Source organism: Rhodococcus sp. FH8, assembly GCF_019266085.1.
In the GTDB taxonomy this organism is placed as follows: Bacteria; Actinomycetota; Actinomycetes; order Mycobacteriales; family Mycobacteriaceae; genus Rhodococcus_F; species Rhodococcus_F qingshengii.
This window is the reverse complement of sequence record NZ_LPNQ01000057.1, coordinates 288,358-516,488: the sequence shown is the minus strand read 5'-3', so window position 1 is coordinate 516,488 and position 228,131 is coordinate 288,358. Positions and strand designations below refer to the sequence as shown.

Annotated in this window: 220 protein-coding genes, 2 tRNA genes and 1 pseudogene (2 of these 223 only partly in view); 131 read left to right on the top strand and 92 right to left on the bottom strand. The window is 63.0% G+C overall.

The window, feature by feature from the left end:
* Window positions 1-115: the 5' portion of an ATP-binding protein gene (locus tag ATN38_RS05085; protein ID WP_256931572.1), read on the bottom strand. Its footprint begins 2,732 nt before the window's first position; only the first 115 of its 2,847 coding nucleotides appear in the window; it begins with the start codon at window positions 113-115; its stop codon lies beyond the left edge, outside the window.
* A 378-nt stretch (window positions 116-493) separates the two neighbouring features.
* Between ATN38_RS05085 and ATN38_RS05080 the strand changes: the two genes are divergently transcribed.
* Window positions 494-1,003, top strand: a complete 510-nt coding sequence (locus tag ATN38_RS05080) for a hypothetical protein (protein ID WP_042451123.1) — start codon at window positions 494-496, stop codon at window positions 1,001-1,003.
* Window positions 1,004-1,007: 4 nt separating this feature from the next.
* Here the strand turns inward: ATN38_RS05080 and ATN38_RS05075 are convergent, their stop codons facing one another.
* On the bottom strand, window positions 1,008-2,450 hold the full coding sequence (locus ATN38_RS05075; RefSeq protein ID WP_042451121.1) for a phospholipase D-like domain-containing protein: 1,443 nt from the start codon (window positions 2,448-2,450) through the stop codon (window positions 1,008-1,010).
* On the bottom strand, window positions 2,447-3,550 hold the full coding sequence (locus ATN38_RS05070) for an NAD(P)-binding domain-containing protein (RefSeq protein ID WP_042451119.1): 1,104 nt from the start codon (window positions 3,548-3,550) through the stop codon (window positions 2,447-2,449). Before ATN38_RS05070 ends, ATN38_RS05075 begins: the two co-directional genes overlap by 4 nt.
* A 112-nt stretch (window positions 3,551-3,662) precedes the next feature.
* Between ATN38_RS05070 and ATN38_RS05065 the strand changes: the two genes are divergently transcribed.
* From ATN38_RS05065 to ATN38_RS05055, 3 genes are all read left to right on the top strand, one after another.
* Entirely contained in the window at window positions 3,663-4,394 is a 732-nt protein-coding gene (locus tag ATN38_RS05065) for an enoyl-CoA hydratase (RefSeq protein ID WP_003940192.1), read from the top strand.
* A 62-nt stretch (window positions 4,395-4,456) separates the two neighbouring features.
* On the top strand, window positions 4,457-5,572 hold the full coding sequence (locus ATN38_RS05060; protein WP_007727770.1) for an MBL fold metallo-hydrolase: 1,116 nt from the start codon (window positions 4,457-4,459) through the stop codon (window positions 5,570-5,572).
* 76 nt (window positions 5,573-5,648) lie between these two features.
* The gene (locus ATN38_RS05055) at window positions 5,649-8,153 is read left to right on the top strand and encodes a cation-translocating P-type ATPase (protein ID WP_218747680.1); all 2,505 of its coding nucleotides are present in this window, start codon (window positions 5,649-5,651) and stop codon (window positions 8,151-8,153) included.
* 6 nt (window positions 8,154-8,159) lie between these two features.
* On the opposite strand, the gene ATN38_RS33175 is transcribed toward ATN38_RS05055, so the two are convergent.
* Window positions 8,160-9,143 carry a GGDEF domain-containing protein gene (locus tag ATN38_RS33175; protein ID WP_308255844.1) on the bottom strand — a complete coding sequence of 328 codons (984 nt, stop codon included), beginning with the start codon at window positions 9,141-9,143 and terminating at the stop codon, window positions 8,160-8,162.
* A gap of 338 nt (window positions 9,144-9,481) precedes the next feature.
* On the opposite strand from ATN38_RS33175, the gene ATN38_RS05045 reads away from it, so the two are divergent.
* From ATN38_RS05045 to ATN38_RS04990, 12 genes are all read left to right on the top strand, one after another.
* Window positions 9,482-9,673 carry an antitoxin gene (locus ATN38_RS05045; protein WP_003940164.1) on the top strand — a complete coding sequence of 64 codons (192 nt, stop codon included), beginning with the start codon at window positions 9,482-9,484 and terminating at the stop codon, window positions 9,671-9,673.
* 121 nt (window positions 9,674-9,794) lie between these two features.
* Entirely contained in the window at window positions 9,795-11,441 is a 1,647-nt protein-coding gene (locus ATN38_RS05040) for a Na+/H+ antiporter (RefSeq protein WP_218747679.1), read from the top strand.
* A gap of 15 nt (window positions 11,442-11,456) precedes the next feature.
* Entirely contained in the window at window positions 11,457-12,674 is a 1,218-nt protein-coding gene (locus ATN38_RS05035; protein ID WP_030534944.1) for a lipase family protein, read from the top strand.
* 4 nt (window positions 12,675-12,678) lie between these two features.
* The gene (locus tag ATN38_RS05030; RefSeq protein WP_007727762.1) at window positions 12,679-13,065 is read left to right on the top strand and encodes an MmcQ/YjbR family DNA-binding protein; all 387 of its coding nucleotides are present in this window, start codon (window positions 12,679-12,681) and stop codon (window positions 13,063-13,065) included.
* Window positions 13,062-14,279, top strand: coding sequence for a sensor histidine kinase (locus ATN38_RS05025; protein ID WP_030534943.1), 1,218 nt, complete (start codon window positions 13,062-13,064; stop codon window positions 14,277-14,279). Before ATN38_RS05030 ends, ATN38_RS05025 begins: the two co-directional genes overlap by 4 nt.
* A gap of 51 nt (window positions 14,280-14,330) precedes the next feature.
* Complete coding sequence (locus ATN38_RS05020) at window positions 14,331-15,122, top strand: LytTR family DNA-binding domain-containing protein (RefSeq protein WP_003939723.1); 792 nt, start codon at window positions 14,331-14,333, stop codon at window positions 15,120-15,122.
* Window positions 15,119-15,490 (top strand): membrane protein, encoded by a 372-nt coding sequence (locus ATN38_RS05015; protein WP_003939880.1) that lies wholly within the window; start codon window positions 15,119-15,121, stop codon window positions 15,488-15,490. The genes ATN38_RS05020 and ATN38_RS05015 overlap by 4 nt, the downstream gene beginning before the upstream one ends.
* Window positions 15,491-15,500: 10 nt before the next feature.
* Complete coding sequence (locus ATN38_RS05010; protein WP_218747678.1) at window positions 15,501-17,252, top strand: cation acetate symporter; 1,752 nt, start codon at window positions 15,501-15,503, stop codon at window positions 17,250-17,252.
* Between the two features lie 162 nt (window positions 17,253-17,414).
* Window positions 17,415-17,774 (top strand): DUF485 domain-containing protein, encoded by a 360-nt coding sequence (locus ATN38_RS05005; protein ID WP_007727754.1) that lies wholly within the window; start codon window positions 17,415-17,417, stop codon window positions 17,772-17,774.
* Window positions 17,774-19,411 (top strand): cation acetate symporter, encoded by a 1,638-nt coding sequence (locus ATN38_RS05000; RefSeq protein ID WP_007727752.1) that lies wholly within the window; start codon window positions 17,774-17,776, stop codon window positions 19,409-19,411. Before ATN38_RS05005 ends, ATN38_RS05000 begins: the two co-directional genes overlap by 1 nt.
* A gap of 73 nt (window positions 19,412-19,484) precedes the next feature.
* On the top strand, window positions 19,485-19,916 hold the full coding sequence (locus ATN38_RS04995) for an SRPBCC family protein (protein WP_003939735.1): 432 nt from the start codon (window positions 19,485-19,487) through the stop codon (window positions 19,914-19,916).
* A 119-nt stretch (window positions 19,917-20,035) separates the two neighbouring features.
* Window positions 20,036-21,691, top strand: coding sequence for a substrate-binding domain-containing protein (locus ATN38_RS04990; protein WP_218747677.1), 1,656 nt, complete (start codon window positions 20,036-20,038; stop codon window positions 21,689-21,691).
* A gap of 1 nt (window position 21,692) precedes the next feature.
* Here ATN38_RS04990 and ATN38_RS04985 read toward each other — a convergent pair whose 3' ends face one another.
* Together ATN38_RS04985 and ATN38_RS04980 are read right to left on the bottom strand one after the other, a co-directional pair.
* Window positions 21,693-22,598: a transporter substrate-binding domain-containing protein gene (locus tag ATN38_RS04985; protein WP_218747676.1), complete on the bottom strand. Its 906-nt coding sequence runs from the start codon at window positions 22,596-22,598 to the stop codon at window positions 21,693-21,695.
* 65 nt (window positions 22,599-22,663) lie between these two features.
* On the bottom strand, window positions 22,664-22,936 hold the full coding sequence (locus tag ATN38_RS04980; RefSeq protein ID WP_037128762.1) for a WhiB family transcriptional regulator: 273 nt from the start codon (window positions 22,934-22,936) through the stop codon (window positions 22,664-22,666).
* Window positions 22,937-23,051: 115 nt separating this feature from the next.
* Here ATN38_RS04980 and ATN38_RS04975 point away from each other — a divergent pair, with 115 nt between their 5' ends.
* A complete protein-coding gene (locus tag ATN38_RS04975; RefSeq protein ID WP_218747675.1) occupies window positions 23,052-25,334 on the top strand; it encodes an ATP-dependent DNA ligase in 2,283 nt (760 codons plus the stop codon).
* Here the strand turns inward: ATN38_RS04975 and ATN38_RS04970 are convergent.
* The gene (locus ATN38_RS04970) at window positions 25,234-26,775 is read right to left on the bottom strand and encodes an MFS transporter (RefSeq protein WP_218747674.1); all 1,542 of its coding nucleotides are present in this window, start codon (window positions 26,773-26,775) and stop codon (window positions 25,234-25,236) included. The two genes, ATN38_RS04975 and ATN38_RS04970, sit on opposite strands and share 101 nt — an antisense overlap.
* A 77-nt stretch (window positions 26,776-26,852) precedes the next feature.
* Here ATN38_RS04970 and ATN38_RS04965 point away from each other — a divergent pair, with 77 nt between their 5' ends.
* On the top strand, window positions 26,853-27,500 hold the full coding sequence (locus ATN38_RS04965) for a TetR/AcrR family transcriptional regulator (RefSeq protein WP_003940096.1): 648 nt from the start codon (window positions 26,853-26,855) through the stop codon (window positions 27,498-27,500).
* A 4-nt stretch (window positions 27,501-27,504) separates the two neighbouring features.
* On the opposite strand, the gene ATN38_RS04960 is transcribed toward ATN38_RS04965, so the two are convergent.
* Window positions 27,505-28,227, bottom strand: a complete 723-nt coding sequence (locus ATN38_RS04960) for a MerR family transcriptional regulator (protein WP_218747672.1) — start codon at window positions 28,225-28,227, stop codon at window positions 27,505-27,507.
* A 108-nt stretch (window positions 28,228-28,335) separates the two neighbouring features.
* Between ATN38_RS04960 and ATN38_RS04955 the strand changes: the two genes are divergently transcribed.
* Window positions 28,336-29,559, top strand: a complete 1,224-nt coding sequence (locus ATN38_RS04955; RefSeq protein ID WP_218747671.1) for an erythromycin esterase family protein — start codon at window positions 28,336-28,338, stop codon at window positions 29,557-29,559.
* A 5-nt stretch (window positions 29,560-29,564) separates the two neighbouring features.
* Here the strand turns inward: ATN38_RS04955 and ATN38_RS04950 are convergent, their stop codons facing one another.
* Window positions 29,565-30,674 (bottom strand): serine hydrolase, encoded by a 1,110-nt coding sequence (locus tag ATN38_RS04950; protein ID WP_218747670.1) that lies wholly within the window; start codon window positions 30,672-30,674, stop codon window positions 29,565-29,567.
* Between the two features lie 250 nt (window positions 30,675-30,924).
* Between ATN38_RS04950 and ATN38_RS04945 the strand changes: the two genes are divergently transcribed.
* The 4 genes from ATN38_RS04945 (at window position 30,925) to ATN38_RS04930 (ending at window position 34,813) form a co-directional block, all read left to right on the top strand.
* The gene (locus tag ATN38_RS04945) at window positions 30,925-31,458 is read left to right on the top strand and encodes an NlpC/P60 family protein (RefSeq protein ID WP_020970417.1); all 534 of its coding nucleotides are present in this window, start codon (window positions 30,925-30,927) and stop codon (window positions 31,456-31,458) included.
* Window positions 31,459-31,523: 65 nt separating this feature from the next.
* Complete coding sequence (locus ATN38_RS04940) at window positions 31,524-32,210, top strand: response regulator transcription factor (RefSeq protein ID WP_003940586.1); 687 nt, start codon at window positions 31,524-31,526, stop codon at window positions 32,208-32,210.
* Window positions 32,207-33,202, top strand: a complete 996-nt coding sequence (locus ATN38_RS04935) for a HAMP domain-containing sensor histidine kinase (protein WP_050654680.1) — start codon at window positions 32,207-32,209, stop codon at window positions 33,200-33,202. The genes ATN38_RS04940 and ATN38_RS04935 overlap by 4 nt, the downstream gene beginning before the upstream one ends.
* A gap of 108 nt (window positions 33,203-33,310) precedes the next feature.
* Entirely contained in the window at window positions 33,311-34,813 is a 1,503-nt protein-coding gene (locus ATN38_RS04930; RefSeq protein ID WP_306300972.1) for a DUF4153 domain-containing protein, read from the top strand.
* Window positions 34,814-34,886: 73 nt separating this feature from the next.
* Here ATN38_RS04930 and ATN38_RS04925 read toward each other — a convergent pair whose 3' ends face one another.
* A complete protein-coding gene (locus ATN38_RS04925) occupies window positions 34,887-37,223 on the bottom strand; it encodes an arylsulfatase (RefSeq protein ID WP_218747669.1) in 2,337 nt (778 codons plus the stop codon).
* Between the two features lie 205 nt (window positions 37,224-37,428).
* On the opposite strand from ATN38_RS04925, the gene ATN38_RS04920 reads away from it, so the two are divergent.
* Together ATN38_RS04920 and ATN38_RS04915 are read left to right on the top strand one after the other, a co-directional pair.
* Complete coding sequence (locus ATN38_RS04920; protein ID WP_058037857.1) at window positions 37,429-38,097, top strand: TetR family transcriptional regulator; 669 nt, start codon at window positions 37,429-37,431, stop codon at window positions 38,095-38,097.
* Window positions 38,098-38,132: 35 nt separating this feature from the next.
* Window positions 38,133-39,050, top strand: coding sequence for a TauD/TfdA family dioxygenase (locus tag ATN38_RS04915; protein WP_050654720.1), 918 nt, complete (start codon window positions 38,133-38,135; stop codon window positions 39,048-39,050).
* A 1-nt stretch (window position 39,051) separates the two neighbouring features.
* Here ATN38_RS04915 and ATN38_RS04910 read toward each other — a convergent pair whose 3' ends face one another.
* Together ATN38_RS04910 and ATN38_RS04905 are read right to left on the bottom strand one after the other, a co-directional pair.
* A complete protein-coding gene (locus tag ATN38_RS04910; RefSeq protein ID WP_218747668.1) occupies window positions 39,052-40,014 on the bottom strand; it encodes a formylglycine-generating enzyme family protein in 963 nt (320 codons plus the stop codon).
* A 49-nt stretch (window positions 40,015-40,063) separates the two neighbouring features.
* Window positions 40,064-40,139 (bottom strand) — tRNA-Arg (locus ATN38_RS04905).
* Window positions 40,140-40,381: 242 nt separating this feature from the next.
* On the opposite strand from ATN38_RS04905, the gene ATN38_RS04900 reads away from it, so the two are divergent.
* Window positions 40,382-41,761 (top strand): LLM class flavin-dependent oxidoreductase, encoded by a 1,380-nt coding sequence (locus ATN38_RS04900; protein ID WP_168798795.1) that lies wholly within the window; start codon window positions 40,382-40,384, stop codon window positions 41,759-41,761.
* A gap of 9 nt (window positions 41,762-41,770) precedes the next feature.
* Here the strand turns inward: ATN38_RS04900 and ATN38_RS04895 are convergent, their stop codons facing one another.
* The 5 genes from ATN38_RS04895 to ATN38_RS04875 form a co-directional block, all read right to left on the bottom strand.
* Complete coding sequence (locus tag ATN38_RS04895; RefSeq protein ID WP_003940366.1) at window positions 41,771-42,769, bottom strand: helix-turn-helix domain-containing protein; 999 nt, start codon at window positions 42,767-42,769, stop codon at window positions 41,771-41,773.
* 81 nt (window positions 42,770-42,850) lie between these two features.
* On the bottom strand, window positions 42,851-43,717 hold the full coding sequence (locus ATN38_RS04890; protein ID WP_058037859.1) for an acyl-CoA thioesterase II: 867 nt from the start codon (window positions 43,715-43,717) through the stop codon (window positions 42,851-42,853).
* Window positions 43,714-44,538, bottom strand: a complete 825-nt coding sequence (locus ATN38_RS04885; RefSeq protein ID WP_042451087.1) for a DUF1295 domain-containing protein — start codon at window positions 44,536-44,538, stop codon at window positions 43,714-43,716. The genes ATN38_RS04890 and ATN38_RS04885 overlap by 4 nt, the downstream gene beginning before the upstream one ends.
* Window positions 44,535-45,458, bottom strand: a complete 924-nt coding sequence (locus ATN38_RS04880) for an SDR family NAD(P)-dependent oxidoreductase (protein ID WP_218747667.1) — start codon at window positions 45,456-45,458, stop codon at window positions 44,535-44,537. The genes ATN38_RS04885 and ATN38_RS04880 overlap by 4 nt, the downstream gene beginning before the upstream one ends.
* Complete coding sequence (locus ATN38_RS04875) at window positions 45,455-46,666, bottom strand: acetyl-CoA C-acyltransferase (RefSeq protein WP_218747666.1); 1,212 nt, start codon at window positions 46,664-46,666, stop codon at window positions 45,455-45,457. The genes ATN38_RS04880 and ATN38_RS04875 overlap by 4 nt, the downstream gene beginning before the upstream one ends.
* 123 nt (window positions 46,667-46,789) lie before the next feature.
* On the opposite strand from ATN38_RS04875, the gene ATN38_RS04870 reads away from it, so the two are divergent.
* Genes ATN38_RS04870 through ATN38_RS04860 form a run of 3 tightly spaced genes read left to right on the top strand, consistent with a single transcriptional unit; the run spans window position 46,790 to window position 50,316 of the window.
* Window positions 46,790-48,022, top strand: a complete 1,233-nt coding sequence (locus tag ATN38_RS04870) for an acetyl-CoA acetyltransferase (RefSeq protein ID WP_158170067.1) — start codon at window positions 46,790-46,792, stop codon at window positions 48,020-48,022.
* Between the two features lie 48 nt (window positions 48,023-48,070).
* Window positions 48,071-49,588 (top strand): carotenoid oxygenase family protein, encoded by a 1,518-nt coding sequence (locus ATN38_RS04865; protein WP_030534915.1) that lies wholly within the window; start codon window positions 48,071-48,073, stop codon window positions 49,586-49,588.
* Entirely contained in the window at window positions 49,585-50,316 is a 732-nt protein-coding gene (locus ATN38_RS04860; protein ID WP_218747665.1) for a hypothetical protein, read from the top strand. The genes ATN38_RS04865 and ATN38_RS04860 overlap by 4 nt, the downstream gene beginning before the upstream one ends.
* 74 nt (window positions 50,317-50,390) lie before the next feature.
* Here ATN38_RS04860 and ATN38_RS04855 read toward each other — a convergent pair whose 3' ends face one another.
* The 4 genes from ATN38_RS04855 to ATN38_RS04840 are packed head-to-tail and all read right to left on the bottom strand — an operon-like array spanning window position 50,391 to window position 54,452.
* Entirely contained in the window at window positions 50,391-52,049 is a 1,659-nt protein-coding gene (locus ATN38_RS04855) for a long-chain-fatty-acid--CoA ligase (RefSeq protein ID WP_218747664.1), read from the bottom strand.
* Window positions 52,046-53,101 carry a dihydrodipicolinate reductase gene (locus ATN38_RS04850; RefSeq protein WP_073512710.1) on the bottom strand — a complete coding sequence of 352 codons (1,056 nt, stop codon included), beginning with the start codon at window positions 53,099-53,101 and terminating at the stop codon, window positions 52,046-52,048. Before ATN38_RS04850 ends, ATN38_RS04855 begins: the two co-directional genes overlap by 4 nt.
* Window positions 53,098-53,868, bottom strand: a complete 771-nt coding sequence (locus ATN38_RS04845; protein ID WP_003940078.1) for an SDR family oxidoreductase — start codon at window positions 53,866-53,868, stop codon at window positions 53,098-53,100. The genes ATN38_RS04850 and ATN38_RS04845 overlap by 4 nt, the downstream gene beginning before the upstream one ends.
* Window positions 53,865-54,452, bottom strand: coding sequence for a nuclear transport factor 2 family protein (locus ATN38_RS04840; protein WP_064111724.1), 588 nt, complete (start codon window positions 54,450-54,452; stop codon window positions 53,865-53,867). The genes ATN38_RS04845 and ATN38_RS04840 overlap by 4 nt, the downstream gene beginning before the upstream one ends.
* 114 nt (window positions 54,453-54,566) lie before the next feature.
* Between ATN38_RS04840 and ATN38_RS04835 the strand changes: the two genes are divergently transcribed.
* The 9 genes from ATN38_RS04835 (at window position 54,567) to ATN38_RS04795 (ending at window position 63,421) form a co-directional block, all read left to right on the top strand.
* The gene (locus tag ATN38_RS04835; RefSeq protein ID WP_021345217.1) at window positions 54,567-55,370 is read left to right on the top strand and encodes an ABC transporter ATP-binding protein; all 804 of its coding nucleotides are present in this window, start codon (window positions 54,567-54,569) and stop codon (window positions 55,368-55,370) included.
* Window positions 55,367-56,080, top strand: coding sequence for an ABC transporter ATP-binding protein (locus ATN38_RS04830; protein ID WP_003939931.1), 714 nt, complete (start codon window positions 55,367-55,369; stop codon window positions 56,078-56,080). Before ATN38_RS04835 ends, ATN38_RS04830 begins: the two co-directional genes overlap by 4 nt.
* 3 nt (window positions 56,081-56,083) lie before the next feature.
* Complete coding sequence (locus tag ATN38_RS04825) at window positions 56,084-56,980, top strand: branched-chain amino acid ABC transporter permease (RefSeq protein WP_003940241.1); 897 nt, start codon at window positions 56,084-56,086, stop codon at window positions 56,978-56,980.
* Window positions 56,977-58,065, top strand: coding sequence for a branched-chain amino acid ABC transporter permease (locus ATN38_RS04820; RefSeq protein WP_030534909.1), 1,089 nt, complete (start codon window positions 56,977-56,979; stop codon window positions 58,063-58,065). The genes ATN38_RS04825 and ATN38_RS04820 overlap by 4 nt, the downstream gene beginning before the upstream one ends.
* A gap of 58 nt (window positions 58,066-58,123) precedes the next feature.
* Entirely contained in the window at window positions 58,124-59,407 is a 1,284-nt protein-coding gene (locus tag ATN38_RS04815) for an ABC transporter substrate-binding protein (RefSeq protein WP_218747663.1), read from the top strand.
* A gap of 13 nt (window positions 59,408-59,420) precedes the next feature.
* On the top strand, window positions 59,421-61,142 hold the full coding sequence (locus tag ATN38_RS04810) for a class I adenylate-forming enzyme family protein (protein WP_030534908.1): 1,722 nt from the start codon (window positions 59,421-59,423) through the stop codon (window positions 61,140-61,142).
* On the top strand, window positions 61,139-61,540 hold the full coding sequence (locus ATN38_RS04805; RefSeq protein WP_218747661.1) for a nuclear transport factor 2 family protein: 402 nt from the start codon (window positions 61,139-61,141) through the stop codon (window positions 61,538-61,540). Before ATN38_RS04810 ends, ATN38_RS04805 begins: the two co-directional genes overlap by 4 nt.
* Window positions 61,541-61,601: 61 nt before the next feature.
* Entirely contained in the window at window positions 61,602-62,555 is a 954-nt protein-coding gene (locus ATN38_RS04800; protein WP_256931569.1) for an LLM class F420-dependent oxidoreductase, read from the top strand.
* A 65-nt stretch (window positions 62,556-62,620) separates the two neighbouring features.
* Window positions 62,621-63,421 (top strand): crotonase/enoyl-CoA hydratase family protein, encoded by an 801-nt coding sequence (locus tag ATN38_RS04795; protein WP_218747659.1) that lies wholly within the window; start codon window positions 62,621-62,623, stop codon window positions 63,419-63,421.
* Window positions 63,422-63,467: 46 nt separating this feature from the next.
* Here the strand turns inward: ATN38_RS04795 and ATN38_RS04790 are convergent, their stop codons facing one another.
* Together ATN38_RS04790 and ATN38_RS04785 are read right to left on the bottom strand one after the other, a co-directional pair.
* Complete coding sequence (locus ATN38_RS04790) at window positions 63,468-64,769, bottom strand: MFS transporter (RefSeq protein ID WP_218747658.1); 1,302 nt, start codon at window positions 64,767-64,769, stop codon at window positions 63,468-63,470.
* A gap of 267 nt (window positions 64,770-65,036) precedes the next feature.
* Window positions 65,037-66,224: an ROK family transcriptional regulator gene (locus ATN38_RS04785; RefSeq protein WP_003946405.1), complete on the bottom strand. Its 1,188-nt coding sequence runs from the start codon at window positions 66,222-66,224 to the stop codon at window positions 65,037-65,039.
* A 194-nt stretch (window positions 66,225-66,418) separates the two neighbouring features.
* On the opposite strand from ATN38_RS04785, the gene ATN38_RS04780 reads away from it, so the two are divergent.
* The 3 genes from ATN38_RS04780 (at window position 66,419) to xylB (ending at window position 68,458) form a co-directional block, all read left to right on the top strand.
* Window positions 66,419-66,649, top strand: coding sequence for a DUF3263 domain-containing protein (locus ATN38_RS04780; RefSeq protein WP_256931567.1), 231 nt, complete (start codon window positions 66,419-66,421; stop codon window positions 66,647-66,649).
* A gap of 69 nt (window positions 66,650-66,718) precedes the next feature.
* Entirely contained in the window at window positions 66,719-67,036 is a 318-nt protein-coding gene (locus ATN38_RS04775; protein WP_003946343.1) for a WhiB family transcriptional regulator, read from the top strand.
* A 24-nt stretch (window positions 67,037-67,060) separates the two neighbouring features.
* Window positions 67,061-68,458, top strand: a complete 1,398-nt coding sequence (gene xylB / locus ATN38_RS04770) for a xylulokinase (protein ID WP_042921353.1) — start codon at window positions 67,061-67,063, stop codon at window positions 68,456-68,458.
* A gap of 7 nt (window positions 68,459-68,465) precedes the next feature.
* Here the strand turns inward: xylB and ATN38_RS04765 are convergent, their stop codons facing one another.
* Window positions 68,466-69,182 carry an HAD family hydrolase gene (locus ATN38_RS04765; protein ID WP_218747656.1) on the bottom strand — a complete coding sequence of 239 codons (717 nt, stop codon included), beginning with the start codon at window positions 69,180-69,182 and terminating at the stop codon, window positions 68,466-68,468.
* A gap of 142 nt (window positions 69,183-69,324) precedes the next feature.
* Here ATN38_RS04765 and cycA point away from each other — a divergent pair, with 142 nt between their 5' ends.
* From cycA to ATN38_RS04730, 7 genes are all read left to right on the top strand, one after another.
* Window positions 69,325-70,788, top strand: a complete 1,464-nt coding sequence (gene cycA / locus ATN38_RS04760; RefSeq protein ID WP_218747655.1) for a D-serine/D-alanine/glycine transporter — start codon at window positions 69,325-69,327, stop codon at window positions 70,786-70,788.
* Window positions 70,789-70,910: 122 nt separating this feature from the next.
* Window positions 70,911-71,681 (top strand): M23 family metallopeptidase, encoded by a 771-nt coding sequence (locus tag ATN38_RS04755; RefSeq protein WP_042451065.1) that lies wholly within the window; start codon window positions 70,911-70,913, stop codon window positions 71,679-71,681.
* A gap of 125 nt (window positions 71,682-71,806) precedes the next feature.
* A complete protein-coding gene (locus tag ATN38_RS04750; RefSeq protein WP_050654664.1) occupies window positions 71,807-73,312 on the top strand; it encodes a glutamate-cysteine ligase family protein in 1,506 nt (501 codons plus the stop codon).
* Window positions 73,313-73,453: 141 nt separating this feature from the next.
* Entirely contained in the window at window positions 73,454-74,347 is an 894-nt protein-coding gene (locus tag ATN38_RS04745) for a universal stress protein (protein ID WP_218747654.1), read from the top strand.
* A 176-nt stretch (window positions 74,348-74,523) separates the two neighbouring features.
* A complete protein-coding gene (locus ATN38_RS04740) occupies window positions 74,524-75,564 on the top strand; it encodes an LLM class F420-dependent oxidoreductase (RefSeq protein WP_218748000.1) in 1,041 nt (346 codons plus the stop codon).
* Window positions 75,565-75,922: 358 nt separating this feature from the next.
* On the top strand, window positions 75,923-76,816 hold the full coding sequence (locus tag ATN38_RS04735; RefSeq protein WP_003946389.1) for a universal stress protein: 894 nt from the start codon (window positions 75,923-75,925) through the stop codon (window positions 76,814-76,816).
* A gap of 76 nt (window positions 76,817-76,892) precedes the next feature.
* Window positions 76,893-77,531 (top strand): response regulator transcription factor, encoded by a 639-nt coding sequence (locus tag ATN38_RS04730; protein ID WP_003946380.1) that lies wholly within the window; start codon window positions 76,893-76,895, stop codon window positions 77,529-77,531.
* 3 nt (window positions 77,532-77,534) lie between these two features.
* Here the strand turns inward: ATN38_RS04730 and ATN38_RS04725 are convergent, their stop codons facing one another.
* The 5 genes from ATN38_RS04725 to ATN38_RS04705 form a co-directional block, all read right to left on the bottom strand.
* The gene (locus tag ATN38_RS04725) at window positions 77,535-79,226 is read right to left on the bottom strand and encodes a GAF domain-containing protein (protein ID WP_042921348.1); all 1,692 of its coding nucleotides are present in this window, start codon (window positions 79,224-79,226) and stop codon (window positions 77,535-77,537) included.
* 27 nt (window positions 79,227-79,253) lie between these two features.
* Window positions 79,254-79,949, bottom strand: coding sequence for a hypothetical protein (locus ATN38_RS04720; RefSeq protein WP_218747653.1), 696 nt, complete (start codon window positions 79,947-79,949; stop codon window positions 79,254-79,256).
* 19 nt (window positions 79,950-79,968) lie between these two features.
* Complete coding sequence (locus ATN38_RS04715; protein WP_003946336.1) at window positions 79,969-80,301, bottom strand: cupin domain-containing protein; 333 nt, start codon at window positions 80,299-80,301, stop codon at window positions 79,969-79,971.
* 84 nt (window positions 80,302-80,385) lie between these two features.
* Window positions 80,386-80,877, bottom strand: a complete 492-nt coding sequence (locus ATN38_RS04710) for a dihydrofolate reductase (RefSeq protein WP_047272583.1) — start codon at window positions 80,875-80,877, stop codon at window positions 80,386-80,388.
* A 2-nt stretch (window positions 80,878-80,879) separates the two neighbouring features.
* Window positions 80,880-81,680, bottom strand: coding sequence for a thymidylate synthase (locus ATN38_RS04705; RefSeq protein ID WP_003946427.1), 801 nt, complete (start codon window positions 81,678-81,680; stop codon window positions 80,880-80,882).
* Window positions 81,681-81,766: 86 nt separating this feature from the next.
* On the opposite strand from ATN38_RS04705, the gene cobF reads away from it, so the two are divergent.
* The 4 genes from cobF to ATN38_RS04685 all read left to right on the top strand — a co-directional run bounded on the left by cobF (window position 81,767) and on the right by ATN38_RS04685 (window position 85,876).
* The gene (cobF, locus tag ATN38_RS04700; protein WP_218747652.1) at window positions 81,767-82,507 is read left to right on the top strand and encodes a precorrin-6A synthase (deacetylating); all 741 of its coding nucleotides are present in this window, start codon (window positions 81,767-81,769) and stop codon (window positions 82,505-82,507) included.
* 76 nt (window positions 82,508-82,583) lie between these two features.
* The gene (locus tag ATN38_RS04695) at window positions 82,584-83,750 is read left to right on the top strand and encodes a GGDEF domain-containing protein (protein ID WP_003946342.1); all 1,167 of its coding nucleotides are present in this window, start codon (window positions 82,584-82,586) and stop codon (window positions 83,748-83,750) included.
* A gap of 43 nt (window positions 83,751-83,793) precedes the next feature.
* Window positions 83,794-84,969 (top strand): diguanylate cyclase, encoded by a 1,176-nt coding sequence (locus ATN38_RS04690; protein WP_218747650.1) that lies wholly within the window; start codon window positions 83,794-83,796, stop codon window positions 84,967-84,969.
* Window positions 84,970-85,009: 40 nt separating this feature from the next.
* Complete coding sequence (locus ATN38_RS04685; protein ID WP_003946349.1) at window positions 85,010-85,876, top strand: Fpg/Nei family DNA glycosylase; 867 nt, start codon at window positions 85,010-85,012, stop codon at window positions 85,874-85,876.
* Here ATN38_RS04685 and ATN38_RS04680 read toward each other — a convergent pair.
* Window positions 85,869-86,744, bottom strand: coding sequence for a LysR family transcriptional regulator (locus ATN38_RS04680; RefSeq protein WP_218747649.1), 876 nt, complete (start codon window positions 86,742-86,744; stop codon window positions 85,869-85,871). The two genes, ATN38_RS04685 and ATN38_RS04680, sit on opposite strands and share 8 nt — an antisense overlap.
* Window positions 86,745-86,816: 72 nt before the next feature.
* Here ATN38_RS04680 and ATN38_RS04675 point away from each other — a divergent pair, with 72 nt between their 5' ends.
* Window positions 86,817-88,049, top strand: a complete 1,233-nt coding sequence (locus tag ATN38_RS04675) for an MFS transporter (RefSeq protein ID WP_218747647.1) — start codon at window positions 86,817-86,819, stop codon at window positions 88,047-88,049.
* A gap of 30 nt (window positions 88,050-88,079) precedes the next feature.
* Here the strand turns inward: ATN38_RS04675 and ATN38_RS04670 are convergent.
* The 6 genes and pseudogenes from ATN38_RS04670 to ATN38_RS04645 all read right to left on the bottom strand — a co-directional run bounded on the left by ATN38_RS04670 (window position 88,080) and on the right by ATN38_RS04645 (window position 94,026).
* Window positions 88,080-88,858, bottom strand: a pseudogene (locus ATN38_RS04670) (DUF427 domain-containing protein).
* Window positions 88,859-88,915: 57 nt separating this feature from the next.
* Window positions 88,916-89,392, bottom strand: a complete 477-nt coding sequence (locus ATN38_RS04665) for a nitroreductase/quinone reductase family protein (protein ID WP_003946395.1) — start codon at window positions 89,390-89,392, stop codon at window positions 88,916-88,918.
* A gap of 199 nt (window positions 89,393-89,591) precedes the next feature.
* Window positions 89,592-91,385, bottom strand: coding sequence for a DEAD/DEAH box helicase family protein (locus tag ATN38_RS04660; RefSeq protein ID WP_218747645.1), 1,794 nt, complete (start codon window positions 91,383-91,385; stop codon window positions 89,592-89,594).
* Window positions 91,385-92,245: an SDR family oxidoreductase gene (locus tag ATN38_RS04655; protein ID WP_218747644.1), complete on the bottom strand. Its 861-nt coding sequence runs from the start codon at window positions 92,243-92,245 to the stop codon at window positions 91,385-91,387. The genes ATN38_RS04660 and ATN38_RS04655 overlap by 1 nt, the downstream gene beginning before the upstream one ends.
* 59 nt (window positions 92,246-92,304) lie before the next feature.
* The gene (locus tag ATN38_RS04650; RefSeq protein ID WP_218747643.1) at window positions 92,305-93,207 is read right to left on the bottom strand and encodes a dihydrodipicolinate synthase family protein; all 903 of its coding nucleotides are present in this window, start codon (window positions 93,205-93,207) and stop codon (window positions 92,305-92,307) included.
* Between the two features lie 33 nt (window positions 93,208-93,240).
* Entirely contained in the window at window positions 93,241-94,026 is a 786-nt protein-coding gene (locus ATN38_RS04645) for an aldolase (protein WP_054831664.1), read from the bottom strand.
* Between the two features lie 166 nt (window positions 94,027-94,192).
* Here ATN38_RS04645 and ATN38_RS04640 point away from each other — a divergent pair, with 166 nt between their 5' ends.
* Together ATN38_RS04640 and ATN38_RS04635 are read left to right on the top strand one after the other, a co-directional pair.
* Window positions 94,193-94,783, top strand: a complete 591-nt coding sequence (locus ATN38_RS04640; RefSeq protein ID WP_003946400.1) for a helix-turn-helix domain-containing protein — start codon at window positions 94,193-94,195, stop codon at window positions 94,781-94,783.
* The gene (locus tag ATN38_RS04635; protein ID WP_054825559.1) at window positions 94,780-95,205 is read left to right on the top strand and encodes a hypothetical protein; all 426 of its coding nucleotides are present in this window, start codon (window positions 94,780-94,782) and stop codon (window positions 95,203-95,205) included. The genes ATN38_RS04640 and ATN38_RS04635 overlap by 4 nt, the downstream gene beginning before the upstream one ends.
* Window positions 95,206-95,212: 7 nt before the next feature.
* Here ATN38_RS04635 and ATN38_RS04630 read toward each other — a convergent pair whose 3' ends face one another.
* From ATN38_RS04630 to ATN38_RS04620, 3 genes are read right to left on the bottom strand one after another with little or no spacing between them, the layout of a single operon-like run.
* Window positions 95,213-96,685, bottom strand: a complete 1,473-nt coding sequence (locus ATN38_RS04630; protein ID WP_218747642.1) for a carboxylesterase/lipase family protein — start codon at window positions 96,683-96,685, stop codon at window positions 95,213-95,215.
* Entirely contained in the window at window positions 96,682-98,211 is a 1,530-nt protein-coding gene (locus ATN38_RS04625; RefSeq protein WP_218747641.1) for a carboxylesterase/lipase family protein, read from the bottom strand. Before ATN38_RS04625 ends, ATN38_RS04630 begins: the two co-directional genes overlap by 4 nt.
* 29 nt (window positions 98,212-98,240) lie before the next feature.
* Window positions 98,241-99,650: an NAD(P)/FAD-dependent oxidoreductase gene (locus ATN38_RS04620; protein WP_218747640.1), complete on the bottom strand. Its 1,410-nt coding sequence runs from the start codon at window positions 99,648-99,650 to the stop codon at window positions 98,241-98,243.
* A gap of 82 nt (window positions 99,651-99,732) precedes the next feature.
* Here ATN38_RS04620 and ATN38_RS04615 point away from each other — a divergent pair, with 82 nt between their 5' ends.
* Both ATN38_RS04615 and ATN38_RS04610 read left to right on the top strand, forming a co-directional pair.
* Window positions 99,733-100,485, top strand: a complete 753-nt coding sequence (locus tag ATN38_RS04615; protein WP_218747639.1) for an SDR family oxidoreductase — start codon at window positions 99,733-99,735, stop codon at window positions 100,483-100,485.
* Window positions 100,485-101,807, top strand: coding sequence for an NAD(P)/FAD-dependent oxidoreductase (locus tag ATN38_RS04610; RefSeq protein WP_003946361.1), 1,323 nt, complete (start codon window positions 100,485-100,487; stop codon window positions 101,805-101,807). The genes ATN38_RS04615 and ATN38_RS04610 overlap by 1 nt, the downstream gene beginning before the upstream one ends.
* Window positions 101,808-101,810: 3 nt before the next feature.
* Here ATN38_RS04610 and ATN38_RS04605 read toward each other — a convergent pair whose 3' ends face one another.
* Window positions 101,811-102,314: a hypothetical protein gene (locus ATN38_RS04605; RefSeq protein WP_003946334.1), complete on the bottom strand. Its 504-nt coding sequence runs from the start codon at window positions 102,312-102,314 to the stop codon at window positions 101,811-101,813.
* Window positions 102,315-102,439: 125 nt separating this feature from the next.
* Here ATN38_RS04605 and ATN38_RS04600 point away from each other — a divergent pair, with 125 nt between their 5' ends.
* Genes ATN38_RS04600 through ATN38_RS04590 form a run of 3 tightly spaced genes read left to right on the top strand, consistent with a single transcriptional unit; the run spans window position 102,440 to window position 104,541 of the window.
* Window positions 102,440-102,907 (top strand): MarR family winged helix-turn-helix transcriptional regulator, encoded by a 468-nt coding sequence (locus ATN38_RS04600; RefSeq protein ID WP_218747638.1) that lies wholly within the window; start codon window positions 102,440-102,442, stop codon window positions 102,905-102,907.
* Window positions 102,908-102,911: 4 nt separating this feature from the next.
* Window positions 102,912-103,763, top strand: coding sequence for an ABC transporter ATP-binding protein (locus ATN38_RS04595; RefSeq protein ID WP_218747637.1), 852 nt, complete (start codon window positions 102,912-102,914; stop codon window positions 103,761-103,763).
* Window positions 103,723-104,541: an ABC transporter permease gene (locus ATN38_RS04590; protein WP_007727621.1), complete on the top strand. Its 819-nt coding sequence runs from the start codon at window positions 103,723-103,725 to the stop codon at window positions 104,539-104,541. Before ATN38_RS04595 ends, ATN38_RS04590 begins: the two co-directional genes overlap by 41 nt.
* Window positions 104,542-104,567: 26 nt before the next feature.
* Here ATN38_RS04590 and ATN38_RS04585 read toward each other — a convergent pair whose 3' ends face one another.
* Complete coding sequence (locus tag ATN38_RS04585) at window positions 104,568-105,011, bottom strand: helix-turn-helix domain-containing protein (protein ID WP_003946341.1); 444 nt, start codon at window positions 105,009-105,011, stop codon at window positions 104,568-104,570.
* Window positions 105,012-105,914: 903 nt separating this feature from the next.
* On the opposite strand from ATN38_RS04585, the gene ATN38_RS04580 reads away from it, so the two are divergent.
* Window positions 105,915-106,727 (top strand): FAD:protein FMN transferase, encoded by an 813-nt coding sequence (locus ATN38_RS04580; protein WP_218747636.1) that lies wholly within the window; start codon window positions 105,915-105,917, stop codon window positions 106,725-106,727.
* Between the two features lies 1 nt (window position 106,728).
* Here ATN38_RS04580 and pgi read toward each other — a convergent pair whose 3' ends face one another.
* Complete coding sequence (gene pgi / locus ATN38_RS04575) at window positions 106,729-108,384, bottom strand: glucose-6-phosphate isomerase (RefSeq protein WP_218679793.1); 1,656 nt, start codon at window positions 108,382-108,384, stop codon at window positions 106,729-106,731.
* A 92-nt stretch (window positions 108,385-108,476) separates the two neighbouring features.
* On the opposite strand from pgi, the gene ATN38_RS04570 reads away from it, so the two are divergent.
* Entirely contained in the window at window positions 108,477-109,931 is a 1,455-nt protein-coding gene (locus ATN38_RS04570; protein WP_218747634.1) for an NAD-dependent succinate-semialdehyde dehydrogenase, read from the top strand.
* 74 nt (window positions 109,932-110,005) lie between these two features.
* Here the strand turns inward: ATN38_RS04570 and ATN38_RS04565 are convergent, their stop codons facing one another.
* A complete protein-coding gene (locus ATN38_RS04565; protein WP_003946362.1) occupies window positions 110,006-110,332 on the bottom strand; it encodes a chorismate mutase in 327 nt (108 codons plus the stop codon).
* 316 nt (window positions 110,333-110,648) lie between these two features.
* On the opposite strand from ATN38_RS04565, the gene pcrA reads away from it, so the two are divergent.
* The gene (pcrA, locus tag ATN38_RS04560) at window positions 110,649-113,141 is read left to right on the top strand and encodes a DNA helicase PcrA (protein WP_218747632.1); all 2,493 of its coding nucleotides are present in this window, start codon (window positions 110,649-110,651) and stop codon (window positions 113,139-113,141) included.
* A 78-nt stretch (window positions 113,142-113,219) separates the two neighbouring features.
* Here the strand turns inward: pcrA and ATN38_RS04555 are convergent, their stop codons facing one another.
* Entirely contained in the window at window positions 113,220-114,242 is a 1,023-nt protein-coding gene (locus tag ATN38_RS04555; protein ID WP_218747630.1) for a M23 family metallopeptidase, read from the bottom strand.
* A 232-nt stretch (window positions 114,243-114,474) separates the two neighbouring features.
* On the opposite strand from ATN38_RS04555, the gene ATN38_RS04550 reads away from it, so the two are divergent.
* From ATN38_RS04550 to sucD, 3 genes are all read left to right on the top strand, one after another.
* Window positions 114,475-116,316 (top strand): hypothetical protein, encoded by a 1,842-nt coding sequence (locus tag ATN38_RS04550; protein WP_308255825.1) that lies wholly within the window; start codon window positions 114,475-114,477, stop codon window positions 116,314-116,316.
* Window positions 116,317-116,495: 179 nt separating this feature from the next.
* Window positions 116,496-117,665 carry an ADP-forming succinate--CoA ligase subunit beta gene (gene sucC / locus ATN38_RS04545; RefSeq protein WP_003946426.1) on the top strand — a complete coding sequence of 390 codons (1,170 nt, stop codon included), beginning with the start codon at window positions 116,496-116,498 and terminating at the stop codon, window positions 117,663-117,665.
* Window positions 117,666-117,680: 15 nt separating this feature from the next.
* A complete protein-coding gene (sucD, locus tag ATN38_RS04540; protein ID WP_003946432.1) occupies window positions 117,681-118,583 on the top strand; it encodes a succinate--CoA ligase subunit alpha in 903 nt (300 codons plus the stop codon).
* Between the two features lie 42 nt (window positions 118,584-118,625).
* Here sucD and ATN38_RS04535 read toward each other — a convergent pair whose 3' ends face one another.
* Window positions 118,626-119,261: a YigZ family protein gene (locus tag ATN38_RS04535; RefSeq protein WP_003946418.1), complete on the bottom strand. Its 636-nt coding sequence runs from the start codon at window positions 119,259-119,261 to the stop codon at window positions 118,626-118,628.
* Between the two features lie 86 nt (window positions 119,262-119,347).
* On the opposite strand from ATN38_RS04535, the gene ATN38_RS04530 reads away from it, so the two are divergent.
* The 4 genes from ATN38_RS04530 to purH all read left to right on the top strand — a co-directional run bounded on the left by ATN38_RS04530 (window position 119,348) and on the right by purH (window position 124,332).
* The gene (locus ATN38_RS04530) at window positions 119,348-120,400 is read left to right on the top strand and encodes a DUF5336 domain-containing protein (RefSeq protein ID WP_218747628.1); all 1,053 of its coding nucleotides are present in this window, start codon (window positions 119,348-119,350) and stop codon (window positions 120,398-120,400) included.
* A 121-nt stretch (window positions 120,401-120,521) separates the two neighbouring features.
* Window positions 120,522-122,054, top strand: a complete 1,533-nt coding sequence (locus ATN38_RS04525; protein WP_218747627.1) for a DUF6350 family protein — start codon at window positions 120,522-120,524, stop codon at window positions 122,052-122,054.
* A 6-nt stretch (window positions 122,055-122,060) separates the two neighbouring features.
* The gene (gene purN / locus ATN38_RS04520) at window positions 122,061-122,780 is read left to right on the top strand and encodes a phosphoribosylglycinamide formyltransferase (protein WP_134932150.1); all 720 of its coding nucleotides are present in this window, start codon (window positions 122,061-122,063) and stop codon (window positions 122,778-122,780) included.
* A complete protein-coding gene (gene purH, locus ATN38_RS04515; RefSeq protein WP_054832063.1) occupies window positions 122,773-124,332 on the top strand; it encodes a bifunctional phosphoribosylaminoimidazolecarboxamide formyltransferase/IMP cyclohydrolase in 1,560 nt (519 codons plus the stop codon). Before purN ends, purH begins: the two co-directional genes overlap by 8 nt.
* A 76-nt stretch (window positions 124,333-124,408) precedes the next feature.
* Here purH and ATN38_RS04510 read toward each other — a convergent pair whose 3' ends face one another.
* The 3 genes from ATN38_RS04510 to ATN38_RS04500 form a co-directional block, all read right to left on the bottom strand.
* Window positions 124,409-124,630, bottom strand: coding sequence for a hypothetical protein (locus ATN38_RS04510; protein WP_003946391.1), 222 nt, complete (start codon window positions 124,628-124,630; stop codon window positions 124,409-124,411).
* A 451-nt stretch (window positions 124,631-125,081) separates the two neighbouring features.
* Window positions 125,082-126,050 carry a S9 family peptidase gene (locus ATN38_RS04505; RefSeq protein ID WP_007727595.1) on the bottom strand — a complete coding sequence of 323 codons (969 nt, stop codon included), beginning with the start codon at window positions 126,048-126,050 and terminating at the stop codon, window positions 125,082-125,084.
* Between the two features lie 27 nt (window positions 126,051-126,077).
* Window positions 126,078-126,650: a DUF4126 domain-containing protein gene (locus ATN38_RS04500; RefSeq protein WP_218747626.1), complete on the bottom strand. Its 573-nt coding sequence runs from the start codon at window positions 126,648-126,650 to the stop codon at window positions 126,078-126,080.
* Window positions 126,651-126,735: 85 nt separating this feature from the next.
* Here ATN38_RS04500 and ATN38_RS04495 point away from each other — a divergent pair, with 85 nt between their 5' ends.
* The 3 genes from ATN38_RS04495 to ATN38_RS04485 are packed head-to-tail and all read left to right on the top strand — an operon-like array spanning window position 126,736 to window position 130,530.
* Window positions 126,736-127,152: a VOC family protein gene (locus tag ATN38_RS04495; RefSeq protein ID WP_007727590.1), complete on the top strand. Its 417-nt coding sequence runs from the start codon at window positions 126,736-126,738 to the stop codon at window positions 127,150-127,152.
* A gap of 54 nt (window positions 127,153-127,206) precedes the next feature.
* On the top strand, window positions 127,207-128,583 hold the full coding sequence (locus ATN38_RS04490) for an ATP-binding protein (RefSeq protein ID WP_102999408.1): 1,377 nt from the start codon (window positions 127,207-127,209) through the stop codon (window positions 128,581-128,583).
* 9 nt (window positions 128,584-128,592) lie between these two features.
* Complete coding sequence (locus tag ATN38_RS04485; RefSeq protein WP_054826386.1) at window positions 128,593-130,530, top strand: VWA domain-containing protein; 1,938 nt, start codon at window positions 128,593-128,595, stop codon at window positions 130,528-130,530.
* Window positions 130,531-130,541: 11 nt separating this feature from the next.
* Here the strand turns inward: ATN38_RS04485 and ATN38_RS04480 are convergent, their stop codons facing one another.
* Together ATN38_RS04480 and ATN38_RS04475 are read right to left on the bottom strand one after the other, a co-directional pair.
* The gene (locus ATN38_RS04480) at window positions 130,542-131,567 is read right to left on the bottom strand and encodes an agmatine/peptidylarginine deiminase (protein ID WP_042921315.1); all 1,026 of its coding nucleotides are present in this window, start codon (window positions 131,565-131,567) and stop codon (window positions 130,542-130,544) included.
* Entirely contained in the window at window positions 131,564-132,511 is a 948-nt protein-coding gene (locus ATN38_RS04475; RefSeq protein WP_003946411.1) for a nitrilase-related carbon-nitrogen hydrolase, read from the bottom strand. Before ATN38_RS04475 ends, ATN38_RS04480 begins: the two co-directional genes overlap by 4 nt.
* A gap of 149 nt (window positions 132,512-132,660) precedes the next feature.
* Here ATN38_RS04475 and ATN38_RS04470 point away from each other — a divergent pair, with 149 nt between their 5' ends.
* Complete coding sequence (locus ATN38_RS04470; RefSeq protein ID WP_064443903.1) at window positions 132,661-133,278, top strand: TetR/AcrR family transcriptional regulator C-terminal domain-containing protein; 618 nt, start codon at window positions 132,661-132,663, stop codon at window positions 133,276-133,278.
* Here ATN38_RS04470 and ATN38_RS04465 read toward each other — a convergent pair.
* The 3 genes from ATN38_RS04465 to ATN38_RS04455 form a co-directional block, all read right to left on the bottom strand.
* Entirely contained in the window at window positions 133,275-134,801 is a 1,527-nt protein-coding gene (locus ATN38_RS04465; RefSeq protein WP_003946397.1) for an APC family permease, read from the bottom strand. The genes ATN38_RS04470 and ATN38_RS04465 overlap by 4 nt on opposite strands.
* On the bottom strand, window positions 134,798-135,697 hold the full coding sequence (locus tag ATN38_RS04460; protein ID WP_007727555.1) for a universal stress protein: 900 nt from the start codon (window positions 135,695-135,697) through the stop codon (window positions 134,798-134,800). Before ATN38_RS04460 ends, ATN38_RS04465 begins: the two co-directional genes overlap by 4 nt.
* A 90-nt stretch (window positions 135,698-135,787) precedes the next feature.
* A complete protein-coding gene (locus tag ATN38_RS04455) occupies window positions 135,788-137,218 on the bottom strand; it encodes a gamma-aminobutyraldehyde dehydrogenase (protein WP_003946421.1) in 1,431 nt (476 codons plus the stop codon).
* 169 nt (window positions 137,219-137,387) lie between these two features.
* Between ATN38_RS04455 and ATN38_RS04450 the strand changes: the two genes are divergently transcribed.
* The gene (locus tag ATN38_RS04450; RefSeq protein ID WP_003946355.1) at window positions 137,388-138,905 is read left to right on the top strand and encodes a PucR family transcriptional regulator; all 1,518 of its coding nucleotides are present in this window, start codon (window positions 137,388-137,390) and stop codon (window positions 138,903-138,905) included.
* A 36-nt stretch (window positions 138,906-138,941) separates the two neighbouring features.
* Here ATN38_RS04450 and ATN38_RS04445 read toward each other — a convergent pair whose 3' ends face one another.
* From ATN38_RS04445 to rpmB, 7 genes are all read right to left on the bottom strand, one after another.
* On the bottom strand, window positions 138,942-140,303 hold the full coding sequence (locus ATN38_RS04445; protein ID WP_218747625.1) for an NAD(P)/FAD-dependent oxidoreductase: 1,362 nt from the start codon (window positions 140,301-140,303) through the stop codon (window positions 138,942-138,944).
* 152 nt (window positions 140,304-140,455) lie between these two features.
* A complete protein-coding gene (locus ATN38_RS04440; protein ID WP_007727550.1) occupies window positions 140,456-140,920 on the bottom strand; it encodes a hypothetical protein in 465 nt (154 codons plus the stop codon).
* 19 nt (window positions 140,921-140,939) lie between these two features.
* Window positions 140,940-141,878 carry an AEC family transporter gene (locus ATN38_RS04435; protein WP_218747624.1) on the bottom strand — a complete coding sequence of 313 codons (939 nt, stop codon included), beginning with the start codon at window positions 141,876-141,878 and terminating at the stop codon, window positions 140,940-140,942.
* 129 nt (window positions 141,879-142,007) lie between these two features.
* A complete protein-coding gene (gene rpsR / locus ATN38_RS04430) occupies window positions 142,008-142,265 on the bottom strand; it encodes a 30S ribosomal protein S18 (RefSeq protein ID WP_003946414.1) in 258 nt (85 codons plus the stop codon).
* Window positions 142,266-142,274: 9 nt separating this feature from the next.
* On the bottom strand, window positions 142,275-142,580 hold the full coding sequence (gene rpsN, locus ATN38_RS04425) for a 30S ribosomal protein S14 (RefSeq protein ID WP_003946379.1): 306 nt from the start codon (window positions 142,578-142,580) through the stop codon (window positions 142,275-142,277).
* Window positions 142,581-142,582: 2 nt separating this feature from the next.
* On the bottom strand, window positions 142,583-142,747 hold the full coding sequence (rpmG, locus tag ATN38_RS04420; protein ID WP_003946358.1) for a 50S ribosomal protein L33: 165 nt from the start codon (window positions 142,745-142,747) through the stop codon (window positions 142,583-142,585).
* 4 nt (window positions 142,748-142,751) lie between these two features.
* Window positions 142,752-142,988: a 50S ribosomal protein L28 gene (rpmB, locus tag ATN38_RS04415; protein WP_003946346.1), complete on the bottom strand. Its 237-nt coding sequence runs from the start codon at window positions 142,986-142,988 to the stop codon at window positions 142,752-142,754.
* 104 nt (window positions 142,989-143,092) lie between these two features.
* On the opposite strand from rpmB, the gene mrf reads away from it, so the two are divergent.
* The 9 genes from mrf to ATN38_RS04370 all read left to right on the top strand — a co-directional run bounded on the left by mrf (window position 143,093) and on the right by ATN38_RS04370 (window position 150,091).
* The gene (gene mrf, locus ATN38_RS04410; protein ID WP_083057010.1) at window positions 143,093-144,346 is read left to right on the top strand and encodes a ribosome hibernation factor-recruiting GTPase MRF; all 1,254 of its coding nucleotides are present in this window, start codon (window positions 143,093-143,095) and stop codon (window positions 144,344-144,346) included.
* Window positions 144,343-144,597 (top strand): type B 50S ribosomal protein L31, encoded by a 255-nt coding sequence (locus ATN38_RS04405; protein WP_019744731.1) that lies wholly within the window; start codon window positions 144,343-144,345, stop codon window positions 144,595-144,597. The genes mrf and ATN38_RS04405 overlap by 4 nt, the downstream gene beginning before the upstream one ends.
* Window positions 144,597-144,770 carry a 50S ribosomal protein L32 gene (gene rpmF, locus ATN38_RS04400; protein ID WP_007727540.1) on the top strand — a complete coding sequence of 58 codons (174 nt, stop codon included), beginning with the start codon at window positions 144,597-144,599 and terminating at the stop codon, window positions 144,768-144,770. Before ATN38_RS04405 ends, rpmF begins: the two co-directional genes overlap by 1 nt.
* An 18-nt stretch (window positions 144,771-144,788) precedes the next feature.
* Window positions 144,789-145,400, top strand: a complete 612-nt coding sequence (locus ATN38_RS04395; protein ID WP_003946409.1) for a trimeric intracellular cation channel family protein — start codon at window positions 144,789-144,791, stop codon at window positions 145,398-145,400.
* Window positions 145,401-145,470: 70 nt separating this feature from the next.
* On the top strand, window positions 145,471-146,157 hold the full coding sequence (locus ATN38_RS04390; RefSeq protein WP_003946387.1) for a response regulator transcription factor: 687 nt from the start codon (window positions 145,471-145,473) through the stop codon (window positions 146,155-146,157).
* Between the two features lie 65 nt (window positions 146,158-146,222).
* The gene (locus ATN38_RS04385; protein ID WP_020908630.1) at window positions 146,223-147,602 is read left to right on the top strand and encodes a HAMP domain-containing sensor histidine kinase; all 1,380 of its coding nucleotides are present in this window, start codon (window positions 146,223-146,225) and stop codon (window positions 147,600-147,602) included.
* Window positions 147,603-147,827: 225 nt separating this feature from the next.
* Window positions 147,828-149,330 (top strand): S1C family serine protease, encoded by a 1,503-nt coding sequence (locus ATN38_RS04380; RefSeq protein WP_232509058.1) that lies wholly within the window; start codon window positions 147,828-147,830, stop codon window positions 149,328-149,330.
* A gap of 80 nt (window positions 149,331-149,410) precedes the next feature.
* Window positions 149,411-149,908, top strand: a complete 498-nt coding sequence (locus ATN38_RS04375; RefSeq protein ID WP_176720912.1) for a molybdenum cofactor biosynthesis protein B — start codon at window positions 149,411-149,413, stop codon at window positions 149,906-149,908.
* 6 nt (window positions 149,909-149,914) lie between these two features.
* Entirely contained in the window at window positions 149,915-150,091 is a 177-nt protein-coding gene (locus ATN38_RS04370) for a hypothetical protein (protein ID WP_165639126.1), read from the top strand.
* A gap of 59 nt (window positions 150,092-150,150) precedes the next feature.
* On the opposite strand, the gene mscL is transcribed toward ATN38_RS04370, so the two are convergent.
* The 4 genes from mscL to ATN38_RS04350 all read right to left on the bottom strand — a co-directional run bounded on the left by mscL (window position 150,151) and on the right by ATN38_RS04350 (window position 152,498).
* Window positions 150,151-150,573: a large conductance mechanosensitive channel protein MscL gene (mscL, locus tag ATN38_RS04365; RefSeq protein ID WP_030536328.1), complete on the bottom strand. Its 423-nt coding sequence runs from the start codon at window positions 150,571-150,573 to the stop codon at window positions 150,151-150,153.
* A gap of 99 nt (window positions 150,574-150,672) precedes the next feature.
* Window positions 150,673-151,419 (bottom strand): SAF domain-containing protein, encoded by a 747-nt coding sequence (locus ATN38_RS04360; protein ID WP_073512730.1) that lies wholly within the window; start codon window positions 151,417-151,419, stop codon window positions 150,673-150,675.
* Between the two features lie 77 nt (window positions 151,420-151,496).
* Entirely contained in the window at window positions 151,497-151,808 is a 312-nt protein-coding gene (locus tag ATN38_RS04355; RefSeq protein WP_003946378.1) for an FmdB family zinc ribbon protein, read from the bottom strand.
* A 111-nt stretch (window positions 151,809-151,919) separates the two neighbouring features.
* Entirely contained in the window at window positions 151,920-152,498 is a 579-nt protein-coding gene (locus tag ATN38_RS04350) for a 5-formyltetrahydrofolate cyclo-ligase (protein ID WP_165639127.1), read from the bottom strand.
* Window positions 152,499-152,557: 59 nt separating this feature from the next.
* On the opposite strand from ATN38_RS04350, the gene ATN38_RS04345 reads away from it, so the two are divergent.
* From ATN38_RS04345 to ATN38_RS04325, 5 genes are all read left to right on the top strand, one after another.
* Window positions 152,558-153,469: a UTP--glucose-1-phosphate uridylyltransferase gene (locus ATN38_RS04345; protein WP_003946415.1), complete on the top strand. Its 912-nt coding sequence runs from the start codon at window positions 152,558-152,560 to the stop codon at window positions 153,467-153,469.
* Window positions 153,470-153,594: 125 nt separating this feature from the next.
* A complete protein-coding gene (gene glp / locus ATN38_RS04340) occupies window positions 153,595-154,854 on the top strand; it encodes a gephyrin-like molybdotransferase Glp (RefSeq protein ID WP_003946353.1) in 1,260 nt (419 codons plus the stop codon).
* Window positions 154,855-154,875: 21 nt separating this feature from the next.
* Window positions 154,876-155,511, top strand: coding sequence for a GNAT family N-acetyltransferase (locus ATN38_RS04335; RefSeq protein WP_007727523.1), 636 nt, complete (start codon window positions 154,876-154,878; stop codon window positions 155,509-155,511).
* Window positions 155,512-155,778: 267 nt separating this feature from the next.
* Entirely contained in the window at window positions 155,779-156,513 is a 735-nt protein-coding gene (gene glpR / locus ATN38_RS04330; protein WP_003946339.1) for a gephyrin-like molybdotransferase receptor GlpR, read from the top strand.
* Between the two features lie 102 nt (window positions 156,514-156,615).
* Window positions 156,616-156,691: transfer RNA gene (locus ATN38_RS04325), tRNA-Ala, on the top strand.
* 293 nt (window positions 156,692-156,984) lie between these two features.
* On the opposite strand, the gene ATN38_RS04320 is transcribed toward ATN38_RS04325, so the two are convergent.
* Window positions 156,985-157,212 carry a hypothetical protein gene (locus ATN38_RS04320; protein ID WP_168422008.1) on the bottom strand — a complete coding sequence of 76 codons (228 nt, stop codon included), beginning with the start codon at window positions 157,210-157,212 and terminating at the stop codon, window positions 156,985-156,987.
* A gap of 2 nt (window positions 157,213-157,214) precedes the next feature.
* Window positions 157,215-157,784, bottom strand: a complete 570-nt coding sequence (locus ATN38_RS04315) for a hypothetical protein (protein ID WP_218747623.1) — start codon at window positions 157,782-157,784, stop codon at window positions 157,215-157,217.
* A gap of 178 nt (window positions 157,785-157,962) precedes the next feature.
* On the opposite strand from ATN38_RS04315, the gene ATN38_RS04310 reads away from it, so the two are divergent.
* Window positions 157,963-158,463, top strand: coding sequence for an ImmA/IrrE family metallo-endopeptidase (locus ATN38_RS04310; RefSeq protein WP_003946241.1), 501 nt, complete (start codon window positions 157,963-157,965; stop codon window positions 158,461-158,463).
* Window positions 158,460-159,461, top strand: coding sequence for a hypothetical protein (locus tag ATN38_RS04305; RefSeq protein WP_064074035.1), 1,002 nt, complete (start codon window positions 158,460-158,462; stop codon window positions 159,459-159,461). Before ATN38_RS04310 ends, ATN38_RS04305 begins: the two co-directional genes overlap by 4 nt.
* Window positions 159,462-159,521: 60 nt before the next feature.
* Here ATN38_RS04305 and ATN38_RS04300 read toward each other — a convergent pair whose 3' ends face one another.
* On the bottom strand, window positions 159,522-159,938 hold the full coding sequence (locus ATN38_RS04300; protein ID WP_003946231.1) for a helix-turn-helix domain-containing protein: 417 nt from the start codon (window positions 159,936-159,938) through the stop codon (window positions 159,522-159,524).
* Window positions 159,939-160,417: 479 nt separating this feature from the next.
* Here ATN38_RS04300 and ATN38_RS04295 point away from each other — a divergent pair, with 479 nt between their 5' ends.
* From ATN38_RS04295 to ATN38_RS04285, 3 genes are all read left to right on the top strand, one after another.
* Window positions 160,418-160,573 (top strand): hypothetical protein, encoded by a 156-nt coding sequence (locus ATN38_RS04295; RefSeq protein ID WP_003946253.1) that lies wholly within the window; start codon window positions 160,418-160,420, stop codon window positions 160,571-160,573.
* A gap of 145 nt (window positions 160,574-160,718) precedes the next feature.
* Window positions 160,719-161,564, top strand: coding sequence for an SDR family oxidoreductase (locus ATN38_RS04290; RefSeq protein WP_070160307.1), 846 nt, complete (start codon window positions 160,719-160,721; stop codon window positions 161,562-161,564).
* 48 nt (window positions 161,565-161,612) lie between these two features.
* The gene (locus tag ATN38_RS04285; protein ID WP_030536322.1) at window positions 161,613-162,095 is read left to right on the top strand and encodes a DUF2505 domain-containing protein; all 483 of its coding nucleotides are present in this window, start codon (window positions 161,613-161,615) and stop codon (window positions 162,093-162,095) included.
* Here ATN38_RS04285 and soxR read toward each other — a convergent pair.
* Window positions 162,081-162,560 (bottom strand): redox-sensitive transcriptional activator SoxR, encoded by a 480-nt coding sequence (gene soxR, locus ATN38_RS04280; protein WP_003946250.1) that lies wholly within the window; start codon window positions 162,558-162,560, stop codon window positions 162,081-162,083. The genes ATN38_RS04285 and soxR overlap by 15 nt on opposite strands.
* Window positions 162,561-162,565: 5 nt before the next feature.
* The gene (locus tag ATN38_RS04275; protein ID WP_193595066.1) at window positions 162,566-163,054 is read right to left on the bottom strand and encodes an FABP family protein; all 489 of its coding nucleotides are present in this window, start codon (window positions 163,052-163,054) and stop codon (window positions 162,566-162,568) included.
* A gap of 99 nt (window positions 163,055-163,153) precedes the next feature.
* Here ATN38_RS04275 and arcA point away from each other — a divergent pair, with 99 nt between their 5' ends.
* Window positions 163,154-164,371, top strand: coding sequence for an arginine deiminase (gene arcA / locus ATN38_RS04270; RefSeq protein ID WP_003946210.1), 1,218 nt, complete (start codon window positions 163,154-163,156; stop codon window positions 164,369-164,371).
* A 13-nt stretch (window positions 164,372-164,384) separates the two neighbouring features.
* Here arcA and arsC read toward each other — a convergent pair whose 3' ends face one another.
* Window positions 164,385-164,738, bottom strand: a complete 354-nt coding sequence (gene arsC / locus ATN38_RS04265; protein ID WP_003946209.1) for an arsenate reductase (glutaredoxin) — start codon at window positions 164,736-164,738, stop codon at window positions 164,385-164,387.
* 94 nt (window positions 164,739-164,832) lie between these two features.
* On the opposite strand from arsC, the gene ATN38_RS04260 reads away from it, so the two are divergent.
* The 4 genes from ATN38_RS04260 (at window position 164,833) to ATN38_RS04245 (ending at window position 168,117) form a co-directional block, all read left to right on the top strand.
* A complete protein-coding gene (locus ATN38_RS04260; protein ID WP_003946268.1) occupies window positions 164,833-165,516 on the top strand; it encodes an SDR family oxidoreductase in 684 nt (227 codons plus the stop codon).
* A gap of 42 nt (window positions 165,517-165,558) precedes the next feature.
* Complete coding sequence (locus tag ATN38_RS04255) at window positions 165,559-165,918, top strand: GntR family transcriptional regulator (RefSeq protein ID WP_003946225.1); 360 nt, start codon at window positions 165,559-165,561, stop codon at window positions 165,916-165,918.
* 48 nt (window positions 165,919-165,966) lie between these two features.
* Entirely contained in the window at window positions 165,967-166,398 is a 432-nt protein-coding gene (locus tag ATN38_RS04250) for a DoxX family protein (protein ID WP_003946228.1), read from the top strand.
* An 84-nt stretch (window positions 166,399-166,482) separates the two neighbouring features.
* On the top strand, window positions 166,483-168,117 hold the full coding sequence (locus ATN38_RS04245) for a BCCT family transporter (protein ID WP_003946258.1): 1,635 nt from the start codon (window positions 166,483-166,485) through the stop codon (window positions 168,115-168,117).
* 71 nt (window positions 168,118-168,188) lie between these two features.
* Here ATN38_RS04245 and ATN38_RS04240 read toward each other — a convergent pair whose 3' ends face one another.
* Complete coding sequence (locus ATN38_RS04240) at window positions 168,189-169,697, bottom strand: dolichyl-phosphate-mannose--protein mannosyltransferase (RefSeq protein ID WP_070160304.1); 1,509 nt, start codon at window positions 169,695-169,697, stop codon at window positions 168,189-168,191.
* Window positions 169,698-169,771: 74 nt separating this feature from the next.
* Between ATN38_RS04240 and rsmI the strand changes: the two genes are divergently transcribed.
* Complete coding sequence (gene rsmI, locus ATN38_RS04235) at window positions 169,772-170,602, top strand: 16S rRNA (cytidine(1402)-2'-O)-methyltransferase (protein ID WP_003946264.1); 831 nt, start codon at window positions 169,772-169,774, stop codon at window positions 170,600-170,602.
* On the opposite strand, the gene ATN38_RS04230 is transcribed toward rsmI, so the two are convergent.
* Both ATN38_RS04230 and metG read right to left on the bottom strand, forming a co-directional pair.
* A complete protein-coding gene (locus ATN38_RS04230) occupies window positions 170,599-171,846 on the bottom strand; it encodes a DUF2786 domain-containing protein (RefSeq protein WP_202425863.1) in 1,248 nt (415 codons plus the stop codon). The genes rsmI and ATN38_RS04230 overlap by 4 nt on opposite strands.
* Window positions 171,847-171,927: 81 nt before the next feature.
* On the bottom strand, window positions 171,928-173,526 hold the full coding sequence (gene metG, locus ATN38_RS04225; protein WP_003946248.1) for a methionine--tRNA ligase: 1,599 nt from the start codon (window positions 173,524-173,526) through the stop codon (window positions 171,928-171,930).
* Between the two features lie 21 nt (window positions 173,527-173,547).
* Between metG and ATN38_RS04220 the strand changes: the two genes are divergently transcribed.
* From ATN38_RS04220 to ATN38_RS04210, 3 genes are all read left to right on the top strand, one after another.
* Entirely contained in the window at window positions 173,548-174,375 is an 828-nt protein-coding gene (locus ATN38_RS04220) for a TatD family hydrolase (protein ID WP_218747622.1), read from the top strand.
* 77 nt (window positions 174,376-174,452) lie between these two features.
* Entirely contained in the window at window positions 174,453-174,836 is a 384-nt protein-coding gene (locus ATN38_RS04215) for a DUF6578 domain-containing protein (RefSeq protein WP_218747621.1), read from the top strand.
* Window positions 174,833-175,258 (top strand): DUF6578 domain-containing protein, encoded by a 426-nt coding sequence (locus ATN38_RS04210; protein ID WP_218747620.1) that lies wholly within the window; start codon window positions 174,833-174,835, stop codon window positions 175,256-175,258. The genes ATN38_RS04215 and ATN38_RS04210 overlap by 4 nt, the downstream gene beginning before the upstream one ends.
* Window positions 175,259-175,294: 36 nt before the next feature.
* On the opposite strand, the gene ATN38_RS04205 is transcribed toward ATN38_RS04210, so the two are convergent.
* Both ATN38_RS04205 and ATN38_RS04200 read right to left on the bottom strand, forming a co-directional pair.
* Window positions 175,295-176,062, bottom strand: a complete 768-nt coding sequence (locus ATN38_RS04205) for an amino acid ABC transporter ATP-binding protein (RefSeq protein WP_003946239.1) — start codon at window positions 176,060-176,062, stop codon at window positions 175,295-175,297.
* Window positions 176,059-177,507, bottom strand: a complete 1,449-nt coding sequence (locus ATN38_RS04200) for an amino acid ABC transporter substrate-binding protein/permease (RefSeq protein WP_003946214.1) — start codon at window positions 177,505-177,507, stop codon at window positions 176,059-176,061. Before ATN38_RS04200 ends, ATN38_RS04205 begins: the two co-directional genes overlap by 4 nt.
* 236 nt (window positions 177,508-177,743) lie before the next feature.
* On the opposite strand from ATN38_RS04200, the gene ATN38_RS04195 reads away from it, so the two are divergent.
* The 3 genes from ATN38_RS04195 to rsmA are packed head-to-tail and all read left to right on the top strand — an operon-like array spanning window position 177,744 to window position 180,936.
* Window positions 177,744-178,868: a resuscitation-promoting factor gene (locus ATN38_RS04195; RefSeq protein ID WP_007729018.1), complete on the top strand. Its 1,125-nt coding sequence runs from the start codon at window positions 177,744-177,746 to the stop codon at window positions 178,866-178,868.
* Between the two features lie 31 nt (window positions 178,869-178,899).
* The gene (locus ATN38_RS04190; RefSeq protein ID WP_030536312.1) at window positions 178,900-180,027 is read left to right on the top strand and encodes a resuscitation-promoting factor; all 1,128 of its coding nucleotides are present in this window, start codon (window positions 178,900-178,902) and stop codon (window positions 180,025-180,027) included.
* Window positions 180,028-180,036: 9 nt separating this feature from the next.
* Window positions 180,037-180,936, top strand: a complete 900-nt coding sequence (gene rsmA / locus ATN38_RS04185; RefSeq protein WP_003946263.1) for a 16S rRNA (adenine(1518)-N(6)/adenine(1519)-N(6))-dimethyltransferase RsmA — start codon at window positions 180,037-180,039, stop codon at window positions 180,934-180,936.
* Between the two features lie 58 nt (window positions 180,937-180,994).
* Here rsmA and ATN38_RS04180 read toward each other — a convergent pair whose 3' ends face one another.
* Genes ATN38_RS04180 through ATN38_RS04170 form a run of 3 tightly spaced genes read right to left on the bottom strand, consistent with a single transcriptional unit; the run spans window position 180,995 to window position 184,387 of the window.
* A complete protein-coding gene (locus ATN38_RS04180) occupies window positions 180,995-183,256 on the bottom strand; it encodes a cation-translocating P-type ATPase (RefSeq protein ID WP_003946240.1) in 2,262 nt (753 codons plus the stop codon).
* A complete protein-coding gene (locus ATN38_RS04175; protein WP_007729015.1) occupies window positions 183,256-184,170 on the bottom strand; it encodes a hypothetical protein in 915 nt (304 codons plus the stop codon). Before ATN38_RS04175 ends, ATN38_RS04180 begins: the two co-directional genes overlap by 1 nt.
* Window positions 184,171-184,177: 7 nt before the next feature.
* Window positions 184,178-184,387, bottom strand: a complete 210-nt coding sequence (locus ATN38_RS04170) for a heavy-metal-associated domain-containing protein (RefSeq protein ID WP_003946267.1) — start codon at window positions 184,385-184,387, stop codon at window positions 184,178-184,180.
* 314 nt (window positions 184,388-184,701) lie between these two features.
* On the opposite strand from ATN38_RS04170, the gene ATN38_RS04165 reads away from it, so the two are divergent.
* Window positions 184,702-184,905 (top strand): cold-shock protein, encoded by a 204-nt coding sequence (locus ATN38_RS04165; RefSeq protein ID WP_003946232.1) that lies wholly within the window; start codon window positions 184,702-184,704, stop codon window positions 184,903-184,905.
* A gap of 96 nt (window positions 184,906-185,001) precedes the next feature.
* Here the strand turns inward: ATN38_RS04165 and ATN38_RS04160 are convergent, their stop codons facing one another.
* Window positions 185,002-185,970, bottom strand: a complete 969-nt coding sequence (locus ATN38_RS04160; protein ID WP_218747619.1) for a YafY family protein — start codon at window positions 185,968-185,970, stop codon at window positions 185,002-185,004.
* 97 nt (window positions 185,971-186,067) lie between these two features.
* Between ATN38_RS04160 and ATN38_RS04155 the strand changes: the two genes are divergently transcribed.
* The 4 genes from ATN38_RS04155 to ATN38_RS04140 all read left to right on the top strand — a co-directional run bounded on the left by ATN38_RS04155 (window position 186,068) and on the right by ATN38_RS04140 (window position 190,701).
* The gene (locus ATN38_RS04155) at window positions 186,068-187,063 is read left to right on the top strand and encodes an ABC transporter ATP-binding protein (RefSeq protein ID WP_118603533.1); all 996 of its coding nucleotides are present in this window, start codon (window positions 186,068-186,070) and stop codon (window positions 187,061-187,063) included.
* Window positions 187,064-187,099: 36 nt separating this feature from the next.
* Window positions 187,100-187,876 carry an ABC transporter permease gene (locus ATN38_RS04150; protein WP_218747618.1) on the top strand — a complete coding sequence of 259 codons (777 nt, stop codon included), beginning with the start codon at window positions 187,100-187,102 and terminating at the stop codon, window positions 187,874-187,876.
* 81 nt (window positions 187,877-187,957) lie between these two features.
* Window positions 187,958-188,893 (top strand): 4-(cytidine 5'-diphospho)-2-C-methyl-D-erythritol kinase, encoded by a 936-nt coding sequence (locus tag ATN38_RS04145; RefSeq protein WP_042921272.1) that lies wholly within the window; start codon window positions 187,958-187,960, stop codon window positions 188,891-188,893.
* Window positions 188,893-190,701 (top strand): ABC-F family ATP-binding cassette domain-containing protein, encoded by a 1,809-nt coding sequence (locus tag ATN38_RS04140; RefSeq protein ID WP_003946255.1) that lies wholly within the window; start codon window positions 188,893-188,895, stop codon window positions 190,699-190,701. Before ATN38_RS04145 ends, ATN38_RS04140 begins: the two co-directional genes overlap by 1 nt.
* On the opposite strand, the gene ATN38_RS04135 is transcribed toward ATN38_RS04140, so the two are convergent.
* A complete protein-coding gene (locus tag ATN38_RS04135) occupies window positions 190,698-191,195 on the bottom strand; it encodes a TetR/AcrR family transcriptional regulator (RefSeq protein ID WP_047272611.1) in 498 nt (165 codons plus the stop codon). The genes ATN38_RS04140 and ATN38_RS04135 overlap by 4 nt on opposite strands.
* Before the next feature lie 287 nt (window positions 191,196-191,482).
* Here ATN38_RS04135 and ATN38_RS04130 point away from each other — a divergent pair, with 287 nt between their 5' ends.
* Window positions 191,483-192,721, top strand: a complete 1,239-nt coding sequence (locus ATN38_RS04130; protein ID WP_218747617.1) for an HNH endonuclease signature motif containing protein — start codon at window positions 191,483-191,485, stop codon at window positions 192,719-192,721.
* An 80-nt stretch (window positions 192,722-192,801) separates the two neighbouring features.
* Here ATN38_RS04130 and ATN38_RS04125 read toward each other — a convergent pair whose 3' ends face one another.
* On the bottom strand, window positions 192,802-194,292 hold the full coding sequence (locus tag ATN38_RS04125; RefSeq protein WP_218747616.1) for an acetyl-CoA acetyltransferase: 1,491 nt from the start codon (window positions 194,290-194,292) through the stop codon (window positions 192,802-192,804).
* A gap of 139 nt (window positions 194,293-194,431) precedes the next feature.
* Between ATN38_RS04125 and ATN38_RS04120 the strand changes: the two genes are divergently transcribed.
* Window positions 194,432-195,256 (top strand): AraC family transcriptional regulator, encoded by an 825-nt coding sequence (locus ATN38_RS04120; RefSeq protein ID WP_042920975.1) that lies wholly within the window; start codon window positions 194,432-194,434, stop codon window positions 195,254-195,256.
* Between the two features lie 43 nt (window positions 195,257-195,299).
* Here the strand turns inward: ATN38_RS04120 and ATN38_RS04115 are convergent, their stop codons facing one another.
* Window positions 195,300-197,057 (bottom strand): ABC transporter ATP-binding protein, encoded by a 1,758-nt coding sequence (locus tag ATN38_RS04115; protein WP_193595072.1) that lies wholly within the window; start codon window positions 197,055-197,057, stop codon window positions 195,300-195,302.
* The gene (locus ATN38_RS04110; RefSeq protein WP_238704716.1) at window positions 197,054-198,712 is read right to left on the bottom strand and encodes an ABC transporter ATP-binding protein; all 1,659 of its coding nucleotides are present in this window, start codon (window positions 198,710-198,712) and stop codon (window positions 197,054-197,056) included. The genes ATN38_RS04115 and ATN38_RS04110 overlap by 4 nt, the downstream gene beginning before the upstream one ends.
* 257 nt (window positions 198,713-198,969) lie before the next feature.
* Between ATN38_RS04110 and ATN38_RS04105 the strand changes: the two genes are divergently transcribed.
* Genes ATN38_RS04105 through ATN38_RS04085 form a run of 5 tightly spaced genes read left to right on the top strand, consistent with a single transcriptional unit; the run spans window position 198,970 to window position 203,939 of the window.
* Window positions 198,970-199,857 (top strand): siderophore-interacting protein, encoded by an 888-nt coding sequence (locus ATN38_RS04105; RefSeq protein WP_228232781.1) that lies wholly within the window; start codon window positions 198,970-198,972, stop codon window positions 199,855-199,857.
* A complete protein-coding gene (locus ATN38_RS04100; protein ID WP_218747615.1) occupies window positions 199,854-200,981 on the top strand; it encodes a Fe(3+)-siderophore ABC transporter permease in 1,128 nt (375 codons plus the stop codon). The genes ATN38_RS04105 and ATN38_RS04100 overlap by 4 nt, the downstream gene beginning before the upstream one ends.
* The gene (gene fepG, locus ATN38_RS04095; RefSeq protein WP_003946259.1) at window positions 200,978-202,027 is read left to right on the top strand and encodes an iron-enterobactin ABC transporter permease; all 1,050 of its coding nucleotides are present in this window, start codon (window positions 200,978-200,980) and stop codon (window positions 202,025-202,027) included. Before ATN38_RS04100 ends, fepG begins: the two co-directional genes overlap by 4 nt.
* Before the next feature lie 23 nt (window positions 202,028-202,050).
* Entirely contained in the window at window positions 202,051-202,902 is an 852-nt protein-coding gene (locus tag ATN38_RS04090) for an ABC transporter ATP-binding protein (protein WP_050794099.1), read from the top strand.
* The gene (locus ATN38_RS04085; protein WP_042448949.1) at window positions 202,899-203,939 is read left to right on the top strand and encodes an ABC transporter substrate-binding protein; all 1,041 of its coding nucleotides are present in this window, start codon (window positions 202,899-202,901) and stop codon (window positions 203,937-203,939) included. Before ATN38_RS04090 ends, ATN38_RS04085 begins: the two co-directional genes overlap by 4 nt.
* Before the next feature lies 1 nt (window position 203,940).
* Here ATN38_RS04085 and ATN38_RS04080 read toward each other — a convergent pair whose 3' ends face one another.
* The gene (locus ATN38_RS04080; protein WP_218747614.1) at window positions 203,941-204,915 is read right to left on the bottom strand and encodes an ABC transporter substrate-binding protein; all 975 of its coding nucleotides are present in this window, start codon (window positions 204,913-204,915) and stop codon (window positions 203,941-203,943) included.
* Between the two features lie 71 nt (window positions 204,916-204,986).
* Window positions 204,987-205,625 carry a TetR/AcrR family transcriptional regulator gene (locus ATN38_RS04075; protein WP_030536301.1) on the bottom strand — a complete coding sequence of 213 codons (639 nt, stop codon included), beginning with the start codon at window positions 205,623-205,625 and terminating at the stop codon, window positions 204,987-204,989.
* 84 nt (window positions 205,626-205,709) lie between these two features.
* Here ATN38_RS04075 and ATN38_RS04070 point away from each other — a divergent pair, with 84 nt between their 5' ends.
* The 7 genes from ATN38_RS04070 (at window position 205,710) to ATN38_RS04040 (ending at window position 213,740) form a co-directional block, all read left to right on the top strand.
* Window positions 205,710-207,092 (top strand): MFS transporter, encoded by a 1,383-nt coding sequence (locus ATN38_RS04070; RefSeq protein WP_218747613.1) that lies wholly within the window; start codon window positions 205,710-205,712, stop codon window positions 207,090-207,092.
* Between the two features lie 55 nt (window positions 207,093-207,147).
* Window positions 207,148-208,140 (top strand): ABC transporter substrate-binding protein, encoded by a 993-nt coding sequence (locus ATN38_RS04065; RefSeq protein ID WP_054780875.1) that lies wholly within the window; start codon window positions 207,148-207,150, stop codon window positions 208,138-208,140.
* Window positions 208,137-210,062, top strand: a complete 1,926-nt coding sequence (locus tag ATN38_RS04060) for an ABC transporter ATP-binding protein (RefSeq protein WP_256931565.1) — start codon at window positions 208,137-208,139, stop codon at window positions 210,060-210,062. The genes ATN38_RS04065 and ATN38_RS04060 overlap by 4 nt, the downstream gene beginning before the upstream one ends.
* Window positions 210,059-211,795 carry an ABC transporter ATP-binding protein gene (locus tag ATN38_RS04055; RefSeq protein WP_218747611.1) on the top strand — a complete coding sequence of 579 codons (1,737 nt, stop codon included), beginning with the start codon at window positions 210,059-210,061 and terminating at the stop codon, window positions 211,793-211,795. Before ATN38_RS04060 ends, ATN38_RS04055 begins: the two co-directional genes overlap by 4 nt.
* Before the next feature lie 5 nt (window positions 211,796-211,800).
* Window positions 211,801-212,442, top strand: coding sequence for a TetR/AcrR family transcriptional regulator (locus tag ATN38_RS04050; RefSeq protein ID WP_054780876.1), 642 nt, complete (start codon window positions 211,801-211,803; stop codon window positions 212,440-212,442).
* 97 nt (window positions 212,443-212,539) lie between these two features.
* A complete protein-coding gene (locus tag ATN38_RS04045) occupies window positions 212,540-213,040 on the top strand; it encodes a nuclear transport factor 2 family protein (protein WP_003946235.1) in 501 nt (166 codons plus the stop codon).
* A gap of 25 nt (window positions 213,041-213,065) precedes the next feature.
* Window positions 213,066-213,740, top strand: a complete 675-nt coding sequence (locus ATN38_RS04040; RefSeq protein ID WP_218747610.1) for a pyridoxal 5'-phosphate synthase — start codon at window positions 213,066-213,068, stop codon at window positions 213,738-213,740.
* Between the two features lie 18 nt (window positions 213,741-213,758).
* On the opposite strand, the gene ATN38_RS33355 is transcribed toward ATN38_RS04040, so the two are convergent.
* The 3 genes from ATN38_RS33355 to ATN38_RS04025 form a co-directional block, all read right to left on the bottom strand.
* The gene (locus ATN38_RS33355) at window positions 213,759-214,067 is read right to left on the bottom strand and encodes a hypothetical protein (protein WP_306669658.1); all 309 of its coding nucleotides are present in this window, start codon (window positions 214,065-214,067) and stop codon (window positions 213,759-213,761) included.
* Window positions 214,068-214,407: 340 nt separating this feature from the next.
* On the bottom strand, window positions 214,408-215,058 hold the full coding sequence (gene pnuC, locus ATN38_RS04030; protein ID WP_050654516.1) for a nicotinamide riboside transporter PnuC: 651 nt from the start codon (window positions 215,056-215,058) through the stop codon (window positions 214,408-214,410).
* The gene (locus tag ATN38_RS04025; protein ID WP_135000451.1) at window positions 215,058-216,662 is read right to left on the bottom strand and encodes a peptide chain release factor 3; all 1,605 of its coding nucleotides are present in this window, start codon (window positions 216,660-216,662) and stop codon (window positions 215,058-215,060) included. The genes pnuC and ATN38_RS04025 overlap by 1 nt, the downstream gene beginning before the upstream one ends.
* A gap of 352 nt (window positions 216,663-217,014) precedes the next feature.
* On the opposite strand from ATN38_RS04025, the gene ATN38_RS04020 reads away from it, so the two are divergent.
* Window positions 217,015-218,649 (top strand): fatty acyl-AMP ligase, encoded by a 1,635-nt coding sequence (locus ATN38_RS04020; protein ID WP_209909546.1) that lies wholly within the window; start codon window positions 217,015-217,017, stop codon window positions 218,647-218,649.
* 3 nt (window positions 218,650-218,652) lie between these two features.
* Here the strand turns inward: ATN38_RS04020 and pth are convergent, their stop codons facing one another.
* Complete coding sequence (pth, locus tag ATN38_RS04015; protein ID WP_003946229.1) at window positions 218,653-219,225, bottom strand: aminoacyl-tRNA hydrolase; 573 nt, start codon at window positions 219,223-219,225, stop codon at window positions 218,653-218,655.
* Between the two features lie 106 nt (window positions 219,226-219,331).
* On the bottom strand, window positions 219,332-219,940 hold the full coding sequence (locus ATN38_RS04010) for a 50S ribosomal protein L25/general stress protein Ctc (protein ID WP_003946242.1): 609 nt from the start codon (window positions 219,938-219,940) through the stop codon (window positions 219,332-219,334).
* A gap of 290 nt (window positions 219,941-220,230) precedes the next feature.
* Here ATN38_RS04010 and ATN38_RS04005 point away from each other — a divergent pair, with 290 nt between their 5' ends.
* Window positions 220,231-221,436, top strand: coding sequence for a GAF domain-containing protein (locus ATN38_RS04005; RefSeq protein ID WP_042448934.1), 1,206 nt, complete (start codon window positions 220,231-220,233; stop codon window positions 221,434-221,436).
* Here the strand turns inward: ATN38_RS04005 and ATN38_RS04000 are convergent.
* Together ATN38_RS04000 and ATN38_RS03995 are read right to left on the bottom strand one after the other, a co-directional pair.
* A complete protein-coding gene (locus tag ATN38_RS04000; RefSeq protein ID WP_063316788.1) occupies window positions 221,433-222,893 on the bottom strand; it encodes an FAD-dependent oxidoreductase in 1,461 nt (486 codons plus the stop codon). The two genes, ATN38_RS04005 and ATN38_RS04000, sit on opposite strands and share 4 nt — an antisense overlap.
* A gap of 82 nt (window positions 222,894-222,975) precedes the next feature.
* Complete coding sequence (locus tag ATN38_RS03995) at window positions 222,976-224,157, bottom strand: aminotransferase class V-fold PLP-dependent enzyme (protein WP_050654520.1); 1,182 nt, start codon at window positions 224,155-224,157, stop codon at window positions 222,976-222,978.
* A gap of 14 nt (window positions 224,158-224,171) precedes the next feature.
* Between ATN38_RS03995 and ATN38_RS03990 the strand changes: the two genes are divergently transcribed.
* The 4 genes from ATN38_RS03990 to egtC form a co-directional block, all read left to right on the top strand.
* The gene (locus tag ATN38_RS03990; protein ID WP_042448927.1) at window positions 224,172-225,446 is read left to right on the top strand and encodes an APC family permease; all 1,275 of its coding nucleotides are present in this window, start codon (window positions 224,172-224,174) and stop codon (window positions 225,444-225,446) included.
* Between the two features lie 78 nt (window positions 225,447-225,524).
* On the top strand, window positions 225,525-226,748 hold the full coding sequence (gene egtA, locus ATN38_RS03985; RefSeq protein WP_050654522.1) for an ergothioneine biosynthesis glutamate--cysteine ligase EgtA: 1,224 nt from the start codon (window positions 225,525-225,527) through the stop codon (window positions 226,746-226,748).
* A complete protein-coding gene (gene egtB, locus ATN38_RS03980; RefSeq protein WP_054782048.1) occupies window positions 226,745-228,052 on the top strand; it encodes an ergothioneine biosynthesis protein EgtB in 1,308 nt (435 codons plus the stop codon). Before egtA ends, egtB begins: the two co-directional genes overlap by 4 nt.
* A 1-nt stretch (window position 228,053) precedes the next feature.
* Window positions 228,054-228,131: the start of an ergothioneine biosynthesis protein EgtC gene (egtC, locus tag ATN38_RS03975; protein ID WP_218747609.1), read on the top strand. It continues 669 nt past the right edge of the window; only the first 78 of its 747 coding nucleotides appear in the window; the start codon lies at window positions 228,054-228,056; its stop codon lies off the right edge, out of view.

The following is a 228,131-nucleotide window of genomic DNA, read 5'->3' as shown; positions in this document are numbered from 1 at the left end:
CTCCGAGGACGACGGCGACGATCATCGGCAATGCGAGAACGGCGATGACCTTCCATCCCAGGCGCCATTCGCCGATCGACCACCAAGAGGTTGTCGTGTGTGAATCGTGTTTCATGCGGAACATGGCCCCTTCACGTCAACCCCCCGTGGGTCATTGCCCGAACCCCTTCGATCCGGTTTGACCAGAAGGGGTAGTTAGCTGAACGGTAACAGACTGTTCGCTGGCTCGCTACATCCCAGTTGGCTTCTTGGATCGCCGATGACTATATCCGGATTGTAAGGCCAGGTGAAAGGGTAAACGGACAAGTGCGGCGAATGGGATAGCCGGAAAGTCCAATTTGGTAGCTCGGCGAGCGGTGTTGCCCGGGAATTCGTGGAACTCACGGCAAGCATCTGGCTCGTGTCCCGACATCGAGGACACGTCCGAACGAGGCGCACACGCATGTCAGAATGTGGAAACCGCACCGATGACCGAATTGAACTTGGAGCCATAGTGAGTGGAACTGCTCGCGACGCGTTGCGCGCGATCGCCGAACTGCTCGCCCCTGACAGCGCTGTTGTCATCGATCGTGTGACTCTCGCGATCGACCAGCCGGAACGGTATGTCGAAGTACAGAACGAGTTGTACTCACAGACGCTCGAGAAGCCGCACCCGGAAATGGCGTGGTTTGCTCTCGTCGACGCATTGCACGAACAAGAACGCCTGGTCTGGGTGGATTGGAACGAGGGCGCTGCCGAGGTTCTGGGTCAGCTGCGAGTGCTCACGTCGGCGCCGGCGGGATCGTGGGAGTGGGCGGACAGTCTTGCCATGGGCTTCGATCGAGCTGCCGGACTCGAATCGCTTCTCGCCCGTATCGTCGACAACATCACCGATACGGGCGTTTCACTTGCCTGGCTCGACAGCGACAGCGATACGTTTCTCCTCGCGCTCGTCCCGAGTGTTCACGGTGCAACGCTCGTCGAACTCGCGCTGGCAACCGGGCACTGCGTGCGCGTGTTCTAGAGTCTCAGCGTTTGCCGAGCAGGCGGCGCAATCCTTCGATTCGATCGCTCAGTCTGGGTGGCGTGCGCTCGGGATCCATCAGTGCATTTTCAGCGAGCACGTGGTCTTCGCCGTCGACTGTGTTCCGGTCGAATTCGCGCAGACTGCGAGCGTCGGAGGTCGCGAGAGCGCGAACCGTCGACAACAGTGACTGCTCGCCCAACGCGTCGTCGACTTCTTCCTCGGTGACGTCGAGGTGCTCGCTGAGTAGGCGGCGCCTCAATCCGATGATCGAGGCGCGCAACTCGACATCTGCGTCGTCGTCGGATTCGACGGCGATGTCGCACTCGGTGTCGAAGCCCATCGAACGGTTGTTGAGATTCGACGACCCGATTCGCAGGAGGCGATCGTCCATCACGAGAACCTTGGCGTGGACGTAAATAGGTGCGCCAGAAGAGGTCACGGGATAAAACGCCCCGAACCGGTCGTGGATATCGGCGGACCACAGCAGATGCAACAGGTCGTGGCGCGCCCCGTCCATCGCCTTTTGTTCCAGCCAACCGTCGGCGTTGCGCGGAATGACCAGAACGATCTCCGGTCCGTCGTCCTCACGCAGGCGCGCGGCAATCGCCTCGGCCAGAGTGCGTGAGGCGAGGTACTGGCTTTCGATGTACAGCGTGTGCTCGGCCCCGGCGATGGCCGCGAGATACAGCGCCTCGATCTCACGCACCTCCGTGCGTTCGCCGAGCTCCGGCAATGTTCTGGCGACGGCTACGTCGACAACCCGCAAGGTGGGAGCCAAATTGACGGGCCACGGAGTCGCGGTGCTCTCGACCGGTGTGAGATCCTCGCCGGTTGCGGATTTCCAACGTGCCCGCGCCAATTCGCCGATGGCCGCCGCCGCATTGCCGTCGACCGCCGTGGTCGCGTCATGCCAAGGGCCGTAACGCCTTCCACTCGGAGTGATTCGGTAATCGTTTCGGTCGACGTGATCCGAGGTGTCCCAGCGGTCCACAGTCATGTCGATGCCGCCGCAGAACGCCAGGGCGTCGTCGATGACGATGATCTTCTGATGGTGCGCCGCGCCCACCGGATGGGCGCCGTCGATCTCGAACCGAAGGCGCTCGTCGGTCAACCAGTTGGACACGAAGACGGGAGTCATACCGCGGCCGATTGCGGTGAACGCGCCGATGTTCCATTTGAGTACGAGGATTTCGAGGTCGGGTTTCTCGCGGACGAGCCAGCGGAGGAACATTCCCAACCGGTTGGGGCCGTCGAGAGTCTGCTTGCCTGGTTCGAGTTTGATGCGCGTGTCGAAGTCCCAGCCGATCAACATGATTCGCTTCTCAGCTTGCAGCATTGCGGACTTCGCATGATGAAAGTAGTCAGCGGCGTCGACGATGCAGGCAAGATTGTCCGCCGGTTCGATGCGCCAGCAGGTTTCGCCCGGAACAAGGATTCTGTTCATTCGCCGATTCCCAGGTACGCGGTCAGTTCGCGCGCTGCCGCTTGGCCGGCGCGGTTGGCTCCGATCGTCGACGACGACGGTCCGTATCCCACCAGGTGCACGCGAGGGTCGGCTTCGACCTGCGTGGCGAGGCGCCCGGTCATCGGGATTCCGCCACCCGGTCCGCGCAGGTGCAACGGCGCCAGGTGATCGAGTGAGCTACGAAAACCGGTGCACCACAAGATGACATCGGCGTCGGCGACGGTACCGTCGGCCCACTTCACGCCGTTCGGAAGAATTTCGGAGAACATCGGCAGTCGATTCATCACACCACGCTCTCGCGCTGCCCGGATGGCAGGCGTTACCGGGAGGCCGGTCACCGAGACAACGGATCCCGGTGGCAGGCCGCGTCGTACACGATCTTCGACCATGGCAACCGCAGCGCGGCCGATGTCCGGCGTGAACGGCTCGTCGCGGAACTCGGGTTCGCGCCGCGTCACCCAGGTAGTGGTCGTGACGCGTGAGATCTCGTCGAGCAGTTGGACGGCCGAGATCCCGCCGCCGACCACGACGACATGTTTGCCTTCGAACTCGGCAGCGGTTCGATAGTCCTTCGTGTGCAGTTGTCGGCCACGGAACGACTCGGCCCCGCGATAGTGGGGGATGAAGGGCCGCTCCCAGGTCCCCGTCGCGTTGATCAAGCCTCGCGCCGCGAATACTCCCTGGTCGGTCTCGATCCGCAGGCGCTCTTCCCTCGGACACACCACTCGCGTGTGTACCGGGCGGTGGACGGGAAGTTCGAATTGCTTTTCGTACAGTTCGAAGTAGTGGGGGACCGCCACCGATGCAGGCACCTGTTCGGCGTCTGTACCGGTGGTTTCCGCGAAGGACATTCCCGGGAGGTCATGGACGCCGTTGACGGTGCTCAGTGTCAGGCTCGGCCAACGGAACTGCCACGCCCCGCCCGGCCCCGACGCATGATCGAGCACCACGAACCCCGATTCGGGCTCGATTCCGAACTTGCGCAGGTAGTAGGCGGCGGAGAGTCCGGCCTGTCCGGCGCCGATCACCACCACGTCAACCGGGTGTGGTTGCTGTGCGGCAAGGTCGTCTGTACTCATCGGTAATCTAACCTCCTGATGTACAGAACTTAGCTGCAGAGAAGTATGCGGACGGTATCGGCGCCTCGGAACATCCCTGTGTCGAGCCTTCCAGAAACGAAAGTGAGCGGACATGATCGGGTTCTCCCGTGACGGCAACGTCGTGACCATCGAGTTGCAGCGTCACGAGCGTCGTAATGCGCTCAGCGCGGAACTCTGCATCGCAATACGGGACGCGATGAACGCGGCGGTAGCCGAGCACGCGCACGTCGTCGTCATCACCGGTGAGGGATCGGCGTTCTGTGCAGGCGCGGACCTCTCCGGCGACGTCTACATGGAGGGCTTCACCGATCGCCTGTTCGAGATGCTTCGCTCTATCGACACGGCGCCCATCCCCGTCATCGCTGCCGTCAACGGTCCGGCTATAGGCGCGGGCACGCAACTGGCCATCGCGTCGGATCTTCGCGTCGTGGCGCCGAGCGCTCGCTTCGGAATCCCGGCCGCCACCCTCGGTGTCTCGGTGGACAAGTGGACGATGCGTCGGCTCGCGTCGCTGGTCGGCGGCGGTCCCGCGCGCACCATTTTGCTCGGCATCGAACAGATCGGCGCCGAAGAAGCCTTCACTCGCGGCCTCGCCAACAAAATCGGAACCCTCGACGACGCTCAGGAATGGGCACACCGCATCGCGAATCTCGCACCGCTGTCGTTGCGGCACATGAAGATGGTTCTCAACGACGACGGCACCATGGAGGAGCAGTCTCCCGAGCAGCTCGACGCGCTTCACGCCGCCTGGCTCAGCGAGGACGTCCAGGAAGCCCGCGCTGCCCGCATCGAGAACCGCCCTCCCGTATTCAAGGGTAAGTAAAGCTGGTTGCAGGGAAAACAGGCGCCGGGCACGCAGGGCAGATAGTGGCTACGCTCGTCTGAATGAAGAAGACGACGGTTCTCGGAGTTGCTGCTGTTGCCGCGGCGACGGGGTGGGTGGCGCGAGCCGCATGGGGCATCCCGACGCAGATCGGGGCCTCGCGAAACACGGTGCAACCGTATGCGGCGATGTCCCCGCGATACCGGGACCGCCAGTTCCACAACTCGGAGCCCAGCAGCACACTGGTTCCGGGCACCGATGTCGGAATGTTCAAGTCGATGGCCACGCGAGGGTCGACGGGTCGGCCGCGTCGGCCGATTCCGTTGGCCACTCCGCTGGCACCGGCGGCAGCCGGCGACGCGGCGGTGACGTGGTACGGCCATTCGAGCGTTCTCGTCGAGGTCGACGGCTACCGCGTTCTCGCCGATCCGGTGTGGAGTGAACGCGTATCACCCTCGGCCACAGTAGGTCCCGCGCGCATGCACCCCACTCCGGTGGCTTTGACCGAACTGCCTGCAGTGGATGCGATAGTCATCTCTCACGATCACTACGACCATCTCGACATGGCTACGGTCAAGACCCTGACTCGTACACAGACCGCTCCGTTCGTCGTGCCGATCGGTATCGGGGCTCACCTGCGGCACTGGAAGGTGCCCGAGAACCGGATCGTGGAATTGGACTGGGACGAGTCGACAAAAATCGACGACCTGGTCCTCACGTGCACGGAGGCTCGTCACTTCTCCGGTCGTGGCCTCGTCCGGAACACGACGCAGTGGGCGTCGTGGGTATTCGCCGGGCCGAAGCACCGGGTCTTCTTCGGTGGTGACAGCGGATACACATCGCGTTTCGAACAGCTGGGTGAAACCTATGGGCCTTTCGATCTGACGCTTCTCCCCGTCGGTGCGTACGACGTGCGCTGGCCGGACATCCACATGAATCCGGAAGAGGCAGTGCAGACGCACATCGACCTCAACAAGGGCGACGGGTCGCGCGGTGTCTTCGTCCCGATTCACTGGGCGACGTTCAACCTCGCGTTTCACTCGTGGTCGGAGCCGATCATTCGCCTCGACGAGTCGGCTGCAGATGCGGGCACAACAGTGTCGGTCCCGATGCCGGGCGGCAGGATCGACGCGTTGTCACCGACACCGCCGTCGAAGTGGTGGATACCGCTGGGCTGAGCGGCGAAGTGTCGCGGACGTGGTTGCCTGTCGAGTCGCACCCTGATTAGTTGCTCCGGGTGCGTAATCTTTGACCATGGCTCACGAGCACACCAGTTCAGAAGAGACAGCAGTGGCGGTAGCGCCTGAGCGATTGCCGGACGACGTCGACGTCGCCCGCGGTCTGACCGCCGATCAGGTTGCAGCAAGGATCGCGTCGGGACAAACCAACGATGTACCGGACCGGGCGTCCCGCTCGGTCAAGGACATCATTCGCGGCAACGTCTTCACTCGCATCAACGCGATCCTGACCGTGTTGTTGGTGATCGTGCTCGCGACGGGTTCGATCATCGACGGCATGTTCGGACTGCTGATCATCGCGAACAGCGGTATCGGCATCATCCAGGAGATCCGCGCCAAGCGCACGCTCGACGCTCTGGCCATCGTGAGTCAGGCCAAGCCCATGGTCAGGCGTGACGGCGTCGCCGTGGCGATGGCGCCCAAAGATGTTGTGCTCGACGATATTATCGAACTCGGATCCGGTGACCAGATAGTCGTCGACGGTGAGGTGGTCAGTTCGGCTGCACTCGAGGTCGACGAATCGCTGCTCACCGGTGAGGCCGATCCGGTTCACAAGGCGAGTGGCCAGCAAGTGTTGTCGGGCAGTTTTGTTGCCGCGGGCAGCGGTGCATACCGCGCCACCAAGGTCGGCGGCGATGCATACGCGGCCAAGCTGGCCGAAGAGGCGAGCAAGTTCACCCTCGTGCATTCCGAACTGCGCAGCGGCATCGACAAGATCCTGAAGTTCATCACCTACCTGATGATTCCGGCGGGTGCGCTGATCATCTTCAATCAGCTCTTCACGATCGGCCTGCCGATCCGACCGGCACTCAACGGCATGGTGGCAGCTCTGGTTCCGATGGTTCCCGAAGGCCTTGTGCTCATGACGTCCATTGCATTTGCGGTCGGTGTGATCCGGTTGGGCAAGCGCCAGTGCCTCGTTCAGGAGTTGCCGGCGATCGAGGGTCTGGCTCGTGTCGACGTGGTGTGCGCGGACAAGACCGGAACGCTGACCGAGAACGGTATGCGGCTGTCCGAGGTCGACGTCGCACCGGGTGGATCGGGGGAGACTGCGGTCAAGTCCGCGTTGAGCGCGATGGCCGCGTCCGACCCTCGCCCCAACGCGAGTGTCCTGGCGATTCGCGAGTCTCTCTCCGACGACTCCGGGTGGGGCGAAGCGACAGCGGTAGCGCCGTTCTCCTCGGCGAAGAAGTGGAGCGGCCAGTCGTACGGCAGTCACGGCAACTGGGTACTCGGTGCCCCGGACGTGCTGCTCGATCCCGACTCGGAAATGGCCCGCAAGGCCGAGGAAGTGGGTTCGAGCGGACTTCGTGTCCTCATGCTCGGCAGCAGCGACCTCCCCGTCGACGACGCCGACGCCCCTGGCACCGTCACCCCCGAAGCTCTGGTCGTGCTCGAGCAGAAAGTGCGCCCGGACGCCCAGGAGACGTTGGAGTACTTCGCCAGCCAGAAGGTCGCGGTCAAGGTCATTTCCGGCGACAACGCGGTTTCCGTCGGCGCCGTTGCCGGATCCCTCGGACTCGAAGGCGGCGACCGCCCCATCGACGCGCGAGAGCTGCCCAGCGATCAGGAAAAGCTGGCGGACACTCTCGACGGAGCAACGACGTTCGGTCGAGTGCGACCGGATCAGAAGCGGGAAATGGTCGCGGCCTTGCAGTCTCGCGGACATACCGTCGCGATGACCGGTGACGGCGTCAACGACGTGCTCGCACTCAAGGACGCCGACATCGGAGTCTCGATGGGTTCGGGCAGCCCGGCTACTCGAGCCGTGGCCCAGATCGTGCTGCTGGACAACAAGTTCGCGACGCTCCCGTACGTCGTCGCGGAAGGCCGCCGAGTGATCGGCAACATCGAGCGTGTGTCGAATCTGTTCCTGACCAAGACCGTCTACTCGGTGGTGCTTGCGTTCCTGATCGGCATCACCGGCGTCCTGTCCCAGGTCTTCGACTTCGAACCGCTGCCGTACCCGTTCCTGCCCCGCCACGTCACGATCGCAGCGTGGTTCACGATCGGTATCCCGGCCTTCATCTTGTCTCTGGCACCCAACAACGAGCGCGCGCGAACCGGTTTCGTCTCGCGCGTGATGCGTCTGGCGTTGCCGTCGGGCCTGATCATCGGCATCACCACGTTCATCTCCTACGTATTGGCTTACCAAGGCCCGGACCAGACGGAAACCCAGAAGATCCAGGCCGGAACCAGTGCGCTCATCACGTTGATCATGATCGCCGTGTGGGTTCTGGCCGTCGTGGCTCGGCCGTACGTCTGGTGGAAGCTCGTTCTGATCGGCGGATCGGTGGCCGGATACCTCATCCTGTTCGCGCTGCCGTTCACCCGCGAGTTCTTCAAACTGGATCCGAGCAACGTCGCTGCGACGACGCTCGCGATCACCCTCGGCGTGATCGGCGTTGTACTCGTGGAACTCTCGTGGTGGATCAGCGCACGCCTGCACGGGGAGAAACGAAAGATGTTCGCGACACCCGACGACCTGCCCGGCGAGCATCACCATGCCCACAGTGAGTGAGTAGTTTCAGCGCCTGAACATCTGCACCCAGGCAATGCGATCGCCGCCGCGCTTCTTGGCTCGGTACATCGCATTGTCTGCGTGCTCGATCAGTTCGTTGACAGCTCGATCCGGTAAGTCCGTCTCGGGACTCAGATAGACGCTGACGCCGGTACTGGCGGACACAGGATAGGGATCGGAGTCGGACGAGACCGCCGAATGTATCTCGGTGGCGACCTGCTCGATATCTCCTCGATCGACTCCGCGCAGGACGACGAACTCGTCTCCACCGATTCGAGCCACCACCGCATCGGGGCCGGCGGCAGCGATGAGGCGGTCGGCGACAGCGGTCAACGCGTCGTCGCCCGCGACGTGCCCGTGCGTGTCGTTGAGGTTTTTGAACGAGTCGACGTCGATGAGTAGTGCGATCAGAGCCTGCGTTCGATCACTGCGCAGCAGATGCTGTGCCTCGTCCTGGAGTCCGCGGCGATTGAGTGTCGCGGTGAGGTAGTCCCGGTGGGCGTTGCGTGCGTCGTCGGTCAGGCGCAGCCAGACGATCTGCAGAATCCACGCGGTGGAGAAAACCACACCGGCAACCATCAGATAGAGATTCACGACCACCCAGTCGTCGTTGACCGGCTCGGACATCGCCATGGCAGCGAGCGTCGTGCAGACAGCAAGAGCCCAACCGATGTGGCTGATGGCAACGCGAGGGCTGTGAACTATCGCCGCATAGAAGCCGATCATGATGAACAAGATGCAGCCGATGGTTCCGACGAAAGCGGTGCGTACGGCGAAGAAGAGAGTGACGGCGAGCCACAGGTCGGCCCAGACGACAAAGGCCACGGATTGTCGCCAAGTTGGCCACGATTCATTACGCGCCCAGCGGTAGCCCGCATAGGCGCCACTGATAGTTCCGAGGGCAAAGATCGACCGCGCCAGGGCGGTGTCGGAACCGAAGCGGCTCAACTGCATGGTCGCCGCGATCAGGGCGAAGAGAAAACACCACACCGCGACTAATTTGCGTCCGGGAACGGTCAGCCCGCGAGTGTCGAGGAATCGGGGGAGCCAGTGTAATCGGTGCGATCCGACCACCACCGGGACAGCAGTTCACGCGTGGGGTAGGGGTCGCTCCCCGTCCCGCGCAGTCCTGCATTCAAACCGGGCACCTGTCGATGTCGATGGGTGGTCAATCAGCTATTGGCGGGTTAACGCTACCTCGAGTTGCGCACGGCTCGAACGCACGGACCTGCTTTCTGGCGCAGAGGCCGTCGACCTGTGAGAATCGAGGGGCGCGGAGGAACGATTCCGCCGAAGGATGTGCGTCAGCACCGGGAGAGGACACGGACATGGGTTTCTTGGACAACGTCAAGGGATTGGTCGAAAAGGGCCAGGAGCTCGCAGCGGAGAACTCCGACAAGGTTCACGACGCTATCGACAAGGTCGCCGACATCGCCGACGACAAGACCGGCAACAAGTACGGCGATCAGATCGACAAGGCAGCTGAGGCCGCCAAGAAGGCTGTTCCCGAAAAGCAGTAATACCGGATTCGGCATACCGTTTTTCGGTAGCACCGTTGCTCAGGGGCCCGTCACCGAAAAGGTTGCGGGCTTCTGTGCGTCCGCTAGGTGAACTCCCAGGGTCGGCGGGCAGAATGAACGCGTGAACTTCACCTGGATTCTGCTGGTCGTCATTGCCGCCATCGCAGTCACCGGGCTGTCCAATCGACGAAACCTGCAGGCTCCGCTGGTTTTGGTGACGGTAGGTTCGGTCGCATCCTTCATACCCGGTATGCCGCGGCCGGAACTCGATCCCCACGTCATTCTCGGTGTGGTCCTGCCGCCGCTTCTCTACTCGGCCGCTCTGAAATTCTCGGTGGCGACCTTCAAACGCAACTTGGCCCCGATCTTGCGCCTCGGCGTCGGAATGGTGTTGGTGACGGCGTTCGTGGTTGCCTTCTTCGCCGAATGGATGGTGCCCGAGTTCACGATCGGCGCCGCCCTGGTGCTCGGGGCCGTGATCGCGCCGACCGACGCCGTCAGCGCGGTGGCGGTCGGTCAGAAGCTCGGGCTCCCGAAACGGGTGATCGCCATCCTGACGGGCGAGGGGCTCGTCAACGACGCCACCGCGCTCACGCTCTTCACCGTCGCCGTCGCAGCAGTGACCGGAACGCGAATTGCCACCGATTCGCCCCTGTTGTTCTTCGCGTACGAAGTGATCGGCGGCGTTGTCGTCGGCTTGGTGCTCGCGTTTGTCGTCAAGTTCGTTCGCGCCCGCATGTACGACTCTCCACTCGAAACCGGCTTGGGGCTGGTCCTTCCGTTCGCTGCCTACCTGGCCGCTGAAGAACTACACGCGTCCGGTGTTCTGGCCGTCGTGGTTGCTGGTCTGGTGATCGGGCACTATTCGACGGACGCGTCGATCATGACCAGGCTGCAGGAGCGCTCGGTGTGGTCGAGCCTGGACACGCTCCTCGAGATGTTCGTCTTCGCGTACATGGGGCTGCAACTGAGCTTCGTGATCGACGATGTTGTCGCCGACGGACTTCCGGTGCTTCACGTGTTCGCGTACGGTCTGGCAGTCCTGGCCGTGGTCATCGTGATTCGGCCGGTGTGGCTGTTCCTGAGCTACTCCCGTGTGCGATTCGGTGTAACCCTGCGCCGTGATCGCGAGAATCAACTGACGTGGAAACAGAATCTGGTGGTCTCGTGGGCGGGAATGCGTGGTGTCGTCACTCTTGCTGCGGCCGGCGGTATCCCGTTTGCGCTCTCGTCCGGCGAGCCGTTCCCGGGACGCGGCGTCATTCAGGCGATCGCGTTCATCGTCGCGGTCGGGACACTGCTCATCCAGGGATCGACCTTGCCGTTCCTGATTCGTCGTCTCGACGTCGCGGATCCCTATGAACAATTGCGTACCCAGGAACAGATGGAGTTGGCCCGCAACATTTCTCGCAAGGCGGGAGAGAAGGCGTTGGCAGACGCGGCCGCGCACCCTCCGCCGGGGATCGACGGGAAGGAACTGCAGGCGATCGTCGAACGCGTACGACGCTCGATGCAGGCGAGGCTTCAACTCCAGGAGGTCGACGAGGACGCCGATCGCGAGGCCGCCTTGTGGAATGCGGGAGCTCTGTTCGACAAGTTCCGGCATCAGTCACTGCGCTCGCAACGAGTTGCGCTGATCGCCGCACGTGACGACGGAGATCTCGACGACGAGGTATTGCGTACCGTATTGGAAGGACTCGACATCGAAGAGGCCGCAGCAGAGGAACGTGTCAGGCGTCGCCGAGCAGGTAGCGGTGCAGGCAAATAGAGGGGAACACTGCGTATGACTGTTCGGAGTTCGAGGGTTCGCGCAGTCTGGGGAGTCGTGGTGGCGAGCGCACTTCTCGTGAGCGTCGGCTGCGGATCGGATGCCTCGCCGGATGTCTCCGTCACCGACACCTCGACCACGACAACCCCGTCGGTCGAGAGCAGTGCGCAACGTGGCGTCGTGTTCGACAGTGAACCCTTCACCAGCACAGCCGAAGTGGCGGCGTCCGGAGCAAGCGCGGTGAAAATCCTGTACGGCTCCACCTCCGGTATCGACGGCCGAGAGACTCAGGTGTCGGGAACGGTGTTCACGCCGCCTGGAACTCCGCCGGAGGGCGGTTGGCCGATCGTCTCCATCGGCCATGGCACGACGGGTATTTCGGACGACTGCGCGCCGTCGGCCTCGCCGACCCTGTTCGGCACGATCGGCCTGGTCGCGCCGTTCCTCGACTCGGGATACGTGGTCGCTGTCTCCGACTTCGAGGGCCTCGGCACTCCGGACCCGCATCCTTACCTGCAACCGGACACCGCGGCGTTCAACGTCATCGACGCGGTTCGAGCGGCGCGCAACGTCGTTCCGGACACCTCGACTCGTTGGGCAACTCTGGGGCTGTCCCAAGGCGGGCAGGCATCCTGGGCGGCAGCCGAGGAAGCCGACACCTACGGCGACGGACTCGAATTCGTCGGTGCAGCAAACCTGTCCCCGGCAGCGGACATCTCGCCGATCATCTCGAGTGATTCCGAGGTGAATCTGTCACTGCCTCAGCAACTGCTGCTGCCCTATGTACTCGAAGGGCTGTCCCTCACCCATCCGGACCTCGAACGAACCGACTACGTGCGCGGCGCATTCGAGCAGAACTACGACCTGCTCACCTCGTGCCTGACCTCTCGGGCGACGGAGAAGTTGGGTCTGGTCGGAAAGGTGACGCCCGCCGACACGCGGCCGGCTACCGCCGAGGATGCGGACCGAATTCACGCGTGGCTCAGCGATGTTGCTCTTCCCCGTCAACGCGCGAGCGGTCCGATGTACGTAGTCGTCGGTACCAATGACAACCTGATCCGTCCGGAATGGACCGAGGCGGCAGTCGAACGCGCCTGCGCCGACGGTGACGTCATCGAATTCCAGGCGCGACCGGGTGAAGGTCATGCGGACGGCGCCGCTGTGCCGGGAGCTGTCGCGTGGGTGAAGGATCGATTTGCAGGTGTTCCGGCACCGAATACCTGCGGGTCGTGAATCGATGACGCCGTTGGAGCGAATCCGCGCTCTTGCACTGGCATTGCCGGAGGCGACCGAGCGGGTCAGCCACGGTGAAGCGTCGTGGTTCGTGCGCAAGGCGCCGCAGTTCGTCACCATGGCAGATCACCACCACGACGATCGCGTCGCGATCTGGGCCGCGGCCCCACCTGGGGCGCAGGCAGATTGGGTCAGTCGTGACCCGTCGAGGTTCTTCGTCCCTCCGTACGTGGGTGGCCGGGGATGGATCGGGGTGTACCTCGACGTTCCGAGTGCCGACGAGACCGAGGACGAGAAATTCTGGAACGACGTAGCCGACGTCGTCGAAGATGCGTACCGCACGGTGGCTCCGAAAACACTGATACGGAAACTGGACGAGGACTCGCCTTGAGTCCGGCCGTGGTCGCGCTTCTCAGCGTGCTGATTCTCGCAGTGGCCGGGGCGCTGACGGCTGTGTGGATGCGCACCAGACGTGAGGTGACCACCCCCACCGAACGTGCAGTCCATGCCGCTCTCCATACGGCTTCGCTTGCCGCGCGGCCACTTCGGCGTGGACTCGACGAGAATTCGGCCGCCGAGGCGGCGCCTCACCTACGCGAGCTGACCGGCGGCTCCGGTCTGGGCCTGGCAGACGCGTCGGGAAACCTGTTGGCGTGGGACGGCCGTCACGAAGCGTTGTCCGAACAATTCCATGACGCCGCCATTCGTGCGATCGAAGGCGAACGCCGGGTACTCGTCACGCACTCGGACCTGGTGCGCGGACCGAGCGATCACCATGTGCGAGCGCTGATCGCTCAGCCCCTGCTGATCGAGGACATCGGCGTGGTCGGCGTACTGGGAATCGTCACCAGCGAGGACCCGTGGCCGGGAATGCTCGGAGCGGTCACCGAGGTCGCACGATATGCCTGCAGTCAGATCGAACTCGCCGACCTCGACGCGTCCAGAGCCCTGTTGGATCGAGCCGAAGTGCGTGCCCTGCGCGCACAGATCAGTCCTCATTTCATCTACAACGCGCTCAACACGGTCGCATCGTTTGTTCGAACCGATCCGGCGCGGGCCAGAGAACTGATCCTCGAGTTCGCGGACTTCACGCGGTACTCGTTCCGATCTGCGGGTGAGTTCACCCTGCTTGCCGACGAGTTGCGCAACATCGATCGTTACCTGACCCTCGAACGCGCGCGATTCGGGGAGGCTCTGAACGTCCGCCTTCAGATAGCACCCGAAGTGCTCAACGTGGTTCTTCCTTTCCTTGCCCTCCAGCCGCTGGTCGAGAACGCGGTTCGTCACGGCATTTCGAGTAAGCCGGAGGGCGGGACCGTGAGCATCGTGGCTGCGGACGAGGGACCGGACTGCATCATCAGCGTCGAGGACGACGGTGTGGGGATGGACCCCGAACTACTGCGCTCCGGTTCGCTCGACGCCATCGAGTCGGGATCGGGGCGACCCAGCGCACGAGAAGCTGCTCACGTCGGTTTGGCCAACGTCGACGACAGACTTCGTGCCGCGTTCGGCAACGACTACGGACTCGTGGTGGAGACAGCGCCGGGTGCCGGTACGAAGGTCAGCATGCGTGTTCCCAAGTTCAAGCAGGGTATTCACGTCTGATTCTCGCCTTCGATGATCAGGCTGAAACCGTCGTGGGAACATGGACCTGTTGTGAACGAGACTGACACTGATGCCCAGCTGACCGTCCTTGCCGTCGACGACGAGAAACCAGCCCTCGACGAGCTGGCCTTCTTGCTGCGCGCCGAGGACTCGGTGGCGCACGTTCACACGGCATCGGATGCGACGACAGCGTTGCGGATACTGCGCGGTGGAAGCATCGACGCGGTGTTTCTCGACATCAACATGCCCGGACTCGACGGTCTCGAACTGGCCGGCATCCTCTCCAATTTCGCGACGCCACCGCCCGTGGTGTTCGTGACAGCGCACGACGATCGAGCGGTTGACGCATTCGATCTCGGCGCCGTCGACTACCTACTCAAACCGCTCCGGGAGGAGCGTCTCGCTCAGGCCGTTCAGCGGATCGTGGGGCTGGCCGGGCGCACCAAGAGTGAGAGCAAACCCGAAGCTGCGCCCACGGACGAGGTGATCCCGGTGGAACTGGGCGGTGTAACGACGCTCGTTCAGCGTTCCTCGGTGGAGTGGGTGGAAGCCGACGGGGACTACGCGCGTTTGCACACCGCTGGAAAGTCGCACCTGGTGCGCATCCCGATCTCGACGCTCGAATCACGCTGGGCCGACGCGGGCTTCTTGCGTGTGCACCGCTCCTACCTGGTGTCTCTGGCGCTGGTCACCGGCATCCGCACAGTAGGCAGTGGATTGGTGGTCTGTCTGCGCCCGCACGGCGACAAGCCTCCCGTCGAGCTTCCGGTCAGTCGCAGACACACCCGTGAACTCAAGGATCGACTGGTTCGTGCGCCCAAGCAGAGTTGGTTGTCGCGGTGACGTCGCAGTCCGATCCTCCGCAGCGTGAGCGCGTTGTGTTGGCGCAACGTAGTGGCGCACGGATCGTGCGAACACGGGTGGAGGTGCAGGAACAGACCGAAGTCGGTGACGCCATGATCCGCGGTCTCGTTCGCGCGCAGTTGGGACTGGCGATTCGCCTTGCCGTCGTCGCAGCCGGGCTCCTGTGTGCGGTGCCGCTGCTGACGCATCTCTTCCCGACGCTGTCGGAGGTCGCGGTCCTTGGCATCCGGTTGCCGTGGCTCGTGATGGGCGGCGCCGTGTATCCCTTGCTGTTGACGACCGGTTGGGTGTTCGTGCGTCGTGCGGAGCGAAACGAGCAGGACTTCAACGACATCGTGGACGACTGAGCGCGGCACTGTGGGAGGACAACCTATCCCGGTGTTGACGGTGCTCGGCATCGTGGCAGCAGCTGTCGCGACGGTGGCTATCGGAATCTACGGCGTTCGGCTCGCTCGTACCACCTCGGACTTTCTCGTCGCGTCCAGAACCGTCAGTGCGCGGTGGAATGCGACGGCCATCTCCGGCGAGTACCTCTCTGCTGCTTCGTTTCTCGGTGTTGCGGGGCTGGTCGCCAAGTACGGCGCCGACGCACTCTGGTATCCCATCGGCTTCACCGCCGGATACCTCGCCCTGCTGCTGTTCGTCGCAGCGCCGCTTCGGCGTTCCGGTGCGTATACCGTCCCCGATTTCGCCGAGTTCCGTCTCGGCTCACCGCGATTGCGCAAGCTCGCGATGCTCGTGGTCGCGATGGTGTGCATCCTGTATTTGATTCCACAGTTCCAAGGCGCGGGACTGACGCTCAATATCTTGCTCGGGGTTCCCAGTTGGATCGGCGGCGTAGCGGTCGGGGTCATCGTCATCGCCAACGTCGTCGGCGGCGGGATGTGCTCGATCACCTTCGTTCAGGCCTTCCAGTACTGGCTGAAACTGACTGCCGTCGCGATTCCCGCTGTGGCACTGACCTTCTACTTCTTCGGCGATCACCACGACGTCGGCGCGTCGATGCCGCCGACGGTCACCACTGCGACGACCGTCGACATCACCACCGACGTCGTCGTCCAGGTGTCCGAGCCGGTGACGGTCAGCGGCGGCACAGTCGACGGGCGAGCGGTCGAAGGCACGATGACCCTGGGGCCGGGGGAGCACACTCTCGGTGAAGGCATGTCCATGGTCCTCGACGCGGGAGCCGCTGTCCCTGTCGTCGCCGGAGCGCCCGCGCAGAACTCTGACTGGATCACCCCGGGTTGGGGTTTCGGTGGGCCGCACCCGATGTACCAGGTGTACTCGCTGATGCTCGCGACCTTCCTCGGAACGCTCGGCCTTCCTCATGTTCTCGTCCGGTTCTACACCAACCCCGACGGCCGGGCAGCCCGTCTGACGTCGCTCGCCGTTGTCGGTCTGGTCAGCGTGTTCTACCTGTTTCCGACACTCCTCGGTGTTTTCGCTCGACTGTACGTCCCGCAACTTCTGATCACCGGCACCTCTGACGCGGCGGTGCTGCTGTTGCCGGGCTCGGTGTTCTCGGGGTGGGGCGGACAACTGCTGGCAGCCCTCGTGGCGTCCGGTGCCATCGCCGCTTTCCTGTCGACGTCGTCCGGATTGCTCGTCAGCATCGCCGGCGTCGTCAGTACCGATGTTCTCCGTGGTCGAGTTCGAGACTTCCGTATTGCAGCGCTACTGGCCGGGGTCGTTCCTCTCGTGCTGTCGCTGGCGGTGGTGTCGGTCGACCTCTCGAGAACCGTCGGTTTGGTGTTCGCAGTCGCTGCGTCGACGCTCTGCCCACTGCTCGTATTGGGTATCTGGTGGCGCGGTCTGACTGCCGTCGGCGCGGGGGCGGGGATGGTTGTCGGTGGATGTGTTGCGGGCACTGCCGCTACTGTCGCCGTCCTGGGTGGTTTGTCGGAGGACGTCCTCGGTGGCTGGCCGGCAGCCATTTTCGCGTTCCCGGCCGCGGTGAGCGTGCCGCTGGCGTTCCTCACGATGATCGTCGTGAGCAAGGTGTCGTCGAAGCAGATACCGGCAGATATTGTGCGAATCTTCACGCGGATGCACGCCCCGGAACGTCTCGGAATGGGCTCCGATCGCGAAGACGATCTCCGCCAACCCTGACTTTCACCGCCCGAACCCTCTGCCGTTGGTCGCGCCTGCCTGACCGTTCGGCGCAGCGCGCGACTGCTCACCGTGTGACTGGCGCCACAGCGTCTTCATGTGACTCCGATCTCACTAACGTCTGTGCGTAGTTCACTTCACACGCGAGGCGAGGAGCCGGCAGTGTCCACAGCAGAAATCAGTGAGGGGTCGCCGCAAGAGCGACGCACCCCGGATGCCCAGGCATTCATAGACATGCAAGCGAGTCCCGAATTCCAGGAACTCCGAACGCGTCTGCGCAAGTTCGTTTTCCCCATCACTGCATTCTTCCTGCTCTGGTATGCGGTGTACGTCGTCCTGGCTACCTATGCCCACGACTTCATGGCCACCAAGGTCCTCGGCAACATCAATCTCGGCATCATCCTCGGCCTCGGGCAATTCGTCACGACCTTCGCCATCACCGCGTGGTACGTGAAGTTCGCCGGTCGTGAGCTCGATCCCCGCTCCGCCGCCATCCGTGAAGAACTGGAAGGTCCCGCATAGTGATCACCACACTCGCCGCGTCCGGAACGGACGTAGGAAACCCAGCCTTCAACATCGCGATCTTCCTCGCTTTCGTCGTCGTGACCATGACGCTGGTGATCCGCGCCAGCCGGACCACCAAGAAGGCGTCCGACTTCTACACCGGTGGTGGGCAGTTCACCGGCCCGCAGAACGGGTTCGCCATCGCCGGTGACTACCTCTCGGCGGCATCGTTCCTCGGTATCGCAGGTGCGATCGCCGTGTACGGCTACGACGGCTTCCTGTACTCTATCGGCTTCCTTGTCGCCTGGTTGGTTGCACTGCTCCTGGTCGCCGAATTGCTCAGGAACACGGGCAGATTCACGATGGCCGACGTGCTGAGCTTCCGACTCAAGCAGCGTCCGGTGCGCATGGCGGCAGCCCTGTCCACTCTGGCCGTTTCCCTCTTCTATCTTCTTGCCCAGATGGCCGGCGCCGGTGGACTTGTCGCGCTGCTGCTCAACATCGACGGCAAGGTGGGACAGTCGATCGTCGTCGCGATCGTGGGTGTGCTGATGATCGTGTACGTCTTGGTCGGCGGCATGAAGGGCACCACCTACGTACAGATGGTCAAGGCAGTTCTGCTGGTTGCCGGAGCCGGAATCATGTTCGTACTCGTTCTGTGGGCAGTGCGCGGCAACTTCTCTCAGTTGCTCGCCAATGCGCAGGACATGGTCAACAGTTCCACCACCAAGGGTGTGCAGGGACGCGACATCCTCGGGCCCGGTGCCAAGTACGGTCTTTCCGGAATGACGAAGCTCGACTTCATCTCTCTCGGAATCGCTTTGGTGCTCGGCACCGCGGGCCTGCCGCACGTGCTGATGCGCTTCTACACGGTGCCCACTGCCAAGGAAGCTCGCCGCTCGGTGACCTGGGCGATCGCGCTCATCGGTGCCTTCTACCTGTTCACACTGGTTCTCGGCTACGGCGCGGCCAGCATGGTCGGACCGGACAAGATCTTGGCAGCGCCTGGTAAGGAGAACGCGGCCGCTCCGCTACTCGCCTTCGAGCTCGGTGGCACCATCTTCCTCGGCATCATCTCCGCGGTGGCGTTCGCGACCATCCTCGCCGTCGTTGCCGGTCTCGCGATCACTGCTTCGGCGTCGTTCGCTCACGACATTTACGCCAGTGTCATCAAGCGCGGCAACGCAACCGAGGAGCAGCAGGTTCGAGTTTCTCGAATCACCGTCGTGGTCATCGGACTCGTCTCCATCGTTCTCGGCATCATGGCGATGGGGCAGAACATCGCCTTCCTGGTGGCTCTCGCCTTCGCAGTGGCGGCCTCGGCGAACCTGCCCACCCTGCTCTACTCGTTGTTCTGGAAGAAGTTCAACACCACCGGTGCGCTCTTCAGCATCTACGGCGGTTTGATCAGCTGCTTGACGCTGATCGTGTTCTCCCCGGCGGTGTCGGGTAAGCCGTCGTCGATGTTCCCGAACTCCGACTTCGCCTGGTTCCCGCTCTCGAACCCCGGCATCGTCTCGATTCCGCTGGCATTCGTCCTCGGCATCGTCGGTACGTACATCGGACGTAACAAGATCGAAGATCCGGCAAAGCAGGCGGAGATGGAAGTTCGCTCCCTCACCGGCGTCGGCGTCGAAAAGGCAGTCAGCCACTAAGAGGGGCAAAGCCCCGTGCGTCTTTCTGGTACCTCTGGTTACGGAAAAGGCGCACGGGGCTTATTGTTCTGCCATGGCAAAGCTCACAGTGAAAATCGACGTTCCGCTTCCTCCTCAGGAAGTGTGGGACAAGGCGTCCGATCTCAGTGGATACGAAAACTGGCTCGTGGTTCACGACGGATGGCGCAGTGAACTTCCCGAACAACTGGGTGTCGGCACCGAGATCAGCTCGGTCGTGACCGTGAAGGGCCTGCGCAACCGCGTTCGGTGGACCATCAAGAAGTACGACGTTCCGAAGGCGATCTCGCTCAAGGGAGACGGCAAGGGCGGGGTCAAGCTCGGTCTCGAACTCGACGTGAAGGCAAAGGGCGACGGGTCGGAACTCGCGCTGACAGTCGAGTTGGGCGGCGCGCCGTTGTTCGGCCCGATCGGTTCGAGTGTGGCGCGGGCGCTCAAAGGCGATGTGGAGAAGTCGCTGGCCCAGTTTGTCCAGATCTACACCTAGTTGTGGAGATTTCCACATCGAGCTACTTCACCGCTAACATGAGTTAGGATTCTTTTCGGCGGGATAAACCGGGCATCGGTTGGTTATTGATGCGGGTCCCGCCGGAAAGGATTCGATCAATGTCGTCTCGTCATGGGTACGGCGCACCACCTGCGTCCATGCCTCGATCCGTGCAGGTTCTGATCGGACTCTTGGCAGTAGTCGCAGTCGGTGGAACCGCAGCATTCGCCGTGACGTTCAAAGGCGTCAGCGACAAGGGAGAACTCGGTGCGAGTGCTGTCACAGCTGCGACGGCAACCAGCTGTGAGAACCCGGAAACCGTGACCGTGGCCGCCGATCCGTCGATCGCCTCGGGACTCGAAGCTGTCGCCGCTGCCATCCCCGCTACGGAACTCGGGTGCAGCTCGCTCAGTGTGACGCCGCGAGATCCCGTGCTCACCGTCGCGGCGATCGCCGACGGTTCGGCACCCGCACTGTGGATCCCTGATTCGAGCGAATGGTTGGACAAGGTTTCGGCTAGCGGGCAGGAGATTCGCCGGATCAGCAACTCGGTCGCGTCCACCCCTGTTGTCACTGTCTCGGCGCCGGGTAGCGAGGCACCCGCCGCTTGGACGGATGTCCTCGGCGCTCCAGCACTGCACATCGGCGATCCCCTCACCAGTGCCGTCTCCAGCGCACCGATCGTGGCAGCCTTTGCCGAGGCCCAGTCGCGGGGCGGGGACCTCACGTCCATTTCGGCAGCCCTGGACCCGGTGGCGCAAGCGCAGTACGGAAATCTGAAGGAAACCGGTTCGACCGGACGCATCCAAACCGTGGACGCGGACGGCGGGACCGCGGTGACGACCGAGCAGACCTTCGAGGCTTATCTCGCCGCACATGCGGACAGTCGACTCACCGCGTCGGTACCGTCTTCCGGTTCGGTCTTCATGGACTACCCGATGGCAGGTGTGGGTGCAGACTCGTCGGCGGCGGTCGACGCCGGCAAACTGCTGGCGGCAGCGCTGACATCGGACACCGGGCGCTCCGTACTTGCCGGCCTCGGGTTCCGCGGCGCGGATCAGGCCCCGCCGGTCGCCGGTGGAGTGGGAAAAGTTGGCTCGCTGGTGCCGTCCGATCCGACTGTGGTCGCCAAAGCGCTTGCGCGGTACGAGATTCTGTCCAGGCCTTCCCGTGCACTGGCAGTTGTCGACGTCTCGGGGTCCATGGACTACATGCAGGACGGGGTCACTCGAATGGCCGCGACTGCACAGGCCGGTGACATTGCGATCCGAATGTTTCCCGCCAACGCACAATTGGGTCTCTGGGCATTCTCCGTAGACCTCGGCGAGGGCACGGACTACCGCGAACTCGAACCTGTCGCCCGTATGGATGCAACTGAAGGCGACACGGATCATCGGAGCAAACTGCTGTCTCGGATCGACGACCTCTCTTCGATCGTCGGCGGCGGAACAGGTTTGTACGACAGCGTTCTCGCCGCGTATCGGTCCATGCAACAGACCTACGATCCGGCCTCGATCAATTCGGTGATTCTGCTGACCGACGGTGCGAACGATGATCCGTCGAGTATCTCGCTGCAGGAACTTCTCGACACCCTGACTCGCGAGCAGGACCCGACGCGGCCGGTACCGATCATCACCATCGGTGTCACCGATGACGCCGATACCGATGTGCTCGAGCAGATTTCGGCTCTCACCGGCGGCAACAGCCACTTCGCTCCGACACCGGCAGACATCCCGAAGGTCTTCGTCGGCGCGATCAGTGGGCGCGCCGGCTGAACTACTCGAGGACTGGCGCGTCGGCGCTGTCCGTGATCCATTCGGTTGCGAGTCTCTCGAGGGTGCCGTCGGCGTAGAGCGCATCCACGGCGGCAGAGACGCACGCCGTCAGAGGACTGTTCTTCTCGAGCACGAACCCGAAGAATTCGGTGACCGCGTTGGGCCGCGGAAACTGACCCACGATGACCGACCCGGGCAGTTCGTTCTCGGTGATGTGGAATCCGGTCGGGATGTCGACGACCAATGCGTCGATCTCGCCCGCGGCCAGCGCAGCTTTCGCGTCGTCCGTGGTCGCGAACTCGCGTGGCGCAGTGGTCGGAACAATCGTGTCGGTGATCGCCGCGAGGCTGGTGGAACCGGTCTGAGCGCCCAAACGGTAGCCGGCCAGATCCGCAAGATTCTTTGCCTCAGCGGCTGTGCTCCCGCGCGAGGCGATCACCGACTGCGCCACTGCGTAATACGGCGAGCTGAAGTCGACGTTCTCGCGGCGATCCCCGGAAACCGTGAACTGATTGACGTCGAAGTCGAAATCCTTGGGGCCTGGTTTCAGTGCGTCGTTGAAGGCGACCGTGGTGAAGCGAACCTGACCGGCGTTGTACCCGAGCTTGTCGACGACGGCCCGGGCCACCGCTCCCTCGAAGCCCTTGCCGTTGGACGGAGTGTTGTCGACGAACCACGGCGCGTACGCCGGCGAATCGGTGGCGATGGTCAAGACACCGTCTTCGAGGGTGGTCCCGCTCTGGGGTCCGCACTTGTCCACGGCGGTAGTCGAGGGCAGTTTGGTGAATGCCTCGGGAACCGTGGTCGTGGTGTCCGCTGCCGCAGGTGCCTCCGGCTGCGACGAACACGAGCCCAACAAGATCGAGGAAGCGAAGATCGCGGTCACGGCAACAGCGCGTCGTGTCATAGGCACAAGGCCATCTTGCCTGTTTGTCCGGTACGAACGTGACGGGGGTCTCGTGTGAGCGGAGTTCACGCAGCTGAGCGTCGTAGTGCAAGGCGCTCCGACGGTGTCGTCCCACCCCATACTCCGTGTGGTTCAGCGGTGTCGAGTGCAAACGTCAGGCAGTCCCGAATGACCGGGCAGCGGAAGCACACCTGCTTTGCGGAATTTTCCCGTGCAGCCCGATTGCGTCCGCGTTCTTCACCCGGCGAATAGAACACCGCGGGGTCCACCGTCTTACAGGTGGCGAACATCCGCCAGTTGTTGTCCACCAACGGCTCCACGGAACTGCGAACTGTCATCGTGGTCTCCTCTCCCATCGAGAATCCAGTCTTGCCCGTGGACTGGCGCAGCGGCAGGTTTCCGATCCACCAGATTTCTACTGCCAGATGCAGCACTATCCAGCACAATGAGGAAATGGCAACGACGGATCGGGGTCAGATCACGCTCGACGGCACAACGGTGTCCGTGACCAATCTGGGCAAGATCCTCTACCCCGAGAGCGGCACCACGAAGGCCGAAGTCATCGACTACTACACCCGTATCGCCGCAGTCATGCTTCCGCATGTCGTCGGTAGACCGGGCACTCGTAAGCGTTGGCCCAATGGCGTGGACGGTCAGTCCTTCTTCGAGAAGAACCTTGCGTCGTCTGCCCCGCAGTGGCTCACGCGTGCGTCGCTGCAACATTCTGATCGTGTCGTCACTTACCCGGTCTTCGATTCCGTTGCATCCCTGGCGTGGCTGGGGCAGCAGGCCGCACTCGAATTGCACGTTCCCCAATGGCGATTCGACGGTTCCGAGCGTGGTCCGGCGACACGACTGGTATTCGATCTCGACCCGGGCGAAGGCGTCGGATTGACCGAGTGCGCCGAGGTGGCGAGGTCGATTCGAGATCTGGTCGCAACTCTGGGGTGGACTGCCTATCCGGTAACTAGTGGTAGCAAGGGAATTCACCTCTACGTTCCACTGGATCGAGCCTTGGACGGCAGCGGTGCGTCGACTGTCGCCAAGCAGATCGCCACCGGACTCGAGAAGCTTCACCCAGATCTCGTCACCGCGACGATGGCTCGAAATGTGCGGGCAGGCAAGATTTTCGTGGACTGGAGTCAGAACAACGCAGCCAAGACAACCATTGCGCCGTACTCGATGCGCGGTCGCGATCAACCCTATGTTGCCGCGCCGCGCAGTTGGGACGAACTCGACGATCCGAAACTACGACATCTGTTGTTCGACGAGGTTCTGGAGCGCGTCGAATCCGATGGTGATCTGCTGGGCGATCTGGATCCGCCGGTCTCGGCGGCTGTAGCCGACACGTTGACGCACTATCGCAACAAGCGGTCGGCCGACCGGACGCCGGAGCCGATCCCTGCTGCGGTGACCAAGGAGACAGCGGGCAATACCTTTGTGATTCAGGAACATCACGCCAGACGATTGCATTACGACGTTCGGCTGGAGCGGGATGGTGTGCTCGTGTCCTGGGCTGTTCCGAAGGGCGTGCCGACCAGTGCCGGAGAGAATCGGTTGGCCGTGCACACCGAGGATCACCCGCTCGAGTACGCCACGTTCTCGGGCACGATTCCGAAGGGGGAGTACGGCGGCGGTTCGATGACGATTTGGGATTCCGGGACGTACGAGACCGAGAAGTGGCGTGAAGACGAGGTGATCGTGCGCCTCAGTGGGAAACGGGTGCAGGGACGCTTCGCGCTGATCCGGACGAAGGGTGACCAGTGGTTGATGCATCTGATGAAGGATCAGAACGCGAGTTTCGGAACGGAGTTTCCCAAGAATCTCGAGCCGATGCTTGCCACCGCTGGAACGCTCGAAGGTCTCGACTCGCAGGAGTGGGCTTTCGAAGGAAAGTGGGACGGGATCCGAGTGATTCTCGAATATCATTCGGGCACAATGTCACTTCGCAGTCGCGCGGGTAACGACAAGACCGGGGACTATCCCGCCCTTGCCGGGTTGGCCGAGGTGCTGGACGGTCATGACGTGGTTCTCGACGGTGAAGTGGTGGCGTACAACGACGCGGGGGTCACCGATTTCGGTCTTCTCCAGCGAGGTGGGGAGCCGGTGTTCCTGGCCTTCGATCTTCTGTACCTCGACGGAGTGTCTTTGCTGCGGAAATCCTACTCGGACCGGCGCACCGTGTTGAATGCGTTGGCGGGCAAGGTCGGTGAGCTCGAGGTACCTCCACAGATCGAGGGCACGGCGGAGAACGCGTTGGAGGTGAGTACCGATGCCGGATGGGAAGGGATTGTCGCCAAACGTCGTGCATCGGTCTACCTTCCGGGGCGGCGTGGGTCGAGTTGGATCAAGGTGAAGAACTGGCGCACTCAAGAGGTGGTGATCGGAGGGTGGCGCACTGGGCAGGGCAATCGAGCACAGGGGATCGGGGCGCTGCTCATGGGAATTCCGGGTGAGGATGGATTGACCTACGTGGGGCGCGTCGGTACCGGCTTCAGTGATCGCGACTTGGAGTCTTTACTTGCGACACTGGAACCGCTGCGTCAGAAGGAAAGTCCGTTCGGGGAGGAACTTCCAGCAGATGACCGCACGGGTGCGGTGTGGGTGAGGCCGGAACTCGTCGGTGAGGTCCGTTTCATGGATTGGACGAAGACCGAGCGTCTGCGTCATCCGAGTTGGCGAGGTCTGCGGGAGGACAAGAAACCGGGCGACGTGGTGCGGGAAACAGTGCAATGACGGCCAACGCACCGACGAACGCGACTGCGGCACAGATTTGGATTCCGGTACTCATCGCCGAGGTGTAAGCCTGGTTCGCTGCGTCGGTCAAGGCACTCGCGGGGGGAGCGCCGGCATGGATCTGCGCCGGATCGGCTGTGGAAGTGTCGACTCCGGGTTCGAAGCGGGACCGGAAAACGGTGGCTACGACCGTCCCGATGACGGCGACGCCCAGAACTCCACCCAACTCTCGCACGACGCTGTTGATCGAACTGGCCATCGAAGCCTGCTGGGGCGCAACCGAAGACATCGACGTGGTTGTGGCCGGAGCCATGACCAACCCCATCCCCGCGCCGACCAGTGCCATGATTGCAGCCAGGATTCCGAACGGTGCGTACCTATCTGCTGCGATCGACAGGACCAACAGTCCCGCGGACATGACTGCGAGACCGGTCGCGATCGAACTGCGCACGCCGAATCGGCCGACCATACGATCGCTGCTGGAGGCGACAGCCGCCATCACTATCGCAAACGGAACTGCACCGACGCCGGCGACCAATGGACCGTAACCACGAACTAATTGGAGGTATTGCGTGTACGTGAAGAGAACTCCGAAAAGGGCGAAGAACGTTGCGGCCAAGATGGCATTGGAGATGCTGAACACTCGACTGGTGAAGATGCGCACGTCGGTCATCGGCGCCGAGGCCCGCAGCTCCCACCAGACGAATCCGGCGAGAAGTGCTGTTGCGCTGACGATCTCCAGCACCGTGACGGGCGACGACCATCCGCGAAGGCTTGCCTGGGTGAGGGCATCCACGATCAAAGCCAGTCCGCCGGCGGACAGCAGGAGTCCGGGGATGTCGAACGAACCCTTCGTGATCCCTCTTGCCGGGGGCATAAGAAAAACCGTCGCGGCGATCACACCGGCGACCAGTGGGACGTTTATCCAGAAGGCGCTTCCCCAACTGAAATGTTCGAGAAGTACGCCACCGGCCACGGGGCCGATCGCGATTCCCAGTCCGGCGGTTGCAGACCAGATTCCTATCGCCCGGCCTCTCTCGTGCGGGGCGAACATCGAGACGACAAGTGACAGCGTCGCCGGCATGACCAGTGCGGCGGCTGCCCCCATCACTGTTCTCCATCCGATCAGCTGCATTGACGTGTGAGAGGGGGCAGCGAAGGCTGACCCGAGGGCGAACAAGGTGAGGCCGGTCAGAAGTATCCGACGGTGACCGAATCTCGCGCCGAGTCCACCTGCCGTGATGAGCAAGGCGGCGAACGCCAATGTGTAAGCGTTGGTGATCCATTGCAGGTCGACGGTGGTCGCTTGCAGTTCGCGGGCAAGGGTCGGGATAGCGGTGTTGAGGATGGTGTTGTCGATCGTGACTACGACGAGGGATGTGCAGAGGGCGCCCAATGCTGCCCATCGTCGCCGGTCAGTGGGTTCGAGGGAATTCATCATGTCCTTACGAATGTAACCTTACGAATGTTTAGTGATGAGAACGTACCCCCTCGCCTTACATGTGTAAAGTTTGTCGGGTGAGTGATGTTTCCGAAGATGCCGATGAAACTGGGACGAGTGGTTCTCGGAGTACTCGCGCCCGAAATCCGAGAGGAAGCGGCGCACGGCTCCGCGGAGAGATCGTCGCCGCAGCGGCGACGCTCATCGCCCGCACCGGATCGGATCAGGCGGTGACGCTCCGATCAGTCGCTCGCGAAGTCGGGATATCCGCACCATCTATCTACGGACACTTTTCCGATCGCGATGCCATTGTCGAAGCGGTGGTCTCCGAATCGCTGGAGCAGTTGCATCTCGCCGTGGCCGACGCCGTTTCCGCACACCCCGACCCGGTCGAGGGTCTGTATGCCGGGTGCTCGGCATACGTCGAGTTCGGCATTTCCGAGCCCGCTCGGTATCGGGTCTTGTTCGGGTGGTCCAGGCCGAAAGGTCAGTCACCACAATCGGATACGCGAGGACTGGCCGCCTTCAACACGCTGGTGACCAACCTCGACGCGTGCGTCGCCGCTGGGAGGTCGGCCAGCACAGACACTTTTGTCGATGCGGTATCGATCTGGACTTCGCTGCACGGACAGGTGATGTTGCGGGCCGATCTTCCGGAATTCCCGTGGCCGTCGACCGACACCGTCGGTGAGATGGTGAGGAGCCTTGCGCGGCTTGTGAACTGACGCCTCAACCGTTTGCTGATCGGCAACCAGGCGAGGTCTGATCCAGCATCGTGAGATAGGCATCGAGCTGAGCCGCGCCGGCGAGAAGGTTGCGACTGCGTGTGGTCAGCCGGTCCTGCCAGGATTCGAGGAACGCTGACAATGCGTCTGCTCCGCCGGCCTCGCGCAGCGAATCGAGAAACTGGGCGACTTGCGACAGCCGATAGCCACCGCGCCGCAGCTGCCGTGCGATCTCGGCGTCGCGCACACACTCCGAACCGTATTCGCGATAACCCGTTGCCTGTTCGCGCTCGGGGCGCAGGATGCCATGCTCTTCCCACGTGCGCAGTGTCGCCGGGTGAACGCCGAGACGGCGCGCCAGCTCACCCACCGTCAGCGCTGGACCGTGCACCAGTGCCGGTGCCATGGTGGACAGAGTCCCCAGCGCTGTGGCTACCTCGGTGCGAGTTTTTCGCTCGGCGAGCAGCGCCACGTGCGCACTGTCGATCAGGCGGTAGGCGGACTCGGTGTCGCCCTGGTTGGTTGCCCGCATGATTTCCGTGGCCCGCTGGTGCCCGTGACCGCCGCGCAATGCGAGGAAAGTGCGCAGGGCTTGCGCGTGCACTGGGGTGTATCGCCGGTAGCCGTAAGTGCTGCGCTCGGTCGGAGGGAGGATGCCGGCATCGTCGTAGTTGCGGATCGCCTGTGCGGACAACCCGTGTTCACGGGCAAGGTCTATGGGCCGCACTGATCACCTCCGATTGAGGCTTTTCACGTTATACCCCAGGTAATTGCCAGTAAAAGTTTAACCCGAATCTTCAACGATACTGTCGAAGGCAGTCCACCTTCGAAAGGGATGATCATGTCCACTGCCCCAGCGCTGAGTGAGTTCGGCCGCCAACTCGAAGACGCGGCAAGTCTTGGTCGTGCCGTCGACGAACTGCTCGCAGCGCGAACCGAGGTGCCGGCTCTGCTCGCTCTCGGCGAGCCGACTCATGGGATCAAGGCTTTTCCGTTGCTGCGCAACGAACTTCTCGGCCAACTGGTCGAACGAGGATATCGGTCGATCGTGCTCGAAACAGATGTCTTTGCGGCTTTGCTCGTGAACGACTACGTGAACGGGGGAGAGGCGGACATCGAGAAGGTGCTCGCCACAGGCTTCAGCCACGGATTCGGTGCGGTACCGGGAAACCGCGAACTCGTCGAATGGCTACGCGAGTACAACCACGGCCGCGCTCCGGCCGACCGAGTTCGCTTCTACGGCTTCGACGCTCCGGTGGAGTACTCCGGCGCACCGAGCCCACGTGGCGCGCTGTCTGCAGCAGGTGACTTCCTGCCCGCTGCGATGCGGCCGCACTCGTTCGACGACATCGACCTTCTGCTCGGGCAGGACCCCGACTGGACCAACCCGGCGGCGATGTTCGAACCGGCTGCGTCCGTCGGCAACTCCGATCAGGCTCGTGCCCTGCGCATCATTGCGGACGACCTCGCCAGCGTCCTGCGGCGCGCCGCACCTGTGCTGCGGCCCGCCGACCCGGGCGGATACGACCTGGCCCTCGCACACGCACGCACCGCTGTAGGTCTTCTGCGCTACCACGCCGCGATGGCGAGTTCCGCTCCTGATCGTATCGGCACTCTGCTCAGTCTCCGTGCCGAGATGATGGCCGAGAACCTGCTGGCCGTCGTCGCCCAGGAGCAGCGACGCGGGCCGATCCTGCTCTTCGCACACAATGCCCATCTCCTGCGAGTGCCGTCCGACATGCCCGTCAACGGCGACGTGGTCAGCTGGGGGAGCGCCGGCTCACTTGTCGGACTTGTCCTCGGGGAGCGCTACGTATTCGTGGCAACCGACGCCAACCCCGACAGTGATCCGGGCACTCTGCAGGGAGCGTTGGCCGATGCGACCAGTCGGCGTGCCCTGTTTCCGGCGCCCGCACTTCGCGCAGCACTTGACCCGTCCGTCACCGCGGGAGAGGCGATCCTGCCCGGCCACCTGCCGCTGAAACCTTCGGAGTTGGACGGCGCCGACGCGGTCATCTTCGTCGCGGACACTGATGGAAAACGTCATCAGTACTGGTAACAGCGTCAGGGGCAGAGTGCGTGCGAGAGTATCGCGACGGTGTCCGGCTGGTCCTTCGGCGTCGACGTCAGCGTCACAGTGAACGCGCGGTCCGGCGTCGCGCCGGACAGTGTGTAGTACCCGTAGATCCCGCCACTGTGGCCGGTATAGGTGACGCCGCAGGGAAGTTCGGTGGCGCCGACGCCCATCCCGTACCCGAGCCCCTCGGCTTCGGTGGCGCCGACCTGAGGGGTGGTCATCTCGGCAAGCTGCTCGGCCGGCACCACCTGCCCGTCGAGTAGCGCGCGCCAGAAGGCGTTCAGGTCTGTGCCCGTCGAGACCATCGCTCCGGCAGACCAGGGGATCGACGGTTCCGTGCGGGAAACATCGGTCAGGCCACCATCGAGATCCTGATAGCCCGTCAGGTGATCGCCCCTGATGTCGAGCTCACCGGCCGGCGGGAGGTACGTGTCTTCCAAGTCCAGCGGATCGAGTATCCGAGACCGGAGTTCATCGGCGTAGCTGCGGCCACTCACGGATTCGACGAGCATTCCGAGAACGATGTAGTTGGTGTTGGTGTAGACGAACGACGTTCCGGGGACGAATTGCGCCGGTTTGCCGAGGGCGATGGCGACCGCGGCGGACGGCGTCAGCGTTCGGTTCTCGTTTGCTGCAATCCATTCGTCGGCGCCGGGTTCTCCGGCGAACTCGGGAAGGCCGCTGCGATGTTGCAGCAGTTGCCGCACGGTGATCGCGCTACCGTCGATGCCACTGCCGTCCATGTCACTGCTGTGCAGTAGGCCCGGGAGATACTGCTCGATCGGTGCGTCGAGGTCGACCTTGCCCTCGGCGACCAACTGCAGAACGAGCGAAGCTGTGAATGTCTTTGTCACACTTCCGATCCGGACGCGATCATTCTTGCCGATCGAATCGCCGTTGGTCCGGTTGGGCACGCCGCTGGTCATGACAGCCGTCGTGGTGCCGTCGTCGAGTGTTGCGATCGACCCGACGACACCCGACCTGGTGAGTCCGTCGAGATCCGATTGAATCTCCACTGCGCGCTGGAGCGTCGAGCAACCGACGAGTGCCGTGGTGGTTCCGATGATGACCGCGGCGACGAGCAGGTATGGGCGCATGAGTCGAATCTATGGACCTTGTCGTGCCGCGGGATCCAGGAAATCCCCCATCATTCCCTGATCTTCTGCCAGCCCGGGACGTAAGGCCCGTTTGTTCAAAACCGACAAATCGGATCAATCATTCCTGTCCGAACACCACGTCCACGCCGTTAACATCCGAACGAAGTGTTTGTTTTCACGTGTCTTACCAGTTCACGGCTATCGAGGTGCGCTGCCGCGCGCCGAAACGACTCCCACGAAGGACGGATGCATGAAGAAGTCGACACTCCGCACGGGAACGGTCGCGGCTTTGCTGACCGGAAGTGTCCTGTTGCTCTCCGCTGCCCCCGCCTCAGCCGACCCGGGAAGCCTCGGTAGCGGTGGCAGTAGCGGGAGTTCCGGAAGCTTGGGAAGCACGGGCAGCATCAGCAGCGGATCAGCCGCCCTTCCGATTCCGAGTCCGGCAGGGCTGATCGCGCTGGCAGCGGCGAGCACTCAGACCGGAAAGCCCTACCAGTGGGGCGGCGTCGGGCCGAACTCGTGGGACTGCTCCGGGCTGGTGCAATGGGCGTTTCGGCAGGCCGGCGTGAATCTGCCACGGACCAGCCAACAGCAGGCCAACGTCGGACAGCCGGTTCCCCGGTGGGCCCTCGCCCCCGGCGACGTCATCACCTTCTACCCCGGTGCGACGCACGTCGGCATCTACGCTGGGTTCGGAATGGTGTTCAACGCCTACGGAGTTGGTGTTCCGACCGGACTGACGCCGCTGGCGGATCTGCCGATCAACAACATCCGCAGGTTCTAGAACCTGCACAGAACCTTCACAAGTCCTCCCAGGTTCATCCACGAGGGCCGAATACAGTCAGTTCCATGAGTCAGCGAAGAGTGCTCGTGGTCGACGACGAGGTCAGCATCTGCGAGTCCATCGCGGCGAGGCTGCGTGCCGAGGGCTACGACGTCGAGCTGGCGTTCGACGGTCCCAGCGCGGTGGCCCGCTGCGAGCAGATGGACGCAGACCTGGTGGTACTCGACGTGATGATGCCGGGATTCGACGGACTCGAAGTCTGCCGCCGCATCCAGGCCGTGCGCCCGGTGCCTGTGCTGATGCTGACCGCTCGCGCCGATGAAACGGACATGCTGATCGGTCTCGGCGTCGGGGCCGACGACTATCTGAGCAAGCCGTTCAGCATGCGTGTGCTCGTCGCCCGGGTGCAGGCTCTGCTTCGGCGTGCGGATCGCGCGGAGCACGCTGCTCGCCCGGTGGCCGACCTCCTCGAGTTCGGTGACGTCGTGATCGACCTGACCGAACGTCGAGTGCGCCGTGATGCGCAAGAAGTTCACCTGACTCGCACCGAATTCGATCTCATCGCCTATCTGGCGGAGCGGCCGCGAGCCGCGATCCCGCGGGAGTCGCTGCTCGAGGAGATCTGGGGCTGGGGTGAGGGAGCGGGCAGTCGGACCGTCGACAGCCACGTCAAGGCACTGCGACGCAAGCTCGGACCTTCCGTGATCCGGACCGTTCACGGCGTCGGGTACGCCTGGGACGTGCCGCGATGAGCGGCGTCGACCGACTCTTTGCACGGTGGCCGCGGCCGCTGGACCCGATGCGGTCCTTCAAGGTGAAGGTCGGCCTCCTGGTTGTCGCAGCACTGGTGTTCGCCGCGGGTGGTTTCTGGCTGACGTCGCAACAACCGTTTCGTTTTGCTCTACTGACGGCGTTGGTTGTCGCTCTCGGCGTTACGCAGGTGCTCGCACACGGGATGACGTCACCGCTTCGCGAGATGACGGCCGCGGCGAAGGCGATGGCGCGCGGCGACTATTCGCGGCGAGTACGAGCGACTTCCAGAGACGAAGTAGGCGAACTCGCCCATGCGTTCAATCGGATGGCCGAGGACCTCGGGGCCGACGACCGGTACCGCCGCGAGTTGATCGGCAACGTCTCCCACGAACTGCGCACGCCCATCACCGCTTTGCAAGCCATGCTCGAGAACGTCGTCGACGGTGTCGAAGAACCGGATCCGGCGATGATGAAATCGGCGCTGCGGCAAACGGAACGACTGGGCGCGCTGGTAGCCGACCTTCTCGATCTCTCGAAACTCGAGGGTGGCGCAATGCCGTTGAAACGCCGCCGTTTCGAGGTCGAGCCGTTCTTACGCGAGCTGTCGAGTGTGAGTGCGGGCGACATCGAGATAGACGTCAAGCCTCCACAATTGTCCGTGGTCGCCGATCCGGATCGCCTCCACCAGGTGGTGACCAACCTGGTGGACAATGCGGTTCAGCACGGGAACGTCGACACCAAAGTTGTCATCCGAGTACGTACCGGCAGCGCGGGGGAGTTGGTGCTCGACGTCCACGACGACGGCCCCGGCATCGAACCACAGGCCCGTGAGCGAGTGTTCGACCGCTTCATCCGCGGCGGCTCGACCGACGGGGGCACCGGACTCGGCCTCGCGATCGCGAAGTGGGCGGTCGAATTACATGACGGCAGGATTGCCGTCGTCGATGCCCCGTCGGGTTGTTGCATTCGAGTAGTGCTGCCGCAGAACTGAATCAAAGTCCCTGACGAGATCGAGAGATCTCGCGATGGCGCATGTCTTCATCGGCATTCGTCTGTACTTCCGACCCTGAAAAATTGAACCAGACACATAGGAGATCACATGAGCGCTCCGATAGTAATTCCACCGAAACCGCCGATGCCGGCCGTAAAACCCAAGCGTTCCAGCCGGTTCTGGCGTCCCGATCGCACTTCGATGGCCACCCGCTCGATGCTCCTCGGCGCGGCCGCAGTAGGGGTGCTTGCGGCCCTGATCCTCGACCCAGGGTTCGCGAGTATCGCGTACGTGATCGTGGGTGCCAGTGTGGTGATCGTCTTCGGGATTCCGACGCCGCCGCGGATGACCGTGACGCAGTGGGTCGCCGCCATCGGGATGCTCGCACTGCTGGGTGTTGCCGCCGTTCGCGGTGCGGAGTGGTTGGTGTTCCTCTGCGTCGTAGCTGCGTGGGTTCTGTTCACGTGGACTCTGATCGGCGGGCGGACGTGGACCGGAATACTTCTGGGAACGGTCGCTCCCTGGCGGGCACCGCACCGGACGGTCAACTTCGTTCGTCGTCGAAAACTTGCTACCCGCTCTGCTCCGCGGGTGCCGGCGGCGCGAGTTGTCGTCGTAAGCGCAGTATCGATTCTTCTCCTGCTGATTTTCGGATCTTTGTTCGTGAGTGCGGATCCGGAGTTCGCGAAGATCTTCGACGGCTTCGCTCCTGCCATCTCGGTGTCGAACCCGGGAGCACGGATCTTTGCCGGCGTCGTGATGGCGTTCGGCACGCTGGTTGCGGTGTATCTGCGCCGCAGAACGCCGACGGTGGACGCGTTTGCACCTGCGCCCGCGACGCCGTTGCCGATGTGGGAGTGGGCGGTTCCGCTCGGAGTGCTCAACGTGCTGTTCCTCGGTTTTGTTGCAGTACAGACGAAGACGCTGTTCGGGGGAGACGAGCACGTACAGGTGACCGACGGACTGACTTATGCGGACTACGCGCGTGAGGGTTTCTGGCAGCTCATGGCGGTTACCGTGCTGACGCTGCTCGTCATCGCCGTCGCAGTGCGGTACATCGACCGCCGGGACGCTGGATCGAGGCGTCTTGCCCGCGGACTGTTGGGTGCACTGTGTGTCTTCAGCCTGGTGATCGTGGCGTCCGCTGTGCACCGGATGTGGTTGTACGAGAATCAGTACGGTTTCACGGTGCTCCGGGTCAGCGTCTTCGCGACCGAGCTGCTTCTTGGCTTCGTGTTCGTGTTGTTGCTCGTCGCAGGTATTCGGATGTCCGGGAAGTGGCTGCCCACAGCTCTTCTCGCCACTTCGGCCGTCGCGCTGCTGGCCTTCGCGGTGTTCAACCCCGACGCGTACATCGCGCAAAAGAACGTGGAACGGTTCGAGGGCGGCAAGAGCATCGACGTTTCCTACTTACGCGGGCTCTCCGTCGACGCGGTACCCGCCTTGGATCGTCTACCGGAACCGCAGCGTTCGTGTGCCTTGAGCAGATATCGATTCGGAGTGCCGGGCACCACTGCGCCCTGGGAGTTCAACGCAGCGCGTGAGAAGGCCCGCGACGTCCTGGAAGCTCGCCCGGTGGGGCCGTGCCTGCAGATGTACACGGTCGGATAGACGCAGGGCGATTGTGCAGCCGCACGGCAGATATCGCGCGCGGCTGCACAATCGGCGAGCGTCGCCTGGTCGATCAGTGCACGGCGAGTGAGATTTTCTCCCGTTCCTCTGCGGACACCACGTCTCGGGTGGATCGTAAGTCGACGGTCACGCTGTGGAGTTTGCCGCCGTAGCGGAACGTGCCCTTCTCCGCAAACTCCTCCGCCACCGGGCTTCCCCGGTTGATGCCGACGTCGAGCTGTTCGTTCATGCTGAAGATCGCCCGAGTGGTCTTCTCGATCCGGCCTTCGGAGATCACCTCGCCGTCGACAATCAGGGTGGCGGTTCCGCCCTTGCCGATTCCGCCGCGGTCGTACTCGAAGTGGACGGACACCTCGCGCGTATCGGGTGCCAGCGGGTTGCGCCCACGCACGAAGGTCCGACCACCGCCGCTGAAGTTGTAGCAGTAGACGGGGACGGAATCGAGTATGTACAAAGCGAATCCGCCGAACCGGCCACCGAGGCTGACCAGCATGCCGTCGGCGACGCTACCCAGACTCGCGGTCAGCGTGTACGAGCGGTTGAAGAACGTCGGTGCGGCTTTCTCGACCAGACCGTTCATGTGTGGGTACAGCGTGAGGGTCTTGCGGCCCATCATCGGATGCGGGGGTCGTGATTCCGCGGTGGCGTGGCGACCGACCGTTCTGTCGTCCAGCGGCAGCACCTGATATTTGGCCGCCTCGACGAGGAACTTTTCCTTGAGCCGGGCCAGGATCTCGGGATGCTCGTCCGCGAGATCGCGGGCCTGCGACCAGTCGACCGAGGTGTCGTACAGCTCCCAACGGTCTTCGCTCATCGGTGTGAGCTCGAGGCCGTGAGTGGCCATCAGCCAGGGTGCGCGGTGGGCCGTGACTGCGGTCCAACCGTGATCGTAGATTCCGCGGTTGCCGAAGATCTCGAAATACTGTGTGGTGTGGCGCTCTTCGGCGTCGGGCTCGGCGAAGGTGTAGTTCATCGCCACGCCTTCCATCGGTTTCTGGGTGACCCCGTCGACGCTGGTCGGTGCCGGAATGCCGGCAGCTTCCAGGATTGTCGGCGTGATGTCGACGCAGTGATGCCACTGCTCCCTGATTCCTGGCTTGTCGATCCCCTTGGGCCAGTGGGCGATCAGACCGTTTCGGGTACCGCCGTAGTGGGACGCAACCTGCTTGGCCCACTGGTAAGGGGTGTCGAGAGCCAGAGCCCACGACGCCGGATAGTGCGGGTAGCTGGTTTCGGTCCCCAATTCGTCGTAGCGCGCCAGTACGTCGGATGTCGCACTCTTGTAACCGTTGAGGCCGGCGAGGTAGTTGAACGAACCCTCCATTCCGCCTTCCGCGGAAGCGCCGTTGTCACCCATCATGTAGAGCACCAGAGTGTTGTCGAGTACACCCATGTCCTGCAACCGGTCGACGAGCCTGCCTACCTCGTCGTCGGTGTGCTCGAGAAACGCCGCGTACAACTCCATCAGACGGGCCGAGACCTTCTTCTGGTCGTCGTCGAGTTCGTCCCAGTGTGGGAGCCCTGGAGCCCAGGGGGCCAATTCGGTATCAGGAGCGACGACGCCCAGTTCCTTCTGCTTTTGGAGGGTGATCTCGCGTTGGCGATCCCACCCATGATCGAATTCGCCGACGTACTTGTTCAGGTATCGGTCCGGAACCTGCAGTGGAGCGTGGCACGCGCCGAAGGGGAGATAGCAGAACCACGGCTTGTCGGGGTCCATCGTGTTGACACCCTCGACCCATTCGATCGCATGGTCGACCAGATCCTCTGACAGGTGGTAACCCTCCTGCGGCGTCTTGGGTAAGTCGACCATCGTGAAGTCCTCGTAGAGAACCGGGGTGAACTGGTCGGACTCGGCACCGAGGAAACCGTAGAACTTGTCGAAACCCTCACGGACCGGCCACCGATCGAACGGCCCGGCAGCGGTGGTCTCCCACGTCGGGGTCTGGTGCATCTTGCCGAAAGCACCTGTCGCATAGCCGTTTCCCTGCAGGACGCGTGCGACCGTGGCGGCAGAGGCGGGGCGGGTCCCGTTGTATCCCGGTGCCGCGCTGGCCATTTCGGAGATGACACCCATACCGACACTGTGGTGGTTGCGCCCGGTCAGTGTGGCTGCACGCGTCGGCGAGCACAGGGCCGTGGTGTGGAATCGGCTGTATTTCACGCCGGTTTCGGCCAAACGCTCGGCGGTGGGGGTGCGGCACGGGCCACCGAACGCGGAGGGTGCGCCGAATCCGACGTCGTCGATCATGATCAGCAGCACGTTCGGGGCCCCGGCCGGCGGGCGAAGCGGTTCCGGGCGGGTGTACGGGGGATTCTGATCGGGGTAGTACACGGCGGCCGCGACGTTCGGCGTCTCGGGAATGATCGGAATGGAATGGCGATTCACCAGCAGGCTCCTTGGCGTGTGCAAAACCGGGTCGATTAAGCAGTTGTCTTAATCGGGAGCGTATCGATTGGGGTTCCGTTGGCAGCGTATGTCTCGTTGACTGGGACAACTACCCCCGTGAGTGGCTAAGGAGTCCCTGCACTCCCTAACCGCGCACGGGGGGTGGGCCTTGCGGAATTAAGACAATGACTTATATGGTCGGTGTATGCCCGCCTCGTTGGATGCCAAGAACGCCATGATCGCCGTCGCCGAGCGGATGTTCGCCGAGCAAGGTATTCACGAAGTGTCCATGCGGGACGTGGCGACTGCGGCCGGGCAGCGCAACAACTCTGCAGTTCAGTATCACTTCGGTGGGCGAGACGGTCTGGTGCTGGCCGTATTCCGGCATCGGATGGATCAGATCAACGCAGCGCGACTGACGTATCTCGACGACATCGACGCCAGTGGGCGGACCGACTTGGTCCGTGCTTTGGTCGAAGCCTTTCTGTACCCGCTGGCCGATTTCATGGCGACGGTCGACGGGTCCAACTATGCGAGGTTCATTGCCCGAATCTCACCGTCGGTGGATACGCAGAGTGCTGAGTTTCGCGAGGTCAGTGAAGGAATCAACGAGGTAGTCGGCAGGTTGACGCGGGCGTTGCCGCATCTGCCCCGCCGCGTCGCGGTTGAACGGATCGATCTGACGTTCAACATGAGCGTCTCTGCTCTGGCCATCTTCGAGCAACGCCGCGAAGACGAAAACCCCGTTGTGCAGGCAGATTTCGATACGACGGTGGATCATCTGGTCGATCTCGCGGTAGGAGCACTGACCGCGCCCCAAAGCGCACACAAACGCACACGAGCAAAGCGGGTGCACGCGTCGATTGACTTGTGACCCCGCGACACGACACGACAGGACGGAGTCATTCGATGGCTACCCTTACATCATCAAGAACAGTCCAAATCGGCAATCACACAATCGAATTCGGACCACGCGGAATGAGGCGCAATCCGGAAGGCGTTGAATCGAGGCCGTACGAGCGGTTCACTCTGACACCCGTCACACCGTTCATCGGTGCCGAGATCAGCGATATCGACTTGCGTGATCCGTCGGAGGAGCAGATCGAGGACGTGCGTCGGGCCCTCCTCGAATGGAAGGTCGTGTTCTTTCGGGACCAGCCGATTTCGAGCGTGAATCATCGTGACTTCGCGGCCCATTGGGGTGAACTCGAGGTTCATCCACTTCTCCCGCAGGGAGAGGTCCCGGCAGTCGTCAGATTCGAACGCGGAGAGGACAGTCCAGGAACGGAGAACATCTGGCACGTCGACGTCACCTGGACGAAGACGCCGCCGCTCGGTTCAGTACTTCGGGCGATCGACGTACCGCCTGCCGGTGGTGACACGCTCTGGGCCGATATGGGTAACGCCTTCGACTGCCTCCCCGACGAGATCAAGGACTTGATCGACGGCAAGGACGCCATCCACGATTTCGTACCGTCCTTCGGACGCGGCATGAGCCCGGAGAAGTTGGAGCAGATGAAGGAGCAGTACCCGCCGGTTCTGCATCCGATGGTGCGTAAGCATCCGGAGACCGGGCGTAAAACTCTGTTCGTCAACAGCCTCTTCACCACCCACATTCCGGATATGGATCCTGTCGAAGGCAACGATCTGCTCAACCTATTGTTCGCGCAGGTCAAGGTCCCGGACTTTCAGTGCCGCTTCAAGTGGGCGCCGAATTCCATTGCCTTCTGGGACAACCGGGCCACCCAGCACTACGCTGCGAGCGACTACTTCCCGCATCGTCGCGTCATGGAGCGGGTGGCCATCCTGGGGGACGTGCCCTTCTGATCTACTCCTGCGGAATGCGGATGATGCACCGGAAGCCGACGTGGCAGGTCGAGGACTCCTCGGATTCGCCCTGCCGCGCGGCAGGGCGGTAGCGCAGGCAGTAGTTCGGTGCACACAGATGTGAGCCGCCCTTGATCACCCGTCGTGCGTAGGGTTCGCCCGCCAACGCCTCCGTGGCGAACTCCGCTCGGGGATTACGAGGAATGCAGCACGACGAGGCCGGCGCGACGTTCTTGGAACTGTGGGCGTGGTCGGACGTGTAGTGATCGGCCGTCCATTCCCACACGTTCCCGGCCATGTCGAACAGTCCGTAGCCGTTGGGCCGGAACTTTCTGACCGGAGCGGTGCGCTCGTAACCGTCCTCGAGCAGATTCTCCCAGGGGAACTGGCCCTGCCACACGTTGCCACCGGGCCGCCCGCCCGGAGAGTCGTGATCGCCCCACACGTACGCCTGGCGATCGAGTCCACCGCGGGCGGCAAACTCCCACTCGGCCTCGGTCGGGAGTTCCTTGCCGGCCCACGCGGCGTAGGCCTGGGCGTCGAAGTACGACACGTGGGTGACGGGGTGCCGTTCACGTCCCCCGATGTTGCTGTCGGCGCCCTCGGGATGGCGCCAATCGGCGCCGGGAGTGAACGACCACCACTGGGTGTAGTCGTCAAGTGAAACCGGGCCGGGTGGCGAATTGAAGACCAACGATCCCGGGACGAGGAGGGCTGGATCGGCGTCGGGATAGTCGGCGGCGTCCGGGGCGATTTCAGCAGTGGTGACGTGGCCGGTTGCCTTCACGAAGCGTCGGAACTCGGCGACCGTCACCGCCGTCGTGTCCATCCAGAATCCGTCGACTGTGACCTGGTGAACTGGGCGTTCTTCCGGATAGAAATCTTCGGAGCCCATCCAGTACGTCCCACCCGGGATCAAAGACATGTTCTTCGGGGGAGTAGCCGTGGAGTGAGGCATCGTCATGAAGTCAAGAATGGCACGTTGGTGGCGCCGATGTGGGGAGAGTCCCACCTGGTGCCCTCGGCAGGATTCGAACCTGCGACCCTTCCTTTAGGAGAGGAATGCTCTATCCCCTGAGCTACGAGGGCGGGGAGCGTACCGACAAGCGCTGAAAACCCTGTGCTGCCGGGGTTTTCGCTTCCCGATACTGCTGTTGCATCCGCTCGACCTGTCGGCACGAAGCCTCGGGCGTCACAGCTGCGCTAGTCAGTGTAGCGGCCCGCCGACGAGGTCGCGAAGTCGACGGTATCGCCGGGTGCAAGCAGGAGCCGTACCGATCGCACTGATCGCAATGGTGTTCACCGCGGAGCAGGCACGGCATCGTGCGGGAATGACCCGCAGAATCCGCTTCAACGCCTTTGCCATGAACTGCGTCGCCCACCAATCGCCAGGTCTGTGGCGCCACCCGGAGGACCAGTCGTCCAGGTACACGGATCTGACGTACTGGACGGAGTTGGCGAAGCTCCTCGAGCGTGGACGATTCGACGGGCTGTTCCTGGCCGACGTGTTGGGAACGTACGACGTGTACGGCGGCAATCACGACGCAGCGCTGCGGCAGGGCGCGCAGGTACCGGTCTCGGACCCGCTACTGCTGGCGTCGGCGATGGCTGCCGTGACCGAGCACTTGGGCTTCGGGATCACCGCAGGTACAGCTTTCGAGCATCCCTACCCGTTCGCTCGGCGCTTGAGCACCCTCGACCACCTGACGAACGGGCGAATCGGCTGGAACGTGGTCACCGGATACCTCCCCTCGGCCGCACGGAACATGGGCGAGGACGACCAACTCCAGCACGACGATCGCTACGACCACGCGGACGAGTACCTCGAAGTCCTCTACAAGTTGTGGGAAACGTCGTGGGAAGACGACGCGGTGGTGCGTGACAGAACCACCGGGGTCTACACAGACCCCGCCAAGGTTCATCCGATCGAGCACGAAGGCAAGCACTTCACCGTTCCGGGCATCCACATCTCCGAACCTTCTCCGCAGCGGACGCCGGTCATCTTCCAGGCCGGCGCGTCGCCTCGCGGGGTTCGGTTCGCCGCCGAGAATGCCGAAGCAATTTTTGTCGGTGCACCGACAAAGGCGATTCTCAAAGACACCGTTGCCCGAATCCGAAACGAACTGACGAAGGTCGGGCGAGATCCGTACTCGGCCCGCATCTACACACTGTTGACGATCATCACCGACCGAACCCCTGAGTTGGCCCAGGCGAAGCTCGAGGACTACCGCAGCTACGCGAGTAGTGAAGGCGCGCTCGTTTTCACCTCGGGGTGGATGGGAATCGACCTCTCCGGATACCGAGCGGACGAACCGATCGGGAACGTCGAGAGCAATGCCATTCAATCCGCGGTCGCATCGTTTCGTCAGGCCGACGAGAAAGGTGGCGAATGGACGGTGGGGGACATCGCGGAGTGGGCGGGCATCGGCGGGCTCGGCCCGATCGTTGTCGGTTCCGGCGCGGAGGTCGCCGACGAATTGCAGGAGTGGGTGTCCGAGACCGACGTCGACGGTTTCAATCTCGCGTACGCGGTGACTCCCGGAACCTTCGAAGACATTGTGGAGCATGTGATTCCGGAGCTGACCAAACGAGGTGCCTACCAGGGCGACTACGATGAGGGAACGCTGCGCAACAAACTGTTCGGGCGAGGGGACAGGCTGCCGCTCGAACACCGAGGCCGGAGCTTCGACCGGATCCGCACTGCCGGCTGAGCGGGGACCTCAGGACCAACCGGACCCGGGTACGTGAACCGAGGTGGTGAGGTCGACGGCCTCGATGTCCGAAGACCTCAACTCTTCACCACACACACTGCAACCCAAGCGCGCTTCGAACCGTTTACCGCAGGCCTTGTGATGGAGAACGATGTCCGGGCCGTCCGCGGATCTGAACCAACGCTGACCCCAGGAGATCATGCACATCACCACGGGGAAATACGCCGTGCCCTTGGCGGTGAGTCGATACTCCGACCACTGTGGGCGATCCGGAAGCGGACGCGTTTCCATTACACCGATCTCGGTGAGGTGCTTCAAGCGATCCGCGACTATCGCCGGTGGTGCACCGGTGATCTCGGCGAACTCTCCGTAGCGGCGAGCGCCTCGGAAAGCTGCACCGATGATCGCCGCTGACCAGCGATTGCCGACAAGTTCCATCGTGTGAGCCAGAATCTCCGGACGGCGTTCGGACTTGGTGGAGCGTCGCCGCGATGTTGCTTCCGGGACACTGCGTGAGAAGTCCCCACTCGGACCCATTTGGGAGTCCAGGGATCGTACGTCCACGTCCTCGCCGCACTCCTTGCAGCGCAGGATCGGGGTGAAGTCGTTTCCGCAGGTGCTGTGCCGCAGTGGTGGAAGCGGCTGGGTTTCATTGGGCGCCCACTGCTTCTCCCACGACCACATGGTGATGAGGACGGGCCAGATCGACTGCCCTTTGCGGGTGACCGAGTATTCGTGCCTGGGCGGGTTCTGCTGATACTCACGACGCTCGAGCATTCCGCCGGCCGTCAGGACCGCCAACCGTGAGGACAATACGGAGTTGGAGATTCCCCCGAGGGCGAGCCAGTCGTTGTATCGCCGCGACCCCAACAGGGCGAATCGCAGAATCCAGAGGTTCCACTCGTCCCCCAACAACCCGAGCGTGACGGCCAGTGCGTTCGGACCGCCGGCAGGCAACTCGGTGACGCCCGCCGACGCGGTGGGTGTCGAAGATCCGGCTGCATTCACTCGTACCACCCCGAAATCATAGGCCGCGCACCCTGCGGCACCGCGAGACCGTACCGAATGGTCTGCAGAAAGAGTCGGGAATCACTCGGTGCGGGCAATGAGTAACGCTTCCTGAGTGATCTGGCAGATCTGGAGTCCGGATCGATCGAAGACCGCCGCATTCACTACTGCTCTGCCGGTGTGAGCTGTGGGGGTCGAGTGCTCGAAGAGCAGCCACTCGTCCGCCCGCACAGGGCGTTGAAACCACATCGTGTGATCGAGGGACACACCAGTCCAGTCCGTGTCGAGCGAGTGCTCCTGCCCGATGTCGTAGCCGTGCGGAGTCAGCGCGGTTGCCATCAGCATCAGATCACTGGCATAGGCGAGAGCAGCCACGTGAATCAGTGGATCGTCGCTCAGCCGCTGAGCCGAACGCATCCAGATGTTGCGCGGAGGCGCCGCCGAATGCGTCGTGGGGGACTGCGAATCGATGGGGGACACACGAATCTCGATGGCGGAGAACTCCTCCCACACCTCTCCCAACCCACCGTCTGCCTCGGCCAACTCCTGCAACGTCACGCACTCAGCGGGCGGGAGTGCGGCGGGTACTGCGCGACTGTGAGTGATGCCCTCGTCGATCGAGGAGGCAGAGACCGTCGAACGGCAGACGAGTCGTCCGTCCTGGTGGACGTCGACGCCTCTGGTGGACAGGCGTTTTCCGTCCCGAAGGCGATCTACCGAGAACTCGGTCGCGCGATTCGTCGACCCCGGGCGAAGGAAGTGGGTGTGGACGGAACTGATCGCTTTGCCGTCGGTAACCGTGTGCCCGGCTGCGAGAATCGACTGGGCTACCAGTTGGCCGCCGAACAGCTGAGGCAGCCGAACACCGTCGTTCGACCCTTGCCACCGGTCCGGGCCGGTCGATTCCAGATCGAAGACGTCGGCGAGACCACTCGTGGGGGCGCTCACGACGCGTGGTTTCGTGCCGGACGGGGTGGACGAGGTAAGAATCCGCTGGTCCGGGCGACGTAGTCGTCGTAGGCCTGCCCCTTGCTCTTGCGCATGCCGCGTTCGAGAAGGGCCTTACCGCTGTAGCTCACCAGCAGTTTGATCATGACGATCGGAGAGACGATCGTGATCAGCGCCAATGGATCACCAAGCGCGAGGATGAACAGTCCGACCCAGACGCATGCATCACCGAAGTAGTTGGGATGGCGGGTCCAGGCCCAGAGCCCACGGTCCATCACCTTCCCGGCATTGGCCGGATCAGCTTTGAAGCGGGAAAGTTGGTAGTCTCCAACCGATTCGAAGACGAAGCCGACGGTCCAGACCGCGATGCCGATCGCGCCGAGGACTCCGAGGGCGCGAAACTCGTACATCGCGAACTGGACGGGCAGCGACACCACGAGAATGAGAACGCCCTGGAGGCCGTAGATTTTGCGAATCAGGAACGGAACCAGCGGTCCCTGTTGATGTTTGAGCAGGGCAGTATAGCGCTTGTCCTGCCCGTGCCCACGGTTTCGGAAGCCGATGTACAGGCCGAGTCGCATTCCCCAGACCACGGTCAGAGCCAGCACGACGAGGCGACGCAGATCGTTGCCGTCCGACCCGATGGACGTCAGGTACGAGACGACGGCGACGACGGCGAAGCCAGGCCCCCAGCAGATGTCGATGATCGAGTGATTGTTCATCCGGATGGCGACGGCCATCACGACTGCGATGAAGACGAGGACGGCGAGTGCGCTCACACCGAAGTTCAGTGCAAGGTCGCCCAGTGGGATGTCGGTCATGCGCGCGCTTTCTGATTGTGGTGGTCGAGCAGTTCGGAAGCGAAGTCCGCGAAGGCTTCCTGTGCGCTCGGATAGGTGTGAGGAGCGCCGAGTCGGCTGGTCACGAGTAGCGCGTCGAGCGCTTTGGCATCGAGTTCTGTGGTGGTGGGCAAGAATTCGGTCGAGCCCTCGACGGCGTCGGCCGAACGCACCCCGTTGCCTGCCGTGACGATCACCTGCCCGTTGGTCGTGGACTCGGGATCGACGAGGGCGGTGACCACCGGGGCTACCAGGTCGGCCCCCATGATGTCGATGAATCGTGGATCCATTCCGGATTCGGTCATCTGCGTAGTGGCATAGGGCAGTACGACATTGGTGAACACATTGCGACTCGCACCTTCGCCGGCTGCGGTGCGTCCCAATGCGATGACGGCACCCTTGCTGGCGGCGTAGGCGGACACGGTGGGTTCTCCGTGCAGTCCTGCGGTCGAGGCAATCATCACGATGCGCCCGAATCCGGCTTCGCGCATCACTCGGGAGGCTTCGGCGGCGACCAGTGCGGTTCCGACGACGTTTGTCGTGATGACGGTGCTGAGGTTCTCGGCGGTGGTGCGATGAAGCATCTGCGGTGCGCTGACCGCGGCGCTGGTGATGCAGAAATCGAGTCGTCCGAACCGAGTGAGAGCGTCGTCCACCAACTTTCGGCCGACGTCGGGGTCGGTGACGTCGTCGTGGTTGGCGACGGCCTGTCCACCGGCTTCGAGGATTTCGTCGACAACCTGATCTGCGGGGCCTCGGCCGCTCGAATCGAGTGTGCGATTCCGATTGTTGACGATCACCGTGACCCCTCGGCTCGCGAGATGCAGTGCGACGGCACGGCCGAGGCCCTTACCCCCTCCCGTGACGACGGCAACGCGGCCGGAGAGTGAACTGACGGTCATGAGGCGATCCGTTCGACGAGCACCGCGACTCCGACACCGGCGGCGCCGCTGACCGCGGCCACACCGTAGCGACCGTCGCTCCGTACCAGTTCGTCGGCACATGCGCCGACGAGAATTGCTCCGGTGGCGCCGAATGCATGGCCCATCGCCATCGTGCCTCCGTTGGGGTTCATGCGGTCCGGCCCGGCGTCCAGGTCGCGGCGGAACCGTAGGCATAGCGCGGAGAAGGCCTCTGCGAACTCGAACACGTCGATGTCCTGTGGACGAAGCCCGGCTCGCGCGATGACTGCCTCCACGGCGCTCTGACCCGCAGTGAGCATGAGGACCGGATTCACCGAAGTCGAGGCGGATCCGATGATCCGTGCGCGAGGGGTCAGGCCGGCTCTCGCCGCGGCTTTCTCGGATCCGAGGAGTAGGAGCGCTGCGCCGTCGGCCATGGCGGGAGAGGATCCGACGGTGTGCAGGTGTTCGATCTTTCCTACCTCGGGATAGGCAGCGAGCGCGAGTGCATCCTGACCGGCGGCGCCGAGCCCTTCGAAGGCGGCAGGCAGCGCTGCGAGTCCCTCTGCCGTCGTGTCGGCCCTGACCAGTTCGTCGTGCGCGATTCCGGCTTCACCATTTCTGCCGGGAACTGGCACAACGGACCGCTCGAATGCGCCGTTGCGCCAGGCCTCGGCAGCCTTGTGTTGGGTTTCGACGCCGTAGGCATCCAACTCGTCGCGGGAGTACCCCTCGATCGTGGCATTCAAGTCGGCGGCAACACCCATATGGATGGAACCGATCTGCGCGATGGTTGCCGGGTCGGTCCACAGCGGTCCGCGATCACTGAACATCGGAGTCCGGGAGACGCTTTCGACGCCACCGGCCACGACGAGGGACACGTCGTCGCCGCGAATGCGGGCCGCGCTCTGGCCGACTGCGTCGACGCCGGATGCGCAGAATCGGTTGAGGGTTGCGCCGGGGACGGAGTCGCCCCAACCGGCAAGGAGTGCGGCAGTTCTAGCGATGTTCGCGCCCTGCTCGTCCACTTGCGATGCGCAACCGAGAACGACGTCGTCGATCTGTTCTGCGGCGAGGTTCGTTCGACCCTGCAAAGCCTTGGCCAGGTGGACGACAAGATCGACTGGGCTGTGTTCGTGGAGGGCACCTCGCGTCGATGCTCGGCCGCGCGGTGTGCGCACGTAGTCGAGGACAAAAGCATCAGTCATTTTCAACCCTTCAATTAGTAGAGTTACTCTGCTAGTTGTAGTACGGTTGCGGTGAAATTACAACCGCCGTTGCGCGGGTATCTCGGTGACGTCACCGAGGCCGGATCGGCAAGGGGAGAGGTCATGACTGTTTCGAACATTTGGATTCTCGGCGGGTACCAATCCGACTTCGCACGGAACTTCACCCGTGAGGAACTCGATTTCGCGAACCTTGCCGAAGAGGTGGTGAACCACACCCTGGACGCGGCGAAGGTTCCTGCCACCGACATCGAGGTGATCCACGTCGGTAATGCCTTCGGTCAATTGTTTGCCGGCCAAGGTCAGCTGGGCGCGATGCCCGCCACCGTGCATCCAGACCTGTGGGGTGTGCCCTCGTCTCGGCACGAGGCGGCGTGCGCATCGGGCAGTATCGCTGTACTTGCAGCGATGGCAGACCTGCGCGCCGGCAACTACGACGTGGCTCTGGTGATGGGTATCGAACTGGAGAAGACGGTTCCGGGTGATGACGCGGCCGGCCATCTGGGCGCTGCAGCCTGGGTCGGACACGAAGGTCAGGAAGCAAAATTCATGTGGCCGTACATGTTCGACCGTGTGTCGAAGGAGTACGGGCGGCGTTACGGGATCGACGAATCTCACCTTCGCGCGATCTCGCAGATCAACTTCGCAAACGCGAAGAACAACCCCAACGCGCAGACACGCGGTTGGGCGGTGCCCGATCTACTCGGGAATGCAGGCGGCGACGACGCCACCAATCCTGTTGTGGAAGGTGGTGTTCGACGATTCGATTGCAGTCAGGTGACCGACGGTGGCGCCGGGGTTGTGCTGGTGACGGACAAGTACCTCCGAGAGCATCCTGATGCCGCGGCGACTCCGCTGGCCCAGATCGCGGGCTGGGGTCACCGGACAGTTGGTTTAGGTCTCGAGCAGAAGCTGGCCCGCGACGCCGATAATCCCTACGTGATGCCACACGTTCGGGATGCGGTGATGGGTGCCTTCTCCCGGGCCGGAGTCGACCTGGCCGGGATAGACGGGATCGAAACACATGATTGTTTCACGGCGAGTGAGTATCTCGCGATCGACCACATCGGTCTGACCGCGCCCGGCGAGTCGTGGAAAGCCATCGAGAGTGGTGACATCGCCATGGGCGGCAAGCTACCGATCAACCCCAGCGGCGGTCTGATCGGCGGTGGTCATCCGGTGGGTGCCAGTGGTGTTCGAATGCTTCTCGACGCGGCCCATCAGGTGACGGGAACGGCCGGCGGTTTCCAAGTCGAGGGTGCGAGCCGCTTTGCGACGCTCAACTTCGGTGGAAGTACGGCCACCACCGTCAGTTTTGTCGTCGACGCAGTTTCCTGAAAGTGCAGCCCAACCCAGCCTTTCCCAATCAGTCGAAAAGAGAATTCCATGGACGTCGAAATCGTAGGCAAGTTGTTGTCCACCCTTCCCGCCGATGACGATCACCCGTATCGCACCGGCCCGTGGCAACCCCAGACCACCGAGTTCAAAGCGGACAACCTCGAAGTCGTATTCGGTGAGGTTCCGAAAGACCTCGACGGTGTCTACCTGCGTAACACCGAGAATCCGCTCCATCCCTCGATGAAGGCGTATCACCCCTTCGACGGTGACGGCATGATTCACATCGTGGGCTTTCGCGACGGAGAGTCGTTCTACCGCAACCGATTCGTACGTACCGACGGCTTGGCGGCCGAGCAGGATGCCGGCGCTGCGTTGTGGGCCGGGCTTGCCGAGTCTCCCAAACTCAGTCGCCCCGAGGGCGGCAAGGGTGCGCGCACCCGGATGAAGGACGCGTCCAGCACCGACGTCGTCGTTCACCGGGGGACTGCTCTCACCAGCTTCTACCAGTGCGGAGATCTGTATCGTCTCGATCCGATGTCGGCGGAGACACTCGGCAAGGAAAGCTGGAACGGCAAGTTCCCCTTCGAATGGGGTGTGTCCGCGCATCCGAAGGTGGACGACAAGACCGGAGAAATGCTGTTCTTCAACTACAGCAAGGAAGCGCCGTACATGCACTACGGCGTCGTGGACTCGGCCAACGAGTTGGTCCACTACGTCGACGTCCCACTTCCCGGTCCGCGCTTGCCGCACGACATGGCCTTCACGGAGAACTACGCGATCCTCAACGACTGCCCCTTGTTCTGGGATCCGGTTCTGCTGGAGAAGGGCGCGCACGTCGCGAATTTCCATCCCGATATCCCGCTGCGTCTCGGAGTCATCCCACGCCGCGGAAATACCTCTGACATCAAGTGGTTCGAAGCCGATCCGACCTATGTCCTGCACTTCGTGAACGCCTACGAAGAGGGCGACGAGATTGTTCTGGACGGTTTCTACCAGGGCGATCCGGAACCGTCGGACAACGGTATGGGCAATCAGTGGGAGCGCGCCTTCCGTTTCCTCGCTCTCGATCGTATGCAGACCCGGCTTCACCGCTGGCGTTTGAACCTGGTCACCGGAGCCACGCGTGAGGAGCAACTCAGTGACTCGATCACCGAATTCGGCATGATGAACGGCAATTTCGCGGGCGAGAAGTACCGATACGCCTATGCGGCTTCGGGTAAACCGTCGTGGTTCCTGTTCGACGGCTTGGTCAAACACGACCTGCTGACGGGCAACGAGGAACGATTCTCCTTCGGTGACGGTGTGTACGGCAGCGAGACTTCGATGGCGCCGCGCGTGGGTGGTACCGCCGAAGACGACGGCTATCTCATCACGTTGACCACTGACATGAACGAGGATGCGTCCTTCTGCTTGATCTTCGACGCTGCCCGCGTCGGAGACGGACCGTTGTGTAAACTTCGCCTTCCCGAACGAATTTCGAGTGGTACGCACTCGACGTGGGCTCCGGGCGCCGAGCTCCGACGCTGGCAGAGTGCCGACACCGCCGCCGAAGCGGTCGGACTGTGACGGGCACGCACGACGCGGGCACGTGGGAGATCCTGCGACAGGTGGTGATCGGTGCACGAGACGTGGACAAGACCGGTCACCAATTGCGCGAAGCATTGAATCTGGCACCAGGATTCGCGGATCCACTGCTCGAAGGCATCGGTTTGGCCGACGAGACCTTGGCCGTCGGGCCGCAGGCATTTCTCGAGATCGTCGCGCCGCTCGACGAGACGGTCTCGCTGGCGAGATGGATCCGCAAGGGCGGAGGGGAGGGCGGCTATGCACTCTCGATCCAGGTTTCGAACATCGAGCCCTATCTGGAACGTGCAGCTGCGGCCGATGTTCGGACGGTGGCCGATCTCGAGGCCTACGGTCACCGGATCGTCCAACTTCATCCCGGTGATCTCGGACTGCTCGTGGAACTCGACGAGATTCCCGACGCCGACGAGTGGTTCTGGGATGAGACGGAGAAGGAAGTTTCCCTCGATCCCTGGGTCGACGACATCCTCGGCGTCGACGTGTCCTCGCCCGATCCGGCCAGGACGGCGACGCTGTGGGCCGAAGTGTTCGGAAAGGAACCGGTCTCGGCGCAACCACTCTCGATCAGGCTGGGATCACGCGTCGTGTCGTTCGTTCCGGGGGAGCGATCGATGCTCACTGCAATCGATCTGGCGGCGTCGAGCGGCGCGTCTGCCGTCGAGCCGGGGCTGATCGTCGGCGGCGTGGAGTTCCGGATTCACCCACGCTGAGCGTGCTTCACATCGAACGACAGAAATCGGGGCCGATCGCTCGAAGCGACCGGCCCCGAATTCGTGTCATGGACTCAAGCGAAGTCCTGTCGCAAACGAGTCTTGAGCAGCTTCCCGCTAGCGTTGCGTGGCAGCTCCTCGATGAACCGAACCGCACTGGGGCACTTGAAGTGAGCCAGTCGCTCGCGTGACCACTCGATGATCTCCGCTTCGGTTGCATCCGAATCAGCAGCTCGAACGACCACGGCAAGGGGAGTCTCACCCCACCGATCGGAGTGAACGCCGACTACCGCCACCTCGCGGATGCCGGGGTGCCCGGAGAGAACACTCTCCACCTCGGCCGGATAGACGTTCTCACCGCCGGAGACGATCATGTCCTTGAGGCGGTCGTGGAGGTAGAGATAGCCGTCCTCGTCGAACGATCCGCCGTCTCCGGTGCGAAGCCAGTCGCCGTCCAACATGGTGGCCGCAGTGGCTGCTTCGTTACGCCAGTAACGCTTCATGACGTGAGGGCCGCCGATGACGACCTCGCCGCGGGTACCGACCGGGACGTCTTCGAGCGTCACGGGATCGACTATGCGGATGGGCACTCCGAACATCGGCTGCCCGACGGACTTCAACCGATGCGCGGTCGACTCGTCGGTCGCCCGATGATCTTCCGGGGTCAGCATGGTGACGCCGCCGGTCGACTCGGTGAGTCCGTATGCCTGCAGGAAACTACACCCGAAGACCTCGGTCGCGTCTTGCAACAGGGGCAGTGGCATCGGCGCGGCTCCGTAGACCAGGAACTGCAGGGCACTCCAATCTGCCTCGCGCACAGCCGGAAGGGAGGTCAGGACGCTGATCACCGCGGGAACGGCGACCGCATGCGTGACTTTGTACTCCTGCATCAGCGCGACGAGTTCGAGAGGTCCGGCGATGGTCTCGAGCAGTAGAGCGCCACCGCCGAGCGTCGTGACCAGGGCGAGACCCAGTCCGGCCACATGGAAGAACGGAACCGGGCACATAGCCACGGAGTCGGTGTCGAGATCGAGCAGGTGATACATGGTGGCGAGGGCACGGCCGAGGTTGGCGCCGGTGAGTTCGATTCCCTTCGGGTGACCGGTGGTTCCCGACGAGTAGAAGATCAGCGCTGTGTCGTCGGGGCGGCGCGACGACCCCGGATCGTCGTCGCCGACACCGGAAAGCCAGTCGTTCCACGAGATCGAGTTTCCGGAACCGTCCACCGTGACGACGGTCCGGACGCTACCGACCGCCGCGGCGACGTCGGAGAGGCCCTCATCGCCTGCTCCGAGTACGACGACGGTCGGCTCGCTGTTGCTCAGGATGTAGTCGACCTCGCCCGGTGCCAGCCGATTGTTGACGGCCGTCAGGATCGAGCCCATCTTCGAAGATCCGTACAGGACGGAGAGGAAAGACGGTGCATTGGCCCCGATGTACGCCACCCGGTCGCCGGGTCGAACACCATCGCGCAGAAGTGCATTCGCGACACGATTTGTTTCGATGTCGAGTTCGCGGAAACTGGTACGCCCGTCATCGGAGATGACGGCGGTGCTCTCCGGACTGGCAATCGCCCGGCTGCGTAGCAAGTCTTCCAGATTCTGCACGGGGCGACCGTCGGGCAGGAGCGCGTTCACGGAAGGTTCACGGACGGCAGGTTCACGGACGGCAGGTTCACGGGTGGCAGGTTCACGGGTGGCAGTCGAACCTACGTCCGTCGGCTGAGTTGTCATGCTGAATGCTCCAATCTGAAGGGGGCAAAGACAGGGGGTTCGAAAATGCCGGCGGGAGCAGCGAGTACATGCTCGACGGCGCGTAGTGCCGGGCCTGCAGTGATGAACTGACCGGCTGTCGTGCGACTGTTCGGATCTTGTGGTTCGACCAGGTTGACGGTCATCACGATCTCGGGTTTGCCGAAGAGGTGGACTTCCCATTGGTCCCGTCCCGCGTATTCGTCGCGATCAGGTTCCATGGTCCAGATGATGGCGAGGGTGAGGAACTGCTTTCCGTCGACCATTGCGTGCCAGCGCCATTCGGTGGTTCCGACGGTTCCCGCGGCGATGCGTCCGGCGGCGACGTCGAGATCCGTACGTGCCGGAACGACCCTGTGATCGGACACGACCTCGTCGTAGGTGACGCCCAGGCGCTCGCACATGAACGCGATGGTCTCGAGGTACAGCGACGCGTACAGCGAGGGCAACGGCCCGGTGCCGTCCAGGTCCTTCGGGGGCGAACCCATTCCCATCACGGTGAACGCGAAGTCGGGGTCAGGCATGCCGCGAGCGTCGAGCACCTCGTCGATCGTAATTCGGTCGAGTTCGATCGATGTTCCCGTCAGCGCCAACGCCAATCGCTCGCCGATGACACCTGGGCTCACGCCGACCCCGTAGAGCGTCGAATCGCCTTCCTTGCATGCTTGGGCGAACATGTGCTCGCGTTCGGTGCCGTGTGCGCGGGGGAAATGCTGCCCGGCCGTCGTGATCACGTTGATCCCGGCGCGAAGCAGACGGCACAGATCGTCGTCGTGGCGTTCGTACGGAATCTGCAACCGTGGACTGTGGATGAGAACCTGTGGGCGCGAGCGGATGATCTCGTCCACGTCGCGTGTAGCGATCACCCCCGTCGGTGCTCGTCTGGCGATGTCACCGGCGTCTCGACCCGCCTTGGCGTCGCTGTACACGTAGAGGCCGACCAACTCGAGGTCGGGACGATCGATGATTCCGCGTAGCGCCGTCTTGCCGATGGCGCCGGTCGCCCACTGGGCAACACGAATCGGATCGCTCATGATCGGGTGGTCAGTTCGCCGGCGAAGAGGAGCTTGCCCAGTCCGCGTTCGTACCGAATCGGATCGCGGGCCAGGCGCGCACGCGCGTCGATTGCCATGAAATCGGTGTCGCACGTCCACTCGCCGCGTTGCATGGCGGCGAGCCCGGTTGCCGCGATGTCGAGAGGGTTTTCCTTGTGGCCCTGCACATGTGACGCCATGCGGGTGTCGACGCTGCCGACGATCAACGACGTGACGGTGATGCCGTGCGGTTCGAGTTCGGCGCGAGCGATGCCGCCGAGCGACAGAGCAGCCGCCTTGGCCGGTGAATAGCCACCCATGAAGGCGGTCGGAGCGATTGCGGCCACCGACAGGACGTTGACTATCGATCCTCCGCCGCGGGCGGCGAGTACCGGCGCGAAGGCGCGGATCATCGTCAGAGGCCCGAAGTAGTTGACCTCCATCTCGGCTCGCGCAGCCGCTTGGTCGTCGGCCTCGATCAACCGATTCCCGGTGAACAGTCCGGCATTGTTGACGACCACTGTGGTGTCACCGCACGCCCGGGCCGCTGCATCGACGAGTCCTGGATCGGTCACGTCGAGTTCGACGATGTGTGCTCCGGTGGATCGCAGCTCGGCGGGCGCCTCGTCGGGATTTCTCACCCCTGCATAAATTTTGGCGGCACCCATCGACTTCGCCTGTTGGACGAAGGCCAAGCCGAGCCCTCGATTGGCGCCGGTGACGAGGACAGTCGCGCCCTCTATCGGCGTTCCGCGAAACCTTGTCATGAGTGCTCCTGTGTCTGCCGGGTGTAGATGAGGTCGTCGGGAAATTTCTTGCTCTTCTTCAAAGACGTTTCAGGCGCGAGCATCCCGAAGATCCAGCCTTCGGCTGTGGCCATGTCGTGGTTCCAGTCCCACCGCAGGGCGCGGTGGCGGATTCCCCACCTGCCGTCCTCGTAGCCGAAGCGGTCGATCAGGCGCGCCGAGGTGAGTGTGTCGGCTATGCCGTCCGAGTGCTTGATTCGCGCGAAGGCAAGCACGTAGGACTCGACGTGTGCTGTGTCCCCGTCGAGTTCGACCAAGACGTTGGTCATTGCGTGGGTGGTCAGTGACCGTGGGTGGGTGATGGCCCCGGCGATGTGGTCGATGTAGTCGTCGGCGGTGCCGGTGAAGACACCCCCGTGGTCTTCGGTTGCGCCGGGTAGATAACACCGCCTGGCGTCCTCGACGTCGCCGCGATCGGCGGCTCGGAGGAAACGAGCCAGAACCTCGTAGATTTCCTGCTTGGCGACGAGAGCGTCGACCCGGCTGTAGTCCCTGACGTCTGGGCCCCCGCCGCTGTCGACTGCGTGAATGTTGTTGGACCTCACGATGATGTCCCTTCTCGGCTCCGGATCGGGGGCCGCACGTTGACGGAGTGCCTCTGTTTACTGTAGTAATCTCTATCACACTGTTAATTGAAGTGTCACGAGGAGGTGAAACCAATGCTTGGAAACACACCACCCGCACAACCTGCGAATGACCCGGTCGTACTCACGCTCTCCGATGTATCGATCGAATTCGGCGGAGTCACGGCTCTCGACGACGTCGGCTTCGACGTCCACGCCGGCCAGATCTGCGGACTCATCGGGCCGAACGGCGCTGGTAAGACCACGCTGTTCAACTGCATCACAAGGATTTACGAACCGAGTCGCGGTGTCATCACCTGGCAAGGAACCGACCTCTTGGGATTGCGGCCCTATGCATTGGCATCTGCAGGGATCGCTCGGACCTTCCAGAATCTCGCACTGTTCAGCGGCATGAGCGTCTTCGACAACACCATGGTCGGCGGATCGTCTCGGGGCCGCTTCGGACTGGCGAGCGGGGTTCTCGGCTGGCCTCCAGCGCGCGCCCGAGTCCGAGAACTGCGAGAGAAGGCCTGGTACCTGCTCGAACGCCTCGAACTCGTCGACGTCGCGAACGCGCCGGCAGCAGGCCTTCCGTTCGGAACACTCAAGCGCGTCGAACTGGCACGAGCATTGATGTCCGAGCCTTCGCTGCTTCTGCTCGACGAGCCCGCCGGCGGGCTCACACACAGCGAAGTCAAGGAGCTGGGAGAACTGATCGTCTCGCTCCGCGACGACTTCGGCTTCGGAGCGCTTCTGGTCGAACACCACATGGGATTGGTGCTGGGTATCTCCGATCACGTTGTCGCACTGAACTTCGGCCACAAGATCGCTGAAGGTACTCCGGCGGAGATCCAGCAGAACGACGCCGTGATCAATGCCTATCTGGGGCGAGCGGCATGAGCCTGCTGAGCGTCGATGATCTGCATGCCGGTTACGGGCGAGGCAATGTACTGCACGGGGTTTCGCTCGACGTGGAACCCGGCGGGGTCGCTGTTGTTCTCGGCGCGAACGGTGCCGGCAAGACCACCATGATGCGTGCGCTTGCCGGATTGATTCCGCACCAGGGAACGATCACCTTCAACGGTTCGCCGCTCGGATCCAAACCTGAACGCGCCGTGGCCGCCGGCGTCAGCCTTGTCCCACAGGGCCGTGGAACTCTCGGTCAACTGTCGGTACGTGACAACCTGCTCGTCGGCGCTGCGCTTCGCAACGACAAGGCGGAGATCGAGGCCGACATCGAGCGGTGGTGTGAGACATTTCCGGTGCTCGCGAGGAGGTCCACACAGTTGGCAGGTTCGCTGTCAGGCGGTGAACAGCAGATGCTCGCGGTCGCGCGGGCATTGATGAGCCGTCCCACCCTGCTTTTGTGCGACGAACCGAGCCTGGGTCTGGCGCCCATCGTCATCGCCGAATTGTTCGACACGCTCGGTGCGATCAACCGGAGCGACGGAACTGCACTGCTGATCGTGGAACAGAATGCCGATCTCGCGATGAAACTCGCGTCGAAGGTCTTCCTGCTCGACGTAGGCACCATCGTCGCTGCCGGCACGCCCGAGGAATTTCGTTCGGACGACGTCGTGCGCAGCGCCTATCTCGGGTACCAGGAGTAAACGGTGACACTCTTTCTCGAACGACTCATCTCCGGATTGACCAACGGCTCGATCTACGCAATTCTCGCGCTGGCACTCGTGGTGGTGTTCCGTGCCACCGGCACGATCAACTTCGCTCAGGGCGAGTTGGCCCTGTTCACAACCTTCGTGGCGTGGTGGCTCACAACGATGTCCTGGCCGATCTGGGCCGCGATCGGAGCGGCTCTCGCTCTCGGCTTCCTGCTCGGGGCGTTGATGGAGCGTCTGCTCATCCGGCCGGTTCAACGTAGAAGTGACATGGCAGTGCTGATAGTGGCACTGGGATTGTTCACCGGGCTCAACTCGTTGGCCGGAATGCTGTGGGGGAGCGAAACGAAGATCATGCCGAGCCCGTTTCCCAACGGTCCCACCGACTACATCTCAGTGGGCGGCGCGCGCGTGTACGGCGACGCACTGGGCGTACTGGTTGCGCTCGTTGTCCTACTTGTGTTGATGTCCTTGCTCTTTCGCAAGACGAGAGTCGGTCTGCACATGCGTGCCGTCGCGGACAATGCCGAATCTGCCACTCTCGCCGGAGTTCCGACCAGCCGGATACTCGCAATCGGCTGGGGTGTTGCGGCAGCGATCGGCGCACTGGCCGGTGTCCTGGTCACTCCGCTCTCGCCGCAACAACTCGGCCTCACGACCATGTTCCCGATCTTCATCGCAGCATCTGCGGCAGCGCTGTTCGGCGGTCTGGACAGTCTTGTCGGCGCAGTTGTGGGTGGGTTGACGATCGGTGTTCTGGAATCAATGCTCAGCGGCTACATTTCGGTCATCGGCGGTTCGCTGCAGCAGACATCCGCGCTACTGATCATCGTGGTGATCCTCTTCGTCAGACCCAATGGACTGTTCGGTACCAAGAAACTGGAGCGGGTATGACGACGCTTGCCGAGAGAAATGAACCCGCGGTCGCCGAAAAGGCAGTCAGGCAGCCGCGTGTGGTGGTTGCCGGATCGACGTCGTACCGGATACTCCAACTGGTTCTGCTGGTGGCTGCCGTCTGTGCCCTGCTCCTCGTGTCGCAGAGCGCGCCGTTTCGCGTAGGGCAGTTCACGAGTGTCTTCATCATCGCGATTGCCATCGCCGGACTGAATATCGTCAGCGGGTACACCGGACTTCTGTCGATCGGCCATTCTGCCTTCTTCGGCCTCGGCGCGTACACGACCGGCGTTCTGATCGTCGATCGCGGATACTCGCCGTTGACCACAATCCCGATGGCAGTCGTATTGTGTTTCGTACTAGGACTTCTCGTCGGGCTTCCCTCCTTGCGGATCAAAGGGCTGTATCTGGCTCTCGTTACCCTCGCCGTCGCTGTGGCGTTTCCCGAAGTGATCCGCAAGACCGGGGATCTCACCGGTGGCGCGGCCGGCATGGTCGTTCGTGCGAATCTTCTGGTCCCGCCGAAATGGACGGGTTTGACCCGCGCGGACACCTATCTCTGGATCTTCTGGGTTTCGGTAGTGACGCTGGCAGTGGTCATGCTCCTGATCCGCAATCTCGTCAAGAGTCGATTCGGTCTGGCAATGGTTGCGGTGCGCGACAACGAGATTGCGGCGAGTGCAAACGGCATCAACGTCGCGCGGGTCAAGATTCTCGCTTTCGGACTTTCCGGCGCGATCACCGGTCTGGCAGGTTCGCTGTTCACGATGTACATCGGCGCGCTCTCACCCGAGTCCTTTTCGTTGATGAAGTCGATCGAGTTCATCACCGGACTGGTGTTGGGCGGAATCGCAACGCAATTCGGCCCGATCGTCGGGGCGACGGCAGTGGTGTTCCTGCCGTACTACACCGGAAGCGTCACCGACGGCCCCGTGTCGGGAGTGGTGTTCGGCGCGGTGCTGATCGCGATCGTGTTCTTGATGCCGGACGGAATCGTCGGCCGGATCAACAGCGTTCTCCGACGGTTTGTCCTCGTGGTTCCCGCAGATCATCCCAAGTATCGCGAAGGTGAACCCCGCACCTGAGCGCCGTCTCCCTCGCCCACTCTCGTTTCTCTCAACTCACAGCAAGGAACTGGACGATATGAAAAGGCAGACCACGATTCCCGCAGTCATCGCCGCTGCGGCACTACTCCTTTCGGCCTGCGGAGGTAACTCCGACGCAGAGAGCAACACGTCGACCTCGGCCGGAGCAGTATCGGTCGACGACTGCAGCGATCCCAGTGGTGCCGCGGCGCCGATCACCGACAAACTCACGGTGGGGTGGAGTGGGCCGACGTCCGGCCCGCTCGCCGACGCGGTCGGCAACGTGATCGAAGGAATGCGAGCACGGTTCGAGGTCGAGAACGCGGCCGGCGGCGTCGGCGGCGTCAAGCTCGACGTCGTGGTCAAGGACGATGCCTTCTCCCCGGAGCGCGCCAAAGCCAATGTCGGAGAGTTCATTCAGAAGGACAAGGTCGACGTTCTGGGCACGTTCGGAGCAGGCCAGTTGAACGCCATCGCGGACGACCAGACCACTGCCTGTGTTCCACTGCTCTTCGCGCAGGCAGGCATGCCCGAGTTCCGGGTGATCGAAGACTTTCCGTGGACCACGGAGTATCTACCGGATCCGGGCGTCGAGATGGAGGTAATAATCGAAAGCCTGAAGAAGAAGTATCCGAGCGGCGCCAAGGTTGCCTTGGCCACGAACCAGACCGAGTCCGGACAAGGGATCGCCAACGGCTTCAAGTCCGCGATCGAAGGAACGAACTTCGAGATCGCAGCCGAAGAGGCGCTGACCGACCCCAAGACGGCGGCATCGACCCTCAAAGCCAGTGGCGCCGAGGTATTGGTGGTGGCCGGTGTCACCACCGATTGCCTCGCGATCACCCAGGCGATCGGACGTGTCGGATGGAAGCCCGACACCGTGATTCAACCGTCGAACTGCGTCGACGGTGCGACGCTGTATGCGCCCGCAGGTGATGCTGCCGACGGGCAGCAGGTGATGGTGTGGCTCAAGGATCCCAACAACGCCCTCTACAAGGATGACGCGGCGGTACGTGACTACCTGGCCGGTGCGGCTGCTCACGGTGCCGATTCCCCGACCAACAGCTACACCGTGAACGGCTGGGCCATCGGTGACCTGTTGGTGGACAACTTCACTCGGGCCTCTGAGTCATCCGACGGACTCTCACGCGCCAGCATCATGAGTGCCGCACGAACGCAGGACTACCACCCGCCGATGTTCATCGACGGAATCAAATTCACGATGACCGCGGACCATGCATTGGGAATCCTGGCATTCCAGCCGTTCGAGTGGAACGCCGCTACCCAGGCGTTCGAGAAGCAAGGCGACGTGATCGACATTTCCGGCCGTTACGAGAACTGAAACGAGTACGCGAATGAACAAGGCACACAGGGGATTGCACCCTCGCGTCAAGGTGGACGAATACACCTCGAAGGGGTGGTGGTCCGACGAGACGATCGATCAGGTGTTCCGGGCGCAGGTGCGGGTACGCGGTGACGAACTTGCCGTGGTTGATCCGGCGAACCGGAGCGAGTTGTCCGGCGGAGATCCGCGACGCCTCAGTTGGAACCAACTGGAGAGCGAAGTCATCGCGCTCGCTGCCGGCTTCTCCGAGGTGGGTTTGGGCCGGGGAGATGTTCTGGGCGTGCAGATGCCCAATACCGTCGAATTGGTCGAGGTCTACCTTGCAGCGTGGTCTCTGGGGATCGTGGTCTCGCCATTGCCCATGCAGTACCGCGAACGTGAAGTGGAAGGAATGGCAAACCAGGCGGCGTTTGCAGCATTTGTCACCGTACCCAGTTTTGGTGACAGACTCCCTGCTACGGAGATCGCTGCAATCAGATCCCGGATTCCCTCTCTGAGATCGGTGTTCGCCTACGCTCCCGCATCCGAGCTTCCGGCCCAGTTGCCGGCCGGTGTCGTGGGGCTGAGTCCTCGGGCGGCCACCGAAACACAGCGCAGTGAATTGGATGTCCGAATCACCGAAGATCCCAACGACCCCAACGATGCGATGACGATCTGTTGGACCTCCGGGACCGAAAGCGAACCGAAGGGGGTCCCACGTTCGCACTACGAGTGGCTGGCCATCTGCTGGGCCACGATCGACGCTCCCGACATCGGCGTCGGCGACGTCCTGCTGAACCCGTTCCCGATGGTCAACATGGCCGGAATCAACGGAATGTTCCTGCCGTGGCTCCGCACGGGATGTGTACTGGTACAGCATCACCCGTTCGACCTTCGAGTATTCCTCGGGCAGATCGAGGCCGAGCGCGTGACGTACACGGTAGCGCCGCCTGCGCTGTTGTGGATGCTGCTCGCCGACGAGTCGATGCTCGCGGCGGTCGACCTGTCGAGCTTGACTCGGATCGGTTCGGGTTCGGTGCCACTGCAACCTCCGATGGTGCGGGGATGGCAGGAGCGATATGGAATCGGAGTCATCAACTTCTTCGGGTCCAACGAAGGCATCAGTCTGCTCTCCTCGCCTGCGGACATGCCGGATCCGGACGACCGCGCACGGTACTTCCCTCGTTTCGGTGTCGAGAACTTCCGCTGGAGCACCAGAATCTCGGACTGGATGGACGTTCGCTTGGTCGACGTGGTCACCGGCGAGGACATCACGGAAGTCGGGCACCCGGGTGAGTTGCGAATCAGCGGACCGACGGTCTTTGCCGGCTATCTCGGCGATCGGCCGTCTCCGTTCGACGAGCGCGGATTCCTCTGCACCGGAGACATCTTCGAGATTGCCGGGGATCACGGGCAGTTTCTCCGCTACCTGGACCGGGGGAAGGACCTCGTGATCCGCGGCGGAATGAACATCGCCCCAGCCGAACTGGAGGGATTGATCGCCGAGCATCCGGCCGTTGCGGATGTGGCCGTCATCGGCGACCCCGACGAAGTACTCGGTGAGCGCGTCGCAGCAGTGGTCACGCTGCGGCCCGAGACGGAACTCGAGCTGGACGCTCTGGTCGCGTTCCTGAAGGACAAGCGCATTGCGTCGTACAAACTTCCCGAGCGGCTGGAGATTCGGAAAGAACTGCCGCGCAATTCGACCGGAAAGATCCTCAAGCGTGAGCTTCGACAGAAGAGTGTGGCATGAGTGTGATGAACGACAGTGACAAGCTTGCGTTGGCGCGTGAGATGTTCCAGGCGTGGGACGTCATGGACTGGACACGCGTCGTCGACTTGTTCGCCGAGGACGGTGTGCTCCACAGCGTCATGCAGGAACCTCTTGTCGGCAAGGAGGCCGTTGCGGGCCGAATTGCGTTACTGGCAAGCAAGTGTGAACGGATCACACTGAAGATCGAGTCTCTCGGCGTGATCGACGGAAGGGTATTTGTGCAGCGAGTGGACGACTTCCACTTCGACGGTACCCATGGCGTCGTTCCTGTTGTCGGAATCCTCAGCATGGTAGACGGGCTGGTCACAGAGTGGCTCGAATACTACGACCGTCCGACACTCTTGAAGGGAATGGGTCTTGTCTCCGATTTCGAATAGCGGGATTTCGAATAGCAGGATTTCGAATAGCCGACTGCCGACGATCGATATCTCCCTGGGCTTGTGGCAGGACCGTCCGCCGCAGGAGGTGACCGCTACTGCACGCCTCGCCGACAAACTCGGGTTCGGCCGAGTGTGGGTGGGGGAGATGGCGACGTACGACGCCTTTGCTCTGGCGACGTCAGTCGGCACCGGATTCGAGCACTCCGAACTAGTGGTCGGCCCGCTCGCGGTGACGGTTCGTGATCCGGCGATGATCGCGATCGGGGCGGCGTCGGTATCCGACCTGACCGGGCGTGACGTATCGATCGCGTTGGGTACTTCCAGCACTGTCGTGGTCGAGAAATGGCATGGGCGAAGCAGATCCGGGGCGGCACGTGCACTTGCGGAGTCCGCCCGCGGTGTGCGAGCGCTGATGAACGGTGAACGGGGCGAAGTCGCCGGAACGGTGATGCGCACCAGCGGATATCGGCTGCGACTTCAGCCGCCAGGTGGGCGGCTGATCGTTGCGGCATTCGGAGACAAGGCTCTTCGGGCCGCCGTGGAGTTGGGTGACGAACTGGTGCTCAATCTGGTGAGTGCGGAGCAGGCCGGTCGTCTGATCACACGGTGCAAGGAGATCGCGGCTGAGACGGAAACGGTGATGCCCCAGGTGTCGGTGTGGGCGCCGGCGGCCGTGGCAACCGAAGGCCCAACTCAGATGTCGATCGATCAACTCAGACGTGGACTCGTGCCGTATCTCGCTGCCCCCGGATACTCGGACATGTTCGTCCGCGCAGGCTTCGCGGACGTGATCGAGGCAGCCAGGGCCGGGGCCGCGCCGCGCGAGCTCTTGAGCCAGGTCTCGGACGCGATGGTGGCAACGGTGGGAATCGTCGGGACTCCGGCCGATGCCCGCGAGCAACTCGAGGCGTACCGAGCGGCGGGAGTGGACTCCGTCGTGGCCGTGCCTTCATCCACTGATTCGGATCCTGCCGGCAAAGTGACCATGGAACTTCTTGCGGAGATGGCATGACGGACCCCCGACGAACTTACTCTCAGGTAAGTTCGTCGGGGGTATGTCTAACCGAAGGAGTAGCCGTGAGTGATCGCGTTCGTGTCGAGGTAGTGCGGTCGGTGGCGTACGTGACGCTCAGCCGACCGGAGAAACTCAACGGTCTCGATCTGGACATGCTCGACGCCCTGGTGGACGCCGCTCGAACTATCGAAGCTGATCGTTCGATCCGGGGCGTGATTCTTCAAGGCGCGGGTGACGCGTTCTCGGCCGGGTTGGACTTCGCCTCTGCGGGTAAGCAACCGAGGCGCATGGCGAAGGCCTTCGCGAAATTTCCCGGTCAGAAGACCAACCTCTTCCAACGCGCGTGCTGGGTGTGGCGCGAATTGCCCGTGCCGGTCATCGCGGTCGTTCACGGGCACTGCTTCGGCGGGGGACTGCAATTGGCGCTCGCCGCAGACTTTCGATTCACCACCCCCGATTGCACGTTCTCGGTGATGGAGGCGAAGTGGGGATTGATCCCCGACATGACCGGAACGGTCACGATGCGCGAACTCGCGGCAATGGACGTCGTGAAACGCCTCGCCATGACTGCTGAACTGTTCGACGGAAATCAGGCTCTCGAGTGGGGGTTCGTGAGCGGAGTCAGCGACAATCCGATCAAGCCGGCGCAGGAACTGCTGTCGCAGATCGCGGTTCGCTCGCCGGACGCCGTCGCAGCGACGAAGACGTTGCTGCACAAGACCTGGAACCGCTCGCCTCGCGGCGCGTTCTGGATCGAATCGCGGATCCAACTGGCGCTGATGCGAGGCAAGAACCACAAGATCGTGCGTACAGCGAATGCTGCGAAGAAGTTGCCGGAGTTCGCCTTTCGAAAGTTCGGCTGACAAACTCCGGCATCGCGACGCCGTTGGGCGTCCACATTCAGGTCGATCACACCATCAGGTCTCGTCCTGATCGATCCTTGATGAGCATCGTGGCGACGAACGAGACCGCCGCCAGCAGGGCGAGGTAGATCGAGATGGCAAGGGTGCCACCGGTCTTGCCGAGGAGCCACTGTGCGACGGTGGGAGCAAAGGCGCCGCCGAAGATGGTGCCTACCGCGTAGGAGATCGACGCACCGCTGTAACGGATCGAAGCCGGGAACAGTTCGGCGAACAACGCGGGTTGAGGTCCGTACGACAGCCCGAGTCCGACCGAGAACAGGATCATCGCCACGTAGATCCAGCCGAGATTCCCGGTGTCGATGAGGAGGAAGAACGGCACCGCGAAGAGGACCATTGCGAGGTTGCCCACGTTCATCACCGTGGTGCGGCCGCGTCGATCCGACCAGTAGGCGCCGATCATGGTGAAAACACCCCACGTGACGGCACTTGCGAGCGTGGCAATCAGTAGTTCGGTCTTACCCAGGCCATAGGTCTTGGTTGCGTACGCGACGATGAATCCGCCGATCACCATGTAGCCGTTGCCGTTTGTGCCGATGAAGGACAGCGCCGCGAGTACGACCTCCTTCGGGTGTTTCTTGAACAGAGTTCGGATAGGCGTGTTGCTCTCGGTGCGGCGTTCCTTGAGTTCGGCGAATACGGGTGACTCGCTGACCTTGCTTCGAATGTAGAAGCCGACGCCGATCAACACGACGCTGAGCAGGAACGGCACTCGCCATCCCCAGGTGGTGAACTGTTCGTCCGTGAGGGTGAACGTGCACAGTGCCAAAACGCCGGTGGCGAGCAACATTCCGAGCGGTACTCCCATCTGTACGAACGCTCCGAAGAATCCTCGACGCTTGGTGGGTGCGTGTTCGACGGCAAGAAGAGCGGCCCCGCCCCATTCGCCGCCCGTCGAGAATCCTTGGACGACGCGAAGCAGGATCAACAGGATCGGTGCCCAGATTCCGATCGATGCATACGTCGGTAGCACGCCGATGAGAACCGTCGCGGCACCCATCATCGCCAACGTCGCGACCAGGACACGTTTGCGGCCGAGCCTGTCGCCGAGATAGCCGGCCACGATGGCACCGAGAGGACGGAAGACAAAGCTGATGCCGACCGTGACGTAGGAGACGATCTGGCCGGCCGAGCCCATCGGCTTGAAGAACAGGTCGGCAAAGATCAGGGCTGCAGCTTGGGCGTAGATGAAGAAGTCGTACCACTCGACGGTGGTGCCGACCATCGACGCCATCGCGGCGCGGTCGTATTCCTTCGCGGCGGGCTTGGTGCCAGTTCTGGTTGTGGTCATCGAGCTACTTTCTGCCAGTCACGTGGTTCACCGACACGGTGAAACTGCGAAGTCGGAACAGGGGAGAAACGCTGTTCGATCTGCGACGTTGCCGGTGTGCTCGGTGCATGCTTTTGGCTGACTCGGAGCGTTCCTGCGCGATCTCATCGTCGATATCGACAACCGAATGATCGGTAGGTAATGAATTATGCAGAAGTGTGAGCGTCAACACAAGCGATGCCGGAAAAGTCTGATTGTTTGATGCGGAGCGTGCGAGAAGTCAGCGACTCACGTGTGGAGTGACGCCGCGATCCGCAGATCGATTTCCCTGGCGCTGAGCAGATGGTCGAGGACGAGAACCGCACAACCGAGGATGCCGGATTGTGCGCCGTGGCTGACCGAAGCGATCTGAAGCTTTCGGGTGGCAAGCGCCGTTGCGTTGCCGTAGACGGACTCCCGAAGCCCGGCGAGGAAGAGTTCGTCCGCCTCGGCCATGTCGCCGCCGATGATCAGGACCTCGGGATTGAGGAGATTGACCGCGCCGGAAATGACGTCGCCGATCAGTCGGCCGCTGCTTCTGATGAGCCGGCGGGCTTCGCTGTCGCCGTCCAGGGCGAGGCGGACGACATCACGCACGTGACCGACGCTTCGGCCCTGATCTCGGAGGGCGTGCACGAGAGCCCAACCGCTGGCGACAGTTTCGACGCAGCCGACGTCGCCGCAGCGACACTTCATGCCCCGCGCTGCAGCGGTTTTGGTATGCCCGATCTCGCCGGACGCTCCGAGTGAACCGCGTTGGAGGACTCCGCCCATGACGATTCCTGCGCCGAGGCCGGTTGACGCCTTGATCATCAGGAGGTTGGGCGCACTCTCGCGTCGCTCGCTCAATTCGGCCAGAGCCATCACGTTGGCATCGTTGTCCGCGAACAGCGGAGCCGTGGTCACCGATGCCAGATAGGGGGCAAGCGCGACTCCGTCCCACCCCGCCATCATCGGAGAGTCGAGGCTTGCTCCCGCGGCGACGTCGACCGTTCCGGGAATGCTCAGTCCGATTCCGATGACCTCGGTAGACGCGCGGTGGACCTGGGCCAGTAGTGACGAAAGATGCTCGGCAATTTCGGGCATCAGTTCGTCGGGGCCGACCCCGACCGACTTGTCGATGTCTTCTGCCGCGAGGATCGTGCCCGCCAGGTCGGTGACGGCAAGTTGTGCCCGCGATCGACCGATTGCCACGACGAGAACCACGCCGGACGAGTTCGCGAACGTGAGAGTGGACGGCGGCCGACCGCCTGTCGACGGGCCCTCGTCGTCATCGGCAATCAAACCAAGCGATTGAAGTGCTGCAACCCTGGCCGATACCGCCGTCCTGGACAGGCCGGTGAGCTTCCCGATCTCGCTGCGCGTGGTTGCGGAACCGCTGCGTATCAGCGTGAATACCTCTCCCGCAGTAGCCGGAGTCGTGGACGGTCGGGTCATTGTCCTATTCAAGCATTCCTCGTCGGTAACTTCAGCGTGCGAAAGTTGGCATACTTTGTTCACAAAAAGACGTAAGTAGGTCTTGTGAAAAAGCAGAAGTAGGCATAGTCTGTGTCTTGACTCACTGCCACGGGCGTCCGAGGAGACGAGTCGCAGTTTCTGTGAAGCAGGGCGCACAAACAGGGGAGAACCTGATGAGCCGCACCGATACACAAGAGATCGTCGAGTTCGCACGTAAGTGGCAGCAGTTCGACGGTGGACCTGACGAAGAGATCTTTGTAACCTTCGGCCTCGCCCCGGACGGGTATTTCCGCAGGCTGCAGGCAATTCTCGACGACGGCGTCGTAGCGCTGACTCCGCCGGTTACCGGCGAACTCGCAACGGTCTGTGCACATCGACTCGGCCAATCGGCCAGGCGTCGATAAGTCCGACCCGGCGTCAGCCCAGAGTCACCCGAATCCGTGTCACCCGAGTAAGGAATTGAGGTCGCCATCATGCACAAGCACCTTCCGATGCCGTACCCGACCGCCGAAGTGTGGGACTGGCAGCTGCAGGGAGCGTGCCGCGGGCACGATTCCGCGGTGTACTTCCATCCGGACGGCGAGCGTGGACACGCCCGCGAGAACCGTGAACGCAACGCCAAGAAGGTCTGCGCGACGTGCCCTGTACTCCAGCAGTGCCGCGAACACGCACTCTCCGTCCACGAGCCGTACGGCATCTGGGGTGGAATGACGGAGACCGAGCGCGCAGAATATGTGCGATCGCTGCGTAAGCGCAGCAACCGGATGCCCGCGGTCGCCAACGCGAGCTGACGGTCCTTCGGAAAGGACGCCAGTGTGACCCTCGTAGCCGGTATCGATTCGTCTACCCAGTCGTGCAAAGTCATTGTCCGTGATGCCGATTCGGGAGAGCTGGTACGAGAAGGGCGGGCGGCGCACCCCGTCGGTACCGAGATAGATCCGGCATGCTGGCTCGAGGCGATGGACAGTGCAATCGCCGCGGCGGGTGGGCTCGGCGACGTCGCAGCCGTATCGGTCGGAGCTCAACAGCACGGCATGGTGTGTCTGGACAGTGGCGGCGAGGTCGTCAGACCGGCGTTGCTGTGGAACGACACTCGCTCGGCGAAGGCTGCGACCGATCTGGTCGAAGAGCTCGGCGGACCCAAGGCGTGGGCCGACGCAGTTGGTGTAGTTCCGGTCGCCGCGGTCACGGCAAGCAAGCTTCGATGGCTCGCAGATCACGAACCCGGCAACGCCGATCGCACTGCCGCGGTGTGTCTTCCGCATGACTGGTTGTCCTGGAAGTTGGGTGGGTCCGGCTCGATCGAGGAGCTTGCCACCGACGCGGGCGACGCCAGTGGAACCGGCTATTATGCTGCCTCAACGCGCGAATATCGTAAAGATTTGCTGGCGTTGGCATTTCGCGGTCGAACCCCGCATGTTCCCCGAGTTGCATCGCCGAACGAAAAGATCGGAAGTACACGTTCCGGAGGTATTGTCGGGCCTGGCACCGGTGACAATGCCGCAGCCGCACTGGGTTTGGGGGCAGTTCCCGGTGACGTGATCATCTCGATCGGAACATCCGGCGTCGTCTCGGCTGTATCGGCCACCCCCACGCATGATCCCGGCGGGAACGTGGCAGGATTCGCGGACGCAACCGGCCTGCACTTGCCGCTGGTGTGCACTCTCAACGGCGCGCGCATTCTTGATGCGACGGCGTCCATTCTCGGTGTCGATCACGCCGAACTGTCGCGGTTGGCGTCGACGGCGCCCCTCGGAAACGACGGGCTGGTCATGATTCCGTACTTCGAGGGTGAACGGACGCCCAACCGCCCTGACGCCACGGGGGCCATGCACGGATTCCGGCTGCAGAACTCGACGCCTGCGCACTTTGCACGAGCCGCAATCGAAGGGCTCCTGTGCGGCTTGGCCGACGGCGTCGACGACCTGGTTCGTCAAGGCGTCGAGGTGAAGCGAGTTCTCCTCGTGGGAGGCGGAGCGAAGTCGCGCGCTCTCTGTGAGATCGCGCCGGCAATTCTCGGAGTGCCGGTCGTGATCCCTGCTCCGGGTGAGTACGTCGCCGAAGGGGCATGCAGGCAAGCAGCATGGGCACTGTCCGGGGACACGCAGCCGCCGGTGTGGCCGAAACCGGAAGAGCGACGATTCGACGCCGAACCAGCTCCCCACGTGCGCGAGCGCTACGCGTCGTTGCGCGAACTCACCGAAGGTGTCTGAGCGCTCCTTACAGAAGGCCGAATTTCCGCACTGCGTCGAGTAGCGCGTGCGGGCGTTCGGTCGTCGGCAGGGGATCGACGAGTGCGAACTGGCAACCGATGTCACGGGCAGCGCCGTCGGCGATGTCGCTGTCACCGACCATCAGAGTCTGCGCCGCATCCACATCGAGTTGCGCAAGGGCGTACTCGAAGATCGCCGGTTCGGGCTTGACTGCACCCACCTCGAACGAGAGAACGAACTCGTCGACCCAGACGTCCCAGCCGCGGTCGGCGAACGCCGGACGGATGTCGAAGGCGATGTTGCTCAAGACGGCAGTGCGTATGCCCTTCTCCGACAGTGACTTCAGGACCTCGCCGGTATCCGGGTACGGCGACCACTGATCCGGATCGACCAGCAGGGCGTAGAAAGCTTCGGCCCGAACCGGATCGGGCACCCCGGACTTACTCAACACGTCGAGGTAAGCCTGACGATGCAACTTCGGATCCCGGTCGCGGTTCTCCCACGCGTAGATCCCCGCTTCGTCCATCTCCACGGTTCTGCCCACCGGCGCGGTCATCCGACGCATCAGCTCGGCTTGAGCGTGCACGTCGAGCGGATCGCCTTGATGATCGACGAGGTGCTCGGTCCAATCGTCGCTCTCCTCCAAACGGAAGAGGGTTCCGGAGAAATCGAACAGCGTCGCGGCGATATGTCCGTCTTGATGGGCCGTGCTGTCAGTGTTCACCTCGACAGGTTATCGGCGTCCGCTTTCCGATGCGTGATGTGAGCCAGTGCACGCGTACTTTGAGAGAGCACATTTTCCGAGGTTCCCCCGACGGGCACGATTTCGATGCCCCGGATGAACCGTATGACGAGGGGGATCCTCCGTGTCCGACCACGCGAATACACCAGACCTGACGAAGCCGTCCGGCGAAGAGCCCCACCTCTCACGTCAGCTGTCCAACCGGCATATCCAGCTGATCGCCATCGGTGGTGCCATCGGCACCGGACTGTTCATGGGATCGGGCAAGACGATCTCGCTCGCCGGGCCTTCCGTGATCTTCGTGTACATGATCATCGGATTCATGCTCTTCTTCGTCATGCGGGCGATGGGGGAGCTGCTGCTCTCGAACATGGCGTACAAGTCGTTCTCCGACTTCGCCGCGGATCTGCTGGGCCCCTGGGCGGGATTCTTCACCGGCTGGACCTACTGGTTCTGCTGGATCGTCACCGGCATCGCGGACGTCATCGCGATTTCCGGGTACTTCAAGTACTGGTGGCCAGGGCTCGCGGCGTGGATTCCTGCTTTGCTGACGATCGCGGCGCTGTTGCTCCTCAATCTCCCGACCGTTCGCGCTTTCGGTGAAACCGAGTTCTGGTTCGCGCTGATCAAGATCATCGCCATCGTCAGCCTGATCGTCGTCGGCATCGTCATGGTCGTCTCCGGGTTCACGGCGCCGAACGGTGCCACCTCGGGTATCGACAACCTCTGGAACGACGGCGGGATGTTCCCGACCGGATTCATGGGCTTCGTCGCCGGCTTCCAGATCGCCGTGTTCGCCTTCGTGGGTATCGAGCTCGTCGGTACGACGGCAGCCGAGGCCAAGGACCCGGAGAAGAATCTGCCGAAGGCCATCAACTCCATCCCCATTCGTGTCCTGCTGTTCTACGTCGTTGCACTGACCGTGATCATCGCGGTGACTCCGTGGCGTGAAATCAGCGCAGACAAGAGTCCGTTCGTCGCCATGTTCACACTCGCCGGCCTCGGCATCGCTGCATCTGTCATCAACTTCGTCGTGCTGACCTCCGCGGCATCTTCGGCCAACTCGGGTATCTACTCCACCTCGCGCATGGTGTTCGGCCTTGCGCAGGAGGGCGACGCACCGAGGGCCCTCGGCAAGCTGAACTCACGCAAGGTCCCCGCGAACGCCCTGATGTTCTCGTGCATCTTCCTGCTGGCGTCGTTGATCCTGCTGTTCTCGGGCGATTCCGTGATCGAGGCCTTCACCGTCGTCACGACCATTTCGGCGCTGCTGTTCATGTTCGTATGGACGATCATCCTGGCGAGCTACATGGTGTACCGGAAGCGTCGTCCGCACCTGCACGAGGCGTCGAAGTTCAAGATGCCCGGCGGCATCGTGATGTGCTGGGTCGTGCTCGCGTTCTTCGTCTTCATTCTCTGGGCACTGACAACCAAGGACGACACCCTGCAGGCACTTCTCGTCACGCCGATCTGGTTCGTGGTTCTGGGCATCGCGTGGGCGATCATCCGGCGTCGACCCGCTCACCGGGCACGATACGACGCATTCAAGTCAGAACTGGACGCCAGCCGACAGAACGGCGACAAATAGTTTTGGTCAAGATCGGGTAACGGTGGCGGCCGCCTTGATCAAACTGTTACATTCTTCGGCAGACAGAGGAGCGGGCTTCATCAGAAGGACGCTGCACGCCGACGACTGACGGAGTACACACTGTGGGAAACCACCACCGCACGGGCAATGACGATGTTGTCTTCGAGATCGATCCCGAGGCAGCAAGCGGCCGCCACCGCACCCCGTCGGCTGGCCCTGGTGCCGGTGTCAAGGCAGGTGTCGTAGCTGCGGCTACCGGTGCACTCCTCGTCGGTGCAGGCCAGATGGGCGCAGGAACCGCTGCTGCGGCGCCGGCAACACAGACCATCGCCGGCATCGAAATCCCGCAGGGTCTGCTCCCCGAGGGCGTTGTCGTTCCGGCTGAATTGGCGGCACTTCCGGCTCTCGACATCCCCGAGCTTCCCGATTTTGCTGCCGACCTCAACACGCAGGCACAGCAGTTCCTCGCTGGGATCAACCCCGGCACCTCAACTCGTACCGTGCAGCCGGTGTCCGGAACGCTGACCTCCACCTTCGGTTCGCGCTGGGGAGCACACCACGGCGGCCTCGACATCGCGGCTCCGATCGGTACGCCGATTCTGGCTGCAGCCGACGGCCAGGTCATCGACGCCGGCCCGGCGTCAGGTTTCGGCCTCTGGGTCCGCGTCCAGCACGACGACGGCACGGTCACCACGTACGGCCACGTCAACGACTACCAGGTCAACGTCGGCCAGCGCGTCAACGCCGGCCAGCAGATCGCCACCGTGGGTAACCGTGGCCAGTCCACCGGCCCGCACCTGCACTTCGAGGTTGCCGAGAACGGCGCAAAGGTCGATCCCGCAGCGTGGCTGCAGGCTCGCGGCGTAGCTGTCACCTGGGTCGACAACTCGTAGAAGAAACTTTCGGAGAACTGCGGTGGCGTCGGGAAATTCTTCCCGGTGCCACCGCAGTTCTCGTTTGTCGGTGACACCGGACGGATAGCCTTCAGTGACGTTGATCGTCGAAGGGGGAATGCGCAATGGGTGCAGAGGTCACGGCGCGAGAATTCACCAGAGCCGACCGTAGGCTCTTTCGTAAGAAGGTGCGCTCGTGCGTCGACGCCATGAAGCAGATGCTCGACGGTGGTGACTTCCGAGACGCCGTCGACAAGCCCGCTCCGCTGTTGGGCATGGAGATCGAGTTCAACCTCGTGACCGGCGACATGACGCCCGCGATGTCCAACCGTGAAGTACTCGAATCCATCGACGACTCTGCGGTTTTCCAAACCGAGCTCGGACAGTTCAACGTCGAGATGAACGTCGAGCCCGGCCCACTCACCGGTGATGCGACTTTCGAATTGGAGAAGAAACTGCGGGCGTCCCTCGACGTCGCAGACGCGCGAATCCACGCGCACGACGCCGAGATGGTGATGATCGGGATGCTGCCGACACTGCAGCTCGAGCATCTCGATCGTGAGTGGATCACCGCCAACCCGCGCTACGAATTGCTCAACGAGCAAATTTTTGCCGCGCGAGGAGAGGACATCGAACTCGACGTCGAAGGTGTCGCGCTACCCGGTGGCGACGTGGAAATCCTTCGGGCCGACACCAATTCGGTGGTGCCGGAGGCGGCTTGTACGTCCATGCAGTTGCACCTGCGCGTCGCGCCGGAAGAATTCGCAGCGCACTGGAATGCCGCGCAGTGTCTGGCCGGAGTACAGGTGGCGCTTGCGGCCAACTCTCCTTTCCTGGCAGGGAAGGCGCTTTGGCACGAATCACGCATTCCGATCTTCGAACAGGCAACGGACACCCGAACTTTCGAGCTCAAGAACCAAGGTGTGCGACCGCGAGTGTGGTTCGGTGAGCGGTGGATCCATTCGGTTCTCGACCTGTTCGAGGAGAATTCACGGTACTTCCCGGCGCTGCTCCCTGATGTCTCGGACACCGATCCGCTGGAAGTGCTCGCGGCGGGCGGGGTTCCGGAGTTGAGCGAGCTTCAGATGCACAACGGCACGGTCTATCGCTGGAATCGGCCCGTCTACGACTGCTCGGATGGCAAGCCGCACTTGCGTATCGAGAATCGGGTGTTGCCGGCCGGGCCGACCGTCGTCGACATCATGGCCAATGCGGCCTTCTACTACGGAACCGTCCGCGCATTGGTGAACGCGGAGCGGCCACTGTGGTCGCACATGTCGTTCCATGCGGCAGAAGAGAACCTGCACATCGGCGCCAAGTACGGACTCGACGCCACCCTGTACTGGCCGGAGATCGGTTGGGTCGGTGCCGACGAGTTGGTCCTGCGAAGGCTGCTGCCGTTGGCGGACGAGGGTTTGGCCGACTTCGGATTGTCCGCCGCGGCCCGCGATCGGTACCTCGGCGTGATCGAAGGGCGGTGCATGAATCGGCAGACCGGTGCCGCCTGGCAACGCGAGCAAGTGGCGCACGCGGAGGCCTCGGGCGCGGACCGCTCGACTGCGCTCACCGGAATGCTCCGCGGTTACGTGGAGAACATGCGGACGGGAGATCCTGTTCACACCTGGTCCTGATTGCTCTGCTAATTCTCCTATCCGTCAACAGTTTCGGGGACCTAAGTCCCCGAAATGAAGAGGAGGCGACCCCAAAAAAGCCGGACAAGTGGGATGGTTAGAGTGAAAGTGGCTCGGTTACTTCTTCAGGAAGGTGGGCACATGAGTTCACGCGAACATAACAGTGTTGTTGTCGGAGTCGAGGGTTCGGACACTGCGTCCACAGCGCTCCGCGAGGCCGCGAAAATCGCCGCCCAGCGCGAATTGCGACTCGACATCATCCACGCTCTCGACTTCGCGCCTTACGGTTTCGGCGGACCGTACGTCGACGCGGGTGGGGTGTACGAATGGGTCGAAGAGGCCGGAAAAGCGATCTTGGCGGAGGCGGAACAGTTCGCCCGTGAGATCGATCCGAAACTCGTAGTTCACACCGAAATCGCCATCGGCAGCGCAACTCAGTGGCTGATCGAGAGTTCGGCAGAAGCCAGGCGGGTAGTCGTCGGAGCGTCGGCGTCAGGCAAGGCGGCGACAGCAGTCCTCGGCAATACCGCGGTCGGTGTGGCCAGTCACGGCAAGTGTCCGGTCATCGTCGTTCGGGACCGCGATGGTGCGGTGCCCTCGGAAGGACCCGTAGTGGTCGGCGTCGACGGCAGCGCGTTGAGCGCCCAGGCCGTCGGTGCGGCTTTCGAGGAAGCGTCGTTCCGCGGAGTCGAGTTGGTGGCGTTGCACGTGTGGAGTGACCTCGGCAGTGCGGCATTCGAAGACCCGAGGGCCGCTGCGCTTGCCCCGCAGTCTCTCGAAGAGGAAGAGCATGCGGTACTCAGCGAGAGCTTGGCCGGATGGTCCGAGCAATACCCGGACGTGAAGGTCCGGCGCGAGGTATACCTCGACAACCCACGCGGACGGCTGCTGGACTGGTCGGCAAAAGCGCAGCTCGTCGTAGTCGGAAGCCGTGGTCGCGGTGGATTCCGCGGCATGTTGCTCGGCTCGACCAGCAACACCCTGATCGCTTCGGCCAAGTGCCCCGTCATGGTGGTTCGCCCCGAAGAATCCTGACCCTCGACAGGCTCTCCCACTGCCCCGTTCATTTCGGTCATCGAATATGAACGGGGTAGTCACATGAATGCGGACTCAGGTTCCGTAGTGTTCGATGTGAGTAAGTGTTCGATGGGAGTACCACTGCTCGTGTGCGCGTCGCACACGGCAGCAATCGTCAGGATTGGGGTTACAACGTGCGTATCGGTATGGGTTTGAACTACAGCGGCGGGTTCGCCGAAACCGTCGAAGAGGTCGGTGACCTGGAGAAGGCGGGCCTCGACATCGCCTTCGTCCCGGAGGCGTATTCCTTCGACGCCGTCAGCCAGCTCGGTTACCTGGCGGCCAAGACGTCGACCATCGAACTCGCTTCGGGAATCTTTCAGATCTACACCCGTACGCCCTCGTTGACCGCCATGACGGCGGCGGGCCTGGACTTCGTCTCCAACGGTCGCTTCGTGATGGGACTGGGCGCTTCCGGACCGCAGGTGATCGAGGGGTTCCACGGCGTCAAGTACGACGCTCCGCTGGGACGCACACGTGAGGTCGTCGAGATCTGCCGTCAGGTATGGCGCCGCGAGAAGGTCGAGTACCAGGGCAAGTACTACCAGGTTCCCCTCCCCGCCGAGAAGGGCACCGGACTCGGAAAGCCGCTCAAGCTGATCAATCATCCTGTGCGTGAGCGCATCCCGATCCTGATCGCTTCGCTCGGACCCAAGAACGTCGAGCTGACGGCGGAGATCGCCGAAGGCTGGGAACCTATCTTCTTCCATCCGGAGAAGGCAGCAAGCGTGTGGGGTGAGCCGATTGCGAAGGGCAAGGCCAAGCGCGATCCGAGCCTCGGCGAGCTTCAGGTGTACGCGTCGCCGGCCCTGGTCATCGGTGACGACGTCGACCACATGCTCGACTGGGTACGCCCGAGCCTTGCGCTCTACATCGGTGGCATGGGCGCCAAGGGCAAGAACTTCTACAACGATCTCGCGGTGCGCTACGGCTACGAGGAAGCCGCTGCGAAGATCCAGGATCTCTACCTCGCGGGCAAGAAGGACGAAGCCGCAGCAGCGGTCCCGGACGAACTGGTTCGCGCAGTGTCGTTGATCGGTCCCGAGAGCTACGTCAAGGAACGCGTCGCAGCCTTCGCCGAAGCCGGTGTCACGACGCTCAACGTCACGCCGTTGGCGGCCGACCGCAACGGCCGAGTGCAGCTGATCGAGAAGTTCCGCAAGATTTGTGACTGACCCTGCTGTGCGCCTTTATTAACCGCCGGCGGTTAATAAAGGCGCACAGCAGAGCGAGTGGTTCAGGATCTCCTGCGTACGAAACCCGATTTTGGGCGCTTGTTGACAGGACTTTTTTCACTTCTGACCGGTCGGGTTCTTCACCTAACGTGGATCGAGTAGCCAGGGTTTGCGTGCGAATCCGGCACCGGTGGCCTCGTTGACGCCCGAAAGGGATGTTGGCGGGGCCGTTGCCGCAGTCCACCCGAACACCCAATGTCCGATTCGGGACTCGCGTCGGCTGATGAATCCTTTTTGCCGTCATTGGGCAATAGTGTGAGGGCGAAGAGATTCTGTGGTCGATTGTGGAGGGACGAACATGAGTGCAACCAAACCCGTCGTCGTAGCGGTAGACGGTTCGGAATCGGCGTCGTCGGCTGTCGTCTGGGCGGCGAGGACCGCGGTGGCGCTCGGTCGACCGCTCCACATCGCGACGGTGGTGCACATCCCAGCCTTCTACTACTCCGAGCCTTACCTCGCCGAGAGCTTCAAGGACGAACTGCGGCGCACTGCCACCGCTCGTCTGGACAGCGCACAGATTCTCGCGCGGCAAAGCATCGACGACGACCTCGAGATCGTCACCGAACTACTCGACGGCAGCGTCTCCGATCGCCTGATCGAATTGTCCAAGGGCGCGTACATCATTGCGCTCGGCCCTCGCGGGCACGGCGAATTCACCGGATTGGTCGTCGGTTCTGCGACGGTCTCGGTTGTCTCGCACGGCGAATCTCCGGTTGCAGTTGTCCGAGGACGGACGCTCGACGGTCGACCACCGACCGAGGGCCCCGTCGTCGTCGGTGTCGATGGATCCGAAAGCAGCATCGAGGCAGTCGAGCACGCTTTCGAGCAGGCCTCCGCGCGGGGCGCCACCTTGATTGCCGTCAACGTGTGGAGCGACGTGAGTGTGCAGCCCTCGTTGGGCGCCACCCCCGACGACCCACTGTGGAGCAGCATCCAGACGGGTGAGGAAGTTGTCCTCGCCGAGCAATTGGCCGGATTCACCGAGCGTTACCCGGACGTCGTCGTCGAAAGAGTCGTCGCGCGTGACCGGCCGGTCCGAGTCCTGAGCGAATACGCGGAGACGGCGCAGTTGATAGTCGTCGGCAGTCGCGGGCGCGGCGGATTCGCAGGAATGCTCCTCGGATCGACCAGTCGGGCGCTCCTGCACACCGCGGATTGCCCGGTTCTCATCGTCCGGCACGTCAACAAGTGAAGAGAATGCATTCCATGAGTTCTGAGTCCACCGTCTCCGGTACCGTTCGACGTGAGATGTCTTTTGGAGGGGTTCGATGACAACGCGGATATTCCTGGTCGACGATCACGAGATCGTCAGACGCGGATTGTTCGACCTACTCGGTGGGGTCGAGGACTTCGTGGTGGTGGGCGAGGCGGCGTCCGTGGGGGAAGCGCTGGCCGCGGTACCGCAGAGCAACGCCGACGTCGCTGTTCTGGACGTACGCCTGCCTGACGGCAACGGCGTCGAACTGTGCCGAGAACTCCGCTCGATGCTTCCCGACCTCCGCTGCCTGATGCTCACGTCGTACGCCGACGACGAGGCGTTGCTCGACGCGATCATGGCGGGCGCCTCGGGATTCGTCCTCAAGCAGATTCTCGGAACCGATCTGGTCGCTGCAGTCCGCACAGTCGGGCGTGGCGGTTCACTGCTTGACAGTCGTGCAACCGAGGCGCTGATGCAGCGGATCCGCAGCGACCGTACAGCTGATCCGTTGGCCGAACTTTCCGATCAGGAGCGAGCAGTCTTCGACCTCATCGGAGAAGGGCTCACCAACCGGGAGATCGGCGCGCGATTGTTCCTCGCGGAGAAGACGGTCAAGAACTACGTGACGCGTCTGCTCTCGAAGCTGGGCATGCAGCGTCGTACTCAGGCTGCGGTGCTGGCGACCGAAATCCGTAGCGGCAGTCGCTAGGATCTAACGACCGGATTTCGGTCGATTCGAGTTGGTGCGACCGAGCGGTACTCGCCAGAGCAGGCGTGCACCGCTCGGATCGTGATTGACGATCGTGCACGTACCGCCGCAATGTTCGGCGCGGCGCTCCAGATTGTGCAGTCCACTCTTGTGGAAGTCGGAGGGGAGTCCGACGCCGTCGTCCTCGATCGTGATCGCAAATTCGACGTCCGCGGTGACAGCGATGGTGATGTGGCGTGCGTGTGCATGCCGAAGGACGTTGCTCAACCCCTCACGCAGCACGGCTTCGGCGTGCTGGTGGATCCCGGGATTCACCAGAGTGTCGATGGCGCCGGAGAATTGGACGCTCGGGGTCACCGCGGACTGTGCGGTGGCGTCGCCGATGACATCGAGGAGGCGTCGGCGCAGGCTCGACGAATCGGTGGCCGTCGGAGTCTGCAGATCGAAGATGGTTGTCCGAATCTCGCGGACTGTCTTGTCGAGCTGTTCGAGAGATCGTTTGACAATCGCGCGCGCCGACTCCGGGAGGGTCTCGTCCGGAAGCGTGCTCTGCAGGCTCATTCCGCTCGCGAACAGTCGCTGGATGACGTTGTCGTGCAGGTCTCGTGCGATGCGGTCGCGGTCGGCGAGAACGGACAACAGGCGTTGCGCCTTTTGTTTCTCGTCGAACTCGATTGCAACGGAGCCGAGTTCGGCCATCGACTCGATCCGGGTCAGTTCGTCGTGATCCCAGTGTGTGTTGGTGGAATTCGACGCCACGATGACCGCGCCGACTACACCCGAGGCGACGCACATCGGTGCCACGACCGCACTCCCAGCCGACGGCACCAGTTCGGTGAGTGCGCCTAAAGTGGTGAGTACCTGTAGCTTTCGAGTGCTCCGCACCACGTCGAACGGATAAGTGGTCGCCGGGATTCTGACTCCACGTGACGTGGTCCGGGCGCTGGCCGCGGCGTGAACCTGTGCGTAGCCGTTCTCGCAGATCACCACGATCACGTCGTCGACGCCGGTCAGGTCCCGAACGCGACTGGCAAGAAGTTGCAGGCCGTCCTCGAGCGAGTCACCGGCCAGCAACCGCGAGCGGATGGCAGATGTTGCGGTGAGCCATCTTTCACGAGTTCGTGACTGCTCGAACAGTCGGGCGTTTTCCACAGCGATACCGGCTGCGATGGCGAGGGCTTCGAGAATGACCTCGTCTTCCTGGGTGAACTCGGCCTGTCCCCGTTTCTCGGTCAGGTAGATGCTTCCGAACACCTTTCCCCGCATCATGATCGGCGCCCCGAGGAAGCTCTCCATCGGTGGATGATTTGCGGGGAATCCCACCGATTCGGGATGGTCGCCGAGATGGGCCACACGCAAAGTCTGCGGGTGATTCATCAGAACACCCAGCACGCCATGACCTTCGGGGAAATGTCCCATGGTCGCGCGTTGGGACCCGGAGATTCCCTCGTACACGAATTCCGAGAGCCCGCCCCCCGGCGCCGCGACCCCCAGGGCGCCGTAGCGGCAATCCAGAACCGTTGTCGCAGAGGTGATGATCCGTTGAAGCGTCAGGTCGAGGTCCAGGCCGGAGCCGACCACCAGGACCGCCTCGAGCAGGCGGTGGAGTGTCGGTATGTCGGCATTGGAATCGCCCAGACGGTCGAGCAACTCGCCGAACGTACGTGCCGGACTGTGACCCGAAGCTTCGACCATGGTCGAAGCATATCGCCTCACCGAACGTCAGCTCTCCTGGCGGCGACCTTCCCACCACGACGACCAGTGATGCTTGATCTCGTCGAACTCGTCATCGGTCAGGTCGTAGGTGGTCAGCAGGATGGACATGCCTCCGTCGGGCCGCTGCGCCGTCACCGACTGGGTGGCGACAGACAGCAGGCCAGGGCCGAGATCCTCGACTGTCAACCCGAATTGGTGGTCGGTGACGTAGTCGACTACGCCTTCGAAATAGTCGCCGGGAGCGATTGTCACCGCGTACCGACTTCCCGCTTCCAATTCGATTTCGGTGAGCCCGAGGACGCTTGCCACGTTCTCACCGGGGAGCAGAAGGCCGTCGAGATAAATGGTTCTACGCTCGGCCAGTCCGTGGTGCTCCACTGCGAATCTGAGCAGCTGGAGGAATGTCGTCCAGCCCTCGGTGATGTCGTCGTACCAGTCGTCGTCGGCAGATTTGGCCGGCCGATCGATGCGGACGACCGTCTTGCCGTCCTGTTCGCGAAGTGAGAAACGGTCGCCGTTTCCGAGTTTCAGCGTCAACGCCTCGGGGTCGGCCTCAGCGGTGGAGTAGATCTGGGTGATTTCGTCGTCGAGTCCGTCGTACTCCCAGCCGAACCAACGTCGAATCAGCGACGGGTCGCGCAGCGCGGGCCAGAGTACGGACGGGGCTGCGACGACGGACACTTCGATCACGGTTTCGCTCACGCGGAAGACGCTACCGATTTCAGCCCTTCATGGCGACGGTCAGTAGAAATGCAACGTCTTCGAGCGCTTCGACGCTGTGCCGGTCGGCCGGGACGGTCAGGAAATCACCCGTGGATCCTTTCCACTGGTCGCTCCCACATACAAGATTCAGCTTCCCGCTCAGTACCAACAATGTGGCTTCGCCCGGACTGTCGTGTTCGGCGAGGCTCTTGCCGGCGCTCAGCGCGATCACCGTCTGTCGCAGGCTGCGCTGGTGGCCGCCGTAGACGGTTTGTGAACTGCGACCGCTGGTCGCCGAGCCCGCCAGTTTCAACTGTTGGCGAGCGAGAGCGGTCAGTGACTTCTTGTCCATCGAAGACCTCTCGGAAGCGGTGAATGTCCTTCTTGGAGTATGACCGACTCACTCGCGAGGTGCCTCGTTATCGGCGGAAGTCGGTCAGCGCGTGTACTCCAACCAGCGGAAGCGCAGGCCGCTCTTCTCCGAGGTCTGCCAGGGCTCGTCGGATTTCAGGTTCCATTCGGGGCCGATCTCGGGAGCAAAAGCATCGCCGGCGATGTCGAGGTCGATCTCGGTCACCAGTAGATGCGTTGCGAATGGCAGTGCAGCCGAATAAATTTGCCCGCCACCGACGACGAAGACGTCACCGTCCGGCAACGCCAGGGCGTCGTCCAGCCTGTGGACTACCTCGGCGCCTTCGGCGTGCCATTGCGGATCGCGTGTGACGACGATGTTCCGACGCCCGCTGAACGGACGGAACTTCGATGGAATGGAGTCCCAGGTGCGCCGCCCCATGATTACCGGATGGCCCATGGTGACGCGTTTGAAGTAAGCCATGTCCTCGGACACGCGCCACGGGATCGAGTTGTCGGCGCCGATGACGCCGCCGTGGGCCTGCGCCCAGATGAGGGTGACTGTGCGATCGGTCATCGTCAGACCGCTACCGGGGCTTTGATCGCGGGGTGGTGCTGATAGTCGACGATCTCCACGTCCTCGAAGGTGTAGTCGAAGATGGAGTCGCGCTTGTTCAGCTTCAGGGTCGGCAACGGCAGCGGTTCGCGGCCGAGCTGCTCGGTCACCTGGTCGACGTGATTGTCGTAGATGTGGCAGTCGCCGCCGGTCCAGACGAACTCGCCGACGTCGAGTCCGGCCTGCTGGGCCATCATGTGGGTGAGCAGCGCGTAGCTGGCGATGTTGAACGGAACGCCGAGGAACATGTCGGCGCTGCGCTGGTACAGCTGGCAGGAGAGCTTGCCGTCGGCGACGTAGAACTGGAAGAAAGCGTGGCACGGCGCCAGGGCCATCTGCGGAATGTCGGCGACGTTCCACGCCGAAACGATGATCCGCCGCGAATCGGGGTTGGAGCGCAGAGTCTCGACGGTCTGCGTGATCTGGTCGATGTGCTCGCCCGAAGGGGTGGGCCAGCTACGCCACTGGACGCCGTAGACGGGGCCGAGTTCACCGTTCTCGTCGGCCCACTCGTCCCAGATGGAGACGCCGTGCTCGTGCAGCCACGCCACGTTGGAGTCGCCGCGCAGGAACCACAGGAGTTCGTTGACTATCGACTTGAGGTGGACCTTCTTGGTGGTGACGAGCGGAAAGCCGTCGGCAAGATCGAAACGCATCTGGTGACCGAAGATGCTGCGGGTGCCGGTTCCGGTTCGATCGGATTTGGCGGTACCCGTCTCCATGACGAGCCGGAGGAGGTCTTCGTAAGCAGTGGAGACAGTCACGGGAATCAGTCTAGGGCCTGCCCTGCTGTGCGCCTTTATTAACCTCCGGCGGTTAATAAGGGCGCACGGCAATATAGCCTCGGCACATGCGCGAACTCTTGGTGATCGGTATCGGTGCTGGTGATCCCGACCAGGTGACGGTTCAGGCGATCAAGGCTATGAACAGGGCCGATACCTTCTTCATCATCGGAAAGGGTGACGAGAAGCAGGCCCTGGTCGACTTGCGCACCGGCCTTCTCGACGAGCACGTTCACCTCGACTACAAGGTGGTCGAGATCACGGACCCGCCGCGGGACCGAACCCCCACCGATTACGAGGGGGTTGTCGAGGACTGGCACGAGCGTCGGGCCGCGAAATTCGAAGCGGAATTCGCGGCCGAACTTGGCGTCGGCGCGATTCTCGTCTGGGGTGATCCCTCCCTCTACGACAGCACTCTGCGGATCGTCGAGCGCGTGCTCGCTCGCGGGAGAGTTTCGTTCGACTACTCCGTCATCCCGGGAATCACCAGCGTGCAGTCGCTGGCTGCACAACACCGAATCGTCCTCAACCGAATCGGCGAACCCATCCACATCACGACCGGCCGCAAACTGGCCGAGGGATTGCCCGACGGCGTGGACAATGCCGTCGTGATGCTCGACGCGCATTGCACCTTCACTCAGGTAAGCGAAAACGACGCCGAGATCTGGTGGGGCGCGTACCTCGGGACCCCGGACGAGGAGTTGATTTCCGGCAAACTGCGTGACGTCGAAGATCGGATCGTCGCTCGCCGGGCGGAGTTGCGTGAGAAGCACGGTTGGATCATGGATACGTACCTCGTTCGGCGCTGACAACCGACCCTGAATTTGCCGCCTCGATCCTGCACTCTTGGTCCCGAACGACGGTCCGCGCACCTATGATCTGCGCATGACATCGTTCGGGCAGGACCGACTGCAGTCGATTCTGCCCGCGCCGCGTGGCCGTGAAAAATCAGCTGTGAAGTCGGCTTTCGGCCTTCTGGTTCAGTGGTATCGGCGTCCTGATCAATTCGACAGTTTCAATCGATACCTCGCCACGAAGGGCCTGGAGCTAGCTGTCCGATTGCTGGTCATCGGCTCGCTGACGACGGTCATCATTGCGATGACTCTGCTGCGCTTCAGCGACGCGGGCGTGCACAACCACGTCACCAGCGTCGTCAACGCCGTTATCATCGCCGTCACGATTGCGGTGATCGTGCTCTTCTGCCTTCTGCCCGAAATCACGCGTCGGTGGTCGTACTTCTTTGTCGCCTACTGCGAGGTCGGCGTATTCGTCGGTGTGTTCTTGAACAACGACCCTTTCATCGGGTTGATCCAGTGTGTGCTCTTCGTACTGATCGGTGGTTACATCGCGTACTTTCACAACGCGAGACTCCAGGCGATCCACATCGCGCTGTCCATCGTGATTCTGGCAGTGGTCGGCCGAAAGGTCGCGGTCTACGCGGATCCTGCGTTGGCCACAGCACTGTGCCTGATCATCGCCACCGGGATCGTGGTCATCCCGTTCGCCTGCCAGTTCGTCCTCTCACTTCTCGGCTCCGACGCGGACAGTTCGGATGTGGATCCGTTGACAGGGCTTCTGAATCGGCGCGGGCTGCAGCGAGCTGTTGTCGAAATGGGGGCGACGGGGCATGCGTCGAGCAAGTCGTCGTATGTCGTCGCGATTGTCGATGTCGATTCGTTCAAGAGCGTCAACGACTCACAGGGGCACGAAGAAGGCGATCTCGTACTTCGCCAGATTGCTGATCGACTGCGGTGGTGCGGCGGCGAGAAGGCGCTCTTCGCCAGATTCGGTGGGGACGAGTTCGTGTTGGTAGACACGATAGACGTCGGCGCAGCGCCTGCGTTCGAAGACAATCTGCGAAGGCACTTGCGAATCGACGATCGTGATCCGGTAGTGACCACCAGCGTCGGAGTCGCGATCACCTCTGCCGAATGGTCGTCGATTATTTCCGACGAGGAGTTGACGGAACTGTTTCGAGTAGCCGATGCCTCGATGTACCGCGCGAAGGCCGCCGGCGGCGATCGGGTTGTGATGTGGGACGGCAAACAGTGAAAATTGTCTGATTGCGGGGAGTTGACTGGATTACCCTGACCCTATGGAATCTGCCGAGAGTGTTGAGCGTTCGGACGCCGTGGCGTCTCGACGACCGCTCTCGGGTCCCGCGTTCCGGCTGATCTCTTCTCAACTTGTCGATTGGTATCGGCGTCCGGACCAATTCGACACCTTCAATCGCTATCTCGCGGACAAAGGGTTGACCGTCGCCTCGCGGTTTCTCGTCGTCTGCTCGTTGGTGCTGGTCACCGTGATCATGTTCCTCACTCGCTTCAGTCCACAGGGCCCGACCACTGCGCACGCGCGCACCGCGAACGCAGTCATCATGGTCATAACCGTGATGATGGCCGTCGCCCTCTCGACGAGGCGCAATCTCTCCCGTTCCTGGTCTTACGCCTTTGTGCTCTACTCGGAAGTGGGAATAGCGGCCGCAATGCTGCTGTACTCCAATCCACTTGCAGCACTGGCACACGCCGTGATGTTCTCGGTGATCGGCGGATACATCGCGTTCTTCCACAATGCTCGAATACAGAGCCTTCACATGTTGTGGGTACTCGTCGTGGTCATCGGCATCGTGACACGTACGGCGGTGGTCGAAAACGATGTGGATGTTCCGGTTCTGGTCGCGTTGGTAGTACTGGTCGGCGCGGCAATCTACGTGATTCCCTTTGCCTGTCAGTTCATTTTCTCCATCCTCGGCACCGACGCGTTGAACTCGCAATTGGACCCACTGACGGGACTGCTCAACAGGAGGGGACTGGCCGACGAAGTGCGACTGTTGCTGGAGCGGTCGTACACGCACTCGGCGCTCTTGGTAGTCGCCGCCGTCGACATCAATCGATTCAAGGCCATCAACGACGAGTACGGACATACCGTCGGTGACGCTGTGATCGAAAAAGTCGGATCGAGACTGGTCGAATGCGCCGGCCCGGCGGCCTTGATCGCACGGATAGGCGGCGACGAGTTCGTCATCGTCGATTCGGTCGATCAACGCTCGTTCCATCGACTCGAACATGAGCTACTCCGTTCGACGATCACCTCGCCCGATCATCCCGAGGTGGCGATGAGCGTCGGAATCGCGAAGATTGCAGGGCCTTTCGAATCAGCGGATGATGCGCTGGTCGCATACCCGACTCTGCTGCGGCGAGCGGATCGGGCGATGTACTCCGCGAAGGCACGCGGTGGGCATTCGGTGGTGCTGCAGACGGAAACGGACTGAGCGCGCTGTGAGTGTCCGTGGTCGGCGTTAGTCTGTTGCCATGCCTGAACTACCCGAGGTGGAAGCGCTGGCAGGGTTCCTTCGTCAGCACGCGGTCGGCGCAGTGGTGGGACGCGTCGACATCGCTGCATTGAGTGTGCTCAAGACCTTCGATCCGCCGATCACTGCTCTGCAGGGGCGTGACGTCACGGGCGCCGCCCGCTTCGGGAAGCATCTGGCTCTGGATTGCGACGGGCTGTGGTTGGTCACGCATCTCTCCCGTGCCGGCTGGATGCGCTGGCTGGACAATCCATCGGCGACGCCGCCGAAGCCGGGGAAGGGGCCGTTGGCGCTGCGCGTTCATTTCTTCACACCCGAAGGTTCGACGCCGGCATTCGATCTCACCGAAGCCGGCACCAAGAAACGCCTCGCCGTCTGGGTCGTGAACGATCCGCAGGAGGTTCCGGGCATCGCCCGGTTGGGGCCGGACGCGATGGCTGTGACCGAAGCCGAGTTCGCACAGATTCTGGGCGGAACGTCGGCGCGGATCAAGAACTCGATAGTCGATCAGTCGTTGATCGCCGGTATCGGGAACGCCTACTCGGACGAGATCCTCCACACCGCGAAACTCTCGCCATTCGCGACCTCGTCGCGGCTGACGCCGGATCAGATTTCGACGCTGTATGCCGTGATGCGATCCACGCTGGCCGACGCGATCGAGCGTTCGGAAGGTCAGGACGCGGCCCGGCTCAAGGGTGAGAAACGCTCGGGGATGCGAGTACATGCTCGTACCGGACTTCCGTGCCCGGTGTGCGGTGACGTCGTACGCGAAGTGTCGTTCGCGGAGCGTTCTTTTCAATACTGCGCGACGTGCCAGACCGGCGGTAAGCCGTTGGCGGACAGGCGAATGTCGAAACTGCTCAAGTAGCGAACTGCGCTGCGAGTAGTTCGACGAACTCGCGGGCGAGTGCCGACGAATGGGTGGGTTCGGTGATTGCGTGGACGATCCGATGCGGCGCATCGGTGATCGGAATACAGACCAATTCGGAGTGCAGGGCGCTCATGGACTGGGGGAGCAAACCTACGCCCAGGCCGTTGGCGGTCAGTGAACAGATCAGGTCTACCGAGTTGGCTTCAAGTGTTTTTCCCCGAGGGACCTGTGATTCGGCGAAGGCTTGGTCGGTTTGGACACGGGCCTCGCTGCCGGAGGCGAAGTCCACGAGAGTGTGATCGCGTAGGTCTTCGAGCCTGATCGACGAAGCCTGGGCAAAGGGATGGTCGGGAGCAACGAACGCTGCGGTGGGTTCACTCCACAGTGGCGCGGCGGCAAAGCTCTTGGGTAGGCGACCTGCGGCCAATCCGACAATGCCGACGTCGATTGCACCGGACCGGACTCCTTCGATAACTACTTCACTGCCGTACGGTCGCGCGGTGATGTTGATTGCAGGGTGGCGCCGTGTCAGATCTGCCAGCGCGCGTCCGACGTCGACGCGCCCCGCCGAGGTGATGGTGCCGACCGTCAACCGCACTTGCTCGTTGCTCCGTGCGGAGACATCACTGACGAGTCTCGACACGGCGCCGAGTACCTCGCGGGAGCGGGCGACAAAAACCTCGCCTGCAGCAGTCAGGCCGACGTTTCGGCTGTTCCGGTTGAACAATTCGACTCCCAGTTCCTTTTCGAGGTCTCTGATCTGGGCACTCAAGGCGGACTGGGAAACGTGCAACCGCGACGCTGCTCGGCTGAAGTGTCTGTCTTCCGCGACTGCCAGGGCGTAGCGGATGTGACGTAGTTCCATTGCACCAATCTATCGTTTCTGGAGATAGATCATGCATATCTATCTATTGGACGCGCGTCGGTGTAGGCGGTCATGCTTAACGACATGATTTCAAGCGACGCGCGTCCGAGGCTCGGACTACCGATAGTGCTGCTGATGGCTGCAGCGACGGGCCTGTGCGCGGGCGGTAACTATTTCAACCAGCCACTCCTCGATTCCATCGCAGATCACCTGAATGTGTCGGCCTCCGCAGCGGCCGCGACGGTGACCATCGCGCAGGTCGCGTATGCACTCGGATTGATACTTCTGGTTCCGGTGGGCGACATGGTGGACCGACGCAAGCTGACGGTAGGGCTCATGCTGCTGGCGGCGACCGGTCAAGCGGTCAGCGGATTTGCGCCCAACTTTGCCACGCTTGCAGTGGGAATCGCTGTCGCTGGAGTCTTTTCGGTCGCCGCCCAGGTGCTGATTCCGTTTGCCGCCTCACTGGCCGAACCTGAGAGGTCCGGTCAGGTGGTCGGCACGATCATGAGTGGACTGCTGATCGGAATCCTGCTGGCGCGAAGCGTTGCCGGCGTCCTCTCCGGACTGGGAGGTTGGTCGACGGTATACAAGGTTGCGGCGGTGCTGATGGTGGTGATGGCCGTGGCATTGTGGCGATCTCTGCCTTCCGATTCCGCAGATCGCCCGAAGGCAAGCTACCGCGCAACGCTCGCTTCGGTAGGGAAGTTGGCTGCGACCCTGCCGCGCCTGAGAACCCGATCGGCCATGGGCGGACTGGCTTTTGCTGCTGTCAGCACCGTCTTCACGACGATGGCCTTTCTTCTGTCCGGCGAATTCGGCTACAGCGACACTCAAATCGGCTTGGTCGGACTACTCGGTGTGGCGGGAGCTTTGATGGCGACGGTGGCGGGCAGGCTGGCCGATCGGGGATTGGGTCAGCTGGCGACCGGCGGCGCCATCGCGATTCTCTTGGTGTCGTGGCTTCCCTTTGTCGCCGGTGCCACCCACGTGGTGTGGTTTCTCGTTGCCATCGTCCTTGCCGACCTCGCGCTGCAGGGAGTGCACGTCAGCAACCAGAACGTGATCTACGCCCTTGTCCCCGAAGCACGTTCGCGTGTGAATTCCGTGTACATGACCACCTACTTCGTCGGTGCTGCCGTGGGCTCGGCGGTGGGGTCAGTGGTGTGGAAGTCGTACGGCTGGAACGGAGTATGCATCGCCGGGTTGGTCTTCTCCGTTGCAACGGCGATGGTGTGGGTGCGTGATCGCCGACTGGGGACGGCAGAACTGCGAATCCCGGAATCCCCTGTTGCAGTGGGATAGGCACCCACACCTTCTCGGCTCCAGCACCTTTCAGATTTCGGCACCGTCCACCAGGATCTTGCCGACGCGTTCGGGAAAGAACGACACGTGGTCGTCGATCCCGGACGCTTCGGCGGTAGTGAACGGATAGAACCACGCCAGATCCTCGATCGGAGCGAGTTCGGTTGTGCCGGTGAACGACAGATACGACGCAGTGCCCTTGTAGGGGCAGGCCGTGGTGGTCGGGGACGGCGCAAAGTACTCGCTGTGAACGTCGATTCTCGGAATGTAGTACCGCGTGGGCAGTCCGGTTTCGAAGAGCAGTCTGGGTCGTCTCGTCTCGGCGACCAGTACGTCGCCGACAAAAACCTGGACGTGGCGGGACGAGGGGAGTGCGTCGATACGTACGTATGGATCGCGGGCGTGGACAAAGACCTGTTGATCCTCCTCGTACCAGGCGTCCATGCGATCCCAATAGAATGCGACGTACTCACTCAGATCCAGGGAACCGTCGAACTGTTCAGGGTAGGTCCAGACGGCGTCCTCGGCCCGGCGATCCCCGATCTCGATCGTCCAGTAGGTGGCGTCACCTTTCCATGGGCAATGGGTGGTCGTCGACGTCGGGACGAGGAATTCGGTACGAACGTCCGCGAGGGGGATGTAGTACATCGGCAGGCGGCCGCGTTCGAAAAGGTATACCGAACGAGTGGTGTCTGCGACGGCGTGACCAGCGAAGAAGGCTCGAATTCGGCGGGGGTCGGCTCCAGTGCGATCCGCCCGTTGGAAGCTGTGATCTGTGTGTCTTCTGCGTGAGTCAGTGCTGTGGACATTCGCGAATGCTCCTGAGATCGGCAGGGTGGTCCTTCCCATCCTGCGCCCGGCAGCAGTTATTTGACAGGTTGGAGTCGAAATACGCGGATCTGGCGCCCGAATGCTCGATCGGCGTAGGTTTCGTACGGCGGCCACGTGGTGGTCGCGAGCTCCCACAGCTTCTTACGCGTGGCGCCCTCCGCCAGACTCGCACCGACCGGTATTTCGACGCCCTTCACTGTCACGATTGCGGTGGGGTTTGCCATCAAATTGAGTGTCCATGCTGGATGCGTATCCTGCCCCCAATTCGAACCGACGACGACAAACGCATCGCCGTCGGGTGCGTACAGGAGTGGCGTGGTTCGAGAACGGCCGGTCTTACGGCCCGTCGTGGTGAGCAGTAGCTGAGTCACGGTGTTCTCTCCGACCAGCGAGAGCTTGCCTCCCGACACTCTCTGCACTGCTCGATCGAGCGGAACCAGATCCTTGCCGAGATCCGAGAACCATTGTGTATGGCCGACATTGCGCATCAATGACCGGTAGATATTGCGCATCGGACCCCTCGCATTCTCGGCACTGTTTCGAGGCTGGTGCACCTCGACTCGGAAGAGTCTGCCACGTCAGGTCACAGATACCTGAGTCCCAAGGTCCCGAAAGGAATGAAGCGGTCAGCCGAATTCGGTTTTGGTGGAGTGGAATTGGGGCATACCGCCGAAACCGTTCGTTTGTGCGCGTTGGACGGTCGTTGGAAGATCAACCCTCCGAGGTCAAGACATCAGGCTCGAGCCACTCGACGCCGAGCAGTTCGGACAGCGACCGCAGACCGGATCGATCACCACCTTTCAGACCTGTGACCGAATTGAGATTGCGCAACATGACCGTGGCGACGTCCTCTTCCTTGGTGCCCACGCCGAAGGGTATGACCCACGGGCACGTCTGGTAGTCGCGATGCGACCGACCGAACGTCTGTTCTGCCGCGATCCCTGAGTATCGCGGTTGATGAAAGATTCCCGTCCGTGGCAACGGGGACGCGTGAGTGCCGTCCGGGAGTGCTTCGTTGGCATGGAGCGAGATCGAGGTCGTGACATTGAAGACGATGACCGGTGCGTCCCCGCGTTGAAACCGCAGACGTTGACCCTCCTTGTCCGGCACCGCACCGAACAGTTTTGCCACCGAGATCCCGGCGTCTTCGATCATCTCGACCAGTGGATCACCTGCCGTGGAGACGAATTCGACGGCCACCAACACCTGCTTGCCTGCCTTGACCTGCGCCTGCGCCCACTGTGCCGTCGACTCGGCGCGGATCATGCCCGCTTTCTGTCGGTAGCGCAGAACCAGCGCACGGCCGCGCGCGATGTTGCGACTCTTGCGGGCCAATCCCATTTCGTAGGCGTACTCGGCCCACTCCGTCTCGTACTCGGCGCGCTGGGCATGGGTGAGGTCGATCGGCATACCGTCGAGTGGAACAGGTCCCCACGGAGTCGGTCGATGAATCATCAAGGGCGGTTTGCTGTTCGACATCCACCCACGCACGGTCTCGAGCGCTCGAGATTGCAGCGTAGGTGATTCCTTCGCCTCTGCGCTCCACGTCCACTTCCCGTAGGACTTGTCCAGCGGAAGGCCGGACTCGACCAGCCTGGCGCCCAGGTCGGACCAGTACTCCGAAGGTTCTGAATGCAGCTGCGCGAAAAGCGGTGCCAGGTAACGCTGGTCGGCCGGCGTGTGTCCCGGTGTTGCCGTCACGGACAGGACGAACGGCGCTTTCTCGTGAGCATTCGAAAAGCGCGCGACCTTCTCGAATGCCGCCGTGCGCTGTGTGTCGTTGCTGTACAGCTGGGCCTCGTCGGCAATCACCACACCGAACGTGTACTTGGGGCGGCCGTTTCGCGCGATCAGCTTCTTCAATTGGTCAGGCGACATGATCAGCCAGCGGAACCCACCGTCGCCCACCGAGGCGATGGAATAGCGCCAATGCGGAATGGTGATCTGTGCGGGTCGATCGACGAGGACGAGGATGTTGGTTTCGCCGCGCTCCTCGGCGATCGTCTTGGCCGACATCACTGCGATCAGCGTCTTACCCAGGCCTGCATTGTCTGCCAACAGAAATCCGCGTTTGCCGGCGCGAGCGGCATCGACGACGGCTGCAGCCCCCGAAACCTGCTCGGGCCGAGGAATTTTGGGTGCAGCAACGGGACGTTCACCGGTGCTGTCATTGATGTCGTCCTCTACCCACTGCTGATAAGAGAAGGGGAGTGCCTTGAATGGAGCGAGTTCTACGGGCAACTCCGTACCGACCCACGCGTAGCTCTTCCATTTCTTGACGAACTGCGCACCAGGCGCCGGCGTCCGAAAGGGAACGTCGAGGAGCCAGACTCTCTCACCAGGGCCGGCAGTCGGCACATCCGGCATCGTCGCGCGTGAGCTCTTCTTTGCGACAGTCTTCTTCGGGGCGGTCTTTCTGGTCGTGTTCCTCTTGGGTGCAGCCTTCTTCGGTGCAGCCTTCTTTGCGGCAGCCTTGCGTGCCGTGGTTGCTTTGCGTGGTGGCATCAGGCGGTTTCTGCTGTGAGGAATTCACGCAGCGTGAGCGCAGGCCGGCCGACAAGGTCCTCCACGGTGCCCGTGATCAGCGCCAATTCACCCTGCGCGATTGCGGTGTACGTCGACACCCACGCGTCGAGTTCCCAAACGGGTGCGTTGTACGACGCCCGCGATTCGTAAGCTTCCTCGAGCGTTTCCTCGACGTACGTGGTCCGCTTGCCGGTGACTTCGGTGATGATGCTCGCGGCCTCGGAGAGCGTCAGTGCCTCCCGTCCGGTCAGGTTGTACGTCTGTCCGACATGAGAATCCAGATCCTGCAGAACCGACACAGCGACGGCAGCAATGTCGGAGCGCGCTACCGCGCCGACGAGACCGTCCCCTGCGGGTCCGCGGATCACACCGTCTTCACCGGCGAGAGCGGGTAGGAAATCGAGGTAGAAGCTGTCGCGCAGGAAGGTGAATGCGAGCCCGGAAGCGCGGATATGTTCTTCGGTGACCCAGTGATCGCGAGCGAGCGTGAACGTCGCGTCCGGAGCAGCGCCGAGGAAAGACGTGTACACGATGTGCCTGACCCCGGCCTCCGCGGCGGCGTCGATGAAGGTGCGGTGCTGATCCAGGCGATCTGCGCTTTCGGCCGCCGAGACCATGAAGAGGGTGTCGATTCCGGCCAGAGCCGCGAGAGCGCGCTCCTGATCCCCGTACGTGGTCTCGGCCGAATCGGCACCGGGGAGCTGCGGTAATCGGTTGACCGACCGTGCGATCAGCCGCTGCGGGACACCGGCGTCGGCCAACGACCGGGCCACCAGTCCGCCGATATGACCGGTCGCGCCGGTGACGGCGATCCTCGCAGACCGTGAATCTACGGACATGGTGCCCCTCCTTCGGTCGGTGTGCATCCCATCTTGCCGGAACCCACTCCCACGTCAGGTCACGACGCGACGATTACACCGCGAGCCACCGACAGAGCGTCGGACAAAGCTGTCCTGGTGTTGTCGTCGAGGGACAGCAGGGGCCGGCGGGGAAGGCCGGCGTCGACGCCGAGAGATTCCAACCCGGCTTTGACCGTCGACGGCAGTCCGCGACTGACGAGGACCTTCAGTAGCGGCTCGATCTGTTCGAACACAGCGGCGGCACCCGACCGATCACCGGATTCGAGTAGACGCCAGAAGTGCACCACCTGTTCGGGGGCCAGACACGGGGCTGCCGTGCACCATCCGCTTGCACCGGCAGAGAAAGATTGCAGTGCAAGAGGATTGCTGCCGTTGAAGAAGGGGATCGTGCCACCGCTCAGTTCGTTGATGCGGTTCATCCGGGTGATGTCGCCGGTGGATTCCTTGATCATCGTGATGCCGTCGACGGTGGAGACGAGATCGACGAGAAACTCCGGCGACATGTCGATCCCGGTGGTGGCCGGATTGTTGTAGATCATCGTGGGAATGTCGACGGAATCGGCCACCGCGGTGACGTGTTCACGAATCTCCTGCTCACCCAGATGCCAGTACGACGTGGGGAGGATCATCATTGCGTCGGCTCCGGCGTCTGCCGCGATCGATGCTCGGCGGAGTGCTCCCGTCGTCGTCAGATCCGACACTCCGACGACGGTGGGGACTCGGCGGTCGACGTAGTCGACAGTCTCCCGAGCTACCGTCTCCCACTCTGCATCGTCGAGATAGGCGCTCTCGCCCGTACTGCCGAGTGGGGCTATCGCGTCGACACCACTGCTGATCATGCTGTCGAGGAGCGTGTGTAGCGGCTTGGGGTCGAATGCTCCGGTGTCCCGGTCGAACGGGGTGATGGGATAGGCGACGATTCCCTTGATGGTGCTGCTCATGAGGCTCTCAGTTCTGTTGGTGGGAAACAAAAGTCAGTTGGTCAGTGTGTCGGGATGATTGCGGAGAGCGCGACGGGCGTAGTAAGCGAAGTTCGCCTCGCTGCGCCGAGGAGTCAGTGTCCAATCGTGTGCCTCCTTCGCCAGGCGAGGCGGTAGCGGCTTGATGTCTCCGGCAGCCATCGCCAGCAACTGCAGTCTGGCCGCTCGCTCGATCAGATGCCCGAGAGAGCATGCCTCTTCGACCGTGTTGCCGACGACGAGTTGGCCGTGGTGGGCGAGCAGAATTGCCCGCTTGTCGCCGAGTGCAGCCGAAATGATCTCGCCCTCCTCGTTTCCCACGGGAACCCCGGGCCAGTCGGCGAGAAATGCGCAGTCGTCGTAGAGCGGCGCGATGTCCATTTGGGAGACGACGAGGGGAATCTCGAGCATCGACAGCGCCGTCGCATGTAGTGGGTGTGTGTGGACGATGCAGTTGACGTCGGGTCGTGCGCGGTAGATCCAACTGTGGAACCTGTTGGCGGGGTTCGGCATGCCTTCCCCGTCGAGGACTTCGAGATCCTCGTTGACGAGCAGGAGGTTGTCCTCGGTGATCTCGTCGAACCCGAGGCCGAGTCGCTGTGTGACAAACGTTCCTGGCTGCTCACCGCGGGCGGAGATCTGTCCGGCAAGGCCGGAGTCGTGGCCGGCGTCCGACAGTGCCCGGCAGGTCAGTGCGATCTTCTGTCGAAGAGTCCAACTACCTGTCGTTACTTCGGTGAGCATCTTCGTCTCGGCGGTGGCCATGAGTTCCTGCTTGCTCGCATGCATCGTGTCGGTCATGGGGTGTGCCTTTCTCGGGACCCGGGAATCAATGACATTCAGTCACCTATAAGACACAAAGTGTCATATAGGGCGGAAATGTGCAACCCTCGATTCCTGCATCGCTGATCACCGCAGGTCAATGTATTGGTAGGGTGATGACACAAAGTCTCGTGAGGGGAACCGAATGGCAGCGTTTTTGCGAACACATCGGCGTCGTGCCGGTCTGACGCTCGAGGGCCTGGCCGAGCAGACCGGTCTGACGAAGAGCTATCTCTCCAAGGTCGAGCGGGGTATCAGTACCCCGTCGATCGCGGTGGCACTCAAGATTGCGCGTGTGCTCGACGCCGATGTGGGGCAACTGTTCTCGGACAGTATGGAGGGAAATGCCATGACGATCGTGCGCGCGAAGGACCGCGTGATCGACCCGGCCAACTCCGTGCAGTCTTCCGTCTACGATCCGATCGCGCCCTCACTGGTCGGAAAGGCCATGCAGCCGTTCGTGGTTCATCCGGCCTCGGTGATGGGTCCCAAGTTCATGGACCACACGGGAGAGGAGTTCGTGTTCGTGCATTCCGGATCCGTAGAATTCGAAATCCCCGGGCAGACGATGCACCTCGACGCCGGCGACAGCTTGTACTTCGACGCGAATACGCCGCACCGGATGCGGTCGGTGTCGGCGGATCGTGCGGTGGTGCTGGTTGTCGTCTACGACAAGCCTTCGGCTGGATCACCCAGCGGTGACTCGCTGGAAACGCACTGCGGGGTGGGCAGATGACGCTGGGGATCGACACGACACTGACGCTTCTCGCGGCCGGTCTGATCTTCCTTCTCTCCCTGTGCCTGGGAATCTGGAAATACCGACAGATGGCCACTTCGGACAATCACCTCGCCCATCCGTATGTCGACATCGCACACCGCGCTGCCCTGATGTACTCGTTTGCGACGCTGCTGATCGCGGTGTTCGTCGAACTCGGTGCGTGGCCGACGTGGATCAACCTGACCAGTGCCGCAGTGGTCGTGTTCTTCTTTCTCGCAGCGATATTCAGCTACATCGCTCACGGTGCGATGAAGGACACCGACAATCAGTTCGAGTCCGCCGGTCCGCCCCTGCACCTCGGGATGTTCCTGCTGATTCTCGGTGAGGTGGGCGGATTTGCCGTCCTACTCGCAGGTTTCGTGAAAGGTCAGTTCTTCTGATCGGGCTTCAGCGCCTGTGCTCGTAGCCGATCCAAGCCCGTCGACGCTCACCCATCGGGTCGTTCTCCACTCGGGACGTCTCGTCGAAGATCATTGTTTGCCGCTCCGGTACGGAGTAGGCGGGCCAATCCCGGTCCGCCACTCCGTGGCGGGCGAAATGGATCCAGTGGCGCTGCATGGTGGAGGTCACCGCAGTCAGTCCGCGGCGCCCACCGACCGCTGTCAAGGCCGCGGTGAGTGCATCCGAACGCCCGAAGACCGCAAGCAATTCGGTGGCGTGGGTAGCGCCCATGCCGACGAGTCTGAGCAGGCGAGGCGCAAAATCGTAGCGGTAACTGTAGGTAGGAGCTACCTGGCAATGACCCTGTGCGCAGAGTATCGCGGGCTCCCAGAACGTGATGTCGCCGCCGAGATCTGCGGCAGCAAACCGGTGCGGATACGTGGGATACGCCGCGAGCGCACGTGCTTTCACTTCAGGGGTGGTGTGGGAGAACATCTTCTCGATCCGAACCGGGTCGGTAGGCAAGATGTCGAGAACGCGCGGGAAGATTCTTCCCTCGTGGAGATTCGAACCGACGAGCAGCGGAACGGGGTGGGCGCGTCCGGCGGCGAACACGTCGAGCGGGTGTTCGGGAAGGACGTCGTCACCCACCACGGGGGCAAATGCCCGCGTTCCGGGTTCTTCGTCCGCGCCGCGGCGCGCAAGTTCTTCGCCGGCATCGACCAGGTCCTTCACCGAAGCGGAGCGCAGCCACGATGCCGGATCGGCATCCGGAGCCTGTGCGATCTCGAGGAACTCGCGTGCCCAACGGTGCGCTCGCTCTTTTCCGTATGCCGAAGCAGCCGGCGGACTTTGAGCGATGGCCCGGGCGAACAGCCCTCGTGCCGCCGGCGTTGCCATCAGAGTGGTGACCGCGTTGGCGCCGGACGATTCACCGAAGACGGTGACGGCGTTCGGGTCGCCACCGAAAGCGGCGATGTTGCGTTGGACCCACGTCAGCGCGGCGATCTGATCGCGCAATCCGAGGTTCGTCTCGAATGATTGTTCCGCAGTGGAATATTCACTGAAATCGAGGTAGCCCAACGCGCCGAGACGATATTGGATCGAGACGTAGACGATGTCGCCACGTTCGACCAGGCTCGTTCCGCGGTACATGGGCGTCGACGGATTCCCGCCGTTGTACGCGCCGCCGTGGATGAAAACCATGACCGGTCGCAACGAATCCGACGGTACCTGCGGAGCCACGACATTGACGAAGAGTGAGTTCTCGTCGAAATTGCTCTTGCGCTGCGGAGACGGAGAGCCGAATGCTTCCGCCGGGCGGACACCATGCCAAGCCTCGACCGGCTGCGGTGCGCGAAATCTCCGAGGACCGGTCGGGGCCGTTGCGTAGGGGATTGCTCGCCAGGTGCGCAGTCCTCGATCGAGGCGCCCGCGTACGACCCCGGAATCGAGAGTGATCTCGAGGGGGCTCGTCACGGTAGGGAGATGTCGGTGCCGTGGCTACGGTAACCGCTGTATCCCGCCCAGGCCAAGCGTTGTTCACGTCTGGGATCGTTCTCGACGCGGACGATCTCGTCGAAGATCATGGTCCGACGCTCCTGCCCCTCGTAGCGCGGCCACGATCCGCGCGGCGAGCCGTGCTCGGCGAAGTGAAGCCAGTGTCCCTGAACAGATTCGGTGACTGCGCGCAGTCCGCGTCGACCGCCGGGAAGGGTGAGGCCGCGCCCGACAAGGGTGCCACCGATGCCGAAGACTGCAAACATCTCGAATCCGTGTGTGGCGTCGAGGCCGAGCCAGCGCATCATCGTCGGCGCGAAGTCGAATCGGTAGGCGTACGTCGGCGCCGATTGTGCGTGCGCTTGCATCAACTCCACGGACGGGTGCCAGAACGTGACGTCTCCGCCGACGTCGATCGCGGACTGCTCGTCCGGGTAGCCGGGATAGGTCGCGAGGATGCGCTTCCCGGCCTCGGGATCGGTGAGGGCAAACATGGTGTCGATGCGCGACGGGTTGGTCGGAAGTGCGTCGAGCACCTTCGGGAACAGCGTCCCCTCCCGTCTGTTGGTGCCGATGATCATCGGCACCTGGTGTGCCGATCCTTCTTTGAATGCGTCCAAGGGGGAGCGCGGCAGGAAGTCGCCGTCGACGACCGGTCCGAAGGGATGTAGTCCAGGTGTGTTCGCGAGTACCTCGGCGCCCAGTCTGCTTCCGGCTCTGCCCAATTCGACGGCTGTCGCCGAGGTCAGGGCCTTCGCGGGTGGTAGGCCGGAATTGAGGATCTCGACGAAACGCGCGCCCCAGGCATGCGATCGCTGCGTGCTCGAGACCAGATCCGGAGCCGAACTCTCGGCGATAGCGCCGGCGAAGAGTCCCTTGGCGGCCGGAGTCGCCATCAGGGTGGTGACGGCGGTGGCTCCGGCGGATTCACCGAAAATCGTGACTTTTTCAGGATCCCCACCGAAGGCGGCGATGTTGCGTTGCACCCACTGCAGGGCCGCGACCTGATCGCGCAGTCCGAGGTTGGAGTCGAATACGCGCTCGGATGTGGAGAACGGGGTGAAATCGAGATAGCCCAGAGCGCCGAGTCGGTAGTTGATCGAGACGTAGACGACGTCGCCGCGTTCGACGAGGGACACGCCCGAGTACAAGCCGGTGGCCGAGGTCCCGATGGTGTTTGCCCCACCGTGGATGAAAACCATGACGGGACGCGGAGTATTGCCGGTGTTCGCGGGGGCGAGCACGTTGAGCGTCAGGCAGTCCTCGCTGCTCGGCTGGTACTTCCCGGGCGCGAGCAACAGCCCCTTCTTGTGTTGGACAGACGCGTCGCCGAACCTGGTCGCGTCGCGTTCTCCGGTCCACGGCGTGACCGGCTGGGGTCGCGTCAGACGCAGTGTTCCGACCGGCGGCCGGGCGTAGGGAATTCCGCGCCAGGCACGAAGTTTTCCCACCCGGCGGCCGCGCAGGGTGCCGTCGGCCGTGGTCACAAGTATGTCGGACGCCATGTCGCGACTATACGTACTTCGGGAGCGCGTCAGCGGCGAGCCTCCAGCAATCGAAGCCAGACTTCACTGACCGTCGGATACGAGGGCACCGCATGCCAGAGAGTTTCCAGTGGTACGGCGCCGACGACCGCGATTGTCGCCGCATGCACCAGCTCGGATACTTCGGGCCCGGCGAAGGTAGCGCCGAGGATCACGTCGGTGGCCTTGTCGATCACCAACTTCGCGCGCCCCGAGTAGTCGTCGCGCAGCAGCGAAGATCCCGCGACGGCGAGTTCGATCTCCACGACTTCGACGTCGTAGCCGTCGTCGCGAGCTTTCTTCTCGGTGCGTCCCACCCAGGCGATTTCGGGTGAGGTGAACACCACCTGGGGGACCTGTCCGTTGTCCGCCGACGCCGTGTACCGAGGTCCCCTGAGTCCGCGGCTCTCGGCCCGCGCGGCGATGACGTCTCCGCAGACTCTCGCCTGATACTTGCCCATGTGGGTGAGGGGAGAACGACCGTTGATGTCGCCGACGGCGTAGAGCCACTCACCTTGGGCACAGAGGTGATCGTCAGTGGTGACGTACTTGCCGTCCTCGAGGCCGATGACGGACAAGCCGAGATCGGCAGATGTCGGCCCGCGGCCCGCCGCGACGATGACCTCGTCGACTTCGATCACGCCGGACGATGTCTCGATGCTGACGGGTCCACCGTGGATGTGACCTTCGCCGGTGTCCTTGGCATCGGGGCGTGAGACCGAGTTGACGGCAGTGCTCAGTCGAACGTCCACACCGCGGGCGCCGAGTGCTTCGGCCACCATCGTTCCGGCAAACGGTTCTGCTGATTTCAACAGAGCATCGCCCCTCACGAGCAACGTCACGTGAGCGCCGAACGACGACAACCACGTTGCGCACTCCGTTGCGACCACTCCGCCGCCGATGACCGCCACTCGCGACGGAACCTCGTGCAGGTTGGTGGCGTCGCGCGAGGTCCACGGGAGTGCCTCGCGCAATCCCGGTGTCTTCGGGACGGTGGCGGTCGTTCCCGTGGCGAGTACGACGGCCTGGCGGGCACGGAGCTTACGGGTCCCGTCGACGGTCACTGCTCGCTCGCCGTCGATGACCCCGTGGCCTTTGATCACGGTGATGCCCGCGGAGGTTGCCCAGTCGACCTGGGACGAGTCGTCGTGGTTGTGGGTGAACGAGTCGCGCCGTTTCAGAACGGCATCGACGTCCAGCGGTCCGGCCGGGATCCCGGGCAAGGCGTCGGCCGCCTCGAGGACCTGCCCCGGGCGCAGTAGTGCCTTGCTGGGCATACAGGCCCAATACGAGCATTCACCGCCGACCAGTTCGTGTTCCACGATTGCGGCGGTGCGATTACTTCCGGCGATGGCGTATGCGGCGGCGTTCTCGCCGGCGGGTCCACCGCCGATCACGATGACATCGAATTCGTCGGTCATTGCTCCACGGTATGCCGGATCGGTCCGAGTTCGCTCGGTTACCGCCGGGTACGAGAGCTCGATGATGGCTACAGTTGCACCCATGACGCGGCAGAAGATTTTGATCACCGGTGCCAGTTCGGGTCTGGGGGAGGAGATGGCCAGGAGATTCGCCGCGGCCGGTCGCGACCTCGCGCTGTGTGCCCGGCGGACGGATCGTCTCGACACGCTGCGAGGGGAGTTGGTGGCGCAGTACCCGTCGATCAGCGTCGCAGTGCGCGAACTCGATGTGACCGAACACGATTCCGTCGTCCGGGTTTTCGGTGAGCTGCGCGACGAGTTGGGTGGCCTGGACCGGGTGATCGTGAACGCCGGGCTCGGCAAGGGCGCCAAGATCGGAACCGGAAAAGCGCACGCGAATCTTGCAACAGCGCAGACGAATTTTGTCGGCGCGCTGTCGCAGTGTGAAGCTGCGCTCGAGATCTTCCGCGCGCAGGACGCCGGACACCTGGTTCTCGTGTCCTCGATAAGCGCGGATCGGGGGCTACCCGGGCCAAAAGCGGCCTATTCGGCAAGCAAGGCCGGGGTAGCGGCTCTGGGTGAGGCGCTCAGTATCGAGTTGGCGCGCACACCTATTCGGGTCACCACCCTGCTGCCGGGCTTCATCAAGACCGACATGTCCGCCGGCGCCGGCGACGACGCAGCGCTCATGGCCAGTCTGGACGAAGGCGTCAGTGCCATGGCCGACGCCATCGAGAAGGAAACCACCCGAGCGGCGCTACCAGGCCTCAAGTGGCAAGGGATAGATGCGGCCCTACGATTCCTGCCCAACTCCGTGACAGCGAGGTTTGTCTGATGAGCATCCACATCTCGAACGGTAAGCCCCGCGTAGTGATCGTCGGTGGCGGCTTCGGTGGACTGTACGCAGCGAGACGGCTCAAGAAGGCCGACGTCGAGGTGGTTCTGATCGACCGAGGGACCAGCCACGTCTTCCAGCCCCTGCTATACCAGTGCGCCACGGGTCTGCTCTCCGAAGGGCAGATCGCAAGTCCGCTGCGACATCTGCTCGAGGACAACAAGAACACGAACGTCGTTCTGGGCGAGGCCAAGTCGGTGGACGCCGACGCCGGGATACTGACTGCCAGTCGCTTCGACGGGTCGACCTTCGAACTGCCGTACGACTACCTGATCGTGGCGGCTGGAATGCGCCAGTCGTACCACGGCCAGGACGAGTTCATCAAATGGGCGCCTGGCATGAAAACCCTCGACGACGCTTTGGCGATCAGGCGCAGTCTCATTGCTGCGTTCGAGATGGCCGAATCGCTCCCGACGGCGGAAGAACGTCGGCCGTGGCTGACCTTCGCCGTGGCGGGCGGTGGACCCACCGGCGTCGAATTAGCCGGGCAGATCCGCGAATTGGCGATGCACGCGCTGACCAACGAGTTCCGGTCCATAGACCCGGACGAGGCAAGGGTGCTGCTCTTCCACGGCGACGATCGGGTGCTCCCTTCGTTCAGTCGCAAGCTCTCGGCCGCCGCCAAACGTACTCTCGACGGGATCGGCGTCGAGACTCACCTCGGCGTGCACGTCACCGACGTGTGCGAGACCAGCATCGAGACGACGGACAAGAAGACAAAAGAGAAGCGGCAGTACGAGACCCGCACGATTCTGTGGACCGCGGGCGTCGAAGCAGTGCCGTTCGCCGAGGCACTGGCCACGGCGCTGGGTGTGAAGCAGGTCGGCGGTGGCCGCATCGAGGTGGAAGCCGATCTGACCGTTCCCGGCCACCCGAACGTCTACGTGGTGGGCGACCTCATGTCGCGGGACAAACTTGCCGGGGTGGCCGAGGTCGCGATGCAGGGTGGTCGGCACGCCGGTGCCCGGATCGCTGCAACCGTGGAAAACGGAGTGCCCAGCCGAAAACCGTTCAAGTACCGCGATCTTGGAACCGCGGCCTACATTTCGCGACGCCACGCGTTGCTTCAGGCAGGGCCGGTCCAGTTGTCCGGGTTCATCGGATGGGTGTCATGGGGAATCATCCACATCGCATTCCTCGCCGGTTTCCGCAATCGCGCCAGCACGGTGCTGAACTGGGGCGCAACCCTGGCGTCGAAAACGCGTCGGGAACGGGCAATCACGTACGGCGACCCCGAAACCGCTCGGCAGCCGTACAACTGAGGGTTACTCAGTCTTGAACACGGGGTTTCCGGCGGCGTCGATCATCCACCACAGGCTGCCGACGCTCTGTCCGAGCATGTCTCCGGGAACCTTGTCGTCGAGGTACCGATAGACGGGCTTGCCGTTGACGGTGATCTGGAAAGATCCTTCAGGCCCGTCGACAGTGTCGATGACGGCGTCGATTCCTTCGACGATCGGCGAATCCGTGACCGAGGTGACCGCCGGCCAGTAACGCAGGCACGCTTCGTCGCACGACCCGGCTTGTGAGTTCTCCTCGTCCGGGTTGTAGACGTAGACGGTCATGCCTTCGCCGTCGACGGCGATCGTCCCGAGTGGGGAGTCGGCGGTCTTCAGCAGGGGTGCATCAGCGGCGGCGGGTGGCGACAGCGATGTCGCAATGGCAGTGACGTTGTCTGCGCTGTCCCCGGAATCGAGGGCGTCGGGCGAGCAACCGGTGAGGATCAGGGCGGTACTCGCAACCGTCGCGAACAACCACTGTCTGCGCATGACGTCTCCGTTCTGGGCGGGAGTGCTCGGGACAAGCAATCGGGGATACCCGTTGCGGACGAGCTGAAAACGCCGGGCGCCCGGATTCCTCGACAATAGCTCTGTTACAGAGCTATTGTGAGGTTGTGGATGGAAACGGAGCAGATCTTGCGGATGACGTCCTGGAGACGCTCGGACAATTGCGCCGGGGCACGAGGAAGGCGTCGGGGCGGCCGTTTGCGGAACGACCGCTCGCCGGCGCCCAGATCGAACTCGTCAGGCTGCTACGACGCAACCCGGGTCTGTCGGTGGCCGAGGCCGCCGGGCGATTGGGTGTCGCGGCAAACACGGTGTCCACCTTGGTGCGGCAGCTCGTCGACGATGGAGTGATCGAACGCGTTGCCGACGAGGCCGACCGCCGCGTCGCGCGATTGGTACTCGCGGACGAGGCGCGCGCCCGCGTCGAGGTGTGGCGTGATCGCCGGAGTGTGATTGTCGGTCAGGCATTGTCGAGTCTGACCGGAGAAGACAGGGCGAGGATCGAGGCTGCGCTACCAGCCCTGTCGCGATTGGCGAGCGCTCTGGCAGCAGCCGGATCAGAAGGTGAGGGGTAGTGAGATGCTGACACAGTGGTGGAAGAGCCGAGCGGCAGGTTCACCCGACCCCGGCGCACACGCGGTCGAGATCGACTCGGTTACATACAAGTTCGGCGACCACCGCGCGGTGGACAACCTGAGTCTGGTCATCAATGCGGGGGAGTGTTTCGGCCTGCTCGGTCCCAACGGCGCAGGAAAGACTACGACGATCAGGTTGCTCAACACGTTACTTCCTCTGCAAGACGGTGACATTCGGATTCTCGGTCGCTCAGTTCGTACCGAGGCGATGACCATTCGGCGCTACCTCGGGTACGTGCCACAACAGCTCTCGATCGAAAGCGCATTGACCGCACGCGAGAACGTGACCTGGTTCGCGCGACTGTACGACGTTCCGCGGTCCGAACGACGCGAGCGCGTCGACCAGGCGCTCGAGATGGTGGACCTACTCGATTCAGGTGATCGTCTGGCGTCGGGTTTCTCCGGCGGTATGGTGCGACGTCTCGAACTTGCGCAGGCGCTGGTGAACCGACCGTCGTTGCTGGTGCTCGACGAACCGACGGTGGGGCTGGATCCCATTGCCCGCGAATCCGTCTGGCAGCGAGTGGCGGAGATGCAGAAGCAGTACGGCATGACTGTGCTGCTCACGACGCACTACATGGAAGAAGCCGAGGAGTTGTGTGATCGTGTTGCGTTGATGCATCACGGTGAACTTCGTGCGGTGGGCGAGCCGAGCGCGTTGGCCGCCGAACTGGGGCCGGAGGCCACTCTCGAAGACGTGTTCCGTCACTACACCGGCGACGATCTCACCGGCGACAAGTCAGGAGGTCTCCGCGATGTCCGCAGTGCCCGTCGCACAGCGCGCCGCTTGGGCTGATCCCACTACCAACAGTCTTGCTCGATTGCTCTCGAGAATTTACACATTCTGCCTCGTGGAAGTTCAGAAGTTGCGGCACGACCGATCTGAATTGGTCACGCGCGCAATCCAGCCGATCCTCTGGTTGGTGATCTTCGGTCAGACGTTCAGTCATATCCGAGCGATCCCGACTGGCGACGTACCGTATCTCGACTTTCTCGCGCCGGGCATCATTGCGCAGTCCGCGCTTTTTGTTGCGATCTTCTACGGAATCCAGATCATCTGGGAGCGTGACGCGGGAGTCCTCACCAAACTCATGGTGACGCCGACGCCACGAGCCGCGCTGGTCACCGGAAAGGCATTTGCAGCCGGTATCCGTGCGGTCGCCCAGGCCGTGGTCGTAGTCGTTGTAGCGGCGCTGCTGGGCGTGAGCATGACGTGGAACCCGATCAAGCTGCTCGGCGTCGTGGCTGTCGTTGTCCTCGGCTCGGCGTTCTTCGCCTGTCTGTCGGTTGCGATCGCGGGGATCGTGCTCAAACGAGATCGATTGATGGGCATCGGCCAGGCGATCACCATGCCGTTGTTCTTCGCGTCCAACGCTCTGTACCCGGTCGAACTCATGCCGACGTGGGTTCAGTGGCTCAGTCGCATCAATCCGCTGAGCTACGAGGTGTCAGCGCTGCGCGGTCTGCTGATCGGAATGCCGACCGATTACCTCGTCGACTTCGGCGTGCTGATCGGGGCCGCGCTGCTCGGAATCATCACAGCTTCGGCACTATTGGGCCGCTTGACTCGCTGATCTGACTCGCTGATCTTCGCTCCGGACTAGTCGCGAGTGAACGGTGGGGTGTAGGTGCTGCAATCCGGAGGGACGGCCGGGAGTCCTTCGGACGAGCGAAGTTTCTCCGCAATCGATGAGAGCAAGTCCTGCGATTCAGGGGAGAGATCGACCGCTTTTATGGCCAGAGAACGTAATTCGCTGTCGTGGAACTCTTCGACAACCGAACGGTCTTCTTCCGGAATCAGTTCGGGATCTTGGCGAGGTGTCGGGCCGAAGAAGTACTCTGCTGCTACGCCGAAGTAATCGGCCAATGCCAAAACGACTTGCTCCGACGGATTTGTGCGCACACCGCTCCGGAGTTGCGAGAGGTACGGTGTCGAAATCTTGCATCCACGTTGCGAAAGGGCTTCCACAACTTGTGCGTTGGTGAGTCTCGGTGCTGTGGCCGGGTACAAGGCGTTCAAACGGTCCTTGAATGAATCGGTCACAATTCCTCCCTCGAGCGTGACCCAGCGTCACAGCTACTTCGCAGTTTTCACATAGTAGACGACACGGTTATTCTGGACTCCGGTCGAAAGTCCTTTCACCTGCGGATATTTGGCGCGGAGAGTTTCCAAAGACTTTGTAAAGTATGTGATTTACACCGCGTACTGACCGTTCGTTTTGCCAACGGGCGTGTGGGTGGCGTATAAGCAAAATGTCGGTGGTTACGCCGTTGCGCTGCAGGTTCTTTCGGCCGGTCCTATGTAGCTGCGTCGATGCATTGTGGCCCTGTCTGTAACGTGCGAGCACTGCCGCCGGGCGCCGGGCGTCACTCTCTCCGGCGGTTGGCGAGCCGCGTGTTCGGAACTCTTTCTCGGTGCTCTGCTCGACGCTCGCGCGTAGTGATGGGCGCGTATTTTTCTCGGCAGTCGAGAGTGAGCGGGCAGGTGTGTCGACCTGTTGAAAGTGGCGCGCGTCGAAAGCGGCCGATTGGTATGTCATCGACGTTGGAACACAGTGCTTCTCGTCAGTCGCCGCTATCTCCTGCGGTGATATCAGCGTCGCCCGGACGTGTTTTGCGGCAGACCGAGCTCGAGGCGCAGCGTCCCGGCACGACATGTCGACCGTCGCCTTTGCGTCTTTCGGATCGGAATAGCCCGCTGCGCCGGTAGTAGTCGACGTCAGTCGCAGTCGGGTGCGGTCAGGACCCTTCGAAGGAATGCGCGGCTTGCACACGGAGGGCGACAGTCCGGGCGGCAATTCTGTCGCACAGATCTACCATCAGCCCCTGCCGTGGGCTGCTCCTCCTGCAGGATGCGTGCCTCGGCCTCGGAAGCGGCTTATGGCACGGGGCTTGCTGACCGGCGCATACTGGTTACAACGCGGTGTGTTCGAAGGGCAGGACTGACATGGTCAGTGTCGAGAAGTGGGCGATGTGGGATTCCGCCGTGGAGGTGGATGTCACCGAAGGCGCTGCGCTGCCCACTGCGCACGCGTTGATCGCAGCTGCCATCGACGAGACCGAGGCGGTGTGCGACCTTCGCCGGGGTGACGCCGAGATTCACGCCGTCAACCTCGCTCAGGGAACTCCGGTCAAAGTGACTCGGCGTATGTCTGCTCTCTTGCGGTCGGCGCTGTGGGCGGCTCGTATGACCGGCGGTGCAGTCAATCCGCTTGCCGACAACTACTCCGAGGACGAATCCATCCCTCCGGTGCACCCGACCCCGACGTTCGAGGACGTACAGCTCGACGGAGACGTGGTGTACGCGCCCTGGGGTGCGTCGTTCGACATCACCGGAGTTGCCAAGGCCGACACCGTCGATCGCGCCGCGCAGATCGTCGCCGCCGAATTACAATGCGGCGTTGCTGTGCGGATCGGCGACGTGATCGCCACGGCCGGCCATGCACCGGCTGGTGGCTGGCAGATTCCGGTGCCGGACAGCGAAGAAGTCGAACTGATCAACGGAACCGCGATGGCGACGGCGCGGGCGCTGGAGCTGCCCTCCTGGGAGCCGAACCAGGTGCGGCCCTCCACGGAATGGGCACAGGTCTCGGTGATTGCTGACGACGCGCTGTGGGCGTACGCCGCGAGCGAAGCTGCGTTGATCCGGGGGATAAGCGCCATCAAATGGGTTGAACAGCAAGAGCTTCGCGCTCGGCTCGTCGACCGATCCGGACGCGTGTACACAACGGAAAGTTGGTTCGGCCCGGCCGCCGCGTGAGTCAGGCCCGTCCGCGCTCTCTGCGGTACCACTGCACCAGAGCATCTGTGGATGTGTCGCCGAGGTCGCCGGGTGCTGCTTCGGAAGAGAGCGCAGGCCCCAGTTCCAGTGCCTGCGTCTTGCCGAGTTCGACGCCCCACTGATCGAACGGATTGACACCCCACACAGCACCTTCGACAAATACCTGGTGCTCGTAAAGCGCGATCAACTGACCGACGACCGAGGGGGTCAGCTCCTTCGCCAAGATAGTGCTCGACGGTCGGTTGCCTGGCATCACCTTGTGCGGCACCAACTCCGGAGCAGTGCCCTCTGACGCGATCTCTTCGGCAGTCTTGCCGAACGCGAGAACCTTTGTCTGAGCGAAGAAGTTACTCATGAGCAGATCGTGCATTGATCCCGTGCCGTCCGCAGTAGGCAGATCGTCGGTGGATTCCGCGAAGCCGATGAAATCGGCGGGCACGAGCCACGTGCCCTGATGCAGGAGCTGATAGAACGCGTGTTGGCCGTTGGTCCCCGGCTCGCCCCAGAAGATCTCACCGGTGGACGTGGTCACCGGTGAGCCGTCGGCGCGAACCGATTTGCCGTTGGACTCCATGGTCAGCTGCTGCAGGTACGCGGGAAAGCGCAGCAAGTCGTTGGAGTAGGGCAGCACTGCGCGGGACTGAGCGCCGAAGAAGTTGGAGTACCAGAGCCCGATGAGGCCGAGGAGGACCGGCGCGTTCTGCTCGAGCGGTTGGTTTCGGAAGTGCGTGTCGATCTGGTGGAAACCGTCGAGAAACTCCGCAAAACGAACGGGTCCGACGGCACACATGACCGACAAGCCGATCGCCGAGTCGACGGAGTAGCGCCCGCCGACCCAATCCCAGAACCCGAACATGTTCGCGGTGTCGATGCCGAACTCCGCCACGCGATCACCATGGGTGGAGACTGCGACGAAATGCTTGGCTACGGCCGAGACGTCTTCGCTGCCCAGACCGGCGAACAGCCAACGCTTTGCCGCCGTCGCGTTGGTGAGCGTCTCGAGGGTGGAAAACGTCTTGGATGCGACGATGAAGAGCGTCGTCTCCGGATCGAGGTCGTCGAGCTGTCCGACCAGATCGACAGGGTCGATGTTGGAGACGAACCGGACGCTGATCCCGGCGTCGGCGTAATGCCGTAGTGCGCGGTAGACCATCACCGGCCCGAGGTCGGAACCGCCGATGCCGATGTTGACGATGGTGCGGATCCGCTTGCCGGTGGCGCCCGTCCACTCGCCGCTGCGCACACGATCCGCGAAAGCGCCCATCGCGTCCAGAACTTCGTGAACGTCCGCGACAACGTCTTGACCGTCGACGGTCAGAGCAGAATCCTTCGGCAGACGCAGTGCTGTGTGCAGTACGGCGCGGTCTTCGGAAGTGTTGATGTGATCGCCCGCGAACATCGCGTCGCGTCGTGCCTCGACGCCGGCCTCGCGGGCCAGTTCGACGAGTAGCGCGAGAGTTTCGCGGCTGACGCGATGCTTGCTGTAGTCGATGTGAAGATCACCGGCGTCGATCGTCAGCTCTCGCCCGCGGGCTGGATCGTCCTGGAAGAGTTCTCGCAGGTGAACGCCTTCGATGTCGGCGTAATGAGCGCGCAGTTTCTGCCAGGCTGAGGTTCCGGTGATGTCAGTGCTCACGATCATCGACTTTAGTGGCACAAGCTGGAAACTTCCGCGTGAGTCTCGCTCGCGGGCAGACGGACGCGGCTCCGACGAGCATCATGGAACCCATGGACACATTCGAATTCATTCGATCAGTTCCCACCCAGTTGTTCGTCGGCGGTCGGTTCGTGCCCGCGGAGAACAACGCGACCTTCCCGGTGGCGGATCCGGCGACCGGGAAATCGTTGACCGATGTCGCCGATGCGAGCCCCGCGGACGCGCTGCGCGCTCTCGACGAAGCCGTCGCCGTCTCGTCGAAGTGGGCGAGCACACCTGCGCGCGAGCGTGGTGAAATCCTGCGAGCCGTCTTCGAGAAGATCACCGAGCGAGCCGAGGACGTGGCGCTGCTGATGACCCTCGAAATGGGCAAGGCACTCGCCGAAAGTCGCGCCGAGGTGAAGTACGGGGCGGAGTTCTTCCGGTGGTTCAGCGAGGAGGCCGTTCGCATCGGCGGGCGCTACACGCCGGCCCCGGCGGGCAACGGCCGGATCCTTGTCACCAAGGCGCCGGTCGGACCGTGTCTGGCCATCACTCCCTGGAATTTCCCGTTGGCGATGGGTACCCGCAAGATCGGCCCGGCGTTGGCCGCCGGCTGCACGATCATCGTCAAGCCCGCCTCGGAGACCCCGTTGACGATGTTGTTGCTTGCTCAGCTCATGGCCGAAGCCGGGTTGCCCGACGGAGTCCTCTCGGTGTTGCCGACATCGAAATCCGGTGAAGTGACCGGCCCTCTCATCGACGACCCTCGACTGTGCAAGCTCACCTTCACCGGGTCCACCGGCGTCGGCAAGATGCTGGTGGAGAAGTCCGCGAAGCGATTGCTCCGCACGTCGATGGAATTGGGTGGCAACGCACCCTTCGTGGTGTTCGACGACGCGGACGTCGACAAGGCAGTCGAGGGCGCGGTACTGGCGAAGCTTCGCAACGGTGGCGAAGCATGCACCGCCGCCAACCGGTTCCACGTCGCCAACGCCGTGCGTGAAGAGTTCACGACCAAGCTGACCGAGAAGATGGCGACTTTCACGATGGGACCCGGTACCGACCCGGAGACGAAGCTCGGGCCGCTGATCAACCAGAACCAGCTCGACACGGTCGCGGAGTTGGTTGCAGATGCGGTGGATGCCGGGGCGAAGGTGCGACTGGGCGGCGAAGCGCCGGGTGGCGAAGGGTACTTCTATCCAGCCACGGTGTTGGCCGACGTTCCGGCCGGCGCGCGGATTCTGAAAGAAGAGGTGTTCGGACCCGTCGCCGCGATCACCGGCTTCGACACCGAAGCCGAGGGAATCGCAGCCGCCAACGACACCGAGTTCGGACTGGCCGCGTACATCTTCACAAGGGATCTCGACCGTGCGCTTCGGGTTTCCGATGCACTGGAATCAGGAATGATCGGCGTCAACCGCGGAGTGATCTCGGACGCGGCAGCGCCGTTCGGTGGCGTGAAGGAATCCGGATTCGGCCGCGAGGGCGGGACCGAGGGGATCGAGGAATACCTGAACACGAAGTACATCGCGCTCGAGAGCTGATACACCCGCGAACGGCCACATCGGGACTGCCAGAGGCATCCGATGTGGCCGTTCGCAAGTGATCTGGGTGTGCGCTAGTGGCCCAGGCGTCCGCGGCCCAGGCGCAGGAGCAGCATCGCGAGGGTGTGGCCTTCCTGGCCCAGCTCGTTGAATCGTTCGAGGACCTTCATCTCGCGGCTGTGCACCAGACGCGGACCACCCGATGCCATCCGGGTACGGCCGATGATCTGGGAGACCTCGGAGCGGCGTTTGATGGCCGCGAGGATCTCGGCGTCGAGACGGTCGATTTCTTTCCGTAGTTCGTCGATCTCCGCCTCACTCTGGGGGATCTCGACGTCTGTCGGAGCAGTTTTTACAGTATCGACAGTATTTCCATGGGGGGCTGCAGCCTGGGTGCTCATTGCTATTCGTCTCCTCTTCCTACTGCGTGGATCGTGGTCTCGGCTCGGGTCGTTACCGATCCAGGCACACTGACGAAAATGCCCCGGATCCGATTCGGACCAGGGGCGGGTGAGCTGTTCAGATCACGTGCACCGAGGTCCGGGGCACGTAAAGTAACGCCACAGCGGGCCGACGGGGTCGGCCGTGTTGTCGCGAACGGAAATGCTGAACATAGCGTCCAGTTTGCCATGCTCGACACAGGTAATCCAAGTGCCTCTACCAGCAGGTGGACGCACTTACGACCGTGTCGGTGGACGCCGGTAGCGTGGACAGGCGATGAACACGTACCCAGCACTCGGTGAGCACGACGGACATTCCCAGCACGACGGGGGCGGCGCGCGGGGACACGACGCGGGTTCGGACGCCCTCCTCGAGGGTCTCAACCCGCAACAGCGCGAGGCCGTGGTCCATGCCGGTTCGCCGTTGCTGATAGTCGCGGGCGCCGGCTCGGGCAAGACTGCAGTGCTGACGCGTCGCATCGCCTATCTGTTGGCCGAACGGGGTGTCACCCCCGGTCAGATCCTGGCCATCACGTTCACCAACAAGGCTGCGGCCGAGATGCGCGAGCGTGTGGCAGCTCTTGTCGGACCGCGTGCCAACGCCATGTGGGTCTCGACGTTCCACTCCAGTTGCGTGCGGATCCTGCGAGCACAGGCGGCGCTCCTGCCCGGTTTGAACTCGAATTTCTCGATCTACGATTCCGACGATTCGCGTCGACTGCTGACGATGATCTCGAAGGACCTCGAGCTCGACACCAAACGATTCTCCGCGCGGCTTCTCGCTACGCATATCTCCAATCTGAAGAACGAACTCGTCGGACCGGAAGAGGCGGTTGTCGCAGCCGATCAGGATCCGGCCGAACTTCCGCGACTGATCGCCAAGGTCTACGGCCACTACCAACAGCGGCTGCGTGCGGCGAACGCACTCGACTTCGACGATCTCATCGGTGAGACCGTCGCGCTTCTTCAGGCGTTTCCCCAGATCGCCGAGTACTACCGCCGCCGCTTCCGTCACGTGCTCGTCGACGAGTACCAGGACACCAACCACGCGCAGTACATGCTTGTGCGTGAACTGGTCGGTGGAGCCGGAGAGTCCGACCACGCCGTTGCCCCGGCCGAATTGTGCGTCGTCGGTGACGCCGATCAGTCGATCTACGCGTTCCGCGGAGCCACTATCCGCAACATCGAAGAGTTCGAACGCGACTACCCGGATGCTCGGACCATCCTTCTCGAACAGAACTACCGTTCGACGCAGAACATTCTGTCTGCGGCCAACTCCGTGATTTCCAAGAACACCGGCCGACGAGAAAAGCGTCTGTGGACCGATTCGGGTGAAGGCGAACTGATCGTCGGCTACGTTGCAGACAACGAGCACGACGAAGCATCGTTTGTCGCCTCGGAGATCGATCGGCTGGTGGACCAGGGCGAGACCAAGTTCGCCGACATCGCGGTGTTCTACCGGACCAACAACTCCTCGCGCGCGCTGGAGGAGATCTTCATTCGACTCGGAGTGCCGTACAAGGTGGTCGGCGGCGTTCGCTTCTACGAGCGCAAGGAAGTTCGGGACATCGTCGCGTATCTGCGCGTCCTCGCCAACGAGGACGACACCGTGAGCCTGCGACGCATTCTCAACACGCCCCGACGCGGTATCGGTGATCGAGCCGAAGCCTGCGTCGCAGTGCACTCCGAGCATCGCAACATCAGCTTCGCCGCCGCTCTCCGTGACGGCGCGGAAGGCAAAGTGGCGCTGCTCAATACGCGGTCACAGAAGGCCATCGCGTCGTTCCTCGAGATGATGGACGGGCTGCGGGCCCTGCTACCGACAGCAGCCGCCGACGAGGACGAACCGTTCGAGCTCGGTGACATCGGTGAGGTTGCCGAGGCGGTGCTCGAGCGCACCGGCTACCGCGCCGAGCTTGCGGCGAGCAGCGATCCGCAGGACGGCGCGCGACTCGACAACTTGAACGAACTCGTCAGCGTGGCAAGGGAATTCAGTTCCGACGCGCGAAACGCGGCCGGGCTGATCGATCCGGACGACGAGGAAACCGCAGCAATGCGTGAAGGCGAACCCGATCCGGGTTCGCTTGCCGCCTTCCTCGAACGGGTATCGCTTGTCGCCGACGCCGATCAACTGCCGGACTCCGACGACGGCGTCGTGACCATGATGACGCTTCACACCGCCAAGGGCCTCGAGTTCCCGGTCGTCTTCGTCACCGGTTGGGAGGACGGGCAGTTCCCGCACATGCGCGCCCTCGGCGATCCGGCAGAGTTGTCCGAAGAGCGTCGACTTGCTTACGTCGGCATCACCCGTGCCAGGCAGCGCCTGTACCTGACGCGCGCGATCATGCGTTCGGCGTGGGGGCAACCGATCCAGAACCCGGCGTCGCGGTTCATCCAGGAGATCCCGGAGGACCTGATCAACTGGCGCCGTGAGGATCCGGGCACCGGTGGCGGATTCGGAAGCGGCAGGCCGGGTTACGGCAGCGGAAGCCGCTACGGCAGCCAGGGCGGCCAGGGATACGGCGGCGGGCAGAACTACGGGGGAGGGCCCGGCAAGGCCGCGTCGACTCCCAGTTTCGGTGCCGCGCGTGGCCGCAACAACGTTCTGGTCCTCGCCACGGGTGACCGCGTCAGTCACGACAAGTACGGTCTGGGCACCGTGTTGGAAACCAAGGGCACTGGCCCCACCGCGACGGTCACCATCGACTTCGGTAGCGCGGGCAAGGTGCGGTTGATGCTCATCGGCGGTGTGCCGATGGTCAAGCTGTAGAAGACAGGCAAAAACTTCCGGCCCGTACCTGGAAAGGTACGGGCCGGAAGTTTTTCATCAGAAGCGTTGGGCTTGCGATCAGTCCTGCTCGACGCCGAGGCTGATGCCGCGTGAGGCGAGCCAGGGGAGGGGATCGATCTTGTTCTCGCCGGCGAGATGAACCTCGAAGTGAAGGTGCGGGCCGGTGGAGAAGCCGCGGTTGCCGACAGTGGCGATCTGGTCGCCGGCCATGACCTGCTGACCGACCGTGACGGTGGACGTGTCGATGTGGCCGTAGACGGTGATCGTTCCGTCTGCGTGCTGTAGGCGTACCCACATGCCGAACCCGGAAGCCGGACCTGAATCGATGACCTTGCCGTCGGCGACGGCGACGATGGGCGTCCCGATCGGGGCGGCGATGTCGACGCCGGCGTGCAGGGTGCCCCAGCGGGTGCCGAAGTTGGACGTGAACGTGCCAACTGCCGGCAGGACGAACAGCGGGCGACGGGCAGCGGCTTCGCGTGCTGCGCGCTCGTCACTGAAACGCTGGCCCTTGGCAAGCAGGTTGCTGAACTGGGAGAGGTCGGTCGGCGCTGCGACGTTGAGGACCTGCGGAGCGTCGGCCTCGGTGGTGGCTGCCGTGGAGGTGGCCGGAGCGAACTGAGCGGCCTGCGGTTCTGCGGTGGTACCGATCGCGGAGGACTCGTTGGCGAGTGCAACTTCCGAGTGGTCGGCGGCAGAAGAGGAACCGTCGTTGACAACTGCCTGGCCCGCGGCGACAACCGCGCCGGCTGCAACTGCCAGAACGGCGGCGCGGCCCTTGAGAGCGGAGGGAGGGGTGGGGAGTCGGTGAGCACCGCTGCGGCGAACCGGAGATTCGACATCGACTGTCGGTGCGGAGGAGGCGTAAGTGGGGGTGCTGATCACGTCGGACTCGACGAACTCGTGAGAGTCGGAATCTGACGACGTGGAGAATGAATTTCGAGTGAACATATCGGTAGAGATCTCAGAACTTTTGGTCTCGGTGTAACGCCTGGCCGAGTGCGTTGGATAAGTGGTCGTGACCTCGTCTGGAGCTGAGTTCGAGAACCTACTAGCGGTGAACTGGCTGCGGTGATGCATATGCCGGTTCTCTCCTCGAGTTCGTGATCAGCCCGTGACTTAGACCGACTGACGGTAACGAAATGATTGCGATGGGCGCAAGCCGTAGCGGAAACCTGTCCGATTATGTGACGTGCCTCACAGCTTGACCTGGGAATATGCCGATCCGGGCAAAACGGACGAATCATCACGTTTCGTGATCACGCGTGTCACAACCGGATCACCGGTCCATTCAGGCACTACCGTCGATCGAGTGTCCACAACACCTGGAACTACGTCGCAGGCGCGTTTCGACGACCCCGGAGTGAAGTCCGGGGCGCCACTCGCGGCGGTAATCGGACTGCTCGGTGCCGTCGGAGTGGCAGCCAGTCCCGTCGTCGGAGTCGGGAGTGGCCGCGGGGTCGACACGACGGGGGCTCTTGCTTCTGCCGCTCTCTTCGCTGCCGTCTGCACGATCGTCGTGCCGCTGGTTGCGGTGCTCACCTCGGGGCGCAGGCCCGCCTTCGCAGGTGGACTCCTGGCAGGTATCGGCGCGGTGTCCCTCGGCGCGGCGGTCCTCGACGTTCAGTTGTTCGTCGGCGCAATCGATGCAAACCGCTTGGACCTTTTCCGTCCGATTTCGGCGGGTTCGATCGATGCGGGTCCGGGCGCTTATCTCGCGCTCGCGGGCCACGGACTTCTTGTGGTGTCCGGTGTCCTCGGCTTCATGGTCGTCCATCGTGAATCGGAGCGGGACGGATACGGCAGCGCTCGCGCCGCGGAATTCGACGGGCGATCGGTTGGCGGGCGGATCGGTGGGTGGCCGACAGCGCTGCTGATTCTGGCCGCGGTGGTGTTCGTGCTCTCCCTGTTCGGTCCTTCCTTCAGTTCGCAGGATCCGATCTTTCTGGTCAAACCGCTCGTCGACTCGGCGGCGGCTACCGCCGTCGGTACGGGATTGGTCGGCGTCGCGGTACTCGTTGCGGTCGCGGCGGCATTGACGTCCATCTCGCTACCGGTGGGCTGCGGCGCCCTGATCGGTGTCGGACTCGGCGCACTCGCAGTCAGTGGAACCAGGGTGATGGCTGGGTTCGCGGCCGGCGATCGGATCGGCGTCGGTTCGGGATCGGTGGTCGGGGCACTGGCCGCCGTGGTCATCGCCGTGATCGGCGTTTCAGCTCACTACCTCGCTTCCAGGCGTGAAAAAGATGCGATTCCCGCTGAAAGTGTGGTTCGCGCACCCGCGAAGACGACAAAGGGTGCGCTGAAAGCGGCGATGGTGGCTCAGTCCCGGGCGGCGCAAGCGCGGGTGAACAGACTTCACCGCGTTGCCGGTATCGGCGCAGTTGTCACCGCAGCAGTGGCAGCCCTGGGCGTGGCACTTCCGGTCCTGTCGTTGCCGGAGAACATCCCCGAACCGTCCATGCTCTCGTCTCGAGTTGTCTTGCTCGCGGCTGCTGTACTGCTGGTCGCCGGTCTGGGCTTGTTCGCCCCGGGCCGCGCCGCGGTGGTGCGGCCGGCCGTCGGCGTGTTGTGGACCACGGTCGTGATGGGAGTCGCCGCTGTCATGCAGTCGGCGGTCATCGCGACGGACGTACAAGGCGTCGGGTTGGGGGCCGGCGCCTTCGTGCTCTGCGGCGCGGCTTTCCTCGCTGCGGCGACGGGACTGCTCGTCTGGCTGGCGGGAAGCGCCGAGCGTGAGGATGTCGACACGTCGGTAGGTGGCGGTTCGCGAGGGCTGGTGCTTCTCGTCGGTGGGATCGGCGCCGTCGCTGTCCTGATCGGAACCGCGCTTCCCCTCTATCAGGGCGACACCTATACGGCGGCCTCAGTTCTGGAGTGGCCGTGGGGAATTGACGTCTGGGGTCAACTGCTCGTCGGCGTCACCGTCGTGATCGCCGCTGTGATCGCAGCGTCCGCGCGGCCGTCGCGGGGCGCGGCATTGCTGATCGGATCTGCCGTGGCAGCTCTGGTGTACGTCGGTGAGTGGCCGCTCACGTCATCGCGCATATCGGACGCAACCGTGGGGGTGGGTGCGATCACAGCGGCCACGGGCATAGTGTTGCTTCTCGTTGCAGCGTTCTCGAGCGCAAGAATCAGTGAGACTGATGCTTGACAAATTCGGTGTGGCCACCTTGCCGAATCGGTGAGGCGTGCCTCATCGGGCAATTGCGCGTGACTTGGGCCACATAGCATCAATGCGGGCGCAAACCGAACGCGGCAACTGGTTAAAGTCCAGAACAGACCCGCTCCTACCCCTCGAGCGGGTGACAACGCAGACGAGACGGTGAGCAGATGGATCTCTTCGAATACCAGGCGAAGGAACTCTTCGCCAAGCACGGAGTGCCGACTTCGGCTGGACGTGTTACAGACACAGTCGCCGGCGCACGCGAGATTGCCGAAGAAATCGGTAAGCCCGTGATGGTGAAGGCACAGGTCAAGGTAGGCGGCCGCGGCAAGGCCGGTGGCGTCAAGTACTCGCCCGACGTGGATGCCGCAGTGGCAAACGCCGAGGCAATCCTGGGCCTGGACATCAAGGGCCATGTCGTCAAGAAGCTGCTGGTCGCAGAGGCAAGTGACATTGCCGAGGAGTACTACATCTCCTTCCTGCTCGACCGCACCAACCGCACCTACCTGGCCATGTGCTCGGTAGAGGGTGGCGTCGAGATCGAGGTCACCGCCGAGGAGAACCCCGACGCTCTCGCCAAGATCCCCGTCGACGCAGTCAAGGGCGTCGACCTCGCGTTCGCGCGCAGCATCGCCGAGGCAGGAAAGCTGCCCGCAGAGGTGCTCGACGCAGCGGCCGTGACGATCCAGAAGCTGTGGGAGGTCTTCATCGGCGAAGACGCACTCCTCGTCGAGGTCAACCCCCTCGTTCGTACGCCTGACGATCAGATCCTCGCCCTCGACGGCAAGGTCACCCTCGACGAGAACGCAGCGTTCCGTCAGCCCGGCCACGAGGCATTCGAGGATCGCGACGCTACCGATCCCCTCGAGCTCAAGGCCAAGGAAAACGACCTCAACTACGTCAAGCTCGACGGTGAGGTCGGAATCATCGGCAACGGCGCAGGCCTGGTCATGTCCACCCTGGACGTCGTCGCATACGCCGGCGAGAACCACGGTGGCGTCAAGCCCGCCAACTTCCTCGACATCGGCGGCGGAGCTTCCGCTGCAGTCATGGCTGCCGGCCTGGATGTCATCCTCAACGATGCACAGGTCAAGAGCGTGTTCGTCAACGTCTTCGGCGGCATCACCGCGTGTGACGCAGTTGCCAACGGCATCGTCGGCGCACTGAAGACCCTGGGTGACGAGGCCAACAAGCCGCTCGTCGTTCGCCTGGACGGAAACAACGTCGAAGAGGGTCGTCGCATCCTCGCCGAGGCCAACCACCCGCTGGTCACGGTCGTCGCAACCATGGACGAGGCCGCCGACAAGGCCGCCGAACTCGCTCACGCAGCGAAGTAAGGGACTCACAGAACAATGGCAATCTTCCTCACCAAGGATTCAAAGGTCATCGTCCAGGGCATCACCGGCGGCGAGGGCACCAAGCACACCGCTCTGATGCTCAAGGCCGGCACCCAGGTCGTCGGCGGCGTCAACGCTCGCAAGGCCGGCACCACGGTCTCGCACGTTGCTGCTGACGGTTCCCCTGTCGAGCTCCCCGTCTTCGCGACGGTCGAAGAGGCAATCAAGGAGACCGGCGCAGACGTCTCCATCGCATTCGTTCCCCCGGCCTTCTCGAAGGACGCCATCGTCGAGGCCATCGACGCGGAGATCCCGCTCCTCGTGGTCATCACCGAGGGCATCCCGGTTCAGGACTCCGCTTACGCTTGGGCGTACAACGAGTCCAAGGGCAAGAAGACGCGCATCATCGGACCGAACTGCCCCGGCATCATCACCCCGGGTGAGGCCCTCGTCGGCATCACGCCCGCCAACATTGCAGGCACCGGCCCCATCGGCCTGGTCTCCAAGTCGGGCACCCTGACCTACCAGATGATGTACGAACTCCGTGACTTCGGCTTCTCCACCGCCATCGGCATCGGCGGCGACCCGGTCATCGGAACCACCCACATCGACGCCATCGAGGCGTTCGAGAAGGATCCCGAGACCAAGGTCATCGTGATGATCGGTGAAATCGGTGGCGACGCGGAAGAGCGTGCAGCCGATTACATCAAGGCCAACGTCACCAAGCCGGTCGTCGGCTACGTGGCAGGCTTCACCGCTCCCGAAGGCAAGACCATGGGCCACGCCGGCGCCATCGTCTCCGGTTCCTCGGGTACGGCTCAGGCCAAGCAGGAAGCTCTCGAAGCTGCAGGCGTGAAGGTCGGCAAGACGCCGTCCGCCACCGCTGCTCTCGCTCGCGAGATTCTTCAGTCCCTGTAAGGGGCTTCGCCCCCGTGCGTGGTTAGGGAGTCTCCGGACTCCTTAACCACGCACAGTGGTATCGACCCACATCGACCCGGCAGGTTCCAACTGCCCGGCACCGGATGTGATGGATGCGACGATCGAATCGAGATCGTCGGCGTCACCGGCGGCGAGCGTCATCACCGCCTTCGATCCATACGTAGTTCCGAGCACCGAGACGCCCCGCGCTCTCAGCTCCGCTTCCACCCGACCGGCCTCTGAGTGCCGGATCGCCAAAGTGCGCAGGACCTTTCTCTCCCTGGCCACAAGCTCGGCCGAATCGAGAGCCACCGAGACCGCTCCCGAATACGCGCGGACCAATCCACCGGCGCCGAGCTTGATTCCGCCGAAATAGCGCGTGACGACAACAATCACATCGACCAGATCTCGAGACTTGAGAACTTGAAGCATCGGCACCCCGGCAGTGCCGCCCGGTTCACCGTCGTCGTGTGCACGTTCGACGCGTGAGTTCGCCTCGTATCCGATCACGAAAGCCGAACAATGATGGCGCGCATCGGGATACAGCGATTTCTGCTCCGCGACGAACTCCGTGGCGGCTTCGGCGTCGTCTACTCGGTGAAGCGCGGCGATGAATCGTGAGTGCTTCACCTCGGTTTCGACGACGTGGTCGGCGCCGGGCGCGAGGGTGAAGGGCATCTGCCCATTGTCTCCTGTCGGTGTTAGCGTGCGAAGTCGAGACACATACGCTGGTAACCATCGAAGACCGTCTACGAGGAGAAGTCATGACGTTCACGCCGCAAGGGCCCAGCTTCGGGCCACCGAATCAGCCGGCAGCGGGCGGTGGAACCAAGAATCTCGGATTCATCCTGCTCATCGCCGTCGCGGCACTCGGCCTGATCAATTTCCTGCTCGGTTTTGCGCCTTTCACGTCGATCAGTGGAAGCAGCAGCGGCATCGGTAGCGGCCTGGACACCAGTTCGAGCTTCTTCGAGTCGAGCATCTACGGCCTCGGATTCGTTTTCGCCGGCGGTGTGGTCGCGGGCGTATCGCTCCTCCCGAAGCAGTCGTATGCAGGCATTGCAGCAGCGCTCACCCTCACGGGTTTCTTCGCTTTGGTGTTCGCCGCATTCTCCGTCGGTACCAGCGACTACGTCGACATCAGCCTCGGTTGGGGCCTGATCATCGTGCTGATCCTCTCGTTCGTGCAGACCGTCGTCGCAGTCGCCGCGTTGTTGTTCGAGATCGGAATCCTGAAGGCGCCCGCGCCCCGACCGGTAGCTCAGCAGTACGGTCAGCCGCAGGGCTATGGCCAGCCCCAGGGCCAGGCGCCGGGGCAGGCGCCCGGTCAGCCACAGGGATACGGACAGGCTCAGTACGGCCAGCCTCAGCAGGCTCAGCAGCCGGGCCAGTACCAGCAGAATCCGCAGTACGGGCAGGCGCAGCAGCAGGGATACGGGGGAGCGCACGCCGCCCCCACAGACCCGACCGCTTCGCAGCCTTACGGCCAGACTGCGCCTCCCTACGGTCAGAACCCTGTGCAGAATCCCGGACAGACCGACTCGTCGGCCGCGACGACGTCGTCTTACTATCCGCTGACCTCTCAGCCCGCGAGTCAGCCGAACCCGAGTTACTCGTCGGATCAGTTCACCGCTCCACGCGGTTACGGCCAGCCGTACAACCAGCAGCAGACTGGCTCGACCGAGCAGCCGACGGGCTTCGAGCCGCCTACCTTCGAAGCGCCGACGCCGTCTGCGGAACCTGACCAGGGCAGCAGCGATTCCGCGGCCGAGACCAAGGTCTTCGGCTCGCAGAACCCCGACGAGCGTCAGCAGTAGTACTTCTTCGTTTCACGAACATGAATGTGGCCTCCGACCCGCTGCGGGTGGAGGCCACATTCCGTGAGCCCGACGGCGCGCCTGAGTGCGCGGCGCACTGTCGAGTGAAACCCTCGAGGGGATGAGTTCTTTGATTGATGGCACCCGGTCCCGTCCCACGTCCTCACGACCCGGACGTGGTCGTACTGGCAGCGGCCGCGTCGGCGGCGGTCGCCCGGGACCGAACCCGGACCTGGCGCGCAAGCTGCTGACCGTCGCCTTCCGACCGTCGGGCCTGACGATGCTGCTGATCGCGGCTGTCGTCGTGGTCACTTTGGTATCGGCGAGCAGCGACCTGACCGGAACCTTCGGCGCCATTGCCACCACCTGGTTGGTCATCCACCAGGTGCCGGCGACTATCAGCGGCGTCCAACTCGGTGTACTGCCATTGCTTCCGACGGCCGTCATGATGTGGGTGGTCGCACGCCGATGCGCGTCGACTGCGGTGCACACCGACTCCCGTGACGACACCCTCCGCCTGGTGGGGGCGGCGGTAGCCGGACCGTTGACTATCACGGCAATCGCTCTCGCCGTTGTCGCCGACGCCTCCGCGGCAATTCCGCTGTCGAGCCCCAACACGTTGGCCGCTTTCGGCTGGGTCGCCGGGATTCACCTGATCGCCGCGTCCGTCGGTGTTGCTGCTGCGCACTGGGATCGCGTCGTCGCCGAGATTCCGCCGTGGGCATCTGCCGCTGTTCGTCCGGCCGCGGCTGCGTCGGCAGCGCTGCTGGCTGCGGGCGCCGTGGCCGTTGTGGTGTCGCTACTCGTGTCGTGGTCGACGGTCGGTGACCTACTCGCACGCGGCAACGGGTTTGTCGGCGTACTGGGATTGACGGTGTTGTCGCTGCTCTACCTGCCGAACCTCGTGGTCGGTGCAGCCGCGGTGATGACGGGATCGACGGCCGATTTCGGAAACGTCTCCATCAGCGTGTTCGGCAACATCGGTGGAGATCTGCCACCCTTGCCCCTTCTCGGAGCGGTTCCGGAAGGCGTCGCCGGCGGAATCTGGCCGGTGCTGTTGATCGTTCCGGCTGCGGTGGGTGTGATGCTCGGCCGTGATTGCGCTCGACGCATCGCCGGGCAGGACAGTGTGCTCGCAGTGCTGACGGCAGCTGCCGGTGCCGGCGTCGTCATGGCTCTGCTTGCCCTTGCTGCGGGGGGAGACCTCGGGCAGTTCGGCACCGTCGAGGTCCTGTGGTGGGGCTTCGGTCTTCTGACTTTTGCGTGGCTGGGATTGTTCGGAACCGTCTCGGCGCTGTTCGCGATGTGGTTCTCACACCGCGGACACATGAAGGACGAGGTTGCGCCGCCGACGGCTGAACCGGCTCGAGCATCCGAGCCCGAACTTGCGATCACGGCCGCGGCCACAACGGATGGCGAGGACGACGAAAACGCCGACGAAGTGCTCGCCCAGGAATCTGCGGTGGTAGTGACCAAGGTCGTCGAAGCCGAAATTGTCGAGGAATCAGGCGAACCCGTGCAGGTAGTGAAAGAGGAAACCGTCGAGATCGAAGTAGTCGACGCGGAGGTTGTCGCGGCACCCGAGGCGGACCCCACAGCCGGGGCGGAGCCGGAGACCGACCTGCCCTCGAAGCCGCAGGAGTCCAGCGACTAGGCTGTCATGCGGCCGATACTCCGGCCGCATCATCTTCCAGTTCTCAGGAGTAGTGCGCTGACTGCCTCGGCCGACAATCCGCAGCCGACAATGCCCGACAGGGTCCAATTTCGCGACTCTGTCGCGCGGGTAGTCGTACTCGCTTCCGGCACTGGAACCCTGCTGACTTCGCTGATCGACGCTTCGCATGCCGAGGGATACCCCGCCGAGATCGTTGCCGTCGGTGTAGATCGTGACTGCCTCGCCGCCGAGCACGCTGCGGATTCGAAGATCCCGTCCTTCAAGGTCTCGATCAAGACCTACGAAAATCGTGCCGCCTGGGACGAGGCGCTGACAGCAGCAGTGGCCGAGTACGAACCCGATCTCGTGGTCAGCGCAGGCTTCATGAAAATCCTCGGCCCCAGCTTTCTCGCGCGTTTCGGCGGCCGAATCATCAACACTCATCCCGCGTTGCTGCCTGCCTTTCCCGGCGCGCACGCGGTTCCCGACGCTCTGGCGTACGGCGTGAAGGTCACCGGTTCCACGGTGCATCTCGTCGACGGCGGAGTTGATACCGGGCCGATCTTGGCGCAGGAAGCTGTGCCGGTGCATGACGACGACACCGAGTCTTCGTTGCATGAACGCATCAAAATTGTGGAGCGACGGTTGTTGGCGGACGTCATCGCCGCTGTTGCTACGCGCGGAGTGGTTTCCGATGGACGAAAGGCCGTGATCCCCAGTGAGTGAACGCAAGGCTGTGCGCCGTGCACTTGTCAGCGTCTACGACAAGAGTGGTCTGATCGAGCTGGCCACGGGCCTGCACGAGGCCGGTGTCGAGTTGGTCTCGACCGGTTCGACCGCGTCGAAGATCGCCGACGCCGGAATCCCCGTGACCCCGGTCGAGGCTCTGACCGGATTCCCGGAATGCCTCGAAGGCCGTGTGAAGACGCTGCATCCGCGCGTCCACGCCGGCGTTCTCGCCGATACCCGCAAGCCGGATCACCTCGCTCAGCTCGAGGAACTCGGCATCGCGACCTTCGAATTGGTTGTCGTGAACCTGTACCCCTTCACCAAGACGGTTGCCTCGGGCGCTAGCCCGGACGAGTGCGTCGAGCAGATCGACATCGGCGGCCCGTCGATGGTGCGTGCTGCAGCCAAGAACCATCCGTCGGTTGCCGTCGTGGTCGATCCGGCTCGGTACGCCGACGTCCTGACTGCCGTTGCCGGTGGCGGATTCACCTTGCGTGAGCGCACTGTGCTTGCAGCGCAGGCTTTCCAGCACACTGCGTCGTACGACGTCGCGGTTGCGAGCTGGATGACGAGCACGATCGCAGCTGACGAGGACGGTTCGCTGTTCCCGGCCTGGGTCGGTGCGACCTGGAACCGCAGCGCTGTTCTTCGCTACGGCGAGAACCCGCACCAGGACGCTGCGCTGTACGAAAACCCGGCTGCGCCTGCAGGTTTGGCTCAGGCGGAGCAGTTGCACGGCAAGGAGATGTCGTACAACAACTACACGGACTCCGACGCAGCGTGGCGCGCAGCGTACGACTTCACTGATCCGGCCGTCGCAATCATCAAGCACGCCAACCCGTGTGGCATCGCCATCGGCACCGACATCGCCGACGCCCACCGCAAGGCGCATGCATGCGATCCGGTCAGTGCTTTCGGTGGTGTGATCGCTGCCAACCGCGAGGTCACCGTCGAACTGGCCGAGCAGATCGCCGACATCTTCACCGAGGTCGTCATCGCGCCCTCGTACGAAGACGGAGCTGTCGAGGTTCTGCAGCGTAAGAAGAACATTCGTGTTCTGAAGGCAGCCGCTCCGACCGCTACCGGAATCGAACTGCGTCCGATCTCCGGCGGTACCTTGCTCCAGCAGCGCGACGTCCTGGACGCCGACGGCGACAACCCGGCCAACTGGACCCTCGCCAACGGTGAGGCTGCCGATGCCGAGACTCTCGCTGACCTCGAATTTGCTTGGCGCGCCAGCCGTTCGGTGAAGTCCAACGCGATCCTGCTGGCCTCCGGCGGTGCCTCTGTCGGCGTCGGCATGGGCCAGGTCAACCGCGTCGACGCAGCGCATCTGGCTGTTCAGCGAGCCGGTGACCGCGTCGTAGGTTCGGTTGCAGCTTCGGACGCGTTCTTCCCGTTCCCTGACGGTCTGCAGGTGCTGCTCAACGCCGGCGTCAAGGCTGTTGTGCAGCCGGGTGGTTCGGTTCGCGACAACGAAGTGATTGCCGCAGCCAAGGAAGCCGGTGTCACTCTCTATCTGACCGGTGCGCGCCACTTCGCGCACTGACTCCTACGTCGGTAGCGGGCCTCGACTCCTCAACGGGAGTTCGGGGCCCGTTCTGCATTCAGGCCGCCCGGGTCTTTCAGGCGGCGCTGCTGTGGGTGCCCTGGAGTTCGCGCGGTGAGCCGGTGATGACGACGCGTGAGGCTCCGCGACTGCGGATCTCGCTGATCAATGCGCCGAGGGTAGCTTCGTGGGCCGCATCGGAGTGTGAAAGATCCAGGGTGACGGCGTATCCGGTGAGGTCACCGGGCAGATCGACATACGGCGGCGCGATGGACAGTTGGTTGACTCGAAGTTTCATGTGGTGCTCCTGCGTGTGAAAGGTAAAAGAAAAGGCACCCGAGGCGTTTGCCCTGGGTGCCCGAGAACGAATCCGGTGAAACTGGGGATCATTCTCGGGGTACACCGCGCTTGTTGCCCATGTGCTTGGCCGACATTGCGGCCGAAAAAATGTGCTTGTCTGCGGTGCAGCTGCGCCACGAAGGTACGGATACGACGTGCGGGTGTAGCGACATGATGTCCGTTCCTTTCTGTGTGGCGTTGCTGGTTAATGGATGACCGTACAGCACGGATCGAGGGTTCGCACCAATAAAAAGCGCCGCGAACGTAAACTCCGGGTGACTTCTGTCCCCAGGTTCGCTGGATTGAAAGAGTCTTCATTGCAGGTCAGGCGTAGAAAGCAGAATTCCCTCCGCGATGGTTCGCGGAGGGAACTTTCTACCTGAAAAAGAGGACGTTCGGTCTGTGCGTGATCAGGAGAACGAACGGACCCACGCTGTGAAGGGCTCCGAGAACTCTGCCGAGTACGGAAGCGGCGCGACGTAGTCGGCACCGGTGGACTGTTCGTCGCCGATGTCCTTGAGTACGAAGTTGGCGTTGCGCATCCGCACGGAAGTCAGCGCTGTATGTGAGAGCGCGGCGTCGAGTGCCGCGACATCGGCGGGAATGACTTGGATGTCCTTGTCCGAGCAGCTCGTGAGAACGGGCATGCCCGCCGGTAGCGCCGCCACGAGCGCAACCGGGTCCAATGCGTCTTCCTCGGCGAGTGCCTTGGCATTGGCGTGTACGAGTCCCGCATTCTGCAGCGGCTCGGGCAGGTCATCCGGAACAGTGCCCTCGGATCGCAGCGACTCGACGGCATCGGCGAGCGCGACGCGCAGTTCGTCAGCCAGTTCGACCGGCAACTGACCGGCGCCGACGACCGCATCGAGCTGGCGGTGAATCTGCGTCGTGAGTAGATCGAGAAGTCTGACGCTCAGTGGCTCGAGCAGTGCGAGGGCACTGACTCTGGCGCCCTCCTTCGCGGTGGCGAGAGCCAGTGCGACTACGGCGCCGTCGCTGTGTCCGACCACGAACAAGCGCTCGGGATCGACACCGGGTTGCCCGGCGAGGTAGTCCAGTCCGTCGGAGGCGGCGTCGACAAAAGTGTTGAAGCCGAGATCGGCGATGTCCTCGATCTCGTAGTCGCCGAGGGCGGTTTCGCCACTGCCGAGCTTGTCGTAACGCAGGCTTGAAATCCCTTGATTTTCAAGAAGATCCGCGATGAACCGCAGAGTTCCGATGTCGCCTTCGAGGAGGGCGCTGTCGCCGTTGCGATCGGTGGGGCCGCTGCCGGCCAGAATCAGCGCGGCCGGGGCAGGGGCGTCGGGTGAGGCGGCCAGGCGAAGACTCCCGTACAGGGTGACGTCGCCGGATTGGAACGAGATCTCGGTGTCGGACATGACGACTTGTCTACCAGGTCGGTGCGGTCAGGCGGTGCGCAGACTCCGGACACGACGCCAGCCACGCCAGCTGAACCACAAGAGCGCGGCGAGCAGGGGAATGATCAGGAGCGGCAAGATCATCGCGATCAAGGAAGTGAAGAAAGTCAGCACATCCTCGATGACGGAGACGACGAGATTCGCCAGTCCACCGGTAGTGGCCGTACTGACCGCGCGCGTGCCGGTCTGGGCGGCGCTGAATGTCAACGCCGTCGGCGCTCCGACGATGATGCCCGCCAACGCGGCAATCGCAGGGTCGAGGTGGCTGAAGGCCGCCCAGGCCGCGATCACTCCGGCGATAGGTCCGGTGACGTTCCCGATCACCGAGAGTGCGTTGTCCACGAACGGAATGAGGTCGGCACCCAGTTCGACCACCGCGGCGATTGCCAATGCGACCAGCGCGCCGGTCGATCCGATCCACCGCATCGACTCGCCGACGGTGATCCCGAACAGTTCGAAGTGGACGGCAGCGCTGAGCATCAGCAGCGGCAGGAAGGTTCTCATTCCGGACGCTGCGGCGAGTCCGAGGCCGAGCATGGCCGGCAACACCCAGGTATCCATGGGTGGAGTTTAGGTCTACTGTGCGCCTTTATTAACCGCCGGCGGTTAATAAAGGCGCACAGCAAAGTCTCGGAAAGGACCTTTCATGGCGACAAACCCGCAGCCGATGTTCTTCCTCAACCTGCCCGTCAAGGACCTCGGCAAGGCCACCACCTTCTACGAGGGCCTCGGATACTCCAAGAACACGCAGTTCTCCGACGAGAATGCGTCGTCGATGGTCATCAGTGACACCATCGTCGTGATGCTTTTGGCCGAGCCCTTCTTCAAGACCTTCACCACCAAGGGCATCGCCGACACCTCGACGTCGACGGAAGCGCTGCTCGGTCTCTCGGCCGAGACCCGTGAGGCCGTCGACGCCCTCGTCGACAAGGCGCTCGCGACCGGCGGTTCCGAGGGAAACGCGACGCAGGATCACGGCTTCATGTACAGCCGCAGCTTCCAGGATCCCGATGGCCACATCTGGGAAATCATCTGGATGAATCCCGAGAACATCGAGGGCTGAGCGACCGAACTTGCTCGGCGAGAGGCGAAACCCCGAAAACACTCGTAGCGTGGAGTGGTGACTGTCGCAAAAACCCTCGGAGAGCTACGCGCCTCCGGACACGTACAGCGAAGTGTCAAGGAAGAACTACGAGAGAATCTTCTCGCCGCGTTGCGGGATGGCCGTGACCCCTGGCCCGGGATAGTCGGGTTCGAGGACACGGTCGCCCCGCAACTCGAGCGGGCGCTGATCGCCGGCCACGACGTGGTTCTGCTCGGCGAACGAGGTCAGGGAAAGACGAGGCTGCTTCGCACTCTCGGGCTCCTGCTCGACGAGTGGACGCCCGTCATCGAAGGCTCGGAACTGGGGGAGCACCCGTACGAGCCGATCACCCCGGCTTCGATACGTCGAGCCAAGGAGCTGGGCGACGACCTCCCGATCGCCTGGCGCCACCGCAGCGAGCGGTACTCCGAGAAGTTGGCGACGCCGGATACCTCGGTCGCCGACCTGATCGGCGACGTCGATCCGGTCAAGGTTGCCGAAGGCCGGAGCCTCGGCGATCCGGAGACCATTCACTTCGGCCTCGTGCCTCGCGCGCATCGCGGAATCGTGGCCATCAACGAGCTTCCCGACCTCGCCGAACGCATCCAGGTCTCGTTGCTCAACGTGATGGAAGAGCGGGACATCCAGGTCCGCGGGTACACGCTTCGGCTTCCGTTGGACGTTCTTCTGGTCGCGAGCGCCAACCCCGAGGACTACACCAACCGCGGGCGCATCATCACACCACTCAAGGACCGCTTCGGCGCCGAGATCCGTACTCACTACCCCGTCGAGTTGGCGGGCGAGATCGCGGTGATCGAGCAGGAGGCGCACCTGGCCGCGGAGGTGCCCGACTACCTTCTCGAAATTCTTGCCAGATTCACTCGCCTGCTCCGCGAATCCACCTCGGTGGATCAGCGATCGGGTGTGTCGGCACGCTTTGCCGTCGCCGGCGCGGAAACCGTCAGTGCCGCCGCGGTACGACGGGCAGCGGTGCTCGGCGAAGCCGATCCTGTTGCACGGCCCGTCGATCTCGAGTCCGTGGTCGAGGTTCTTCGCGGCAAGGTCGAGTTCGAATCCGGTGAAGAGGGACGGGAACTGGAGGTGCTCGAGCACCTGCTGCGTCGCGCGACCGCCGATACGGTTCGGGTACGTCTCGGCGGGATCGACCTGGGGATGCTGGTTGCTGCGGTGGAGATGGGCAACACGATCGTCACCGGTGAATCTGTCACGGCCAAGGCATTTCTCGACGAGCTTCCGGACCTCGAGGTCCTGGACGAAGTAGCCGAACGTCTCGGTGCGCAATCCGACGGCGAGCGTGCCGCCGGTGCCGAACTTGCCCTCGAAGGGCTTTACCTCGCGCGCCGGATCTCCAAAGATCAAGGCCCGGGCGGCCGCTCGGTGTATTCGTAAGGGGCAGTGATGATCCACAATCCGCGGTATGGGCCTTACGACGGTGGTCCCGATCCGCTGGCGCCTCCCGTGGATCTGCGCGAGGCCCTGGCAGCAATCGGCGACGACGTGTTGTCGGGCACGTCGCCGCGCCATGCCCTCCGAGAGCTCCTGCGCCGAGGCAACCGGGACATGCGCGGGCTCGACGACCTTGCCGCCCAGGCGAACCGGCGTCGACGCGAGTTGCTGCGCCGCAACAATCTCGACGGAACTCTCGACGAGGTTCGCAAGCTTCTCGACAAGGCGGTGCTCGAAGAGCGCAAAGAACTGGCACGTGCTCTCGACGACGACGCACGATTCAACGAAATGCGGATCGAGGAGTTACCGCCGTCGACAGCTCAGGCCGTGCAAGATCTGGCCGACTACAACTGGCGCAGCGAACAGGCTCGCGCGGATTACGAGAAGATTCGTGATCTGCTCGGACGTGAGGTCCTCGATCAACGCTTCTCAGGAATGAAGCAGGCACTCGAGGGCGCTACCGACGAGGATCGTGAGCAGATTCGCCAGATGCTGGCAGATCTGAATCAACTGCTCGACGCGCACTCTCGGGGTGTCGACACTGCGGAGCAGTTCGCGGAGTTCATGGACAAGCACGGGCAGTATTTCCCGGACAACCCGCGCAACGTCGACGAACTTCTGGATTCGTTGGCGCAGCGCGCGGCGGCCGCACAACGATTGCGTAACTCGCTCTCGCAGGAGCAGCGTGACGAGTTGGATGCGTTGGCGCAGCAGGCGTTCGGCGATCCGAGCCTGATGAGTGAGCTGAGTCAACTCGACCAGTTCCTTCAGGCGGCTCGGCCGGGTGAGGACTGGGAAGGTTCGCAACAGTTCCGCGGCGACAACGGAATGGGGTTGGGTGAGGGGACCGGTGCCCTGCAGGACATCGCCGAGCTGGAATCCTTGGCGGATCAACTGTCGCAGCAATACGCGGGCGCGGCGCTCGACGACATCGACCCCGAGCTACTCGCGCGGCAACTCGGCGACGAAGCCGCCGCTGATGCTCGCACCCTGGCCGATCTCGAAAAGGCTTTGCAGGAACAGGGTTTCTTCGATCGTGCACCGGATGGTCAATGGCGCTTGTCGCCCAAAGCCATGCGACAGCTCGGACAGACTGCTCTGCGCGATGTCGCCGGGCAACTGTCGTCACGAACCGGTCAACGCGATACGCGTCGGGCCGGTGCGATGGGTGAACCGACCGGAGCGTCCCGCGAATGGGAATTCGGGGACACGGAACCGTGGGACGTCACGAGAACCATCACCAACGCCGTCCTGCGTGACCCGGGCCGAATGCCGGTGCGGCTGAGCGTCGTCGATGTCGAGGTGGCCGAAACCGAACAGCGCAGTCAGGCTGCGGTTGCTCTCCTGGTGGACACGTCGTTCTCGATGGTGATGGAGGATCGCTGGGTGCCGATGAAGCGCACCGCTCTGGCACTCAATCATCTGGTGAGTACGCGATTTCGCAGCGACGAACTCCAGTTGATCGCCTTCGGACGCCACGCGCACGTGCTGAGCCCGTCGGAGCTCGCTGGTTTGGACGGCGCGTGGGACCAGGGAACCAACCTGCACCACGCACTGTTGTTGGCGGCCAGGCATCTTCGACGCCACTCCAACGCACAGCCGGTGGTACTGATCGTCACCGACGGTGAGCCGACGGCTCATCTCGAAGCGGACGGAGAAGCCAGGTTCGACTACCCGCCGAGTGCGCGAACCCTCGGTTTGACGGTTCGAGCACTCGACGCGGTGGCCAGGCTGGGCGCCAAGGTCACGTTCTTCCGCCTCGGCGAGGATCCAGGTCTGGCCAGGGTGGTCGACCGGATGGCGCACCGTGTGGGTGGACGCGTCATCGCGCCGGACCTGGACGGCCTCGGCGCCGCGGTCGTGAGTGACTACATGCGAGGTCGCCGCTAATTCTGCCGCCGTCAGTCTTGTTCAGCGGGCTGGTGCTGGGTGATGCAGTGGATGCCGCCGCCACGTTCGAACAGCGGTCTGGCGTCGACGGTGACGACGGTGCGCCCGGGGTAGGCGGCCGCAAGGATCCGGGCCGCTTCGGCGTCGGCCGGATCGTCGAAGCTGCAGGCGATCACTCCGCGATTGACCACGAGATGGTTGATGTAGCTGTAGTCGACGAATCCCTCGTCGTCGCGCAGGATCTCGGGCGCAGGTACCCGAATGACCTTCCACGGCCGACCGCCGACGTCCGTCGAGCTTTCGAACAACTCGATGATCGTCTTGCTGACGGCGTAGTCGGGGTGCACCGGATTGCGTTGGTCATGGACGAGTACAACTCCGGGGGAAGAGATGGCAGCGACGATGTCGACGTGTCCGCGCGTTCCGTACGTCTCCTGATCGCGAGTCAATCCGCGGGGAAGCCAGATCACGTGCTTGGCGCCGATGGTGCGGGCGAGTTCGGCCTCGATGTCGGCCTTCGTCAGGTCGGGGTTTCGTCCCGGATCGAGTTGGACGGTGTCGGTGACCAAGACGGTGCCGAGACCGTCGACCGCAATACCGCCGCCCTCGTTGACGATTGGTGAGTCGATCAACTGGGCACCGGATTGTTCGACGACAAATGCGCCGATCTTCGAGTCCTTGTCCCACTGCGCCCAATCCTGTGCACCCCAGCCGTTGAACACCCAGTCAACTCCGCCGAGACGGCCTTCGTCGGACAGGACGAACGTCGGTCCGATGTCGCGCATCCACGCGTCGTTGAGAGGTGCCTCGACGATGTCGACCTTCTCGGACAGGTACTTTCGTGCTTCTTCGACTTCGGCGGGATCGACGACGACGGTGACCGGCTCGAATTCGGCGACGGCGTGGGCGACGGCCGCCCACGTCGAGCGCGCTTCGTGCTGCTCTTCCGCAGTGTCCCCGAGAGAGTATCCGGCGCTCGGGTACGCCATCCAGGTACGTTCGTGCGGCTCACTTTCCGCGGGCATGCGCCAGGTCATCGGTTCGCTCCTGCAGTGTTCACCGGTGCGGTCAGGGCCGAGTAGGTGTCGGGTCGGCGAGTGGCCAGGAACGGGAACAGCGCAAGCCAGTCTTCACGGTGCTGCAGGTCGAGATCTGCGACCAGGACGGCTGATTCGTCGCGCGGAGCCTGAACGAGGATGCGTCCGTACGGGTCCGAGATGAACGACGAACCGTAGAAGGTGATGAGACCTTCACTGCCGTGGCGATTGGGGACAACCATGAAAGTGCCGTTGGCGACACCGTTTCCGACGATCACTTGCTGCCACAGCGGTTGGGTGTCGAAGTTCGGGTGATCGGGTTCCGAGCCGATCGCCGTCGGGTACACCAGGACCTGGGCACCGGCGAGGGAGTATGCACGTGCGACCTCGGGGAACCACTCGTCCCAGCATGTCGGGAGTCCGAACTTGGCGCCGAGTGCCTCGTGAACGGGGTATGCGTCCTCGGACGGACCGCCGCGAAAGTACGTGTCCTCGTAGTACCCGGCCGTCACCGGAATGTGGAGCTTGCGGGTACGACCGAGAAGTTCACCCCCGGGCGAGACCAGGATCGCGGTGTTGAAGCCCAGGCCGTCCTCGGCGTCGCTGCGCTCGTACAACGACGCGTGAACGAGAACCTGGTTCTCCGCGGCGGCCTTGGTGGCGAAGGCGAAAGTGGGTCCGGTGAGCAGGTCTTCCGCCGCGCGTCCGGGATTGTCGCCGGCCGGGGTGGAGGCGGGGTAGCGGCTGAGCGTCAGCTCCGGAAGAAAGACCACGGAAGCGCCCAGCTTCGCTGCGGACGCAATGCCTTCGCTCAATTCAGCGTGGAGGTCGTCTTGGTCCTCGTGCCAGCGATGTTGGACGAGACCTACACGCAGAGGGGTGGACGTGGACGGCGAAGTCGCGGCCGGTGACTCGGGTGGGGTGAGGGCGGTGATCGTCAGCATGGGGTTTCCTCGGTGCTCGGGTATTCGACGTTCAACGTAAAACGAATGTGATTCGTTAAGTATGGTGGGTGAGCGCTGATTGATCAAGGACTTTCGAGGAATTGTTTTTTGCAGCGCCCCGAACGGTGTGGATCACTACAGGAGGACATATGCCGCGGCCATCGCAACGACTGCTCTCACCGGCGATCATCACCGAGGCAGCGATCGAGTCGGTGGACGAATCCGGCGACTTCACCATGCCGGGACTCGCCGCAAGACTGAAGGTTCGACCGTCCTCGCTCTACAACCACGTTTCCGGACGAGCCGAGATCGTCGAACTGATGAGGGCTCAGCTGATGGCAGGAATCGACGTCGAGTCGGCCTCGGGGACCTGGAGTGAGACCGTCGCGGCGCTGGCAGCCGAGTACCGGCGAAGCTACGCCGCGCATCCTCGTCTGATTCCGCTCTTCACGGCCCAGACGGTGCAGGCCGGTGTGGCGTTCACTCTGTACAACGCATTGGCGCAGGCATTTGACGATGGTGGCTTCGACCCGACCGAAACACTGCACGCGATCACGACCGTCGACAGTTTTGTTCTCGGTTCGGCCTTGGACCTGGCGGCGCCGGACGTCCAGTGGGCGTCGGGACCCGAAGCCAACGACGCGATGAAGGCGGCGTTGGCAACATCCGGGAAAAATCCCGAACGTGCCGACGCCGCCTTCGAATTCGGCTTGCGCGTATTGATGGCGGGCCTGATCGCTCAGGCCCCCGAACCTACTGTCTCCTAAGACACGCTGAGGTCGTTCTCGTCGCGCAGAGCCTCCGTGTCGCGGTTGAGGGTCTTGCCCTCGAAGAACTCGGGATTGCGCACTCGCATGACCATCATCAGTACCGCGCCGAGGATGAGGATTCCGAAGCCGAGGAAGAAGACCAGGCCGATTCCGCCGATGGATGCTCCGCTGGCATTGTCCGGATTCATACTCTCCTGGACCGAAATGACGAACACCGCAAGCAGCATGAGACCACCGATGAGTGGGAACGCGAGCCGGAAGACGAAGTTTCGTACGCTCTCGAAAAGCGTCTTGCGGAAGTACCACACGCACGCGAATGCGGTGATGCCGTAGTACCAGCAGATCATGATGCCGAGTGCGGCGATCGTGTCGAGCAGAGCACTTTCGGACAGGAACGTGACGACGCTGTAGAACACTGCGGTTACCGCGCCTGCCACGACGGTCGCGTACGACGGCACCAGGAACCGAGGCGAGACCTCGGCGAGCTTCTTGGGGAAAGCTCCGTATGCACCCATGGCGAGCATGGTTCGTGCCGCGGGCAGGAACGTGGTCTGCAGGCTGGCGACTGAAGAGACGAAGACCGCGAGGAACAGAAGCATTCCGCCCCAGTTGCCCAGGACCGGGTCGGCCAGAGCGCCGAAGACGTTCTCGGAGTTGTCGGGATTGCCGAGGCCGAGGCCTTCCTCGCCGACGCCGGCGTACATCATCGCGGCAACGGCGACCAGCAGGTAGGTAAGGAGAATGGTTGCGACACAGAGCAAACCGGCGCGGCCGGGGGTCTTCTTGGGGTTCTTCGACTCCTCGCCCAGCGTGAGACAGGTATCCCAGCCCCAGAACGCGAAGATCGATCCGGTGAGTCCGATGACAAACGCACCGATGGCGAGCCCGCTGAACGGGTTGAACCAACTCAGGTCGAAGGACAATCCGGCCGGGGCGTCGCCGGCGCCGACGTGAACCAGTGCAACGACGGCGAAGACGACCAGCAGCACCATCTGGAAGCCGACGAGCGCGAACTGTACGCGCTCGCTGGTGGTGATTCCCCGACTGGCAATCCAGGTGGCCAACGCGATGAACACCAGCGTGGTGCCGACGTTGACGAATTTATTGCCCGGCAGATCGGCGATGGAGGGATTGTCGGCCACCCGCGCGATGAACAGATAGAAGAAGTCGACGGCAATCGCAGCGAGGTTCGAGAGCACGATGATGGTGGCGATCACCATGCCCCAGCCGCACATCCAGCCGACGTACGGTCCGAATGCCTTGGTGGACCACGTGAATGACGCTCCGCAGTCAGGAGTGTCGGAGTTCAGTTCGCGGTACGCGTACGCGGTGAGGAACATCGGGATGAAGCCGGCGATGAAGATGGCGGGCATCTTGAGACCGACCGCAGCGACGATCAATCCGATGCTGGCCGTCAGGGTGTAACCCGGTGCCACGGAGGAGATTCCGAGCACCGCGCCGGAGATCATGCCGATCTTGCCGGTGGCGAGGCCTTTGGAACTCAGTTCGGTGCTGGTCATGACAGTGCCTCCGGCTGGGTGAATTCGTGCTTGGGCACTACGACCATGGGAACGGGCAGCACGCGCAGCATCTTGGCGGCGGTCGAGCCCAGGAACAGTTTGCGGGGCTGCGCGAGACGGCTGGAACCGACCATCACGAGGTCGCCGTCCTGCCAGTCCAGTTGACGCACTGCCGATTCCACGGTAGATCCGTCGGCAATGATGACCTCGATGGGGAACTCCGCGGGGAGCGCGGCTCTTGCGACGTCGAGTGTGTCCTGAGCGTGATTTCGTGCACGCTCCCTGGCCGACTCGGCGGTGTCGCGATGATCGCGCAGATCGTTCTGGGGGTCGAGCGCTACCAGTGAGACCAGTCGCAACGGAACCTGCATCAGTTCGCTGGCGCGCACGGCGGTGTTCAAGACGATGTCGGCGCCGACACGGGTGCCGAGTGCACAGGTGACCTCTCGTATCGCAGTGGCCGCCGAGTGCCGCGTTCCGCGAGGCGCCAGCGCTACCGGGACATGGGCGGAGTGAAGCAGTTCGGTCGAGACCGAACCGATCGCGTGACGGCCGAGCAGACCGTCGCCGGAAGCTCCCACCACGATCGCGAGCGCATTCAGTCGGTCCACTTCGTCGAGCAGGCCCTGAGCGAACGACTCGTGGAAGCTCAGGTGTACTTCCACCTGGATGTCCTCGGGCACCGACGCTTTCGCCTCGGCGAGCCAGTCGTGTGCACGCGCGGCGAGGATGTCGTCGTAGCCGGCTTCGGAGGGAACCTTGGCGGGCAGTGTCCGATCCGGTGGGAGGACCATGCAGATGTCGAGTTGCGCGCCGAGACTGCGCGCGAGCTGGGCCCCGAGGACCAGCCCGTCTTTACCGCTGGGTGTGGCGAGGTATCCGACGATAAGGCGCATGGTGGCTCTTTTCCGGATTGGAGGAATCTGCTGTGCGCCTTTATTAACCGCGGGGGGTTGATAAAGGCGCACAGCAGGAGGGGCGGCGACTCAGTCGTGCGAACTCATGACGTGCTTGAGACGGGTGTAGTCCTCGACTCCGTAGGCCGAGAGATCCTTGCCGTAACCGGAATACTTGAAGCCGCCGTGCGGCATTTCGGCGACGAGCGGGATGTGGCAGTTGATCCACACCGCACCGAAGTCGAGAGCAGCGGAGACGCGTTGCGTGACACCGTGATCCTTGGTCCAGATGCTCGAGGCCAGGCCGAACCGAACGTCGTTGGCAAGCGTGATCGCCTCCTTCTCGTCGGAGAAGCTCTGGACTGTGAGGATAGGACCGAAAGTCTCTTCCTGCACGATGTCGTCCGATTGCGCGACGCCGGTGATGACGGTCGGCTCGAAGAAGAATCCGGTTTCGCCCGAACGCTTTCCGCCGGTAACGATCTTGGCCGACGCCGGCAGGTTCGCGATCTTGTCGCTCACGGCGTTGAAGTGATTGATGTTGTTGAGCGGGCCGTAGAAGGCATCAGGATCGGAAGGCGCTCCGGGGCGCAGCTTCTCGGCGTTCCGGACGAGGGCTTCGACGAGCTGATCGTGGATGGACTCGTGAACGATCACGCGAGTGGCCGCGGTGCAATCCTGGCCGCCGTTGAAGAACGCTGCCTCGGCGATGCCGGTGGCGGTCTTCTCGATGTCGACGTCGCCGAAGACGATCGCCGGCGCTTTGCCGCCCAGTTCGAGGTGCGCGCGCTTGAGCTGCTGTGCTGCGGACACGGCGACAGCGATGCCTGCCCGCACCGAACCGGTGATCGAGACGAGACCGAGGGCCGGGTTCTCCACCAACGTCGCGCCGGTTCCGCCGTTGCCGAGCACGACGTTGAACACGCCGTCCGGCAGGATGCCCTTCGAGAGCTTCGCCAGGACCAGCGTGCTGCCCGGTGTGGTGTCGCTGGGCTTGAGGACGATCGTGTTGCCGGCCGCGAGGGCGGGCCCGATCTTCCACAGCGCCATCATGAACGGGTAGTTCCAGGGCGTGACCTGACCGACGACGCCGATCGGCTCACGACGGACGTAGGAGGTGAAACCCTCCATGTACTCTCCGGCCGCCTTGCCCTCGAGAAGTCGTGCGGCTCCGGCGAAGAACCGCATCTGATCGGCTCCGACCTTGACCTCTTCGTCGGCGATCATCTGATGAGCCTGGCCGGTGTTGGCGCTTTCGGCTGCGACGATTTCGTCGCTGTGCGCTTCGATGGCGTCGGCGAGCTTGAGGAGTGCAGCCTGCCGCACGCTCGGCGTCGTCTTGCCCCAGGTCTCGAATGCTCTCTGTGCGGCTTCGACGGCGGCGTCGACGTCTTCCTTCGTGGAGACCGGCGTACGCCCGACCACACTCTCGTCCACGGGGTTGATCAGGTCGAGTGTTTCCGTCGCGGCTGAGGCGACGAATTCACCGTTGATGTAGTTCTCGAGTACGACGATCGACATCGGTACCGGTTCCTCTCGAGGTCGAACGAGTTCCGGCCGAGGTGATCAGCACGGAACTCGCACTTTGTGGGGCGTGTGTGAGCAAGTGTGCGCTGACTCACAAGTAAAGGCAGCTGCCAAAAAGGTGAAATCTTTGATCCCCGACGCACCGAGTTGTACAGTCCTGCCCATGACGATCGCTGTGCGGTGGATGTTGGCGCAGCCGGATCTCGCGCTGGAACTCAAAGGTGGCGCCCAGGGTGTCGGTCGCGAAATCACATTCGCGCACGCCACGGAGTTGCTCGACCCGTTTCGATGGTTGACCGGCGGCGAATTCATCCTCACCACCGGCATCCGATTGCCGTCCACTCAGCAAAAGCGCGGCCGCTATCTCCGGATGCTCGACGCGGCGGGAGTGGCGGCGGTGGGATTCGGAACCGGGCTCTCGTACCCCGAGGTCCCGGCCGATCTGGTGGCCGTCGCCGACGAGATCGGACTCCCGCTGATCGAGGTGCCGCTGCCGACGCCTTTTGCTGCCGTCGTCAAGCGTGTGATGAGCCGGTTGGCAGAGCAGGAATATGAAGCTGTCCTCCGGGCGTCGCGGGCGCAACCGCGGATGACGCGTGCCGTCATTTCCGGCGGAACGGCTGCGACCGTGCGTGAACTGGCGATCGCGACTTCGGCGACGGTGCTTCTTCTCGACGTCGCCGGAAGAGTTCTCGAGAGCTCACCTCAACTGCCGACGGACGACGTGATCGACGAACTGCGAGCAACTCTCGGGGGCGGTGCCTCTAGTAGCGTGACGCTCGCAAGGTCTGGAGCGTCGATCGCGGTGCAGCAGATCAGCGTCGGGCGAACGCCGTACGGATACCTGGCGGTGATCAGTGCTTCGGCGCTCAGCTACGTCGATCAGATACTGCTCGGTCACGCGAACTCGTTGTTGGCGTTGGACTTCGAGAAACCCGCGCGTCTGCGTGCTACTCAGGATCAGTTGAATTCGCACGCCCTCGGGCTGCTGCTCACCGAGGATCGCGACCCGGCGCCGGCGTGGCAACAGATCAGGCAGGCCGCCGACGGTGAGGGAATGATCCGAGGATTGACAGTTCTTGCCGACACGTCCGACGTAGCGGGACGCGTCGGAGCCGAGATTGCCGAGTTCATGAACAAGGCGGGGCGGCAGTTGTTCTCGCGGATCAACGACACTCGCGTCACGGTGCTGCTGCGTGGAACCGACGACGTCGAGTTCGCCCGAGAGTTGCTCGGCGGGGTATCGAGGTCGGATCTTCGCGCGCTTCGTGTCGGCTTGAGCGCGCGACGGGTGGTCGCTGCGCTGGCGGTCGCCGTCGAACAGTCCCAGCTGTGTGCGTCGGCGGCCGAAATCGGTGGCGAGCCTTTGGAATTCGCAGCTCTGACCGGAAGTGTGCTGCTGTCTTTCGATTCGACGCGTGAAGTGCTCAACACGCTGGCGGAAACGATGATCACACCGATCGAGGACTACGACCGTGACAACGGCACCGAACTGCTGGCGTCGCTGCGGGCATTTCTCGAGGCCAACGGACACTGGGAAGCGGCCGCCATCACGATGGGCGTTCACCGGCACACACTGCGGAGCCGAATGGCGAAGGTGGAGAGCCTGATCGACTGTCGGCTGGAAGTGGCCAGGGTTCGGGCCGAACTACTGCTCTCGATCATTGCCCGGCAATCGTGACTGCCGGGCAATGATCGAGACTTGGCAAAGCGGCCGTCAGGCCTTGCTGCGAGCGATGATGTCGGCTGCGGTTCGCTGACCCATCCGAACGGCACCGTCGACGTGCTGGTACCCCTCGGCCGCAATGTCGGAGCACGAGAAGTGAATCGGGCCGACGGGCGTGCGGGAATCCGCGCCGTAGCGGTGCAGGCCTCCGAGGTCGAAGCTCGCTGCGTACGCACCGCGGGTCCATTCCTCCGAGCCCCAGTCGGATTCGTAGTACACAACCGGCTCTTCGGCCTTCGGGCCGAGATAGCGGGCAAGTGAGGCCAGAATCGTGGCCTTACGCTCCTCGACGGAAAGCTCGAACATCGCGTCGGCCTTCTCGTCGGAGACGAAAGCGACCAGGGTGCCGCGATCGTCCTCGTGGTTGGTGTTGTCGTACACCTCCTGCACTACCTCGGACGCGCCGAAGCCGGTGCCGGAGAGGCCGTCTTCGCGCCAGAAAGGCGTCTCGTACACCGCGTGAACCTTGATGACGAGGCCGAGGGACTGGTGCTGGTGCATCTGGTGCTGACGACGCGGCAGCGGGGGATCGTACGAGATCCGGGAGTAGAGGTTGGGCGGTACGGCCAGGATCACTCGGCTTGCCTCGACGCGAACATCGCCGTCCGCCAACACCGTTGCACCGGATTCGTTCCACTGCACCGTACGCACGGGTGCGTTGAGGAAGACGTCGTCGCCGAGGGCCTCTGCCATGCGGATCGATACCTGCTGCATTCCGCCGATCACTCGCTTGTCGAGGATGAAGTCCTCGTCGACGAGATGGGAGAACGAGCCTGCGGAAGCGGCCATGAGTACGGCCTGCAGGGCAGAGAACGAGTGGGCGGGCTTGGTGAGCATGCCACCGGCGATGAAGAGACCGATGTTGTCACGTGCCTCGGCGTCGTCGGACTGATTGATCAGCCACTGCTTGAAGGAGACTGTGTCGAGATCGCGGGCGAGGGGATGTGCCCACGGTTCCTCGGCGCCGATCTGCGCTGCGAGATCGTCCATCTCGTCGATGAGACGGTCCATCTCCTTCTTCGTGGTGTCGTTCGTGGGGAAGGAATCGCCCGTGTACTGCGTCCGCTCACCTGCCGACGAGATGTAGACGGACTCGCCCTCGCGGTAGCGCTCGAAAGTTTTCAGGCCGAGTTCGTCGAGCAAGGAGATCAGCGCGGTCTGGTCGGGGGAGACCCACTGGCCGCCGATTTCCAGAACTGCTCCGTCGATGGTGTCGGTCCACGTGCGGCCGCCGACGCGGTCGCGCGCTTCGATCACAGCGACGGTCAAACCGGCCTTGCGCAGCGCGGTTGCAGCTGCCAGGCCAGAGGGGCCGGCGCCGACGATTGCAACGTCTCTCTGGAGATTAGGCACTTGCGAGCTCCTTCATGTTGAGCACCGCTCGAGTCGAAAGCTGCCGACGAGCGAGTGAACGGGTGTCGGTTTTCAGTCTGTCCCGAGGAGACGCACACCACACCTGACGAAACGGCGTGTTCGATCGTCGAACTTGTGCCGTTTAGGCGCGGCTAGCCGTTGATGACGTGACGATCGCCGAGCGGTCGGCTCAGCGGGACATCCAAGCTGCCGAACACGGCAACCAGAATGCACATCTTGTCCGCGGCCTCGGGCAGTGCCCCGGTTCGGAGCGTGACGATCACCGTCGTATCGGTCTCTTCGACGGTTGCGTACGCGCCGTAGCACTCCGGAGTGCCGGTCACGAAGTGGACGGCCACCGTGTGATCGTCGACCTCGGACCACGATTCGAACATCGTGGCCGTCGCACCCACGATGTCGGTGCGGCTGTCGAACTCCGTGCCCATCTCGCTGTCGTCGACCTCGTCGGGAACGGGGGTTCCGAGCGACCAGTCGGCGGGACTTGCTTCGTTGGCCGCCATCGGATTCGGTGCGGCAACCGGCCCCGTGGTCTGGGCCCCGACGGAGCATCCGGCCACAGCAAGGCAGGCCAGAACGGCGAGGGTTAGTACACGCATGAAAACACCGTAACCCTGCTCAAGCGAGTAGCGCTGTGACCAGCGCAATTGCGGGAATTGACGCCAAAGTGGTGACAAAGGCACTGTCTCGGGCGAGGACCATTCCGCGCCGATAGCGGCTTGCGTAGATGAAGACGTTCTGCGCCGTCGGCAACGTCGAGACGACCACGATGGCGAACAACTGATGACCGTCGATGCCGAGGAGGAAATGCGCCATCAGATAGGCCAGCACAGGTTGGACCACGATCTTGAGCGTCGACGCCAGCGCGACGTCGCGGCGTGGACTCGAGCCCTTCTCCAGCACCCGCACGCCGTAGAGCGAGAGCCCGAATGCCAACAGCGCACCGGGTACGGACGTCGCGCCGATCAATTCGAAAGGCTGCATCAGCGGCCGGGGCGGTACCCAACCGATCAACGCGACGATCAACCCCGCAGCGCCCGCGAGCACGATCGGATTCTTGAACGGGGCGGTGATGGTGTCGATCAACGAGAGCTTCTCGGCATCCGCGCCGCGAAGGGCCGTCAGATCGAGGATCGTCAAGGCGATCGGGGAGTACACGACGATCTGAAAGAGCAGGAGCGGCGCGACGAACGTGGCATCGCCGAGCACGAACACCGCGATCGGGATTCCGAGGTTGGCCGAATTCACGTACGAAGCCGACAGCGCGCCGATGGTCAGTTCGGGTAGCGGCCGGTTGAGCCAGATCTTTGCGACGACGACGTACAGAGCGCCGACGGCAAAGGCAGTAGCCGACGCAACGGCGAGCGTCGGCGAGAAGATCACCGAAAGATCGGACGACGCGAGGGTGGTGAACAGCAGGGCAGGCGTCGCGACGAAGAAGACGAGTCGACCGAGAACGAACTGTCCTTGGCTACCGAGGGTGCCGAGACGGCCGAGGAGATACCCGACCGCGATGACAACAAAAATTACGGTGAAACCCGCAACAACTCCCGACACGCTGCGGGCACCTCTCGACTGGAATGAATAACTTCGGGAAATCTTAGTCCGGGCAACAAAAAGGCCGCGCAGTCGAGTGACTGCGCGACCTCTTCGGTACTTCTACGTGTGACTACCGAGCACGTATGACTACCGTGCGGCGGTGAAGGGGAGCAACGCCATTTCGCGTGCGTTCTTCACTGCAACGGCGACCTGACGCTGCTGCTGCGGGGTCAGGCCCGTGACGCGACGGCTGCGGATCTTGCCGCGGTCCGAGATGAACGTGCGAAGCAAGTTGATGTCCTTGTAATCGACATGCGTGATCTTCGCTGCGAACAACGGGTTCTTCTTGGGCTTACGACCCTCTACGGGGCGTGGCTTCTTCGACGGTGAACGCTTGACTGCCATCCGACTTCCTTACCAGCTCGACTTGTGTACGCCAGGCAGTTCCCCACGGTGCGCCATTTCTCGCACGCGAATCCGGGAGAGCCCGAACTTCCGCAGGTGGCCGCGCGGACGTCCATCCGCAGCGTCTCGATTGCGCAATCGTACCGGACTGGCGTCGCGTGGTAGACGTTGCAGGGTCGCTTGGGCCTTCGCGCGCTCCTCTGCCGAGCTTTTCGGGGAGCGGATCGTCTCCTTGAGAGCGGACCGCTGCTCCGCGTACCGCTCGACGACGACCCGTCGCTGGTTGTTCTTCGCGATCTTCGACTTCTTGGCCATGCCTACTTCTCTTCTCGGAAATCGACGTGCTTTCGCAGCACCGGGTCGTACTTCTTCAGTACGAGTCGATCGGGGTCGTTACGACGGTTCTTGCGGGTCACGTACGTGTACCCGGTGCCCGCGGTGGACTTGAGTTTCACGATCGGGCGGATCTCGTTGCGTGCCATCTGCTCAGACCTTCTCGCCGCGCGCGCGGATCCGGGCGACGACGGATTCGATGCCGTCGCGGTCGATCGTCTTGATGCCCTTGGTCGAGAGCGTGAGTGTGATGCGACGCCCCTCGCTGGGCAGGAGGTAGGTCTTGCGCTGGATGTTCGGGTTCCAGCGACGGTTCGAACGCTTGTGAGAGTGCGAGACGGATTTTCCGAACCCCGGCACACGTCCGGTCACTTGGCAGTGAGCCGACATGGGTGTTCCTTTCAACTTGCAGATGACAATCATTTTCGACAATGCGGTGAGATCAATGTACCGTTCAACCTCGGTAATGACAATCATTCCCAGAAAGGCCCGCTGTGAACACGATCTTGGACGGCAGGACTCCGCTGGTCCTGGTCGCCGGCATGAGCGAATCCACCCCACACACCGCACGAGCGTTGCTGCGAACCGGAACTGTTCTGGTCCACCACGACCTGAGCCACGTCCGTGAAGGGGTGGTCCGGCGGACGGTCACCTCGATGACCGGGAGTGCCGGGTCTGCCGGCACTGTGTCCGAGCGCGAGACGATCCTCGAGCTCGCGCACGGCTGCGTCTCCTGCACCCTGCGCGAAGACTTGCTGCCGCTCCTGCGCCGGCTTCACTCGCACAGTTCTGTGCAGCGGATCGTGTTGCTGTTGGACCGCCAACTCGAGCCCGAGGCGCTGTGCTGGGCGATCGAGCACGTCGTCGTGACCGGCGTCGTCGGCCAACTGGACGGACCGGCGCAGCGGGACGTCCGCGTCGACGCCGTCGTGACGTGCATCGACGCGGCGACCTGGCTGGCAGACGCCACCGGCGACGAAGCTCTCGACGACGACCGCACCCTGGCTCAGGTCGTCGTCGGGCAGGTCGACTTCGCCGACGCGCTCGTCCTACGCGGGTCCGATGCGCTCGACGGCTGGCAGCGGTCCCGCTTGAACGCGGTTCTCGCGCGCATCGCTCCACGGGTACCCGTCTTCGATGAGGGAGACGACATCGAGGCACTGCTCCTCGAGGTGCCTGCGGATGCGCGACGCGGTGAACTGGCCGACGCTCACTCACCGTTGCTGCGTCGCCAGCCGCCGCTCGACGACGACGGCGGAGTGATGCTGGTCGAGTTCACCGCGAACCGGCCGTTTCACCCCGGGCGTCTGCACGAGGCGATCGACGTCCTGCTCGAAGGCGTCGTGTACTCCCGGGGGCGCGTCTGGGTGGCGACGCAACCGGGTGAAGCGCTCTGGCTCGAATCGGCCGGCGGTGGCTTGCGGGTTGCGAGCGCAGACACCTGGCTGGCCGCGATGACGCCGGAGCAACGAGAGCGCGTTCCGGCCGAGCGCCGTGCCCTCGCGGCTCTGAAATGGGACGAGCGTTTCGGTGATCGCGACACCTCGATGGTCGTTCTGACCTGCGGTGCGAACCCGCTCGAGATCGACCGAACACTGCAGCACGCCTTGGTCACCGACGACGAATTGGCGGACGAAGCGTCGTGGGCAACGTGGGAAGACCCGTTCGGCGAGTTTCACGAAGACCCGTGTGACGAATCCGAATCACCTTATGCCGAAACCGAATCAACGCGAGAGGGAAACGAATGAAGAAGCAGATGCACCCCGACTACCACCCGGTGGTGTTCCAGGACGCCAGCACCGGCAAGAGCTTCCTGACCCGATCGACCGTGACGAGTGACCGCACCGTCGAATGGGAAGACGGCGGCACGTACCCGCTGCTGGTCGTCGATGTCACGAGCGACTCGCACCCGTTCTGGACCGGAGCGCAACGCGTGATGGACACTGCAGGACGCGTCGAGAAGTTCGAGCGTCGCTACGGAAAGCGCAAGGCACTCTGATGGCTGTTCCCAAGCGGAAGATGTCCCGTTCCAACACGCGCAGCCGTCGTGCCCAGTGGAAGGCGACGGCGCCCGATCTGGTCGAGGTCACGGCCTTCGGCCAGACCCACCGGGTGCCTCGGCGACTGGTCAAAGCAGTTCGGCTCGGGGTGATCGACCCGAGCCGCATCTGACCGTGCGATCCTTGGCCGGTGCTGCTGAGGATCCTCGAACTGGTGGGCATCGTGGCGTTCGCGGCCTCGGGTGCCCTGGTGGGCGTCACCAAGCGACTCGACATCTTCGGGGTGTGCTCGGTCGGTGTGTTCACCGGCATCGGCGGCGGTATCGTCCGCGATGTTCTCCTCGGCGTCCATCCGCCCAGCTCTCTGAGCAGTTGGCCGTACTTCGGAACGGCCGCCGCCACCTCACTCGCCGTGTTCTACCTCCACGAGCCGCTCAATCGACTGCGTCGTGAAATCCTGGCGCTCGACGCACTGGGGATGGGCTTGTTCGCGAGCACCGGCGCCGTCATCGCGCTGGACAACAACGCCAGTTCGCTGGCGGCGACGTTGATCGGTGCGACCGCGGCGATCGGCGGCGGCGTGATCCGCGACGTTCTCGTCAACGAGGTGCCACTGCTCCTGCACAAGGACCTGTACGCGGTTCCCGCACTGCTCGGCGCTGCGTTGGTGGTCACAGTCTCGCAAGCCGGACTGTCCACCAACGCCGCGCTGGTGTGCGGCACGGCGTTCGCCGCGGTGTTCAGACTGCTTGCGTTATGGCGTCATTGGAGCCTGCCCGGGCCCAGGCGAACCCGGGACTGACCGCGACACGCCGGAGGCCGGAATCGGACCCTCTCAGCCGCATCTCAGCACTTCAGTCCAAACTGTCGGTATGCGTATTTTGGTGGTCGACGACGACCGGGCGGTTCGCGAGTCGCTTCGGCGGTCGCTCAGCTTCAACGGCTACACGGTCGAGCTCGCGGTCGACGGGCTCGACGCACTCGAGAAGATCCTCGCCAACCGGCCAGACGCCGTCGTGCTCGACGTCATGATGCCGCGACTCGACGGACTCGAAGTGTGCCGTCGTCTTCGTAGTGCCGGCGACGACCTGCCCATCCTCGTGCTCACCGCCCGCGATTCGGTCAGCGAGCGAGTCGCCGGCCTCGATGCCGGAGCGGACGACTACCTGCCCAAGCCCTTCGCTTTGGAAGAGTTGCTTGCCAGGTTGCGTGCACTTCTGCGTCGCACCGCGCCCGATCTGGACGCCGATTCCGAAATGATGGCGTTCGAGGACCTCACCCTCGACCCGGTCACCCGTGAGGTCAAGCGCGGCGAACGATCGATCAGCCTGACGCGCACCGAGTTCTCCCTCCTCGAAATGCTCATGGCCAACCCACGCCGCGTGCTGACCCGTGGACGCATTCTCGAAGAAGTGTGGGGATACGACTTCCCGACGTCCGGCAATGCCCTCGAGGTGTACGTCGGCTACCTGCGTCGCAAGACGGAAGCCGACGGCGAACCGAGGTTGATCCACACCGTCCGCGGAGTCGGCTACGTCCTGCGGGAGACGCCTCCGTGATCACCGCTCCGTTCGGCAAGAACGCCGAACCGAAGAAATCCTCCACCACCCAAGCGTCCGTCGAAATGCGCCCGCCGATGCCACTGACCCGTTCGGTGTCATTGCGTTGGCGTGTGACGCTGCTCGCCGCGTCGGTGGTGGCCATTGCCGTCGCAGTCATGGCGATCGCTGCCTACGCGGTGGTTTCGCGTGCGCTCTACGCGGACGTCGATCACCAGTTGCGTACCAGGGCGGCGGTGCTGATCGACAGCAACGTCGTGCGATTCGATCCTCGCTACATCTCCGGTGCGACGCTGTACACCACCGACATCAGTGTGGCCCTGATCTTCTCGGACCTGAGCACGTACCAGCCGCCCGGTTCCGACGTGCCGATCGGTGAAGCCGAAGACGCCGTAGCGCGTGGCGAATCGGATTCCTCGCTGCGAACCGTCGACGGTCAGCGAGTGCTGGCTCAACGAACCCATGACGGAAGCACTTTGGTGATCGGTCAGCGGCTCGCGCCGACCGTTGCGGTACTGGACCGTCTGGCCTGGGTGCTCTTCGTGGTCGGCGGGTGTGGCGTCATACTTGCGGCAGTGGCGGGTACTACCGTGGGCCGCACCGGTTTACGACCCATTGCCAGGCTGACTGCTGCCACCGAACGAGTCGCTCGGACCGACGATCTGACGCAGATCCCCGTTACCGGCAGCGACGAATTGGCGCGCCTGACAGAGAGTTTCAACACGATGCTGCGGGCGCTCGCCGAGTCCCGTGAGCGTCAGTCGCGCCTCGTCGCGGACGCCGGACACGAGTTGCGGACGCCGCTGACTTCGTTGCGCACCAACATGGAGTTGCTGATCGCGTCCAGTCGCCCCGGTGCGCCGCAGATTCCCGACGAGGACATGGCCGAACTTCGTGCCGATGTCGTTGCGCAGATCGAGGAACTGTCGACTCTGGTCGGTGACCTTGTCGATCTGGCCCGCGAAGACGCGCCCGAAACCGTGTACGAGCGCGTCGACGTCAGCGACGTCGTCGAGCGTGCGCTCGAACGAGCGCGGCGCAGGCGCAACGAAATCGAGTTCGAAGCGGTCACCACTCCGTGGTACGTCTACGGAGATCAAGCGGGCCTGTCGCGTGCGGTGCTGAACGTCCTCGACAACGCTGCGAAATGGAGTCCGAAGGGCGAACAGGTACGCGTCGAAATGCGTCCGGTGGGTCAAGGATTGTTGGAATTGACCGTAAGTGATGCGGGACCTGGAATTCCGGAGGAGGATCGGGAGTTGGTGTTCGATCGTTTCTACCGGTCGACCGCGGCACGTTCGATGCCGGGATCGGGTCTGGGACTTGCGATTGTGCGTCAGGTCGTCGTCAAGCACGGCGGCACCATCGCGATCGACGAATCCGATCGTGGGGGAGCGCTTGTTCGTATCGTGCTTCCCGGTGAACCGGGGCCGAGTGCCGAGTAGCGTGTTCTGTAGACCGTTGGTCCCGCGCTTCGGTGACTGACGTCACGGCTTAATGCGTTCGGCCCGAAAGTCTTTCGGGCCGAACCGACAACACCGGTTTTTCACGTCGAACTCTGGGTAAAGTGACAGGCACGTCTCAGCGCCTTCTCAGCAGCGCAAGGCAGCATTGTCGGCAGAACAGTTGTGACTGCCCGTCCGGTGGTCACCGTAGACGAAAGCGAGCCGATGACCGAGGACCGTAACGTCGGGCCGACCCGGCCCGAGCAGCCCAACAGCGAGCCCACCACCCAGGCGCAGCCGACAGCACCTCAGGCACAGCCTCCCGTGCCGCCGCAGCAGCCTCAGGGGCAGGCGCCTCAGCAGCCGTACCAGCCGACCGAATCCTTTGCCCGACCCGCCGAAGCCCGACCCACTGAAGGCCGGCCCACCGAAGCCTTCGGGCAGGCACAGCAGCAGCCCACGCAGGCTTTCGGCCACCCGCACGGTGCCCATGAGGCCGCGTACCAGCAGAGCGCCCCGTACGGCGCACCCAACCCTGGTGGCCCCGGCGGTCCGAACGGCCCGGGCGGCGGCCACAACCAGATCCCCGCACCGCTGCAGGGGCCGAACTCCGGTTCGACCACCACCAAGCCGAAGTCGGGACGCATGGCGCTGGTTGCCGGCGCTCTCGCCCTGGTCCTGGTCAGTGGTGGTGTCGGTGGCGTGGTCGGCGCCGTCGTCGCGGACCGCAACGGTGGAACCGCGACGGTCACCAACTCTCTGAACGCTCCGAAGCCCACTGCGACCAACACGTCCAACGCTCCCGCCGGCTCGGTTCAGGCCGTTGCCTCGAAGGTCGTGCCCAGCGTCGTGCAGATCGAGGTAGCCACCGCGCAGGGACAGGGCGGTGAGGGCTCCGGTGTCATCCTGTCCTCCGACGGTCTGATCCTGACCAACAACCACGTTGCCGGCGCACAGGGAGCGCAACTTCGCGTTGCGTTCTCCGACGGAACCAAGGCCTCGGCCACTCTGGTCGGTGCCGACCCCGTCTCCGACATCGCCGTCATCAAGGTCGACGGTCGCAACGACCTCACGCCCATCGATCTCGGCAACTCCGGCGACGTCCAGGTCGGACAGCAGGTGGTTGCCGTCGGGTCCCCACTCGGCCTGGCCGGCACGGTCACCGAAGGCATCATCTCCGCACTCGATCGCCCGGTCTCCACGAGCGGCGAGTCCGGCAACCAGAACACCGTCATCGACGCTCTGCAGACCGACGCAGCGATCAACCCCGGCAACTCCGGTGGCGCCCTCGTCAACATGGACGGCCAGCTGATCGGCATCAACACGGCGATCGCCTCGCTCGGAGCGTCGTCGGGTACCCAAGGCGGTTCGATCGGACTTGGTTTCGCCATCCCGATCGATCAGGCACGCCGCGTCGCCGACGAACTGATCAAGACCGGCAAGGCGACTCAGGCCATGATCGGCGTGACCGTGCCGTCGCAGGACAACGCCGACGGCGCAACCGTCATGGATGTCACTGCTGACGGGCCGGCAGCCAAGGCCGGTATCCCGAAGGGTGCAGTCATCACCAAGGTCGACGATCGTGTTGTCGCAGATGGTGATTCGCTGATCGCGGCAGTGCGTTCACATGCTCCCGGCGACAAGGTCTCGATCACGTACAGCGACGGCGGGCAGACCAAGACCGTCGACGTCACGTTGGGAACCGCGGCAGCGCAGGGCGGTCGATGATGTTCGGCGATCAGCAGACGATCGACCCGATCTTCGGCCAGATCGCAACGGCGTCGGGATCGGACACTACGGTAGGAGTCATGGAACTCGAAGCCACATCGGCCGGCCGCGCTCTGGTCGTCATCGTCGACGATCGCACAGCCCACGGCGACAACACCGACTCCATCGGTCCACTGGTCACGGAACTGCTGAACGAAGCGGGTTTTCTCGTCGATGCGACGGTCGCCGTCGCCGCCGACGAAGTGGAGATCCGCAACGCTCTCAACACCGCAGTCATCGGTGGCGTCGACCTCGTCATCTCGGTCGGCGGTACCGGGGTATCCCCGCGTGACGTCACTCCTGACGTGACCGCTGAGGTTCTCGATCGCGAGATCCCGGGAATTGCCGAAGCACTTCGTGCTTCCGGTCTTTCGGCCGGATCGCTCGAAGCAGGCTTGTCCCGCGGCCTCGTCGGAGTTTCGGGAAGCACCGTGGTCGCCAATCTGGCGTCGACCAGGCCGGCAATTCGCGACGGCATGGCAACCCTGACGGCTTTGGCGAGTCACGTGATCGCCGAGCTCTCCAGCCTCGAGGGCTGAGACAGCTTGTCGGAGCAACGAGATACCCCGAAGAAGCCGTCAGTCGACAAGAAGCGCCTGGCGCGCATCTTCGGGGACGTCTTTCCCGAGACGACGTCGGACGAGCGGGGTCCCGAGGGATCCTCGCGGTCCTCGGACGACGACTGGCTGCGCAGTCAGCGGCCCCCGCACCACGGGGGTTGAGAAGTAAATCAGGCCCCCGGACAATTGTCCGAGGGCCTGATTTGATCTGTGGGCACTGCCTATTCGAGAGTCTTGGCGTGCGCTCCCGTGTCGGCGCCACCGGCATTGGCCGAGAGGATGTCGCGGATCTGGATGAGCAGATCGGTTTCGCTGGCTTCCTTGTCCTCGGGCTCGGAGACGAACTTCTTCTTCGCCGCATTCGCAGGGACGATCAGCACGAAGTAGACGACCGCTGCGATGATGATGAAGTTGATGATCGCGGTGACGACCGCACCGAAGTTCAGGAACGTCTCAGCGGAGTCACCCGTCAGCTGAATGCCCCACCCGTATTCGTTGGCTCCGCCAATCGAAGCGACAAGTGGGTTGATGATATTGCTGGTGAAGGCAGTCACGATGGCGGTGAAGGCCGCGCCGATGACCACTGCGACGGCCAGGTCGAGCACGTTTCCGCGAAGCAGGAAGTCCTTGAATCCCTTGAGCATGTCGGTGTCCCCTCGAGTCTCCGATGGCAAGTGCCAGATGGTCCGTTGATACCGAACCGACTGGAAAAATCCTAGAGGAGCTTCGGACGCTTTGTGCGGTCAGCGGAATGTCACGGTGATCGCATTGGACAGAGATGCCGCGGCTACGACGTTGGCTGCTGGTGTCGGCAGGGCCAGCAAAATCACCTGTTCCTGCTGGTTACGTGTACTTTCCGACGTGGTGACCAACGCGACTACTGCTCCCGCTGCAAGAATCTGCGGGGCCTTGTCGGCAATTGATTCGTTGGGTGTGTCGGGGTGGGGTGTGTCTGGGCGGGATGTGTCAGGGCCGACGGTCAGGACGTCGACGACGTCCCCGCTGCGCAACATGTCCGCGACGGCCGCATCGGCCAATCGGACGGGGACGATGCGGGCGTCGTCGGTTCCTACCGACAACCCGGCCAGCCGTGGGCTGAGAACGCGCACGTCGGTGACGGTTTCTCCGGAGCGAATCGGGCCGGCAACGGTTCTCCCGACTACCAGGTCGGTGTCGGAGACAACTCCTTCGGGAAGTTGTTTCGAGTCGATCTCGCGGACCTCGACGTCCGAATCCGCAATCACCTGCCCCGGAGTGAGATCGCGGCTCGAGACAACTACGGCGACGGTGTCAGTCGCGGGATCGCCTCGAAAGAAGAGAACAACGCCGAGTGTAGCCAGGACGACCGCTGCGATCTTGCGGACGGTCGCTGAGCGAAACCGTGTGCCGCGTGTCAGTTCGACGACGCGATCGAAGGTGTTCGGCGTGAGATCGAGCTGGGCGCGCAATGGATGGGAGCGCCTCGGCGAACGAGAACGTACTGACGGCATTCATGCACGTTAGGGCCGGAAGCGGTGCTTCCGGCCCTGACAATGTGAACCTGTGGACAACCCGGAGGTTGTGGAAATCAGCTTGCGGCAGCCTTTGCGGGCGCCGGCGTACTGGTCGACGAACTCGATGTCGAAGAGGAGTCCGACTTGGACTCGGACTTCGCAGCGGGTGCCGAATCGCTCTTGGCCGGCTCGCTCGCAGTCCCGGAGCCGCCGCGGCTGTCGGTGCGGTAGAAGCCGCTGCCCTTGAACACGATGCCAACAGAGTTGAACAGCTTGCGGAGCTTGCCTGAGCAAGCTGGGCAGACCGTCAGCGAATCTTCGCTGAAGGACTGGACGATGTCGAAACGGTTGTCACATTCCGTACATGCGTATGAGTAGGTGGGCACCGGGCTTCCTCCGCACTGTGATGTTCGAGCAGCCGCGTATTTACACCGCAGCCTTTAGCACTCTACAAGTGACAGTGCCAACAGCGCTAATCAGGGATCTATTCCCGCAGATCAATCGCCTTTGAGTTGCGTGAGACCGCCGCTTGGCGTCAATGCCCAGCCCATGGGAATGTCGTGGTCGTCGGCAGGCAAGGCCTCGACGAGTTCGGAGTCTCTGACAATTGCCACGAGCCGAGTCTGTGGTCCGACCGACCCAAGCGTCCGGTCGTAGAAGCCTGCGCCACGGCCGAGGCGTGTTCCGCGAAGATCCACCGCGAGAGCAGGGACAAGCATGCATTCCACGTCGGACAGGGCTTCCGGTGGCAAGACGGGTCCGACAGGCTCCCGAATGCCGTACTTCGCGGGGCGCAAACCGTTCGCGCCGCTGTACTCGACCCAGGACAACGGTCCCGGCTCCCCGGTGATCGGAAGTAGTACACGCTGAGCGATCTCGGCAACGGCGTCGAGCAAATCGGTGGATCCTGGTTCGGTGCGGGTGGGGACGTACGCACAGACGACCGAGCCGTCGACAATCACTGAACGTATGTGCGTGATCAACGCCGCAGTTTCCGTGTTTCGAGTGTGCTCGGAGACTGCATCACGTGCTGCGAGTGTGATTTGTCGCCATTGTGCTTTTGTCTGAGGTGTCACCCCGCAACGATATTCGTCGTGCTGACCGAGCGGTAACAAGCGGCGGCTAAGGTGTTGGCATGACAGACGTTGTCGCTAGCAGCACGAGGGCCTTCCGTACGGCCGTGGTTCCCGCAGCCGGACTTGGTACGCGTTTCCTGCCTGCCACCAAGACGGTTCCGAAAGAATTGCTGCCGGTCGTGGACACACCGGGTATCGAACTGGTGGCAGGTGAAGCTGCGGACTCGGGAGCCGAGCGGCTCGTCATCGTGACGTCCCCGGGCAAAGACGGCGTGGTTGCCCACTTCGTCGAGGATCTCGTGCTCGAAAGCAAGCTGGAAGCAAGCGGAAAACTCGCTGCCCTGGCGAAGGTGCGCAAAGCGCCGGGTTTGCTCGAAGTCGACTCCGTGATTCAGGAGCAGCCTCTCGGCCTCGGGCATGCAGTCGGTTGCGTCGAGTCGGTTCTCGACGACGACGAAGACGCCATCGCGGTCCTTCTGCCCGATGATCTCGTACTACCGCGTGGCGTCCTGGAGATCATGGCGCGAGTTCGGGCCAAGCGCGGCGGGTCCGTTCTCTGTGCAATCGACGTCCCGAAAGACGCAGTCAGCGCTTACGGCGTCTTCGACGTCGAGATCGTTCCCGACGCGGTCAATCCCGACGTCCTCAAGGTCGTCGGCATGGTCGAGAAGCCGGCTGTGGAAGACGCGCCGTCGACCTTTGCCGCTGCAGGTCGCTATCTGCTCGATCGTGCGATCTTCGACGCACTTCGTCGCATCGAGCCGGGAGCCGGCGGTGAGTTGCAACTCACCGACGCCATCGCTCTCCTGATTTCCGAGGGCCATCCGGTTCACGTGGTGGTGCACCGCGGAACGCGTCATGACCTGGGCAACCCCGGCGGGTACCTCCGCGCTTCGGTGGACCTGGCACTCGACAGTGACGATTACGGCCCGTCCTTGCGTAAGTGGCTCGCGGATCGGCTCGACCGCTGAGCGTGTCGCCACGGTGGTTGATCGCCCGATAACGCAGTATCAATGTGCTTGTCCCTTTTCGGCGGCAAGGCATCATGAGCTGACGGATATCACCGAATTTCCAGACACAGGAGGACGCGGACCAGATGCGGTCGGTTGAGGAGCAGCAGACACGGGTTACCGCTGCTGCAGTGGCACCCCGTCCGGTTCGGGTCGCCATCTCGGAGGCGCAGGGACTGCTGTGTGCCGAGGAAGTGGTGACCGAACGCCCATTGCCGGGATTCGATCAAGCTGCCATCGACGGTTACGCGGTTCGCAGTGTCGATGTCGCCGGAGCTGGAGCCGACCTCCGCGGCGAGGACGGCGAGCCTACGGACCTCAGCTTGCCGGTGGTCGGCGAGGTGACGGCGGGCTCACGCCAACCGATCCGCTTGCAACCGCGTCAGGCCGTTCGAGTCGACACGGGCGCGCCGCTGCCCACGCTGGCCGACGCCGTGCTCCCGCTCGAAAACACCGACGGTGGTCGCGCTCGCGTTCGGATCTTCGAGCCGGTGCGTTCGGGCGATTACGTTCGCCGTGCAGGCGACGACGTCCAGCCGGGCGACGTGGCCGTTCGGGCAGGCACCATCATCGGAGCCGCACAGGTCGGGTTGCTCGCTGCGGTCGGCCGCGACAAAGTACTCGTCCATCCCCGTCCGCGCCTCTCGGTTATCAGCGTCGGTGGAGAACTCGTCGACGTGGATCGCACGCCGGGGCCAGGCCAGGTTTACGACGTCAATTCGTATGCCCTCGCCGCCGCAGCGCGCGATGCCGGCGCCGACGTCAACCGTGTGGGAATCGCAGGCAACGACTCTCGTCGTCTTCGCGAAGTAGTCGAGGGACAGCTGATTCGCTCGGAAATCGTTGTCATCGCCGGTGCCGTGGGCGGCGGAGCGTCCGACGAGGTTCGTGAGGCGCTTGCCGACCTGGGGACACTCGAGGTGGAGCGCGTTGCCATGCATCCGGGATCGGTGCAAGGCTTCGGAAAGCTGGGAAGGGACGAGGTTCCGACCTTTCTCCTACCGTCCAACCCGGTCAGCGCACTGGTGGTATTCGAAGTCATGGTTCGCCCGCTGATCAGAATCGCGCTCGGACGCCGCCAGCCGATGCGGCGAGTAGTGAAAGCGCGGACAGTGGGAACGATCACGTCGATTGCCGATCGCAAGGGTTTTCTGCGTGGTCAGCTGATGCGTGACGAAGCGACAGGGGAGTACCTGGTGCAGGCCCTCGGGGGTGCGCCCGGTGCGTCCTCACATCTCCTCGCGACCTTGGCGGAAGCCAATTGCTTGGTTCTGGTCGATCGAGACGTCACCGAAGTGCACATCGGTGAAGAAGTCGACGTAGCTTTTCTCGCCCAACGTGGGTAACGCCGACCCGAGTGGGGTGTGATGTCAGTCCATCCAGGATGGCCGGAAGATCTCGGCCCGCTGCGAGTGCCCGCGGGAGTGGTGACCGTCCGCCCCGTGAAGCTCCGTGACGCTGCTGTGTGGAGTCGTCTCCGCATTCGCGATCGCGAGCACCTCGAGCCGTGGGAGCCCACCGGAGAATCGCCCTGGGATGCTCGCCACCACATCACCGTCTGGCCGTCCCTGTGCGGGAACCTTCGCTCCGAAGCGCGCAAGGGCAGGATCCTTCCCCTGGTGATCGAACTCGACGGGAAGTACTGCGGGCAGGTCACCATCGGAAATGTGGTGCGCGGCGCTCTGCGGTCCGCCTGGGTGGGCTATTGGGTCGCCTCGCACGTGACCGGTGGGGGCGTAGCCACAGCTGCCGTTGCGCTCACACTCGATCACGCATTCTCGAAGGTCGGTCTGCATCGAGTGGAGGCCACTGTTCGGCCGGAGAACGCGTCGAGTCGCGCAGTCCTACGAAACGTTGGGTTCCGGGAGGAAGGTCTTCTCAAGCGCTACCTCGATGTCGACGGCCAATGGCGTGATCATCTTCTGGTCGGAATGACCATCGAGGAAGTACCCACCACCGTCGTCGACAGATTGGTGCGGTCCGGACGCGCTTCGTGGGTGTGACGAAGACGGCGCCAGAAGCGTGAGAAACGCGAGCTAAACAGCAGTTACCGCTGAGTAGTCCTACTTTCGGTCGGGAAAATGTGGTTTTTGATTCAACCAGAACTTGAGACTTTTGGGACTGAACCGGAAGTTCAGTTCGGTACGCGTGTGACACATGAGTATGGTGGGGTTCGGCGCGTCGGCAACGATGCGAGGGCGTCGGCCGTTAACCTTGACTCGTCAACGGCTGGCATAGGTGCTGGTAGGTGATCGGGAGGAGGCCGCGGCATGCCTAGCTCATTCGTGTGGATCGGGCTGGTGGCCGTGTGGCTGTTCGTCCTGGTGCCGATGCTTGTCAACAAGCGCCCCAGGATCCGGCAGACGAGTGACGCGGCACTCGCAACTCGAGTACTTCACCGCGGCGACAGCAACCCTGTTCAGCGCGGGCCGGCAGCAGGACATCGAAGCGATCCGAACTGGCAACCAGAACCAGTGCGCAGCAGCTACGACGCGGAGGACCAGATGGACACTCACGCAGACGACGACTACGCCGGCGGTCGTGCACCGGTCGGAGAATTTGTTCCCGTTCGGCGCGGCCGAGGCGGATTCGACCCCGAAGCGGATGCCATCGCCCGGGAAGCGCGGTATGCATTCCGACAGCGGACGTTGCTGGGCCTTGCGTTCGTCGCGATTCTCTCGGGCGCTCTCGCATTGATCATCTCGCCGATGGTGTGGTGGTTGTTTGCGCTGACCGTGTGCGGCCTCGGCGGGTACATGGCGTACTTGCGTCGGCAGGTTCGGATCGAGCAAGAGATTCGCCGCCGTCGTACCGAACGCCTCAACCGATCGCGACTCGGAGTCGAATCGCACACCGACGAAGAGCTTCGCCTGATTCCGGCACGACTGCGCCGGCCAGGAGCGGTTGTCCTCGAGGTCGACGACGAAGATCCGGTGTTCGATCACCTGGATCACTACGAAGAAGAGATCAGGCACACCGAGATGCGGCGCGCGTCCGGTCAGTGATCTTCTGGGCCGATCTTGTCGGGCCGAAAGTTCGTGTCGGGTGATTCCAACGGGAGTATTCGTTCCTGTTAGAGTTGCCGAGCACCGCTGAGGCGGTGGCACGGGGCTGTGGCGCAGTTGGTAGCGCGCTTCGTTCGCATCGAAGAGGTCAGGGGTTCGATTCCCCTCAGCTCCACCAAGAAGTACCAGCGAAAAGGGTCTTTCAACGAAAGTTGAACGACCCTTTCCTGCATTTTCAGGGGCCTGCCCGAATTGCGAAGATTCGATCTGAGTGTGCGCCGTTTCATACGATTGCGACCGCTGATCCGGACCGTTGAGCTTCCAAGTGAGGGATGATCCTTGGGCGGATACATGTTTGCCGGAAATGTAACGAGGGTGTGTCCGGTGCGATAGGCACGGTGAGTCTGCCGCAGTTTTCCGCAGGTCGGACGTATGTGTCGGGGAGGAATGTCGATGAGCCAGCCACGACGGCTAGCGATGATGCTTGTTGCTGTGATGTGCCTGATGGGTATCGGCGTCCTTGCCGTATCGGTCTTCCCCGCCATCGTCGCCGCCCAACCTGGCGGCAACAGCGGTGGTGGCAACAACGGCAATGGAAACGGCAATTACGGCAACAACGGCGGCAATAACAACGGCAACGGTGGCGGTCACAACGGCAACGGTGGCGGCAACAACGGCAACTATGGCTGGCATTGTCACCGTCACAACTGCGGCACGACCGTAATTCCGACACCGACCACGACGACTGAGCCGACCACGACGACTGAGCCGACGACGACTGAGCCGACGACGACTGAGCCGACGACCACGACTGAGCCGACGACCACGACTGAGCCGACCACGACGACTGAGCCCACGACCACGACTGAGCCCACGACCAACCCTTCGGCGTCGCAACGTCCGAGCAGCAGCGCTTCCCCCGCGACCAACGCAACTTCTGCGACCAACGCAACTTCACAGACCGAGAGTCCTTCGAGCCAAGCACCCTCCGAGACACAGTCTCCTTCCGAATCGCAGCCGAGTTCCGAGCAGTCGTCCGCGGTAGCGGCTCCGCCGGCTGGACCGTCTGATCCGCAGGGACCGTCAGCGGGCGGCGGAGCGCCTGCACCCTCTGCCGGTGGACCGGCAAACGCTGCGCCGGGCGCAGTCGCAGCCCCTTCCGCACCCGAGGTTCTGGCCGCACCCGCACCCGTAGCTCCGCAGGTACCGTCGAACGTTCCGAACGTCGCGGCTCCGACTGACAACCCGCAGGCATTTCCGACGGCGTTCACTCAAGGGCTTCCGCCGATTCTCAACGCCGCCGCCGTCGCCGGCGGTGTAGGCGGAATGGCAGTGGTAGCGGCCGGTGCGGGAGCACTGACTTTCCGCGGAGCATCGCTGCAGAAGGCACGATTGGCTGCCGCGCGTGCCGAATTCCTGGCACCCGGATCACAGGGAGGTGCGTGAGTCGTGCCGGACAGACGTTCACATCGCCGCGTTCTGGCCGCGGTGGATGCCGTATGCGACGCAGCAGCGTCGTCGGAGGCAGTGTCACTGCTGACGGTGGTGCAGACAGTCGCCCGCGAGCGTGGGCGCCCGATCGAGATCGATCTGGAAACCCCTCTCGCCACCGGAGTGTGCGGTCAGCGCCGGGCCTACGACGACCACGACGTCATCGTTTTGGCTCCCGGACTACCCAATGTCGAGCGGACTCTGGCACATGAGTTGGGGCACATAGTGTTTCGCCACGAGGGTGCCGAGATCGCCGAGGCGACGCTCGAGGTCAGTGACGATTTGATCGCCTACATGTTGAGTCAACGTTCTCTGCGGCGCAACGAACCCGTGCCGATGGACGACATCGCGGAGTGGGAAGCCGAGACGTTCGCGTCGATGTTGATCATGCGTCTGCGAACGATGAGTGGCCGTGGGACACCGCTGTCGGTGTTGCGGTACGACGAGGCGATCGGATGATCTTTTGGGCTGTGGCCCTTCTCGTCTGGGTTGCAGCCGGCGCGAGACTGGGTCGAGTTGTCGCGCGCACCGCGACGCCGTTGCGAATGTCGATGGTCTTTGCAGGCTTCTCGGTCGCATTGTCGTCGACGGTCATGGTGCCGGCGGTATGGGACATCGTCGATCGCATTGCGCCTGAGCAGCATGCCGCCGCGATGATCGTCATCGTCTTGTGGACAGCGTTGTCTGCGGCCAGTGCAGTCGGCGCCGTGTCTGCGTGGCCGGTGATGTCACGTCCGGCTATGCGCGGCCTCGCCACCGTGCTGTACTCGGTGGGGCTCCTGGTGGCGATCGCGGTTCTCTTCGGCTACCCGGCGCCGGCTCTGATCTTTATCATCGTCGCTCTGTCCCTTGTCATTTCGACGGGGCTACGGCACGTTGCGTGGGCGCCGTTGGGGCGCGGAATCGCGTTGATCGTGACCGGTTCGTCGATCCTGCTCGTCGTGGTCGTCGTGATGCTTGTCGAATCGATCGGTGGCACCGGCGCACTCGAATCGGATATCTGGACGGGCCCGGGGGTGTGGTTCATCGCTGCCTCGAGTGTTCTGATTGCGCTGGGCATCACGTGGGTGCTTCTCGAGACCTGGTTACGTGCGCGACGAGATCTGTACCGGCTGCGGCGGATGCACGCGCTTCTCGTCAAGCGATTCCCCGAGGTAGTCGACGCGGACAGCGCCGGGAGTACGTCTGTGCTGCGGGCATCGGACATGATCGCGCAGATCATGGATGCGATGTACATCCAGTCCGGCGCCGGGATGTTCGACGTCGGTGGTCAGGAACCGCCGCGGGCCGTCACTGCACACGCGGGGATTTTGGCGGGGTGGATCGCCGATCCCTTGGCCTCGGATGTGTTGGACACCAGGTGGATTGCGCCTCCTGAGAAGATGTCGGCGCGCCGCTGGGTGTTGTTGTTGGCGAAAGAACTCGATGAAACGACAAAAGTAGGTCGACGTTCGTAGTCGACCTACTCCATGTCATTGCAGTGCTCGAGATCGAGTCAGTGCTTCAGCACGGTCACATCAGCGTGACGCGTCAGGCGGAACCTCTGGCAAACCTTCACTCGCGCGGAGCTTTTCAGCCATCGTGGTGAGTAGATTCTGCGATTCTTCCGAGAGGTCGAATGCACGGCTCGAGAGGCGGCGAAGCCCGTAGCCTTGGAGCTGTGAGAGCAGTTCGAGATCGTGATCGATCTTGGCTGCGTAGATGTCGTTGAAGAAGTAGTCGGGCTTCACCTTGAAGAACCGGGCGAAGGCTGCGACTGTCTCGTCTGAGGGGTTGGTGCGCTGTCCCGAGCGGAGCTGCGAGATGTACGGCTTGGAGATCTGATGGCCGTCTTCGATGAGCGCTGCCGCAACCTCGGCGTTGGTATGGGGTTTGCGCCCCGGAGGATGAACACTGTCGAACAGTTTGTTCAATCGTTCTGCAAAGTCAGCCATTGTGAACCGCCCCGTAATCCTCTCTAGCTAGCAATTGTCCGTTCAGTGAATCCTACGGTATCACGCGGATAACCGATCGGTAGCTCACCGTAGTCTGTTTAGTGGACTAGTTGTCAAATGTGTCCGAGATTCGATTCGTCCGCCCAATGAGTGCTCAGCTATGTCTCAGCGCACATTGAGTTTCCGCCACACGGAAATGTGCAGCTACGACTGCGCTATTCGAACCTTCCAGTACTTGGCCAATCTGCCCAATATCAAACCTTTTACCCGTTTTGGCGATATTAGCTATGCGTTAGCCTGGTTTTTCACAACTATTTCGATTGAAAAACTGCAGTTCAAGCGATGTTTGAAGGTTTGGGGTCGCGATCAGGGTGGCTGGTTGCGATGTCATGCGGATCACCTCCGGGTTGAACCTTGAACGGTTTGCCGGATTGCGATCTGTGCTAGCTAAACCCTCCGAGTGGGTGCAGAATTGTGACATGAAACACACGATGAGCGATGATGAATTGCGCCGCGCAATCCGTGAAATTCAGGATCGAGCCCACGACGCACGCAAGCGTGGGGACGATGTAGCGGCGGAAGAACTCGACCGTACGGTCAAGGGCTATCAAGAGCAGATGATGCAGCGTCTCTAGTGCTCGCTGCGGTCGTCTCTGTGCGGTGTTTGCGCGGAGTGCCGCCGTGCCCCCCAGGTCGTCTTGCGTGTTTCAGGGCGGCCGCATCGTGCGTGCGTAGACTTTCCCGCATGTCCACAGTACGAGTGCGGGGGAGTGTTCATCCATGTCTGTAAGGTCGCTCGACGGCAAGAAATGCCTGATCACCGGCGCCGGTAGTGGAATTGGACGTGCAACTGCGCTGCGTGCATCAGAGGTCGGCGCCGAATTGTTTCTCACCGATATCAACAGCGTCGGATTGGAAGAGACGGTCGCGATGGTCGGCGCCGGCGGCGGCACGGTCAGGATGGCGAAGGCACTCGATATCTCGGACTACGACGAGGTCGTGAAATTCGGTACCGAGATTCACACTCAATTTTCTTCGATGGATGTCGTCATGAATATCGCCGGCATTTCAGCGTGGGGAACTATCGAGAACCTCGAACATCGGCATTGGAAGTCCATGGTGGACGTCAACCTGATGGGGCCGATCCATGTCATGGAGACGTTTGTTCCACCCATGATTCGTGCCGGCAAGGGTGGACACCTGGTCAACGTGTCTTCGGCTGCCGGACTTTTGGCCCTGCCGTGGCACGCCGCCTACAGTGCGAGCAAGTTCGGCCTTCGCGGGGTGTCCGAGGTGCTGCGATTCGATCTGAAGCGGCACGGAATCGGGGTCAGTCTGGTTGTGCCGGGTGGGGTGAAGACGCCATTGGTGGGAACCGTGGAAATAGCGGGTATCGACAGGAACGACCCGCGGGTCGAAAAACTCACGCACCGGTTCGAGGCGCGTGCTGTCTCCCCGGAGAAGGTGGCGTCGTGCATTCTGCGGGGAATCGAGAAGAATACGTACCTCGTATATACGTCCAATGACATCCGAGTCGGATACTGGTGGGCGCGCAAATTCGCCCTGCCTTACGAGTTCGTGATGCAAAAAGCGAACGACCAGTTCAGTAAATTGCTCAAGCGATGAGCGTTAACTCCGCCGGGACTTTTATCTAGTCGAATAGGGACCAAAGTCATGCCGAAGAGTTTTCACTTCGATATCGAATTCAAATATCCGATCGACGACGTGCATCGAACTTTGACCGACCCGAATTATTGGAAAGGCAGACTCGGAGACCTTTATGCCACCTCGGACATCGAAGTTCGAGACGGATCGATCGAAGTATCCGTGTCCGAGGAAATCGACTCCGCCTCCCTCCCGAGCCTGGTCGCCAAGGTTGCGCCGAGTCGGCTCGGTCTGAAACGGGTCGATCGGTGGGGACCTCTGTCGGACGGGCGTGCAGCAGGGTCGGTCACCGGAATCGCGCGGGGACTGCCGATCCGAATCGAGACGACGCTCGATCTCACCGCCGCCGAGTCCTGCACGCGGTTGGTCGTCGACGGAACGGCTGAGGTGAAGATGCCGATCATCGGCGGCCAGATCGAGAAGTTGCTGAAGAAGACCGTCGAGGACTTGCTGGGGCGCGATCGGGACGCCGTCGAGTCATTTCTCGCCTGAGCCTGCACCGAAATCTACTTCCAGAACGCGCGCACCCGGGCCGGCGGATGCGAGTTGATCGTGCGGGTTGGCGAGGGCGCACCCCTCCAACGAGAGGCACCCGCAACCGATGCAACCGGTGAGGTTGTCCCGTAGACGTTCCAGTTGCTCGATGCGTAGATCGAGGTGGCGCCGCCACCCGGTCGACAATCTTTCCCAATCTGCGCGGTTCGGGGTACGGCCTTCAGGAAGTGTGCCGAGGGCCTCTCTGATTTCCGACAGCGGAATGCCGACGCGTTGCGAGATTCTGATGAAGGCGACGCGTCGAAGCGTGTCTCGTTGGTATCGGCGCTGGTTTCCGCTGGTCCGGCGACTGACGATGAGGCCTTCTCGTTCGTAGAAATGCAGGGCCGAGACGGCGACACCGCTGCGCTCGGAGAGCTGGCCGGGCGTGAGTTCTTTTGCCTTCCACGACGGCATCTCCATGGCGACTACCGGTCCGTCGCGCGGTGGAGGGTGGCGTGGAGATGATGCGTCAGCGGGGTGTCGCCGTGCGCCATCCACAGGTCGTATGTCAGCGTGTCGCCCTGAACGCGCATGACTCGCCGAACGTCGTGAACCGGTTTTGCGTCGGGTGATGCTGCGAGCGTGAGACGGGTCAAGGCGAGAGTGCCTTCGGAGTCGAGGGTGCCGCGATGGATCTCGACGAATCCGGTGGGCTGGCTGACCAGCAATTCGAGCTCACCACCCGGTGTTGGGCGCAGGTATCCCGATTCCATGTGAAGCGGTCGTCCGTCGGGGAGCCCACGAGTGCGCGACGAGTAGGTGAGAAACGGTTTCGGGGTGGGCGCGAACTCGATCTCCTCGGAGTACTCGAAGTCGTCGATGGTGGGGAAATGTCCGGCTCCAGCGCCGCCCCAGCGCCCGGTGAACCTCTCGATTCCGGCGCCGTTCAGCGCCGCCTGATCCGTACTACTCATTGCCTGGTCCTCTCGCCTGCGTCGGATCAGACGTTACGCGGACCGGTACGACAGCTGCTTGTCCCTGCTGGGTGGGGCCTACGGGATTAGTGTTCACTCATGAACGCTTCTGGCTCCGTCCCCCTCGGTGTCGATTCCGAGGTGGGCCGATTGCGATCGGTCATTCTTCATCGTCCTGGCGACGAGTTGAAACGATTGACTCCGCGCAACAACGACGAGCTGCTGTTCGACGCGTTGCCGTGGGTGGACCGCGCGCAGGAAGAACACGATCAGTTTGCGACCGTCCTTCGTGAGCGCGGCGTCGAGGTACTGCTTTTGTCCGATCTCCTCACCGAGGCGCTCGAGGTCAGTGGCGCAGCGAGGATCCAGGGAATCGCGGCCGCCGTCGACGCACGCAAGATCGGCCACGCGCTCGGGCAACACCTGGCCGCCTACCTGCGAAAGGTGGAGCCGAAGGAGCTTTCGTCGATCCTTACTGCAGGAATGACGTTCGACGAATTGCCGATCGATGCCGACTCGACCTCGTTGGTGCGCAGGATGCATCACGGCGGTGACTTCGTGATCGACCCGTTGCCCAACTTGCTCTTCACCCGTGATTCGTCGTTCTGGGTCGGGCCACGGGTCATCATCACGTCCTTGGCGTTGTCAGCGCGAGCTCGCGAATCCTCGATAACGGATCTCGTCTACGCGCATCACCCTCGATTCAAAGGCGTGCGCCGCGCGTACGAGTCGCACACGGCTCCTGTCGAGGGAGGTGACGTGCTGCTTCTCGCGCCGGGGGTGATCGCAATCGGTGTCGGTGAACGTACGTCACCCGCCGGAGCAGAAGCATTGGCGCGTAGCGTGTTCGACGACGGCCTCGCCCACACGGTGTTGGTTGTTCCGATCGAGCAACGCCGAGCGTCGATGCATCTCGACACGGTCTGCACCATGGTCGAGGCCGACGCGGTCGTCATGTATCCGGCCATTCAGGACACCCTGGCGGCGTTCACTCTGCGCAAGGAAGACGACGGGGTGAGTATTCGCGGTGCGACGCCGTTCCTCGAAGCGGCGGCCGACGCCATGGGAATCGGAAAACTGCGTGTGATCGACACCGGACTCGACACGGTGACTGCCGAGCGTGAGCAGTGGGACGACGGAAACAACACCCTCGCCGTCGAGCCTGGCGTCGTCGTCGCTTACGAGCGCAACGTCGAAACGAACGCCAGGCTGGAGGCCTCGGGTATCGAGGTTTTGCGAATCGCGGGTTCGGAACTGGGGTCCGGCCGAGGTGGTCCTCGGTGCATGTCCTGCCCGATCGCCCGCGATCCGCTGTAAGCCGTCGACGCTGTCAGAGAATTTCTTCCACCTTGGCTGCAGGCCGCGCGAGGACGGTGCCTTTGTCGGTGACCACGAACGGGCGTTCGATCAGAATTGGGTGCTCGATCATCGCGTCGAGGATCTCGGATTCGGATGCGTCGGCGAGCCCGAGTTCCTTGTACTGCGTTTCGCGCTTGCGAACGGCTTGGCTGGGCTCGAGGCCGGCGTCGGCGAGGAGTTTTTCCAGCTCGGATCGGGTAGGCGGAGTATCGAGGTACTTCACAATGGTCGGTTCGATGCCGGCGTCGCGGATAAGTCCGAGAACAGTCCGCGACGTGTTGCACCGTTGATTGTGGAAGATGGTTGCAGATGCCATGTCCGTCATTCTGCCTCTGTGTCCGAACTCGTGGGACAAACAGGGGAACAACGGACACCTCCGGCGCGCTGCACTTGAAGTACCGACTTGTGAGGAGAAAACGATGACGGAACATCGAAGTGTGGACGAACGGCGCGTGGTCATTGCCGGTGGGCACGGCAAGATCGCGCAGCACCTGACGTACCTGCTGGCAGGACATGGTGATCGGCCGGTAGCGCTGATCCGCAACTCCGCGCACGAGGGTGCGGTCCGCACACTCGGCGCGTTCCCCGTGGTGATCGATCTGGAATCCTCCACGGTCGAGGAAGTTGCGAAGGTACTCGACGGTGCCGACGTCGCGGTCTTCGCCGCGGGCGCCGGACCTGGTAGCTCGATCGAGCGGAAGGACTCCGTAGACCGAGCTGCGGCGGTGCTGTTGGCCGATGCCGCCGAGAAAGCGGGAGTGCGTCGGTTCATACAGATCAGCGCCATGGGTGCTGGTGACGAAATACCGGAGAACACCGACGAGGTTTTTGCCGCCTACCTGCGGGCGAAGACTGCAGCAGAGGAAGACCTGAAGACAAGGACTTCGCTGGATTGGACGATTCTTCGGCCAGGCCTTCTGACAGACGACGACCCCACCGGTGAAGTCCTTCTTGCAGAGCCACCCGTCGATCGAGGCTCTGTGCCTCGTGCAGATGTCGCCGCAGTGATCGAAGCGCTCATCGACGCGCCGTCCAGTGTCGGCAAGATATTGGTTCTGACCTCCGGCCCGCATACGATCCGCGAAGCGATCGAGGGTTTGTGAGAGAGAAGATGCTGTGACCGAGAAGATACGACGAGGGTGACGATGAAGATCGCGATCGAACACGATTCCTCCACAGCTCCGTACGACCAACTGCGGCAACAGATTATCGAGCAGGTTCACGGCGGCGGATTGATTGCGGGAACCAAGATCCCGACGGTGCGTGCATTGGCCTCGGAGCTGGGATTGGCGGCCAACACCGTCGCGAAGGCTTATCGCGCGCTCAGCGATCAGGGCGTGATCGAGACGAGGGGAAAGCAAGGGACGTTCATCGCTTCGGGGACCGATCCGGTGCAGGCGCAGGCGGAGCAGGCGGCGACCGCGTTTGCGCATAAGGTCCGCTCGCTCGGGTACTCCGACACTGAGATCGTCGCCATGGTGGAGTCGGCATTGAGAGGTGCGTGACACATTGATTAAGTTGACGCTTCAACTTAAAGCTGTCAGTCTTGGCTCATGAATTCGTCGATTGCTCGTGACCTCGGACTCCTCATCGCCCGTGTCGGCCTCGGGATCATCTTCATCGCCCACGGTTGGCAGAAGTTCTTCACCTACAAGATCGCCGGAACGCAGGCCGCATTCGAAGGGATGGGCGCCCCGCTCCCCAAGATTTCTGCAGTTCTGGCAGCATCCATCGAACTCGGTGGCGGCATCCTGCTCATCGCGGGTCTGCTGACCCCGCTCGTCGGCGCACTGCTGTTCCTCGACATGGTCGGCGCGTTCTTCATCGTGCACGCCGACAAGGGCGTCTTCATAGACAACGGCGGCTATGAACTCGTCGTCGCACTCGGTGTCGGTTCGCTCTTGATCGCTGTTATCGGCGCAGGACGCATCAGCATCGACGGATTGATCGGCAAGGGCAACGGTTGGGTTAAAACCCCAGCTTGATCGGGGTGAGAAGGCGGGTTCAACGGCTGTTGAGCCCGCCTTCCAGCTTGCTTTTGGCCCACAAAGTGACGAACGTAGTCATCTATGGTGACGAAATCTGATCGATCCGAACAAGATTCCGGGGCCAACGAAGAGCGCCCGGAGACGGGCTTTACTCGGGTAGGCGTTCGGACCGACTACGTGGTGTTTTCCGTGGCGGCCGCAGCGGTGCTGGCTATTGTCGTGTGGGGTCTCGTAGCTCCCGACAACCTGAACTCGGTAACCGGAAGTGTTCTCGGCTGGTTGGTGACGAACATCGGCTGGCTCTTCGTACTCGCAGCTTCGGCTTTCGTGCTGTTTTCCATCTACCTCGCTGTCAGTCGATTCGGCGACATTCCGCTGGGCAAAGACGGTGAGAAGCCCGAGTTCCGAACCGTCAGCTGGATCGCCATGATGTTCAGCGCCGGCATGGGCATCGGCCTGATGTTCTTCGGTGTCGCGGAACCGCTTGCGCACTACGTGACTCCGCCTCCCGGCACCGACGGTGGCGTCGGAACTGCCATGGCTACCACCATGTTTCACTGGGGTCTTCATCCTTGGGCGATGTATGCCGTTGTGGGCCTTGCCATTGCGTACGGGTCGTATCGCCGAGGACGCAAGCAACTGTTCAGTTCGGCCTTCATCCCGTTGCTCGGTCGCAAAGCCGAAGGGCCGATCGGCAAGGTCATCGACATCCTGGCAATCTTTGCGACGCTTTTCGGCACCGCAGCATCTTTGGGGCTCGGCGCACTTCAGATCGGCTCCGGTTTCGAGGTAGTCGGCTGGATGGAAGAAGCCGGCGTATTCCTGCTCGTGGCCATCGTTGCGGTGCTGACCCTGGCGTTCGTCGCTTCGGCAGTTTCCGGTGTGGCCAAGGGAATTCAGTGGCTCTCCAACATCAACATGGTGCTCGCGCTGATCTTGGCCCTGTTCGTGTTCGTTCTCGGGCCGACCGTGCTGATTCTCAATCTGCTCCCGACGACCATTGGTGCATACGTTTCCGACCTCGCCCAGATGTCGGCCCGCACGGGTGCATCGTCGAATCCTGAAACCGGCGCGTGGCTTTCGTCGTGGACGATCTTCTACTGGGCATGGTGGGTGTCGTGGACGCCGTTCGTCGGCATGTTCCTGGCCCGCATCAGCCGCGGCCGCACGATCCGCCAGTTCATCGTCGGCGTCATCGCCGTTCCCACGACTGTCAGCTTGCTCTGGTTCGCGATCTTCGGCGGCGCAGGCATCGGCGAGGAACGCGACGGAATCGGCTTGTCCGGCCGAGGCTCGGAAGAGGCTCAACTGTTCGGCATGCTCGACAATCTGCCGTTGGCCGGAGTGACGACTGTCCTGGTCATGCTGCTCGTCGCAGTGTTCTTCGTCTCCGGCGCCGACGCTGCGTCGATGGTGATGGGGACGCTCTCGCAGCGCGGAACGCTCGAACCGAGTCGCTGGGTCGTGGTGTTCTGGGGCATGTTGACCGGTGGCGTCGCGGCGCTTCTGCTGTGGACCGGTGGTTCCGAAGCGCTCGACGGCTTGCAGACCATGACGATCATCGCTGCGGCGCCGTTCGTGCTGGTCATGATCGGACTGTGCTTCTCGCTGTACAAGGATCTTTCGCACGACCCGATCATCATTGCGGCGAAGGAGCAGAAACGTGCTCTCCTACGCCCGCGCCGAGGACGCCGTGTGGGTAAGTCTGTGGAGTAGGACTTGAGCGGAGTAGGACTTGAACTGTGAAGGGGCACCGAACTGCGGTTCGGTGCCCCTTTGTCGTCCGGTTATTTCCAGCTGGGCAGCCACAGATGGTTCTGCCACGATTCCGGCGTGATCGGCATGGCGGTGAGTATCGGCCAGAGGTAGACGAAGTTGGCCACGACCAGACCGATGTACAGACTGACTGCCAGAAGTCCGGTGGTACGACGCTCGACGGACGCGCTCGCCTTGCCCAGTACATCGCCGAGGACCAGCGCAAATCCCATGACCATGAACGGGGCGAGTGCAACTGCGTAGAAGTAGTACATCTGGCGGTCGAGCGTCGCGAACCACGGGAGGTAAGCGGCACCGTAGCCCGTCAGGACCACGGCGTATCGCCAGTCCCTGCGCACGAACGTCTGCCAGATCGCCCACGCCAACATCGGTAGGGCCAGCCACCACATCGCCGGTGTGCCGATCAGCATCACGGCCTTGACGCAGCTGGCGGCCCCGCAACCGGTGACCTGCTCGCCGTCGGCGTAGTAGTAGAGCATCGGTCGTAGCCCCATCGGCCACGTCCACGGTTTCGACTCCCACGGGTGGTGGTTTCCGGCGGAGTTGGTCAGACCGGCGTGGAACTGGAGAACGTTTCCGCTGTAGTACCAGAGTGAGCGCAGCGCGGAGGGAATGAAGCTCCATGTGCCCCCCTCACCGATCTCGTTACCGACGGCGTGACGGTCGACGCCGGTCTCGCTGGTGAACCAGGCCCAGTAGCTCGCGAGGTACACACCGAGCGGAATGATCACCAACGCATACAGAGCAGGCCCGATGTCGCGAACTGCAGTGCCGACCCATGGGCGCTGCACGCGGTAGGCGCGGCGTGCTGACAGGTCGAAGGCAACACTGAGCAATCCGAAGAACAGAATGAAGTACATGCCGGACCACTTGGTTCCGCAGGCCAGGCCGAGCAGGATGCCGGCGCCGAACCTCCACCACCGGAAACCCAGCCGCGGACCCCAGGCACAGTCGCCGATTCGGCCCTCTTCGTATACCTTCGCCATCCGTTCGCGGACTTGGTCGCGATCGACCACCAGGCATCCGAGAGCAGCGAGGACGAAGAAAGCCAGGAAGATGTCGAGCATCCCCAGGCGTGAGGAGACGAAGGTGACGCCGTCCACGATGAGCAGGATTCCGGCAATCGCGCCGATCAGCGTGGAGCGCGTCATGCGGCGCACGATCCGGATGATCAGCAAGACCATCAGTGTCCCGACCAGTGCCGACGAGAATCGCCACCCCCAACCGTTGTAACCGAAGAGTGCTTCGCCGATCGCGATCATCTGCTTACCGATCGGCGGGTGTACCACCAATCCGTAACCGGGATTGTCCTCGATGCCGCCACCGGTCAGAACTTGCCAGCCCTGCGGAACGTAGTGCTTCTCGTCGAAGACAGGTGTGCCGGCGTCGGTCGGGTAGGCGAGCATCGTGAAGCGTGTGATCGCCGCGATAGCGGTGACGAAAGCGGTGACGATCCAGCCGCGCAATCTGTCAGTCGGGCCGAAATCAGGATCCGGTACCAGCGGGCCGGGACTACGCATTACCCGATCGCTCGTGGCGGGCGTTGGCCGCTCGTCCGTCTGCACAGTCACCTGGCAATCGTAGGCTGTCAGGTATGACTGGTCGCTTGGTACTCGCCGCAACACCCATGGGAGATGTCGGTGACGCGTCTCCGCGTCTTCGGTCTGCTCTCGCAACCGCCGACGTCGTTGCTGCGGAGGACACACGACGCACCAAGTCTCTGGCGTCCGCGCTCGAGGTAACCATCACCGGGAAGATCGTCAGTTTCTACGATCAGGTCGAGATTTCCCGGCTGCCCGCGCTGGTCGCCGACGTCGCCGAAGGCAAGACCGTCCTGCTGGTCACGGACGCGGGCATGCCGTCGGTCAGCGATCCCGGATATCGCCTTGTCGCCGCCTGCGTAGCCGAGAACCTCGCCGTCACGTGCTTGCCCGGTCCGTCGGCGGTGACGACGGCGCTGGCACTCTCCGGATTGCCCGTCGAGCGGTTCTGCTTCGACGGGTTCCCGCCGCGTAAGCAGGGGCAGCGCAAGACGTGGCTCTCTGCCTTGGCAACCGAGCAGCGAGCGTGTGTGTTCTTCGAAGCGCCTCATCGCCTTGCCGACTGCCTCGCAGATGCGGTGGAAGTGCTCGGGCCGAATCGCCGCGCGGCTGTGTGCCGGGAATTGACCAAGACCTACGAGGAAGTGAAGCGCGGCACTCTCGGGGAGTTAGCTGCTTGGGCCGCCGAGGGCGTTCGCGGTGAGATCACGGTGGTGCTCGAAGGCGCAGTGCTGGTGGCATCTGATCCTGCCGATCTGGTCGACGAGGTGGAAAGGCTGGTCGAGGGGGGAGCACGATTGAAGGACGCGTGTGCTCTGGTCGCAACGGCCGGAGTCTCCAAGCGTGAGTTGTACGAGACGGTCCTGGCCGCTCGAAAGGACTAGCGGGAGCGGTTCACGGCGGGTGCGCCGGGACGCAGGTTGGCGTCGTCGGCTGCAGCCTGGCCGGCGTGCCAGCCTTCGGCGTCCACGGACCGTCCGCGAGTCTTGCGGGTTGTCGGGAACAATCGATCGAATTCGGCGTCGACGGCCTCGGATGTGGTGGCGAGGATCGGCAGAAGATCCGCGACGTCCATCGATGCCGCGTCGGCCGCTTCGGCGGTGGCTTTGGTGCCGGCGTCACGCAGGCGGTGTCCGATGCGGCTGGCGAACCCGGCCAGGAATCCCTTGCGGAACGAGGTGGTGCGTGAGCCGCCACGATTGCTCGAGTCGGCGAATTGCATTGCACGGGTTGCCTGTACGAGCAGGGAAGTGAACAGCATGTCGACTTGCTGAAGGTCGACCGGAGTGCCGACGACGGTCGCGAGTGCAATGTCGCTGAACCAGACAGTCCTGACTCGATTCGATTCGCCGATCTCGGTCAGGAGGTGAACCTTTTCCTTCACGTACGGGTTCTCGATGTGAATGCGTCGGGCATTGACGGATGTGTCGGTGACCCCGGCGCGACTGTGGAGCAGTGCGGAGTCGATCGCGTACCGGGTCATCAACTCCTGGGCCTTCGCGGTGAAAATCTCGGCTTCTTCCGCGAAGTTGGTTGCTTCCGCTTTGGCGAGTAGTCCACGAATTCGCTTGAGTACCTTGGCGTCGACCTCGGTATCGCCGACGCCGGCATAGCTGGTATCGGTGCGTTGCGACGGCCAGGTGGATGGTGGCGCGAGCAACACCGTCCACTGAGGTAGGCGCATCCACGATCGCGCGACGTCGACGATCTGCGAAACGAGGAAGTAGGGATCCTGGAACAGAAGGCCGGCCGCGAGGGAGCGAAAAACGTCGTCGTCCACGGTGATTCGAGAAGCGATGTGCCGAGACTTCGGATACTGCTCGCCGATTGTCTGCAACTGCCCCACCCATTCGAGCGGAGCGCGATCGGAGGCGCGCGACGCCTTCGCGTCGAACAGGATGGTGGTGGCGGCGAGATCGGCGTCGGACGCTTCTTTGCTTCGACGCGCCAGATGAATCAGATCCGCCGGCTGCCATCCGCGGTCGTACGCCGCGGACAGTTCGGAAACGAGATCTCGCACCGCGGAAACGGATTGAGGGCTGACCTCCTGAGTGGACACCCGCGCTCCGTTCCATGGCAGTGTCTGCGCCGAAGCGCTGGTTCGAATGTATGTTCTATTCGTCGTCATGGCTGGAGTGTGCACGTGGGGTCCGACACATCCGCCTGTAACCGGATATCTCGGACCCCACGTGCGGCACTCTCGCTTAGCTCATTCCTCGACGAAGCGGGGGAAAACTGGCGCCGGAGCAGGCAGTTTCCGGTTCGCGTCGATGCGAACCGCAATGTCGGCGAACTGCCGGTTCTCTTCGCTCTGGCCAAGCAGATCGAGGATGCGTGACGCCGCGTCGGGCATCACCGGCTGAACGAGAAGCCCGACGATACGGACCACTTCGAGCGTCACGTACAGAACCGTCGCCATGCGTGCCGGATCCGTCTTGCGCAGAACCCACGGTTCCTGCTTGGAGAAGTACCGGTTGGTCTCGCCGAGAACGCCCCAGATGGCTTCCAGTGCGAGATGCAGCGCCTGCACGTCGAACTCGCTGCGGCACTTGGCAAGCAGGGCATCCGCCGACGCCAGCATCGCCAGATCGTCCTCGGTGAACTCGCCGGGGGTCGGTACCTGGGCATCGCAGTTCTTCGCGACCATCGTCAGTGAACGCTGCGCGAGGTTGCCCAGTTCATTGGACAGGTCTGCATTCATACGCGTCACGATTGCTTCGTGGCTGTAGCTGCCGTCCTGGCCGTACGAGATCTCGCGGAGCAGGAAGAAACGGACCGCGTCGAGGCCGTACTGATCGACCATCGCGATGGGGTCGACGACGTTGCCGACCGACTTCGACATCTTCTCGCCCTTGTTGTACAAGAACCCGTGGACGAAGACCCGCTCCGGCAGTTCGATGCCGGCAGACATGAGGAACGCCGGCCAGTACACGGTATGGAAACGCGTGATGTCCTTGCCGATGATGTGCAGGCTCGCGGGCCAGAACTTCTCGAACTCCGCCGAGTCGACGTTCGGGTAACCCACGCCGGTCAGGTAGTTGGTGAGGGCGTCGACCCAGACGTACATGACGTGGTCGGGGTCTCCGGGAACCTCGACGCCCCAGTCGAACGTGGTGCGCGAGATCGACAGGTCCTTGAGGCCGCCCTTGACGAAGCTGACGATCTCGTTGCGACGAGTCGCGGGGGCAATGAACTCGGGATGCTCTTCGTACAGAGCAAGCAAACGGTCCTCGTAGGCCGAGAGACGGAAGGTGTAGTTGGACTCCTCGGTCCACTCCACCGGGGTGCCGGTCTCCGTCGACTGACGGGTGCCGTCGTCCAGAAGCGTGGTCTCGGCTTCGGTGTAGAAGGCCTCGTCACGAACCGAATACCACCCCGAGTAGGTGTCGAGGTAGATGTCGCCCGATGCGGCCATCTTTTCCCAGATCGCCTTGCTGGCGACCTGATGGTCGGCGTCGGTGGTACGGATGAACCGGTCGTACGAGATGTTCAGGACCTTGTCGAGGTTCTGGAACACGTCGGAGTTCCGAGCCGCGAGTTCGCGGACGTCGATGCCCTCTTTGATTGCTGTCTGCTGCATCTTCAGACCGTGCTCGTCGGTGCCGGTCATGAAGAACACTTCATGACCGTCCAACCGCTTGAAGCGGGCGAGCGCGTCCGAGGAGATGTACTCGTACGCGTGGCCGATGTGCGGAGCGCCGTTGGGATACGCGATCGCTGTCGTGATGTAGAACGGCGATCGTTCCGCGCCTTCCGGGGCAGCGGAGTCCGGGCGCGGGGTCTGGGAGGGTGAGGCAGGCACAGTCATGGTGGGCTTACTCTATCGGGCGTGAGCAAAGACCGTCCCGCCCCCGATGCCCCTGAGCCCTTGTCGCCTCTGATCGACGCACATACGCACCTCGACGCCTGTGGTGCGCACGACGCTGCGACCGTGGCCGAAATTGTCGATCGAGCCGAGGCCGTCGGCGTCGGACGGGTCGTCACGGTGGCCGACGACCTAGATGCCGCACGCTTTGCCGTCGACGCTGCGAACTGGGATTCGAGGGTCTACGCAGCCGTCGCAATCCATCCGACCAGGGCGAACGTCCTCGATGTCGATACCAGAGCTGAGGTAGAACGGTTGGCGTCCGATCCGCGGGTCGTCGCGGTGGGGGAGACCGGGCTGGATCTCTACTGGCCAGGCAAGCTCGAAGGGTGCGCCACCATCGAGGAGCAGGTCAACGGTTTCCGGTGGCACATCGACCTCGCGAAGCGTCTCGGTAAGACGCTGATGATTCACAATCGCGAAGCTGATCAGGACCTGCTGCGGGTGCTGCACGAGGAAGGCGCGCCGGAGACTGTGGTGTTCCACTGCTTCTCCTCGGATTCGGAGATGGCCCGTGCGTGCATCGACGCGGGCTACGTGTTGAGTTTCTCGGGAACCGTGAGTTTCAAGAATGCGAAGGCGCTGCGTGAGGCCGCGCTGTTGGTGCCCTCGGATCAGCTGATCGTCGAGACGGATGCGCCGTTCTTGACGCCGCACCCGTTCCGCGGTGCGCCCAACGAGTCGTACTGCCTGCCGTACACGGTGCGCGCACTCGCAGAGATCCGCAGCGAGGATCCGCAGGCGCTGGCAGCAGCGTCCACGGCGACAGCGGAGCGCGTCTACAAGCTCTGACGCTATGGTGGTCTGACAGGTAACTCCGCGCCCGGGATCGTCGTGTCCCGGTCCGTCTACTGCGCGGAGTATTTCAGATGAATGACTACAACGTGGTCACAGTCCGCATCGAAACGTGGGAATTCGAGTGCTGTGCACCGTTGCCGGTGGTCGGCGAAAAATCTGCGTGGGCTTTGCACCCCATACGTGAGTCGCTGTGGTTCGACGGGACGGTTCATGGAGGAATCTATCCCGACGACGTGGAACCTACGGCCGGGATCGTTCTCTCGATCCGACTCGAGCGCGGCGAGTTTGTCGAACAAGAACCCAGGCACTGGGTATTGGTACCTGGGAGCACCGATCACGTTCGAGTCGAGAAGGTCCCACGGTCTTTTCGCGGCATGTCGTCGCTGGTTGCCGGTTGTCGTGGCTGGATGGAGACGGCCGTTGTCGTCGAGCTTGCTCTTCCCGCGAGGGGATGAGGGCGCACAGCTTCACTGAGCCGACGCCGGTCGACTCTTCGGTCCGGATCGTCAGCGTTCATGTCGACGCGGTCGAAGTCGAGTGCTGCGGGCCGGTTCCGGTGGTCGGTGAACCATGCTCGTGGACATTGACACCGCGATCGCAGGACGACGATTTCGACGGTTGGGTTCACGGCGGGATGCCGGCGTCTGGAGTCGTGACCACCGGTGTGGTGCTCGGGATTCTCGTGGTCACGACGACGTACGAGGAAGTCGGAAGTCCACGCATGTGGTTGCCCGTCGAAGGTAGCGAGACCTATCGAAGGGTCGAGGCCAGTCCTCGGTGGTTCCGAAGGTTCGGCGACTTCGACTTCGAGCCGCAGAATCGGATCGAGACCGGGCTGGTCGTCGAATTGGCCACCACCCGTGCGCCTTTCCGGTAGTCCCCGCTACCAAAAAGGCGCACAGGGGGCTTGCCCCTAGAGAACCTTCGCCAGGAAGTCCTGGGTGCGCTGCTGCTGGGGGTTGCCGAACAGACTCTCCGGCTTACCTTCTTCGACGATGTATCCGTCGGCCATGAAGATGACTCGGTCGGAAACCTCACGGGCGAAGCCCATCTCGTGGGTCACGACGACCATGGTCATGCCCTGCTTGGCGAGGTCGCGCAGCACCTGCAGAACCTCACCCACCATTTCGGGGTCGAGGGCGCTGGTGGCCTCGTCGAAGAGCATGATGTCCGGACTCATCGCGAGTGCGCGGGCGATGGCAACGCGCTGCTTCTGCCCACCGGACAGGCTGGCGGGCTTGGCATCTGCCTTCTCCGCGAGACCGACCTGGCCGAGCAGTTTGACGGCGATCTCGCGAGCTTGCTCCTTGGTCGATCGCCCGGTCTGCACCGGAGCGAGCATCACGTTTTCGACGACGCTCATGTGGGGGAACAGGTTGAAGTGCTGGAACACCATCCCGATGTGCTGGCGCACCTTGTCGATGTCGACATCCTTGTTCGTGAGGTCGAACTGGTCGACGCGCACGGATCCGGCGGTGATGTCTTCGAGGCGGTTGAGGCAACGCAGGAAGGTCGACTTGCCGGAACCGGAAGGCCCGATGACGCAGACCACTTCACCGCTCTTGATGTCGACGTCCAGGCCCTTGAGGACCTCGTTGTCGCCGAACGACTTCTTCAGTCCCTTGACCGAAATCTTGACCTCGGTGGCGGACTTGCCCATGTTGACGGCTGTTTCGGTCACTTGTTGATCCTCTTCTCGAGGCGGTTCGACAGCTTGGTGAGCGCCATGATGATGATGAAGTACATGACGCCGATGATCAGCCACATGTTGAACGACTGGAAGTTGCGCGCGATGATGATGCGCCCTGTCTGAGTGAGCTCGGCGAGTCCGATGACCGACAGGATCGACGTGTCCTTGAGGGTGATCACGAACTGGTTGATGTACGACGGGATCATCGTGCGAATTGCCTGCGGCATGATGACTTTTCGCATCGACTTCATGTAGCTGATGCCCAGGCTTCGTGACGCCTCCATCTGTCCCTTGTCGACGGACAGGATGCCGCCGCGGACGATTTCAGCCATGTACGCGCCGGCGTTGAGCGAGAGCGTGATGATGCCTGCGGTGAAGGCGGACATCTGGAAATGCAGGGCTGCCGGGATGCCGAAGTAGATGAAGAATGCCTGCACCAACAGCGGTGTGCCGCGGAAGATGTCGACGTAGGTTGTGCCTATACCTCGGACGAACATGTTGGTGGACACGCGGCAGAGACCGAAGATCGCGCCTAGGACCAGAGCGATCGCGATCGAGACGACGGAGAGAACGATCGTCAACCACAGGCCCTTGAGAAGCTGCGGGTAGGTGCTCTTGATCAAGCCGATGATGGAGTTGTCCGACGTCGACGCGCCCTGACCGAGGTAGGTCGAGACGATTTCGTCGTACTGGCCGTCGTCGCGCAGGTTCTGCAGTCCGGCGTTGAACATCTGGAGCAGTTCGGCGTTCTGGCCCTTGTTGACTGCGAAGCCGTAGCTCGCGCCCACCTCTTTTTCGGTGACCGTCTTGAGGCCGTTGCCCTGTGTGATGCCGTAGGCGAGGACGGGGTAGTCGTCGAAGACTGCGACGGAGTTCCCGGTGCGGACCTCGTCGTACATGCTGGCGGAGTCGGCGAAATAGACTGTGGTGAAGCCGTATTGGTCCTTGATGGACTCGGCGAAGCTGGCGCCCTCGGTGCCGTTCTTGACGGCGACGCGCTTGCCCCTCAGATCCTCGTACGACTTCACGTCGTTGTCGGTCTCGAGGACCGCCATCTGCACGCCCGACTCGAAGTACGGGTCGGAGAAGTCGAACACCTGCTTGCGGGCGTCGGTGATGGACATACCCGCGATGACGCCGTCCGCCTGCCCGGCCTGCACGGCCTGAAGGGCCGCGTCGAAGCCGAGCTGCTTGATGTCGACCTTGAAGCCTTGGTCCTCGGCGATCGCATTGAGCAGGTCGATGTCGATGCCGACGAGTTTGCCGTCTTCGTTCTCGAATTCGAACGGGGCGAATGTCAGATCGGTGGCGATCGTGTAGGTGCGGCCGGGTTGCGCGCTCGCGATTCCGGGGGCGAACAGCGCTGCGATCAGCGCCAGCAGGATGGCCAGGATCGGCCACCTGGCATTACGTGGTCTGTCGAATCTTCTTCGCACTATCGCCCAGCTTTCTTCTGTCGCGCCCGGGATCGCCGGACTGCTTTGAACCAGACGAGAACATACTGCGCCCAGAGCTGAATCGATACACGGGTATCGGAGCCGGAAAGTGCAGAACACACGACACGCCGTTGCCGTTCCGTGACAAAAGTCGCATTTCGTTGTGATTTGGTTGCCGATACAACGCTCGGTCGTTACCGTATTGTGATCGAACGTCGTCTGCCTTGGGATTTCCTGTGTCGCCTTTTGCCAAGATCAACTCCACGAAGTCACCACTTCTCTATTCAGTGGTGGGTGCGTTGCTTCTGACGCTCATCGTCGGGGGTGCGCTCGCCGTGGTTCGGCACAAGACGATCACCCTCGATGTCGACGGCGACATGATTTCGCTGTCCACGATGTCGAGCAGCGTCGGTACCGCTCTCGAGGACGCCGGATACCCGGTCGATCCCAAGGACGCGCTCGCACCCAGTGCCGATTCCTCCCTGTCCGATGGCGATACCGTCGTACTGCGCCGTGCCCGTGAGTTGGCTCTGACCGTCGACGGTCAGCCGACCACCATCTGGACCACCGCATTGACGGTCGACGAGGCATTGAAGCAGGTAGATGTTTCCGACGACTTCGCAGTCTCGGCTTCGCGCTCGCATCGTCTGCCGCTCGAACGGACCGAGCTCGACGTCGTCAGCCCGAAGACCGTCAGCGTCAGCGACGGTGGCGCTCCCGCGGCGGAGGTCAAGCTCGCCGCCGTGACCGTCGGCGATCTTCTCGCGGCCAAGAATGCGCCGCTCGAGCAGGCCGACTCGGTGGTTCCCACCGCCGAGACACCCGTTACCAACGGCCTGACCATCCAGGTCACGCGCGACCGCACGGACACTCGCGTCGAGACGCAGCCGATCGCGCCGCCGGAGAACAAGGTCGAAGATCCCGAGCTGGAGAAGGACAAGACCGTCGTCGAGAACCCGGGTGTTCCGGGTGAGCGCACGGCCACTGTCGAGGTCAAGACCGTCAACGGCGTCGAGGCCGGACGAACCGAACTGTCCGCGACCGTGATCAAGGAACCGGTCGCAGCAGTGGTGAAGGTCGGTACCAAGCAGGCTTCCGCTCCCGCTGTGTCCAACGCGTCGACGTGGGATGCCATTGCTCAGTGCGAGGCGACCGGAAACTGGGCCATCAACACCGGCAACGGTTTCTACGGAGGACTTCAGTTCACCCAGAGCACCTGGGAAGCATTCGGCGGCGGTCAGTACGCAGCTCGCGCCGACCTCGCATCACGTGAACAGCAGATCGCGATCGGCGAGAAGGTCCGCGCCGGTCAGGGCTGGGGTGCTTGGCCGTCCTGCACCAGCAAATTGGGCCTGCGCTGACGCGCTCACACCTCACAGAACACAGGAACCGATGTCACCGTTCGCCAAGATCAACTCGACCAGGTCGCCGTTGTTGTACTCGGCGATCGCCGCTCTTCTCCTGACGGTTCTCGTGGGTGGTGTTCTGGCCGTCGTCCGGCACAAGACCATCACTCTCGATGTCGACGGTGAGCAGATTCGCCTGAGCACCATGTCGACCAACGTCGACGGCGCTCTCGAGGACGCGGGCTACCCGATCGGTGACAAGGATGCAGTTGCTCCCGCGGCCGACGCTTCGCTGTCCGACGGCGACACCGTGGTGCTCCGTCGTGCCCGTGAGATCACGCTGACGGTCGACGGTCAGCCGCAGAAGCTCTGGACCACTGCCTTGACCGTCGACGACGCGTTGAAGCAGTTGGACGTCGCGGCGGATGTGCACGTGTCGGCTTCGCGCTCGCAGCGTCTTCCGCTGGACGGCGCCGCGCTCGACGTGCTGACACCGGTCGTCGCAAAACTGGTCGACGGCGCAAACGCGGCAGCAGACGTGCGTATCGCGGCGCCGACGGTCGGGGAGTTCCTTACCGCCAACGGCACTCCGCTCGAGCAGTCGGACACGGTGGTTCCCGCCGCCGACGCTCCACTGACCGAGGGCCTGGAGGTCACGGTGACGCGCAACCGCACCGAGAACAAGGTCGAGACCTTGCCGCTCGATCCGCCGGATCAGCGCATCGAGGATCCGACGATGAACCAGAGTCGCACGATCGTCGAGAACCCGGGCGTGCCCGGTGTGCGTGACGTGACGTTCGCCGTGAATCTCGTCAACGGTGTCGAAGCCGGACGTGCCCAGGTCGCGGAGACGATCACCACACCGGCGCAGCCGAAGGTCGTGCGTGTCGGAACGAAGCCGGGCACCGAGGTGCCGCCCGTGGAGAACGGTTCGACGTGGGATGCGCTCGCACAGTGCGAGGCCACCGGTAACTGGGCCATCAACACCGGCAACGGTTTCTACGGCGGCGTGCAGTTCGATCAGAACACCTGGGAACGACAGGGCGGGTTGAAGTATGCGCCCCGCGCCGACCTCGCCACCCGTGAAGAACAGATCGCGATTGCGACACAGACCCAGCGCACTCAGGGCTGGGGCGCATGGCCGTCGTGCTCGGGTCGCCTCGGACTGGGATAAGTTCTACTGGTGTCAGACGCCGAACAATCGAACGAACCCATCGCTACTCCGCGCGGGCAGGCAGCCCTGCTCGGTCCGGTCGAGGTGCGCGCTCTTGCCGAGGAATTCGGTGTCCGGCCCACGAAACAGTTGGGGCAGAACTTCGTTCACGACGCCAATACCGTGAGGCGCATCGTCACCACGGCAGGCGTGACACGTGACGACGTCGTTCTCGAGGTAGGGCCTGGTCTCGGTTCGCTGACGATGGCGCTGATGGACGTGGTCGATCGGGTCATCGCGGTCGAGATCGATCCCAACCTCGCGGCTCGCCTGCCGAAGACGGTGGCCGAGCGAGCGCCGGAACTGGCCGATCGCCTGACCGTCGTCGAAGCCGACGCGATGCGTGTGCTGCCTTCGCAGATTCCCGGCGAGCCGACCGCGCTTGTCGCGAACCTGCCGTACAACGTCGCGGTGCCGGTGCTGTTGCATCTGTTCGCATCGCTCCCGAGTCTGCGGACCGCGCTCGTGATGGTGCAAGCCGAGGTTGCCGATCGCCTGGCGGCTGATCCGGGAAGCAAGATCTACGGCGTTCCCAGCGTCAAGGCCAACTTCTTCGGCGAGGTTCGCCGCGCCGGTGCCGTCGGACGCAACGTGTTCTGGCCGGTGCCGAAGGTGGAATCAGGTCTGGTTCGTATCGACCGGTATGCGGAGCCGCCGTGGCCGATGGACGAGAAACACCGCAAGCAGGTTTTTGCGGCGATCGACGCCGCATTCGCGCAGCGCCGCAAGACTTTGCGTGCCGCGCTCAGCGGTTGGGCAGGTTCGCCTGCCGAGGCCGAACGACGGCTCCTCGCTGCCGGCATCGAGCCACAGACGCGTGGTGAGATGCTCGACGCAGCAGCCTTCGTTCGGCTGGCTGGAGGCGAATAGTCCCGTGCGCGGTTAAGGAGTGCAGGGACTCCCTAACCGCGCACAGGGGCTTGCCCCCTTATTTGAACCGCCGCAACCTCAGGCTGTTGCTCACCACGAACACACTGCTGAATGCCATTGCGGCACCGGCGAGCATCGGGTTGAGCAGGCCGGCCGCAGCCAGCGGGATCGCAGCCGTGTTGTAGGCGAATGCCCAGAACAGGTTGCCCTTGATGGTCTTGAGCGTCTTGCGGGACAGTCGAATTGCATCGGCTGCCGACCGCAGGTCACCTCGCACCAGAGTGATGTCGCTGGCCTCGATCGCAACGTCGGTACCCGTGCCCATCGCCAGGCCGAGATCGGCCTGAGCCAGGGCTGCCGCGTCGTTCACGCCGTCGCCGACCATGGCCACGACGCGTCCTTCCGCCTGCAGTTTCTTGACGGCGTCGACCTTGTCCGCAGGCATGACCTCGGCGAAGACGGTGCTGATCCCGACCTGATCCGCGACAGTGCGAGCAACGGTGGCGTTGTCACCGGTCAGCAGAACCGGTTCGAGGCCGAGTGCTTTCAACTGCGCGATTGCTTCGGCGCTCGTGTCCTTGACCGCGTCGGCGATCACGAGGATGCCGTGCGCCTTGCCGTCCCAGCCCACCGCGATTGCGGTGCGCCCGGCCTTCTCTGCTGCAGCCTTCGCCTCGCGGAGATTTTCCGGCAACGGCATCGACCAGTCGGCGAGCAGCGCGTCTCGGCCCGCGACGACTGCGTGACCGTCGACCATTCCCTGCACGCCGCGCCCGGCGACGTTCACGAAATCCTCGACCGTAGGCAATTCGCCCACAGCTTCGGTCGCACCCTTCGCGATCGCTGCGGCGATGGGGTGCTCGGAGCGATGTTCGAGTGCGCCCGCCAGCCGAAGGACCTCGTCGACGGTTGTTCCTTCGCCCACCACGGTGTCCAGCAATGTCATCTGACCGGTGGTGACGGTTCCCGTCTTGTCGAGCACGACGGTGTCGACTGCGCGCGTCGATTCGAGCACCTCGGGTCCCTTGATGAGGATTCCCATCTGAGCTCCGCGACCCGTGCCCACCAACAGGGCTGTGGGCGTTGCCAATCCGAGGGCACAGGGGCACGCGATGATCAGCACGGCGACCGCAGCGGTGAAGGCCATCTCGATAGGGTTACCGGTACCGAGCCAGTAGCCCAGTGTCGCAACGGCAATCGCGATGACGACCGGTACGAAGATACCGGCGATCCGATCGGCGAGGCGCTGAACTTCGGCCTTGCCGTTCTGGGCGTCTTCGACCAGTGCCGCCATCTGGGCGAGTTGGGTGTCGCTCCCGACCCGGGTTGCCTCGACGGTCAAGGTTCCACCGACGTTGACGGTGGCGCCGACGACAGTGTCCCCGACACCGACTTCCTCAGGCACGGATTCACCCGTCAACATGCTCATGTCGACGGCTGAGCGGCCCTCGGTGATGATGCCGTCGGTGGCGATCTTCTCGCCGGGCCGGACGATGAAGGAGTCGCCCGCTGCCAGTTCTTCGGCGGGGATTCGTACTTCGACGCCGTTGCGCAATACCGCGACGTCTTTTGCACCGAGCTCCATGAGTGCGCGTAGTGCGGCGCCGGACGTGCGCTTGGACTTGTGCTCGAAGTAGCGTCCGGCCAGCACGAACGTGATGACGCCCGCGGCAACTTCGAGGTAGATGTTGGCGCTGCCGTCCATCCGGTCGACCGTCAGCCGGAAGGCGTGCTTCATACCGGCTTCGCCCGCAGTGCCGAAGAACAGTGCGTAGAGCGACCAGACGAAGGCCGAGATGGTGCCCAGCGAGATGAGCGTGTCCATCGTGGCCGCGCCGTGACGCAGGTTCACCCAGGCAGCCCGGTGGAAGGGGAGGGCCGCCCACACGATGACCGGTGCGGCCAGCGTGAGGGAGAGCCACTGCCAGTTGTCGAACTGCAGCGCAGGAATCATTGCCATAGCGATGACCGGCACGGAGAGCAGAGTCGAGATGATCAGGCGGGTACGAAGCTCGCGCAGATCACGATCCTGCGGGGTTTCCGCATCCGGGTCGACGGTGTCCGGTGCGCTGGGCGGTTTGGGGAGCGCGGCGGAATAGCCGGCATTCTCGACGGCAGTGACCAGATCTTCGACGGGCACCCCGTCCGGGAAGGTGACCTTGGCCTTTTCCGTCGCGTAGTTGACGGTGGCTGTGACGCCGTCGATCTTGTTGAGCTTCTTCTCGATTCGTGACGCGCAGGAGGCGCAGGTCATCCCGGTGATCGCGAGTTCGACGCTGCTCGAGTTGGCAGCATTGTCGACCGCAGTCGGTGACGTCATCAGTGCCCTCCCTCGTGATTGTCTGGAACTGAAGCCGTGGAAGTGCCTGCATCAACAGTGAATTCGGCGGTCCGAACCACGCCTTCGTGCTGGAAGTCGAGGAACAGCCGGTATGTGCCTTCGCTCGGTGCCTGTGCGTGGAAGGAAATGTCCGGACCAGGAGCTGTGACGCCGTCGCCTGGCTCGCCTTCGGGGTGCACGTGCAGGTAGGCGAGGTCGCCGGTGCGCAGGGCAACGAGGTGACCGAAGGCACCGAGGTACGGATCGAGATCGGTGACCGGGGCTCCGTCGCGAGCAACGCTCAGCGTGATCGGGCCGCCGGCAGTGGTCAGATCACCGTCGAGAGTCACGGTGTATCCGTCGACGGTTGCGGTCGCGCTCTTCGCAGGTAGCGGCGCAGGAGTGAATTCGCCTGCCACGTCGAAGTTTCGGCCGAGTGTCAGTTGGGTGCCGTCGGTGGGATCGAAGTCCGCGAAGACTCGGTAGGTGCCGGCGGCGGGCCAGGCCCAGTCGATCGACCAGGTGCCGTCTGCAGCGAGGGACGGATGTACGTGGCGGAATTCGCTGGTGTCGTTTCGGACGACAATGAGGTGGAGTTTCTTCTCGTGCAGGAGGTCGAAATCGACGACGGGCGTGTTGGTGTCGTCGAGAATCCGGAAGGTCAAGGTTCCCGGCTCCCCAGCTCGACCGGGTGCGGTCACATCGGTGAGTGTGTATCCGCCGGAGGAGACTTCGAGACCTGCAGGTGTTGCCGAATCCATGCCTGGCATCGATTCGGTGGTTGATTCGTGGGTGCTGTGCTGGGTGGTGGACATGTCTATCGGGCTTCCGATTGCGGCCCCCACGCCGAGGGCGGCGCCGAAGACGGCGACCAGCCCTACGGCGTAGGCGGCAAGTGTTGTCGAGGTGCGCACGGCTGACTCAGCTTGGTACGACTGCGTAGCCGGCTTCGTCGACTGCTGCGACGACGTCGGCTGCGGAGACGGGAGCATCGCTGGTGACAACGACGCGTCCGCTCGCCAGTTCGACATCCACCGCGGTTACTCCCGCGATGTTGCCGATCTCTTCCTTGACGGATCCGACGCAGTGTCCGCAGGTCATTCCGGAAACGGTGTATTCGGCGGTGGTCATCGCAGATCCCTTCGGTTGTGGAAAGCCTATTTTACGGATACCCGGTGTAGGTATCGCTCTGCAATCGAAGGTACCCCCAGGGGGTATGCCTGTCAACGGGCTGGGCAGTGATGAAGGCCTCAAGGAAGACAACACGGCGGATGTGTGGTCTACTTGTGTTGGTCGTAAGTGTTTGTGTTTGTGTTTCCACGCTCGCAAATGGTTAGGTTGCGAGCGTTTGGACATCCTCCACGGATTTGTCTCAGAACGGTCGTAGTAAGTGACCCGGGCGGTCGAAGCGACTGCCTGTTGACACTGTGTTAGAGGAGATTTACATGGCAGAGGGCATCGTGAAGTGGTTCAACTCCGAGAAGGGGTTCGGCTTCATCGCTCCCGAAGACGGCAGTGCTGACGTCTTCGTTCACTACTCCGAGATCCAGAGTGGCGGCTTCCGCACTCTCGAGGAGAACCAGCGCGTGGCGTTCGAGATCGGTCAGGGCAACAAGGGCCCGCAGGCCACCGGCGTTACCATCGTCTAAGACGTCCATGTGAGTCGGGCAACCGACGCATGACGTACTGACAAGACCCCAACTCTTCGGAGTTGGGGTCTTGTTGTATTTGGGTGAAAAACGCTGTCATGCATCGAGATACCGCTGAGTGGCGACTGCCGTTTCCGCCGCGATCGTGCGGCATTCCTCGCGGAGTTCAGGTGGATTCACAACGGTGAAATCGACGTCGAAAGCTCTGAGCCAGTGTGCGATCGATCGCAGAGAAGTGCCCGAAAGCACTATGACGCAACGCCCTTCGTCGGTGGACTCCACCGATCCCCACTGTTCGTTGACCATGGGTTCTATCTGCTCGATGGGTGCATGCAGTAGAACTGTTGCGCGCGTGGAGGAATAGGCCCGAGCGACACCGCGGGAAACGAAGTCTGCTGCACCGCCGGCGGGTAGTTCCCGCGGCACGAATCGTGGGCCGGTGGGGATCTTGGGTTCCATTCTGTCTACGCGAAATGATCGCCAGTCGTCGCGAGCGAGATCCCAGGCCACCAGATACCACCGGACACCCGACCGTACGAGCCGGTACGGTTCCACCTCGCGCCGGCTCTGGGTGCCGTCGTGAGTGCTGTAGTCGAATCGCAGGCGTTCGTGGTTGTGGCACACCGACGCGATGGCGGACAAGACCGACGCATCGACTGCGCTCGCGGCGGGCTCGCGTGGCACGACATCGATCGACAGCGACTCCAGACGGTGTCGCAGCCTCGACGGCATGATCTGCCGCAGCTTCGCCAGCGCGCGCATCGAGGCCTCGCCGATGCCGACCACCGAGCCGGTCGCTCCGGACTGCAGTGAAAGTGCCACCGCGAGCACTTCTTCGTCATCGAGCTGTAGCGGGGGCATCTCCGCGCCCGCTCCCAGGCGATATCCGCCACCGACTCCGACTGTCGCGTCGACCGGGTAGCCGAGATCGCGGAGGCGGTCCACGTCACGTCTGACTGTGCGCGGGGTGATCGCGAGTTTGTCCGCGAGTTCGGCACCGGACCAGTCTCGACGCGTCTGGAGCAGTGACAGCAACCGCAGTAGGCGAGCCGATGTCTCCTTCATGGCCAGAAGTCTGCCAAACATTTAGGACCCAATGCGTCCTCAATTGAATTTAGGTTGGTCCGCATCCGACCAATCGAGAAGAAATTGGGGCCACATCATGAGTCGCATCAACGACGGCGGACCGATGATCGAGACGAAGGCGCTCACCAAGCACTTCGCCCAGGGCAAGAAGCTCGTGGAAGCAGTCAAGGGAGTCACTCTCGACGTAGCGGAGGGCGAGTTGGTTGCCTTGCTTGGGCCGAACGGTGCCGGAAAATCGACGACGTTGCGCATGCTGACCACCTTGCTCGAGCCCACTTCCGGTACTGCGCGGATCGCGGGATTCGACATCGCTGCGGCACGAAACGAGGTGCGCTCCAGCCTCGGATACGTCGGACAGGGGAACGGAGCCGGCCACAACCAGCGGGTTCGCGACGAGTTGGTGACGCAGGGGTTGTGCTACGGAATGCCCAAGGGCGACTCGCAGGTCCGGGCCGACGAATTGCTGCGTGATCTCGAACTCACCGAGTTGGGTACTCGAAAGGTCAGTACGCTGTCCGGCGGGCAGCGACGGCGGCTCGATATCGCTCTGGGCCTGGTCCATCGCCCACCGCTCCTGTTCCTCGACGAGCCGACCACGGGCATGGACCCGCAGAGTCGGGCCAACCTCTGGGACCACATCCTCCGGCTGCGGCGAGAGATGGGCACCACGATCGTGCTGACCACGCACTACCTCGAAGAAGCGGATTCGATGGCAGAGCGGGTCATCGTCATCGACGAGGGCACTGTTATCGCGGACAACACCGCTGCCGCACTCAAGGCTGATCTTGCCGGAGATCATTTGTTGCTCACGTTCGACAACGCCGAAGCGGCTGCCATCGCGGCGTCGGTGGCCGAGCGACTTGTCACTGTGCGTGGGGTCACCGTCGAGGCAAGTTCGGTGAGTATCCGTGCCGGCGAGGGTGATTCGACGCTACCGGTGTTGCTGCGTGAAGCCGATGCCCGCGGTGCCCTCGCACTCACTGCCGACATCACCAGGCCGACTCTCGACGACGTCTTCCTCACTCTCACCGGCCGCAGCCTGCGCGAGAGCGCCGCTGCGGTCGCTTCCTGAAACACGACAAAGAACTTCGACGAACAGGAATCCGCCATGACAATCACACTCGATACCCCACGTACCGTGCACGGCAACATCGTTCGAGACAGCGCAATCGTGATGGGCCGTGAGCTGCGACCGATGTTGCGCGACCCGGTCAGCGTCATCTTCAGCCTCATCCAGCCGCTGATCCTGTTGGCGTTGTTCGGGCCTCTGCTCAAAGGGGTTCCGGGTACCGGTGACGGCGTATGGAATTGGTTCATTCCCGGTGTGTTGGTGATGATCGCGATCTTCGGAACGACGATGACCGGGTCCAACCTCTTGATGGAGATGCAGCAGGGATCGCACGAGCGAATGTTGGTGACTCCGCTCCGACGCTCGTCCTTGTTGATCGGGCGAGCGTGCAAGGAGATGGTTCCGCTTGCCGCGCAGGCGATTCTGATCATTCTGGTCGCACTTCCGCTCGGATTGGACGTCAATGCAGCGGGCGCCGCGCTCGGGATAGTCCTGCTGGGAGTGTTCGGCGTCGGACTCGGTGCGCTCTCGTACGCTCTCGCTCTGGCTGTGCGGGAGCAGGATTGGATGTTCTGGGTCGTTCAGCAGACGCTGATGTTCCCGCTCCTGATACTGTCGGGAACCATGCTTCCACTCGAGGACGCACCAGGTTGGATGAAGGTCCTCGTGAACATCAATCCGCTCGGCTACGTCGTAGACGCCGAGCGGGCACTCTTTGCCGGAGACTTCGCGTCGAGCAGCGTTCTGGCAGGATTCGTCGCCGCCGTGTGCGTGGCGGTGGTCGGTCTGGGCGTAGGCGTGCGCGCGGTGAAATAGCGTGGGTGTGCTGGCTGTCGGACGGGGTGCGGCGGTCGCAGGTTTTCGCCCAGGTGTTCGCAGCGCCTATTGTTGTTCCTTGTGCTCTCCGTCGTTCCACGCCCCGTAGTCGTCCGGGCCCCGTCCAAGGTGAATCTCCACCTTGCCGTCGGGGACCTGCGAGACGACGGCTATCACGAGCTGACGACGGTTTTTCAGGCTTTGTCGCTGGCAGACACCCTCACGGTGGCGCCTGCGGACACCTTGACCGTGCGGGTGATCGGCGACGACGCCGCGGCCGTGCCGACCGATCGCACCAACCTCGTGTGGCGTGCCGCCGAGATGCTCGCCGTCGAGGGTGGCGTGGCCCCGAACGTCGAGATAGTCATCGAGAAAGGCATCCCCGTCGCAGGCGGAATGGCCGGCGGGAGTGCCGACGCAGCCGCCGCTTTGGTTGCGCTCAATGCTTTGTGGAAGCTCGACTTCTCGCGGCCTGATCTCGACGCTTTTGCGGCACGCCTCGGGAGTGACGTTCCGTTCTCGCTGCACGGTGGCACTGCCCTCGGAACCGGCCGCGGCGAACAACTTGTCCCCGTCTTGACCCGCCACACTTTTCACTGGGTGTTGGCGCTGGCCAAGGGTGGCTTGAGCACACCGGTCGTGTTCCGCGAGCTGGACAAGCTGCGGGCAGAAGGCTCCCCGAAACGGGTGGGGAGCGCCGATGCGTTGATCCAGGCACTGACCACGGGTGACGCTCATCTGCTTGCGTCGCTGCTCGGCAACGATCTGCAGGCGGCAGCACTCTCACTCAACCCGGATCTACGACGGACGCTGCGAGCGGGTGTCGAAGCCGGAGCTTTGGCCGGCATCGTCTCCGGCTCCGGACCGACATGCGCCTTTCTCTGCGCCGACGCACAGTCCGCGGTGGAAGTGAGCGCAGAACTTGCGGGAGCGGGGGTGTGCCGCACCGTTCGCGTGGCGAGCGGACCCGTTCCCGGAGCACGAATACTCGACAATGCGGCAAAGGGACAGCACTGATGGCGAATCTGATCAATCTGGAAAACGTGTCGAAGTCTTTCGGCGTCAAGCCGTTGCTCGACGGGGTCTCCCTGGGCGTCGAGGAGGGCGAGCGCATCGGCGTCGTCGGCCTCAACGGTGGCGGTAAGACGACCATGCTCGAAGTCCTCGCGGGTGTGGAGCAGCCGGATTCGGGACGCGTCAGCCGCGTCGGCGGATTGCGTATGGCCGTCGTGACGCAGCGCGGTGTACTGCCTCCCGGCTCCACCGTCGGTGAAGTGGTCCTGGGGCCGCTCGGAGTGGCGCAACACGAATGGGCCGGCGACGCGCGCATCCGTTCGGTGCTCTCGGGTATCGGCATCGACAACCTGGGCGCCGGCGGCGAGCGGTCCGCATTGGATGCCAAGGTCGACGGCCTGTCCGGCGGTGAGCGTCGCCGCGTGGCTCTCGCTGCGGCCCTGGTTCAGGACCTCGACCTGCTGGTGCTCGACGAGCCCACCAACCACCTCGACGTCGAAGGTGTTCAGTGGTTGGCCGAGCACCTCGTCTCGCGTCGCAGCGCGCTTGTCGTCGTGACCCACGATCGCTGGTTCCTCGACACCGTCGCCACCCGCACCTGGGAGGTTGTCGGCGGCGGCGTCGAAAGCTACGAGGGTGGCTACAACGACTGGGTGTTCGCTCGCGCCGAGCGTTCGCGTCAGGCTGACGCTTCCGAAGAGCGTCGACGCAACCTTGCACGCAAGGAACTCGCATGGCTGCGCCGCGGTGCGCCGGCCCGTACGTCCAAGCCGAAGTACCGCATCGAAGCCGCAGAGGCTCTGATCGCCGACGTTCCGGCACCTCGTGACGCGGTGGCACTTGCGTCCTTCGCCCAGCGACGGCTCGGCAAGGTTGTCATCGAACTCGAAGACGCGCGTCTGGAGACCCCGGACGGCCGTGTACTCGTCGAGGATCTGACCTGGCGTCTCGCTCCAGGTGAGCGTGTCGGCCTGGTCGGTGTCAACGGCTCGGGCAAGACGACTCTGCTGCGGACTCTGGCCGGCGAACTCGAGCCTGCCGCCGGAAAGCGCATTCAGGGGCAGACCGTCCACATCGGTTGGCTCAAGCAGGAACTCGACGATCTACCGACCGACATGCGCGTACTCGACGCGGTCAAGGATGTAGCCGAGCGAATCACGCTGGGAGACAAGGAAGTATCGGCGGGTCAGCTGGCTGAGCGGTTGGGCTTCACGCCGGCGCGTCAGCGCACCCCAGTCGGTGATCTCTCCGGTGGTGAGCGCCGACGTCTGCAGTTGACGCGTGTCCTCATGGCCGAGCCCAACGTCCTGCTTCTCGACGAGCCGACCAACGATCTCGACATCGACACGCTTCAGCAACTCGAAGATCTGCTCGACGGCTGGGCGGGCACCATGGTGGTCATCTCGCACGACCGGTACCTGATCGAGCGCATCTGTGACACCACCTGGGCGCTCTTCGGTGACCGCAAGCTCACCAACCTGCCCGGCGGTATCGAGGACTACCTGCGTCGGCGCGCAGCAATGGGGGATGGCGACAACCCGTCGGTGGCCTCGACGGCGAGTGGTGCGTCGAAGAGCAAGCAGGTCCGCGACGGCGCCGCGGATCGCGCTGCACGCAAGGAACTTTCAAAGCTCGAGCGGTCCATTGCGAAGTTCGACGACCGAGAGAAGAAGCTGCACGCTTCCCTCGCCGACGCGGCCACCGACCCGGACAAGCTGCAGAAGCTCGGCGCCGAACTCAAGCAGGTCATCGCCGACAAGGAAGCCGCCGAAGAGCAGTGGATGGAGCTCTTCGCCGAGCTGGACGGCTAGGGGAACTTCGCTGCGAACCTCTTGAAGATTCGCTCGGGATCCAGGGTTTCCGGAGCATGCCTGCGCAGCAGTGCGTCCAGAACGAGCCCGTCCAGTGCTGCGACCAACTCCGTTGCATCGGACGAGGTCATGCCGCGTTCGATCAAGATGTCGACAAACCGATCCCGACCACGCACCAGTTCCACTGCGAGGTCGGGATCGTGGAATGCCGCGATGATCAGTTCGTAGCGAGCACGAGTGCGACCGGACTCCGGCCCCAGCCACCGGGCCACCTGTTGCTTCGGCGTCTCGCCCGGGCGAGGAAGATCACCGTCCAGAAGGTGTCGCACCACCTCGACTATCAGTCCACGCTGGTTTGCGAAGTAGTGCCGTGCGCTGCCGTGTGGCACGCCCGCCTCGTCTTCGACGCCTCTCATCGACCAGGCTCGAAACCCAACCCGGCCCAGCAGGTCGAGCCCGGCGTCCAGAAGTGCTTCTCGAGTCGATTTCTCCACGCAGAGAAGATACCGTGATATCCTCTTCTCCGCTTGGAGAATTTCTCCGCACGGAGAAGTGGCCGGTGGGTCGAACTGATTGGGGTGAAGCGTGGTCATCTTTTTCGACATCCTGCTTGTGCTGTGCGTTGTTGCGATTGTGTGTTTCGCGGGATACGTCCTCTATCGCGTCGTCTTTGACGGCTAGCTGAATGGTGATGTACTTCAACAGGTCTCAAGTCTTCATGTTCCCGAAGTTGTCCGGTTTGTCTCTGGTTATCGAAAGTATGTTCGATTAAACTTTGAGCATGGACAGTCGGGAAGCGTGGCAGCTGGATGGCGAGGACCTCAAGAGTGAGGTTCTGGATCTGGTGCGCGCCCGACACGAATTGCAGTCGCGGATGGTGTTGCTGATCGTGGAGATGTTTTCCCGGGACGTTCTCGGCGGGAAGGGTTTTCGGGCGATCGCGCAGTGGTTGCATGGTTCGACGAATCTGGAGATCGGTGAGTGCAGCCTGCTGGTCGGGTTGGCGCGGTTGTTGATGCTCGAACCTGTTGTCGCGGATGCATTCCATCGCGGTGACGTGGATGCGTTGAAGGCGCGGCAGGTGGCGTCGTTTTGTCAGCATCCGCCGAAGAACATGACCCTGGCGGATGTGGACAAGGCCCGCGGGATTCTGTTGGGGTTGGCGTCGAAGAACATCGCCGATTGTGATGCGGTGCGGGCAGCGATCCGGCGGATCGAGAAGCAGTACGGCAAACGCGAAGACGGCGTTCCGGTGGGTGAGGATTCGGAGCGTAACGAGTTCTACGCCTCGAAAGGCTTGTACGGGCGGGTGACCGTGAAGGGCGACCTGGATGCTGTGAACGGGGCACGTCTGATCACGTTGCTGTCGAGCCTGTCGGCGCCGACGCCGGAGAAGGACGGCGTCAAGGACGCCCGCACGCCGGCATTACGACGGGCGGATGGGTTCTGCGAATTGTTGCGGCGGTACGAGCGGGCGGGGCTGGGTCCGATCGAAGGCGGAGTGAAACCGCACATCACAGTCACCGCCAGTGCAAAAGACATGACCGACCTCAAAGCATTGAAGGATCTACTGCCGTCGACTCAGGAACTGGGTTTCGCGTGGACGGATTGGGTAGGTCCGATCAGTATCGATACTGCCCGGATGCTGGCGTGCGACTGCACGGTCACCCGGATTTTGTTGGACGAGAACGGTGTTCCGCTCGACTGCGGCAAAGAAGCAAGGACCGCGACGGTACCCCAGCGGCGGGCGTTGGCGGTTCGTGATGGCGGGTGTGCGTTTCCGGGGTGCGGGACACCATCGGGGTGGTGCGATGCCCATCATATTGTTCACTGGAACGATGGTGGCCCAACGGATCTCGACAATCTGATCTTGTTGTGCGGTCATCATCATCGGACGATGCACCACACCGAATGGCGGGTGGAGATCGGGCCGGATCGCAAATCGGTGTTCTATCCGCCGATGTCTGTTGATCCGTATCAGCAGCCGATCGGCGGGAACAGCCCACCGACAGCAGCCTGAACCGCGACAACTGAAGACGTGAGCACCGGGGCATCACCATGCCCCGGTGCTGACGGCTGTCTACTGTCAGAACGCTACTGTCAGAACGTGAGCGTGAGTCGCCCGTTCTCGTCGCTGATGTGAACAGTTCGCCCGATCGACGGAGGGTTGTCACCGCGAAGCTGGGTCAGTTCGGCGGCATTCTCGGGACCGGTGTGACCGGCGACGCGGCCGCCGTCCGGCGTTGCCGCGATCACGAACCCGATCTCAGGCTCCCCGGTGCGGCCGTATTCGACAGAGGCCGTAACTATTTCCGCCGTGCCCGTGTAATCAGTGATCAGTTCCGGAACCTCCGCAGTTAGCGCGCGTGCGTCGGGATCACCGACGTACCCGCCAGCATGAGCGGCGGACGACAGCAGTACGCAGTGCTGGTAGGTGAGGAATCCACCGTTGCCGTGGACGAGGGCAAGGTTCGCGCCGTCGCGAATTCGCCTGGTGACTTCAGCGACGGAATGCAGGGTGTAGCTGTTGAGCGGTCCGCCGAAGAACGAGTGTCCTCCGGTGACGCTTGGGATCGCGGTATCGGGAAGTCCGAGTTCGCGGATCAACAGCTTGGGCACGATCGGGAAGCAGCTGTAGGCATCGACGATGTCGAGTGCGTCGGCGCCGACTCCGGCACCGTCGAGTGTGCGATGTACGGCGTCATGCATCGCGGCCGAGCTGTCGAAGCTGTTGCGGCTGAGTATGTCCAACGGATCACTCGCACCTGCGCCGCCCCAGAGGTACACCAGCTTGTTTTCATCGATCCCGAACTCGCGGGCCGTCGACAACGAGCAGACGACAACGGCCGCAGCCTGATTGACGAAAGGCATGGCGTTGAGCATCAGCGGGTACGGCTCGGAGACCATCCGATTGCCGGGGCCGACGGTGCCGATCTCGTCTGCCGATCGGATCTCCGACGTCCAGGAGGCGGGATTCTTCGAAGCCAATTCCGAGAACGCGGCGTACATCCGCGCGGACCAGTCGAGCGATTCACGGGCGTCGTGGCCCTCGGCAGCACTGAAACAGTTCTCGAAGAGCGGGTAGACACGAGTCGGCACGATGAAACCGGCGCGCTGCATTTCGGGGCTTCCCAGGTCGGTCGGATCGAATCCGGGAGGCCCACCGGGCGCGGCTGTCCACCCGATCGAGTCGGGGGCGACTCCGGACTTTCGCAGCGCGGTGCTGCTGGCGTGCGATTCGCCGCCCACGAGCAGAGCAGCCGAGGATTCACCGCGAGCGATGGCCGCGCCGATCCGATCGAGGAGTGCCGCGGGCCAGTGGCCACCGATCGGCGAGGTAGAGGTGACCGTGGGGGTCGCGCCTAATCGTGAGGCAAGCAGCCCGGGGAGATCGTCGTACGACCAGCTGACTGTCTTGATCGCTAACACGGAATCGATCTGTGTTCCCAGTTCAGCGTGGCCACTGTCGTTCAACGCGGCGACGGTGGCGTCGTGAATCAGATCGAGGGGTTCGCGGTGCCCGTCGGCAGGATTCCAGCGCAGATCGCCGACGCCGACGATGACCGGGATTCGTGATGCGTCAACCATCATGTACCTCTCGTTGCCGACCCGTAGCCGGGAGTTGCAGTCACGATATCGGGGACCCTGGTATGTGTAACTCTGGGGTCACAGTCAACGATTTTCGGGTTCCTATTTAGGTATGCCTAACGAAAGTCCTATACTCGTCTTCATGACAGCTGTGGCAGAGAGAATTTCGGTGCCCGTGGGGCCGCGTTCCATCGATCACCCCTACTCGATGACAACGGTGACTCTGAAGCTCTCTCATCAGCGGCAGTGGGCCCCGCATCGTCATCCTGAACATGAGCTGATCTGGGGAAACTCCGGTGGAATGCTCACGGTTGTCGCTGACGGCATCACTTGGGAGGTGCCGCCTTCGGCCGGACTGTGGCTGCCTGCCGGGGCGTTGCATGCCGTGAAGGCCGGTCCGGGTACGGAGTTCTTCTGCACCTACTTCCGGCCCGAGGCTCACGAGGCGCCGTCGGGTGTTCCGGGCTTGTTCGGTGTCAGCGCTCTCCTGCGTGAGGTACTCCTGCACATGCATCGGCGGAACATGCCCGACGAGGCGCGCAGTCGCGCCGAGCGGGTGGCCTTCGACATGTTGCAGCCGCTCGAAGTTGCTGCGGTGGAGGTTCCGATGCCGACCGATCCGCGAGCGTTGTTCGTCGCCGAAGCGTTGGTCGCCAATCCGGCAGACCAGCGGTCGCTGTCCGAATGGGCGCTGACGGCTGGCGGTAGCGTCCGTACGCTGACGCGTGTGTTCGCGCAGGGCACTGGAATGACTTTTGCGCAGTGGCGAATTCAGGTACGTGTCCGCGCAGCATTGACGTATTTAGCTGCTGGAGTGCCGGTTTCGGTTGTCAGTAGGCGGGTCGGATACGAAACTCCGAGTGCTTTTGTCGCAGTGTTCCGCCGGGTCACCGGCCGTACGCCCGGCAGCATGATGAACAAGGGGAGTGTGGCGCCCGAATCGGTGCCGTACCTTCTGCACGCTTGAGTTGGGTTGCACCGGGCGGAAGTGCTCGGTGCAACCGTCGCGGTCAACTCCGCGGCGCGGACCACGCTTCCCACAGCTCCGCGTACCGACCCCCGAGGTTGACCAACTCGTCGTGAGAGCCGTGCTCGACGACGCGGCCGTCGTCCATCACCAGGATCTGATCGGCGTCGACGGCCTGTGAGAGTCGGTGTGCCACTGTGACAGCAGTGCGACCTCGGGTCAGAGCGAGAGCGGCATCGTCGAGGACCCTGGCTCCAGCGCTGCCCGCTTCGGCGGTCGCCTCGTCGAGAATCAGCAGCGGCGGATCCAGTAATTCGATTCTTGCCAACGCAAGTTGTTGTGCCTGTGTTGCGGTCAGCCGGTGTCCACCGTCTCCGACCACGGTTTCGAGTCCGTCCGGGAGAGCCCGCAGCCAATCCGACGCGCCGACGGTATCGAGCGCCGCGGTGATGTCGTTGTCGGTTGCCGACGGGTCGGCCAGCCGCAGATCCTCGGCCAACGTGCCGGCGAAGACGTGGACCTCCTGAGTCACGAGGGCCACCGCGCTCCGAGATGTCGACGGTGGCAGTTCGTTCCGGGGCACCGTCCCGATCTTCACGACGCCTTCGGTCGGTTCGTAGGTTCCCGCGATCAGCTTTGCGACTGTAGATTTTCCGGCTCCGGTAGCGCCCACCAGTGCGGTGACGGTTCCTGCCGGAATGGTGATGTCGATGTCTCGCAGAACAGGAGCGTCGCCGCTTCGGTACGAGAATGTGACGCGTTCCAAAGAAGCTGAGCTGTCGACAGGTTCCTGCGGATCGGTCGGTGCGGATGGCACGGGCGCAAGCGTGACTCCGACCAGGCGAGCCATCGCGATTGTGCCTTCCTGCAATTCGTCGAACACGCTGAGAACCGCGCCCACCGGATCGAAGAGGCGGTGGAAGAACAGGGCTGCGGCGGTGGCGGCACCGATGCTGATCTGACCGTCTTTCACCAGCCAGAAGCCGGTGATCAGCACAGCGGACAGGCCGATGAACTCCGCGATGTTGAGCCGGCCGAAGAACCTGGTGCGTAGACGCGTGGTCAACAAGCTCAGCCGGACGGCCGTCATCGATCGAGATTCGATCTGTTCGAGATGCGACTCGGCCAGGCGAAGCGATCCGACGGTGTCGGAGTTGCTCAGCGAGTCCAGGAGCTGTTGCGCACGTGCACCTTCTGCCTCCCGCTCCTCGCGGTAGACCGGTGCCGACCTCGAGAGGTACCAGCGCAGCGCCTGGATCTGGATGGGTGCCGCGATCACCGCGGCGACGGCGAATCTCCAATCGAGGCTACCCAATCCGATCAGGGTCAACACGATGGTCAGTGCCGCGGTGGCAAAAACCGGAAGTGCTTCGGATACGGCCCGGGTCACCAACCGCACGTCGCCGGTGATGCGGGAGACGAGATCTCCGCGCCCGGCCCGTTCGACGTCGCTCTGCGGAAGGTCGAGAACCCGGACGACGACTTCTTCGCGAAGGTCGGCGACAACGCGCTCGCCGACGCCGGCGAGCAGGTAGTTGCTCACTCCGACGAGAAGGGATGAGGCAACCGCGATACCGACCAACGCGAGAGTCAGTGTGCCGATGCGAGAGACAGCGTCGCCGTCTGCGTCGGTCACGGCGTCGACCATGGCGCCGAGGACCAGCGGTGTGAGCAGACCGATCGCGGTCGCGGCGGTCAGGGTGACGACTGCTGCGATCGCGGAAATCCGGTGGGGTCCCATCAACCGAAGTGCCGCGCGCCGCGCTTGTTTCGGTGTTGCGGTGGGGAGTAGTTCGTTCACAGCTCGATCACCCGATCGCAGATATCGAGCAGCACGGGGCTGCTGGTCAGAAGTATTGTGGCGTGCGCCCCGCGTACCTCGGCGATCCCGCGAGCAATGCGCGCTTCGGTGACGGAGTCGACGGCAGTGGTGGGATCGTGCAGGACCAGGACGGGAGCTTCGCTCGCCAGTGCCCTCGCCAACGCGATGCGCTGACGCTGACCGCCGGACAAAGAATTCCCTTGCTCGGTGACTCGGGTTGCGAGGCCGAGCGGCAGTGCCGAGATCACTTGATCTGCCGCAGCAGCGGCGATGGCCTCGTCGTTGCGGCTGCCGATCGGTGCGAGGGCGTCGATGTTGTCGCCGACTGTGCCGATGAACAGTGCCGCGTCGTGCGGTGCTGCCAGAACGTGAGTGCGAAGTTCGTCGATGTGCAGCTCGTGAATGGCGTTGTCGCCGAGATGAATTGTTCCGCTCGAAGGCTCGATTCGACGCGCCAGTGCGTCGACCAACGCATCCGCCCATGCGGCATTCTCGGTGACGATGCCGATGATCTCGCCGCGTTTGACGTCGAGATCGACTGGTGACGCTCCGGCCAACACGACGTCGCGCAGCGTCAGGAACTCGGAGTGATTCAGGGACACAGGTTCACCCGCGGGAGTCACAGCCTCGGTGGTCCCGAGAAGTGCTGCGACGCGGTTGGCGGAAGCACGCGCCCGTGCCAGACCGGCGCCGAAGTAGATGATGTCGATCAACGGACCCCGAAGGAACTGTGCCAGACCAACCACGGCAACGAATTCACCGACCGAGATGCTCCCGGACGCTGCCATCCGTCCGCCCACGTACGCGATGACGGCGAGGAAAGCGCCGGCGATCGCAACGTTGGCGGCGGAGTACATCGCTTGGTATCTCTGTGCGCGAAGGGTTGCTTCCAACGAAGTCCGGCTGGCTGCCCGATACCGCTGCGCTGCAGCATCTCCGGCGCCGATTCCGGAGAGGATTCGGAGTCCGGAGAGTAGATCTGCGGCTAGCGCGCCGGCCTTGGCGCCCTGCCACTGATCGGTTTCGGCTCGGCGTTCGAGCGGCCGACTGACCACCTGCATGAGAGCCAGCACCGGGGGAGTGCCGAGGATGACGAGCAGGCCGAGTGGCACCGAGATCACCAGTAGCGAAATCGCGGCGGTCAGCACTCCGCAGGCGGCCGCAAGTTTGGTGCTCAGCGTGTGCGTGAATCCGGCCACCGAACCCGCGTCGGATGTTGCAATCGAGTAGACCTCGCCCGGCATACGCCGCGGCGACATGCCGTGCGGATCGAGGCCTCGGCGCGCGATGTCCATCCGCAAGCGATGTGCTCCGTGCTCGGTGACGGAATCGGAGATGCGCGCCGCGAAGCGCCAACTGAGCAACAAGCCGGTGAAGAGAATTCCGAGAACGAGGATCCACTTTCCGAGTGCGGCGGCATCGTTGGTCGCCACAGCACGGTCGATGACCGCACCGATCACCACCGGCACCAACGCTTCCGCGACCTGGTGGCCGGTGAAGCCGACGGACGCGGCCGCCAGCTTGGCTCCGCGACCTTCGGAAGCGATCGCGCGTGTGATTACCTGACGCGGCGTGATCGCCGGGCTGGTTGGGGGACCGTTTGTCTCGGCCGAAAGAAGTGGTGTCGAAGGCACTGGGTCCACGCTAGGGATCGTGGGCGGTAGTCAGAAGTCACACCGATGCCAATACTTGTCGTGAACAGGCCATACGTATTGCGTTGGCCGAATTGCGATAGTAGTTGGCCCCGTTGCAGCGGAGAAGGCATCGACTCATCGACGACACTGCAATAAATTAAGGTCTACCTTACTTAGCACGGGTTAACTATGTCCGGAAGTCGGATAGATCCTCGTGTTCGGGTCCGGTTCATGTTCCATCGATGTTGGAGATTGTTGTGAGTCTTGTGTTCGGCGAGGTACTTCACAAGGAGTACGTGACCCCGGGAATGGTTCGTATCGTGTTCGGTGGGGAGGAGCTGACCGCCTTCGAAACCACCGGTACCGGTGACGAATACCTGCGCCTCCACTTCCCGGTCCCGGCTACAGGCAAGTTCGTTCTACCGGCGGAAGATCCGGATGCACCGCGCGGTTGGCGATACCCGGAGGGAGAGGAACCGTCCCCGTGCCAGCCGTACACCGTGCGACGGTTCGATTCCGAAACCAGCTGCATGACGATCGACTTCGTCGTTCACGAGGGTGGTATCGCCAGCGACTGGGCACAGAAGGCCGAGATCGGTGACAAGTTGGCGATCGGCGAGTCTCGTGGCCTCTACGAGCCCCCGGCCGACGCACGTTGGCAGGTGTTCGTCGCCGACGCGACTGGACTCCCCGCACTCGGGCGCTTGATCGAACAGTTGCCCGCCGGGATGTCGGCCAAGGCGATCGTCGAGGTGGTGGACGAGTCTCACAAGCAGCAGATCACCTCGGACGCCGACGTCGAGTTCATCTGGCTGGTCGGCAGTGGCAACGGTGTTGCACCGTCGAAGTTGCCGGACGCGGTTCGCGCGATGAACCTGCCCACCGAACTCGGATACGTGTGGGTTGCAGGCGAGAGCACGATGCTCCGTGACATCCGCAAGTACCTTCGCCACGAACTGAAGTTGCCGGGTGAGCAGTACAAGGTCATCGGCTACTGGACGTACAAAGCCGAGGTGTGGAACGCGAAGTACGAGGCCCTCGACGAAAGTGTCCGCGCGGCACTCGATGCGGCCTGGGAATCGGACCGCGACGAGGAAGAGATCCGCGACGAGGTCGAGAAGACTCTAGAGAGCGCCGGCTTGTGACCGTTGGATTCGACAAGAGTGCTGTCGACAGCGGTGCGGCGGACAAGAGCGCAGTCGACAAACACACCGAAGAACTGATCGACGAGTCGCTGCACGAGAAGCAGAAGCAACCGGACGGGCTGGTATCGACCAACTCTCGTCGTATGGTGGGTCTTCTGGTGTGCCTGGTGGTGCTCGCCGCCGTGCTCCTGCTGAGTATCGCGGTGGGATCGAAGACCATTCCGTTCGGGACCGTGATCGACGCGCTGGTGAACTACGACGATTCCAATGATCACGTGATCATCCGTGATCTGCGGCTACCTCGTACTCTGCTCGGTCTGATCGTCGGTATAGCACTGGGTGTGGCCGGTGGCCTCATCCAGGCGATGACACGAAATCCCTTGGCTGATCCCGGAATTCTCGGTGTCAATGCCGGCGCGGGCTTCGCGATGGTCGTTGCCGTCGCGGTCTTCGGCTTGACCAGCATCTGGTCGTACATATGGTTCGCTTTCCTCGGAGCGGTGATAGCCACAGCGATCGTCTACACGCTGGGCTCGATCGGTCGAGGTGGTGCGACGCCCATTCGGCTGACGCTTGCCGGTGTTGCCATCGGCTCCGTGCTCGGCGGCATCTCGTCCGGGATCACCTTGCTCAACCCGACCGCCTTCGACCAGATGCGCCAGTGGAATGCCGGCTCACTCAGCGGGCGTTCGTTGGAAATCGTTCTGGCCGTTGCCCCATTCATTCTCATCGGGCTCTTCCTGGCGCTCGCGTTGGCGCGCCAACTCAACGCGGTGGCCCTGGGTGACGATCTGGCACGTTCGCTCGGTGCCAACATCACTCGTACTCGCATCCTCGGTGTCATCGCGGTGACATTGCTGTGCGGCGCGGCGACAGCTGCGGCCGGGCCGATCGGATTCGTCGGTTTGATGGTTCCGCACGTCGCGAGATGGTTCGTCGGACCGGATCAGCGATGGATTCTCCCGTACACGTTGGTGTGCTCGCCGATTCTTCTTCTCTTCTCCGACGTCGTCGGCCGAATCGTGCTGCGCCCGGGTGAACTTCAGGTCGGTATCGTCACGGCCTTCATCGGCGCTCCGGTGCTGATCATGCTGGTGCGTCGAAGCAAGGTGAGCGGTCTGTGAGCATCGATTTCGGGCGCGCCACCACGGTGGTGCGCTCACCCAAAGAAGGCTGGTCCGCGCGGATCGACGTCCGCACGGTCACAGTCTGCCTCGTCCTCGTTGCGCTTGCATTGGCCATCGGTGTCATCGCGCTCGGTAGTGGTGACTACCAAGTGCCGATCGGGGACGTCCTCGGTGCACTGTTCGGCGAAGCCCCCGCGCGTATCCACATGGTCGTCGTGGAATGGCGTCTGCCCCGAGTTCTGTTGGCGCTGATGCTCGGTGCGGCGCTCGGTATGAGCGGTGCGATCTTCCAATCGCTGACCAGGAACCCGTTGGGTAGCCCGGACATCATCGGCTTCAACTCCGGTGCGTACACGGGCGCTCTGGTGGTCATCCTCCTCATCGGTGGTACTTACTACGAGATCGCAGTCGGTGCTCTGGTGGGCGGAATCGCCACCGCAGCAGTTGTTTATCTCCTTGCGTACAAGCGAGGTGTGCAGGGATTCCGGTTGATCATCGTCGGTATCGCCATCAGCGCGATGTTGGGCTCGGTCAACACCTGGATGATCCTCAAGGCGAAACTTGACGACGCCATGGCTGCCGCAGTGTGGGGTGCCGGTTCGTTGAACGGCCTCGGCTGGACTCAGGTGTGGCCGGTGGTCGTCGTGCTGGCCATCCTCGTTCCGCTGATCCTGGTGTTGGGCAGGCGGATGCAGATGCTCGAGATGGGCGACGACGCCGCCAAGGCGCTCGGCGTCCGGGCCGAACCCACGCGGCTTTCCCTGGTTGTTCTCGGCGTCGCCCTGACGGCCATGGTGACAGCAGCGGCCGGTCCCATCGGGTTCGTCTCTCTTGCGGCTCCGCAGTTGGTGAGGCGATTGACCGGTAGTGCCGGAGTGACCCTGCTGCCGTCGGCAGCAATGGGTGGCGCGTTGCTGATGGTCAGCGACTGGGTGGCGCAGCGAGCTTTCGCGCCGACACAGTTGCCGGTCGGCGTCGTCACCGTCTCCATCGGTGGCATCTATTTCGTATGGCTTCTCGCGCGAGAGGCACGTAAGCAGTGATCGGTGAAGGAACGAGGAACAGCGTGAACGAGACAAGTACGGCCGCCGTCGTGGTCGAAAGGACGAATCGGCTTCGCGCCGAGGACGTCACGATCGGTTACGACAAGCGCGTCATCTCGGAACACCTCGACGTCGAAATCCCCGACGGTGGCTTCACCGTCATCGTCGGTCCCAATGCCTGCGGCAAGTCGACGCTTCTGCGTGCGCTGTCCCGGTTGCTCAAGCCGACCACCGGCAAGGTCCTTCTCGACGGTAAGGCGATCACGTCGTACCCGGCAAAGGAAGTTGCGAGGCGACTCGGGCTTCTGCCGCAGACGTCGATCGCGCCGGACGGAATCAAAGTCGCCGATCTGGTTGCGCGAGGGCGTTATCCGCACCAGAAGCTGATCCGCCAGTGGTCCCGAGAGGACGAGGCCGCCGTCATCAAGGCGATGGAAGCAACCAAGGTCACGGATCTGTCGGCCAGGCCGGTCGACGAACTGTCCGGTGGTCAGCGCCAACGTGTCTGGGTAGCTATGGTTCTCGCGCAGCAGACTCCGTTGGTGCTACTGGACGAGCCGACAACGTTCCTCGACATCGCGCACCAGATCGAGCTGCTGGAACTCTGCCGCGATCTGAACGAGAACGACGGACACACGCTGGTGGCGGTGCTTCACGATCTCAATCACGCGTGCCGCTACGGAACTCACATCATCGCGATGAAGGACGGCGCGGTGGTCGCCGAGGGCCCGCCCGCGGAGATCATCACCGAAGAACTGGTGCAGGAGGTGTTCGGCATGGCGTGCCGCATCATCGACGATCCGGTTTCCCACACACCGCTGGTCATTCCGCTGGGACGCGAGCGTCAGCGAAACATCGAAGGAGCAAAGGTATGACACTCGTCCTGGATGCGCAGGTTACCGACACGGAGTGGGCTCAGATCGTCGACCGCATTTCGCGACGCCGATTCTTCGGTGGCGCAGCTGGTGTGGCTGCAGCATTGGCGCTGAGCGCCTGCGGAAGCTCCGATGGCGAATCCGACTCTGCCAGTGACACTCTCCCGTACACGTGGGCCGAGTTCAGCGGCGACGTTCCGCGCGACCCGAGGCGTGTGGTGGTGCTCGACGGCCGCGTCGACCTCGAATTCGCGATGATGATGGACTACCCGATCGTCGGATCGGGCAACTTCTGGTTCCCCGACGCCAAGGCAGGATTCCAGTTTCCCGGCCGCACCATCGAGGACGCGAGCTTCGTCAACGTCGCCGGCGACTTCTCCACCAACTTCGAGGCTCTGCTCGCTCTCGAGCCCGATCTGATCGTCATCACTGCGATCGGATACACCAGTGACTGGTACGGCACCGAGCGCTTGTCTTCCATCGCGCCGCTGTTGGTCGTCGGCGACGACGTCGAACCGATTGCCGGGCACCCGGTCGACTGGCGAGGTGCTCTGATGGCGCAGGCGAGCCAGCTCGACCGGGTGACGATCGCCGAGGCTTCCATTGCGGAGTACGACGACAAGCTCGCGAGACTGCGACCGATGTTGCAGGAGAAGCTGGGCGGAAAGAAGATCGTGTTCGGCGTTCAGACGCCGACGGGCTTCCTTGTGCATCAACGGAATCTGCGAATCAGTGTTGCACTCGATGCCGGCCTGGACGTGCTTTTCCGTGACGACGACAATGCAGAGAACTCGTTCGAGTTGTCGTTCGAGCAACTCGACACATTGGCTCCGGCGGATGTGATCATCGCCCAAGCACGCGATCAGGAAGCGCTCGACGCGATCAAGTCGCAGCCGACGTGGCAGCGGTTGCCTGCAGTTCAAGCGGGCAACGTGTTGACCAGCGACGCGCGATACAACCAAGGATTTGCGCTCACCGCGGCCATCTTCCTCGACGTTCTCGAGGAAGCGGCCGGACGAATCACTGCTGGGCAGTAATTCAGGCGACGTTGCGGGCCTGGTCGAGTAGTTGTGCAACCTGCTCGAACCAGGCGCCGTAATTGGCGTAGGTGTTGGGACGCTTGTCGTCGAAGTCGATCACCTGGTTCGCGGTCACCGCGGGCAGCTTGACGAACACGGGTGATGCCGCGAATGCCTCTGCCGACTTCGCGAACTGGAACACGATGTCCGCCGGATAGTCCGGTACCTGTTCCCAGCTGAGATCGGCCCAGCCCTTGTCGCCTCCCGGACCGGTGAACTTCACGCCCAGTTCCTTCAGGTACCCGAACTGAGCGAGCGCCGTTGTGCCTGCGTACAACTCGGAGCTGTCACCGTTCAGGGCGAGGACTTCGATGTCGTCGACCTTGGCCGCAGCAGTTCGGATGCGCTCTGCACCGGATTCGAATGCTTCCTTGCCCTCGCGTGCTGCGGCTGTGTCGGTGTTCCCGCCGAGTGCTTCGGCGAGTGAGGCGTACTCGTTCAACACGTCCGGTGTCGAGGCTCCGGAGAACTTGACGCCGACAAACGGTGCAACATTGTTGACGGTCTTGCCCATCGGCTCGTCCCACCAAGTCCATCGTGTCGGGTCGTCGCTGTTGCCGTACCCGATGACCAGGTCTGGGTCCAGCGCCGCAAGAGCTTCCGCGCTGAGTTCACCTTCACGGCCGACGACGGTCATCGTCGACTCGTCAGCGCGATCGGTGACGTCTGGATTGCCGACGCCGTAACCGAAGATGCCGACCGGCCGAATGCCGTAGTCCCACAGAGCCGCAGCGGAGTACGCGTCGACGACGATCCGCTCCGGGGCGTGGTCGAGGGTGATCGTGTTTCCGTATCCCGTTGTGTAACTCCAGGACTGGTCGGCAGACCTGGTCTCGGCAGAGGGCGCTGCGTCGCTACTTCCGCAACCGGCGAGTAGGAGCGTGGCGACGGCGGGTAGTGCGGCGAAGCCGGCGAGCCGGCGATTGATTTTCATGAGAACCTTCCGAACATGGCGAAATAAGCTAGGTAAGCCTAACCTGACATGTCATTCGGGTGTTCTCGGGGTCAGTTGCCCTGCCACATCTGAAGCCATTCGCTCCAGGACGGGGGAGTGATCGTTGGTCGAGGTGTTCCGCCACGAAGTCCGTCGAGCATGAAGTCGAGATAGCGCGTGTGTATTTCGGTGGCTCGATCACCCTCGATCGGCAGAGTCGGCCGCAGATGCACTGTCATGAGCATGACGTCCGCAGCAGTGAAGTCGGGCGGGACTTCGCGAGCGTCGATGCAGACGTCGACCATCGATTGCAGTGCGGCCTCCAATTCTTCGGCGGCACGAGTGACTTCGGCGTGTTCAGGCAACTTGCCGCCGAGGACCGGAATGAGCGGTCCCACTGATTCGGTGAGATATCGCGAGAAGAACGTCTTCAATACGGCTTCATCGGTTTTCGCGGTGCTCATGCACTCTCGGGCGAGGGTGGCGAGGTGGTCGATCGCCCAGACGCGCAGGGATTGCGCCAGTTCCTCCTTGCCTCGGTATCGGCGATAGATGCTGCCTACTCCCACTCCGGCCCGGGTGGCAATTGCCGATACCGGTGCATTCCAACCCTGTTCGGCAAAAATCTCGCGCGCTGCTCGCAGTACGGTGACGTCGTTGTCTGCGGCTTCTCGGGCGCGTCCGGGGAGGCTCGCATTCTCTTTCGCCATTCCCACAGGCTAGCAATGCATGGTTTACTCAATCGGAACGGAGTGTTCCGTTCCGATTCGATTCATGATTGGAGGAAGGTGTCGATGACAACCTTGGCGGAGGCGCCCACGCGATCCGGGAGCCGGGTGATCGCCGCGCTTGCGGGGGCGGTACTCGTCTACTCGCTCATGCAGACCATGCTGGTACCGGCGTTGCCGGTGTTGGGTGAGCATTTCGACACGTCCGTGGCGGTGACCGGCTGGATCCTGACGGCGTACCTGTTGGCGGCCGCGGTGATGGCTCCGATAGTCGGCGCGATGGGTGACCGATTCGGCGACAAGCGAGTCCTGGTGATCGTCCTGATCATCTTCGCTCTCGCGACATTTGCCGCGGCAGCCGCCCCGAATATCGGGGTGCTGCTTGTCGTTCGAGCTGTCCAGGGAGTGAGCATGGCGAGCTTCCCGCTTGCGATGGCAGTACTGCGGAGAACGGTAGTAGGTCCCGAGTTGTCTTCAGGGATAGGTTGGCTCGCTGGGACTTTGGGAATCGGTGCCGGAAGTGCACTGGTGATCGGCGGTGTCATCCTCGAGTATCTCAGTTGGCAGTGGTTGTTCGTGATCACCGGGATCTTGATCGTGCTCGCATTGGTCGCAGTGGTGGCCGTGGTTCCGGGCTCGCATCGCCGCCCGGGTATGCCGACGGACTGGGCCGGTGCCGGCGCTCTGGCGTTCGGATTGGTGAGCCTGCTATTGGCGATCACGAAAGCCTCCGACTGGGGAGTTTTGTCGCTCGGATTCTGGGGTCTGGTGGTAGTCGCGTTCGTTTCGTTCGCGACACTGATTGCCGTCGATTCCCGCCACGACGCGCCGATCGTCGACATGCGAGTTTTTCGGGACAATCCGATGCTGATCACCAGCGCACTCACCCTGGTGTTCGGGTTCGTGCCGTACATTTTCTATCTCTGTCTGCCGCGGATCCTCCAGGCGCCGGAAACGTCCACGTATGGAAGCGGGTTCACCGTTGTGCAGACCGGCTTGGCGCTCTTGCCCGCCGCTGTCCTCGTCTTTCTCGGTGGCCGCTTGACGCCGGCTCTCGCGCGGCGATTCGGGCCGCGGGTGCCCGCTGTCATAGCGCTGGCCCTCATGGCGGCGGGCGCAGTCGGACTCGCGATCTGGCCGAGTTCGGTGGTTGCGATCGTGGCGTTCTTTTCCCTCGTCGGATTGGGGAACGGCGTGGGGTTCGCGGTCTGTGCTCTGTTGGTTGCCTCGATCGTCCAGCCATCGGAAATGGCAGCAGCCAGTGGAGTCAACAGTGTGATCAGAACCGTCGGTTCGGCGGTGGGCGCCCCGGTGACCACAGCGGTCCTGGCGATCGGCATTTCCGGCGACTCGTTCGCGCTGGCGTTCGTGATGGGTGCCGTCATCAGTGTTGTCGCCTGTCTGCCGGCGATTGCACTTCCAGCGACGAGGACTGCACAAAAGGCGTGACTTATTGTAGGCTCCCCTAATCGAGACAGCGTGTAACTAAAGCGGGGAGAGAAGGATGCGGCAGCAGTGGGGCCTGCGAGCAACGGCACTCGCAGCGACAGCAACGGCGCTTGTCGGTTGCTCCGTGGGCGGCGATGACGCAGACGCATCGGAAACAGGCGAGTCGTCGGCCGTACCTGCACCTCAGAAACTGCTCGCACTGGACGAGTTCGCAGCGCTCAACGCACTCACGCTCGGGGTCAAGCCCGATACGGTCTTCGCCACGCTGCAGTCGCAGGCGGCGAAGGAGATATTGCAGAGTGAGGGGATCGAGGTCGTCGACAAACCGACGTTCTTCCAATCACCAGATGTGGAGCAGATCGCGGCCGTTCATCCTGACCGAATCCTGCTCAGTGATGTCGGCTCGTTGACGTCGATCACCTTGCAGGCCAACGAGATTGCCCCGACGACGGTGCTCGCCTATGCGGCGCCGTGGCGCGAAGTTCTGAATACCGCGGCGACTGCACTGGGTCGAGAGTCCGAAGCTCGCGAAATCGTGTCGAGGCTCGAGACCAAATTTGCCGAAGTATCCGGAACGGTCGAGGCGCAACCGCAGACGCTGTCAGTGCTGGTGGGATTCTCCGGCGGCATGTACACCGTCATCCCACAGTCGCCGATGTCCTCGATCATCGAGGAAGCCGGTTTCGGGCGCCCGCAAGCCGAACTCGACGCGAAGATCGGCCCCAACACAGGTGTTGCCACGTCTTCGGTGTCAGGCGAGGAGGTCGGACAGCACGCGGCGGACGCGATGGTGGTGACCTCGGGCAACATCTACGACGGCGCTCTAGTTCACGCAAATCCACTGTTCAACGAGATCTCCGCAGTGAAGGCCGGACGCACAGTGGACGTGAGCGGTGAACTTTGGTTCGGCAGTTATCCTTTCGCGGTCTACTGGATCCTCGAAGACCTCGAGGCTCTTGCCGATCGCACTCTCACCGGCGCGGAACTCCAAGGCCGCATCGCATCCGACGCCGACGCAGTTACCCGATGGAAGGCGTTCTCGAAATGACGACGACAGAGGCTACGAAAGCAGACATTTCATCTGAGGAGGCCGACGTATCACAAGGAGCGGCGGCCGAAGCCTCGCAAGCCAAAGCTGAAGCGGCGGCGCACAAGAGCGCGCTTCGCGAACTCCTTGCGCCAGTTCGTACACGGACCATCATCGCGATGGTGATGCAGGTGATCGCCGCGGTCGCGGCCATCGTGCCGTACGTGGCCATCGCCGAGTTGGGTAAGACGCTGATCGTGGGCGGCGACATCGACTCGTCTCGCGTCTGGACGATCGTGTGGGTGGTCGTCTTCGGTCTGGGTATGCGTGCGTTCTTCGGAGGCGGTGCATTGATCGTGACGCACTTCGCCGATGTCAATCTTCAAGCTGTGCTTCGGCGTCGAATCGCAGCGACACTGGGTCGACTTCCACTGGGCTGGTTCACCTCCCACTCGTCCGGAACCGTGCGAAAAGCCGCGCAGAACGACATCTCCGATCTCCACTACCTGGTTGCGCACAGCGCCGTCGAGACCACCGGCGCCATCGCGGTGCCGCTCGTCGGGCTCGGCTACGTGATCTCGATCGACTGGCGTCTGGGACTGGTCGCGATTGCCACCCTCCCGATCTACATGATCGCCTACGCCATGATGACCAAGGACATGGCCGTCAAGATGAGCCGGGTGAATGAGGGCATCGCGGCCATCAGCAACACCATCGTCGAGTTCGTCACCGGCATCGCAGTGGTCAAGACCTTCGGTCAGGACAAGCAGTCACATTCTCGATACCGCGACGCTGCCAAGGCGTTTGCCGTCTCGTACGAGGGCTGGGTTCGCCCGATGCTCCGGACCGAGGCGCTGGCCTCGATTGCGTTGAGCGCACCGGTTGTGCTGGTGGTCAACCTTGGCCTCGGCTCGTGGTTCGTTCACTCCGGATGGGTGTCACCCATCGATGTGCTGACCAGTTCTCTTGTCGCGATGGTGATTCCGGTGTCGGTGACGACCATCGGTTTCGGTATGCAGGCACGCCGTGAGGCAGCCGCCGCTGCGGCGCGACTGATCGCGCTGTTCGCAACCGACGCTCTGCCGGAAACCGATCATCCGAAAAAGCCTGTGGGGAACGAAGTTCGATTCTCCGGAGTTTCCTTTGCATACGACGACGGCGCCGACGTTCTGACCGACATTGATCTGACGCTGCCGGAGGGTACGGTGACGGCGCTGGTCGGACCTTCGGGTTCGGGTAAGTCGACGCTGGCAACGCTGGTTCCGAGGTTCCACGACGTGCGTGCCGGATCCGTGGCCATCGGTGGTGTCGACGTCAGGGAAGTCGCTACCGACGAGCTGTACCGCCACGTCGGATTCGTTCTGCAGGACGTGCAGCTGGTCGAAGCGACCGTGCTCGACAACATTCGGCTTGCCCGACCGCAGGCGACTTCGGCCGAGGTGAAGGCCGCTGCCGCAGCCGCGCAGATCGACACCCGAATCGAAGCGCTCCCGAGGGGGTACGACTCGGTGGTCGGGGTCGACGCCAGATTCTCGGGTGGTGAAGCCCAAAGAGTCTCCATCGCGCGTGCGATTCTCGCGGACACTCCTGTTCTCGTGCTCGACGAGGCAACCGCGTTCGCCGACCCGGAGTCCGAAGCCGATATCCAAGAAGCGCTGTCGCGTTTGACGGTGGGGCGCACCGTGCTGGTGATCGCGCACCGGTTGGCTTCGATCGTGAGTGCCGATCAGATCGTGGTCCTCGACGCCGGACGGATCGTGGAGAAGGGCACGCACGATCAGCTTGTGGCGAGTGGTTCAACCTATGCGCGGATGTGGGCGAGTCACAGTCGGGCCGACTCGATTGAACACAGTCGGGCCGACTCGATTGAGCACAGTCGGGCCGACTCGATTGAACGCAACACCGCAGGTAAGTCTGACGCAGCAGGAAAGGCCAACTCATGATTCGCGACCTCTTCCGGATACTCGGCCCGCAGAATCAGGGCCGTTATCGCGAGTTCCTGGTGTGGGCAGTGTTGTACGGCGTGATGCAGGGTTTGGCAGTGGCGCTTCTGGTCCCTGCGGTGCAGGCACTGTTCGATCAGAGCTGGGGCAGTTTCGTTCGGTGGCTCGCCGCCATGGCCGTATGCGCTGTGATCAGTTCGATTGCGCACTACCTGCAGGCGATGAAGGGTTTCGAGTCGGCCCTCACTCTGCTGCGGACGATGCATCTGCGCCTGGGAGATCATCTCGTCACTCTGCCGCTCGGCTGGTTCGGCGCCGGCCGACTCGGGCAGGTATCGCAGGTTGCCAGCAAGGGCACCATCTCGGTGATGGGGGCCGCTGCGCACCTGATGACACCGATCATCTCCGGAATTGCCAGCCCGGCAACCATTGTCGTGTGCATGTTGTTCTTCGACTGGCGGCTCGGGCTCGCGCTGGTAATCAGCGTTCCGATTCTCTTCGCGGCAGCACGATTTGCCTCGACGATGACTGCCAAGGCCGACGATCGGGCTCATGCAGCGGCCGTCGAATCGAACAATCGAGTGCTCGAATACGCGCGTTGCCAACCGGTCCTGCGTGCTTTCGGACGCACCCACGGGGTGTACGAACCGCTCGACGACGCGATCGAAGCGCAACACACTGCCGGTCGTTCACAACTGTGGTTCGTGGTGATCGGGTCCGTGGTCAACGGGATCGCCCTGCAATTCGTGTTCTCTGCCGTGATCATCTTGGGCGCGTTCCTCGCGCTCGGCGGCGACATCGATCCGGTCACGTTGATCGCGCTACTCGGACTGACCGCACGGTTCATCCAGCCGCTGGGTGAGATCGGCGAGTTCGGCGGTGCAATCAGAATGGCACGCAATGAAATCCGGCGAATGTCCGAGATCCTCGAAGTTGAACCAATGGTCGAACCCGATACCAGCGGGACGGCGACGGGGGAGACGGCAGTGCAGTTCGACGCCGTCGACTTCGGATACGCGGACGGTGGGCAGGTTCTGCGAAACATCTCCTTCGACGTGCCACGGAAGTCGTTGACGGCGTTGGTCGGTCCGTCAGGGTCCGGCAAAACCACCGTCACCCGGTTGATCTCGCGCTTCTACGACGTCGACTCCGGTGTGGTGCGTGTCGGCGGCGTCGACGTGCGGGACCTCACGAGTGCCGACCTGATGTCGCAGCTGTCTCTGGTCTTCCAGGACGTGTACCTCTTCGACGACACGTTGATCGCGAACATCCGCCTCGGCCGCCCCGAAGCCACGGACGAGGAAGTCTTCGACGTGGCTCGGATCGCGGGCGTCGCGGAAATCGTCGAGCGGCTTCCGCGGGGTTGGGACACCCGTGTCGGTGAGGGCGGGACGGCACTGTCCGGTGGAGAGCGGCAGCGGGTCTCCATTGCGCGCGCACTCCTCAAACGCGCACCTGTCGTTCTGCTCGACGAGGCGACGGCCGCGCTCGATCCCGAGAACGAGGCACACGTGCAGCGTGCGATGCAAGAACTCGCCAGGGAAAGCACACTGCTCGTGATCGCTCACAAACTGTCGACCGTCGTGGCCGCAGATCAGATCATCGTGCTCGGTGACGACAGATCGATCGTCGAAGTGGGAACCCACGAAGTTCTGCTCGCAGCCGGTGGGAACTACGCCGCGTTCTGGAACCAGCGCCACCGTGCGTCGGGATGGCGGTTGGTGGCAAGCTGAGCAGAATGCAGACCGGAAAGAAGACGGGGCGGCCGCCGACGTTGTCGACAGTGGACATCGTCGAGGCCGCCCTCGCCGGTGATCTGAGTGAACTGACCATGCCGAGCGTGGCAAAGCGGCTGGGCGTCAGTCATTCTGCACTTTATCGCTACTTCGCAGACCGCGAAGCGCTGCTGCGTGCCTGCTCGGATCATGTTGTGCGTCAGACTGTATGGCCCGATACGAATCGTCCGTGGCGCGAATTCCTGAAGGATTTCTGCGACGTTCTGTGGTCCTCGTTCGAGCGCTATCCAGGTCTGGCCCAGGTCGGTCTCGCAGTTCCGGGCACGCCGCCGGCGATAATCGAGATCGTGGAGAAACTGGTCGGTTCGTTGACTGCGCAAGGCTTCACACCCCACGATGCGATATTGGCGGTGGACTTCATCTCCGAGGTGACGATGACGCAGTTCGCAATGATGGCGGCGATGGACAAGACCGTCAGCTCCGCCGATTCACGTTCCGCGCGACAGGCGTATCAGGAAAGTTGGAATGCATCGGAGTCGTTGATCGAGGGAATCGGCGACGAATCGACGTGGCACGGGCGAGGTTGGTTGGACGAGAAGATCACGATCATGCTCGACGGCCTGGAAAAGCGTGTTATCGGCTGACATTTCTACTAGCTTTGAGAGTAATGCCCGTTTCGGCGTGATACAGGCTAATGTGCACACATAGGACGGGTGGTTGCTGCACCGGGAGGCGGGGATCATGGATCTCGAAGCGATTGTTCTCATCCAAAGACTCAAGTACCGATACGCACGCGCCTTGGACACCAAATCGTGGGTCGAATTCGCCGACACTCTGACCGTCGACGCCACCGCGATCTACGGAGAACAACTCAGTTTCGATTCCCGAGATTCGTTCGTCTCCTTCCTCGAGAACACTCTCGGATCACACATCATCACCGAACATCAGTGCGGGCAACCCGAGATCGACGTCGACGGAGACACCGCAACCGGGATCTGGTGCCTCGCGGACACAGTGGTAATCCCCGAAGACGGCATGCTGCTTCGCGGATCGGCCTTCTATCACGACAGATACACCCGCTGCAGCGACGGTGAATGGCGAATCTCCCACACGAGCTACGAGCGGACCTGGGAATCGGTGGTGGCGCTCGCCGACATGCCGAGTTTCCGATTGACGTCCAACAAGTGGGCGCTGCTGCAGCAACCGTCGTTCGGCGACTCGGTCGTTCGCAACGTCTCCTGAGGTCGCCCGCGATTAGAGTCGGCTCATGGTTGATGCAGATTTTTCGCTGCCTGACGTACGGACGTGGATTCGCGGTATCCCCGCGCTGACCGGAACTCCGCCGCCCGCGCCCGAGTGTTTTCCGGAAAAGCCGGGGGAGTTGTTCCTCGACTGGCTCCGTGCGGCCGTGGCCTTCGGCGTCGTCGAGCCACACGTGTGTGCGCTCTCGACCGTGGACGGCGACGGTATGCCTGATTCTCGTTTCCTCATCCTCAAGGACGTGACCGAGGGTGGGTTCTGGTTCTCTGGTTCAGCTGCTTCGCCGAAAGGTGTTGAGTTGAAAGAAAATCCGCGAGCATCGCTCGCCTTCTACTGGCGCGAAACAGGCCAACAGGTCCGGATTCGCGGAACGGTTCGCGAGGGCGACGACGCACTTCGACGCCGAGACTTCGTCGAACGCTCCGTCACGGCGAGAGCGGTGGCGACGGCAAGTGAGCAGAGCGAGGTGCTCGAAGACTTAGGGGCGTACGACATGTCGGTGGCCGCTGCGGAAGCAAGAATCAGCGACGACCCAGGGTTCGTGTCGAAGGACTGGCGTGCGTGGTGCCTCGAGCCGGAGTCTGTCGAGTTCTGGCAGGCAGACTCCGGGCGTCGACATCAGCGGTGGTTGTACCGGCGCGGCTCGGACCGAGCATGGACACGAGCAGTGCTGTGGCCCTAAGGGGCAGCTGGGCCCAGATCAGCTCGCGCTGATCTCCGGCGATACGAGGTTGACGACGATCGACTGTCCGCCCAGCTTGGCGTGGATTTCGGGATGTTCGAACCCCGAGGACAACAGGTAGCTGCCGAGCATCGTGAGCAACTCGTCCAGATCCGTCGTGGGATCGGAGGAATGTGCGCTCGAGGGTGAGGCCTGATTTGCGATGAGTTCGGTGTGGGTGAGTCGACCGGCCACTCGAACGGCGGCTACGCCCATCGCGTCGCGACGTACGACGGTACGACTCCGAGTTTCGAGCGTCCTCGATGATTCGCGTGTTGAAGCTGGCACTGAAAGGTCCTCTCCGCTGCTGTGTGCGGCCGTGGTTCGGGCAGGAAGCGGAAACGTGAATGCATCGGATTGCTTGGGTGCGGTCGACAGAAAATCCGCTGTGGCGGTGGCACTGCTGGAACCGTTACCCGTGGAAAGGTTGCTCCCAGAACCATTGCTTGCAGAACCATTGCTTGCAGAACCATTACTTGCGGAACTATTGGCTCTCGATCCGTTGCCGGAACCGTTGGGGCCCGCTATTCCGTGAGAATTCTTGTCTTCCATTGTTTCGCTCCTGATGCCCGTAAACAGACCGCCGGTTTGCTTAATCGACGCAAACATACCAGGAGTTGGTTTACGGTCACACCCCTTGTGGAGTTCGGCGTTGAATGCGCAGCCACATTGCGAAGCCCCACAGGACGAAGAATGCATAGACCAGATAGAGGATCGCCGAAGGGTAATAGCCGGCTCGGAAAAGAAGGGGAACACCAACGGCGTCGACGCCGATCCAGATGAGCCAGAATTCGGTCCAGCCGCGCGCCATGCCGTATGTCGCGAGGATGGAGCCGGTGAAGATCCAGGCCTCCGCCCACGCTCCGTACGAGCCGAGGAGGTCGAAGATCCAGGCGAAAGCGATTGTGCCGCTGGTCATGACGGCGATCATGGCGACGCGCTCGCGAGTTGTCGCCCAATGGGGCAGGACTGCGCGACCGGAGTCGCGTGCCCCGCGTCGCCACTGAGTCCACCCGTAGACGCTGACGGTGATGAACAACAACTGACGGCCGGCCTGGCCGTAGAGATTGAGCTCTTGCGGCGTGTGGAAAAGTGCGCCCATGAACACCGTGAACAACAAGGCATTTCCGGCTATACCGACGGGCCACGCCCATACCGAGCGTCGCGCGCCCGCGATCGCGGAGCCGATTCCGAACGCGTTTCCGATGATCTCCCGCCAGAGAATCGTGGCGCTGCCGATGTGCAGTTCGGCGTCGAACAGCGCCTCGATCAGGCTCATCAGTCCGCAGCAGCGACGAGGGGTTCGAGCGTCAGATCCGGGAGTTCCTTCTGGATGTACTGCAGGCGCCACTTGTCACTGACCAGGGCGAGCAGAACACCGTCGGAACGGGTGAAGACCTCCACACCTCGTTGACGGTTCAGTTCGACCTCGGACGCGGCGTCGGTACGGCGAGCCAATGCGTAGCCGAGCGGTTCCATCTTGGCCTCGACGTTGAACTCGGCCTTCATGCGTGCTGCGACGACCTCGAACTGCATCGGGCCGACGGCCGCCATGACGGGGGAGGCGTCGCCGCGGATGTCGTTGCGGAGAATCTGGACGACGCCCTCGGAATCGAGTTGGTCGACAGCACGGCGGAACTGCTTGTACTTGCCGGCGCTTTCGGCGCGCAGGATCGAGAAGTGTTCCGGCGCGAACGACGGGATCGGCGGGAACTCCACCTTCTTCTCGGTGTACAGCGTGTGGCCGGGTGCGAGTGCGGTGGCGTTGACGAGGCCGACGACGTCGCCGGGGAACGCGGATTCGACGGTGGAACGTTCACGTCCGAACACCGTCTGGGCGTACTTGGTCGTGAAGGGCTTGCCGGTTTGGGCGTGTGTGACAACCATGCCGCGCTCGAACACGCCGGAGACGATGCGCATGAACGCCAGACGGTCGCGGTGCGCGGTGTCCATACCGGCCTGCACCTTGAAGACGACCGCACTGAACGGATCGGTGACCTCGCGCGGCTTGCCGCTGAGGTCTTCGCGCCCACGCGGCGGCGGCGCCAATTCGACGAGGGTGTCGAGGATCTGGCGGACGCCGAAGTTGAGCATCGCGGACGCGAAGATCACCGGGGAAGTCTGACCGGCGAGGAACATCTCCTGATCGTGGTCCTGGCCGGTAGCGGAGAGCAGTTCACTCTCCTCGGCCGCGGTCTCCCACTCGGAGCCTTCCTTGGCGAGCGCCGCGTCGGCGTCCATGACCTCTTCGGGGGCGATCTTCGCGCCGCCTGCGGTACGGGTGAAGCGGACGTACTCGCGAGCCTCACCGTCTTCACCGCGCCGCAGCAGTCCGCGGAAGTCGCCGGCGATGCCGACCGGCCAGTACAGGGGGGTGGGTGTGAGGCCGATCCGTTCGCTGATCTCGTCGAGCAGTTCGAGAGGAGTCTGACCGGGACGGTCCCACTTGTTGATGACGGTGATGACCGGAATGCCGCGGTGACGACACACCTGAAACAGCTTGAGCGTCTGCGGTTCGAGGCCCTTGGCAGCGTCGATGAGCATGACCGCCGCGTCGACGGCGGTCAGGACGCGGTACGTGTCCTCGGAGAAGTCGGAGTGACCGGGGGTGTCGACGAGGTTGATGACGTTGATCTGCTCGTCCGGGGTCTCGGACGAGTGGTAGTTGAACTGCAGTGCGGTGGAACTGACGGAAATGCCGCGGGCCTTCTCCATCTCCATCCAGTCCGAGACCGTCGACTTGCGGCCTGCCTTGCCGTGGACGGCTCCTGCCTCCGAGATCTTCTTCGCGTGCAGTGCCAGCGCTTCGGTCAGCGTCGACTTTCCGGCGTCGGGATGCGAGATGACGGCGAAGGTGCGGCGACGCTCTGCCTCGGCGGACAGGCCCTTGGTCGTCGTCGTGACCGCGACCGACCCGCTCTCGGTTGAATCGGGGCCTTCGGTGTCGGACTGGACAGTCGAGTCGGAAGGGACGGTCGAGTCGGACGGGGTAGTCAACGAAGAACCTCTCGAAGTGGGCGTCGGTGCCGGCGACGTGCCGGTGCGCGGACAGGTGGAGAGTGCGGCAGCACAACAGAGAAAGGATACTCGCAGACCACGATGCAATAGCCACTGCGGCGTAACACTCGGCGAACGATCGCTGATTATCCATGTATGTGTGTGTTCGAACACACAGCCATTTGTGTCCTGCGAAGAGTTGCACTGATCGAAGAGTGACACTGACCGAGGAGTTGCGTTGAGCAAGTTCACCGAAGAGATGTATGCGACCGCCGCAGTCACCGACCGCGGCCTGGTGACGGGAGAGCCGGACAACGCTTTCCGTCAGACCTGGGGCGACATCCACCAGGAGGCTAGGCGCATGGCCGGCGGCCTGGCCGAGGTCGGTATCGATCGCGGCGTCGCGATCGGCATTCTCGCCGGACAGCCCGTCGACATCGCACCTGCCTGCCAGGCGACGTGGATGCGCGGTGCGTCGGTGACGATGCTGCATCAGCCGACCCCCCGAACGGATCTGGGCGTCTGGGCTCAGGACACCGAGACTGTGATCGACATGATCTCCGCGAAAGCCGTCATTCTTGGTGCGCCCTTCGACGCGGCCAAGCCGCTCCTCGAAGAGCGTGGCATCACCGTCGTGACGGTGGACGAGCTTCGCAGCGGAACGTCGATCGATCCCGTGGAGACGGCCGAATCGGATATCGCACTCCAGCAGTTGACGTCCGGTTCCACCGGTTCGCCCAAGGCCGTGCAGATCACGCACGAGAACTTCTACACAAATGCCTACGCCATGATCAACCGCATCAAGTTCTCCATCGAAGACGACGTGATGGTGAGCTGGCTTCCGCTCTTCCACGACATGGGCATGGTCGGTTTTCTCACGGTTCCGATGCAGGTGGGCGCAGAGGTCATCAGCATCACGCCGATGGATTTCCTGCGCACCCCGGTGCTGTGGGCCGAACTGATGGGCAAGTACGGCGGAACCGTCACCGCCGCACCGAACTTCGCGTACTCGCTCTTGGCTCGTCGACTCGCACAGGCGGAAGACGGGGCAGTCGACCTGTCCAGCGTCCGATACATGTGGAACGGCGCCGAGCCGGTGGATCCCGACACGATGGATGCACTCGCCGAGGCAGGTGCGCGTTTCGGTTTGAACCCGACTGCGCTGGCGCCCGTGTACGGAATGGCGGAAACCACGCTCGCCGTGTCGATTCCGGATCCCGATCAAGGTCAGGTCCTCGACTACGTCGATCCAGACTTTCTCGAGTCGATGTCTCGAGCGGTGCCGTCCAATCGCCCCAACGCTCGTGCCCTCGCCACACTCGGCAAGATGGTGCCTGACCTCGAGGGACGCATCGTCGACCGTGACGGTCAGGTGCTTCCGGCCCGCGGTGTCGGAATCATCGAGGTTCGCGGCAAGGCAGTCACCCCCGGGTACGTCACGGTCGACGGACACAAGCCGGCCCAGGACGCCGACGGTTGGCTCGACACCGGTGACGTCGGGTACTTCACCGAGGAAGGACTGGTCGTGGTGTGCGGGCGAGTCAAGGACGTCATCATCATGGGCGGCCGGAACGTGTACCCCACAGACATCGAGCGGGCGGCCGGAACCGTTGCCGGTGTGCGTCCCGGAAATGCCGTCGCGATTCGTCTCGACGCCGGCCAGAAGCGTGAGAGCTTTGCAGTCGCCGTCGAGACCAACGCTTTCGAAGATCCGGAAGAGGTCAAGCGTATCGAACGCGAAGTGGTCCACGCCGTGGTTGCCGACGTCGGTGTCCGACCTCGCACCGTTGCGGTCCTGGGTCCCGGCAGTATCCCGAAGACGTCGTCGGGGAAGCTCCGCCGCGCCAATTCGGCTGCACTGCTGGGTAACTGACCGTCAGTGCAGGCGGTTCTGTGCGGCTTCCAACCCGAGTTCGAGCAGTAGCTCCACTGCATCCGCAGCCTCTTCGCATACGAGATCGAGTTCTTTTCGCTCCGTGGACGAGAACGGCTTGAGAACGTAGTCCGCCGGGTCCATGCGGCCCGGCGGACGACCGATCCCGACGCGCGTGCGCAGGTAGTCCTTGGTGGTCAACGAACTCGAAATGGACCGCAGGCCGTTGTGGCCGCCTTCGCCGCCGCCGAGTTTGAGTCTGATCGTCCCGAAATCGAGATCCAGTTCGTCGTGGACGACGATGATGTTCGCGGCGTCGACCGAGAAGAACCGCGCGAGACCGGCGACAGCGCCACCCGAGAGATTCATGTACGAGCGTGGTTTTCCGAGAATCACGCGTCGGCCGGCGAGGCGACCTTCGACGATTTCGGCACCACTCTTCTTGTGTACGTTGAACTTTCCGCCCATGCGCCCGGCAAGGGTGCCGGCGACCATGAAGCCGACGTTGTGCCGGGTCTTCTCGTACTGGGGGCCGGGATTACCCAGGCCGATGACGAGGGCGGTATCTGTGCTCAACGGACGCTACTTTCTGGCTTGATTTTTCCTGCTACGCACGAACGGCGCGTCACTCCGAATCGGAATGACGCGCCGCGCGCAGTGAGTTCTGTTGGAACCGAGAGGATCAGGCCTCTTCTGCAGCCTCGTCGGCGGCGGGAGCTTCTGCGCCCTCTTCGAGGTCTGCCTCGGTGGGTGCAGCAACGACGTTGACGATCAGGGTGTCGGCGTCAGCCTGCAGGGTCGAGCCCTTGGGCAGTTCGAGCTGGCTGGCCAGGATCTGGGTGCCGATCTCGAGACCCTCGACCGAAACCTCGATCTGCTCGGGGATGTGAAGCGCGTCGGCCTCGATGGAGATCGTGGATGCGTCCTGCGCGACCATCGTGCCTGCAGCAGCATCGCCGACGACGATGACGTTCACGTCGATCGTGACCTTCTCGCCCTTCTTGATGACGAGGAGGTCGGCGTGCTCGATGTAGTTGCGGATGGGGTGCACGACGACCGACTTGGTCAGTGCAACCTGCTCCGTGCCCTCGATGTCGAGGGTGAGGATGGCGTTGGTGCCGTGTGCACGGAGGATGGCGGCGAAGTCGCGAGCCGGCACGTTGAGGTGGCGGGGATCTTCACCGTGGCCGTACAGAACCGTGGGGACCTGGCCGTCACGACGTGCGCGGCGAGCTGCGCCCTTGCCGAATTCGGTGCGGACGACGGCGACGAGGTTGTTTTCTTCAGACATGATGAAACGGCTCCTACAACTCACGGGGTTCGTGCTCGGTTTACTGACGTGTGGTTTTGCCTGCGGCAAGGCGGACAGGCGCGCACACGGCCAGGAGCGAAACGCTCGAGCTGAGCCGTAGCCGCGTCGATCACGGTAAACCTGCAACGTGTGGAACTGCTGCGATTCACCCTCGCCGAGACAACTTTGGATACGTTACCGGAGTTTGCTCCCGGCCGCTAATCGCAGGTGGTGGGGACCTGGCCGTGTGGACGTGGTTCGCGTCACATCGAAAGCGGTAGCCTGACGGAGTGACCACCGTGGGGAACGCTCCCGAAGGCAGTCGGCTCGGTGCCGTCGTGCCGGGTACCGACCTGTCGCAGCATGCTCGCCTACTCAGTCGGGTGCACGACGCAGTTCTCTCCGGGCAGGAACCACCGGCGCAGCCGCGGACCGTCGTGGCGCGGTCGTGGTCGAGGGTGGCCGCCGGCGGGCTCACGCCGGATCACTGCGGTGCGTCTACTGTTGCCGATTTCTCCGAGTTGGAGGCGAGGCGTTCGCGTACCGCGCTGCGAAGCGTTCTGCCCGAACTGCGAACCACGCTCACCGAGGTCGCCGAGGACGCGGGCTTCATCGTGGTCGTTGCCGACGCCGACGGTGTCCTGCTCTGGCGCGAAGGGGCGAAGACCGTCAAACGTGCGGCGGACGCTCTCGGGTTCGCGGAAGGCGCACGCTGGTCGGAGCAGTCGGTGGGGACCAACGCGATAGGTACCGCGCTGATCGAAGACTCTGCGGTGCAACTCTTCTCGGCCGAGCACTATGCGCCCACGCATCACAATTGGTCGTGTACCGGCTCGCCCGTGCACGACCCACGGACGGGCGAGATCCTGGGCGTGGTGGACATCAGTGGATCCGCAGCTTCGGTTCATCCCACCACCGTCGCGCTGGTGCGCACCGCGGTTCGCCTCGCGGAGGCGACGCTGTGGCGCGAGCACGCAGCTTCGCTCGAGCGCCTGCGCTCGCGCGCGGCGCCGTTGTTCGCGGCAGGCACAGGTCCGGCATTGGTGGTCGACGAGTTCGGCTGGGTAGCCGGCGCCAGCGGGATTGCCGCGCCCGACCGTGTGGCAGCACCCAGTGCGGGAAAGCCCGTCATCGTGCCAGGTCTGGGGATGTGTCTGCCTGAGCCGCTCGGAGACGGCTGGCTGTTGCGCACCGGCGTCGGCGGGCCGTTGATCGAGCTGGAGCTGGCCCTCGGCGCATCGCCGCAGGTGACGGTGCGTGGTGACGCCAACTGGACGCGCGCGCTTTCGCCGCGTCACGCCCAGATCTTGCGGGCACTGGCAGCCGTCGGTTCGGCAGGTGTGGATGCCGCAGGCCTGAGCGAAGTGCTCTTCGGTGATCGCGAGCATGTCGTGGCAGTGCGCGCCGAGGTGTCCAGACTGAGGAAACACCTCGGCGCAGTCCTGCAGACTCAGCCGTACCGCTTTGCCGAGGGCGTGCGAGTTGTGGTGATCTAGCGCGCCGCGCTGATTCCGGCACGACGTCCGAAGAAGCTGCCGTCGCCGAGACTTGTCCCGCTGGCGTAACCGCCCGCACAGACACCGGACGTGCAGCGACCCGCTGCGAAAAGTCCGGGGATCGGCGCACCCGAGACGTGCAGAACCTCGGAATCGACGGTGGTCTTCAATCCTCCCAGCGTGAATCCGCCTGTGCGGCCACGGAGATCGATTGCCGCGAACGGGCCGACGATCGGCTTCACCCACTCGGACTTCTTGCCGAGCACCGGATCCGAACCTTCAGCCGCGTGCCGGTTGTAGAGGTCGACGGTGGATTGCAGCGATCCGGCGGGCAATCCCATCTCGCCTTCGAGTTCCTCGACGGTCTCCGCCACCCAGCTCGGCTGCGCCCGCAACTGTGCACTGGACGATTCGGCATTCATGCCTTCCTCGTACGCAGCTTCGTCGATCACGAGGAATGCCTGGTTGTCCTGCTGGAACAGCGTTGCCTGGCCGATGCGGCCGGGGTAGGTGTCCTCGGGGATGTATCGCTGACCGCGGCCGTTGACAAGAATGCCGCGCACCATCAACTGTGGGTCGCAGAAGAACGCGACCTCGGTGGCGTCCATGTGTGCGGTGTCGGCGCCGAGTGCCTGACCGATCTGGATTGCGCGGCCGTCGTGCGCCTCGATGGAGGCCGCCGGGTGGCCGAAGATACGCGGTGCGTTCGAGCGCACCATCTCGTTGTTGTACGCGAAGCTGCCCATCGCCAGCACGACGCCCTTGCGTGCGCGAATCGCGACGTCCTTGCCGTAACGCTTGGCGACGACGCCGACAACCCGATCGCCGTCTACCACCAGAGTTTGGACGCGCAGATCGTATTCTGCTCGGACACCGAGCTTCTCGGCCGTCTCGACGAGTGGCTTCATCAGCATGTAGCCGCCGCCCTTCTCGCCGGTGTTCTTCTCGGACATCTGCGGAACGTGTCCGCGGGGCGCGGGATCGACGAGGGTGTTGAACGGCGCGGCGTTCTCGCCTCCCGAGTACATGAGGCCGTCGTCGTACGGCGGTTCCCAGCCGGGCTGACCCCAGAACGATTCCTTGAACGGGACCCCGGCGTCGACGAGCCAGTTGTAGTGATCGACGCTGCCCTCGCAGTACGCGTCGATCTTCGTATCGTCGGTTCCGGGGCCGAGCGCTGCCTTCATGAACGTCTTCATGTTCTCGACCGAGTCCTCGAACCCGCACGCCTTCTGCAACGGCGTTCCACCGCCCAGGTAGATGAATCCACCAGCCAGTGACGCGGCTCCGCCCCAACCGCCCGTCCGCTCCAGGACGAGCACCTCGGCGCCGGCACGAGCTGCTTCGATCGCAGCGGTGACGCCGGCGATGCCGTATCCCGCGACGACGACGTCGGCCTCGTAGTCCCAGGTGGTGATGTCGGCAGCGGAGATCGGTCTGACGGTGGGGTCGGCCATGCGAATAGTCCTCTCGGAAGGCGAAACTGCTGATCACCCCACAGTTGCAGTTTCGACTTCCGCAGATCAGGCATGGTCCCGGTCAACGGGAGGTTTGCAAACTCCTCACCGCGCCCAGAAATGTGTCCAGGTCGGCTTCGTCGACGAAGTAGTGCGGCGATGCGCGAACCACGGCATCGAGCCCGCGGGCATCCATGTCGAGGAGGGTGGACCCGCGACCACTGACGGTGACGGTGATGTTCTGTGCTGCAAGCTGATCCCGAACCAGGTGCTCGGAAATACCGTCGACGGTGAAGGAAACGATGCCGCTCAGATGGGTTCCTCGATCGCGGACTTCGACTCCGGAAATCGCTGCCAGACCTTCCCTCAGCGTGACTGCTCGGGATTCGATCTGCTCCCACGCCGTGTCGGTGCCGATCGAGAGCAGATAGTCGGCGGCGACGCCGAGACCCAGGCGCGCCGCGACACTCGTTTCCCAGAGCTCGAATCGTGTTGCGTCCGGTGCGGGTACGAAGCTGTTCTCGCCGGTCCATTCCGCTCCGTGCAGGTCCATCGCAGCGGGTTCGAGTGCGTCGACGAGTCCGGGGCGGACGTACAGGAATCCGGTTCCGCGTGGCCCGCGGAGCCACTTGCGGCCGGTTGCGCTGAGGGCGTCGACGCCGAGTTCGGTGACGTCGATGGGCAATTGGCCGACGGACTGGCATGCGTCGAGCAGAACGAGCGAGCCGTGGGCCCTCGCGAGTTCGACGACCTCGCGGACGGGGTTGATCAGGCCGCCGTTGGTGGGGACGTGGACGACGGAGACGACGCGAACACGATCGTCGAGCATGTTCTCGAGTGCGTCGAGGTCGATGCGTCCGTACTGATCGCTCGGGATGATCTCGACGTGGGCACCGGTCGAACGCGCCCGCCCCAGTGCAGCGATGGCGTTGCTCGCGTATTCGACTCCGCTGATGAGAATTCGATCACCGGGTCCGAGCGGAACGGCAGCGAGGAAGTCGTTCCACGCGCGGGTCGCGCTGTCCGTCAAAGCGATATCGGTTGCCTGAGCACCGATGACCCGGGCCAGCGAATGGGGAACAGCAGCGAGGGCGCCGCTCTGACGAGCAGCTGCGACGTATCCGCCGACGTCGGCTTCACGTCGCAGGTGCTCGATCATCGTGGCCGGCACCGGCTCGGGCGGGAGCGAGGATCCCGCGCTGTCGAGGAACACCTTGTCAAGGCATCCGGGAGTGTCGCGGCGGATCGTGTCGAGATCGAACATGGCACCTTCCGTTCATGTCGGTGTGGTTCAAACTACCTGTGAACGAAGCTGTCCCGATGGAGCGAAGACTGGGCACGGCCGATGCCGTGGTGATCGGCCTCGGCGCGATGATCGGCGCCGGAGTCTTCGTGGTGTTCGCGCCCGCTGCCGCAGTAGCCGGTACCGGGTTGCTTGTGGGCCTGGCGATTGCAGCGTTCATCGCATTCTGCAACGCGACGTCGTCGGCGCAGCTTGCGGCCAGATACCCCACTTCAGGTGGGACCTACGTCTACGGACGTGAGCAGCTCGGACCCTGGTGGGGGTTTGCCGCCGGCTGGTCGTTCGTGATCGGGAAGACCGCGAGCTGCGCGGCAATGGCTCTGACTTTCGCGACGTATGTTGCGCCTACGGCCTGGCGTGTCCCCGTCGCGGTATTGGTGGTGGCAGCGCTGGTTGCAGTCAACTACCGCGGAGTCACGCGGACGGCGCACATGGCCAGGGTGATCGTCGCCGTGTCGACGACGGCGCTGTGTGTAGCGCTGGTGGTTGCCGTCGTCGGTCCTGGTGCGGTGCGCGAGTTCCCGGATCTCGCATTCGGGTCGTGGTACGGAATTCTGCAATCGGCGGGACTGCTGTTCTTTGCCTTCGCCGGGTACGCCAGGATCGCGACGCTGGGGGAGGAAGTGCGTGATCCGCGTCGAACGATTCCGCGGGCGATCCTGATCGCACTCACCGTCGCCGTCATCCTCTATGCGCTGGTAGCGGTGGTGCTGTTGGTGACGCTGGGACCTGATCGGCTGGCGAATTCGGCGCGACCACTGGCAGATGCGGTGGGCGCAGTCGGGTGGAGTTGGGCCGTTCCCGTAGTGGTGATCGGTGCCGCGGCGGCGTCGGCGGGGGCGCTGCTGGCTCTGATCGCCGGCGTGAGTCGTACGGCGATGGCGATGGCCCGCGAGCGCGATCTGCCAGTGGCCCTCGCTGCAGTCCATCCACGGTTCGGGGTCCCTCACCATGCGGAACTTGTGGTCGGTGCCGTTGTGATCGCCTTGGTCTCGACAACCGATCTTCGTGGGGTGATCGGCTTTTCGTCGTTCGGAGTGCTGCTCTACTACTTCGTCGCGAACGTGAGTGCGTACAGCCAACGCGGTGTGGACCGGATGTATCCGAAGTGGCTGCAAGCGGTCGGCGCGGCTGGTTGTGTCGTTCTGGTGGTCACACTTCCGTGGATCGCGGTTGTTTCCGGCGCAGGTGTGGTTCTGGCCGGTTGTGGGTACCGGTGGATACGACTGAAGAAATTCAACGACACGTAACACCACAAAGGGTGCATCTCGGACGTTGGCGTTCTATCGTCGGTAGCGACCGCGAAGACCGCCCGAAGGGGAAGTCGAATGGTGACAGCAGCGTTGACAGCAGCACAGACCACGCAGGTGGATTCACGTCCTGCGGCCGAGGCCTACGTCGGTGGTGTGTGCTTCAAACAGGGGCCACCCCGTTTGGTCGGAGCTGAGCTCGAATGGCTGACCAGCCAGGTTCCCGGTGGGGAGCGGCCGTCAGCAGCGACTCTGGCAAAGGCACTCGGGCGATACGCGCCCACCAGTATCGACCCGGATTCACCAGCGGTTCCGCTTCCTCGTGGCAGCCTCGTCACCGTAGAACCTGGCGGACAGATCGAACTCTCGTCAGCGCCGCGGACGTCCGCCCGAGAACTGTGTGACTGTCTCGACGAAGACCGTCGTACTCTCGAAACACTCCTCGCGTCGTACTCCATCGAAATCAGTTCTGCCGCGGCCGACGTCGCCCGCCCACCTTCCCGGATTCTCCGGTTGCCACGTTATTGCGCAATGGAATCCCGCTTCGCCGGGATAGGACCGTATGGCACCTTGATGATGTGCAATACAGCAGCAGTGCAGGTCAGTGTCGATGCCGGCGGCAGCCCGGAGTCCATTGCCCAGCGTTGGCGGCTCCTCGGGGACATGGGGCCGGCGCTCATCGCTGCGTTTGCGTGTTCTCCACGCTTGCAAGGGGTTCCGAGAGGGGATTGGGCGTCCCAACGCATGCGGACGTGGCTCGAACTCGATTCCTGGCGAACGGTCGCAGTCCCGGAAGTGCAGGACTACGCCGGCTGGGCGCTCGATGTTCCGCTGATGTGTGTGCGAAACGAGGGCGACGATTGGACGGCTCCGCGGGGTGCCACTTTCGGGGACTGGATAGACGGCGCTTTGGATGCCGAGATCGGACGCCGACCCGTCTGGGCGGACTTGGACTATCACCTGTCCACGCTGTTCCCGCCGGTTCGCGCTGTCGGCCATCTGGAGGTTCGCTACATCGATGCGCAGCCGGGGGATCTGTGGCGAGTACCGGTAGCAGCGATCGACGCGTTGCTGTCCGGGCCTGCCGTGATGCGTGAGGCGAGTGATGCCGCAGCGTCGACGGCCGGGAGATGGCGGGATGCGGCAGAGTACGGTTTGGACGACGTCGAACTGCGTTCGGCGGCAACCTCTCTGATGTCGCTTGCCGCGTCGTACGCGCCGGAGCCGCAGTTTGTCCGTCTTCTCGACGCGGCTGCCGAACGGTGTTGTCGCGCAATCGTGCCCGGTGAGAGCGACACATGACGGGGGAGATCACCAAGGAAGCGGTCGAGGCCGTACTTCTGCGAGCGCGTGAACGGTCGACGCTGCTCACCGACTGCGTCGACGATACCGAATTGGTCGCTCAGCATTCCCCGTTGATGAGTCCACTCGTGTGGGACCTGGCGCATATCGGCAATCAAGAGGAACTCTGGCTGGTGCGAGATGTCGGTGGCCGCGATCCGGTGCGTAGCGACATAGACGAGCTGTACGACGCGTTCAAGCATTCGAGATCGTCGAGACCCACACTTCCCCTGCTCAACCCGGCCGAGGCGCGCGAATACGTACGTACGGTTCGCGGGAAGGTCTGGGATGTGCTCGAAGCCAGCACCTTCGGGCGCACAGAACTCGACATGGACGGTTTTGCCTTCGGGATGATCGCGCAGCACGAGCAGCAACACGCCGAAACCATGCTCGCAACACACCAATTGCGTTCGGGACCCACGGCACTCGTTGCGACTCCCGCTCCGCAAGCGGCCCGCATGCCGGAACTCGACGAGGTCACCATCGCGGCCGGCCCCTTCGTCATGGGGACCGACGACGAACCGTGGGCACTCGACAACGAGCGCACTGCGCATCAGGTCTATCTCACCGACTTCGCGATCGACAGATTCCCGGTCACCAATGGGCAGTTCGTCGAATTCATCGAGGACGGCGGCTATTCCCGACCGGAACTGTGGTCCCGTGACGGTTGGCGGCATCGCGTCGACGCGAAACTCCGTGCACCGCTGTTCTGGGAACGCGACAGTTCGGGTTGGTGGCACGAGACTTTCGGCGTCGAGGCTCCGGTCCCACCGGACAAGCCCGTCGTGCATGTGAGCTTCTACGAAGCCGAGGCCTACGCGAGTTGGGCAGGCAAACGGCTTCCCACCGAGGCGGAATGGGAAAAGGCCGCGCGGTGGGATCCGGAATCCGGAAGATCGCGACGATTCCCGTGGGGGGACGTGTCCGCAGACGAGAATCATGCCAATCTCGGTCAGCGCCATCTCGGTCCCGCCGGCGTCGGCTCGTACCCGGCGGGTGCGTCGGCAGCGGGTGTCGAGCAGTTGATCGGTGACGTGTGGGAGTGGACGTCTTCGGGTTTCCATCCGTATCCGGGTTTCCGGGCCTTCCCGTATCGGGAGTATTCGGAGGTGTTCTTCGGCGGCGACTACAAAGTGTTGCGAGGGGGATCGTTCGGGACCGACAGCGTTGCCTGCCGGGGGACGTTCCGCAACTGGGACCACCCGATCAGGCGCCAGATCTTCTCGGGTTTTCGCTGCGCCAGAACGATTTCGGGTAGATCCTGACATGTGTCGGCACCTCGGGTATCTCGGGCCGCCGCGTTCGGTTCGTGAACTCCTCCACGACGGCGAGAACTCACTGATG

Coding starts and splice junctions, on each gene's coding strand:
- ATN38_RS05075 (WP_042451121.1), bottom strand. CDS start 2,450: ATGAACAGAATCCTTGTTCCGGGCGAAACCTGCTGGCGCATCGAACCG.
- ATN38_RS05070 (WP_042451119.1), bottom strand. CDS start 3,550: ATGAGTACAGACGACCTTGCCGCACAGCAACCACACCCGGTTGACGTG.
- ATN38_RS05065 (WP_003940192.1), top strand. CDS start 3,663: ATGATCGGGTTCTCCCGTGACGGCAACGTCGTGACCATCGAGTTGCAG.
- ATN38_RS05060 (WP_007727770.1), top strand. CDS start 4,457: ATGAAGAAGACGACGGTTCTCGGAGTTGCTGCTGTTGCCGCGGCGACG.
- ATN38_RS05055 (WP_218747680.1), top strand. CDS start 5,649: ATGGCTCACGAGCACACCAGTTCAGAAGAGACAGCAGTGGCGGTAGCG.
- ATN38_RS05045 (WP_003940164.1), top strand. CDS start 9,482: ATGGGTTTCTTGGACAACGTCAAGGGATTGGTCGAAAAGGGCCAGGAG.
- ATN38_RS05035 (WP_030534944.1), top strand. CDS start 11,457: ATGACTGTTCGGAGTTCGAGGGTTCGCGCAGTCTGGGGAGTCGTGGTG.
- ATN38_RS05030 (WP_007727762.1), top strand. CDS start 12,679: ATGACGCCGTTGGAGCGAATCCGCGCTCTTGCACTGGCATTGCCGGAG.
- ATN38_RS04995 (WP_003939735.1), top strand. CDS start 19,485: ATGGCAAAGCTCACAGTGAAAATCGACGTTCCGCTTCCTCCTCAGGAA.
- ATN38_RS04990 (WP_218747677.1), top strand. CDS start 20,036: ATGTCGTCTCGTCATGGGTACGGCGCACCACCTGCGTCCATGCCTCGA.
- ATN38_RS04985 (WP_218747676.1), bottom strand. CDS start 22,598: ATGACACGACGCGCTGTTGCCGTGACCGCGATCTTCGCTTCCTCGATC.
- ATN38_RS04980 (WP_037128762.1), bottom strand. CDS start 22,936: ATGACAGTTCGCAGTTCCGTGGAGCCGTTGGTGGACAACAACTGGCGG.
- ATN38_RS04975 (WP_218747675.1), top strand. CDS start 23,052: ATGGCAACGACGGATCGGGGTCAGATCACGCTCGACGGCACAACGGTG.
- ATN38_RS04970 (WP_218747674.1), bottom strand. CDS start 26,775: ATGATGAATTCCCTCGAACCCACTGACCGGCGACGATGGGCAGCATTG.
- ATN38_RS04955 (WP_218747671.1), top strand. CDS start 28,336: ATGATCATGTCCACTGCCCCAGCGCTGAGTGAGTTCGGCCGCCAACTC.
- ATN38_RS04950 (WP_218747670.1), bottom strand. CDS start 30,674: ATGCGCCCATACCTGCTCGTCGCCGCGGTCATCATCGGAACCACCACG.
- ATN38_RS04945 (WP_020970417.1), top strand. CDS start 30,925: ATGAAGAAGTCGACACTCCGCACGGGAACGGTCGCGGCTTTGCTGACC.
- ATN38_RS04940 (WP_003940586.1), top strand. CDS start 31,524: ATGAGTCAGCGAAGAGTGCTCGTGGTCGACGACGAGGTCAGCATCTGC.
- ATN38_RS04935 (WP_050654680.1), top strand. CDS start 32,207: ATGAGCGGCGTCGACCGACTCTTTGCACGGTGGCCGCGGCCGCTGGAC.
- ATN38_RS04930 (WP_306300972.1), top strand. CDS start 33,311: ATGAGCGCTCCGATAGTAATTCCACCGAAACCGCCGATGCCGGCCGTA.
- ATN38_RS04920 (WP_058037857.1), top strand. CDS start 37,429: ATGCCCGCCTCGTTGGATGCCAAGAACGCCATGATCGCCGTCGCCGAG.
- ATN38_RS04915 (WP_050654720.1), top strand. CDS start 38,133: ATGGCTACCCTTACATCATCAAGAACAGTCCAAATCGGCAATCACACA.
- ATN38_RS04910 (WP_218747668.1), bottom strand. CDS start 40,014: ATGACGATGCCTCACTCCACGGCTACTCCCCCGAAGAACATGTCTTTG.
- ATN38_RS04900 (WP_168798795.1), top strand. CDS start 40,382: ATGACCCGCAGAATCCGCTTCAACGCCTTTGCCATGAACTGCGTCGCC.
- ATN38_RS04885 (WP_042451087.1), bottom strand. CDS start 44,538: ATGACCGACATCCCACTGGGCGACCTTGCACTGAACTTCGGTGTGAGC.
- ATN38_RS04880 (WP_218747667.1), bottom strand. CDS start 45,458: ATGACCGTCAGTTCACTCTCCGGCCGCGTTGCCGTCGTCACGGGAGGG.
- ATN38_RS04875 (WP_218747666.1), bottom strand. CDS start 46,666: ATGACTGATGCTTTTGTCCTCGACTACGTGCGCACACCGCGCGGCCGA.
- ATN38_RS04870 (WP_158170067.1), top strand. CDS start 46,790: ATGACTGTTTCGAACATTTGGATTCTCGGCGGGTACCAATCCGACTTC.
- ATN38_RS04865 (WP_030534915.1), top strand. CDS start 48,071: ATGGACGTCGAAATCGTAGGCAAGTTGTTGTCCACCCTTCCCGCCGAT.
- ATN38_RS04855 (WP_218747664.1), bottom strand. CDS start 52,049: ATGACAACTCAGCCGACGGACGTAGGTTCGACTGCCACCCGTGAACCT.
- ATN38_RS04850 (WP_073512710.1), bottom strand. CDS start 53,101: ATGAGCGATCCGATTCGTGTTGCCCAGTGGGCGACCGGCGCCATCGGC.
- ATN38_RS04845 (WP_003940078.1), bottom strand. CDS start 53,868: ATGACAAGGTTTCGCGGAACGCCGATAGAGGGCGCGACTGTCCTCGTC.
- ATN38_RS04835 (WP_021345217.1), top strand. CDS start 54,567: ATGCTTGGAAACACACCACCCGCACAACCTGCGAATGACCCGGTCGTA.
- ATN38_RS04830 (WP_003939931.1), top strand. CDS start 55,367: ATGAGCCTGCTGAGCGTCGATGATCTGCATGCCGGTTACGGGCGAGGC.
- ATN38_RS04820 (WP_030534909.1), top strand. CDS start 56,977: ATGACGACGCTTGCCGAGAGAAATGAACCCGCGGTCGCCGAAAAGGCA.
- ATN38_RS04815 (WP_218747663.1), top strand. CDS start 58,124: ATGAAAAGGCAGACCACGATTCCCGCAGTCATCGCCGCTGCGGCACTA.
- ATN38_RS04810 (WP_030534908.1), top strand. CDS start 59,421: ATGAACAAGGCACACAGGGGATTGCACCCTCGCGTCAAGGTGGACGAA.
- ATN38_RS04805 (WP_218747661.1), top strand. CDS start 61,139: ATGAGTGTGATGAACGACAGTGACAAGCTTGCGTTGGCGCGTGAGATG.
- ATN38_RS04790 (WP_218747658.1), bottom strand. CDS start 64,769: ATGACCACAACCAGAACTGGCACCAAGCCCGCCGCGAAGGAATACGAC.
- ATN38_RS04785 (WP_003946405.1), bottom strand. CDS start 66,224: ATGACCCGACCGTCCACGACTCCGGCTACTGCGGGAGAGGTATTCACG.
- ATN38_RS04780 (WP_256931567.1), top strand. CDS start 66,419: ATGAGCCGCACCGATACACAAGAGATCGTCGAGTTCGCACGTAAGTGG.
- ATN38_RS04775 (WP_003946343.1), top strand. CDS start 66,719: ATGCACAAGCACCTTCCGATGCCGTACCCGACCGCCGAAGTGTGGGAC.
- ATN38_RS04750 (WP_050654664.1), top strand. CDS start 71,807: ATGGGTGCAGAGGTCACGGCGCGAGAATTCACCAGAGCCGACCGTAGG.
- ATN38_RS04745 (WP_218747654.1), top strand. CDS start 73,454: ATGAGTTCACGCGAACATAACAGTGTTGTTGTCGGAGTCGAGGGTTCG.
- ATN38_RS04735 (WP_003946389.1), top strand. CDS start 75,923: ATGAGTGCAACCAAACCCGTCGTCGTAGCGGTAGACGGTTCGGAATCG.
- ATN38_RS04730 (WP_003946380.1), top strand. CDS start 76,893: ATGACAACGCGGATATTCCTGGTCGACGATCACGAGATCGTCAGACGC.
- ATN38_RS04725 (WP_042921348.1), bottom strand. CDS start 79,226: ATGGTCGAAGCTTCGGGTCACAGTCCGGCACGTACGTTCGGCGAGTTG.
- ATN38_RS04715 (WP_003946336.1), bottom strand. CDS start 80,301: ATGGACAAGAAGTCACTGACCGCTCTCGCTCGCCAACAGTTGAAACTG.
- ATN38_RS04710 (WP_047272583.1), bottom strand. CDS start 80,877: ATGACCGATCGCACAGTCACCCTCATCTGGGCGCAGGCCCACGGCGGC.
- cobF (WP_218747652.1), top strand. CDS start 81,767: ATGCGCGAACTCTTGGTGATCGGTATCGGTGCTGGTGATCCCGACCAG.
- ATN38_RS04695 (WP_003946342.1), top strand. CDS start 82,584: ATGACATCGTTCGGGCAGGACCGACTGCAGTCGATTCTGCCCGCGCCG.
- ATN38_RS04690 (WP_218747650.1), top strand. CDS start 83,794: ATGGAATCTGCCGAGAGTGTTGAGCGTTCGGACGCCGTGGCGTCTCGA.
- ATN38_RS04685 (WP_003946349.1), top strand. CDS start 85,010: ATGCCTGAACTACCCGAGGTGGAAGCGCTGGCAGGGTTCCTTCGTCAG.
- ATN38_RS04680 (WP_218747649.1), bottom strand. CDS start 86,744: ATGGAACTACGTCACATCCGCTACGCCCTGGCAGTCGCGGAAGACAGA.
- ATN38_RS04675 (WP_218747647.1), top strand. CDS start 86,817: ATGCTTAACGACATGATTTCAAGCGACGCGCGTCCGAGGCTCGGACTA.
- ATN38_RS04665 (WP_003946395.1), bottom strand. CDS start 89,392: ATGCGCAATATCTACCGGTCATTGATGCGCAATGTCGGCCATACACAA.
- ATN38_RS04660 (WP_218747645.1), bottom strand. CDS start 91,385: ATGCCACCACGCAAAGCAACCACGGCACGCAAGGCTGCCGCAAAGAAG.
- ATN38_RS04655 (WP_218747644.1), bottom strand. CDS start 92,245: ATGTCCGTAGATTCACGGTCTGCGAGGATCGCCGTCACCGGCGCGACC.
- ATN38_RS04650 (WP_218747643.1), bottom strand. CDS start 93,207: ATGAGCAGCACCATCAAGGGAATCGTCGCCTATCCCATCACCCCGTTC.
- ATN38_RS04645 (WP_054831664.1), bottom strand. CDS start 94,026: ATGACCGACACGATGCATGCGAGCAAGCAGGAACTCATGGCCACCGCC.
- ATN38_RS04640 (WP_003946400.1), top strand. CDS start 94,193: ATGGCAGCGTTTTTGCGAACACATCGGCGTCGTGCCGGTCTGACGCTC.
- ATN38_RS04635 (WP_054825559.1), top strand. CDS start 94,780: ATGACGCTGGGGATCGACACGACACTGACGCTTCTCGCGGCCGGTCTG.
- ATN38_RS04625 (WP_218747641.1), bottom strand. CDS start 98,211: ATGGCGTCCGACATACTTGTGACCACGGCCGACGGCACCCTGCGCGGC.
- ATN38_RS04620 (WP_218747640.1), bottom strand. CDS start 99,650: ATGACCGACGAATTCGATGTCATCGTGATCGGCGGTGGACCCGCCGGC.
- ATN38_RS04615 (WP_218747639.1), top strand. CDS start 99,733: ATGACGCGGCAGAAGATTTTGATCACCGGTGCCAGTTCGGGTCTGGGG.
- ATN38_RS04610 (WP_003946361.1), top strand. CDS start 100,485: ATGAGCATCCACATCTCGAACGGTAAGCCCCGCGTAGTGATCGTCGGT.
- ATN38_RS04605 (WP_003946334.1), bottom strand. CDS start 102,314: ATGCGCAGACAGTGGTTGTTCGCGACGGTTGCGAGTACCGCCCTGATC.
- ATN38_RS04595 (WP_218747637.1), top strand. CDS start 102,912: ATGCTGACACAGTGGTGGAAGAGCCGAGCGGCAGGTTCACCCGACCCC.
- ATN38_RS04590 (WP_007727621.1), top strand. CDS start 103,723: ATGTCCGCAGTGCCCGTCGCACAGCGCGCCGCTTGGGCTGATCCCACT.
- ATN38_RS04580 (WP_218747636.1), top strand. CDS start 105,915: ATGGTCAGTGTCGAGAAGTGGGCGATGTGGGATTCCGCCGTGGAGGTG.
- ATN38_RS04570 (WP_218747634.1), top strand. CDS start 108,477: ATGGACACATTCGAATTCATTCGATCAGTTCCCACCCAGTTGTTCGTC.
- ATN38_RS04565 (WP_003946362.1), bottom strand. CDS start 110,332: ATGAGCACCCAGGCTGCAGCCCCCCATGGAAATACTGTCGATACTGTA.
- pcrA (WP_218747632.1), top strand. CDS start 110,649: ATGAACACGTACCCAGCACTCGGTGAGCACGACGGACATTCCCAGCAC.
- ATN38_RS04555 (WP_218747630.1), bottom strand. CDS start 114,242: ATGCATCACCGCAGCCAGTTCACCGCTAGTAGGTTCTCGAACTCAGCT.
- sucC (WP_003946426.1), top strand. CDS start 116,496: ATGGATCTCTTCGAATACCAGGCGAAGGAACTCTTCGCCAAGCACGGA.
- sucD (WP_003946432.1), top strand. CDS start 117,681: ATGGCAATCTTCCTCACCAAGGATTCAAAGGTCATCGTCCAGGGCATC.
- ATN38_RS04535 (WP_003946418.1), bottom strand. CDS start 119,261: ATGCCCTTCACCCTCGCGCCCGGCGCCGACCACGTCGTCGAAACCGAG.
- ATN38_RS04530 (WP_218747628.1), top strand. CDS start 119,348: ATGACGTTCACGCCGCAAGGGCCCAGCTTCGGGCCACCGAATCAGCCG.
- ATN38_RS04525 (WP_218747627.1), top strand. CDS start 120,522: ATGAGTTCTTTGATTGATGGCACCCGGTCCCGTCCCACGTCCTCACGA.
- purN (WP_134932150.1), top strand. CDS start 122,061: ATGCGGCCGATACTCCGGCCGCATCATCTTCCAGTTCTCAGGAGTAGT.
- ATN38_RS04510 (WP_003946391.1), bottom strand. CDS start 124,630: ATGAAACTTCGAGTCAACCAACTGTCCATCGCGCCGCCGTATGTCGAT.
- ATN38_RS04505 (WP_007727595.1), bottom strand. CDS start 126,050: ATGTCCGACACCGAGATCTCGTTCCAATCCGGCGACGTCACCCTGTAC.
- ATN38_RS04500 (WP_218747626.1), bottom strand. CDS start 126,650: ATGGATACCTGGGTGTTGCCGGCCATGCTCGGCCTCGGACTCGCCGCA.
- ATN38_RS04495 (WP_007727590.1), top strand. CDS start 126,736: ATGGCGACAAACCCGCAGCCGATGTTCTTCCTCAACCTGCCCGTCAAG.
- ATN38_RS04485 (WP_054826386.1), top strand. CDS start 128,593: ATGATCCACAATCCGCGGTATGGGCCTTACGACGGTGGTCCCGATCCG.
- ATN38_RS04480 (WP_042921315.1), bottom strand. CDS start 131,567: ATGACCTGGCGCATGCCCGCGGAAAGTGAGCCGCACGAACGTACCTGG.
- ATN38_RS04475 (WP_003946411.1), bottom strand. CDS start 132,511: ATGCTGACGATCACCGCCCTCACCCCACCCGAGTCACCGGCCGCGACT.
- ATN38_RS04470 (WP_064443903.1), top strand. CDS start 132,661: ATGCCGCGGCCATCGCAACGACTGCTCTCACCGGCGATCATCACCGAG.
- ATN38_RS04465 (WP_003946397.1), bottom strand. CDS start 134,801: ATGACCAGCACCGAACTGAGTTCCAAAGGCCTCGCCACCGGCAAGATC.
- ATN38_RS04460 (WP_007727555.1), bottom strand. CDS start 135,697: ATGCGCCTTATCGTCGGATACCTCGCCACACCCAGCGGTAAAGACGGG.
- ATN38_RS04455 (WP_003946421.1), bottom strand. CDS start 137,218: ATGTCGATCGTCGTACTCGAGAACTACATCAACGGTGAATTCGTCGCC.
- ATN38_RS04450 (WP_003946355.1), top strand. CDS start 137,388: ATGACGATCGCTGTGCGGTGGATGTTGGCGCAGCCGGATCTCGCGCTG.
- ATN38_RS04440 (WP_007727550.1), bottom strand. CDS start 140,920: ATGCGTGTACTAACCCTCGCCGTTCTGGCCTGCCTTGCTGTGGCCGGA.
- rpsR (WP_003946414.1), bottom strand. CDS start 142,265: ATGGCAGTCAAGCGTTCACCGTCGAAGAAGCCACGCCCCGTAGAGGGT.
- rpsN (WP_003946379.1), bottom strand. CDS start 142,580: ATGGCCAAGAAGTCGAAGATCGCGAAGAACAACCAGCGACGGGTCGTC.
- rpmG (WP_003946358.1), bottom strand. CDS start 142,747: ATGGCACGCAACGAGATCCGCCCGATCGTGAAACTCAAGTCCACCGCG.
- rpmB (WP_003946346.1), bottom strand. CDS start 142,988: ATGTCGGCTCACTGCCAAGTGACCGGACGTGTGCCGGGGTTCGGAAAA.
- ATN38_RS04405 (WP_019744731.1), top strand. CDS start 144,343: ATGAAGAAGCAGATGCACCCCGACTACCACCCGGTGGTGTTCCAGGAC.
- rpmF (WP_007727540.1), top strand. CDS start 144,597: ATGGCTGTTCCCAAGCGGAAGATGTCCCGTTCCAACACGCGCAGCCGT.
- ATN38_RS04390 (WP_003946387.1), top strand. CDS start 145,471: ATGCGTATTTTGGTGGTCGACGACGACCGGGCGGTTCGCGAGTCGCTT.
- ATN38_RS04385 (WP_020908630.1), top strand. CDS start 146,223: ATGCGCCCGCCGATGCCACTGACCCGTTCGGTGTCATTGCGTTGGCGT.
- ATN38_RS04380 (WP_232509058.1), top strand. CDS start 147,828: ATGACCGAGGACCGTAACGTCGGGCCGACCCGGCCCGAGCAGCCCAAC.
- ATN38_RS04375 (WP_176720912.1), top strand. CDS start 149,411: ATGGAACTCGAAGCCACATCGGCCGGCCGCGCTCTGGTCGTCATCGTC.
- mscL (WP_030536328.1), bottom strand. CDS start 150,573: ATGCTCAAGGGATTCAAGGACTTCCTGCTTCGCGGAAACGTGCTCGAC.
- ATN38_RS04360 (WP_073512730.1), bottom strand. CDS start 151,419: ATGCCGTCAGTACGTTCTCGTTCGCCGAGGCGCTCCCATCCATTGCGC.
- ATN38_RS04345 (WP_003946415.1), top strand. CDS start 152,558: ATGACAGACGTTGTCGCTAGCAGCACGAGGGCCTTCCGTACGGCCGTG.
- glp (WP_003946353.1), top strand. CDS start 153,595: ATGCGGTCGGTTGAGGAGCAGCAGACACGGGTTACCGCTGCTGCAGTG.
- ATN38_RS04335 (WP_007727523.1), top strand. CDS start 154,876: ATGTCAGTCCATCCAGGATGGCCGGAAGATCTCGGCCCGCTGCGAGTG.
- glpR (WP_003946339.1), top strand. CDS start 155,779: ATGCCTAGCTCATTCGTGTGGATCGGGCTGGTGGCCGTGTGGCTGTTC.
- ATN38_RS04305 (WP_064074035.1), top strand. CDS start 158,460: ATGATCTTTTGGGCTGTGGCCCTTCTCGTCTGGGTTGCAGCCGGCGCG.
- ATN38_RS04300 (WP_003946231.1), bottom strand. CDS start 159,938: ATGGCTGACTTTGCAGAACGATTGAACAAACTGTTCGACAGTGTTCAT.
- ATN38_RS04295 (WP_003946253.1), top strand. CDS start 160,418: ATGAAACACACGATGAGCGATGATGAATTGCGCCGCGCAATCCGTGAA.
- ATN38_RS04290 (WP_070160307.1), top strand. CDS start 160,719: ATGTCTGTAAGGTCGCTCGACGGCAAGAAATGCCTGATCACCGGCGCC.
- ATN38_RS04285 (WP_030536322.1), top strand. CDS start 161,613: ATGCCGAAGAGTTTTCACTTCGATATCGAATTCAAATATCCGATCGAC.
- soxR (WP_003946250.1), bottom strand. CDS start 162,560: ATGGAGATGCCGTCGTGGAAGGCAAAAGAACTCACGCCCGGCCAGCTC.
- ATN38_RS04275 (WP_193595066.1), bottom strand. CDS start 163,054: ATGAGTAGTACGGATCAGGCGGCGCTGAACGGCGCCGGAATCGAGAGG.
- arcA (WP_003946210.1), top strand. CDS start 163,154: ATGAACGCTTCTGGCTCCGTCCCCCTCGGTGTCGATTCCGAGGTGGGC.
- arsC (WP_003946209.1), bottom strand. CDS start 164,738: ATGACGGACATGGCATCTGCAACCATCTTCCACAATCAACGGTGCAAC.
- ATN38_RS04260 (WP_003946268.1), top strand. CDS start 164,833: ATGACGGAACATCGAAGTGTGGACGAACGGCGCGTGGTCATTGCCGGT.
- ATN38_RS04255 (WP_003946225.1), top strand. CDS start 165,559: ATGAAGATCGCGATCGAACACGATTCCTCCACAGCTCCGTACGACCAA.
- ATN38_RS04250 (WP_003946228.1), top strand. CDS start 165,967: ATGAATTCGTCGATTGCTCGTGACCTCGGACTCCTCATCGCCCGTGTC.
- ATN38_RS04245 (WP_003946258.1), top strand. CDS start 166,483: ATGGTGACGAAATCTGATCGATCCGAACAAGATTCCGGGGCCAACGAA.
- ATN38_RS04240 (WP_070160304.1), bottom strand. CDS start 169,697: ATGCGTAGTCCCGGCCCGCTGGTACCGGATCCTGATTTCGGCCCGACT.
- rsmI (WP_003946264.1), top strand. CDS start 169,772: ATGACTGGTCGCTTGGTACTCGCCGCAACACCCATGGGAGATGTCGGT.
- ATN38_RS04230 (WP_202425863.1), bottom strand. CDS start 171,846: ATGACGACGAATAGAACATACATTCGAACCAGCGCTTCGGCGCAGACA.
- metG (WP_003946248.1), bottom strand. CDS start 173,526: ATGACTGTGCCTGCCTCACCCTCCCAGACCCCGCGCCCGGACTCCGCT.
- ATN38_RS04215 (WP_218747621.1), top strand. CDS start 174,453: ATGAATGACTACAACGTGGTCACAGTCCGCATCGAAACGTGGGAATTC.
- ATN38_RS04210 (WP_218747620.1), top strand. CDS start 174,833: ATGAGGGCGCACAGCTTCACTGAGCCGACGCCGGTCGACTCTTCGGTC.
- ATN38_RS04190 (WP_030536312.1), top strand. CDS start 178,900: ATGTCACCGTTCGCCAAGATCAACTCGACCAGGTCGCCGTTGTTGTAC.
- ATN38_RS04180 (WP_003946240.1), bottom strand. CDS start 183,256: ATGACGTCACCGACTGCGGTCGACAATGCTGCCAACTCGAGCAGCGTC.
- ATN38_RS04170 (WP_003946267.1), bottom strand. CDS start 184,387: ATGACCACCGCCGAATACACCGTTTCCGGAATGACCTGCGGACACTGC.
- ATN38_RS04165 (WP_003946232.1), top strand. CDS start 184,702: ATGGCAGAGGGCATCGTGAAGTGGTTCAACTCCGAGAAGGGGTTCGGC.
- ATN38_RS04160 (WP_218747619.1), bottom strand. CDS start 185,970: ATGAAGGAGACATCGGCTCGCCTACTGCGGTTGCTGTCACTGCTCCAG.
- ATN38_RS04155 (WP_118603533.1), top strand. CDS start 186,068: ATGAGTCGCATCAACGACGGCGGACCGATGATCGAGACGAAGGCGCTC.
- ATN38_RS04150 (WP_218747618.1), top strand. CDS start 187,100: ATGACAATCACACTCGATACCCCACGTACCGTGCACGGCAACATCGTT.
- ATN38_RS04140 (WP_003946255.1), top strand. CDS start 188,893: ATGGCGAATCTGATCAATCTGGAAAACGTGTCGAAGTCTTTCGGCGTC.
- ATN38_RS04130 (WP_218747617.1), top strand. CDS start 191,483: ATGGACAGTCGGGAAGCGTGGCAGCTGGATGGCGAGGACCTCAAGAGT.
- ATN38_RS04125 (WP_218747616.1), bottom strand. CDS start 194,292: ATGATGGTTGACGCATCACGAATCCCGGTCATCGTCGGCGTCGGCGAT.
- ATN38_RS04120 (WP_042920975.1), top strand. CDS start 194,432: ATGACAGCTGTGGCAGAGAGAATTTCGGTGCCCGTGGGGCCGCGTTCC.
- ATN38_RS04085 (WP_042448949.1), top strand. CDS start 202,899: ATGACACTCGTCCTGGATGCGCAGGTTACCGACACGGAGTGGGCTCAG.
- ATN38_RS04080 (WP_218747614.1), bottom strand. CDS start 204,915: ATGAAAATCAATCGCCGGCTCGCCGGCTTCGCCGCACTACCCGCCGTC.
- ATN38_RS04075 (WP_030536301.1), bottom strand. CDS start 205,625: ATGGCGAAAGAGAATGCGAGCCTCCCCGGACGCGCCCGAGAAGCCGCA.
- ATN38_RS04070 (WP_218747613.1), top strand. CDS start 205,710: ATGACAACCTTGGCGGAGGCGCCCACGCGATCCGGGAGCCGGGTGATC.
- ATN38_RS04065 (WP_054780875.1), top strand. CDS start 207,148: ATGCGGCAGCAGTGGGGCCTGCGAGCAACGGCACTCGCAGCGACAGCA.
- ATN38_RS04060 (WP_256931565.1), top strand. CDS start 208,137: ATGACGACGACAGAGGCTACGAAAGCAGACATTTCATCTGAGGAGGCC.
- ATN38_RS04055 (WP_218747611.1), top strand. CDS start 210,059: ATGATTCGCGACCTCTTCCGGATACTCGGCCCGCAGAATCAGGGCCGT.
- ATN38_RS04050 (WP_054780876.1), top strand. CDS start 211,801: ATGCAGACCGGAAAGAAGACGGGGCGGCCGCCGACGTTGTCGACAGTG.
- ATN38_RS04045 (WP_003946235.1), top strand. CDS start 212,540: ATGGATCTCGAAGCGATTGTTCTCATCCAAAGACTCAAGTACCGATAC.
- ATN38_RS04040 (WP_218747610.1), top strand. CDS start 213,066: ATGGTTGATGCAGATTTTTCGCTGCCTGACGTACGGACGTGGATTCGC.
- pnuC (WP_050654516.1), bottom strand. CDS start 215,058: ATGAGCCTGATCGAGGCGCTGTTCGACGCCGAACTGCACATCGGCAGC.
- ATN38_RS04010 (WP_003946242.1), bottom strand. CDS start 219,940: ATGTCTGAAGAAAACAACCTCGTCGCCGTCGTCCGCACCGAATTCGGC.
- ATN38_RS04000 (WP_063316788.1), bottom strand. CDS start 222,893: ATGGCCGACCCCACCGTCAGACCGATCTCCGCTGCCGACATCACCACC.
- ATN38_RS03995 (WP_050654520.1), bottom strand. CDS start 224,157: ATGTTCGATCTCGACACGATCCGCCGCGACACTCCCGGATGCCTTGAC.
- ATN38_RS03990 (WP_042448927.1), top strand. CDS start 224,172: ATGTCGGTGTGGTTCAAACTACCTGTGAACGAAGCTGTCCCGATGGAG.
- egtA (WP_050654522.1), top strand. CDS start 225,525: ATGGTGACAGCAGCGTTGACAGCAGCACAGACCACGCAGGTGGATTCA.
- egtB (WP_054782048.1), top strand. CDS start 226,745: ATGACGGGGGAGATCACCAAGGAAGCGGTCGAGGCCGTACTTCTGCGA.